The sequence below is a fragment of the Vibrio sp. Isolate30 genome (assembly GCF_022397975.1).
Lineage (GTDB): Bacteria > Pseudomonadota > Gammaproteobacteria > Enterobacterales > Vibrionaceae > Vibrio > Vibrio fortis.
The window spans coordinates 1-169,077 of record NZ_JAKEUS010000010.1 but is presented as its reverse complement, the minus strand read 5'-3'; the positions used below and the strand labels follow the sequence as shown (position 1 = coordinate 169,077).

142 protein-coding genes, 8 tRNA genes, 1 other RNA gene and 4 pseudogenes are annotated in these 169,077 nt (G+C 44.9%); 108 read left to right on the top strand and 47 right to left on the bottom strand.

Annotated features, from left to right (window positions below; translation table 11 throughout):
* The 46 genes and pseudogenes from L1D60_RS19710 to L1D60_RS19485 all read left to right on the top strand — a co-directional run.
* The coding region (locus tag L1D60_RS19710; RefSeq protein ID WP_256859724.1) for a flagellin at positions 1 to 156 on the top strand (156 nt) is incomplete at its 5' end.
* A 689-nt stretch (positions 157 to 845) separates the two neighbouring features.
* Positions 846 to 1,976, top strand: coding sequence for a flagellin (locus L1D60_RS19705; protein ID WP_239842565.1), 1,131 nt, complete (start codon positions 846 to 848; stop codon positions 1,974 to 1,976).
* Between the two features lie 82 nt (positions 1,977 to 2,058).
* Complete coding sequence (flaG, locus tag L1D60_RS19700; RefSeq protein WP_239842564.1) at positions 2,059 to 2,484, top strand: flagellar protein FlaG; 426 nt, start codon at positions 2,059 to 2,061, stop codon at positions 2,482 to 2,484.
* A 22-nt stretch (positions 2,485 to 2,506) separates the two neighbouring features.
* Positions 2,507 to 4,534 carry a flagellar filament capping protein FliD gene (gene fliD, locus L1D60_RS19695; RefSeq protein WP_239842563.1) on the top strand — a complete coding sequence of 676 codons (2,028 nt, stop codon included), beginning with the start codon at positions 2,507 to 2,509 and terminating at the stop codon, positions 4,532 to 4,534.
* Positions 4,535 to 4,537: 3 nt separating this feature from the next.
* Positions 4,538 to 4,843, top strand: a complete 306-nt coding sequence (locus L1D60_RS19690; protein ID WP_239842562.1) for a flagellar protein FliT — start codon at positions 4,538 to 4,540, stop codon at positions 4,841 to 4,843.
* 12 nt (positions 4,844 to 4,855) lie between these two features.
* On the top strand, positions 4,856 to 5,266 hold the full coding sequence (fliS, locus tag L1D60_RS19685; protein ID WP_008218262.1) for a flagellar export chaperone FliS: 411 nt from the start codon (positions 4,856 to 4,858) through the stop codon (positions 5,264 to 5,266).
* A gap of 229 nt (positions 5,267 to 5,495) precedes the next feature.
* The gene (locus L1D60_RS19680) at positions 5,496 to 6,962 is read left to right on the top strand and encodes a sigma-54 dependent transcriptional regulator (protein ID WP_239842561.1); all 1,467 of its coding nucleotides are present in this window, start codon (positions 5,496 to 5,498) and stop codon (positions 6,960 to 6,962) included.
* 157 nt (positions 6,963 to 7,119) lie between these two features.
* Positions 7,120 to 8,163, top strand: a complete 1,044-nt coding sequence (locus L1D60_RS19675) for an ATP-binding protein (protein WP_239842560.1) — start codon at positions 7,120 to 7,122, stop codon at positions 8,161 to 8,163.
* Positions 8,164 to 8,193: 30 nt separating this feature from the next.
* Positions 8,194 to 9,603 carry a sigma-54 dependent transcriptional regulator gene (locus L1D60_RS19670; protein ID WP_239842559.1) on the top strand — a complete coding sequence of 470 codons (1,410 nt, stop codon included), beginning with the start codon at positions 8,194 to 8,196 and terminating at the stop codon, positions 9,601 to 9,603.
* A 146-nt stretch (positions 9,604 to 9,749) separates the two neighbouring features.
* The gene (fliE, locus tag L1D60_RS19665; protein ID WP_032549664.1) at positions 9,750 to 10,061 is read left to right on the top strand and encodes a flagellar hook-basal body complex protein FliE; all 312 of its coding nucleotides are present in this window, start codon (positions 9,750 to 9,752) and stop codon (positions 10,059 to 10,061) included.
* Positions 10,062 to 10,077: 16 nt separating this feature from the next.
* Positions 10,078 to 11,820: a flagellar basal-body MS-ring/collar protein FliF gene (fliF, locus tag L1D60_RS19660; RefSeq protein WP_239842558.1), complete on the top strand. Its 1,743-nt coding sequence runs from the start codon at positions 10,078 to 10,080 to the stop codon at positions 11,818 to 11,820.
* Complete coding sequence (gene fliG, locus L1D60_RS19655) at positions 11,813 to 12,871, top strand: flagellar motor switch protein FliG (protein WP_239842557.1); 1,059 nt, start codon at positions 11,813 to 11,815, stop codon at positions 12,869 to 12,871. The genes fliF and fliG overlap by 8 nt, the downstream gene beginning before the upstream one ends.
* 188 nt (positions 12,872 to 13,059) lie before the next feature.
* Positions 13,060 to 13,860 (top strand): flagellar assembly protein FliH, encoded by an 801-nt coding sequence (gene fliH / locus L1D60_RS19650; protein ID WP_032549660.1) that lies wholly within the window; start codon positions 13,060 to 13,062, stop codon positions 13,858 to 13,860.
* Positions 13,860 to 15,179 (top strand): flagellar protein export ATPase FliI, encoded by a 1,320-nt coding sequence (gene fliI / locus L1D60_RS19645; RefSeq protein WP_239842556.1) that lies wholly within the window; start codon positions 13,860 to 13,862, stop codon positions 15,177 to 15,179. The genes fliH and fliI overlap by 1 nt, the downstream gene beginning before the upstream one ends.
* Positions 15,180 to 15,215: 36 nt before the next feature.
* Positions 15,216 to 15,653: a flagellar export protein FliJ gene (gene fliJ, locus L1D60_RS19640; protein WP_032549657.1), complete on the top strand. Its 438-nt coding sequence runs from the start codon at positions 15,216 to 15,218 to the stop codon at positions 15,651 to 15,653.
* Positions 15,654 to 15,845: 192 nt separating this feature from the next.
* Positions 15,846 to 18,161 (top strand): flagellar hook-length control protein FliK, encoded by a 2,316-nt coding sequence (locus L1D60_RS19635; RefSeq protein ID WP_239842555.1) that lies wholly within the window; start codon positions 15,846 to 15,848, stop codon positions 18,159 to 18,161.
* A 54-nt stretch (positions 18,162 to 18,215) separates the two neighbouring features.
* Positions 18,216 to 18,704, top strand: coding sequence for a flagellar basal body-associated protein FliL (fliL, locus tag L1D60_RS19630; protein WP_239842554.1), 489 nt, complete (start codon positions 18,216 to 18,218; stop codon positions 18,702 to 18,704).
* Between the two features lie 7 nt (positions 18,705 to 18,711).
* A complete protein-coding gene (gene fliM / locus L1D60_RS19625) occupies positions 18,712 to 19,755 on the top strand; it encodes a flagellar motor switch protein FliM (RefSeq protein WP_032549655.1) in 1,044 nt (347 codons plus the stop codon).
* Between the two features lie 24 nt (positions 19,756 to 19,779).
* Positions 19,780 to 20,190 (top strand): flagellar motor switch protein FliN, encoded by a 411-nt coding sequence (gene fliN / locus L1D60_RS19620; protein ID WP_004739851.1) that lies wholly within the window; start codon positions 19,780 to 19,782, stop codon positions 20,188 to 20,190.
* Positions 20,190 to 20,585, top strand: a complete 396-nt coding sequence (gene fliO / locus L1D60_RS19615; protein ID WP_239842553.1) for a flagellar biosynthetic protein FliO — start codon at positions 20,190 to 20,192, stop codon at positions 20,583 to 20,585. The genes fliN and fliO overlap by 1 nt, the downstream gene beginning before the upstream one ends.
* On the top strand, positions 20,572 to 21,489 hold the full coding sequence (fliP, locus tag L1D60_RS19610; protein WP_239842552.1) for a flagellar type III secretion system pore protein FliP: 918 nt from the start codon (positions 20,572 to 20,574) through the stop codon (positions 21,487 to 21,489). The genes fliO and fliP overlap by 14 nt, the downstream gene beginning before the upstream one ends.
* Positions 21,490 to 21,500: 11 nt before the next feature.
* Positions 21,501 to 21,770 carry a flagellar biosynthesis protein FliQ gene (gene fliQ, locus L1D60_RS19605; RefSeq protein ID WP_004739854.1) on the top strand — a complete coding sequence of 90 codons (270 nt, stop codon included), beginning with the start codon at positions 21,501 to 21,503 and terminating at the stop codon, positions 21,768 to 21,770.
* Positions 21,771 to 21,775: 5 nt separating this feature from the next.
* A complete protein-coding gene (fliR, locus tag L1D60_RS19600) occupies positions 21,776 to 22,558 on the top strand; it encodes a flagellar biosynthetic protein FliR (RefSeq protein ID WP_239842551.1) in 783 nt (260 codons plus the stop codon).
* A gap of 34 nt (positions 22,559 to 22,592) precedes the next feature.
* Complete coding sequence (gene flhB, locus L1D60_RS19595) at positions 22,593 to 23,723, top strand: flagellar biosynthesis protein FlhB (protein ID WP_239842550.1); 1,131 nt, start codon at positions 22,593 to 22,595, stop codon at positions 23,721 to 23,723.
* Positions 23,724 to 23,914: 191 nt separating this feature from the next.
* Complete coding sequence (gene flhA / locus L1D60_RS19590; protein ID WP_239842549.1) at positions 23,915 to 26,014, top strand: flagellar biosynthesis protein FlhA; 2,100 nt, start codon at positions 23,915 to 23,917, stop codon at positions 26,012 to 26,014.
* Positions 26,015 to 26,041: 27 nt separating this feature from the next.
* Positions 26,042 to 27,520: a flagellar biosynthesis protein FlhF gene (gene flhF / locus L1D60_RS19585; RefSeq protein WP_239842548.1), complete on the top strand. Its 1,479-nt coding sequence runs from the start codon at positions 26,042 to 26,044 to the stop codon at positions 27,518 to 27,520.
* Between the two features lie 13 nt (positions 27,521 to 27,533).
* Positions 27,534 to 28,421, top strand: a complete 888-nt coding sequence (locus tag L1D60_RS19580) for a MinD/ParA family protein (RefSeq protein WP_032549648.1) — start codon at positions 27,534 to 27,536, stop codon at positions 28,419 to 28,421.
* A complete protein-coding gene (locus L1D60_RS19575) occupies positions 28,414 to 29,148 on the top strand; it encodes an RNA polymerase sigma factor FliA (RefSeq protein WP_239842547.1) in 735 nt (244 codons plus the stop codon). Before L1D60_RS19580 ends, L1D60_RS19575 begins: the two co-directional genes overlap by 8 nt.
* A gap of 43 nt (positions 29,149 to 29,191) precedes the next feature.
* Complete coding sequence (gene cheY / locus L1D60_RS19570) at positions 29,192 to 29,560, top strand: chemotaxis response regulator CheY (protein ID WP_008218307.1); 369 nt, start codon at positions 29,192 to 29,194, stop codon at positions 29,558 to 29,560.
* A gap of 114 nt (positions 29,561 to 29,674) precedes the next feature.
* The gene (locus L1D60_RS19565) at positions 29,675 to 30,406 is read left to right on the top strand and encodes a protein phosphatase CheZ (RefSeq protein WP_239842546.1); all 732 of its coding nucleotides are present in this window, start codon (positions 29,675 to 29,677) and stop codon (positions 30,404 to 30,406) included.
* A 9-nt stretch (positions 30,407 to 30,415) separates the two neighbouring features.
* On the top strand, positions 30,416 to 32,623 hold the full coding sequence (locus L1D60_RS19560; protein ID WP_239842545.1) for a chemotaxis protein CheA: 2,208 nt from the start codon (positions 30,416 to 30,418) through the stop codon (positions 32,621 to 32,623).
* 13 nt (positions 32,624 to 32,636) lie between these two features.
* Positions 32,637 to 33,749 (top strand): chemotaxis response regulator protein-glutamate methylesterase, encoded by a 1,113-nt coding sequence (locus L1D60_RS19555; protein WP_239842544.1) that lies wholly within the window; start codon positions 32,637 to 32,639, stop codon positions 33,747 to 33,749.
* 10 nt (positions 33,750 to 33,759) lie between these two features.
* Positions 33,760 to 34,542 (top strand): ParA family protein, encoded by a 783-nt coding sequence (locus L1D60_RS19550; RefSeq protein ID WP_239842543.1) that lies wholly within the window; start codon positions 33,760 to 33,762, stop codon positions 34,540 to 34,542.
* Positions 34,529 to 35,646: pseudogene (locus L1D60_RS19545) on the top strand (chemotaxis protein CheW). Before L1D60_RS19550 ends, L1D60_RS19545 begins: the two are co-directional and overlap by 14 nt.
* Positions 35,647 to 35,683: 37 nt before the next feature.
* Positions 35,684 to 36,178 (top strand): chemotaxis protein CheW, encoded by a 495-nt coding sequence (locus L1D60_RS19540; RefSeq protein WP_239842542.1) that lies wholly within the window; start codon positions 35,684 to 35,686, stop codon positions 36,176 to 36,178.
* Complete coding sequence (locus tag L1D60_RS19535) at positions 36,178 to 36,684, top strand: DUF2802 domain-containing protein (protein WP_239842541.1); 507 nt, start codon at positions 36,178 to 36,180, stop codon at positions 36,682 to 36,684. The genes L1D60_RS19540 and L1D60_RS19535 overlap by 1 nt, the downstream gene beginning before the upstream one ends.
* A 272-nt stretch (positions 36,685 to 36,956) precedes the next feature.
* On the top strand, positions 36,957 to 37,574 hold the full coding sequence (gene ccmA, locus L1D60_RS19530; protein WP_239842540.1) for a cytochrome c biogenesis heme-transporting ATPase CcmA: 618 nt from the start codon (positions 36,957 to 36,959) through the stop codon (positions 37,572 to 37,574).
* 1 nt (position 37,575) lies between these two features.
* Complete coding sequence (gene ccmB / locus L1D60_RS19525; RefSeq protein WP_239842539.1) at positions 37,576 to 38,244, top strand: heme exporter protein CcmB; 669 nt, start codon at positions 37,576 to 37,578, stop codon at positions 38,242 to 38,244.
* Positions 38,245 to 38,380: 136 nt separating this feature from the next.
* Positions 38,381 to 39,121, top strand: coding sequence for a heme ABC transporter permease (locus L1D60_RS19520; protein WP_150871471.1), 741 nt, complete (start codon positions 38,381 to 38,383; stop codon positions 39,119 to 39,121).
* Positions 39,122 to 39,135: 14 nt separating this feature from the next.
* Positions 39,136 to 39,342, top strand: coding sequence for a heme exporter protein CcmD (gene ccmD, locus L1D60_RS19515; protein ID WP_032549636.1), 207 nt, complete (start codon positions 39,136 to 39,138; stop codon positions 39,340 to 39,342).
* Complete coding sequence (gene ccmE / locus L1D60_RS19510; RefSeq protein WP_239842538.1) at positions 39,339 to 39,821, top strand: cytochrome c maturation protein CcmE; 483 nt, start codon at positions 39,339 to 39,341, stop codon at positions 39,819 to 39,821. The genes ccmD and ccmE overlap by 4 nt, the downstream gene beginning before the upstream one ends.
* A complete protein-coding gene (locus L1D60_RS19505) occupies positions 39,818 to 41,779 on the top strand; it encodes a heme lyase CcmF/NrfE family subunit (protein WP_239842537.1) in 1,962 nt (653 codons plus the stop codon). The genes ccmE and L1D60_RS19505 overlap by 4 nt, the downstream gene beginning before the upstream one ends.
* 8 nt (positions 41,780 to 41,787) lie before the next feature.
* Positions 41,788 to 42,339, top strand: a complete 552-nt coding sequence (locus tag L1D60_RS19500) for a DsbE family thiol:disulfide interchange protein (protein ID WP_239842536.1) — start codon at positions 41,788 to 41,790, stop codon at positions 42,337 to 42,339.
* The gene (locus tag L1D60_RS19495) at positions 42,336 to 42,821 is read left to right on the top strand and encodes a cytochrome c-type biogenesis protein (protein ID WP_239842535.1); all 486 of its coding nucleotides are present in this window, start codon (positions 42,336 to 42,338) and stop codon (positions 42,819 to 42,821) included. Before L1D60_RS19500 ends, L1D60_RS19495 begins: the two co-directional genes overlap by 4 nt.
* Positions 42,821 to 44,041 carry a c-type cytochrome biogenesis protein CcmI gene (gene ccmI, locus L1D60_RS19490; protein ID WP_239842534.1) on the top strand — a complete coding sequence of 407 codons (1,221 nt, stop codon included), beginning with the start codon at positions 42,821 to 42,823 and terminating at the stop codon, positions 44,039 to 44,041. The genes L1D60_RS19495 and ccmI overlap by 1 nt, the downstream gene beginning before the upstream one ends.
* Before the next feature lie 116 nt (positions 44,042 to 44,157).
* The gene (locus L1D60_RS19485) at positions 44,158 to 44,946 is read left to right on the top strand and encodes a VacJ family lipoprotein (RefSeq protein WP_239842533.1); all 789 of its coding nucleotides are present in this window, start codon (positions 44,158 to 44,160) and stop codon (positions 44,944 to 44,946) included.
* A gap of 80 nt (positions 44,947 to 45,026) precedes the next feature.
* Here the strand turns inward: L1D60_RS19485 and L1D60_RS19480 are convergent, their stop codons facing one another.
* From L1D60_RS19480 to L1D60_RS19465, 4 genes are all read right to left on the bottom strand, one after another.
* The gene (locus L1D60_RS19480; RefSeq protein ID WP_239842532.1) at positions 45,027 to 46,316 is read right to left on the bottom strand and encodes an outer membrane protein transport protein; all 1,290 of its coding nucleotides are present in this window, start codon (positions 46,314 to 46,316) and stop codon (positions 45,027 to 45,029) included.
* Positions 46,317 to 46,610: 294 nt separating this feature from the next.
* The gene (locus L1D60_RS19475) at positions 46,611 to 47,858 is read right to left on the bottom strand and encodes an outer membrane protein transport protein (protein ID WP_239842531.1); all 1,248 of its coding nucleotides are present in this window, start codon (positions 47,856 to 47,858) and stop codon (positions 46,611 to 46,613) included.
* Positions 47,859 to 48,157: 299 nt separating this feature from the next.
* Positions 48,158 to 48,886 (bottom strand): DUF3379 domain-containing protein, encoded by a 729-nt coding sequence (locus L1D60_RS19470; RefSeq protein WP_239842530.1) that lies wholly within the window; start codon positions 48,884 to 48,886, stop codon positions 48,158 to 48,160.
* A complete protein-coding gene (locus tag L1D60_RS19465; RefSeq protein ID WP_239842529.1) occupies positions 48,879 to 49,454 on the bottom strand; it encodes a sigma-70 family RNA polymerase sigma factor in 576 nt (191 codons plus the stop codon). Before L1D60_RS19465 ends, L1D60_RS19470 begins: the two co-directional genes overlap by 8 nt.
* Before the next feature lie 526 nt (positions 49,455 to 49,980).
* On the opposite strand from L1D60_RS19465, the gene fadI reads away from it, so the two are divergent.
* Positions 49,981 to 51,288, top strand: a complete 1,308-nt coding sequence (fadI, locus tag L1D60_RS19460) for an acetyl-CoA C-acyltransferase FadI (RefSeq protein WP_032549624.1) — start codon at positions 49,981 to 49,983, stop codon at positions 51,286 to 51,288.
* Positions 51,240 to 53,486 carry a fatty acid oxidation complex subunit alpha FadJ gene (gene fadJ, locus L1D60_RS19455; protein ID WP_239842528.1) on the top strand — a complete coding sequence of 749 codons (2,247 nt, stop codon included), beginning with the start codon at positions 51,240 to 51,242 and terminating at the stop codon, positions 53,484 to 53,486. The genes fadI and fadJ overlap by 49 nt, the downstream gene beginning before the upstream one ends.
* Before the next feature lie 288 nt (positions 53,487 to 53,774).
* Here the strand turns inward: fadJ and L1D60_RS19450 are convergent, their stop codons facing one another.
* Positions 53,775 to 56,552 (bottom strand): insulinase family protein, encoded by a 2,778-nt coding sequence (locus L1D60_RS19450; protein WP_239842527.1) that lies wholly within the window; start codon positions 56,550 to 56,552, stop codon positions 53,775 to 53,777.
* 302 nt (positions 56,553 to 56,854) lie between these two features.
* Here L1D60_RS19450 and sixA point away from each other — a divergent pair, with 302 nt between their 5' ends.
* Positions 56,855 to 57,319 carry a phosphohistidine phosphatase SixA gene (gene sixA, locus L1D60_RS19445; RefSeq protein WP_239842526.1) on the top strand — a complete coding sequence of 155 codons (465 nt, stop codon included), beginning with the start codon at positions 56,855 to 56,857 and terminating at the stop codon, positions 57,317 to 57,319.
* A gap of 141 nt (positions 57,320 to 57,460) precedes the next feature.
* On the opposite strand, the gene smrB is transcribed toward sixA, so the two are convergent.
* On the bottom strand, positions 57,461 to 57,991 hold the full coding sequence (gene smrB, locus L1D60_RS19440) for an endonuclease SmrB (RefSeq protein ID WP_239842525.1): 531 nt from the start codon (positions 57,989 to 57,991) through the stop codon (positions 57,461 to 57,463).
* 62 nt (positions 57,992 to 58,053) lie between these two features.
* On the opposite strand from smrB, the gene prmB reads away from it, so the two are divergent.
* From prmB to L1D60_RS19380, 12 genes are all read left to right on the top strand, one after another.
* Complete coding sequence (gene prmB, locus L1D60_RS19435; protein ID WP_150895473.1) at positions 58,054 to 58,986, top strand: 50S ribosomal protein L3 N(5)-glutamine methyltransferase; 933 nt, start codon at positions 58,054 to 58,056, stop codon at positions 58,984 to 58,986.
* Between the two features lie 530 nt (positions 58,987 to 59,516).
* Positions 59,517 to 60,158 carry a LysE family translocator gene (locus tag L1D60_RS19430; protein ID WP_239842524.1) on the top strand — a complete coding sequence of 214 codons (642 nt, stop codon included), beginning with the start codon at positions 59,517 to 59,519 and terminating at the stop codon, positions 60,156 to 60,158.
* Between the two features lie 434 nt (positions 60,159 to 60,592).
* On the top strand, positions 60,593 to 62,059 hold the full coding sequence (locus L1D60_RS19425) for a YdiU family protein (RefSeq protein ID WP_239842523.1): 1,467 nt from the start codon (positions 60,593 to 60,595) through the stop codon (positions 62,057 to 62,059).
* Positions 62,060 to 62,211: 152 nt separating this feature from the next.
* Positions 62,212 to 62,940 (top strand): response regulator, encoded by a 729-nt coding sequence (locus tag L1D60_RS19420; RefSeq protein WP_239842522.1) that lies wholly within the window; start codon positions 62,212 to 62,214, stop codon positions 62,938 to 62,940.
* A 16-nt stretch (positions 62,941 to 62,956) separates the two neighbouring features.
* Positions 62,957 to 64,402, top strand: coding sequence for an ATP-binding protein (locus L1D60_RS19415; RefSeq protein WP_239842521.1), 1,446 nt, complete (start codon positions 62,957 to 62,959; stop codon positions 64,400 to 64,402).
* 110 nt (positions 64,403 to 64,512) lie between these two features.
* On the top strand, positions 64,513 to 65,760 hold the full coding sequence (locus L1D60_RS19410; RefSeq protein WP_128161594.1) for an ABC transporter substrate-binding protein: 1,248 nt from the start codon (positions 64,513 to 64,515) through the stop codon (positions 65,758 to 65,760).
* 181 nt (positions 65,761 to 65,941) lie between these two features.
* Positions 65,942 to 66,880, top strand: coding sequence for a sugar ABC transporter permease (locus L1D60_RS19405; RefSeq protein ID WP_004739913.1), 939 nt, complete (start codon positions 65,942 to 65,944; stop codon positions 66,878 to 66,880).
* The gene (locus tag L1D60_RS19400; RefSeq protein ID WP_063523580.1) at positions 66,877 to 67,734 is read left to right on the top strand and encodes a carbohydrate ABC transporter permease; all 858 of its coding nucleotides are present in this window, start codon (positions 66,877 to 66,879) and stop codon (positions 67,732 to 67,734) included. The genes L1D60_RS19405 and L1D60_RS19400 overlap by 4 nt, the downstream gene beginning before the upstream one ends.
* Positions 67,735 to 67,740: 6 nt before the next feature.
* The gene (ugpC, locus tag L1D60_RS19395) at positions 67,741 to 68,853 is read left to right on the top strand and encodes a sn-glycerol-3-phosphate ABC transporter ATP-binding protein UgpC (RefSeq protein ID WP_032549615.1); all 1,113 of its coding nucleotides are present in this window, start codon (positions 67,741 to 67,743) and stop codon (positions 68,851 to 68,853) included.
* 302 nt (positions 68,854 to 69,155) lie between these two features.
* Positions 69,156 to 70,151 carry a TRAP transporter substrate-binding protein gene (locus L1D60_RS19390; RefSeq protein WP_150895462.1) on the top strand — a complete coding sequence of 332 codons (996 nt, stop codon included), beginning with the start codon at positions 69,156 to 69,158 and terminating at the stop codon, positions 70,149 to 70,151.
* A gap of 66 nt (positions 70,152 to 70,217) precedes the next feature.
* Entirely contained in the window at positions 70,218 to 70,952 is a 735-nt protein-coding gene (locus L1D60_RS19385; RefSeq protein WP_239842520.1) for a TRAP transporter small permease, read from the top strand.
* Positions 70,953 to 70,954: 2 nt separating this feature from the next.
* Positions 70,955 to 72,316 carry a TRAP transporter large permease gene (locus L1D60_RS19380; protein WP_239842519.1) on the top strand — a complete coding sequence of 454 codons (1,362 nt, stop codon included), beginning with the start codon at positions 70,955 to 70,957 and terminating at the stop codon, positions 72,314 to 72,316.
* A gap of 42 nt (positions 72,317 to 72,358) precedes the next feature.
* Here L1D60_RS19380 and L1D60_RS19375 read toward each other — a convergent pair whose 3' ends face one another.
* The 3 genes from L1D60_RS19375 to L1D60_RS19365 all read right to left on the bottom strand — a co-directional run bounded on the left by L1D60_RS19375 (position 72,359) and on the right by L1D60_RS19365 (position 75,785).
* Positions 72,359 to 72,538: a hypothetical protein gene (locus L1D60_RS19375; protein WP_239842518.1), complete on the bottom strand. Its 180-nt coding sequence runs from the start codon at positions 72,536 to 72,538 to the stop codon at positions 72,359 to 72,361.
* 87 nt (positions 72,539 to 72,625) lie between these two features.
* Positions 72,626 to 73,960 carry a sigma-54 dependent transcriptional regulator gene (locus tag L1D60_RS19370; protein WP_239842517.1) on the bottom strand — a complete coding sequence of 445 codons (1,335 nt, stop codon included), beginning with the start codon at positions 73,958 to 73,960 and terminating at the stop codon, positions 72,626 to 72,628.
* 10 nt (positions 73,961 to 73,970) lie between these two features.
* Complete coding sequence (locus tag L1D60_RS19365) at positions 73,971 to 75,785, bottom strand: ATP-binding protein (protein ID WP_239842516.1); 1,815 nt, start codon at positions 75,783 to 75,785, stop codon at positions 73,971 to 73,973.
* A gap of 628 nt (positions 75,786 to 76,413) precedes the next feature.
* Here L1D60_RS19365 and tig point away from each other — a divergent pair.
* The 7 genes from tig (at position 76,414) to L1D60_RS19330 (ending at position 85,304) form a co-directional block, all read left to right on the top strand.
* Positions 76,414 to 77,712 carry a trigger factor gene (tig, locus tag L1D60_RS19360; protein WP_239842515.1) on the top strand — a complete coding sequence of 433 codons (1,299 nt, stop codon included), beginning with the start codon at positions 76,414 to 76,416 and terminating at the stop codon, positions 77,710 to 77,712.
* A gap of 105 nt (positions 77,713 to 77,817) precedes the next feature.
* Complete coding sequence (gene clpP, locus L1D60_RS19355; RefSeq protein WP_239842514.1) at positions 77,818 to 78,444, top strand: ATP-dependent Clp endopeptidase proteolytic subunit ClpP; 627 nt, start codon at positions 77,818 to 77,820, stop codon at positions 78,442 to 78,444.
* An 82-nt stretch (positions 78,445 to 78,526) separates the two neighbouring features.
* Positions 78,527 to 79,807 carry an ATP-dependent protease ATP-binding subunit ClpX gene (clpX, locus tag L1D60_RS19350; protein ID WP_032549603.1) on the top strand — a complete coding sequence of 427 codons (1,281 nt, stop codon included), beginning with the start codon at positions 78,527 to 78,529 and terminating at the stop codon, positions 79,805 to 79,807.
* Positions 79,808 to 79,939: 132 nt separating this feature from the next.
* Entirely contained in the window at positions 79,940 to 82,291 is a 2,352-nt protein-coding gene (gene lon / locus L1D60_RS19345; protein ID WP_239842513.1) for an endopeptidase La, read from the top strand.
* Positions 82,292 to 82,483: 192 nt separating this feature from the next.
* On the top strand, positions 82,484 to 82,756 hold the full coding sequence (locus L1D60_RS19340) for an HU family DNA-binding protein (RefSeq protein WP_004736083.1): 273 nt from the start codon (positions 82,484 to 82,486) through the stop codon (positions 82,754 to 82,756).
* A gap of 216 nt (positions 82,757 to 82,972) precedes the next feature.
* Entirely contained in the window at positions 82,973 to 84,838 is a 1,866-nt protein-coding gene (gene ppiD, locus L1D60_RS19335) for a peptidylprolyl isomerase (protein ID WP_239842512.1), read from the top strand.
* 169 nt (positions 84,839 to 85,007) lie between these two features.
* Positions 85,008 to 85,304: a helix-hairpin-helix domain-containing protein gene (locus tag L1D60_RS19330; RefSeq protein WP_239842511.1), complete on the top strand. Its 297-nt coding sequence runs from the start codon at positions 85,008 to 85,010 to the stop codon at positions 85,302 to 85,304.
* Between the two features lie 53 nt (positions 85,305 to 85,357).
* On the opposite strand, the gene rrtA is transcribed toward L1D60_RS19330, so the two are convergent.
* On the bottom strand, positions 85,358 to 85,891 hold the full coding sequence (gene rrtA, locus L1D60_RS19325) for a rhombosortase (protein WP_239842510.1): 534 nt from the start codon (positions 85,889 to 85,891) through the stop codon (positions 85,358 to 85,360).
* 42 nt (positions 85,892 to 85,933) lie between these two features.
* Between rrtA and L1D60_RS19320 the strand changes: the two genes are divergently transcribed.
* Positions 85,934 to 86,518: a tRNA-uridine aminocarboxypropyltransferase gene (locus L1D60_RS19320; protein WP_239842509.1), complete on the top strand. Its 585-nt coding sequence runs from the start codon at positions 85,934 to 85,936 to the stop codon at positions 86,516 to 86,518.
* A 25-nt stretch (positions 86,519 to 86,543) separates the two neighbouring features.
* Here L1D60_RS19320 and L1D60_RS19315 read toward each other — a convergent pair whose 3' ends face one another.
* The 3 genes from L1D60_RS19315 to L1D60_RS19305 form a co-directional block, all read right to left on the bottom strand.
* On the bottom strand, positions 86,544 to 87,887 hold the full coding sequence (locus L1D60_RS19315; RefSeq protein ID WP_239842508.1) for an anti-phage deoxyguanosine triphosphatase: 1,344 nt from the start codon (positions 87,885 to 87,887) through the stop codon (positions 86,544 to 86,546).
* Between the two features lie 45 nt (positions 87,888 to 87,932).
* Positions 87,933 to 88,517 (bottom strand): 5'-deoxynucleotidase, encoded by a 585-nt coding sequence (gene yfbR / locus L1D60_RS19310; RefSeq protein ID WP_239842507.1) that lies wholly within the window; start codon positions 88,515 to 88,517, stop codon positions 87,933 to 87,935.
* Between the two features lie 90 nt (positions 88,518 to 88,607).
* The gene (locus tag L1D60_RS19305) at positions 88,608 to 89,825 is read right to left on the bottom strand and encodes a pyridoxal phosphate-dependent aminotransferase (RefSeq protein ID WP_239842506.1); all 1,218 of its coding nucleotides are present in this window, start codon (positions 89,823 to 89,825) and stop codon (positions 88,608 to 88,610) included.
* Between the two features lie 291 nt (positions 89,826 to 90,116).
* Between L1D60_RS19305 and L1D60_RS19300 the strand changes: the two genes are divergently transcribed.
* The 6 genes from L1D60_RS19300 (at position 90,117) to menE (ending at position 97,530) form a co-directional block, all read left to right on the top strand.
* Positions 90,117 to 91,424: an isochorismate synthase MenF gene (locus L1D60_RS19300; RefSeq protein WP_239842505.1), complete on the top strand. Its 1,308-nt coding sequence runs from the start codon at positions 90,117 to 90,119 to the stop codon at positions 91,422 to 91,424.
* Positions 91,421 to 93,160 (top strand): 2-succinyl-5-enolpyruvyl-6-hydroxy-3-cyclohexene-1-carboxylic-acid synthase, encoded by a 1,740-nt coding sequence (gene menD, locus L1D60_RS19295; protein ID WP_239842504.1) that lies wholly within the window; start codon positions 91,421 to 91,423, stop codon positions 93,158 to 93,160. Before L1D60_RS19300 ends, menD begins: the two co-directional genes overlap by 4 nt.
* 9 nt (positions 93,161 to 93,169) lie before the next feature.
* Positions 93,170 to 93,970, top strand: coding sequence for a 2-succinyl-6-hydroxy-2,4-cyclohexadiene-1-carboxylate synthase (gene menH, locus L1D60_RS19290; RefSeq protein WP_239842503.1), 801 nt, complete (start codon positions 93,170 to 93,172; stop codon positions 93,968 to 93,970).
* A 130-nt stretch (positions 93,971 to 94,100) separates the two neighbouring features.
* The gene (gene menB / locus L1D60_RS19285) at positions 94,101 to 94,967 is read left to right on the top strand and encodes a 1,4-dihydroxy-2-naphthoyl-CoA synthase (protein WP_032549592.1); all 867 of its coding nucleotides are present in this window, start codon (positions 94,101 to 94,103) and stop codon (positions 94,965 to 94,967) included.
* A gap of 74 nt (positions 94,968 to 95,041) precedes the next feature.
* On the top strand, positions 95,042 to 96,049 hold the full coding sequence (gene menC, locus L1D60_RS19280) for an o-succinylbenzoate synthase (protein ID WP_239842502.1): 1,008 nt from the start codon (positions 95,042 to 95,044) through the stop codon (positions 96,047 to 96,049).
* 74 nt (positions 96,050 to 96,123) lie between these two features.
* A complete protein-coding gene (gene menE / locus L1D60_RS19275) occupies positions 96,124 to 97,530 on the top strand; it encodes an o-succinylbenzoate--CoA ligase (protein ID WP_239842501.1) in 1,407 nt (468 codons plus the stop codon).
* Positions 97,531 to 97,625: 95 nt separating this feature from the next.
* Here the strand turns inward: menE and nagE are convergent, their stop codons facing one another.
* On the bottom strand, positions 97,626 to 99,071 hold the full coding sequence (gene nagE, locus L1D60_RS19270) for an N-acetylglucosamine-specific PTS transporter subunit IIBC (protein WP_239842569.1): 1,446 nt from the start codon (positions 99,069 to 99,071) through the stop codon (positions 97,626 to 97,628).
* A 191-nt stretch (positions 99,072 to 99,262) separates the two neighbouring features.
* On the opposite strand from nagE, the gene L1D60_RS19265 reads away from it, so the two are divergent.
* Together L1D60_RS19265 and L1D60_RS19260 are read left to right on the top strand one after the other, a co-directional pair.
* The gene (locus L1D60_RS19265; RefSeq protein WP_239842500.1) at positions 99,263 to 100,144 is read left to right on the top strand and encodes a LysR substrate-binding domain-containing protein; all 882 of its coding nucleotides are present in this window, start codon (positions 99,263 to 99,265) and stop codon (positions 100,142 to 100,144) included.
* Between the two features lie 107 nt (positions 100,145 to 100,251).
* Positions 100,252 to 100,419: a hypothetical protein gene (locus L1D60_RS19260; protein WP_239842499.1), complete on the top strand. Its 168-nt coding sequence runs from the start codon at positions 100,252 to 100,254 to the stop codon at positions 100,417 to 100,419.
* 151 nt (positions 100,420 to 100,570) lie between these two features.
* On the opposite strand, the gene L1D60_RS19255 is transcribed toward L1D60_RS19260, so the two are convergent.
* The 3 genes from L1D60_RS19255 to L1D60_RS19245 all read right to left on the bottom strand — a co-directional run bounded on the left by L1D60_RS19255 (position 100,571) and on the right by L1D60_RS19245 (position 104,153).
* Positions 100,571 to 101,491 (bottom strand): putative sulfate exporter family transporter, encoded by a 921-nt coding sequence (locus L1D60_RS19255; protein WP_239842498.1) that lies wholly within the window; start codon positions 101,489 to 101,491, stop codon positions 100,571 to 100,573.
* A 147-nt stretch (positions 101,492 to 101,638) separates the two neighbouring features.
* Complete coding sequence (locus tag L1D60_RS19250; RefSeq protein WP_239842568.1) at positions 101,639 to 103,513, bottom strand: MFS transporter; 1,875 nt, start codon at positions 103,511 to 103,513, stop codon at positions 101,639 to 101,641.
* 49 nt (positions 103,514 to 103,562) lie between these two features.
* Complete coding sequence (locus tag L1D60_RS19245) at positions 103,563 to 104,153, bottom strand: TetR-like C-terminal domain-containing protein (protein ID WP_239842497.1); 591 nt, start codon at positions 104,151 to 104,153, stop codon at positions 103,563 to 103,565.
* Positions 104,154 to 104,350: 197 nt separating this feature from the next.
* On the opposite strand from L1D60_RS19245, the gene L1D60_RS19240 reads away from it, so the two are divergent.
* Positions 104,351 to 105,259 (top strand): TIM44-like domain-containing protein, encoded by a 909-nt coding sequence (locus tag L1D60_RS19240; protein ID WP_239842496.1) that lies wholly within the window; start codon positions 104,351 to 104,353, stop codon positions 105,257 to 105,259.
* 80 nt (positions 105,260 to 105,339) lie between these two features.
* Here L1D60_RS19240 and L1D60_RS19235 read toward each other — a convergent pair whose 3' ends face one another.
* The 9 genes from L1D60_RS19235 to L1D60_RS19195 all read right to left on the bottom strand — a co-directional run bounded on the left by L1D60_RS19235 (position 105,340) and on the right by L1D60_RS19195 (position 108,152).
* Positions 105,340 to 106,587 carry a hypothetical protein gene (locus tag L1D60_RS19235; protein WP_239842495.1) on the bottom strand — a complete coding sequence of 416 codons (1,248 nt, stop codon included), beginning with the start codon at positions 106,585 to 106,587 and terminating at the stop codon, positions 105,340 to 105,342.
* Between the two features lie 277 nt (positions 106,588 to 106,864).
* Positions 106,865 to 106,949 (bottom strand) — tRNA-Tyr (locus L1D60_RS19230).
* Between the two features lie 94 nt (positions 106,950 to 107,043).
* Positions 107,044 to 107,128: transfer RNA gene (locus L1D60_RS19225), tRNA-Tyr, on the bottom strand.
* A 114-nt stretch (positions 107,129 to 107,242) separates the two neighbouring features.
* Positions 107,243 to 107,327 (bottom strand) — tRNA-Tyr (locus tag L1D60_RS19220).
* Positions 107,328 to 107,445: 118 nt separating this feature from the next.
* Positions 107,446 to 107,530: transfer RNA gene (locus L1D60_RS19215), tRNA-Tyr, on the bottom strand.
* Between the two features lie 90 nt (positions 107,531 to 107,620).
* Positions 107,621 to 107,705, bottom strand: a tRNA-Tyr gene (locus tag L1D60_RS19210).
* A gap of 90 nt (positions 107,706 to 107,795) precedes the next feature.
* Positions 107,796 to 107,880: transfer RNA gene (locus tag L1D60_RS19205), tRNA-Tyr, on the bottom strand.
* An 11-nt stretch (positions 107,881 to 107,891) separates the two neighbouring features.
* Positions 107,892 to 107,976, bottom strand: a tRNA-Tyr gene (locus L1D60_RS19200).
* Between the two features lie 91 nt (positions 107,977 to 108,067).
* A tRNA-Tyr gene (locus tag L1D60_RS19195) sits at positions 108,068 to 108,152 on the bottom strand.
* Between the two features lie 422 nt (positions 108,153 to 108,574).
* Here L1D60_RS19195 and L1D60_RS19190 point away from each other — a divergent pair.
* From L1D60_RS19190 to L1D60_RS19180, 3 genes and pseudogenes are all read left to right on the top strand, one after another.
* Positions 108,575 to 109,642 carry an efflux RND transporter periplasmic adaptor subunit gene (locus tag L1D60_RS19190; RefSeq protein WP_239842494.1) on the top strand — a complete coding sequence of 356 codons (1,068 nt, stop codon included), beginning with the start codon at positions 108,575 to 108,577 and terminating at the stop codon, positions 109,640 to 109,642.
* Positions 109,642 to 112,755 carry a vibriobactin export RND transporter permease subunit VexH gene (vexH, locus tag L1D60_RS19185; RefSeq protein WP_239842493.1) on the top strand — a complete coding sequence of 1,038 codons (3,114 nt, stop codon included), beginning with the start codon at positions 109,642 to 109,644 and terminating at the stop codon, positions 112,753 to 112,755. The genes L1D60_RS19190 and vexH overlap by 1 nt, the downstream gene beginning before the upstream one ends.
* A 113-nt stretch (positions 112,756 to 112,868) precedes the next feature.
* Positions 112,869 to 112,982, top strand: a pseudogene (locus tag L1D60_RS19180) (DUF1244 domain-containing protein); the annotation flags it as partial.
* A gap of 1,066 nt (positions 112,983 to 114,048) precedes the next feature.
* Here the strand turns inward: L1D60_RS19180 and avs1c are convergent.
* From avs1c to L1D60_RS19160, 4 genes are all read right to left on the bottom strand, one after another.
* Complete coding sequence (avs1c, locus tag L1D60_RS19175; RefSeq protein ID WP_050922757.1) at positions 114,049 to 114,309, bottom strand: AVAST type 1 anti-phage system protein Avs1c; 261 nt, start codon at positions 114,307 to 114,309, stop codon at positions 114,049 to 114,051.
* Positions 114,310 to 114,322: 13 nt separating this feature from the next.
* Positions 114,323 to 120,070: an AVAST type 1 anti-phage system protease Avs1b gene (gene avs1b / locus L1D60_RS19170; RefSeq protein WP_239842492.1), complete on the bottom strand. Its 5,748-nt coding sequence runs from the start codon at positions 120,068 to 120,070 to the stop codon at positions 114,323 to 114,325.
* A 2-nt stretch (positions 120,071 to 120,072) separates the two neighbouring features.
* Entirely contained in the window at positions 120,073 to 121,251 is a 1,179-nt protein-coding gene (gene avs1a, locus L1D60_RS19165; protein ID WP_239842491.1) for an AVAST type 1 anti-phage system MBL fold metallo-hydrolase Avs1a, read from the bottom strand.
* Between the two features lie 155 nt (positions 121,252 to 121,406).
* Positions 121,407 to 121,544 (bottom strand): hypothetical protein, encoded by a 138-nt coding sequence (locus tag L1D60_RS19160; protein ID WP_239842490.1) that lies wholly within the window; start codon positions 121,542 to 121,544, stop codon positions 121,407 to 121,409.
* A gap of 264 nt (positions 121,545 to 121,808) precedes the next feature.
* Here L1D60_RS19160 and L1D60_RS19155 point away from each other — a divergent pair, with 264 nt between their 5' ends.
* Positions 121,809 to 122,519, top strand: coding sequence for an HAD hydrolase-like protein (locus L1D60_RS19155; RefSeq protein WP_239842489.1), 711 nt, complete (start codon positions 121,809 to 121,811; stop codon positions 122,517 to 122,519).
* A gap of 110 nt (positions 122,520 to 122,629) precedes the next feature.
* Here the strand turns inward: L1D60_RS19155 and L1D60_RS19150 are convergent, their stop codons facing one another.
* Together L1D60_RS19150 and L1D60_RS19145 are read right to left on the bottom strand one after the other, a co-directional pair.
* Positions 122,630 to 124,036, bottom strand: coding sequence for a HipA domain-containing protein (locus L1D60_RS19150; RefSeq protein ID WP_239842488.1), 1,407 nt, complete (start codon positions 124,034 to 124,036; stop codon positions 122,630 to 122,632).
* Positions 124,029 to 124,364 (bottom strand): helix-turn-helix domain-containing protein, encoded by a 336-nt coding sequence (locus tag L1D60_RS19145; RefSeq protein ID WP_045414322.1) that lies wholly within the window; start codon positions 124,362 to 124,364, stop codon positions 124,029 to 124,031. Before L1D60_RS19145 ends, L1D60_RS19150 begins: the two co-directional genes overlap by 8 nt.
* A 232-nt stretch (positions 124,365 to 124,596) precedes the next feature.
* Between L1D60_RS19145 and L1D60_RS19140 the strand changes: the two genes are divergently transcribed.
* Complete coding sequence (locus L1D60_RS19140) at positions 124,597 to 124,971, top strand: MbcA/ParS/Xre antitoxin family protein (RefSeq protein ID WP_239842487.1); 375 nt, start codon at positions 124,597 to 124,599, stop codon at positions 124,969 to 124,971.
* 221 nt (positions 124,972 to 125,192) lie between these two features.
* Here L1D60_RS19140 and L1D60_RS19135 read toward each other — a convergent pair whose 3' ends face one another.
* Entirely contained in the window at positions 125,193 to 125,618 is a 426-nt protein-coding gene (locus L1D60_RS19135; protein ID WP_239842486.1) for an antitoxin Xre/MbcA/ParS toxin-binding domain-containing protein, read from the bottom strand.
* Positions 125,619 to 125,886: 268 nt separating this feature from the next.
* Between L1D60_RS19135 and L1D60_RS19130 the strand changes: the two genes are divergently transcribed.
* Positions 125,887 to 126,057, top strand: a complete 171-nt coding sequence (locus L1D60_RS19130; protein ID WP_165387364.1) for a hypothetical protein — start codon at positions 125,887 to 125,889, stop codon at positions 126,055 to 126,057.
* A 132-nt stretch (positions 126,058 to 126,189) separates the two neighbouring features.
* Here the strand turns inward: L1D60_RS19130 and L1D60_RS19125 are convergent, their stop codons facing one another.
* On the bottom strand, positions 126,190 to 126,456 hold the full coding sequence (locus tag L1D60_RS19125; RefSeq protein ID WP_239842485.1) for a hypothetical protein: 267 nt from the start codon (positions 126,454 to 126,456) through the stop codon (positions 126,190 to 126,192).
* Between the two features lie 475 nt (positions 126,457 to 126,931).
* On the opposite strand from L1D60_RS19125, the gene L1D60_RS19120 reads away from it, so the two are divergent.
* Positions 126,932 to 127,231, top strand: a complete 300-nt coding sequence (locus tag L1D60_RS19120) for a hypothetical protein (protein WP_236112067.1) — start codon at positions 126,932 to 126,934, stop codon at positions 127,229 to 127,231.
* A gap of 352 nt (positions 127,232 to 127,583) precedes the next feature.
* Here the strand turns inward: L1D60_RS19120 and L1D60_RS19115 are convergent, their stop codons facing one another.
* Both L1D60_RS19115 and L1D60_RS19110 read right to left on the bottom strand, forming a co-directional pair.
* Positions 127,584 to 129,137, bottom strand: a complete 1,554-nt coding sequence (locus L1D60_RS19115; protein WP_239842567.1) for a hypothetical protein — start codon at positions 129,135 to 129,137, stop codon at positions 127,584 to 127,586.
* A gap of 417 nt (positions 129,138 to 129,554) precedes the next feature.
* Positions 129,555 to 130,313 carry a hypothetical protein gene (locus L1D60_RS19110; protein WP_239842484.1) on the bottom strand — a complete coding sequence of 253 codons (759 nt, stop codon included), beginning with the start codon at positions 130,311 to 130,313 and terminating at the stop codon, positions 129,555 to 129,557.
* Between the two features lie 325 nt (positions 130,314 to 130,638).
* Here L1D60_RS19110 and L1D60_RS19105 point away from each other — a divergent pair, with 325 nt between their 5' ends.
* Together L1D60_RS19105 and L1D60_RS19100 are read left to right on the top strand one after the other, a co-directional pair.
* A complete protein-coding gene (locus L1D60_RS19105) occupies positions 130,639 to 131,973 on the top strand; it encodes an amidohydrolase family protein (RefSeq protein ID WP_239842483.1) in 1,335 nt (444 codons plus the stop codon).
* Positions 131,974 to 132,134: 161 nt separating this feature from the next.
* Positions 132,135 to 132,794: a DUF3299 domain-containing protein gene (locus L1D60_RS19100; protein ID WP_239842482.1), complete on the top strand. Its 660-nt coding sequence runs from the start codon at positions 132,135 to 132,137 to the stop codon at positions 132,792 to 132,794.
* A gap of 62 nt (positions 132,795 to 132,856) precedes the next feature.
* On the opposite strand, the gene L1D60_RS19095 is transcribed toward L1D60_RS19100, so the two are convergent.
* The 3 genes from L1D60_RS19095 to L1D60_RS19085 are packed head-to-tail and all read right to left on the bottom strand — an operon-like array spanning position 132,857 to position 135,326.
* On the bottom strand, positions 132,857 to 134,227 hold the full coding sequence (locus tag L1D60_RS19095; protein WP_239842481.1) for an FUSC family protein: 1,371 nt from the start codon (positions 134,225 to 134,227) through the stop codon (positions 132,857 to 132,859).
* Between the two features lie 9 nt (positions 134,228 to 134,236).
* Positions 134,237 to 135,100, bottom strand: a complete 864-nt coding sequence (locus tag L1D60_RS19090; RefSeq protein ID WP_239842480.1) for an HlyD family secretion protein — start codon at positions 135,098 to 135,100, stop codon at positions 134,237 to 134,239.
* 13 nt (positions 135,101 to 135,113) lie between these two features.
* On the bottom strand, positions 135,114 to 135,326 hold the full coding sequence (locus L1D60_RS19085) for a DUF1656 domain-containing protein (RefSeq protein ID WP_153446677.1): 213 nt from the start codon (positions 135,324 to 135,326) through the stop codon (positions 135,114 to 135,116).
* Positions 135,327 to 135,654: 328 nt separating this feature from the next.
* Here L1D60_RS19085 and L1D60_RS19080 point away from each other — a divergent pair, with 328 nt between their 5' ends.
* From L1D60_RS19080 to L1D60_RS19040, 9 genes and pseudogenes are all read left to right on the top strand, one after another.
* Positions 135,655 to 136,941 (top strand): serine hydrolase domain-containing protein, encoded by a 1,287-nt coding sequence (locus L1D60_RS19080; protein ID WP_239842479.1) that lies wholly within the window; start codon positions 135,655 to 135,657, stop codon positions 136,939 to 136,941.
* A gap of 160 nt (positions 136,942 to 137,101) precedes the next feature.
* Complete coding sequence (locus L1D60_RS19075) at positions 137,102 to 138,589, top strand: EAL domain-containing protein (RefSeq protein WP_239842478.1); 1,488 nt, start codon at positions 137,102 to 137,104, stop codon at positions 138,587 to 138,589.
* A gap of 252 nt (positions 138,590 to 138,841) precedes the next feature.
* Entirely contained in the window at positions 138,842 to 139,798 is a 957-nt protein-coding gene (locus L1D60_RS19070; RefSeq protein WP_239842477.1) for an IS110 family transposase, read from the top strand.
* Between the two features lie 238 nt (positions 139,799 to 140,036).
* Entirely contained in the window at positions 140,037 to 141,560 is a 1,524-nt protein-coding gene (locus L1D60_RS19065) for a M20 family peptidase (RefSeq protein WP_239842476.1), read from the top strand.
* Positions 141,561 to 141,652: 92 nt separating this feature from the next.
* On the top strand, positions 141,653 to 142,264 hold the full coding sequence (locus tag L1D60_RS19060) for a DUF3299 domain-containing protein (RefSeq protein ID WP_239842475.1): 612 nt from the start codon (positions 141,653 to 141,655) through the stop codon (positions 142,262 to 142,264).
* Positions 142,265 to 142,409: 145 nt separating this feature from the next.
* Positions 142,410 to 143,261, top strand: a complete 852-nt coding sequence (gene pdxY, locus L1D60_RS19055; RefSeq protein WP_239842474.1) for a pyridoxal kinase — start codon at positions 142,410 to 142,412, stop codon at positions 143,259 to 143,261.
* Between the two features lie 106 nt (positions 143,262 to 143,367).
* Positions 143,368 to 144,270, top strand: a complete 903-nt coding sequence (locus tag L1D60_RS19050; RefSeq protein ID WP_239842473.1) for a LysR family transcriptional regulator — start codon at positions 143,368 to 143,370, stop codon at positions 144,268 to 144,270.
* A gap of 131 nt (positions 144,271 to 144,401) precedes the next feature.
* Positions 144,402 to 145,610 carry a BamA/TamA family outer membrane protein gene (locus L1D60_RS19045; protein ID WP_239842566.1) on the top strand — a complete coding sequence of 403 codons (1,209 nt, stop codon included), beginning with the start codon at positions 144,402 to 144,404 and terminating at the stop codon, positions 145,608 to 145,610.
* A 341-nt stretch (positions 145,611 to 145,951) separates the two neighbouring features.
* Positions 145,952 to 147,129, top strand: a pseudogene (locus tag L1D60_RS19040) (IS3 family transposase).
* A gap of 204 nt (positions 147,130 to 147,333) precedes the next feature.
* Here the strand turns inward: L1D60_RS19040 and L1D60_RS19035 are convergent.
* The 4 genes from L1D60_RS19035 to gmtY all read right to left on the bottom strand — a co-directional run bounded on the left by L1D60_RS19035 (position 147,334) and on the right by gmtY (position 154,424).
* The gene (locus tag L1D60_RS19035; protein ID WP_239842472.1) at positions 147,334 to 147,657 is read right to left on the bottom strand and encodes a DUF1244 domain-containing protein; all 324 of its coding nucleotides are present in this window, start codon (positions 147,655 to 147,657) and stop codon (positions 147,334 to 147,336) included.
* A gap of 89 nt (positions 147,658 to 147,746) precedes the next feature.
* Positions 147,747 to 148,421 carry a gamma-mobile-trio protein GmtX gene (gene gmtX / locus L1D60_RS19030; protein WP_101904067.1) on the bottom strand — a complete coding sequence of 225 codons (675 nt, stop codon included), beginning with the start codon at positions 148,419 to 148,421 and terminating at the stop codon, positions 147,747 to 147,749.
* A 2-nt stretch (positions 148,422 to 148,423) separates the two neighbouring features.
* Positions 148,424 to 152,974 (bottom strand): VPA1269 family protein, encoded by a 4,551-nt coding sequence (locus L1D60_RS19025; protein ID WP_239842471.1) that lies wholly within the window; start codon positions 152,972 to 152,974, stop codon positions 148,424 to 148,426.
* Between the two features lie 10 nt (positions 152,975 to 152,984).
* On the bottom strand, positions 152,985 to 154,424 hold the full coding sequence (gene gmtY / locus L1D60_RS19020; protein WP_239842470.1) for a gamma-mobile-trio recombinase GmtY: 1,440 nt from the start codon (positions 154,422 to 154,424) through the stop codon (positions 152,985 to 152,987).
* Positions 154,425 to 154,554: 130 nt separating this feature from the next.
* Between gmtY and L1D60_RS19015 the strand changes: the two are divergent.
* A pseudogene (locus tag L1D60_RS19015) lies at positions 154,555 to 154,770 on the top strand (DUF1244 domain-containing protein); the annotation flags it as partial.
* Between the two features lie 82 nt (positions 154,771 to 154,852).
* Here the strand turns inward: L1D60_RS19015 and L1D60_RS19010 are convergent.
* Positions 154,853 to 155,917 carry a PLP-dependent cysteine synthase family protein gene (locus L1D60_RS19010; RefSeq protein WP_239842469.1) on the bottom strand — a complete coding sequence of 355 codons (1,065 nt, stop codon included), beginning with the start codon at positions 155,915 to 155,917 and terminating at the stop codon, positions 154,853 to 154,855.
* A 148-nt stretch (positions 155,918 to 156,065) separates the two neighbouring features.
* Between L1D60_RS19010 and L1D60_RS19005 the strand changes: the two genes are divergently transcribed.
* Together L1D60_RS19005 and L1D60_RS19000 are read left to right on the top strand one after the other, a co-directional pair.
* Positions 156,066 to 156,521, top strand: coding sequence for an Lrp/AsnC family transcriptional regulator (locus tag L1D60_RS19005; RefSeq protein WP_032549577.1), 456 nt, complete (start codon positions 156,066 to 156,068; stop codon positions 156,519 to 156,521).
* A gap of 88 nt (positions 156,522 to 156,609) precedes the next feature.
* Positions 156,610 to 157,308, top strand: a complete 699-nt coding sequence (locus L1D60_RS19000; protein ID WP_239842468.1) for a hypothetical protein — start codon at positions 156,610 to 156,612, stop codon at positions 157,306 to 157,308.
* Positions 157,309 to 157,409: 101 nt separating this feature from the next.
* On the opposite strand, the gene tesB is transcribed toward L1D60_RS19000, so the two are convergent.
* The gene (gene tesB, locus L1D60_RS18995) at positions 157,410 to 158,270 is read right to left on the bottom strand and encodes an acyl-CoA thioesterase II (protein WP_239842467.1); all 861 of its coding nucleotides are present in this window, start codon (positions 158,268 to 158,270) and stop codon (positions 157,410 to 157,412) included.
* Between the two features lie 167 nt (positions 158,271 to 158,437).
* On the opposite strand from tesB, the gene L1D60_RS18990 reads away from it, so the two are divergent.
* Positions 158,438 to 158,878 carry a YbaY family lipoprotein gene (locus L1D60_RS18990; RefSeq protein WP_239842466.1) on the top strand — a complete coding sequence of 147 codons (441 nt, stop codon included), beginning with the start codon at positions 158,438 to 158,440 and terminating at the stop codon, positions 158,876 to 158,878.
* A gap of 47 nt (positions 158,879 to 158,925) precedes the next feature.
* Here the strand turns inward: L1D60_RS18990 and L1D60_RS18985 are convergent, their stop codons facing one another.
* On the bottom strand, positions 158,926 to 159,228 hold the full coding sequence (locus L1D60_RS18985; RefSeq protein WP_239842465.1) for a DNA base-flipping protein: 303 nt from the start codon (positions 159,226 to 159,228) through the stop codon (positions 158,926 to 158,928).
* Positions 159,229 to 159,279: 51 nt separating this feature from the next.
* On the opposite strand from L1D60_RS18985, the gene L1D60_RS18980 reads away from it, so the two are divergent.
* The 5 genes from L1D60_RS18980 to L1D60_RS18960 all read left to right on the top strand — a co-directional run bounded on the left by L1D60_RS18980 (position 159,280) and on the right by L1D60_RS18960 (position 163,997).
* Positions 159,280 to 160,023 carry a hypothetical protein gene (locus tag L1D60_RS18980; RefSeq protein ID WP_239842464.1) on the top strand — a complete coding sequence of 248 codons (744 nt, stop codon included), beginning with the start codon at positions 159,280 to 159,282 and terminating at the stop codon, positions 160,021 to 160,023.
* A gap of 224 nt (positions 160,024 to 160,247) precedes the next feature.
* An RNA gene (ffs, locus tag L1D60_RS18975) (signal recognition particle sRNA small type) lies at positions 160,248 to 160,344 on the top strand.
* 122 nt (positions 160,345 to 160,466) lie between these two features.
* A complete protein-coding gene (locus L1D60_RS18970; RefSeq protein ID WP_239842463.1) occupies positions 160,467 to 161,093 on the top strand; it encodes a TnsA endonuclease N-terminal domain-containing protein in 627 nt (208 codons plus the stop codon).
* A gap of 1 nt (position 161,094) precedes the next feature.
* Positions 161,095 to 163,011 carry a transposase family protein gene (locus L1D60_RS18965; RefSeq protein ID WP_239842462.1) on the top strand — a complete coding sequence of 639 codons (1,917 nt, stop codon included), beginning with the start codon at positions 161,095 to 161,097 and terminating at the stop codon, positions 163,009 to 163,011.
* Positions 162,981 to 163,997 carry a TniB family NTP-binding protein gene (locus L1D60_RS18960; RefSeq protein ID WP_239842461.1) on the top strand — a complete coding sequence of 339 codons (1,017 nt, stop codon included), beginning with the start codon at positions 162,981 to 162,983 and terminating at the stop codon, positions 163,995 to 163,997. Before L1D60_RS18965 ends, L1D60_RS18960 begins: the two co-directional genes overlap by 31 nt.
* 19 nt (positions 163,998 to 164,016) lie before the next feature.
* Here L1D60_RS18960 and L1D60_RS18955 read toward each other — a convergent pair whose 3' ends face one another.
* Positions 164,017 to 164,325: a helix-turn-helix transcriptional regulator gene (locus L1D60_RS18955; protein ID WP_239842460.1), complete on the bottom strand. Its 309-nt coding sequence runs from the start codon at positions 164,323 to 164,325 to the stop codon at positions 164,017 to 164,019.
* A gap of 100 nt (positions 164,326 to 164,425) precedes the next feature.
* On the opposite strand from L1D60_RS18955, the gene L1D60_RS18950 reads away from it, so the two are divergent.
* The 3 genes from L1D60_RS18950 (at position 164,426) to L1D60_RS18940 (ending at position 168,880) form a co-directional block, all read left to right on the top strand.
* On the top strand, positions 164,426 to 164,971 hold the full coding sequence (locus tag L1D60_RS18950; protein ID WP_239842459.1) for a hypothetical protein: 546 nt from the start codon (positions 164,426 to 164,428) through the stop codon (positions 164,969 to 164,971).
* The gene (locus tag L1D60_RS18945) at positions 164,965 to 166,347 is read left to right on the top strand and encodes a DEAD/DEAH box helicase family protein (protein ID WP_239842458.1); all 1,383 of its coding nucleotides are present in this window, start codon (positions 164,965 to 164,967) and stop codon (positions 166,345 to 166,347) included. Before L1D60_RS18950 ends, L1D60_RS18945 begins: the two co-directional genes overlap by 7 nt.
* 85 nt (positions 166,348 to 166,432) lie before the next feature.
* A complete protein-coding gene (locus L1D60_RS18940) occupies positions 166,433 to 168,880 on the top strand; it encodes a DEAD/DEAH box helicase family protein (RefSeq protein ID WP_239842457.1) in 2,448 nt (815 codons plus the stop codon).
* The last annotated feature ends 197 nt before the right edge of the window (positions 168,881 to 169,077 follow it).

Sequence of the window (169,077 nt, the reverse complement as noted above, 5' to 3'; positions counted from 1 at the left end):
GAAAACGTGAATGCATCTAAGAGCCGTATTAAAGACACAGACTTCGCGAAAGAAACGACGCAAATGACTAAGTCGCAAATTCTTTCTCAAGCGTCTAGCTCGATTCTTGCTCAAGCGAAGCAAGCACCGAACTCAGCACTTAGCCTACTAGGTTAATCAAATAAAAGTGGCATTGCGTTTGTCAGTGCCTCTTCCACAAATTAGCTCGTGGTGAGAGATGAGCGCTAAACAAACCCAGCTTCGGCTGGGTTTTCGCGTTTTTGGTGTTTGGTAAAGCGTATTGGGGGAACTACTAATTGTGATTGTGGGTGGCAAGAGATTCCCTATCACGGTCGTCCCTCCCTGTAGGGAATGACTAAAAATGGGCAATTTGCTACTCACCCTCAATGTCCTAAACAGTCATCCCAGAACCGAGTAGAACGAGGTATCAGGGATCTCGCTCTTAATCACGTAATCACAAAGGATTGAAATTGTTTTTGGTAGAGGGAGGTTTAGTTCAAGGTACTTATTACCGTTCCCGTATCAGTAGTAGCCCAAAGCGATAGTTTCAGGGCAAATTAATAAGTAACCATGTGCTTATAAATTCATCAATAGTTGATTATTTAGCGAATATCGCCCGATTAGTTGAACTGCGATCACACTTTCTCTTGTTATTGAAAATAAAACCAAAAAAATCGATTTTTTTGTTAAAGCTTCTAATCAAAGCGCCGTTAAAGGGATTGAGAGAAATGAGATGTACCAATGTGAGGTGAGAGACGCAGCGGTACATCAGACAATATTGATGTGTGCTTTATGTGAGGTGAGAGTCACTGGCGTGCATCAGAAATGCCTAAAGGAGATCAACTATGGCAATTAATGTAAACACTAACGTGTCTGCAATGACGGCTCAGCGCTACCTAAATGGCGCAGCTGAAGGTACTCAAAAATCAATGGAGCGTTTGTCTTCTGGCTATAAAATCAATAGCGCAAAAGATGATGCTGCAGGCCTACAAATCTCAAACCGCTTAACGTCTCAAAGCCGCGGCCTAGACATGGCTGTGAAGAATGCGAACGACGGTATTTCTATTGCACAAACAGCTGAAGGTGCAATGAATGAGTCTACAAACATTCTGCAACGTATGCGTGACCTTTCTCTACAATCTGCAAACGGCTCAAACAGCAAAGCTGAACGTGTTGCAATTCAAGAAGAAGTAACGGCACTTAACGACGAGCTGAACCGTATCGCTGAAACAACCTCTTTCGGTGGTAATAAGCTTCTAAACGGTACTTACGGTAGCCAATCTTTCCAAATCGGTGCGGACTCTGGTGAAGCTGTAATGCTATCTATGGGTAACATGCGTACTGACACTCAAGACATGGGTGGTAAGAGCTACACAGTTGAAGAAGGCAAAGACTCTTCTTGGACTGTAGCGGCAGGTTCTGACCTAACGATGAAGTACAAAGACAAGTTTGGTGAAGAGCAAGAAGTGAATATCTCTGCGAAAGCAGGTAACGATATTGAAGAACTTGCGACTTACATTAACGGTCAAAGTGAAGACGTTAAAGCTTCTGTTGGTGAAGGCGGCAAACTACAGCTGTTCGCTTCAAGCCAAAAAGTACAAGGTGATGTTGAGTTCGGCGGCAGCCTAGCTGGCGACCTAGGTATTGGTAGCGGCAAAGAAGTAACAGTTAACGATATCGACGTAACTTCTGTAGCTGGCGCTAACGAAGCGGTTTCTATCATTGATGGTGCGCTTAAGTCTGTAGACAGCCAACGTGCTTCTCTGGGTGCTTTCCAAAACCGTTTTGATCACGCAATCAGCAACTTAGATAACATCAACGAAAACGTTAATGCATCTAAGAGCCGTATCAAAGATACTGATTACGCGAAAGAAACGACAGCTATGACTAAGTCTCAAATCCTACAACAGGCGAGTACTTCAATCCTAGCTCAAGCGAAGCAATCGCCATCAGCAGCTCTAAGCTTATTGGGCTAAGCTTACTAAGTAGGCGGCAATAGAGGTCTACCTAGGTAGGGCTCTTATGCCATGGCTCATTTAAGGTCGGAAGGAGAGTGTTATGGAAATATCATCCAGCGCATCGAACGTCCAGCCTTATGGCTCACCTAATGGCATTAAATTTGCATTCGATGAAGGTAGCAGTGCGCCAAGTGTTTCTAAACCATTAGAAGTTGCACCCAAAGAAAAGGTAGAGAAATCGCAAGAGGATGCTACCGAAGCGGCGATTCAATTAGCTCAAGATCGACAGGAGCTAAATAAAGAAGAGCGCGTTAAAATGGTAGAGAAGATGAATGAGTTCATCTCTTCTATCAACAAGGGTGTTGCCTTTAAAGTGGATGAAGAGTCGGGTAGAGATGTGGTGACGATATACGAAGCCACAACAGGCGATATTATTCGTCAAATACCTGATGAAGAGATGCTTGAGATTTTAAGGCGCCTAGCGGCCCAAACCTCAAATAGCGGGCTATTGGAGGCGAAGGTTTAAGTCGTATTATTGAGGTGATTTGATGAGTTTAGGCCCACTTGGGATGTCGTCTGGCATGGATATCAACTCCATGGTCAGCAAAATTGTAGATGCGGAGCGTGTGCCTAAGCAGCAACGTATCGACAATGAAAGAACGCGAATCGATTCCAGCATTAGTGCCTATGGAAGACTCAGAGAATCGCTTGATTCGATGAAAAACTTAATGACGAACTTTCGTCAGGAAAAAGCTTTTGCTGTGAGAACAGTAGAAAGTACCGATGACGGAGTTGTCTCTGCAACCGCTACTACGGATGCAATTGCAGGCAAATATGCCATCGATGTGTTGCAGCTTGCCCAAAGCCATAAAGTGGCTTCTGATGTATTGTCGGAAGACATGAAATTTGGCCCAGGTAAGCTGCAGGTTTCGCTCGGTGAGAAGAGCTTTGATGTACAAGTCGGTGAGCGCTCGAAACTTATCGACGTTGTACGTGGCATCAATGGCGCAAGTAATAACCCAGGTGTACGTGCCTCGGTAATCAATGACGTTGAGGGTCCTCGCCTTATCGTCGCGTCAAACCTATCTGGTGCTGAGCAACAGATCAGTATCAATGTCGATGCGCAATCGGATAACCCCCTTAAAAAACTTGAATACAAAACTCTTGAAGAGCGCGTAAAAGCTTTAGAGTCGGCACGTCTTGCTGCTCAAGAGATCCTTTCAGAGCCTGCTCCAGGGCAAGAAACTGCCCCTATCGAAGCGGCAACCGAGACTCCACAAGAATTAGATGCGGATGGCAACCCTATGCCACAAGAGGCGTCTGATTCGGAAAACCTACCGCTTGATCCAGAAGTAGATCAAGACCCAAGTAGCATGACTTACGGTGAGGCGGCAGCCGCTGCCGGACAAGCAGCGTTAGATGCAGCGAAGGCATCGGCTTCTGTTATGCCGGAAGACAACATCCCAGGCTGGACAGAAACCGCATCTGGAACCTTGTTAGATTCTTACTACACACCTGAATTGGAATTGGACGAGAAAGCGATAGAGAAGGCGCCAGATGTACCGGGCTGGACTAACGCAGCTTCGGGTACACTGACGGATTCTTACGTTACACCTAAAGAAGCTCAGCAAAAGCTTGAGGCTGAACAAGCTCGTATAGAAGAGAAAACCGCGGAAGAAAAAGCGGCATTGGCTGAGCGTGTAGCAAAGGGCGAGATTACTGAACAGCAAGCTAAAGATATTGAACGTTCAAAACTTCCTCAAGAAGAGCGAGAGCACCTAGAGAAAATCGATAAAGCTCAAGCTGATCTAGAGAGAGCGCAGCAGTCGTTTGATACTTACAGCGGTATGACAGAGGTACAAGCAGGTCAAGATTCCATGGTTGTACTTGATGGTGTCGCTCAGCTTTCGAGTAACAACAATGTGATTGAAGATGCCATTGAAGGTATTGATATCACAGTAAAAGGTAAAACACCGAAAGATAAAGCCCCAGCGGAAATTGGTGTTGAGTACGACCGTGGCAGTGTACGTCAAGATATTGAGGCTTTTGTTGCCTCATACAATCAGTTCTACCAAGTTTCTCAGAGTCTGTCTGGTGTCGATCCCACTACTGGTCAAAAAGGACCCTTAGCGGGTGATAGTACCGTGAGAAATGCGGACTCACGCTTGAAGAGTGTATTTTCAACCAGCATTAAAGACGCGCCACCAGACATCAGATCGCTGACTGAATTTGGTATCACTACAACGCGTCAAGGTACACTTGAAATCAATTACGATATGCTGGATCGTCAACTGAACAACAACTTTGATAAGTTGGGTGAATTCTTTGGTGGCAATAATGGTTTTGCTAAAAAAGTAGAAGATGCTATCCAAGGTATTACAGGTGTCACTGGCTCAATTCGAACCCGTGAGCGAAGCTTGGTTGAACAGAACTACCGACTAGTGGATGACCAAGCGGCACTGGATCGCCGCATGGAAGGGTTAGAAAGCCGCACCCATTCTCGCTTTACTGCAATGCAAGAAGCGACCGGTAAAATGCAGTCCCAGTTGGGCAGTATGATGAATGCGTTGGGTTAGTAGATGAAGGACGAACTTCAGAAGCTTTGTGAACTAGATCAACAAATTATGGCTAAGTTCGAAATAAGTGAAATTAATACTGAAGAAATAATGGCGCTTGTCGATAACAGAGAACAGTTGTTGCAAAACGTGCTTCATTTATTGGATTCACACCCCGACGTTAAGCAAAGTTCGGAATGGTATGATGCCATTACGAGAACAAGAAAATTGGTTGAATTGATGCAAGCGGAAACGACACGAGTCGGCAAAGACTTACAGAAGTACCGTCACGGAAACAAATCAGTTCAACAGTATAAAAAGTTTTTATAAAAGAGGTTTACTATGCGCGGTTCTTTACAGGCATATAAAAAGGTATCAGTGGATAGTCAGCTTACTGCTGCCTCACCCCATAAAATTGTTCAAATGTTGATGGCAGGCGCTATCGAGCGTCTTATTCAAGGCAAGGCGGCGATGCAAGCAGGCAACATTCCTGTGAAGGGTGAGCGTCTGGGTAAGGCGTTGGACATTATTATTAGCCTTCGTAGCTGTCTATCAATGGACGATGGCGGTGACATCGCGAAAAACCTAGATCAACTTTATGAATTTATGATCACTCAAATTTCTGCGGCGAATCACAAAAATGATCCTCAACCGATTGATGACGTGATTGATATCATTCGCGAGATTAAGAGCGCTTGGGACCAGATCCCGAATGAATATCACAATTTAACCTCTGCAGAAGTGGGTATTTAGAGCAAATTCAAAGTTCTAACCAACGTCACATGAGTTAATTGGTTGGTTGCCTTATTTTTTTAATCAAATAAAATAGAAGCCATTAGATAGCCTAATGGCTTTTTTTCGTTGCTGATTTTCATAATTTGTCTATCGTTAATCTTATCAATGATACTTTTTTCTGTTTTATAGATTACGTTGCTTAATGTTTTCCGCATCACACCAATAATAAAGGCAATACATCCTACTTATGCAAGGTTTGTCAAAACTGCTTGTCGTAGACGATAATGCTCAAGAGCGTCACAATTTAAGCACAATATTAGAGTTTGTAGGAGAGGGCTGCGAAGTTGTCAGCTCTGAACAAGCACACAAGGTCGACTGGTCTCAACAGTGGGCTGGGTGCATTATTGGCTCTATTAAGGGCAACGGCTTCACTTCTTTACTCAATGAACAGCTGATCAACGCTAACCACATCCCCCTGTTAGTGATGGGCAAGCACAACTATTCTGTGGATGAGTTAACCAACTATGTTGGTGAGCTTGAGCTGCCACTTAATTACCCGCAACTCAGTGATGCATTAAGGCATTGCAAAGACTTCTTAGGCCGTAAGGGCGTTAACGTTGTCTCATCAGCACGTAAAAATACTCTGTTTCGTAGCCTAGTAGGCCAAAGCTCTGGTATTCAGGAGGTACGTCACCTCATCGAGCAGGTCTCTTCAACTGAAGCAAATGTATTGATTTTAGGTGAGTCTGGTACAGGTAAAGAAGTTGTGGCACGTAATATCCACTACCATTCAAAACGTCGCAGTGGGCCTTTCGTTCCTGTGAACTGTGGTGCCATTCCGCCAGACTTGTTAGAGAGTGAGCTCTTTGGTCACGAGAAAGGGGCATTTACTGGGGCAATTACAGCACGTAAAGGCCGTTTCGAACTCGCTGAAGGCGGTACTCTGTTTCTTGATGAAGTTGGCGATATGCCAATGGCGATGCAAGTAAAATTGCTGCGCGTATTGCAAGAGCGTTGTTTTGAACGTGTAGGCGGCAACGCGACACTTCAAGCAAATGTGCGTGTTATTGCGGCGACACACCGTAATCTTGAAAGCATGATCGATGACGAAGCGTTCCGTGAGGATCTCTACTATCGATTGAATGTGTTCCCAATTGAGATGCCAGCACTTCAAGAGCGCAAAGAAGATATCCCACTGCTGCTACAAGAGCTGATGACACGCATGGAAGCGGAAGGCAGCATGCCGATCTGCTTTACTCCACGCGCTGTTAACTCTTTGATGGAGCATGACTGGCCGGGTAACGTTCGCGAGTTGGCAAATCTTGTTGAGCGTATGGTTATTCTGTATCCAAACAGCTTGGTCGATGTTAATCATCTGCCTACTAAGTATCGCTACAGTGACATTCCTGAATTCCAGCCAGAGTTTAATAGCTTTGTATCGGAAGAGGAGCAAGAGCGTGATGCATTAGCGGATCTATTCTCTGAAGATTTCAGTTTTGATCAACAAGATGACCTAAATGACAACGCCAATGCTCCTCAAGAGTTGCCGCCAGAAGGCGTAAACTTGAAAGAGCTGCTTGCTGATTTGGAAGTCAATATGATCAACCAAGCACTAGAAGCACAAGGTGGTGTGGTTGCTCGTGCCGCAGACATGTTGGGTATGCGACGTACAACCCTTGTTGAGAAAATGCGCAAATACAATCTGCAGCGATAAATCTTCCTGATTAAGGCGGAACAGAGTGAACCCTGATCTACCTTTTAATCAGAGATAGCCGAGTTGTTGACGGCTTAACTATGTGATAAATATAGCGAATAGCCTGATGTGTGTGGTGCATGTCAGGCTATTCTAGTATTTGAGGCCAATTTTTTATATGCACGTATCTGACGAACCAGAAAACCAATCACACCTAGACTCTGTTGAGCAGCAAGTTGAGCGATACAAGCAAGTACTCGATGTGATGCCTGCTGGCGTAATCTTGTTGGATACTCATGGTGAGGTAAGAGAGGCGAACCCTGAGGCGCATCGTATCTTAGGTGTTGAGCTGGTGGGGGAGAAGTGGTTCTCTGTTATCCAGAGTGCGTTTGATCCTAAAGATGACGATGGTCATGAAATCTCGCTAAAAAATGGCCGTAAGGTTCGTTTGGCGATCTCAGCATCAGCCACTGGTCAGCTTATTTTAATTACCGATCTGACAGAAACACGACTACTTCAAGCTCGTGTCAGTGACCTTCAAAGACTTTCTTCATTGGGCAGAATGGTGGCCTCTTTGGCACACCAAGTGCGCACGCCATTGTCCAGCGCGATGCTCTATGCTTCTAATTTAGCCGCGCCAAACTTGCCACCTGCCACAAAAACGCGCTTTCAAACTAAGCTTATGGATAGACTGCATGACCTAGAGAAGCAGGTTAATGATATGCTGTTGTTCGCTAAAGGTGGTGATAATAAAGTCGTGAAGCCGTTTACTGTTTCAGAATTGATCGCTGAATATCAGCCGATGGTCGAGACGGCACTCAAGACCAACAACATCGACTATTTCCAAGAAGTTGAAGCTGAAGAGACGCAAATGTTTGGCAATGCCAACGCCATCGCTTCTGCTTTAAGTAATCTGGTTCTCAATGCTGTACAGATTGCGGGTAAAGAGTCACAAATCGATGTGTTTTTCCGACCAGTAAACGGTGAGCTTAAGATCTCGGTTCAAGATAGTGGACCGGGTGTACCGAAAGAGCTACAAGGAAAAATCATGGAGCCGTTTTTCACCACGCGCTCACAAGGCACAGGACTTGGCTTGGCGGTGGTACAGATGGTGTGCCGCGCTCACGAAGGGCGATTAGAATTAATATCAGAAGAGGGCGATGGCGCATGCTTTACGATGTGTTTACCATTAGAACGCGCCTCTACTGCTGAAAGTATTTAAGTTTTAACTGAATTTACACTGGAGAATCACATGGCTCAAAGCAAAGTGTTAATCGTAGAAGACGATGAAGGCCTACGTGAAGCCTTAGTCGATACACTCGCGCTCGCTGGCTACGAATGGCTAGAAGCGGATTGCGCGGAAGATGCTCTGGTCAAGTTAAAGTCTAACTCTGTTGACATCGTGGTATCCGACGTTCAAATGGCGGGAATGGGCGGTTTGGCACTGCTTAGAAACATCAAACAGAACTGGCCAAATCTACCAGTACTACTGATGACTGCTTACGCAAACATTGAAGATGCCGTTGCCGCGATGAAAGAAGGCGCGATTGATTACATGGCTAAGCCATTCGCACCAGAAGTTCTGTTGAACATGGTGAGCCGCTATGCGCCTGTTAAGTCAGATGATAACGGTGATGCAGTTGTTGCTGATGAAAAGAGCCTGAAACTATTGATGCTAGCCGACAAGGTGGCAAAAACCGATGCCAACGTGATGGTTTTAGGACCAAGTGGTTCGGGCAAAGAGGTGATGTCGCGCTACATCCACAATGCGTCAAACCGTAAAGATGGCCCGTTCGTTGCGATTAACTGTGCTGCGATTCCAGATAACATGCTAGAAGCGACACTGTTTGGCTATGAAAAAGGCGCGTTCACTGGCGCGATTCAAGCGTGCCCAGGTAAGTTTGAACAAGCGCAGGGCGGTACGATTTTGCTGGATGAGATCAGTGAGATGGATCTTAACCTTCAGGCGAAGCTGTTACGTGTACTGCAAGAGCGTGAGGTTGAACGCCTTGGTAGCCGCAAGAGCATCAAGCTAGATGTACGAGTGTTGGCGACTAGTAACCGCGATTTAAAACAGTATGTCTCGGAAGGTAACTTCCGTGAAGACTTGTATTACCGACTCAATGTGTTCCCAATTTCTTGGCCACCACTGTGTGAACGAAAGGGTGATATTGAGCCACTGGCTAAGCATCTGATTGAGCGTCACTGCACTAAGTTGGGCATGCCGGTACCGACCATTTCTACTGAAGCTATCAGTAAACTGGTGAGCTACCCGTGGCCAGGAAATGTACGAGAATTAGACAATGTGGTACAGCGTGCGCTAATATTGAGCGAGCAAGCTAACATCTCTGGCGAGCATATTTTGCTTGAAGGCGTAGATTGGCAAGATGCTAGTAGCCTACAACAGATTGTTGAAGGCAACGATGTGGCGACACCAGAAGTAAAACCAATTGCCGAAGCCAACCCAGTGACGAAAGTCTCTTCGGCTGGTGAGGGATTGGGTAATGAGCTGCGTGATCAAGAGTACGCAATTATTCTTGAGACATTGATTGCCTGTAATGGCCGCCGTAAAGATATGGCCGAAAAATTGGGTATTAGTCCACGTACTCTGCGCTACAAACTGGCGAAAATGCGTGATGCTGGGATAGATATCCCAAACTAGGAAGCGATTAATTCTGCATTCAATGCAGACATAGAGTACGATATTTAATCACCCTGCCACTGCCTTTTTATAGACAGTGGCACATTAATTGCTCTATCAATAGTACAGCAACAAAGAAAGTCATAATTTTGACTCTGAGGTAGTAAATGAGAATAGATGGTTTACAAGGCGAGATGCAGGCAATGATGGTGGAAGCTGCAAACACGCGTCCGGCTGCGACTGGACAAACGGTTGGTGCAGATTTCGGCAATATGTTGACGCAAGCCATCAACAACGTGAACTCGTTACAGAAAACCTCAGGGGATCTTCAAACCCGTTTTGATAGCGGTGACGAGAGTGTTTCGCTCTCCGACGTAATGATTGCTCGAAATAAATCTAGTGTGGCTTTTGAAGCGACGATTCAGATCAGAAACAAACTGGTTGAGTCGTATAAAGAGCTTATGAATATGCCGGTATAGTGTTAGGTAGTAGATAGTGGCAGAAAATAGTCAAACAACAGATTTAGCCGTTAGTGATGCGAATGACCATGCACTCGTTGCAGGGGCAGACGTGGACAACGAAGGGCAAAATCCTGATCTAGGCGAGCGCAGCTCATCAAAGTTCGACATGGCGGTGGGGGATCTTGATCTCCTGCGTCAAGTCGTACTAGTTCTCTCGATCTCTATTTGTGTAGCGCTCATTGTGATGCTGTTTTTCTGGGTCAAAGAGCCAGAAATGCGTCCATTAGGTGCTTACGAGACCGAAGAATTGATCCCTGTGCTGGACTATTTAGATCAGCAAAAAATTCAATACTCATTAGAGGGTAACACCATCTCGGTTCCGGCCAGTGAATACAACTCACTGAAGCTGGATATGGTGCGTGCTGGCTTAAACCAAGAGAAGAACGCAGGCGACGATATCCTAATGCAGGATATGGGCTTTGGTGTTTCTCAACGTCTTGAACAAGAGCGCTTAAAGCTAAGTCGTGAGCGTCAGCTGGCGAAAGCGATTGAGCAGATGAAGCAAGTGCGTAAGGCGCAAGTACTGTTAGCGCTACCAAAACAGAGCGTATTTGTTCGTCATAATCAAGAAGCATCGGCGTCGGTATTTTTGACGCTTAAAACGGGCACGAACCTTAAGCAACAAGAAGTCGATTCTGTTGTGGACATGGTAGCGAGCGCCGTACCTGGAATGAAAACGTCACGCATTACTGTGACCGATCAACATGGTCGCTTGCTGAGTTCAGGATCTCAAGACCCAGCCTCAGCAGCTCGCCGTAAAGAGCATGAGTTGGAGCGAAACCAAGAGCAGGCTCTACGTGAAAAGATTGATTCAGTACTGATCCCGATTCTTGGTTTTGGTAACTACACAGCACAAGTAGATATTCAGCTTGATTTCAGCGCTGTGGAGCAGACTCGCAAGCGTTTTGATCCGAATACTCCGGCTACACGCAGTGAGTACACGCTAGAAGATTACAACAACGGTAGTACCGTAGCAGGTGTTCCGGGTGCGTTAAGCAATCAACCGCCAGCGGATGCATCGATTCCACAAGATGTGGCGCAAATGAAAGATGGCTCTTTAATGGGGCAAGGTTCAGTTCATAAAGAGGCAACGCGCAACTTTGAACTGGATACCACCATCAGTCATGAGCGCAAACAGAGCGGCACGGTGAATCGTCAAACAGTGTCGGTTGCGATTAAGAACCGTCAATCTGTGAATCCAGATACTGGCGAAGTGGTTCATACACCACTGAGCGAATCAGAAATTAATGCCATTAGACAAGTGCTCATCGGTACGGTTGGCTTTGACGAAGGTCGTGGTGACTTATTGAATGTATTGAGTGTTCAATTCGCACCGCAAGTTACTGATGTTATGCCAGATGTACCGATTTGGGATCACCCGAACTTCAACGATTGGGTTCGTTGGTTTGCAAGTGCACTCGTGATCATTGTTGTCGTTCTTGTGCTGGTTCGCCCAGCGATGAAGAAACTGCTTAACCCAGCAGAAGACGAAGATGAACAAGCATACGGTCCTGATGGATTACCAATTGGTGCCGATGGCGAAACGAGCCTGATTGGTAGCGATATTGAAGGTGGTGAACTGTTTGAGTTTGGCTCAAGCATTGACCTACCAAACCTTCATAAAGATGAAGATGTATTGAAAGCAGTACGTGCTCTGGTAGCGAATGAACCAGAGCTAGCGGCTCAAGTAGTTAAGAATTGGATGGCAGATGGCTAACGAAATTGTTCCACAAGGTGAAGGTGGAGAAGTAGCAGAAGTTGCGAACATTGATATCGCATCGATTTCTGGTGACGAGCGCGCGGCGATCTTGTTGTTAAGTCTTAACGAAGAAGATGCCGCAGGTATTATTCGCCACCTAGAGCCTAAACAGGTTCAGCGTGTAGGTAGTGCTATGGCGCGTGCCGCAGACCTTTCTCAAGAGAAAGTAGGCGCAGTGCACCGCGCTTTCCTGGATGACATTCAGAAGTACACCAACATTGGTATGGGCAGCGAAGACTTTATGCGTAATGCGCTGGTGGCTGCTCTGGGTGAAGACAAAGCGAATAACCTTGTTGACCAAATCCTTCTGGGTACAGGGTCGAAAGGTCTTGATTCATTGAAGTGGATGGATCCTCGTCAGGTTGCGAGCATCATTATAAATGAGCACCCGCAGATCCAGACGATTGTACTTTCGTACTTAGAAGCGGATCAGTCTGCAGAAATTTTGTCTCAGTTCCCTGAACGTGTTCGCCTAGACTTGATGATGCGTATTGCGAACCTTGAAGAAGTTCAACCTTCAGCACTGGCTGAGTTGAACGAAATCATGGAGAAACAGTTTGCTGGTCAAGCCGGTGCTCAAGCGGCCAAGATTGGCGGCCTGAAGGCAGCGGCAGAGATCATGAACTACATGGACAACAACGTCGAGGGCGTGTTGATGGATCAAATCCGCGACCAAGACGAAGACATGGCAACTCAGATTCAAGACCTTATGTTCGTCTTCGAGAACCTTATCGAAGTCGACGACCAAGGTGTTCAGAAGTTGCTGCGTGATGTACCACAAGACGTTCTACAGAAAGCCCTCAAAGGTGCTGATGAAGGTCTGCGTGAGAAGATCTTCAAGAACATGTCTAAACGTGCTGCCGATATGATGAGAGACGATATCGAGGCGATGCCGCCAGTGAAAGTTTCGGATGTTGAAGCAGCTCAGAAAGAGATCTTGGGCATTGCGAGGAAAATGGCCGACAGTGGCGAGATTATGCTGTCTGGTGGTGCCGACGAGTTCCTATAAGTTAGAAACGACTAAGCCCCACACTGATGGGGCTTTTCTTTATCGATTTCATTGTTATTTTTCGTTTGCATAAACGGTGCGTAAGAACGGTTTCTTCTTGCCGGCTTCTCAATGGCTCATCAAGTTCTAAACTCTATGAGTTGAAGTATGATTATGTGGACTATTGGTCTATTTGATAGGTAATTAATATGTCAGGTGATAGAAAGCGCGGCTTTTTTCGTCCCGATGAGGACAACACGGTAGCGGAACCTCAGAAATGGGGGCTGCCTGATTACACGTCTGATACGCACCAGCAAGCGAAAGAGACGGCTTTCAACTACGATCCAAGTTGGATGCCAACGGTTGAAGAAGCGATTGAAGATGAAGAGCTTGTGTTGACCGAAGAGCAGATCGAGCTGATTAAGCAGGGTGCTTACCAAGAAGGTCTGCATCAAGGTCAGGAAGCGGGCTTCAAGCAGGGTTATGAAAAAGGCAAAGAAGAAGGCTTTGCGGCAGGTCACGCGGAAGGCACCGAAGCGGGTAAGCTTGAGGGTGTGACGGCTGGCCAAGAGTACATCCAACAACAAGTCGCTATTTTCATGGGTCTTGCCAACCAATTTGCTCAACCGCTAGAGCTGATGAATGCTCAAGTCGAAAAGCAGTTAGTCGATATGGTGCTGACTATGGTTAAAGAGGTTGTGCATGTTGAAGTGCAGACCAACCCTCAGATCATTCTTGATACGGTTAAAGAGTCGGTCGAGTCGCTGCCTATCTCAGGTCATGCGATAACGCTGAAGCTGCATCCTGAAGATGTCACCATCATTCGCTCCGCCTATGGTGAAACAGAACTAGACTGCCGTAATTGGACACTAGTCGCCGAGCCGGCACTGAATCGTGGCGATGTACAGATCGAAGCGGGTGAATCGAGCGTGAACTATCGTATGGAAGATCGTGTACGTCAGGTTATCCAAAATTTTTGTGGCGTGAATCGTCATCAAGGTAACGAATAGTGTTAGCGCTTGCAGAACGTCTTGGCCAATACAAGGTAGAAGGCCTGAAATCTCGACCAATCGCGTCGGGTAAACTCGTTCGTGTGGTTGGATTAACCTTGGAAGCTACGGGATGTAAAGCGCCGATTGGTAGTTTATGCCTAGTTGAAACCATGTCTGGTCATATGGAAGCTGAGGTAGTGGGCTTTTCAGGCGATAATCTTTTCTTAATGCCGAGTGAACAGATTACCGGCATCTTACCTGGAGCTCGCGTTACACCAATGACCAGTGAGAGTGGCATTCCTGTCGGGATGGAACTGCTTGGTCGAGTGATTGACGGTGTAGGCAATCCGCTAGATGGACTTGGACCACTTTATACTGAAAACCGCGCTTCATTTAACGCCGAACCTATTAATCCGTTGGCTCGTAAGCCGATTTCAGAACCACTGGATGTTGGCTTAAAAGCAATCAACGGCCTTCTTACCGTGGGTAAAGGTCAACGTATTGGTCTGTTTGCGGGTTCAGGTGTGGGTAAATCGGTGACGCTTGGAATGATGACCCGCGGTACGACTGCTCAAGTTGTTGTTGTGGGTTTGATTGGTGAGCGTGGACGAGAAGTTAAAGAGTTTATTGAAGAGATCCTAGGTGAGGATGGCCGCAAGCGTTCTGTTGTCGTAGCTGCACCTGCCGATGCTTCACCTTTGATGCGTCTTAAAGGCTGTCAAACAGCGCTTACAGTGGCTGAATACTTCCGCGACCAAGGTCTAGATGTCCTGCTATTAATGGATTCACTCACGCGTTTTGCGCAAGCTCAGCGTGAGATTGCCCTGTCTGTAGGTGAACCGCCAGCAACCAAAGGTTATCCGCCATCGGTGTTTGCTAAGCTGCCAGCTTTGGTAGAACGTGCGGGTAATGGCAGTGATGAGCAAGGCTCGATTACCGCTTTCTTTACCGTCTTAACCGAAGGTGATGATCTTCAAGACCCAATTGCCGATGCGTCACGAGCCATTCTTGATGGTCACGTTGTTCTGTCCCGTGAAATGGCTGATGCCGGTCACTATCCTGCGATTGATATAGAGAAGTCAGTGAGTCGTGTTATGCCACAGATCACGTCAGAAGAGCATGTCTTGATGTCGAAAGCGGTAAGACAGGTACTGTCGATTTGTCGTAAGAACCAAGATTTGGTCTCTATTGGTGCTTATAAACCGGGTACCGATCCAGCGATTGATAGTGCCTTTACCCTTAAGCCTAAACTTGATGAATATCTACAGCAGAAAATGAAAGAGACTGTCCCTTACGATATGTGTGTCAACATGTTGAAACACGTGTTGGGAGGCTAAGTGCATGGCTACGTATGATAAACAGGCTGGCTGCTGATGGATAACGCACTTGAGTTCTTGCTAGAGCAAGCAAAAGAGAAAGAGAATCAAGCGGTGTTGGCACTCAACAAAGCCAACGCAGAGCTGCAAGGCTATTACGAACAAGTCGCGCAGATCGAGAAGTACCGCTTGGACTACTGCCAGCAGTTAGTGGATCGTGGCAAAGCGGGGCTAACGGCCAGCCAATACGGCCACTTAAATCGATTCTTGACTCAGCTTGACGATACGTTATCCAAACAGAAAGAGGCAGAAGGGCACTTTAAAAGCCAAGTCGATAACTGCCAAGAGTATTGGATGGAATTGCGTAAACAACGCAAGTCGTACGAATGGTTAATGGAAAAGAAGCAAAAAGAAAAAGCGAAGCTGCAAGACCAACGCGAGCAGAAACAGATGGATGAGTTTTCAACTCTGCTATATAGCCGCCAACGTCGCTAATTTTTCCCTCAATCTCACACTTTATTGACCTTTCTCACAGTATTGTTTTCTCAGGCATGTTTTTTGCTTCATTAGTTCTGTTATTACGCTCTTGAGCCTATAGGGCTCGGAGCTTCACTTTCTTTTTGCCGTCCCATAGCTTTTGCCGGTCATTGCTTTTGGCGTCAAAGCGAGTAGATAGAGCTTGTATATATGAATGTTAGTCCTTCTTCAAATTCAGTCACTAGCAAAGCCACTTCACTGCTGGAGCCAAGCGGATCTTCAGCGCAAGCGAGTGAAGGTGGTGAATCTAAAGGTTTCTTCGCGTCCCTTAAAGATGCGCTCGGTCTTGGCGAAGAAGTAAAAGCTGAGACAGGTAAAGCGAGCAAAAACAGTGACTCTGTTGAGGTGGAAAAAAGCGTTTCAGACTCCGGTGATGCAGCAAAGTCTGATAAATCAGCCGATACAGCGAAGAAGGTAGACGGTGAGGAGCAGTCTTCTGGCTCAAAGCCTTTGTCACAGAGCGAAGATGCGCTTTTAGAAAGCGAGAGCGGAAAAAGCACGACAGCTGATGATAAGCAGGTAAAAGAGAGCCAAACCGCTTCTAACGGTGCTGTAGCCACTGAGCGTGGCGCCCAGAAAGCACCCGTAGATGGTGAGGCTACATCAGCTAAAGCACAAGTGCCTGCTGAGAAGCAATCGGTAGAAGAAGGGGTTAAGCCACAATCAAAAGCTTCAGCGAACACCCCTGACTCACAGCCGTCAGACCCTAAAGCGGCTGATGCTACTAAGGCATCTGCAGCAATGAGTGAAGGCAATAAACTGCTTGGTCAATTGGATGAGGCAAATAAAACCTTACAAGCACCGCCAAACGGCAAAGCTTTGCCTCAAGATGCAGCGACACCTGTGACAGGTTTCAACGCACAGTCTTCACAAGCAATTAAGGCCGACTTGGCATCTAATACGAACCCTTTCAATGGGCAAGTGACTCAATCTGTATCGACTGATGCGTCCATTGACTCCCTGCAACCTCAGGATATGGCAATGATCAATGCGGGTGTCTCGGCCGGTGTAGCTAGCAACGAATTGGCGGTGGCGTCCGATGCTGTGTCCAAAGAGCATTCAACGGAAGTTCAAGCTTCCCAGCAGTTGGCGGCACTAGAACAAAAAGTAGCAATGATGACTCATGGTGTTCCTGTCTCTCAATTAGATCAAGCTCAAGTCCAGCAGTTGATGCAGCAAGGTGTGACGCCACAACAGATTGAACAGTTGGTAATAGCAGAGCAAAACTCTGCAAGCTCTACTCAACCACAAACGCTAACGCGGGCTGAATTAGAACTGGCGGCGGAAGTAGAAATGCATACTCAAGCCATCAATCAATTAAACACTCAAATTGAAGCGACCGAAGTGGTGGTTAGTGAGCTAGAGAGCAAGCAACTGCGTGGCGAAACGCTCTCCGACAGTGAAAAAGAAACGTTAGCCAAAGCATCGTCAGAATTAGTTGTGCTGCAACAACAGCGTACACAATTGACCGAGCAGGCGACTCAGCTTTATAGCCAAGCACCAGCAACGATTAATTGGGATGCGCCATTGGAGTCGTCAGAAATGACGTCTGATGGAGTTGAGAAGTGGGCAGCTACGGCCGCGGTGGCAGCAGGAGCGACTCAACATGCGATGCAACAGAATGTGGCAGCAGATAAAGCTCAAGCAGCACTCGCTCAGTCAAACCAAGCTCAATCGGTTCAGATGCAACAGGCTCAACAAGCTGCAGCCCAACAAGCGTCCAATGCGTCAACGGTGCAGGCTTCAGCTCAAGCATCATCTTCAGATATTAACCTTGCAGCTGCACAAAATGTCGCTGCTAATCCAATGGGTACGGAGATGCTTGCTGCGAAGGCTGTTTCTAAGGACGCGATTCTAAAAGCTGGCGCGGGAGCAGCTGCACTGGCTGGTTTAGGGCGAACAACGGGTAAAGACGAGAGCAAAGAGAGCAGTTTTGCACAGCAGATAGCTTCTGCAGCAGGCACGCAAGGTACCACACCAGTAGGTTCGGCTCCGACGCGAGCAGAAATTCAAGCTGCGCAGCAAGCGCCGCTTCAGTTGACGAAAGAGCTTGCCAATGAGCAAGTGGCCGAAAAAGTTCAAATGATGATGTCCAAGAACTTGAAGAATTTGGATATCCGATTGGATCCACCAGAGCTTGGGCAGCTAAAAATCCGCATGACAATGAATAATGACATCGCGAATGTTCACTTTACCGTGACCAACCAGCAAGCGCGAGACGTGATTGAACAGACGTTGCCAAGATTGCGTGAGATGCTCGCTCAGCAAGGAATGCAGCTGGCGGATTCATCTGTACAACAACAAAGTACAGGGCAGGGACAAGATCGCTACAACAGTGGTGAAGGTGGTGGACAATCAGGCTCAGGAAGTGCAAATGATGGGCAAGGTGACGAAAACCTTGATAACAGCAGCAATCTTGAATTGAATGTCGCGTCAAAGCGTGATGGAATTAGTTATTACGCCTAATATTAGGTGCACATCAGACAGTTAGATGTTTTTAACGAAGAATTAGAGATAAGCATGGCAGAAGAACAAGAAGCACCCAAAGGCAAAAGTAAATTACTGATCATTATTATTGCAGTTGTCGTGTTGCTACTGGGTGGTGGTGGCGCAGCATTTTTCTTAATGGGCTCGGATGACAGCGCCGCTGAATCTGAAGCTCAAGCGCAGGCACCAGTGACTGCTGCCGAGCCAGTTGCTTATGTCAATATTCCCCAGCCGTTCCTATTTAATGTCTCAGGAGACAAAAAGGATCGCCTGGTACAGATCAAAGCACAACTGATGGTTCGTGGTACTAAGAATGAAGAGTTGGCACGTTACCACTCTCCGTTAGTGGAAAGCACCCTGTTGGCAACGTTTGCTTCAGCCACGGTAGACCAACTGCGCTCTCCAACAGGACGCATTGAGCTACGAGATAAAGCGACAGAAGACATCAAGGCGAGCCTAACTCAGGCCGTTGGGCAACCTGTTATTGAAAAAGTGTTATTCACTGACTTTGTGATTCAGTAGGTAATCTGTGACCGATTTATTAAGCCAAGACGAAATTGATGCGCTGTTACACGGCGTAGATGATGTTGAAGAGGTAGAAGAAGTCTTAGAGACGGAGTCGGACAATGCCGTCAACTTCGACTTCTCCTCTCAAGATCGAATCGTCCGTGGTCGAATGCCGACCCTTGAACTTATTAACGAGCGTTTTGCGCGCCACATGCGTATCAGCTTGTTTAATATGTTGAGGAAAACGGCAGAAGTCTCGATTAACGGCGTACAAATGATGAAGTTTGGTGAATACCAAAATACGTTGTACGTACCAACCAGTCTTAACATGGTGCGCTTCAGACCGTTAAAAGGTACAGCGCTTATCACCATGGAAGCACGTTTAGTGTTTATTCTGGTAGAGAACTTCTTTGGTGGTGATGGTCGATTCCACGCCAAGATTGAAGGTCGTGAATTTACCCCGACTGAGCGTCGAATTATCCAGCTTCTTCTCAAAATCGTGTTTGAGGACTACAAAGAAGCTTGGTCGCCAGTGATGGGTGTTGAGTTTGAATATCTAGACTCAGAAGTAAACCCAAGCATGGCAAACATCGTGAGCCCAACAGAGGTGATCGTAGTAAGCTCATTCCATATTGAAGTGGACGGCGGTGGCGGTGACTTCCACGTTGTGATGCCGTACTCCATGGTAGAGCCGATCCGTGAATTGCTCGATGCCGGTGTTCAATCCGATAAGATGGAAACCGACGTTCGTTGGAGCACGGCTCTGCGTGATGAAATCATGGATGTACCAGTGAACTTCCGCGTAAACCTTCTAGAGCAAGATATCTCTTTACGCGACCTAATGGAGCTACGTCCAGGTGATGTTATCCCAATGGACATGCCAGAGCATGCGACCATGTTTGTTGAAGAACTCCCAACATATCGCGTGAAAATGGGGCGCTCTGGAGAGAAGCTAGCGGTTCAAATCTCTGAGAAAATTGAACGACCACACGTGGTTAAAACAGACCTTGCATTCTTAGGTAAAGACTTGATGTCTGAGCTTGAGAATGATGAAGACAACGAATAATAAGTACGAAAATAGGATTTGGTAATGGAACCTAGTGAAGATCAAAAGTTGGCAGACGAATGGGCTGCCGCACTTGGTGAAGATCCGTCGGCACCTTCGATTGATGTGGATGACGTGTTAGCGGCGCCATTGGATGAGCTGACAGATTCATCCTCTCCAATCTCAGAAGATGAGCGTCGTAAGCTCGACACCATCATGGACATTCCGGTCACTATTTCTATGGAAGTAGGCCGTTCGCAGATCAGTATCCGTAACCTGCTGCAATTAAACCAAGGTTCAGTTGTAGAGCTAGACCGCATCGCAGGTGAGTCTTTAGACGTGATGGTTAACGGGACTTTAATTGCTCACGGCGAGGTGGTTGTGGTCAATGATAAGTTTGGTATTCGTTTAACCGACGTTATCAGCCAGACAGAACGCATTAAGAAGCTGCGTTAATGGCAGGGCGGACTCAAGCGCTGGTTGTGATGGGGTTAATGATGACCCCTTCTTATGCATTCGCTGCCGCGCCAGACCTCGATTTAGCGACCACATTTGGGTCGCTAATTTTGGTTATAGGCTTCATTTTATTTCTTGCTTGGTTGCTAAAGCGAATGCAAGTTCCTGCAATGACGAATCAGCAAGGGTTGTCGATCATTCGTCAAATTCCAGTAGGGACGAAAGAGCGTATCGCAATTGTTCAAGCGGGAGAAGAGCAGTTCTTAGTCGGTATTACCAGTCAATCGATTCAGCTAATTTCAAAGCTGGAAGAGCCTTTATCCAAAGAGATGTTGGAAAAAAATACTTTTTCAAATCAACTCTCTCAGTTAATGAAGAAAGATGCCAATAAGTAACGGATTTACTCACTCGACGAGTCAAAATTTCATCTCAGTTCTCACATCGGCATGTGCCACGCTCATGCTGGTGATGTCGCTATTTTTGAGCCAGTCTGTTATGGCGCAAGCTGAAGATGGGACGATTCCTGCCAACATCGCGGGGTCGGAGTCTGTTACGGTCAGCACGATGCAACAAGACCAAGCATCAGCACAAACCATTACCACAGGCAGCCTAACGGGTAACGGTGGAGGGATTCCAGCCTTTACCATGACCACCAATGCTGAAGGTGGCGAAGACTACTCGATAAACCTACAGATTTTGGCCTTGATGACCATGCTTGGCTTCTTGCCAGCTATGGTTATCTTGATGACGTCGTTTACCCGTATTGTGGTGGTGATGTCGATCTTGCGTCAGGCGATGGGTCTACAGCAGACGCCGTCTAACCAAGTAATCATTGGTATCGCAATCTTTTTGACCTTCTTTATCATGTCGCCCGTGATCAATCAGGTGAATGAGCAAGCCGTTCAACCCTACTTGAATGAACAGATCAGTGCTCGACAGGCGTTTGATGTGGCTCAGGAGCCGATCAAAGCTTTCATGCTGAAACAGACTCGAATTAAAGACTTAGAAACTTTTGTGCAGATCTCAGGCGCGGAAGTACAAAACCCAGAAGACGTATCGATGGCGATCTTGATTCCTGCGTTCATTACTTCAGAACTCAAAACCGCCTTCCAGATTGGCTTTATGCTGTTCTTGCCATTTTTGATCATCGACCTTGTCGTTGCTTCGGTGTTGATGGCAATGGGTATGATGATGCTTTCGCCAATGATCGTATCGCTACCATTCAAACTGATGTTGTTTGTATTGGTTGATGGCTGGAACTTAATACTCTCCACCCTCGCCGGCAGTTTTGCCTTGTAGCTGGGGGAAGCATGAATCCAGAGATATTTGTCGAGTTATTTAGGGATGCACTTTGGATGGTACTCATCATGGTGTGTGCCATTATTATCCCAAGTTTGTTGATTGGTCTGGTGGTGGCAATCTTCCAAGCCGCAACCTCGATTAACGAACAAACCCTAAGTTTCTTGCCCCGCTTGATCGTGACGCTTTTAGCCTTGATGCTATTTGCACACTGGATGACGCAGATGATGATGGAGTTCTTTTTCGAACTCATTGAGCGTCTGCCACAAGTCTTGTACTAACGCCTATGGAATACCCGGCGTCCGTTGTTCTCGATTGGTTAGCAAACTATTTTTGGCCTTATACTCGTATCTCATCAATGCTGATGGTGATGACGGTAACCGGGGCACGCTTTGTTTCGCCTCGAATTCGCCTCTATCTCGGCCTTGCGATCACTTTTGCGGTGATGCCAGCCATTCCTGCGGTACCGCAAGACATTGAACTGCTCTCTTTTAAAGGCTTTTTGACCTTGTTTGAGCAAGTTTTAATTGGTATTGCGATGGGCATTGTGACCCAATTTATGATTCAGACGTTCGTAATGTTGGGTCAGATTCTCGGTATGCAGTCGAGCTTAGGTTTTGCTTCAATGGTTGACCCTGCCAACGGGCAAAATACTCCGGTTCTTGGTCAGCTGTTCATGTTCCTAGCGACGATGTTCTTCTTGGTGACTGATGGTCATTTGAAGATGTTGCAGTTGGTCGTGTTTAGCTTTAAAACGTTGCCAATTGGCAGTGGCTCACTGACTACGGTCGATTTTAGAGAGTTAGCTCTGTGGCTCGGGATTATGTTCAAAACGGCGCTCGCGATGTCATTATCTGGCATTATTGCACTACTCACGATTAACCTGTCGTTTGGTGTAATGACGCGTGCTGCACCACAACTTAATATCTTCTCTCTCGGTTTCGCGTTTGCGTTGTTGGTCGGTTTATTATTATGTTGGTATATCTTGGGCGGCCTATACGGTCACTATGAACTATTCTGGATGCAAGGCGAACAGCAAATATGTCGCTTGATCCGGTTGGATTGTTAGGTCGATAGACCCTAGTTAATAGTAGGAGGCTGAATTGGCAGAGTCAGACGGTCAAGAACGCACAGAAGAAGCCACGCCCAGACGCTTGCAACAGGCCAAAGAGAAAGGGCAGGTTGCAAGGTCAAAAGAGCTCGCGTCAGCGTCAGTATTAATTATCGGAGCCGTTGCTTTGATGTGGTTTGGTGAATCTATGGCCAAAGCACTTTTTGAAGCGATGCAGCGTCTGTTTACTCTTAGCCGTGAAGAGATTTTTGACACCACTAAACTGTTAGAAATAGCGGGTGGTGCAGTCGTGAATCTGCTGTTTCCGTTACTCCTAATCTTGGTCACTCTGTTCGTTGCCGCGGTGATTGGTGCTGCAGGGGTTGGCGGTATCAACTTCTCAATGCAGGCCGCGATGCCGAAGGCGTCTAAGCTCAACCCGCTTAGTGGTATTAAACGGATGTTTGGTATGCAGAGTTGGGTAGAGTTGATTAAGTCGATCCTCAAAGTCGCTCTGGTATCGGGTATGGCTATCTATCTGATTCAGGCCTCTCAAGGCGACTTGATGCAGCTCAGCATGGATGTCTATCCACAAAACATCTTTCATGCTCTTGATATTCTGCTCAATTTCATTTTGTTGATCAGCTGTTCGCTGTTGATCGTTGTGGCTATTGATATTCCATTTCAGATTTGGCAACACGCTGACCAATTGAAGATGACCAAGCAAGAAGTGAAAGATGAGTACAAGGATACGGAAGGTAAGCCGGAAGTGAAAGGGCGTATTCGTATGCTTCAGCGCGAAGCGGCTCAGCGCCGTATGATGGCGGACGTCCCACAGGCCGATGTTATTGTTACCAACCCAGAGCATTTCTCGGTAGCCCTTCGTTATAAACAAGACCAAGATAAAGCGCCGGTTGTTGTTGCGAAGGGTGTTGATCATATGGCGATGAAGATTCGTGAAGTCGCGCGTGAGCATGATATCTACATCGTGCCAGCACCACCTCTTGCACGTGCCCTGTATCATACAACTGAGCTTGAACAACAAATTCCTGACGGCCTGTTTACGGCAGTAGCGCAAGTGCTTGCGTATGTTTTCCAGCTCAAGCAGTATCGTAAACGTGGCGGAGAGCGCCCGAAACTACAGCAATCTAATATGCCGATCCCACCTGAGTTACGTCATTAGATCAAATACTTGAGCTAAGTCGAGTGAATGCGGATAATGAGGGTTTACGAAATCAATGTCGTCATGATGCAGTGTCGATAAATTGACGACTCGACACTGGTATGGTGTTTGCTATACCAATGCTGATTTGATAACCCTGATGTCGCCGTAAATATGCAGCGGCATCAAAGATAGCGATGCAGTCCTGATTTATGAAATTCTCCCTACCTTTCTCGGATAAGCTACCCAAGCTACCAAACCGCGCGATGCCAGCTGTAGGTGCGCCAATCATGGTCTTGGCGACGCTCGCTATGGTGATCTTACCGATCCCGGCTTTTCTACTGGATATGTTTTTCACCTTTAACATTGCGTTGGCCATGGTGGTGTTACTGGTAACGGTTTATACCCGTCGCCCGCTCGACTTCGCTGCTTTCCCAACTGTGCTTCTTATCGCAACGTTGTTAAGACTTGCGTTGAACGTGGCGTCTACGCGTGTGGTTCTTCTATATGGTCATGAAGGTGGCGACGCGGCCGGTAACGTTATCGAGGCATTTGGTAACGTAGTAATTGGTGGTAACTACGCCGTCGGTCTAGTGGTCTTCCTAATCTTGATGATCATTAACTTCATGGTTGTAACCAAAGGTGCGGGTCGTATCTCAGAAGTAAGCGCCCGTTTTACCTTGGATGCATTACCGGGTAAGCAGATGGCGATTGATGCGGACTTGAATGCGGGTTTGATTGACCAAGAGCAAGCGCGCACGCGTCGTTTTGAAGTGACCAAAGAAGCGGACTTCTATGGTTCGATGGATGGTGCGTCGAAATTCGTTAAAGGTGATGCCATTGCCGGTATCTTGATTCTGTTCATCAACATCATCGGTGGTTTAAGCATCGGTATGGCGCAATTCGGCTTGGGCTTTGGTGAAGCGATCGAGATCTACACTTTGCTGACCATTGGTGATGGTTTGGTAGCTCAAATTCCGTCGCTATTGCTTTCGATTGCTGCTGCAATGATGGTGACTCGCCAGAACACCGATGAAGACATGGGTCAGCAACTGGTCTTCCAGATGTTCGACAACCCAAAGGCTCTGATGATCACAGCTGCAATTCTTGGTGTGATGGGTATTGTGCCGGGCATGCCTCATTTTGCGTTTTTGACTCTAGCGATTGCAGCAGGGGCAGGCGCGTACCTTATTGATAAAAAGCAGAAGCAAAAGGCCAAAGAACCAAAATTGCCAGCAGCGATGGAGCCAGGTGGCGAAGCGCCAGCCCAAAAAGAGCTGTCATGGGATGATGTTCAGCCTGTAGATACGATTGGGCTAGAAGTGGGTTATCGCTTGATTCCTTTGGTGGACAAAGATCAAGGTGGCGAGTTACTTGAGCGTGTTAAAGGGGTGCGCAAAAAGCTATCTCAAGACTTTGGTTTCCTAATTCCTGCGGTTCATATTCGCGACAACCTTGAGTTAACGCCAAATAGCTACCGAATCACATTAATGGGTGTGGCGGTGGGTGAAGCCGAGATTAAACCGGACATGGAGCTGGCGATTAACCCAGGACAAGTCTACGGCATGATTGATGGTGAGCCCACTATTGACCCAGCCTTTGGCCTAGAAGCAGTTTGGATCCGTGAAGAGCAGCGTGAACACGCACAAGCCCTTGGTTACACCGTAGTCGATTCCTCTACGGTATTGGCGACGCACTTGAGTCAGTTGTTAACTAACAATGCATCGCAGCTGCTTGGTCACGAAGAAGTACAAAACCTATTGGAGATGCTTAGCCGTTCTGCACCTAAGCTAGTGGAAGGCTTTGTACCTGACCAACTGCAATTGGGTGTGGTGGTTAAAGTGCTTCAGAACCTGCTTAATGAGGCGATCCCTATTCGAGACGTTCGAACGATTGTACAAACATTGGCGGAGTATTCTGGAAAGAGTCAAGAACCCGACATTCTTACCGCTGCAGTTCGTATCTCTCTGAAACGACTAATTGTTCAGGAAATCAATGGTATAGAGCCAGAATTGCCTGTAATAACGCTCATTCCTGAACTGGAACAAATCTTGCATCAAACCATGCAGGCATCCGGTGGTGAATCTGCAGGAATTGAACCTGGTTTGGCCGAGCGTCTTCAGACCTCGCTAAGTCAGGCAACCCAAGAGCAAGAGCTTAAAGGAGAACCAGCGGTACTGCTTACTTCTGGTGTATTGCGATCAACATTAGCCAAGTTTGTTAAGAACACGATCCCGAGCTTACGAGTCCTCTCTTATCAAGAGATTCCAGACGAAAAGCAGATCCGAATTGTACAAGCTGTTGGAAACTAATCCGCGTAATTAGAACGGACTATTGAATTGAAAATTAAACGATTTTTTGCAAAAGATATGCGAACAGCGTTGCTCCAAGTTAAAGAAGAACTTGGTTCCGATGCTGTGATCATGTCTAACAAAAAGGTCGCAGGTGGCGTTGAGATCGTTGCAGCTATTGATGGTGAGTCCAATCAACCAGCAGCGGCGCCACGACTTAACAAGCCTCAGCCTACGCAGAGTCAGTATACGCAAATGGCCGCACCGAAATCGGGTCAGCGTCAGCTTGATGACGACCGAGTGAGCATTGGTGGTTCTGGCTCAGAGAGCGGCCGTTCAATGACCAAGCGCTTTGCGAACATGCTTAAGCAATACAGTCACGGTGCAGAGGAAGAGCCTCAACATCGTGCTGAAAATGAAGATTCGTTATCTGCATTGCTGAACCGACAAGCGGGCAGCAAACACAATGTTGATTCAGCGTTCTCTTCTCATGAGTCTGGTCTTGCTAAGTTAATTGCAGAAGATCGCCGTGTTGAGCGTCCACCACATCGTTTGGATCCAACTCGATACGATCGCGGGCGAGAGCCAGAATCTTCACGTAATTCTGATTCCGAAATGGAAACGATGCGTGAAGAGATGACCTCGATTCGTCGTCTGCTTGAGCATCAAGTCTCTGGGCTTATGTGGCAAGAGGTAGAGCGCCGTGAGCCGCTGCGTGCGATGTTGATCAAGCGTCTTGAGCGTATGGGCGTTTCTCCTGAGCTTGCTGACCAAATGGCTTGTTACATCCCAGAAGACACTAAACCAGCGCGCGCGTGGAAAGCTCTGTTAGCGCTGGTGGCTGATCAGATCTCAGTCACCCAGAAAGATATTCTTAAGCGTGGTGGTGTTGTCGCTCTGTTAGGGCCAACGGGTGTCGGAAAAACCACAACCGTTGCGAAGCTCGCTGCTCGAGCGGCAATGGAATACGGTGCAGACAATGTCGCACTGGTTACAACCGACACTTATCGAATTGGTGCACATGAGCAACTCTCCATATATGGAAGAATTATGGGTTGTCCTGTAAGAGTTGCTAAAGATTCTAAAGAATTGGCCGATGTTATATATCAACTGCGTAACCGTCGCCTAATTCTGGTTGATACTGCAGGCATGGGGCAACGAGATGTTCGCCTGTCTGAGCAGTTAGACACACTGATGCAAGAGAGTGGTTCCGTGATTCACAGTTACTTGGTGTTGCCAGCAACAGCGCAGCGCAAAGTTCTGCAAGAGACGATTGAACACTTTAGGAGAATCCCGCTGTCGGGATGCATCCTGACTAAGCTCGATGAGTCGCTAAGTTTGGGTGAATTCATCAGTGTAGTAATACAAAATGCATTGCCAGTTGCGTACATCGCAAATGGTCAACGAGTTCCTGAAGATATCGTTATCGCTCAACCGAAGTACATGATTGCTAAGGCGAACGAGCTACTCGAGAAATCGACAGAGAATGAACCTCATTACTGGAATAGCGATTCTGAAGGACTCTAGGCGGCGGATAAATATGACTGAAAATATGATACATGACCAAGCTAGCGGCCTCCGTCGCTTAACAAAGCCTTCTTTGACCAAAGTTATTGCGGTAACCGGTGGTAAAGGTGGTGTGGGTAAATCTAACGTCACTCTTGGACTGGCAATCTGTATGGCTCGCCAGGGCAAGAAGGTAATGGTACTGGATGCCGATTTAGGTCTGGCGAACGTGGATATCATGCTGGGTATTCGTTCAAAACGAAACCTAGGCCACGTATTGGCGGGTGAGTGCGAACTTAAAGACGCGATTGTGGAAGGTCCACACGGCATTAAGATTATCCCTGCGACATCGGGTACTCAAAGTATGACCGAGCTGTCGCACGCACAACACGCTGGTCTGATTCGAGCGTTTGGTACGCTTGAAGACGAAATGGATGTCTTGCTAATCGATACGGCAGCTGGTATATCTGACATGGTTGTGAGCTTCTCAAGAGCAGCACAAGACGTCGTTGTCGTCGTTTGTGATGAACCAACGTCGATCACTGATGCATATGCCTTGATTAAGCTTTTGAGTCGTGAACATCAGGTGCAACGATTCAAAGTTGTCGCAAATATGGTCAGAAGTTACCGTGAAGGCCGAGAATTATTTGCAAAATTGACGCTTGTCACAGAGCGTTTCTTGAATGTGAGCCTCGAACTCGTAGCATGTATACCTCTAGATGATAAAGTACGTCAATCAGTCAAGAGACAGAAAATCGTAGTGGATGCGTTCCCACGCTCTCCAGCTGCGTTAGCAATTAGCTCATTGGCGAATAAAGCGTTAACTTGGCCGATTCCGAAAACACCAAGTGGTCACTTGGAGTTTTTCGTGGAGCGTCTGTTAAATCGCAGTACATATGCAGAGGAACCATTTGGTGAATAAAGCGCTTACCTACAACCAACGCGGAAACCTCGATGGGCAGCAAGCCTTTTTCGAGAAGTATTCTGTGCTGGTTAAACGTATCGCTCATCACTTGTTGGGGCGATTGCCGCCTAATGTATTGGTGGATGACTTGATTCAAGCTGGTATGATCGGCTTGATTGAAGCACAGCAGAACTACGATGGTTCAAAAGGCGCGAGTTTTGAAACTTACGCTGGTATTCGAATTCGTGGTGCAATGCTGGATGATATCCGACGAGGCGACTGGGTGCCGAGATCGGTTCATAAGAATAACCGCGAAATTAGTAATGCGATTGCTGAACTTGAAGCGACTTTGAACCGAGATCCAAGCGATTCTGAAGTCGCGAAGCACATGGGACTGACTTTAGAGCAGTATCACAGCGCTTTAACGGATATAAATTGTTCAAAGTTGGTTGGAATCGAAGATTTAGGCGTCTCAGATGATGTAATATCTCCGAATGAAGACTCTCAAGATAACTTACCTTTTCAGGGAGTTGCTGATGAGTCGTTTCGACAAGCTTTGATCGATTCAATAAAACAACTTCCAGAAAGAGAAGGGTTAGTCCTATCTCTTTACTATGACGAAGAACTCAATTTAAAAGAGATTGGGGAAGTATTAGGTGTCAGCGAATCTCGTGTCAGCCAGATATTGAGCCAATCTATGCAGCGTCTGCGCACTAAATTAAGTGCATGGACACAGAACGACTAACAACACTGATTTTTATTCAGTGGAGGCTAATTTGAACAAAAACATGAAAATTCTCATTGTTGATGATTTTTCAACGATGCGCCGTATTGTTAAAAACCTACTTCGTGACTTAGGTTTCAACAACACTCAAGAAGCAGATGACGGTCTAACCGCACTTCCTATGCTGAAAAAAGGCGAATTTGATTTCGTGGTAACTGACTGGAACATGCCTGGAATGCAAGGTATCGACTTGCTGAAACACATCCGTGCTGATGCTGAGCTGAAGCACTTGCCTGTACTTATGATCACAGCAGAAGCGAAACGCGAGCAGATCATTGAAGCAGCGCAAGCGGGTGTAAATGGTTACATTGTTAAGCCTTTCACTGCTGCAACGCTAAAAGAAAAACTAGATAAGATTTTTGAGCGTTTATAAGCCTCAAGAAGAAAGATTTAGGCGCTTCTAGGGAAGCAATAACTTTTTGGTTTCTCGTTTTTCCCATAGATGATTGAAGCGTCGTAGTATATGCGGAGTAAGGCCGAACTCAGGATGATTTCATTAGAACAAGCAAAAAAATTAGTAGAGCTGCTTGAAAACGATGAGCAGCAACAAGCTGATTCTCTTGTTAGAAGCATGTATGAAGAGAATGTTAGTCTTCAAGACAACCCAATGCTTCAAGAAATAGGTTCTCTGACCCGCGATCTCCATGACTCTTTGACACAATTCAATTTCGATGAGCGCATTAGCGTTATCGCAAATGATGAAATCCCAGATGCTCGGGATCGCCTTCAATATGTCATTGATAAAACGGAAGTCGCTGCAAATAAAACGATGGACGCAGTCGATCGTTGTATGCCAATCGCAGACAACCTACACGAGTGTTTACTTCAAGTAAGGCCTCAATGGAATGAACTGATGCATGGCCGCATTGAGCTGGCACAATTTAAAGCTTTATGTCACCGCATTGATGGATTACTTGTTCAGGTAGAAGGTGATAGCACCGAACTGCGCGGACAACTGACTGAAATCTTGATGGCTCAAGACTTCCAAGATCTAACTGGCCAAATCATTGGTAAAGTTATCACTCTTGTAAATGAAGTCGAAGGCCGTTTAGTAGAGATCCTAACCGCATTTGGAGCGGATCAAACTAGCCAAAATAAAGAGACCGATAAGAAAGCGGCAACCGCACCTGAAGGGCCAATCATGAACCCTGAAGAGCGAGAAGACGCAGTGGCATCTCAAGATGAAGTCGATGACTTGTTATCCAGTCTTGGATTTTAAAGGTAACGTATGAGCTACGAATTAGACGAAGACATTCTTCAGGACTTTTTAGTCGAAGCGGGTGAGATTCTTGAACTACTTTCTGAACAGTTAGTAGAGCTTGAGAATAACCCTGATGATAAAGATCTACTAAATGCTATTTTCCGAGGTTTCCATACCGTGAAGGGTGGTGCAGGCTTCCTTGCACTTACTGAACTGGTAGACACCTGTCATGGCGCCGAGAATGTGTTCGACATTCTAAGAAATGGCCAACGTAGCGTAACGGCAGGCTTGATGGATACTATGCTTCAAGCTCTGGACACCGTTAACGTGCAGTTCCAAGCTGTTCAAGATCGAGAGCCTCTAGAGCCTGCAGATCAATCTCTGCTGGATGAGTTGCATCGTCTATGTAAGCCAGAATCAGAGGACGAGGTGGCTGCTGCTCCTGCACCTGCAGTTGAAGCGCCAGCACCCGTTGTTGAGCCTGTTGTGACTCCTGAACCGGCTGCGCCAGTTGAAACTAACATCAATGCATCATCAGTAGATGAAATCTCTCAAGATGAATTCGAAAGATTATTGGATGAACTGCATGGTAAAGGTGGTTCACCAACAGCGGCAACAGTAGAGGCGACACCGCCTCCAGTTCCTGCTGCTCCAACACCAGTAGCGGATAGCGGCGATATCACTGACGATGAGTTTGAAAAGCTGCTCGACGAGCTGCACGGTGCAGGCAAAAGCCCATCTAATGCGAGCGCGCCACCACCACCTCCGCCAGCCGCGCCGGTTGCCCCTGTTTCTGCAAGTGCAGATGGTGACGATCTGATGACGGACGAAGAGTTTGAAAAGCTGCTCGATCAACTGCACGGCTCTGGTAATGGACCATCAGCAGAAGAGTTAGATGCCGCGACCAAACCAGCGGAAGTTAAACCAGCTCCGGCCCCAGTAGCGACAGCGCCTCAGCCTGTTGCAGCACCGGCAGCGGTACAAACGCCTGAACCAGTTAAAGCGCCAGCGCCTGTTAAATCAGAAGCAAAAGCGCCAGCAGCTAAGAAACAACAAGCTGAAGCGACTGTGCGTGTTGATACCTCAACACTTGATACCATCATGAACATGGTTGGTGAGCTAGTGTTGGTACGTAACCGCCTAGTGAGCTTAGGTTTAAACAGTAATGACGAAGAAATGTCGAAGGCTGTTTCAAACCTAGACGTTGTTACTGCAGACCTACAAGGTGCAGTAATGAAAACGCGCATGCAGCCAATCAAGAAAGTGTTTGGCCGTTTCCCGCGCGTTGTACGTGACTTGGCTCGTAGCCTTAAGAAAGACATTGTACTTGAGATGCGTGGTGAAGAGACCGATCTCGATAAGAACCTTGTAGAGGCTCTTGCGGATCCATTGATTCACTTGGTTCGTAACTCAGTTGACCATGGTATTGAGATGCCAGAAGCACGTGTTGCTGCTGGAAAGTCTCGTACTGGTAAAGTGATTCTATCTGCTTCTCAAGAGGGTGATCATATCGAACTGGCTATCGTTGATGATGGCGGCGGTATGGACCCAGATAAGCTTCGTGCAATTGCGGTGAAACGTGGTTTGATGGATGAAGATGCAGCATCTCGTCTAACAGACAAAGAGTGTTTCAACCTGATCTTTGCACCGGGCTTCTCAAGTAAAGAACAAATTTCAGATATCTCTGGCCGTGGTGTAGGTATGGACGTAGTAAAAACTGCGATCAACACGCTGAATGGTTCAATCGATATCGACTCAGAAATGGGTAAGGGAACGAAGATCACCATCAAGGTTCCACTGACACTAGCGATCCTACCGACACTAATGGTTGGTGTTGCTGGTCACCCATTCGCACTGCCATTGGCATCAGTAAACGAGATCTTCCACTTAGATCTAAGCCGTACCAACGTGGTTGATGGTCAGTTGACTATCATCGTTCGTGAAAAATCGATCCCGCTGTTCTATCTACAGAACTGGTTAGCGCCAAAAGCCGGTATCGTCGAGCTACGTAAAGGTCATGGTCATGTCGTTATTGTACAGCTAGGAAGCCAACGAGTTGGTTTTGTGGTTGATACTTTGATCGGTCAAGAAGAAGTGGTTATTAAGCCTCTAGATAATTTGCTACAAGGCACGCCAGGTATGGCGGGAGCGACGATCACGAGTGATGGTCATATCGCTCTTATCTTAGATGTACCAGATCTACTGAAGCAGTACGCAGCAGCGTCTAGAATTTAATTTAAGGATAAATATGGCGATTAAAGTATTAGTCGTTGATGATTCGAGCTTTTTCCGTCGTAGAGTAAGCGAGATCATCAATTCAGAGGCGCGCCTAGAAGTCATTGATGTTGCCGTAAACGGCAAGGAAGCGGTCGAAAAAGCCAAAAGGCTAAGACCAGATGTCATCACAATGGATATTGAGATGCCAGTTATGGACGGTATTACAGCCGTCCGTGAAATCATGGCGGCAACACCGACGCCTATCCTAATGTTCTCTTCGCTGACCCATGATGGCGCGAAGGCAACATTGGATGCGTTGGATGCTGGTGCATTAGATTTCTTACCGAAAAAGTTCGAAGATATTGCTCGTAACCGTGACGATGCAGTTTCACTGCTACAGCAGCGTGTGATTGAGATTGCATCAAAGCGTGCATTACTAAGACGCACAGCTTCGATCTCACGCCCAGTGACTCCAGCTGCGTCAACAGTGACACCAGCGACTTCGTCATTGCGTCAACCGGCTGCTCCAGCTAAACCTGCCGCAGCTAAGTTCCGCGCATCGGGTAAAAAGTATCAATTGACTGCAATTGGTACGTCGACGGGCGGTCCAGTAGCACTACAGAAAATTTTGACGCGCATCCCTGCGAATTACCCACATCCTATTGTGTTAATTCAACATATGCCGGCGACATTTACGGCAGCGTTTGCAAGCCGTCTGAACACCTTGTGTAAGATTGAAGTACGCGAAGCCCAAGATGGCGACATCTTGAAGCCAGGCGTTGCTTACCTAGCACCAGGTGGCAAACAAATGATGATTGATGGTCGCCCAGGTTCTGCTCGACTGCGTATCATTGATGGCGGCGACCGCATGAACTACAAACCTTGTGTGGATGTGACTTTCGGTTCTGCAGCTAAGATCTACGCTGACAAAGTGCTGTCTATGGTACTGACTGGCATGGGAGCTGATGGCCGTGAAGGTGCGCGCATGCTCAAATCTGCGGGCTCAACTATCTGGGCTCAAGATGAAGACAGCTGTGTAGTGTATGGCATGCCTCAAGCGGTTGCTAAAGCGGGCATTTCAACTGAAGACCTTCCTCTTGAGCGTATTGCTGAGAGAATGTTGGTCGAAGTTGGTTTAGCTTAGGTAGCACATCATGATTGTTTGGAGTGTTGCAAACCAAAAAGGTGGTGTTGGTAAAACCACAACAACCGTAACCTTAGCTGGGCTTTTGAGTCAAAAAGGTCATCGTGTTTTGTTGGTTGATACAGACCCACATGCATCACTGACAACGTATCTGGGTTACGACTCAGATACGGTTGAATCCAGTTTGTTCGATCTGTTTCAGTTACGTGATTTTACGCCTGAGACAGTCACCCCTTTGACTTTGCAAACCGAAGTTGAGGGTATTGATATCATTCCTGCTCATATGTCTTTGGCTACCTTAGACAGAGTGATGGGAAACCGCAGTGGTATGGGCTTAATTTTGAAGCGCGCACTGGCGGCGGTAAAAGATGAATATGATTACGTGTTGATTGACTGTCCACCGATCCTTGGTGTGATGATGGTGAACGCGTTGGCGGCAAGCGATCGCATCTTGATCCCGGTACAGACAGAGTTCTTGGCAATGAAAGGTCTAGAACGAATGATTCGTACCCTGACAATCATGCAGAAGTCACGCAAAGCGCCATTTAAGGTGACGATTGTTCCTACTATGTACGACAAGCGCACCAAGGCGTCGCTGCAAACATTGACGCAATTGAAGCATGACTACCCGAATCAAGTGTGGACATCAGCCGTACCGATTGACACTAAGTTTAGAGATGCGAGTTTGAAGCGTTTACCTGCCTCTCACTTTGCATCCGGTAGCCGTGGCGTATTTGCATATAAGCAGTTGCTTATTTATCTCGAGAGGCTGGGTATTAATGAGCTCCAGTAAAGATTCAGTCATCGAGCAAGCCAGCTTATCGAGTGAACAAGCACTCGATGATTATTTTACGCAGAGCCAGAGCCAGAGCCAGAGCCAGAGCCAGAGCCAGAGCCAGAGCCAGAGCCAGAGCCAGAGCCAGAGCCAGAGCGAAAATTGGCTGAATATTCGAGTTACTCTGAGATTCACTCAGCTGAGTTTGAAGTCCCAAATTTGGAGGACGTTCAAAAGCTACTGAGCCAACTAGAGTCAACAAATATCGTTGAAGAGTTAAATCTCGACGATTTGATGGATCAGAACACACAACAAATTGCGCTCCATTCGACGACCACTGTCGATGTGGCGACTGAAACGGAATTGGCACCAAAGATGGAAATGGCTTCGCCATCTCTTGAAGTTGAAACGCCAGAGCCGCCTGTTGCCGAGCTGCAAGTTGAAGAAGAGATTCAAAGCTGGGACATCGAAGAGCCCGTTTTTGAAAATGTAGCTGAAACAGTTGCTGAACCAGAGCCTCAAGTGTTCACTGAACCGGTATATCAGCCAAGTGTTGAAGCCGTTGAAGAGACGGTGACTGTTCAGGAAGATTTGGAAACTGTTGAGCAAGAAACTGAGCTAGAAACTCAAGCGGGTGGAGCCAGTAGCTTCACGTCGTGGGAGAGCACGGTTCGTAGCGAAGATTTCCAAGTACTCTACTTTGATGTGAATGGTGTGACTTTTGCTGTTCCATTGGATGAACTTGGTGGCATACACCGTTTAGAAGAGCTGAGCCATCTAATTGGTCGCCCAGCTTGGTATTTAGGCCTTCAATCTAATAGAGATAGTCAATTAGATGTGGTCGATACCGCAAAATGGGTGATGTCTGAGAAGTTAACCAGTGACGAATACAAAGAAAACTATCAATATATAGTGATGCTTGGTGAGAGCATGTGGGGACTGGCGAGCACAGAGCTCAAAGGTACCGAGCTCTTAAATACAGATAAAGTACGCTGGCGAGAAATGGCGGGTAAACGTCCATGGCTCGCGGGTATGGTTAAAGAAAAAATGTGTGCTTTGATTCATGTTGAAGCATTGATCGCCATGCTAAATGCAGGGTTAGATGTAAAAGCATTAGATTAATAATAGTGAGCCGGTAACGGCGGCAAGAGGATTGAATATGTCTCAATTGAGTGAAGTTGAAGTAAGAAAAGATCAAATCAATGATGAAGTACTTCAATGGGTGACATTCCAACTTGAAGAAGAAACTTACGGCATCAACGTAATGCAGGTGCGTGAAGTTCTTCGTTATAGTGAGATTGCTCCAGTACCAGGTGCTCCGGACTACGTGCTAGGTATTATTAACCTACGTGGTAACGTTGTAACAGTTATCGATACGCGTTCACGTTTTGGCCTAATGCAAGGCGAGATCACTGACAACACTCGTATCATCGTTATCGAATCTGAGCGCCAAGTAATTGGTATCCTAGTTGATAGCGTGGCAGAGGTTGTTTACCTTCGTTCTTCTGAAATCGATACCACGCCAAGCGTTGGTACTGATGAAAGTGCTAAGTTCATCCAAGGTGTAAGCAACCGTGACGGTAAGCTTCTGATCCTTGTTGATTTGAACAAGCTACTAAGCGAAGACGAATGGGATGAGATGGCTCACCTGTAATGTTTGAAGCGCTGCCTTTAAGCCCAGCCGCACTGATTATTGGGGGTGGGTGTTTTACGCTATTTATTGTTGTGCTGCTGGGCAAAGTGAAAAGTGTCCTACAAAAGCAGCTCGACCACTCTCGCGCGCAAGTTCGTAGCTTGGAAAAAGAACTCCAAAAATCGAGTAAGCAGTTGCTAGAGGTGCGCTCTGTTGTGGTTGGCCTTGGCCAAAAAGTGACAGAGCAAGAAGATGTGATCAAACATCTAAATGAGCGTATTGTTGAGTTGGAACATGCCGACACTGATGGCAGACTCTATACTCGAGCGACTAAAATGGTTCAGCTTGGTGCAGGAATTAACGAGCTGATCGAAGAGTGTGAACTGCCAAAAGCGGAAGCTGAGCTAATGATGTCTCTACAGAACAAATTAGCGGGCAAAGAAAAAATCCCGTCTCTTCGTAGTAATCCATCATCTTATGATGAGCAGCCTAAGTCTTACGACCGCCGCAAGCCGCCACGTCGCTAAAATAAGTTAAGCGCGAAATCGCGAATCTAAAAAAGAAGCTCAGGCTTCTTTTTTTGTATTTGATGTTTATGCATTGTGAAATCTTACTTATAGAACGCTATGTCTAAGTGTTTGTATCTTTGAGATATTATGCTTTAAACATAAAATGTGTAAATTTTGACACAGCGTTAACAGTTTCTTACTGAGTTTGTTCTTTCGCAAAGACCTATTCCTGTTTTGTCACCATAATGGTGTGCTACTATACCCCTCTTATTATTGGACCTATATTTCCTATGTTAGAAGTCTCAAATTTAACCGCTATTCGTGACGAAAGAGTTCTCTTTGAATCTTTGTCTTTTCAACTCAAAGCTGGCGAACTCGTTCAGGTTGAGGGAAGAAATGGTACCGGCAAGACGACACTACTTAGGATCATCACCGGATTAGGCGATCGAGACGAAGGCACTATTTCATGGGATGGCCAGTCAATTGAGTCCAATCGCGATGCTTATCATCAAAATCTTCTGTTTCTTGGACACCAAACCGGTGTTAAACGTGAGCTAAGTGCCTACGAGAACTTGAGCTTTTACCAATCCATTCATAGTGGTAAGGCGAGTAAAGAAGAACTTTACAGTGCATTGGCGCAAGTGGGTTTAGCTGGTCGAGAAGATGTACCCGCGGGGCAATTGTCTGCTGGTCAGCAACGACGTGTAGCGTTAGCTCGCCTGTGGTTAAGTAAGCAGATGCTGTGGATTTTAGATGAGCCGTTAACGGCAATCGATAAGCAAGGTGTGAAAGTTCTCGAGAATTTATTTTCACAGCATGCAGATAACGGCGGAATTGTGCTACTAACAACGCACCAAGATATGTTCGCTGATAGCCCGAAACTAAGAAAAATAAAGCTGGGTGAATAATATGATCGCTTCAATGACAATGATTATCCGACGTGAACTACTTATAGCGTTTCGTCGCCAGGCCGATATTTTTAACCCTTTGTGGTTCTTTATTATCGTTATCACCTTGTTTCCATTGAGTATTGGTCCAGAGCCAAATCTTCTAGCTCGCATCTCTGCGGGTATTGTTTGGGTCGCAGCTCTGCTATCGGCACTGCTCTCATTAGAGCGACTATTTCGAGACGATTTTCAGGATGGAGCACTAGAACAGATGATGCTCATTCCCATCCCGTTGCAGTTGGTAGTATTGTCCAAGGTCATAGCACACTGGTTATTGACTGGTTTACCATTAATTTTAATTAGTCCGCTTTTGGCCGTTCTGCTATCGCTGGATTTCGATACATGGCTCTCGGTTGTGTTGACCTTAATGATAGGGACGCCCGCGTTGAGTTTTATTGGTGCTATCGGTGTTGCACTGACGGTTGGGTTGCAAAAAGGGGGCGTGTTACTGAGCTTGCTTATCCTGCCGCTTTACATCCCAATTTTGATCTTTGCGACCTCTGCGATTGATGCCGCAGCACTGGGTGTTGCGTATAACGGTCAATTGGCTGTGTTAGGCGCGATGCTGATGGGTGCGATGACGTTAACACCATTTGCTATCAGTGCCGCCTTACGTGTGAGCGTGAACTAACTAAATAGATTTTGGTGTGAACTAATTGACACCATTGGACTCCTAGAGTCGCCACACGGAAAGCAACCGTAGATAAATTATAATAACTATAGCTTTAACAGCTGTAAGTAATATGAAGTAAGAGTGAGATTACAACATGTGGAAATGGCTCCATCCCTACGCCAAAGCGGAAACCTCTTATCAGCTCGCTGGTAAGCTTCTGCCATGGTTCTCAGTTCTAGCACTAGTGTGTCTATCCGTTGGTACCGTTTGGGGGCTTGCATTTGCGCCTTCTGATTACCAGCAAGGCGATAGCTTTAGAATTATCTACATTCACGTTCCATCAGCAATTTGGTCGATGGGTGTGTACATGTCTATGGCGATTGCTGCGTTTATTGGCCTAGTGTGGCAAGTGAGATTGTCTGACATGGCTTCACTGGCAATGGCTCCGATTGGTGCCGTGTTTACCTTTATTGCGCTATTGACTGGTGCAGTTTGGGGTAAGCCAATGTGGGGTGCTTGGTGGGTTTGGGACGCACGTTTAACTTCAGAACTGATCTTACTATTTTTGTACTTGGGCGTTATCGCTCTGCACCACGCTTTTGATGATCAGAAAACAGCGGCAAAGGCAGCAGGTATCCTTGCTATTGTCGGTGTGATTAACCTACCTATTATTCACTTCTCAGTAGAGTGGTGGAATACACTGCACCAAGGTGCAACGATCACTAAGTTCGATAAGCCATCGATCTCAAGCGATATGTTGTGGCCACTGCTTCTTAATATTTTCGGTTTTGCATTCTTCTTCGGCGCCGTCACTATGGTTCGTTTCCGTAACGAAATCATCAGCAAAGAAGGTCATCGTCCGTGGGTCCGCAAACTAGCGGCAGAAAAAGCGTAATCGGGTAGGTAACTATGTATTTTGAATCTCTAAGTGATTTCTTTGCGATGGGCGGTTACGCCTCTTACGTTTGGAGTGCATTCGGAATCACTTTTCTTGCGATGATCATCTTGCTGGTAGTCAGCGTTCGTCGTGGTAAGCAATTGCTCAATGAAGTACAAGCTAAAGTTGATCGCCAAGCGCGAATCGACGCAGCGAAAAAAATGGAGAACACTCTATGAACCCAAGGCGTAAAAAGAGACTGGGTATTGTCCTAGCTATTTTTATTGGTATTAGTGCAACTGTCGGCCTGATGGTTTATGCATTGAATCAAAACATGGATCTGTTCTACACACCAACGGAATTGGTAAACGGTAAAGACGGCCACAAGCCAGAAGTAGGTCAACGCCTACGTATTGGTGGCATGGTTGTTGTTGGCTCTGTGAAGCGTGATAACGAATCTTTGCGCGTGAGCTTCGATTTAGCGGATGTTGGCCCTAAGGTGACCATTCTTTACGATGGTATTCTTCCTGATCTTTTCCGTGAGGGGCAAGGTATTGTCGCTCAAGGCGTATTAAAAGATGCAACGACCATCGAAGCGTTTGAAGTTCTAGCTAAGCACGATGAAGAGTACATGCCTTCTGAAGTGGCTGAAGCGATGAAAAAGACACACGAGCCTTTGCAATACTCGACTGAACAAAAAGAAGGAAGTGCTCAATGATAGCCGAGATCGGCCACTTTGCCATGATCCTATCGCTAGGATTGGCATTGTTGCTGAGTGTGCTCCCACTTTACGGAGCTGCTCGCAATAACACTTTGCTGATGAACAGTGCTCGCCCACTTTCTTGGGGTATGTTCATCTTCCTAGCGATTTCGTTTTTTATTCTATGTTACGCGTTTTATACCAACGACTTTACGTTGCAGTATGTTGCAAGTAACTCTAACAGCCAGCTTCCTTGGTACTACCGTATAACGGCTGTATGGGGTGCGCACGAAGGCTCACTACTACTTTGGGTACTTATCCAAGCAGGTTGGACTGTTGCGGTTGCGGTGTTTAGCCGTGGTATGCCACAAGAGTCGGTAGCACGTGTTCTGGCGATCATGGGTCTTATCACTGTCGGCTTCTTGCTGTTCATCATTGTGACCTCAAACCCGTTCCTACGTACCTTGCCGTTCTTCCCTGTTGACGGTCGTGACCTCAACCCGCTTCTTCAAGATCCAGGTTTGATCATTCACCCGCCAATGCTTTACATGGGTTATGTAGGCTTCTCGGTTGCGTTCTCGTTTGCTATCGCATCACTCATGAGTGGTCGTTTAGATACAGCATGGGCACGTTGGTCACGTCCTTGGACTATCGCTGCTTGGTTATTCCTAACTCTAGGTATCGCACTAGGTTCATGGTGGGCTTACTACGAACTAGGCTGGGGCGGCTGGTGGTTCTGGGATCCAGTAGAGAACGCGTCATTCATGCCTTGGTTAGCAGGTACTGCACTCATGCACTCTCTAGCAGTGACAGAGAAGCGCGGTACATTTAAAGCATGGACAGTACTATTGGCAATCTCAGCATTCTCGTTGAGCTTACTGGGTACCTTCTTAGTTCGTTCAGGTATCTTGGTATCGGTTCACGCCTTTGCTTCGGACCCTGCTCGCGGTATGTTCATCTTAGGCTTCTTAGTCTTCGTAATTGGTGGTTCATTACTTCTGTTTGCTGTGAAAGGTGCAGCAGTACGAGTTCGTGGTAACTTCGATCTTGTATCTCGTGAGAACTCACTGCTTGCTAACAACGTACTACTTATCGCAGCACTAGTGGTTGTGCTTGTTGGTACACTACTGCCACTTGTACATAAACAGATTGGTCTTGGTTCAGTATCTATCGGTGCACCGTTCTTCGATATGCTGTTCTTCTGGTTGATGATTCCATTCTCGTTCCTACTTGGTATCGGTCCACTGATCCGTTGGAAGCGTGACAACCTGTCTAAGCTTGTTAAGCCAATGGTTGTATCTGGTGTGCTATCAATCGGTCTAAGTTGGCTGATGGTAAGCGTACTCGCTGAGTACTTCAGCGGAACAGCGTTTGCTGGTTGGGTAATGGCATTCTGGATCATCTTCATGCACGGCTTTGAACTGCATGAACGTGCTACACACCGTCATAGCTTCTGGACTGGTGTGACTAAGATTCAACGTAGCCACTGGGCGATGATGCTGGGTCACCTTGGTCTTGCAGTTACTGTTATCGGTATTGCAATGGTTCAAAACTACAGCATTGAACGCGATGTACGTTTGGCTCCAGGTGAGTACTACCAACTTGAAGAGTACGATTTCTACTTCGCAGGTGTTCGTGACAAAGATGGTCCGAACTACGATGGCTACATCGCTGATTTTGAGATCACTAAAGATGGTAAGTACATCAATACGCTGCATGCAGAGAAACGTTTCTACACCACAGCTAAGTCTATGATGACAGAAGCTGCGATTGATCGTGGCATCACTCGTGACCTATACATCGCAATGGGTGAGCGTCTTGATGACAACAAATCGTGGGCTGTACGTGTTTATTACAAACCGTTTGTTCGTTGGATCTGGGCTGGTTCTTTGATCATGTCACTGGGTGGTGCTATTGCGATCAGTGACCGTCGTTACCGTTTCCGCAAGCCAGCGAAAAAGACAGCCGAGAAGTAGGAGGCTTAATGAATAAGAAGATACTTTTCATTCCATTGATTGCTTTTATGGCATTGGCTGTCATTTTTGCAACTCAGCTTGTACGCAATCAGTCGGGCGATGACCCGACTAAGCTAGAGTCAGTATTGATCGGTAAAGAAGTTCCTGAGTTCCGTCTAGAAGATCTAGCGGAGCCGGGCAAGCTTTACGACCAAGCTGTATTCAAAGGCGAGCCTCTGCTTCTAAACGTTTGGGCAACTTGGTGCCCAACGTGTTACGCAGAGCACTCATACTTGAATAAGCTGGCGGCGCAGGGCGTTAAGATCATCGGTTTGAACTACAAAGATGATCGTAACAAAGCAGTTGGTTGGTTGAATGAGCTTGGTAACCCTTACCTAATTAGCTTATTTGATGGCAACGGTATGCTGGGCTTAGACCTAGGCGTATACGGTGCTCCAGAAACGTTTCTGATTGATGCAAACGGCATTGTTCGTTACCGCCATGTGGGTGATGTAAATCCAACAAACTGGGCATCAACGCTTGAGCCTATGTATCAAGAGCTATTGGAGGAAGCAAAATGATGAAACACGCACTGATTGCGCTGTTAGCAACGTTTGCTATTTCACTGACAGCAACAGCAGCGATTGAAATTCATGAGTTTGATAACTTGCAGCAAGAGCAGCAATTCAAAAACTTGAGTAACACCCTGCGTTGTCCAAAATGTCAAAATAACACCATTGGTGATTCGAATGCAGAACTGGCGGTCGACCTTCGCCAAAAAGTGTATGAGATGACGAAAGAGGGCAAGTCTGAGCAGGAGATCATTGACTACATGATCGCTCGCTATGGCAACTTTGTAACCTACAATCCGCCGCTTACGTTAGCAACATCAATCCTATGGGTTGGTCCGTTTGCCGTTGTGGTATTTGGTTTCGCGCTTATCGTACTGCGAAGCAGAAAATCAAAAGCGAAAGTCGTAGAGTCAAACGACGACTGGGATGCAGATAAAGAAGCACGTTTAAAAGCGTTACTCGATGAAGAGAACGACGGAGACAAGAAGTAATGACTCTATTTTGGATTTCTACAATTATCCTTTCATTAGCTGCTGTCGTGTTGATTGTTTTGCCATTTGTGAACAAGAAAGCCAACAACGATGAAGCACTTCGTGATGAATTGAATAAGGCTTTCTATAAAGATCGTCTAGATGAGTTAGAAGTTGAAGCGGAAGAAGGGTTAGTTGATAACCAACAAGAGCTGATCGCTGACCTTAAGCAGTCTCTTCTTGATGATATTCCAGCAGAAAAGGCGACTAAGACGACTCAGATTTCAACGGCTGTTGTCGTTGTACCATCCGTAATCATGGTGCTAGCAATTAGCTACGGCATGTACTTCCAGTTTGGTGCAATGGACAAGGTTCAGCACTGGCAGCAAGTAAGTGCAAATCTACCGGCTCTATCTAAGAAGCTGATGTCTGCAGAAGGCAGTGCACTGACTGATGATGAGTTGGAAGATCTGACACTGGCACTTCGCACACGTCTGCATTACCAGCCTCAAGATTCGACAGGTTGGTTATTGCTAGGTCGTATTGCTCTAGCAAACCGTGATGCGCAAACCGCTATTGATGCAATGGAGCGCGCTTACAAGTTAGAGCCGAACAACGAAGATGTTCAACTTGGTTTTGCACAAGCACTGATGCTGTCTCCTGATGAAGCGGAACAGAATCAAGCTCGTCTGCTTTTGAGCCGTCTTGTTCAGAAAGACTATGTTGACTTGCGTGTGTTCTCACTGTTGGCGTTTGATGCATTTGAGCGTCAAGATTACCCATCAGCAGTGAAGTACTGGAGCATCATGCAACAGATGATCGGTCCACAAGACAGCCGTTACGAAATGCTATCACGTAGTATCGAAAGTGCTCAGAAGAAAATGGGTAATCTAATGGGTGTAGCGGAAGGCAAGAGTGTGGCTGTAACGCTAAACCTAGGTGAGCAAGTGAATGCCGACCCTGATTCTGTACTTATCGTATCGGTACACAGAGCAGACGGTTCTCCTATGCCAGTTGCTGCAGCTCGCTACCCATTGGGCTCTTTCCCTCGTACGGTTGTACTGGATGATGGCAATAGCATGATGGAAGGCATCAAACTGTCTAGCCTTGAATCTCTGATGGTTCGCGCTAGGCTTGATACAGATGGCAACGTTGCAACTCGCGAAGGCGATTGGTACGGTGAAAGTGAAGTGGTAGAGCTAGGTTCTCCAGTAACACTGAGTATTGACCAGCAGTATTAATCAGCGAATTGCACAAGCGTGGCTATTCCGATTTCTATAGAAACGTTATAGACTTACGCAAACAATTGAGGCCAGCGATTGCTGGCCTTTTTATTATTCCTTATGGAAAAGGTGTTATGTCTATAAGTACGTTAAGGCTTTCAGGTTTACTCCTTGCTGCAAGCATGACGGTCGGGTGTTCAAGTGTGCCCGATGAAGAGGTCGCACACTCAGATAGCCAAGTGACGACGGAATATGAAGCTGAACCGCATCCTAATGACCCTTTTGAAGGCTTCAACCGTGCTATGTGGGATATCAACTACGAGTATCTCGATCCTTATTTAGTACGCCCTGTGTCTCTGGCTTACGTGAATTACACGCCCGTTCCTGTACGTACTGGTATCTCTAACTTTCTAGCGAACTTGGATGAACCTGCCAGCATGGTCAATAACCTGATCATGGGTAATGGTGAAAAGGCGTTGGATCACTTTAACCGTTTTTGGATTAACACCACCTTTGGTCTAGTGGGCTTGATTGATATTGCGAGTGAAGCAGGTATCACTAAGTATGACGATAAGTCTTTCTCAGATGCTATCGGTCACTATGGAGTAGGCAATGGTCCGTACTTCATGGTTCCGGGTTATGGCCCTGTGACCACACGTGAAGTGACTGAGCAGGTTGATGGTCTTTACTTGCCACTCTCGCTACTGAACTTTTGGGCAGGTCTAGGTAAGTGGGCGTTAGAAGGTATGGAATCTCGTGCTCAACTCGTATCTCAAGAAGCACTGCTTGAAGATTCTCCAGACCCATATGCATTGACACGTGATATCTATATTCAGCGTCGTGATTTTAAGGCAGAAATCGAGCCTGAAGAAGTCGACTTAGAAGAAGAAGATTTGATTGATGGCTATTTGGAAGATTTCTAACTAGGCCTTAAGTTTAAATCAGACATAAAAAAGCTCGGTACGTACCGAGCTTTTTTGATCTTGCTTTGTATTTGAAAAGCTTAGAAGCGGTAGTTCGCTTGAACACCCACTAGCCAGATACTGCCAGATACTTCGCCTTCAAATGAGCCGCCGAATAAGTCTGCACCCGCTGGATCACTTTCATGCATTTTTGCATCTTTCGCTAGGATGTAAGTGAAGCCAGCATCTAGAGAAAGTTGTTCAGACCATTGGTAGCCAGCACCAATACTTAACCAAGTACGATCTGTCTCTGGGATTGTCGCAGTACGGTGCTCTTCGCTAACAGCTGACGTGTCGTAAGCGATACCTGAACGTAGAGCCAATTTTGGTGTCATCTGGTAAGTGGTACCAATTGCGAAGCGGTAGTTGTCTTCCCAGTTTTCTTCTTTGATCAGTTCCGGATTGCTTCGATCTGACAGGTTTGCTTCGAGCTTTTCAAAACTACTCCAATCCGTCCAGTTAATGCTTGCGTGAACTGCAACTTTGTCCGTTAGTTGATGAAAAGATGCAATTTCAGCGGTCGCTGGCAGAGTTAAGTCCATTGAACCGCTAGTTTTAATATCATGCTTAGCAGGGTTGAATAGATTGAATCCTGCACCAGTTGCATAACCTTCGAGCGTCAGGTTTACTTCTGATTTATACGCAAAACCAAGACGATGATTTTCGTTTATCTGCCATGCAGTACCAACTTGCCAGCCCCATGCAGTGTCGTCACCTTCCATATATTTTAGTGTGTCGCCAGCGTCTACAATACCAAATGCAGGAGACGTTGCTGTTGCGCCAATGCTACCTTCAGCCATCACGTAGCGAACACCACCACCAACAGAAACGTTGTCTAGTACTTGATAAGCAGCATTTAGGTTCAACTCCATGCTGATCACGCTTGCTTCGTTGCCGTGGTTAGCGCCAGCAAAATCTTTACCTAGGTCCGTTTCCATACCGTAGTTGGTGCCTGCAGCAAAGCCGATTGCTAACTTTTCTGAATACTTGTGAGATACGTAAAAGTTAGGAATCACAGCGCTGTGAGCGAAATCTTTTGAGTTTGCCGGTGTAGATGTATTACCCGAAGTCGATGTACCTTCGATATCGATATTAGGGTCAACATAGATTGCACCTACAGACACTTGTGTGCCTTCTAGGTATGTCAGCATTGCAGGGTTGCGCCATTGTGCGCCTGCATTGTCTGCCATTGCTGCTTCACCTGCATATGCACGACCAAGGCCAGTTGCAGAGTACTCTGCTAACTGGAAGCCTGCAGCATGAGTAACGCTTGATGTAGAAAGTAAACCAACTGCCACTGCAGCAGATAGGAGAGTCTTATTCATTTTCATTATTATGTTCGCTGAATCATAAGTATTAAGGTCAGTGATTTTACTTTTAGAGCTATTACTTTAAAAACGAAATTCGAATAAAACACTGTTTTAGGTATTAAATTATTAAAAATGACCCGATCTCAGCTAAAAAAACTGAATGTTTCGAGGGTGTTACGAATTTTGAGCGTACACTTGTAGTGATATAAAGGCGTTAGAGAATACAGGTGTAAGCTTAATTGGGAGATGAATGAGTTGTTTGAACAACAAAAAAGGGTCGCATATAGCGACCCTTTGGGATGTTATTGAGCTTTATTAGAAGCTGCGGCTGTATTGTAGACCCATTAGGATCGCATCAGCGTGAGTTGTACCTGTCACAGAAGCTGCTGGTACACTTGTTTCATTTACAGAAACGTCTTCACCCAATAGGTATGTGAAACCAAAGTCTACATTAGAAGCAGTGTCGATGTGGTAAGTGAAACCTGCTGAGAACCATTGACGATCAGAATCTGGTACAGAAATTGATGTTAGCTCATCTTGTGCGCTAGTGTCATACATGTAACCTGCACGTAGAGTCCAAGTGCTGTTTAGGTAGTAAGTACCACCAATTGCGTAGTGCCAACCATCTTGCCATTCGTATGCTTTTTCAGTGTACGGAAGGTTAGGGTTGCCAACTAAGTTAACATTATCAAACTCGATTTTGTCAAATGCACTCCAACCAATCCATTGCACAGAGTAGTGTACTGCAAACTTAGTATCTTCGATTTTGTGGTAACCTGAGAATTCAGCCATATCTGGTAAAGGTAGTGTAATCTCTTGGCCTTTATCATCTTCAGCTGTCATCTCTGGGCTGTAACGGTATGACAGACCAAAACGGTTATTTTCATCAAGTTCGTAAACAGTACCTAGGTTGAAACCAACAGCCCAACCATCTGCTTTGTCGATATCAATCAGGTTAGTCGTACCACCAAGAGCAGGCGTTCCACCACGCTTCATAGTACCTTGACCGTAGATTAGGTCTAAGCCAGCACCTAAGCTCCACTGATTATTTAGACGATACGAACCTGATAGACCAAAGTTAATACTCATGATGTCTGTCAGACCACCATACTCTTTTGCTACGTAGTCATCTGAAAACTCAGTTTTTGTACCGAAGTTTGAGTACGCGTTCACACCCCAAGCAAACTTGTCATTTACAGGCACGATTAAATGAATATTTGGTGCAATTGACGTATCACCTACATCATCGTAATCAGCACTTACACCACCAGGAGAAGTCGGTGAAGTATATGTCGCATCTTTTACTTCAATCATTGAAGTGATGCTCTCAAAACCAAGAGAAAGCTCAGTTTTGTCAAATAGCGCCATTGCTGCTGGGTTACGAGCCATTACAGAAGCGTTATCTGCGATTACTGCGTCACCAGCGAATGCACGGCCGATACCTGTCGCAGATTGTGCGTTAAGTTGGAAACCTGCTGCCATTGCTTGTGAAGAGGCGAGTGTAATTGTCGTAATTGTCACTGCTAAAAGAGACTTTTTAAACAGACGCGTGTTGTTTGTCATTTATCAATTCCTTTATTGTATCCGCCTCTACAGGGCGATTTATTTGAGCTTTTGCTCAATGGGGGCTGATCCTAAGCGTTAGTATAGAGTATACAAATCCGACCATTGGAAAATTTGAGCATAAAATTACGGAAATGACGCCTATCTGACACGAAAATGGCAGGAAACGCTGTTTTTTAGAGTTTTAACTCTAGCGTTATATTTTTTGTGAATGGTTTGGGTGTTTTCTATAAAACAAAGCCCGGCAATATCAGTGATATAGTGCTGGGCCTAGTATTTGCGGGCGTTGAGTGAGCAGATTAACTCATCGGTTTGATCATTTTAGACAGTTTTTCTGCAATTTTGTCGACATCTTCACCTTCCATGCCAACCAGTATCAAACTGCTGTTATCGATAGGTGTAATCGAACCTGACATGCCATCTTCTTCGAAGTTTTGGCTCTTGTCTGACGGTATGCTGGTTAAAAACAGCGTAACCTTGCCTTTTTCACCCTGAAACACCATATGCATTGCATTGGATTTACCAAAACCACAGTGATTCAAGTAATAAACATGATATGGAAAGTTATCGTCAAATTGAAAAGCAAACGGGTTCATTTTTGTATTGATCTGATCGGACGATACATTCTCATCCAAGACCTCTACAAACGGCTTTTCAGTCACAACGTGTTTCATTGCTGTGTCAGCTAAACTCGCATGGGCAGGAGAAACAAATGCGTTACCCCAATTAACTTGCCCAACAAGTAGGCCGGCAACAAAAGCCACTGATGCAGCCATCGCCATGGCACGACGAGCAAACGTTGGTTTAACCACTTTACTCTCTTCATAAGATGTTTGATTGAACAAGATGCGATCGGCAAGATCGTCGGGCACATCCACATTCATGGCTGAATGAATTTGCTTATCAAGAGCAAGAACATCATCCAAGAATTTGCTATTTGCCTCGCTATTCGCTGTGGCATCAATGATGTCTTGATTTCTCTGTTTCGGTTCCGACAATATACGACGACGGAATTCTAAATCATCCATTATGTTGCCCCCTTTCTGCCTCTTCTGAATCCAGCATCTCTTTCAGCTGGTTTCGCGCCCTAAATAATCGTGTCATTACCGTATTTTTATTAAGCTCTAAGACCTCTGCGATCTCTTCACCACTAAACCCTCCAATCACTTGAAGAAAGAGTGGTTCACGGTAATCGACGTCTAATTTCATGATCTGGGCTTGTAACCATTCGTGTTGGTGATGCGGGTCGTCGCTGACTTTAGCATCATTACCGTGGTCATCAATATCAACCAGATCAAATTGTTTGCGTTCAAAACGTCTAGCATTCTCGCGGCGTAAAATCGTGATTAACCAAGATTTTGCTGCTTTCTCATCTTGCAAACTATCAAGTGACTTCCATGCTCTTAAGCATGTCTCTTGCACTAAATCCTCAGCAATGCTTTTGTCTTTGCATAACCAGTAGGCATAGCGGAATAGGTCGCGATGATAAGCACGCACGAGCGCTTCGTATTTTCTTTGTTTGTCCATATCAGAGTTGACCGGACGCTTGGCAGTTTTCTTTCCAAACATTTTTATTATCGACACATGAGCCTCCATATTTGCTCTGTGGATAGAGTGTCTTTGTTCGTTGTGCTTTGTTTTCTATGTTGTAATCGATTGGAAATCGTAAAATCACATTAAAATTGATCTACTTCAAAATCTGAGACTTCGAACAGGCTATAGTACATCTTGTCGTCTAGTTAGTCATTGTGACTGACATGTTGAGCAAGACGACACTTCCTTTTGAAGGCTGACTTTACTTTCTCCTAATCAGGAAACTGATTATTTCAATTGGCGTAACGTTAATTGCTTTAAAACATTCCAACCACACAGTTCTGTGTGGTTTTTTTTTGCCCTAAGAATCCAATAAGCAACTTGGCTCTTATGTTTTGCAAATGATTGTTCTTGCTTTTAGTTTAGCGTTTATTTGAACCTTAATAATCCGAAAGGTTCGATTCAATATCACACTTCTTATCAATGTGCGCTTTCTACCCGTGTCACGTTTATTTAAACGGCTGTTTGATTAAATTAACAACTTCTTTACAATGCATCAGGTCAGACCTCTTAAACTTAAGGAGAAACCATGGGCAAACAGGAAGTCAAAACTCGTTCGGGAGAGCGTGTTGCCGTTGTCGCTGGATTACGAACCCCATTCGCTCGCCAAAGTACAGAATTTAGTCAAGTGCCTGCGGTGGATCTAGGAAAAATGGTCGTGAGCGAAATGCTTGCGAGAACCGATATTGACCCTGCGTTAATCGAGCAAGTGGTATTCGGGCAAGTTGTTCAAATGCCTGAAGCGCCAAACATTGCGCGTGAAATCGTACTGGGAACAGGCATGAACATTCACACCGATGCTTACAGTGTGACTCGTGCTTGTGCGACGAGTTTTCAGGCCGCTGCAAACGTAGCAGAAAGCATTATGGCAGGGACCATTGATGTGGGTATTGCGGGTGGTGCAGACTCTTCATCGGTTCTTCCGATTGGTGTATCGAAGAAGCTGGCGGCTAACCTTCTTGCTTTGAGTAAAACCAAAACACTAGGCCAAAAACTAAAGATTCTAAAGAGCCTATCAGTGAAAGATCTTATGCCTGTGCCACCGGCAGTAGCGGAATACTCTACTGGCTTGTCGATGGGACAAACCGCAGAGCAAATGGCTAAAACACACGGTATTACACGTGAAGAACAAGACGCGCTTGCTCATCGTTCGCACTCTCTTGCTTCTCAAGCGTGGAAAGATGGCAAGATTCAAGACGAAGTCATGACGGCTTTCCCTGCGCCTTACAAGAAGTACATCTCTGAAGATAACAACATTCGCCATGAATCGACCCTAGAGGGCTACGCTAAATTGCGTCCAGCTTTCGATCGCAAATATGGCAGCGTGACAGCGGCTAACGCGACACCTCTAACGGATGGCGCTGCAGCAGTAATGTTGATGCGCGAGGGCAAAGCGAAAGAGCTCGGTTTAGAAGTGATGGGCTATATTCGCGGTTTTGCTTTCTCAGCTATTGGTGTTGAAACCGACATGCTCATGGGTCCAACTTACGCGACTTCAAAAGTGTTGGAAAATACCGGACTAGAGTTATCAGATCTTACCCTGATCGACATGCACGAAGCATTTGCCGCACAAGCTTTAGCGAACGTGAAAATGTTTGCAAGTGACGAGTTTGCTCAGCAGAACCTCGGTCGTGGTAAAGCGATTGGTGAAATCGATATGGATAAGTTTAATGTTCTTGGTGGTTCTATTGCTTACGGTCACCCATTTGCCGCAACCGGTGCTCGTATGATGACGCAGACATTGCGTGAACTGAAACGTCGTGGTGGTGGTTTAGCGTTGAACACAGCGTGTGCCGCTGGTGGTCTAGGTGCAGCAATGATCTTGGAGGTGGAGTAATGTCTAATAATGCTGAAGTGAACACAGAAAACGAAGTCGCTATCAATAACGATTCGGCTCCAGCAGCAGAGAAAGCATTCTCTCTGAATATCGATGACCAAAACATTGCTTGGTTGGCGATTGACGTTCCAAACGAAAAAATGAACACGCTCCAAGCGGCCTTTGCTGAAGAGATGAAAAGCATCTTTGAACAGCTAAAAGAGAAGCAGAGCAGTGTTAAGGGTTTGATTGTTCACTCATTAAAGCCTGATAACTTCATTGCGGGTGCGGATGTTCGAATGCTCGATGCATGTACCAGTGCTAGCGAAGCTGAATCTCTGGCAAGACAAGGGCAGGAGATGTTCCAAGCGCTGTCTGACCTACCTTATCCGGTTGTTGCAGCGATTCATGGCCCGTGTTTAGGCGGTGGCTTAGAGCTGGCTCTTGCATGTGATTACCGTGTATGTACAGATTCGGATAAAACACGTTTAGGTCTACCAGAAGTACAGCTTGGTCTATTGCCAGGTTCTGGTGGTACTCAGCGTTTGCCTCGCCTTATCGGTTTGCTTCCGTCGCTCGATCTTATCCTAACGGGTAAGCAGTTGCGTGCGAAAAAAGCGAAGAAGTTGGGCGTTGTTGATGCATGTGTGCCTGAAACCATTCTTCTAAAAGTCGCGAAAGATCTTGTTGAGAAAAACTCGGGCAGCAAGAAAGGTAAACGACTCGCTTCTAATAGCCAAGCTTCAACTAAAGAGAAGCTTATTTCGCGCAATGGCTTGGGTCGTAAGGTTATCTTTGAGCAAGCCGCTAAAAAAACGAATCAGAAAACACGCGGCAACTATCCAGCAGCGGATGCGATTCTCGACGTGATTCGTCACGGCCTCGAAAACGGCTTTGACAAAGGACTGAAGTACGAGGCGCAACGTTTCTCTGAGCTCGTTATGAGCGACGAATCGAAAGCGCTGCGCTCTATTTTCTTCGCAACGACTGAGATGAAGAAAGAGCATGGTGCGGATGCTGAACCGAATCGCGTTAACCGTGTTGGCGTACTAGGCGGTGGCCTTATGGGCGCTGGTATTAGCCATGTGAGTGTTGCAAAAGCTAAAGTCCCTGTTCGTATTAAAGATGTCTCGAACGATGGTGTTCTGAACGCGTTGAATTACAACTACAAGCTGTTCAACAAGCAGAAGAAGCGCCGTATTTTGAGCCGTGCAGGTTTAGAAAGCAAAATGCTACAGTTATCGGGTGGTATCGATTTTACTAGCTTCAACCATATTGATGTAGTCATCGAAGCCGTGTTTGAAGATCTGGATCTTAAGCAGAAGATGGTCGCGGATATCGAAGAAAATGCGAAGCCAGAAACGATCTTTGCAACTAATACTTCGTCTCTGCCAATCCATAAGATTGCTGAGAAAGCAGAGCGCCCAGAGAATGTTGTCGGTCTTCACTACTTCAGCCCAGCAGAAAAAATGCCACTGGTTGAGGTAATTCCTCATGAAGGGACATCAGATCAAACTATCTCAACGGTTGTTGCTCTGGCGAAGAAGCAAGGCAAAACGCCTATCGTTGTAAAAGACAAAGCGGGCTTCTATGTAAACCGTATTCTTGCTCCATACATGAACGAAGCAGCTCACCTTCTGCTGGCGAATGAGCCTATCGAAAAGCTCGACAGTGCTCTGCTTGATTTCGGCTTCCCTGTTGGGCCAATCACGCTGCTAGACGAAGTGGGTGTGGATATTGGCGCGAAGATCATGCCGATCCTAGTTAATGAACTGGGTGACCGCTTCCAAGGTCCTGATGTGTTCGATGTGCTATTGAACGACAATCGTAAAGGGCGTAAGAGTGGTAAAGGTTTCTATACCTACAAAGGTAAGAAGAAAGAAGTTGATAAGTCAGTCTACAAACTTCTGAAACTTCAGCCAGATCCTAAGTTGAGCGATAACGACATAGCGATGCGTTGTGTGCTACCAATGCTCAACGAGGCGGTACGTTGTTTAGATGAGGGTATTATTCGCAGTCCACGTGACGGTGATATCGGCGCAATCTTCGGTATCGGTTTCCCTCCATTCCTCGGTGGTCCGTTCCGTTACATGGATCAAATTGGCGTGAAGTCGCTGGTTGAGATGATGAATGACTTTGCAGTGAAGTACGGCGACCGTTTCGCACCGTGTGATGGTCTACTGACTCGTGCAGGCCTGGATGAGCCGTTCTATAAGTAGAGTGAAATAATTCTATGACAAAGCCCGCATTTCGTTGAGATGCGGGCTTTTTTGTAGGAATGAAAAAGTAAGAGATTCCCGACTCAGTCGTTCCTCCTTCTCGGGAGTGACAGGAACAGTAGTCGCTGGTGGGAATACACAAGCTCAAAGGGAGAATAACGACATAACCTTGCCGTCATCTCCTAGAGCGACGAAGGAGCGTAATAGGAGATCTGCTTTTAGCGCGAGCCAGATAAAACAGAGGTTGATGCGCTAACATCAACCTCATGACTTTCGGACTAAGAATTATCAACCCAGCTCAGTATCTTTCGGCCGCAGTTGAAACTCTTCAATAGAACCAATCTCAACGCCCATAGAGAGCGATGGTTCGTCTTGGTGAGCATTACCCTGCGCGTGCATAACCAAGCGGTTAGCAGTGCGTGGCTTGAGTTGATTGACCACGAAGCGAATCATGTCGCTGCGTGATAACTCTTTAAGCTCTTCCAACACGCGTTCACGTTGGTTAAATTCAGTATCCTTGTTGCCAATCGCGACCCACAAGCGCTGCGCGCGACCACGTAGTGTTGTGTCCGGCGTAGAAATCTGGTTCAAAAGTCCACGCTTACTGCTGTGCCACTGATAGTCGTTGAGCTCTAGTAGCACCATGTAGAAGGCGTTAAGGAATTCATCAATCGATGCAATCAAATCGACAGGTGCAGCATTTGGAGATTGTACATAGAGCACAATACCTGGGTGACGATTGAGTGGCATATTGCCAGTGCCGACCATATATCCTAGCTGCTGTTTGGTGCGGATTTCATGGAAGAAGGTTGCCGACATTAAGTGATTAGCCAGAGAGTAAAGTGCGATACTCTGAGGTGAGATATCTGGACATTGATAGTAAACCACAATCGCAGAATCATCTTGATTACACACTACTTCACGTTGGAAGCTACCATTCTCGCCGAGCATAACCAGTGGTCGTAATGACTCTTCATACGCTTGATCTTGGACGCGTAATGCATCTTTGAGCGACTCAGCCATTTGTAGCGCATCGTCTTGACGCCAATCACCGTAGACGAACATCTCTACGTGTAGCTCCGCTAAGATAGCTTGAACAAATGATGAAAGCTCATCCACTTCAATGGTTTCTAGGGCTTCGATTAACACCGAGTAGGGTGGGTTGTTCGGTTGCAATAGCCCCGTCATCGCGTTGAATAACTGGGAAATAGGGCGGTCTTGTGAGGCGTTGCTCCAACTTCTTAGCAGTTGGCTCTTTATCGTATCAAAACGAGCTGGGCTGAATTGTCTTGAAGCAAAACGCTCTAAGATCATATTCAAGAGTTGTGGTTGTTTACGGCTAAAGCCTGAGATCGTCAGTGTTACGCCACCTTGATGGGTATACATGTTGTATCCCATTCCAGCAATTTCAGCTTGATATGTCTCTTTTTCGAGTGAATCTAAGAACATTTCGACACACAAACGTGTCTTGACGATGTTTCTTGGGCTGGCGACGGAGTGAGGGCTATCGATTGCCACGTACACCACACCTTTGGGAACACGAAACTCAGTGTCTTGTAGGTGCCATAATTTGAAGCCATCCAGCTCTTGCAAAAGCGTCGGGTGAGTTTTTGGTTCTTCAAGCTCTGCAGGATCTAGGTCATAGCAGATGAACGGGTTTTTCCCTGGTAATTCAAATTCCCACCCAGGATTGATGCATTGGAAAGACTGTTTCTGCTCCTTGGTAAAAGGGGCAATCGAATAAGGCGTGAAATACCATTGCGCTTTGCGGTCATACTCTAACCCATGAGCAATAAGGGTTGAGCGCATGTTGTCCACGGTGAAATAGTCGAGCAGAGAACGTTGCAGTTCTTCATCGTAGCGTTCCATTTTGTAGTCGCCATAAATCACATCATGCTCTGGGTAGTTCTGCATATTCATGACGAGATGACTGACCACATCCATTGGGCGTGCGGGCTCTTGGAAACGGAACGCAGATTCAAGTACAGCGCGTTTTTCAAGGTAGCGCCACTCTTGCATGCCTTCTTTTTCAATTAACTTGATGTATTGAAATACCGCTTGTGTGATTTCATCAACTTTAGTCAGGCCCTCTACAGAGAGTGAACAGCTCACCGTGAAATCACGATAGTTACTGCCACTTGCACCACCACCAGCAGAGAGTGAGGTTATCCAACCCTTCTCTTTCAATTGCATCATTAGACTGCCTTCGCCTTCATAACCTAGCAAATGAGCAAAGAAGGAGAGGGGTTTGATGCTGTAGTGCTCGTCCATACTCGGCATAGGAAAAGTCAGTATGAGCTTGCGAATCTCTTTTATCGGTTCAACAAACACCTGAACGCCAGTGCTTTCTGGACCGACTATTGAAACGTCGACTCTCTTCCCTTGTCGCTGGTGATTGACGATGCTGCTGAACTTCTGTTCAACCCACGTTTGCATTTGGTCGAGTGCTTGATTGCCTGACAAGGTCAGCGTCATTAAATCGGCTGAATATTGTTGCTGGTGGAAGTCGAGAATCTCTTGGCGAATGGTTTGGCCATTTCTATCACCGAGAGTCTCAATGTTTCCAACGGAAAATTTGGCGAAAGGGTGCTCTGGATTGACCAACTCTTTTGTTACTTGGTAGAGGCGTCGCGAGTCATCGTTGAGCTTCATTTTATATTCAGAATCAACCGCTTGACGCTCTTTGTCTAGAGCTTCTTCATTGAACAGTGGAGCGGTAAAAAACTGGCTGAAGCGGTCGAGTGCATTTTCAAACGCATCTAGCTCGACGTCAAAAAAGAAACAGGTGTGCTCTGTCCCTGTCCACGCATTGTTACTGCCACCATGCTGACTGATAAAACTTTGGAACTCTCCGACCTTTGGATACTTTTCAGTTCCCAAAAAAAGCATATGCTCTAGGTAATGAGCCAAACCTTCTCGATCACTTGGATCATCAAAGTGCCCAACATTGACCGCTAATGCTGCGGCGGCTTTCTGAGCGTGCTGGTCATGAACGAGCAACACTCTCAAGCCATTATCAAGCGTTAAGTAGCGGTATTGGTGTTCGTCGTTTGGGCTTAGATGCACACGCGTGTCTCCAGAGAAGGTAGTGTTTAAATTATGTACCCGATGTAAATCGGTGCAAACCTTGTAATCCTATTTTGGGATATGAAGAGCTTTTTGCTGGTTCTGGAATCGATTTTATCGATTTTTATCAGTGATTTATTTTCTTTTAATAAGATTGTTAAGAAAGTCGAACTCTTTGGCAAGTGACTTGGTATAATTATTTATAACGAACAAAGTTTCTATAACTTTAGAGTCACCCCTAAGTAGCGTTCAGGCAACCAATGGGTTGCTTAGCTTTAACGTCTACATAGACAGGATAGAACATGAAAATATTCATAATGCGTCACGGTGAAGCAGAGCATTTTGCAAACTCAGATGCAGAACGCGCGCTCACTAAGCGTGGTAAGAAGTTATCGCTTGCAGTGGCTCAAGCTGCCGCTGAGCAAGGCGTAAACCGTTTTGATAAGGTTTTGGTCAGCCCCTATTTAAGAGCGCAAGAAACTTGGTTAGAAATCTCGGAAGTGTTTTCTGGTAACAAAGTAGAAACTAGTGAAGACATCACGCCTTACGGTGTGTCTGATCAAGTCTTTGATTACACAATTGCCATGGCTGAGGTTGAAAATCTAGAGAGCGTACTGTTTGTGTCGCACTTGCCACTAGTGGGTTACTTGACGGCAGAGTTTGCCACTGGCATGACACCGCCAATGTTCCCGACCTCGGGTTTGGTGTGCATCGATTTCGATTTAGAGACCAAAAAAGGTGAGCTAGCTTGGAATATTAACCCTTAAGCGGATTCCACCAAACTGAGTTATTCGCCAAAAGTCGAATAGCGAAAAGGCACATCTTCGTGATGTGCCTTTTGTGTATTTTAGGACGAGACATTAAGCGTTTGGCAGGGTTTCTGTAGTACACAAACGCTGTTATAGGCATTACTTCTCTGGGATAGAAAGTAGAACCAATAATGCACCGTTGCCGCCGAACTCCAAAGGCGCTTGGTGAAAGGCAAGAACATCCGGGTGCTGAGCAAGCCACAGTGGCACTTTCTCTTTTAGAATGTGCTTACCAATACCGTGCTGTACCGAGGCACACGAGACACCTTCTTTTACACAGTGAGCAATCATCGCGCCGAGTTCACGTTTAGCTTCTTGCTGACTCATACCGTGCATATCGAGATAGACATCAGGCACGTAGACGCCGCGACGTAATCTTTTGACTTCGTATTTAGACACATCATCACGTGCGTAGCGAGTTGGGCCATCTTCACTTAGGTGTGGGATAAACTCGTCCGAAAAGTAAAACTCGCTGTCACTGGCTTGTCTGGCTGTGCGCGTAATTTCTTTTTGTTTGGTATTTCTTTTTGGCTGCTGGATTATGGTATCCTGTTGCAACTTTTTAACGCCCTTTACTGCTTCACTGAACAGGGCGAAATCGTCATCGAGATCGGTGTCTTTTTTGCTCATCAGGTTATAAGTTCTAAATTGAAACGTAATTAGCAGTATTGTAGCGCTTTTCGGAGATGATTTTGGATAAGATTTTTGTAGAAGAAGCGGTATCAGAACTACACACGCTTCAAGATGTGATTCGTTGGACTGTTAGCCGCTTTAATGCAGCGGGCCTATTTTATGGTCACGGCACAGATAATGCGTGGGATGAGGCGGTACAACTTATTTTACCAACCCTTTATCTGCCGATTGACGTTCCTTCACACGTACTGAACTCTCGCCTAACCAGCAGTGAGCGTTTACGTATTGTTGAGCGCGTTATTAAACGAATCAATGAGCGCACACCAACTGCGTACCTAACCAACAAAGCATGGTTCTGTGGCCTTGAGTTCTTCGTTGATGAGCGCGTGCTAGTGCCTCGTTCTCCAATCGGTGAGCTTATCGAAGCGCAATTCCAACCTTGGTTGACTGAAGAGCCGACTCGCATCATGGATCTATGTACGGGTAGCGGCTGTATTGCTATCGCTTGTGCACATGCTTTCCCTGAAGCTGAGGTAGACGCGATTGATATCTCAACTGACGCGCTACAAGTTGCTGAACAGAACGTTCAGGACCACGGTATGGAGCAGCAAGTGTTCCCAATCCGTTCGGATCTTTTCCGCGACCTGCCAAAAGAGAAGTACAACCTGATCGTATCTAACCCACCATATGTGGATGAAGAAGATATGAACAGCCTACCAGACGAGTTCACTCATGAGCCTGAACTGGGCTTAGCTGCGGGTACTGATGGTCTGAAATTGGTTCGTCGTATTCTTGCGAATGCACCAGATTACCTAACAGATGAAGGTATCCTTATCTGTGAAGTGGGCAACTCTATGGTTCACATGATGGAGCAATACCCGCATATTCCATTTACTTGGATTGAATTCGAAAATGGTGGCCATGGCGTATTCATGATCACACGCGCTCAGATGCTTGAGCACGCTGATGAGTTCTCTATTTACAAAGATTAATTTGTAGAACCATTTAATCGAAAGCCGCGCTGAACAGTGCGGCTTTTTTGTTTTTGGCGAGTCATGCTTGGTTTGGCTCTATCTTTGAACAAAGACTTTACAGTTTGTTTTGGCGTTAGAAGATTTGCCTATTTGAGTATTGCTTTCACAAAGTGAAGTCCCGTTCCGCCACGTACAAAGCAATGTGATGAAGTTGATCAAGTTGCACATCTGATTCATATTGGAGCCTAAATTTATATTTAAGGGCGTGTTGACCTTTCGAGCTGGTTTTTGCAGCGAGTTGCTGGGTATTTATACAAGGCAGAGGCTTTGATGTGTAGCTAGCCTACATGAGAAGCCGATAACGTGGTAGAAATGACCAGCAAACGCCGCCCGAAGGGTTCGGCTAAAAGCGTTTTACTCTTTGTTGAGGGAGATTTGCTTAGAATGACTAGGCTACTTCTCCCTCGCCGCGATTAAAACGCTTTTATCTCGAACAAAATTCAACCACGAAAGGTCAACACGCCCTAGTGAGTTATGGAGGATTCACGATGAGTTTCGATATTTGGGTTTACTACTTTCTCGCCGTATTGGTGTTAACGGCATCACCTGGACCAAGCTCTTTGCTATGTATGACCAAGGCTGTGCAGTCGGGTTTTAGGCTGTCTGTTTTTACCGCTCTTGGCAGCTTAACGGCGATCACCTCAATTTTGACACTGTCCTTTACTGGCCTTGGTGTGATTATCGCTTCATCAGAAGTTGTGTTTAACATCATCAAATGGACAGGTGCTGCTTACCTAATTTACTTGGGTTGGAAATCTCTACGTTCTAACCAACAGAGTTACCAGCTTGATGAGCAGGAGCAAAAAGGGAGTAAACAAAACAGAGGCACTTATCTACAGCATTACCTAAGCGGGTTTATTGTAGGAGCGAGTAACCCTAAAGCGATCTTGTTCTTTACGGCTCTTTTCCCACAGTTTATTGACCCAACAGCCGCACTCTTTCCGCAGTTTGTCGTATTTGCGACGACCTTCGCAGTGATGGAGCTATCTTGGCTACTTATGTACGCCTACCTTGGGGCTAAGTCTTCTAACTGGTTGTTCGCAAAAGGGAGAGCCAAGATGTTTAACCGAGTGACGGGTGGTGTATTTATCGGTGCGGGTGCACTTTTATCGACGACGACTCGTGCGTAAAAGCGTAAAAATTTCAATTGTTACGTAAATTTCTTAATGCTGTAATAAAAAGTTAATATTAATGTGCTTGCCGGTTTTGGCTGCTTGTCGATATATTGTATATACACGGTATATATAGTTAAGGAGCGCATTTATGCAGCATCAAGAAATGATTCAACACTCTCATTTTGGCGTTATCGGTCGTACTTGGCTTTTCGCATCGGTTTCTCTAGTCGCTATTCTAGCTCTAATCTAATTAGGTTTACGCAACTCGAAAATTGTTATGAATAACTATTTTTCACGATCTTATCGCTCAATCATGTCTCAACATTGATCGTGGCTTCCTACCTTAGCAACCAAACCGCCAAGACCCAGTAGTTAGCCACTCAACCTTTCCAGAAGTTGTTACTAAACTGTGATAATCTGACACTATTATTTGATTAAAGTGTGTCGCTATGTCTATCTGGGACCATCTCTCTTTTAACAATCGATTCGTCGAACTGCCGCAAACCTTTTACTCTCGCGTTGCCCCAACACCGCTATTGAATCCGCGTTGGCTCGCGTGGAATAACAGCCTGGCTGCGGAACTTGGCTTTCCTGCTGTGGACGGAACTCAGAGCCTCGATGATGATCTGTTGAACTCTCTGTCTGGCTTAGTTGATAACGAGCACTTCGATCCCATTGCAATGAAGTATGCGGGACACCAATTTGGTGCCTATAACCCTGATCTTGGTGATGGGCGAGGGTTATTATTATCTCAAGTTGTCGCGAAAAGTGGCGAAACGTTCGACTTACACCTAAAAGGTGCAGGTAAAACACCGTATTCACGTATGGGCGATGGGCGCGCGGTGATTCGTTCCACAGTCCGAGAGTATCTGTGCAGTGAAGCGATGGCTGGGCTGAATATTCCAACCACTCGTGCGCTAGCCATGATGATAAGTGATACGCCGGTATATCGAGAAAAGCAGGAGAAGGGGGCGCTGCTACTGCGTGCCTCTGAATCGCATATTCGTTTTGGCCATTTTGAATATCTGTTTTACACCAATCAACTTGCAGAACAAAAATTGCTGGCTGATAAAGTGATTGAGTGGCATTTTCCTGAATGTCTGAGTGAAGAGAACCCTTACGCTGCGATGTTCAACCAAATCGTCGACCGTACTGCAGAGATGATAGCTCTATGGCAGGCGAATGGCTTTGCCCACGGTGTGATGAATACCGATAATATGTCGATCATTGGACAGACTTTTGATTATGGTCCGTTTGCGTTTATGGATGAGTATAACTCTCGTCTTATTTGTAATCATTCGGACTACCAAGGACGCTATGCCTTTAATCAACAGCCCCGTATTGGCATGTGGAATTTATCGGCATTGGCGCACGCATTATCTCCTCTGATTGAGCGAGCTGATTTAGAAGCGGCACTTGAGATGTACGAGCCTCAGATGAATGGCTACTTTAGTCAGCTTATGCGCAGAAAACTTGGGCTGCTGTCGAAGCAAGAGGGTGATAGCCGATTGTTTGAATCTATGTTCGAATTGATGTCGCAAAACCGAGTCGACTATCCTCGCTTCTTTAGAGCTCTTTCAGATCTCGATACTCAATCGGAGCAAGAGGTGATTGATCTGGTCATTGACCGCCAAGCCGCCAAGCTTTGGGTTGATAATTACCTTAAACGCTGTGAATTGGAACAGGAAAGCACCGAAGAGCGCTGCCAAAAGATGCGTGCAATCAATCCCAAATATGTATTGCGTAACTATCTGGCGCAGTTGGCGATAGATAAGGCTGAAGAGGGCGATGGCAGCGTGGTAGATGCCTTGATGGTGGTACTTGCTGACCCGTATGCAGAACACCCTGATTACGAATATTTGGCGGCTCTGCCTCCAGAATGGGGTAAAGAGATGGAGATCAGCTGCTCGTCATAAATCGGCTTCTCATTTCAATATCTTCAGTTAGAGGTCGCTTAGTTGTGATCTCTATCTGCTTGTTCTTCTAATTTTATCAACATATCAATAATCAAATACTCAACCTGCCTATACACTATGTGAATAAGTTGTAAATTCTATAGGTTTGGGCGATGCCAACAAATACTCGAATTCTCGTGGTGGATGATGATCAAGAAATCCGTGAGCTGCTGGAAGAGTACCTCACAAAGTCGGGCTTCGATGTCTCCTCAGTTGGAGATGGCGTCGAACTAGACGTTCACCTTCAAAATCAAGGATACCCAGATCTGATCCTGCTTGATGTGATGCTTCCCGGTGACGATGGATTTACCTTGTGTCAGCGCGTCCGTAAAAACTCCAATGTGCCTATCATTATGCTGACCGCAGTATCGGATGAAACCGATCAGATTATTGGCTTAGAAATTGGTGCAGATGACTATATCGCCAAACCGTTTAGTCCTCGTCAATTAATGGCGCGCATCAAAGCTCTGTTGCGCCGAGTTCAAGTGGTGGAGGATAAGCCGAGTGATGCACTGCCGAAACAGATCATCTTTGGTGATTGGACGCTTGATACACTCGCTCATAGAATTTCAAATAATGAGAGTGCCGAAGAGATGGATTTATCGGGCAGTGATTTCTCACTGTTAATGCTGTTTCTAACTCGTCCTAATGAAGTGCTAGACCGAGATACTATCTCTTTTGCGACTAGAGGACGTGAAGCATTGCCTTTTGAGCGTGGCATTGATGTTCAGCTCAGTCGTTTAAGAAGCCGGCTGGGCGATAGCGCCAAATACCCACACTACATCAAAACCATGCGTGGCAACGGCTATATCTTGGCTGTACCTGTGCATTATGAGCACTGAGTAAGAAGTATCTCGCATGAAGTGGTTGAGAAGTTTAAAGCCCAATTCCTTGGTTGCTCGAACCTTGCTGTTGACCTTGCTAGCCGTCGTCATCGCGCAAGGCATCGCAACGTCGATTTGGTATAGCGAATCCAAACAAAAAGAGTTAGAGGGTATTCGTTCCGCCTCGTCGAGCATGGCTAACATGTTTGCTTCAACAGTGACCTTCTTTCAGTCTTTGCCCGTCAAATATCGCCATATCGTGTTAGACCAAATCCGTAATATGGGTGGGACGCGCTTTTTTGTTTCTTTCAATAAAGAGGCACTCATTGTCGAGCCTATTCCCGATACTCGCTTAAAAACTGCATCGATAGAAGCGATAGAAAGCGTCTTGAGTAGCAAGCTCAATAAGGTGGAATCGGTGCGTGTCGACTTCTCTCGTCCAGAACATCTTCGCTTACTTAAAAATGACATCTACTTGAGCGATCTCCCGCGATCGTGGGCGCACCATACCTTAACCTTAGAGCCTCTCAATCCGCCGATTCTGGTTGTTCAGATTGAGCTAGCCAGCCATGAATGGGTATACATTGCGGCACTGTTGCCTGCACCCTATGTAAAACTGGATGACACTATTCTCGGTCGCGAGCAGGTGATCTTCTTACTCTCTTCAACGTTGATTTTGCTGGTGTTGACCTACTTAATGATTCGCCGCCAAGTGCGCCCGCTTAAAAAGCTCGCAAGGGCCGCTAACGAGATGAGTATGGATATTCAGCAGCCGCCACTTAACGAAGAGGGGGCAACTGAACTGGTTACCGCAACTCGGGCGTTTAATCGTATGCAGCAGCGCATTCGTCGCTATGTGGCCGATCGAGAACACCTTTTCTCTGCTATCTCTCATGATTTAAAAACACCGATAACTCGACTGAGACTGAGAGCTGAGCTGTTGGAGAGTGAAGTCAAGAAAGACAAATTCAACAAGGATTTAGATGAACTGGAGATGATGGTGAAGGGCGCACTGCAAGCGGTAAGAGATACAGACCTTCATGAAAATAACGCCATTATAGACCTTAATGACATGGTTGCTTCGGTTATAGAATCGCATAACCAGCATCAAACTTTAGTGGAGTTTGAACCCATCGTGGTTGAGCCTTTAGTCGCGAAACCATTAGCAATTAAGCGTGTGTTGACCAACCTTATCGACAATGCGGTGAAATACGGAACATCCGCTAAGGTCGATATCAGTAGCGATTCTGTGTGGGTTATTGTGACGATTCAGGACCACGGTAAAGGCATCCCAGAAGACAAACTTGAGTTGGTGTTTGAGCCCTACTTTAGGCTCGCCAACGATGACCAAGGACACGGTTTAGGGCTTGGGATCTGTCGAAATATCCTGCACGGACACGGCGGAGATCTCATTATTCGCAACTCTCCTCAAGGCGGCTTAGAGGCCAAAGTCTATATCCCACGTGGTCTAGAAGTGTAATGTAACAATTGTGTTACATTGGGCTTACCTTTTGTTTCAATCTTATAAATCAGAATAAGTAGACTCTTTATTGAACCGGGCGTCGAGTCCGCTAAACATGGAAGATTATAATGAAAATCAATAAAACCCTACTTACTCTATCTCTTCTTGCTGCCTCAACATTTTCTCAAGCTGGTGAAGTGGAAGTGCTTCACTGGTGGACTGCTGGTGGTGAAGCTAAATCCGCTGCAGTACTTAAAGAGATGATTGAAGAACAAGGTCATACTTGGAAAGATTTCGCTGTTGCTGGTGGCGGCGGTGAAAGTGCGATGACTGTTTTAAAAACTCGAGCAGTATCTGGTAATCCGCCATCTGCCGCGCAGATCAAAGGTCATGACATTCAGGAGTGGGGGGGGTTAGGTTTTCTAACGTCTCTCGATGCAACCGCGAAACAAGAAAAGTGGGATGATTTACTACCCGCTGTTGTTACCAAAGTGATGAAGTGGGACGGCGAATACGTAGCGGTTCCTGTGAACGTTCACCGCGTTAACTGGCTTTGGGCAAACCCAGAAGTACTCGAAAAATCGGGTGTGACGGTTCCAACCACATTAGATGAGTTCTTTGTCGCTGCAGACAAGATCAAAGCAGCAGGCTTCATCCCTCTGGCGCATGGTGGTCAACCATGGCAAGACGCAACAGTTTTCGAGGCAGTGGCACTGGATGTACTTGGCAGTGAAGATTACAACAAGGCATTCGTTGATTTGGATATGGACGTGCTTTCTGGCGACAAAATGGTTGAAGTGTTCACCAAGTTCAAAAAGATGCGTGACTACATCGACAGCAACTCTCCGGGCCGAGATTGGAACGTAGCAACCTCAATGGTTATCAATGGTGAAGCGGCAATGCAAATCATGGGTGACTGGGCGAAGGGTGAGTTTACCGCAGCGGGCAAAGTGCCGGGTAAAGATTACATCTGTGCACCAGCACCGGGTACTGACGGCCAATTTACTTTCAATATCGATAGCTTTGCTTTCTTTGAGCTGGGCGATAAAGAGAATCAAAAAGCGCAACAAGATCTTGCGAAAACTATTCTTACTAAAGACTTCCAAGAGGTCTTCAACCTAAACAAAGGCTCGATTCCAGTTCGTCTAGATATGGATATGTCTAAGTTCGACCAATGTGCGTTGGACTCAATGGCAACCTTCAAAGCGAGTGCGGAATCTGGTGACCTTGTACCGAGTATGGCTCACGGCCTATCTACAACAAGCTACGCTCAAGGCGCTATCTATGACGTTGTGACTAACTTCTTCAACGAAAAAGATGCTGATCCTAAAGAGGCAGCAGCTAAGTTAGCGAAAGCGGTAAAAGCGGCTATCTAACCTAGTTTGATAAGCAACACGAACAGAACACGAGTTACTGAGTATGTTGCTTATCCCTAACCCCCAGGGTGGGTAGGTTCGTAGGGAGCCTATCCGCTCTTCACCTCAATTCTGATATGCGTGATGCTGATGTGGTGCCGAGAGGTAAGCCATTGGCTCAATTGTGCAACAAGGAAAAGTTATGGAGCATGTTTTGACTGAGTCGACTCCAAAACCGACAAGGAGCCAGCCTGCACCAAAGCCCAGTTTTGCTGACAGGTTACAACATTGGTTACCTAAGATTGTGCTGGCACCGACCGCGTTGGTGACCGTGGTATGTATCTACGGCTATATATTCTGGACGGCAGCGCTGTCGTTTACTAATTCTCGATTTCTACCGAGCTTCAATTTTGTTGGCTTTGCTCAATATGAAAAGCTGATGGAGAACGATCGCTGGATAACCTCAATCACCAACCTCGGTGTGTTTGGGATCCTATTCATGGTGATTGCCATCGTATTGGGTGTCGGCTTGGCGATTTTGCTTGACCAGAACATCCGACAAGAAGGCGCGATTCGTACCATCTATCTCTATCCAATGGCGCTGTCATTCATCGTGACGGGTACCGCTTGGAAGTGGATTCTGAATCCAGGTCTAGGTATTGAAAAGCTGATGCAAGATTGGGGTTTTACCGATTTTAAATTTGACTGGTTGGTCGACTCTGAAATGGCGGTTTATACCTTAGTGATTGCCGCGCTTTGGCAGTCGTCAGGCTTTGTGATGGCGATGTTCTTAGCTGGCCTGCGTGGTATCGACTCTTCCATTATTAAAGCGGCGCAAATTGACGGTGCAAGCTTACCCACTATCTACCTCAAAATCATTTTACCTTGCTTGAGACCTGTAGTTTTCAGTGCGGTAATCATTACGTCACACATTGCGATTAAGAGCTTCGATCTTGTGACAGCGATGACGGCAGGTGGCCCAGGTTATTCATCGGATCTTCCGGCGCTATTCATGTATGCACACTCATTTACACGCGGACAAATCGGACTAGGCGCTGCCAGTGCGATGATGATGCTAGCGGGTATTCTGGCGATTCTCGTGCCTTATCTTTACTCAGAGCTTAGGGAGAAAAAGTCATGATGAACAACATCAACTTTGCTCGAATGTTTATCTATTCGGCGCTGCTTTTCTTCTGTTTGGTTTACCTAATGCCGCTGTTCGTAATGGTACTAACCTCATTTAAAACCTTGCCAGACATCAAGGCAGGTAACTTGATGAGTTTACCCAAAGAGTGGGTGTTCGATGCTTGGTATAAAGCGTGGGATAGCGCTTGTACTGGTGTGAAGTGTGAAGGGGTTAAAGGCTATTTCTGGAATTCGTTCCAAATGGTGATTCCTGCAGTGGCTATCTCAACACTACTAGGCGCATTCAATGGCTATGTGGTCACTAAATGGCAGTTCCGTGGCTCAAACTTGTTCTTTAGCTTGCTGCTATTCGGTTGCTTCATTCCATTCCAAGTGGTGCTGTTACCTATGGCGACCGTGCTGGGCAAGATGGGGTTAGCAAATACCACCATTGGCTTGGTACTTGTGCACGTTATCTACGGCATGGCGTTTACAACGCTGTTTTTCCGTAACTTCTACATCTCGATTCCTGATGAATTGATCAAAGCGGCAAAACTGGATGGTGCGGGATTCTTTACCATTTTCTTCAAGATCTTATTACCAATATCCACACCCATCATCATGGTGACGGTGATCTGGCAGTTTACCGCTATCTGGAACGATTTCTTGTTCGGGGTGGTGTATTCAGGTTCAGAGACTCAGCCAATCACCGTAGCATTAAACAACTTAGTCAACACCAGCACGGGCGTTAAAGAGTACAACGTCGATATGGCTGCTGCGATCATCGCCGCACTGCCAACGCTGTTGGTGTATGTCTTCGCAGGAAAATATTTTGTTCGTGGCCTAACGGCAGGATCAGTAAAAGGATAATTACCCATGGCAACATTAGATTTAAAACAGATCCGTAAAACCTATCGCAACGCGGACAACGAAACGTTAAAGGGCATAGATATTAGTATCGATTCGGGGGAGTTCTTGATACTTGTCGGCCCTTCGGGGTGTGGAAAATCCACCCTAATGAACACCATCGCTGGGCTAGAAAACATTAGTTCAGGTGAGATTGTGATTGATGGTGTTGATGTCGCTCAGGTTGAACCCAAAGATCGCGACATAGCGATGGTGTTTCAGTCTTACGCGCTGTACCCAAATATGACAGTACGCGGTAACATTGCCTTCGGCCTTAAGATTCGTAAGATGCCGCAGGACGAGATCGATGCTGAAGTGAATCGCGTCGCTGAAATGCTGCAAATTGAACAACTGCTGGATCGTAAACCATCACAGCTATCTGGTGGTCAGCGTCAACGTGTGGCAATGGGGCGTGCACTGGCGCGTCGCCCTAAGTTGTATCTGTTTGATGAGCCACTTTCTAACTTGGATGCCAAGCTGCGTGTGGAAATGCGCCATCAGATTAAGCGCTTACATCAAAAGCTCAACACCACCATTGTCTATGTAACCCATGACCAAATTGAGGCAATGACGCTGGCTGACCGTATTGCAGTAATGAAAGATGGCGAATTGCAGCAGTTGGGCACACCGCAAGAGATCTACACTAAGCCAAGCAACATGTTTGTGGCAGGCTTTATGGGTTCACCATCAATGAACTTCATCAAGACTATGGTGGATCTCGACGAAGAGCAGAACCCGATCATCAAGGTTATTGGTACGGCTGATCAGGAGCACCATATTCGTCTGCCGCAAAGCATGCGCGAACAAGATGGCAAAGAAGTGGTGATTGGCCTGCGTCCAGAGCACATTACTGAGCAACAAGGCGATGACTTGTCGGCAACCACAAAACTGGATTTGCAATTGGAAGTGCTAGAACCGACAGGGCCAGATACGATTGCGATGGTGAAGGTGAACGACCAAGAAGTGGCGTGTCGATTATCACCGGAATTTGAAGTCTCGGTAGGGCAGATGGCACCGCTGCATTTCGACCTGTCGAAAGCGGTATTCTTTGATGCACAGACTGAAAGAAGAATCGATTTCTAAGTGCATTAGCTTGGAAGCGAGAATTCTATTAGAAGCAGTCCTCGAATGGGCTGCTTTTTGCTTTCTAATCCTAAAACAAGCGAGAGATGTCTCGGTGATATTCCACCCATTTACAAATATTCCATGTGTCATTTTCCACCCATTACTTATACGCCTGGTTTACCTCGGGTTTGTCCAATTATCCGCCAAGCCTTGCGGTTAAAGGGTTGTTAAATAATTGTAGCTAGTTGGCGCGCTAATTGCCTTAGTGATGACATGCAGTTCCCATTGATGGGCTGCTTTGTTTACTAAGGAGAATAATAATGTTTAAGCCTCTTACCCTGCTATCTGTATCTGCGCTTGCGCTCACAAGTTTTAATGCTGCTGCGAACTGTGATCCAGGTGAAATTGTTATCAAGTTCAGCCACGTAACAAATACCGATAAGCACCCGAAAGGCATTGCTGCTTCTTTACTGGAAGAGCGAGTAAACACGGAAATGAATGGTAAAGCTTGTATGCAAGTTTTCCCTAACTCAACGCTATACGATGACAACAAGGTACTGGAAGCCCTGTTAAACGGTGATGTTCAAATGGCGGCACCTTCGCTGTCTAAATTTGAAAAGTTCACTAAGAAATACCGCATTTTTGACCTTCCGTTCCTATTTGAAGATGTTGACGCTGTTGACCGTTTCCAAAACTCAGAATCTGGTGAAAAGCTGAAGAATGCAATGAAGCGTCGTGGCCTACAAGGTCTAGCGTTCTGGCATAACGGTATGAAGCAGATGTCGGCCAACAAACCGCTTATTAGCCCTGCTGATGCTGAAGGTTTGAAGTTCCGTGTACAAGCGTCTGATGTATTGGTTGCACAGTTTGAGCAGTTAGGTGCTAACCCACAGAAAATGTCATTCAAAGAAGTGTACGGCGGTCTACAAACTAAGGTTATCGACGGTCAAGAGAACACTTGGTCTAACATCTACGGTAAGAAATTCTTCGAAGTACAAGACGGCGTAACAGAAACTAACCACGGTATTCTTGATTACCTAGTTGTAACGTCAAACGACTTCTGGAAAGGCCTACCTAAAGACGTACGTGAACAGCTAAACACGATTGTTAAAGAAGTTTCTGAGACACGTAACGCTGAGTCTTCGAAAGTTAACCTAGCAAACAAAAACAACATCATCGAAGCGGGTGGTGAAGTTCGTACGCTGACACCTGAACAGCGTCAAGCTTGGGTAACTGCACTTCAACCAGTATGGAAGAAGTTTGAGAAAGACATCGGTTCTGATCTAATCGAAGCTGCACTGGCTTCTAACCAGTAATACCGCTATTGGGTGGCGGCTCCCTACCGCCGCCCTTTATTAAAACAATTATAAGCGGAGCATTTTATGGAACAGTCTCAAATGGAACAGTCTTTATTTTCCAAAGTCGGAAGAGTCACCGATTTAATTGAAGAGTCTTTAATAGCCTTCTTCCTGGGTGCAATGACCCTACTAACTTTTGCGAACGTGGTATTTCGATACGCGTTCAACGACAACATTTTATGGGCATTAGAACTCACCGTATTCATGTTTGCATGGATGGTGCTAGTAGGCGCTTCTTACGGCGTTAAAAAGCACTTTCATATTGGGGTTGATGTGGTTATCAACCTTGCACCAGAGAAGCTGAGAAAAGTGTATGCCTTGATTGCTGTCACTTGTTGTCTTGCATTCTCTATCCTTCTTTTGATTGGTTCTTGGAACTATTGGTACCCGTTCGCGACTGATCGCGCATGGTACGAAACAGACGATATTCCAATGCCAGAGATGCTGCAATTTTTAGCAGATTGGCTCAATGAGGGCGAGCGCTACGAAAAGCTGCCTCGATTCATCCCTTACATGGCACTACCGATTGGTATGGCACTGCTTACCTTCCGATTTGCGCAGGTCGCATATCAAGTCGCAACAGGCAAGATTGACCGCATGATTGCAGGCCATGAAGCCGAAGAAGATCTTGATGCACTGAAAGCTCAAGTTGAAGCGGGAAGTGATGAAGACGCCACTGCGATTTTGGATTCGCAAAACTCCGTGAAAGCGGAAGATTCAAAGCCATCTAATCAACAATCGAAAAGCAAGGACGACTAATCATGGCGATGTTATTTCTATTCTTGATGGTAATCGCTTTCATGCTGGTGGGCGTGCCGATTGCTATCTCGCTGGGTTTATCCAGTATTCTATTTTTGTTGATGCACTCAGATGCGTCACTCGCTTCAGTCGCACAAACTCTATTTAACGCGTTCGCAGGGCACTATACTCTACTCGCTATTCCTTTCTTCATTCTAGCGTCTAGCTTTATGTCTACTGGCGGTGTGGCAAAGCGTATTATCCGTTTTGCAATCGCGATGGTCGGCTGGTTCCGAGGCGGCTTAGCAATGGCGTCGGTTGTGGCGTGTATGATGTTTGCGGCTCTTTCTGGTTCGTCGCCTGCGACGGTAGTTGCTATCGGTAGTATCGTTATTGCGGGTATGATCAAAAACGGTTACTCGAAAGAGTTTGCGGCTGGTGTTATCTGTAACGCAGGTACCTTGGGTATCCTTATTCCGCCATCGATTGTAATGGTAGTTTACGCTGCAGCAACCGACGTATCTGTAGGTCGTATGTTCCTGGGTGGTGTTATTCCAGGGCTACTGGCGGGTGTGATGCTGATGATTGCTATCTACATTGCAGCACGTATCAAAAAAATCCCAGCACAGCCGTTTGTTGGTTGGGGTGAGATGTTTGATGCTGCGAAAGACGCGAGCTGGGGCTTACTACTTATCGTCATCATCCTTGGTGGTATCTACGGCGGTATCTTTACACCAACAGAAGCGGCGGCGGTTGCGGCAGTATACGCCTTCTTTATCGCGAACTTTGTTTATAAGGACATGGGACCATTCGCAGACAAAGAGAACAAAAAACCGATGCTAGTGAAAGCGCTGCAAACCTTCGTCCACAAAGATACTAAAGACACTCTGTACGATGCCGGTAAGCTGACCATTATGTTGCTGTTCATCATTGCGAACGCATTGATTCTTAAGCACGTACTGACAGAAGAGCGCATTCCACAAATGATCACGGAGTCGATGCTATCGGCCGGTCTTGGTCCTATTACCTTCTTGATTGTAGTGAACTTGCTGCTATTGATTGGTGGTCAATTCATGGAGCCATCTGGTCTTCTGATTATCGTTGCGCCGCTGGTTTTCCCAATCGCGATTGCTTTGGGTATTGACCCAATTCACTTGGGCATCATGATGGTGGTGAACATGGAGATAGGGATGATAACGCCGCCGGTGGGGCTCAACCTCTTTGTGACCGCCGGGGTAGCGAAGATGTCGATGATGAACGTGGTGAAAGCAGCGTTGCCTTGGGTTGGGGTAATGTTCTTGTTCTTGATAATCGTTACATACGTGCCTTGGGTATCAACTTGGCTACCAACGACCCTGATGGGGCCGGAAATCATCACTAAGTAATACGATTAATTGTAATTTTATCCTTAACGAATAGATGAAGAGTTAAACCTCTTCATCTATTTTTTTGCTTGGGACTCGACGGGAGGCCGTGTTTCTTCTGTCATAGCCTTTCCAACGAGTATGGCTTTTACGTCGTTCTCGGCCTGAACGCTTCTCTTCTTCGTAATGCCCGTCTATCAAAACGGTATCGGATATGGCGGGTACGGTTGTTTTCTCGTTCATGATTTTATTGTTTTAAACTCTGGTGCTCAAAGTATGGATGAGCACGTGGATCTCTGCCAATTTAAAGCCTAAATTGGCAGAGGTATTTTACTTAAAATCGTCTTTATCGATTTGGTAACGCTGCATTTTGTCGTAGAGCGTCTTCCTTGGCACGTTAAGCAGTTCCATGGTTAGCTTTATACTGCCTTCGTTATCGATCAAAGCTTGTTCGATCACTGATTTCTCAAAGCTGGCAACTTGGTCGGCCAAACTCGAACATGCCTCTTGTTCAACCACATCTCCCAGCTGTGCTAGCTTTCCAAGTAAGATAAAACGTTCAGCCGTGTTTCTTAGCTCACGTACATTACCGGGCCAGTCATGCGCCATTAATTTATGTAAGTCACTGCTTGGCAGCGCTTGCGCAGTTTTACCGTAGCGTGCGGCAGCCACTAACAAGAAGTGGTGAAAGAGGGCGGCGATGTCCTCTTTTCGACTGCGTAGCGGTGGTAAGTCGAGTGTGACGACATTAAGTCGGTAATAGAGGTCTTGTCTAAATGTGCCTTCTGCAGCCGCTTTTTTGAGATCGACCTTGGTGGCGGCGATGACGCGAATATCAAGAGGTTGAAGCTGGTTAGAGCCAATGCGCTCAATAACACGCTCTTGTAGTACTCGCAGTAGACGAATTTGCGCCTGCATTGGCATAGATTCGATCTCATCTAGGAACAGGGTTCCGCCTTGGGCATGCTCAAATTTACCGATCCTCTTGGTCTCTGCTCCGGTAAAGGCGCCTTTTTCGTGGCCGTAGAGTTCGCTCTCAATCAAGTTCTCAGGTACAGCACCACAGTTAACCGCAACGAAATTCTGCTCTCTTCGGCTGCTTTGTTCATGGAGTGAGCGAGCGACCAGTTCTTTGCCTGTACCCGTTTCGCCAAACAGCAAGATGTCGGCACTGGTGTCAGCGACATGAGTGATGGTTGAGCGTAATTCTTGGATAACGGGTGTCTCGCCAATGATACGAGGCCCTAAGGTTTGGCTGGCTTTTAATGACTGTTTCAGTTCACGGTTTTCAAGGATCAGTTGACGCTTTTCTATGGCACGTTTCGTTGTCTCAATTAGCCTCTCGTTGGCAAAGGGCTTCTCAATGAAATCGTAAGCGCCATCGTGAATAGATTTCACCGCCATTGAGATGTCGCCATGTCCGGTAATCATAATCACCGGTAGCTCTTTGTCTTTATGGATGACGGTATTTAATAGGTCATGGCCAGACAATCCTGGAAGGCAGATATCAGTAATGATGACATGTGGTAGCCCGTGCTCTTGGATTGCAATCAGCGCTGATTCTGCATCGGGGAAAAATTGAGCATCAATATCGGCCAATTCAAAACTTTGTTCACTGGCTAGCCGAAGATCTGGCTCATCATCAATGAAATAGACATGGCACATAATGGTTCCTTTATTCGTTATTGTTATTTTGTTGTTCTGTAATTAACGGCAGGCAGATAGTAAATCTCGCTCCACCTAGTGGGCTTTTGGCGTGGGTGAGTTCGCCGTTAATGCCTCGAATAATTTGTTGTGAGATCGATAAGCCAAGGCCTAAACCATTCTTCTTAGTGGTATGGAATGGTTCAAAGAACTGCTGTGGCGTGTCATGGGCAAAGCCTGGGCCGTTATCATCAATGTGTAGCTGAATAAAACGCTCTGAGTTGGTATTTATGTGATGCTCGAACTCTAGGTTCAACTGTTTACTCTCTTGTCCTTCCATGGCCTGTATACCATTAGTAATCAGATTAATGATCACCTGTTCAAGCTGGATCGCATTGGCTTGAACGAGAGCATCCAATTTGTCTGGAAGGGGGGACATCGCTACTCTTTCTGCTTTCAATTGAGGTTTCATGAGCTCTATCGACGAGTGCAGTAGAGGAAGCAATTGCAGTTGCGATAGGTCTTCGGCGTTAGACTTTTTGGCAAATGATCGAAGTTGATGGCTGATCTTGGCCATGCGATCAGTGAGCGATGAGATGCGTGAAAGATTGTCGTCCACACGTTCAAATTTTTCTTTTGCCAAAAACAGACGACCGTTATCGGCATAGCTTCGAATTGCGGCAAGTGGGTTATTTAACTCGTGGCTGATACTCGCAGACATCTGCCCCAAAACAGCCAGCTTTGCCGCTTGGATCAACTCATCTTGAGTCTGCCTTAACGCCTTCTCTGTTTCGGTGCGTTGCAACACTTCTGCGTGCAACTCAGATGTTCGTTCTAACACCAAAAATTCGAGCTTTTGTTTCGCCTCAGACTGTAGCCTGTCTATCTGTACTCGACGATGGATGCGGTTTAGATTGAGCTGTAAAGCGAGGTAAATGATCGCAAAAACCAAGCTCAGTACCACCAAATAAGAGATTAAATCCCACCAAACTAAATGAGTAGGAGACAGTACTCGAACCGTTAATTTGGGTTGCTCGATAAAGCGTGATGAAGCAAAAAACTGTTCATGAACCAAAGGGTGCAAAGACTGAATCGTGCTGGTGGAAGAACCAAGATCACCGTTGAAGTTTAAGCTCTCTATCGCGGTATCAAGAAACTGTCTTCCTTCCTGGATTTGGCGTTTACGTTCATCGTCCAAGGGCTGTAAGCTTTTAAAAAGCCAGTCAGGGTTACTCGACATAAACACCACGTTGTCTTTGTCGTCGGCAACAAAGTAACTCTGTTTTCCCTTCCAGCTTGCCTCAATCAATGACAGATCCATTTTAACGACAATGACGCCGATGATTTCAGCAGCGTAAGAGACGGGGTAAGAGTAGTAATAGCCACGTTTTCCTGAAGTAGAACCAAGCGCGAAATACTGATTCTCTTTTCCGCTAAAGGCGTGCTGAAAATAGGGGCGAAAAGCGAAATTCCGACCGACAAATGAGTGTGCTTGATTCCAGTTACTCGCAGCGATGGTGGTACCAATATGGTCGAGTAAGTAGGTGTCTGAGGCCTGTATTACTTGATTAACGTGCGCTAGATAGCGATTGGTTAGCTCGACTTGCGCAGAGTTATCTGGCGCATGGAGCGCATCAATCAACTCTTTGTCCTTCGAGAGTAGCTCGGGGATGTGTGCGAACTTATCCAGTTGACTGGCGATATGTACCGAGAAGCGGTCGAGTTTTGATTGATGATCTTCAAGCAAGCTTTGATGACTGATATTCCATACCCAGTGACCGCCGAGAATCATCAGCAACCCATAAGTGATGAGTAGCAAAATAGGCAGGCGGGAAGGTTGAAACATAGGAGTTCTCGCTGTGAATTACGGTCTAGAAAAGCGTGTCAGGTGTCTGTAACACTCAAAGTGCCATAAATTGTTCAAAAAATGAGAGTCGACAGACAGTTATAGGTTAAGGCTTTGTAACGGAGATTGTTGAAAAAGTTATCGACTCTGAGGGGTAAAACAAGAGCAAGATCTCTTTTTAAGCTTTTTCGGAAAAAAAGCCCTCGATTCCCTTGAAAAAGCCGCTATTGTCCCCATTTCCGATGTGTCGAGTGGTGTTTTGATTGAATATGACCCTCTCAGGCGGACGAATTTAGAGCATTCATCATCAAGCTGAGGTGATTGGCTCGACAGAGATTAAACAGATCGCTAGAATGTCGCGTCTAAAATTTCTGTCCTGAGGCTAATCGGAGATACCTTTCCTTGTTGTAAAACAGGCTATGAGCTTCACTGAAGTACATAGAAAAAAGATATCGCTGATTAGTCTGGTGTTTGAATGAATGATCACTCAGGCATCAATGCTCAATTTTAAATTAGGTGTTCGGATAGAGCACTACACAAGGATGCAGCCAACAACACGCGTTCCTAAGGAATGCACGTTACGGCTCATATGCTCAGATTATCTGAGCCAGTTTTGAGGTTTTATATAATGCAAGTTACTGTTGAAACGCTAGAAGGCCTAGAGCGCCGTCTTAATATTACTGTTCCTGCTGCTAACATCGAAGATGCAGTTACAGCTGAACTACGCAACATCGCGAAAAACCGTCGTTTCGATGGTTTCCGTAAAGGCAAAGTGCCAATGAAGATGGTTGCTAAAATGTACGGCAAAGCAGTACGTCAAGACGTGATGGGCGAAGTAATGCAACGCCACTTCATCGAAGCGATCGTTAAAGAGAAGATCAACCCAGCTGGCGCACCAACTTTCGCACCAGTAGAAAACAAAGAAGGCGAAGACCTAGTATTCAACGCAACTTTTGAAGTTTACCCAGAAGTTGAGCTGAAAGGTCTAGAAAACATCACTGTTGAGAAGCCAGCAGTAGAAGTTAAAGAAGCTGACGTTGAAGAGATGATCGAAACTCTACGTAAGCAACAAGCAACTTGGACTGAAGTTGATGCAGCTGCTGAAGAAGGTTCTCGCGCAACTATCGATTTCGTTGGTTCTATCGACGGTGAAGAGTTCGAAGGCGGTAAAGCTGAGAACTTCCCACTAGAGATGGGTGCTGGTCGCATGATCCCTGGTTTTGAAGACGGTATCGTTGGCAAAACTAAAGGCATGGAATTCGAAATTGACGTAAACTTCCCAGAAGATTACCACGCTGAAAACCTAAAAGGTAAAGCAGCTAAGTTTGCAATCAAAGTAAACAAAGTTGAAGCTCGTGAACTTCCAGAACTAAACGAAGAATTCGTTGCTAAGTTCGGCGCTACTGACGGTGTTGAAGGTCTTAAAGCTGAAGTTCGTAAGAACATGGAGCGTGAGCTTAAGCAAGCTGTTAAGAACCGCATCAAAGAGCAAGCTATCGACGGTCTAGTTAAAGAAAACGACATCGACGTTCCAGCTGCACTTATCGACCAAGAGATCGGTACTCTACGTCAACAAGCTGCTCAACGTTTCGGTGGCAACACTGAAGCTGCTGACCAACTTCCACGTGAGCTGTTCGAAGAGCAAGCTAAACGTCGCGTAGTTGTTGGCCTTCTACTTGGTGAAGTAATCAAGTCTGAAGAGCTAAAAGCTGACGATGAGAAAGTAAAAGCAATCATCGAAGAGATGGCTACTGCATACGAAGATCCATCTGAAGTTATTGCTTACTACGAGCAAAACGAGCAAATGATGAACAACATGCGCAACGTTGCTCTAGAAGAGCAAGCTATTGATGCAATCATCGCTAAAGCTCAAGTTTCTGAGAAAGAAGTTAGCTTCAACGAGCTAATGAATCAGCAACCTGCTTAATATAGTAATATCTGACGTAGAAGGTTGACGTACGGTCGACAATTCTGCTAACAATGGTCCGTATGATTTAATCATTCGGGCCATTTATTTTAGGGACATAAGAATATGAGCTACCAAGAAAAAAATACAATGCCATCGATTATGGACGCACTAGTTCCAATGGTGGTTGAACAAACTTCCCGTGGTGAACGTTCTTACGATATCTATTCTCGTCTGTTAAAAGAACGAATCATTTTCTTAACCGGTCAAGTGGAAGACCACATGGCAAACCTTGTCGTGGCTCAACTGCTTTTCTTGGAATCAGAAAACCCAGACAAAGATATCTATCTTTACATCAACTCACCTGGTGGCAGCGTAACTGCAGGTATGTCTATCTACGACACAATGCAGTTCATTAAGCCAAACGTGAGCACTGTATGTATGGGTCAAGCTTGCTCGATGGGTGCATTCTTACTTGCTGGTGGTGAGCCAGGTAAGCGTCACGTACTTCCAAATTCTCGTGTAATGATTCACCAGCCACTTGGCGGTTTCCAAGGCCAAGCGTCTGATATTCAAATCCACGCGCAAGAGATCCTAACGATCAAACAGAAGCTAAACAAACTATTGGCAGAGCACACAGGTCAGCCTCTAGAAGTTGTTGAGCGTGACACTGATCGTGACAACTTCATGTCTGCAGAACAAGCTGTAGAGTACGGTTTGGTGGATTCAGTTCTGAATCATCGCGGTCAATAATTGCTCAGCAATTGTTTAACGCAAATTGATGCAAATTGATATACACTCAAATCATAGAGAGTAAAGGCTAAGAGGTTAGCGAATGACAGATAAAAGCAAAGAGGGTGGTAGCGGTAAACTGCTTTACTGCTCTTTCTGTGGCAAAAGCCAGCACGAAGTTCGCAAGTTAATCGCAGGCCCTTCTGTTTACATTTGTGACGAATGTGTCGACCTTTGTAACGACATTATTCGTGAAGAAATCAAAGATGTTCTTCCAAAGAAAGAATCTGAAGCGTTACCAACGCCTCGTGAGATTCGAGAGCACCTTGATGACTATGTAATCGGTCAAGAGTACGCGAAGAAAGTGCTAGCAGTTGCAGTATATAACCACTACAAGCGTTTACGTAATGGTGATACAACAGCTGAAGGCGTAGAGCTAGGTAAGAGTAACATTTTGCTTATCGGCCCTACTGGTAGTGGTAAAACACTACTCGCTGAAACATTGGCTCGTTTCCTAGACGTTCCATTTACTATGGCAGATGCAACCACACTAACCGAAGCGGGTTATGTTGGTGAAGATGTAGAAAACATCATTCAGAAACTGCTTCAGAAATGTGATTACGACGTAGCGAAAGCGGAACGCGGCATTGTTTACATTGATGAAATCGATAAGATTTCTCGTAAAGCTGAAAACCCATCTATCACTCGTGATGTATCGGGTGAAGGTGTTCAGCAAGCACTTCTAAAACTTGTAGAAGGCACAGTAGCTTCAGTACCGCCTCAAGGTGGTCGTAAGCATCCACAGCAAGAGTTCTTGCAAGTGGATACATCTAAGATCTTGTTTATCTGTGGCGGTGCATTTGCCGGCCTAGATAAAGTGATTGAACAACGTGTAGAAACAGGTTCTGGTATCGGCTTTGGCGCAGAAGTGCGTTCAAAAGATGAAACCAAAACAATCGGTGAGCTATTCACTCAAGTTGAACCTGAAGATCTAGTGAAGTACGGTCTGATTCCTGAATTCATTGGTCGTCTACCGGTAACAACCACACTGACAGAACTAGACGAAGAAGCGCTAATTCAAATTCTATGTGAGCCGAAGAACGCACTAACAAAACAGTACGCTGCGCTATTCGAGCTTGAAGATACAGAACTTGAATTCCGTGAAGATGCACTACGTGCCATTGCTAAGAAAGCAATGAGCCGTAAAACAGGTGCTCGTGGTCTACGTTCAATCTTAGAAGGTGTGCTGCTAGAAACAATGTACGAACTGCCATCATCAACTGATGTGAGCAAGGTTGTTATTGATGAGTCTGTGATTAACGGAGAGTCAGAACCTCTTCTGATTTACAGCAATTCAGAGAACCAAGCAGCAGTAGCAGAGTAGGTCTTTTTTAGACTAGTGACTCAAATTCCAAAAGGAGGTAAGCAATTACCTCCTTTTTTTTATTCTTCCATTGAATCCAGTCGTTTAAGCCCCATATACTGCTTTATAAGTTAAAGCGGAAGAGAGAAATATATGAACTTGGAACGTTCCGAGCGTATCGAGATCCCCGTACTGCCTCTACGTGATGTAGTGGTTTACCCACACATGGTTATCCCACTGTTTGTTGGTCGTGAAAAATCGATCACTTGCCTTGAATCGGCAATGGAAGCTAACAAACAAGTGCTACTAGTGGCGCAAAAAGAAGCGGATACCGATGAGCCTTCAATCGACGACCTATTCGAAGTAGGTACCGTTGCTACGATTCTTCAGCTTTTAAAGCTACCTGACGGCACAGTGAAAGTGCTTGTTGAAGGTCAGCAGCGTGCGAAAATTCACCAATTCAAAGAAAGTGAATTCTTCCTTGCAGATGCAGAATACGTTGTCACCTCAGAACTTGACGAAAAAGAACAAGAAGTGGTTGTTCGCAGCGCGATCAATCAATTCGAAGGCTTTATTAAGCTAAACAAAAAGATTCCACCAGAGGTATTAACCTCTCTGAGTGGGATTGATGAAGCCGCTCGTCTAGCGGATACCATCGCAGCACACATGCCACTTAAACTGGTAGACAAACAGCACGTACTAGAGATTCTAGATGTGACTGAGCGTCTAGAGTTCCTGATGGGCCAAATGGAATCAGAGATTGATATCCTGCAGGTAGAAAAACGCATCCGTGGTCGTGTTAAGAAGCAGATGGAAAAATCTCAGCGTGAGTACTACCTGAATGAGCAGATGAAAGCGATTCAGAAAGAACTTGGCGAGATGGACGATGCTCCTGACGAATTCGAGACTCTTAAGAAGAAGATCGAAGAGTCAAAAATGCCGCAAGAAGCGCGTGAAAAAACCGAGCAAGAGCTACAAAAGCTGAAGATGATGTCGCCAATGTCGGCAGAAGCAACGGTGGTTCGTAGCTACATTGATTGGATGGTTGGCGTACCTTGGGCGAAGCGTTCGAAAGTTAAGAAGAACCTAGCGAAAGCAGAAGAGATCTTAAACGAAGACCACTACGGTCTTGAGCGTGTTAAAGAACGTATTCTTGAGTACTTGGCGGTGCAAAACCGTATCAACAAGCTGAAAGGTCCAATCCTTTGTCTTGTTGGTCCTCCTGGTGTGGGTAAAACCTCTCTAGGTCGCTCTATCGCAGCTGCTACCGGTCGTAAGTACACTCGTATGGCGCTAGGCGGCGTACGTGATGAAGCAGAGATTCGTGGTCACCGTCGAACTTACATTGGCTCTCTTCCGGGTAAGCTAATCCAGAAGATGTCTAAAGTTGGCGTTAAGAATCCGCTGTTCCTATTAGATGAGATCGATAAGATGTCTTCTGATATGCGTGGCGACCCGTCTTCAGCACTGCTTGAAGTTCTAGACCCAGAACAGAACAACGCGTTTAACGATCACTACCTAGAAGTTGATTACGATCTGTCTGATGTAATGTTCGTTGCAACGTCTAACTCGATGGATATTCCTGGCCCTCTACTGGACCGTATGGAAGTGATTCGTCTATCGGGCTACACAGAAGACGAGAAGCTGAACATTGCTAAGCGTCACCTTGTTGATAAGCAAGTAAAACGCAACGGTCTTAAGGCGAACGAAATCACTATCGAAGATTCTGCAATCATCGGCATTATCCGTTACTACACGCGTGAAGCGGGTGTACGTAGCCTAGAGCGTGAGATTTCGAAGATCTGTCGTAAAGCGGTTAAGAATATCTTGCTAGACAGCGATCTTAAGTCAGTGACAGTGACAATGGACAACCTAAAAGAGTACCTAGGTGTTCAGCGTCATGATTTCGGTAAAGCAGACGAGAGTAACCGTATTGGCCAAGTAACTGGCCTAGCGTGGACTCAAGTTGGCGGCGATCTGTTAACGATTGAAACTGAAGCAATGCCAGGTAAAGGTAAGCTAACGCAAACCGGTTCTCTTGGTGATGTGATGAAAGAGTCGATTCAAGCGGCGATGACAGTGGTTCGCTCTCGTGCTGAGAAGCTGGGTATCAACTCAGATTTCTACGAGAAGCGTGATATCCATGTTCACGTACCTGAAGGTGCAACACCAAAAGATGGCCCAAGTGCGGGTATCGCAATGTGTACTGCGCTTGTTTCTAGCCTAACAGGTAACCCTGTGAAAGCGGAAGTGGGTATGACGGGTGAAATCACTCTTCGTGGTGAAGTTCTACCTATCGGTGGCTTGAAAGAAAAACTGCTTGCTGCACACCGTGGTGGCATCAAAACAGTACTGATTCCAAAAGATAATGAGCGCGATTTGGAAGAGATTCCAGACAATGTAATCGCTGATTTGGAAGTCATTCCTGTTCAATGGATCGATGAAGTATTGAAAGTTGCACTAGAACGAGATCCGTCAGGGGTCGAGTTTGTCGCTAAAAAATAGTGATGCGCAGCAAAAATAAGTAAAGAATTACGCTGATGAGTCTAAAAAGGCTTGTCAGCGTTTTTTTTGGGCGCTAAGTTAATTGACTAAAGCCGCAAGCCCTTTTGCAATAAGGCTTTTGGCTAAATTAAAACCAAAATGGAACGTACCGTCATCCTAAATTAGTCGCAGATGACAAAGAGGGGAAACACAGTGAATAAAACACAACTAGTAGAATCAATCGCAGAAAACGCAGATATCTCTAAAGCTTCAGCTGGCCGCGCTCTAGACGCATTCATCGAAGCAGTTGGCACAACACTTCAATCAGGTGACCAAGTAGCACTTGTTGGTTTTGGTACATTCAGTGTTCGTACTCGTGCTGCACGCACAGGTCGTAACCCTAAGACTGGTGAAGAAATCCAAATTGCAGAAGCAAAAGTACCAGGCTTTAAAGCGGGTAAAGCACTAAAAGACGCATGTAACTAATATTGCATTACCTAGGCTTTTGTTAAGCCAAGGTCGCAAGATGCGTTAGCTGTTTGAAAAATGATGTTTCATTCTTAAACAGTTATTGTGCAAAGCACATTGAACTAATTTAAATTATGCGCATCCTACTGATGCGCATTTCTTTTTCTGATAATATCGCGTGAATAAGATTTTTATATTGAAGCCCATGCTTCATATCCGGAGAGCACTTAAATTATGATGGATCGATTACGCGAAGGCGTGAATAGCATCGCGGTAAAAATTATCCTTGGGTTGATTATCCTGTCATTCGTATTCGCAGGTGTAGGCAGCTACATCACAGGTGGTGGTAACAACGCTGCAGCGAAAGTTGGCAATACAGAAATCGGTCGTGGTGAGTTTGAACAGGCTTACCAAAACGAACGTAACCGTATGCAATCACAACTTGGCGACTACTTTTCTCAAATGCTTGCAGACCCTGCTTACGTAGAGTCTTTCCGTAAATCAGTACTTGATCGCATGATTAATGATGTACTGCTTGAGCAGCAAGCTGAGTCTCTAGGCCTACGTATTAGCGATTCACAAATCCGCACTATGATTCTAGAGATGCCTCAGTTCCAAACTGCGGGTCAATTTGATCAAGAGGTTTATCAAGCGGCACTTCGTCGTGCAGGCTTTAGCCCAGAGAGCTTCGCTGAATACATGCGTCGCGACCTAATGCGCAACCAGTTGGTAACGGCATTACAGGGTAGTGAGTTTGTTCTTCAAGGTGAGATCGATACTCAAAGCAAACTGATTGCTCAAACTCGTGATATTCGCACGGTAACACTTTCTGTTGCTGAGCTAGCGAAAAGCGTTGAGCTAACAGAAGAAGAGATTGCAGAGTACTACCAGCAAAACCCTCTAGCTTACACTCGTCCAGAGCAAGCAAAAGTATCTTACATTGAGCTTTCTGCAGAAGCGCTGAAAGGTCAGATTGAAGTGTCTGATGAGCAAGCTGAGCAGTACTACCAAGAGCACCTAGATAAGTACTCGACAGAAGAGCAACGCAAAGTAAGCCATATCCTTGTTCAAGGCGATGACGAAGCGAAAGCACAAGCGATTCTTGATGAGCTAAATGCAGGTGCTGATTTTGCTGCGCTAGCAGAAGAAAAATCTGATGACTTCGGCAGTGCTGATCTTGGCGGTGACCTAGGTTGGATTGAGCGTGACGTGATGGACCCAGCATTCGAAGATGCGGCTTTCGCTCTTGAGAATGTAGGCGACACAACAGGTCTGGTTAAATCTGAATTCGGCTACCACATCATCAAGCTAGATGAACTGCAAGCTTCTAAAGCTCAACCATTCTCTGAAGTAGCGGCGGAAATCAAGCAAGAGCTACTGGATCAAGAAGCAGTAGACCAGTTCTACGAGCTACAAACTGAGCTAGAGAAGGTTGCGTTTGAGTACCCAGATTCACTGGACGACTCAGCAGAGACGATCAACGCTAAGATTCAGACAACTGACTTCGTTTCTCAAATCGACGCTCCTGAGCTACTGAAGACGCCTGCTGTTATGCAAGCGATTCTAAGCCCAGAAGTGAAAGAAGACGGCCTAAACTCAGAAGTTATCGAAGTGGCGCCTGAGCACGTTATCGTAGTTCGCGTTGAAGAGACTCGTGACGAAACTGTACTTCCGCTAGAAGAAGTGCAAGACCAAGTTGTTGCTGCGCTGTCTGCTGTGAAAGCGGAACAACAAGCAATTGAGCTAGGTGTATCTCTTGTAAACGGACTGAAAGCAGGTAACGAAGCGGTATTGGCTGAGAACAACCTGACGTTCAGCGAACTGGAAACGATTGATCGTAGCTCTCCACTAGCAAGCTCTGTGTTTGCTTTTGCGAAGCCTGAAGCAGAGCAACCAGTATTTGGTCAAGCAAAAGACCAAAACGGTAACATCGTTGTTGTAGAGCTTTCTAAAGTAACTGCAGACATCAACCCAGCTTACAGCACTCAAATCGGTGCGCAATTAGAGCGAGTTGGTAACCAGCAAGACCTGACTAATGTTCTAAATGTACTTCGTAAGAATGCAGATGTTGAATACTACATTGTAGGTCAAGGTCAGTAACAGATTGCTTGAAGAGTAGGTTTGCGAGTCAGCCTACACGACAATGAAAATCAGTTGTAACTCAAAGCGGGTCACTTAGGTGACCCGCTTTATTTTTGCCTTAATAAACTACAGCAGGTGCATTTCAAAGCGTAACGTTCAGTTTTCTCATCATGGAACGGAGCGAAAAATGAAACCCCTATACACTCTTTTAATGTCACTTATGATCGTCTTTAGTTGTTCGGTTTGGGCAGATAGTCCGTCGAAAGCCGAGCTCTATGAGGGAATTGAAGTGACGGTAAATATAAATACAGCAACAGCAGAAGAGCTATCTGCCTTGTTGGTAGGAATCGGTAATAAGAAAGCGCAAGAAATCGTGCAATATCGTGACCAACACGGCGCGTTTGAAAAGCCAGAAGACCTCGCCAATGTAAAGGGCATCGGTTCGGCCACGGTCGAGAAGAATCGAAAAAGAATCGAGCTTTAATACTAGTTAGATATGACGGAGAATAAGCTGGATATGAAGGGCGAACTTACCCTTCATATTCTTCGTTTTACTTTAACCCATGCCAGTAAGAGCCCACCGATTGCGCCGATAAGGTGAGCCTCGATTGCAACACGTGCGTTAATTAACGCTCCTGTTGTAGCAGAAGGCCCCATAAGCTGCTCCCAAGCGATTTTCGCGACGAGTCCACCAACCAACAACCAACTTGAACGTCGACCTGTCAGAGCTTCTGTCAGCGCGAATGCGCCAAACAATCCGTGTAGTGTCCCAGATAAGCCGACATAACTTTGCATGTCGGTCAGCAAGAGTCCCGCTCCGGTAAACACACTGATTAAAAGTAGATAGGCAAGGATTCGAATTCGGCTTGGTTGAAACACAAAGCAGATCACCCACAACCCAGCGAGGTTCATCGCTAAGTGCGAAAGGTTGGTATGGGAAAAGTTTCCTGTTACGATTCGCCACCATTGTCCATTGGCGATCGCAGTTTGATCCCAAACGACCCAAGTTTGAATCGGGTCGAATTGGAACAGTACACATATCAGTGAAATAAAAACTAAAGCAGGGTACACCGTAAGTCCATGTCTCGTTATTGCCCACAATGCCGAAAGGCTATGAAAGCGTGTATTTGTCAGTGGATCACTCCACTAGAATCTGACGTTGAGCTTATCATTCTTCAACATCCATCAGAAGAGCATAGGCCAATGGGTACTGCACGCATTTTGTCTTTGTCGTTGTCAAATAGCGTGACTTTCATCGGTGAAGATTTTTCTGAACATGAGGAGCTGAATCGCTTGTTAGGCGACAGTGAGTATCGGCATGCGATTTTATACCCGGGTGAGACTTCGGTATCGGTTGAACAGTTATCGACTTCTGGCTTAGGCAACTCTGCCGAGAACAAGCTAAGGGTCATCTTACTGGATGGAACCTGGAAGAAAGCTTTCAAGATGTGGCAAGTTTCGAGTAATTTACAGCAGCTAGATACCGTTCATTTACCAAAAGATCTGAAAGGGAACTATCGGATTCGCAAAGCGCCGAGTGAAAATAGCCTTTCTACCGTGGAAGCGGGCTACCATTTGCTGGCTCTATTGCAACCTCATCGAGAGTTTGAACCTCTACTTGCAGCATTTGACCGAATGATTCAGTTTCAAATCGACCAAATGCCGCCGGGTGTGTTTGAGAAAAACTACTTGAGTTAAGAGTTCCTCTGCGAAGCTCTACCTGTTAGAACTCAGTATGTGCCGAAAATAGTTGTTGATGCATTTTCTGAGCGAGGTCATCGGTCATCGATGAGATGTAATCGGCAATAACCCTCATCTTACAGCACTCTTGAGTGTGGCTTTGCCATTGCTTTTTAACCGCCAGTGGTAACAAGCGTTCTGGGTCGGCACTGAAGGCTTCAAACATATCCATGATGATCTGCTGTCCTTTATATTCAATCACTTGGACTTCCGGCACCTGAATAACAAACTCGCTTACAAAGTGCTTAAGCTTATCTAGGGTTAAATCCATACTCTGTTCGAGATAGGCATTGTGTGAGAGTAGAGGGTTTTCAAAACTCGCCTCCACAGGCTTGATTGATATGCTTGTGAGCAACGCGTTAACAATGCCGCCAATCGCATCTTTACGACGGTACTGCTCCCCAGAGAACAGCATTTCAGTAATCGAGTCGAGGTGGCGTGTAATCCAAGGATCGTCAGCTTCTAATAGCTGCGGGTAGGCAGATTCCATCCACTGTGCTTTGGTTACCGAGCCCAACACAATCGCGTCTTCCAAGTCATGCACACCGTAGGCGATATCGTCTGCCAGTTCCATGATCGAGCAGTCCAAGGATTTGAATTTGGTTTTGTTGTGTTCAAATGGCTCAACGCTCGATTTTCTTGGTTGTTGAATAAGAGCTTGGTCACTTTCAGATAAGGGAGCAAGCACCCAATCAAACAACGCTTTATCGTGGTCGTAAATGCCTTTGGCTGGCATCCAGTCTTTAGCTCGTAGCTGTCTTTGGTGTTTAACAGGCTCTGGCATCGAGGCGGCTTTCACTTTGCTAATCAGCGACGGGTATTTGATTAAACCAAGAAGGGTACGCCTTGATAGGTTCATGCCGTGGTGTTCAGTATATGGCTCCAACTGAGTCACAATACGGAAAGTTTGAGCATTACCTTCAAAGCCACCGTGATCGCGCATCATGTAGTTGAGTGCAACTTCACCTCCGTGCCCATAAGGTGGGTGACCGATATCGTGCGCCAAACACAAGGAATCAATCAGGCTGTCTGAAGGGAGCAATTCACGAAACTCGGGCTGCTTCTTCTTAAGTTGAGCGACGATTCCAGTCCCTAACTGTGCTGCCTCTAGAGAGTGGGTGAGGCGGGTGCGGTGAAAGTCATTGACTGCAGTACCATGAACTTGAGTTTTCGCTTGGAGTCGGCGAAACGCCGCTGAATGAAGGACTCGAGCTCGGTCTCGTTGGTATGGGCTTCTGTGGTCATCTCTACGGATTTTGTGTTCGTCGTCATTACGTGCTTGCCATTGCTCGGCAAGCGTTAGAGTCGTTGAGTTTGAAACCGTCAAGTGGGCACCTATGAGTTAAGGTTGATAGTCACAACTTAACCCTAGCTAACTTATCTCGTCTAGTGATAATTCAAAGCTGGGCGCGAAAGTCGTTAAAAAGTAATCCATTTCTGGGCTGGCTCGCTGTGAAAGCGTCTCTTCTAAGCGTCGTTTGGCTTGTTCAAACTCATGATTGCCTGCGCTGAGCTCCTCCAAACATTTGAGATAAGCACAGATGGTATCTGCTTGTTTGACGATGGTTTGCTCATCTTTGTTTGCGCTTCCGGAAATCAAAAATGGCGCAAAGTCTTCTCGAAACTCTTCAGGGAGCATCGACAACAAACGTTGCTCGGCAGCCGCTTCAATCTTTTTGTATTCGCTGGCGATGTCTGGGTTGTAGTATTTCACTGGGGTTGGAAGATCCCCCGTCAATACTTCACTGGTGTCGTGGTACATCCCAAGTAGAGCGATGTGTTCAGGGTTTAGGTTACCCCCAAATTTTTTGTTTTTTATCACTGCCAATGCGTGGGCGACAAACGCCACCTGCAATGAGTGCTCAGAGATGTTTTCGGTTGAAACTGAGCGCATCAGAGGCCAACGTTGAATCAGCTTCATGCGAGCAAGGTGTGCAAAGAAATGGCTTTGAATCATACGCTTCCTTCCTTAATGACAAAAGGCTCCAACAGGAGCCTTTTAAGAATAGAAGTGATTCAAGCGAATTTAAAGCCTTGTAATCTAAGATTATTCTTGGCTATAGGTCGATAAGAAGCGCTCAAGGCGACCGATAGCAGTTTCCAAGTCTTCAATGTGTGGCAGGGTCACGATTCGGAAGTGATCCGGTTTTGGCCAGTTAAAGCCCGTGCCTTGTACTAGCAGAACTTTCTCTTGCTTAAGAAAATCGAGCACAAACTTTTGGTCGTCTTTGATGTTGTACATCTCAGTGTCGATTTTCGGGAACAGGTACATTGCCCCTTTTGGTTTCACACAAGAGACACCCGGAATCTTGTTGATCAGTTCCCAAGCTCGGTCACGCTGCTCCAGTAAGCGGCCGCCCGGCAAGATAAGCTCGTTGATACTCTGATAGCCGCCTAGTGCAGTTTGGATAGCGTGCTGCATTGGTACGTTGGCACACAAACGCATTGAAGCCAGCATTTCGAGACCTTCAACATAGCCCTTGGCTAAATGTTTAGGGCCCGTTAGGAACATCCAACCACCGCGGAAACCACATACACGGTACGCTTTTGATAGGCCGTTAAAGGTCACCATCAGTACATCTTCCGCAAGCGTTGCGATTGAAGTGTGTACGGCACCGTCGTAAAGCACCTTGTCGTAGATCTCATCGGCGAAGATCATCAATTTGTGCTCACGGGCAATCTCGACCACTTTCAACAAAAAGTCGCGACTATAAACCGCACCTGTTGGGTTGTTCGGGTTGATAAGAACAAGACCGCGAGTTTTCGGTGTGATCTTAGAGACCATATCATCAAGGTTTGGGTACCAGTCGTTCTCTTCATCACACATGTAGTGAACGGCTTTACCACCTGACAGCGCCACAGACGCTGTCCACAGTGGGTAGTCAGGAGCGGGAACTAAGATTTCATCGCCATTATTTAGCAGAGCTTGCATCGACATTACGATAAGCTCAGAAGCGCCGTTACCGATGTAGACATCTTCTACATCAAGATTGCGTAGCCCTTTCTTTTGGTAGTGCTGTACAACGGCTTTACGGGCAGAGTAGATCCCTTTTGAATCGCAGTAACCTTGAGATGTCGGAAGGTTACGAATTACGTCAACAAGGATTTCGTCTGGGGCGTCAAAACCAAATGGGGCGGGATTACCAATATTTAGCTTTAGGATTTTATGTCCTTCTTCTTCCATGCGTTTAGCATGTTTTAGTACTGGTCCCCTGATCTCATAGCATACACTGTTGAGTTTTGACGACATCCCGATATTTTGCATTGCCGATTTCCTAAAAATTATTTAAATACTTTATTAAAGTACCTTAAATTGGCGTTTGATAGAATAAAAATCTGAACAATCGGTTAATTCCGAATAACCTTTAGCCAGTGCGTGTTCAGGAGGGATGGCGAGGGATTTCGTAAACTCGGCCTGAGTAGGGATAAGCTGAGGGGCGAAACGCTTAAAATCACAGGAATACCGAAAAGATTTTATACATTCTTGATCTAAGTAGGTGCTACCCATAAAGTATCAAACTAATATAATAATAAATTAGATGTGAACGAGGTCGATTTGTCACATTTCCAACAAACCATCTCCGCTTTGATTGAGCGAGTTCAAAATGCCCAAGCTGGCGAAGTTCGTTGTGTTGAAGTTCTAAAGCAAAAACCACCGTTTGCATTTATTGATTGGCTTCATGCTCAACCGCTGTTCCCAAAATTCTACTGGCAGTCTCGCGACACTCGAGAAGAGGTGGTTGCGCTGGGACAACTTCATACTTTTTCCGATCCTGCTCCTGCTTACGCCATTCTTGGGGAAGATCAACGCATCTGGGGTGGTCGCTCCTTTGACGGGCACACTGAAAAGAATCGACGCTGTATGGAGTCGTTTTTCTTTTTGCCACAAATTGAATTGATTCGCTTTGATGAGCAATGGTCTTTGGCGGTTAACTTAACCCCTGATCGCGTTGCCTCCGTCAGTGCGCTTAAAAAGTTGTCGGTTGATGCTGCGATACTGGCCCCGTTAACTGCTCATATAGAACACATTAGTCATATTCCAGAGCAACCGGAGTGGAGCAGCTTAGTCGAGAAGGTGCTCACTGGCATCAAAAATGACGATTTCAAAAAAGTGGTACTGGCTCGTAAAACCACAGTACAGCTTGATGAGCCAATTTGTGCCGCTCAGCTATTGAAAGCCAGCTATCAAAAAAATCACAATAGCTTTCACTTCATGTTGGTGTTGGACTCCAAACACAGCTTCATTGGCTCAACACCAGAAAGGCTTTATAGCCGCCACGGTACCGAGCTTGATACTGAAGCGTTAGCTGGCACCATAGGTCGGGGCAAGAATGCGTCGTCGGACATGGAACTCGCTAACTGGCTGACGCAGGATAAGAAAAACCTCAATGAAAACCAATATGTTGTAGACGACATTGTTGATCGCTTAACGCCGCATTCTCACTCTGTGAGTGTTGAAAAAGAGGCGCGTTTAGTGCGTTTACGTAAGGTTCAACATCTTAAGCGCCATATTCATGCTCAGTTGCACAATGGTGTGAATGGGGTTCAGTTATTGGGCACGCTACAACCTACGGCTGCAGTGGCGGGTTTGCCACGCAAAGAGTCCATGGACTTTATTGCGAAACACGAACCTTTTGCTCGAGGCTGGTATGCAGGCTCAGTCGGCTACATTAGCCACCAACGTGCAGAGTTTTGTGTCGCGATTCGCAGTGCCTTGATCGTCAATGATCAAGTGCAGCTCTTTGCTGGCGCTGGGATCGTGCCTGGATCCGTGGCCGAACATGAGTGGCAAGAGCTGAATAAGAAAATGTCGACTCTGTTAAGTCTTATCTCTGAACACCCACCACTGGGTGTGGCGTCATGAGTTCATCATCATTTAAGCATGACCAAGCAGTATTAAATCGAGTCTGGTCATCGACGCTGCTTGAAGAGTTAGCGCGCAGTGGTGTTAAGCATATCTGTATTGCTCCAGGCTCGCGTTCAACGCCTTTGACTCTTGAGGCACAAGCCAATAAAAAACTCACCATCCATACTCACTTTGATGAGCGTGGCTTAGGCTTTTTCGCATTAGGCTTAGCGAAAGCGACGAAAAGCAAAGTGGCGGTTATCGTGACTTCCGGCACAGCGGTTGCCAACCTATTGCCTGCTGTAGCTGAGGCTGGTCTAACTCGCGAGTCTCTGATTCTTTTGACCTCAGATCGTCCTATCGAGTTGGTTAATTGTGGTGCAAACCAAGCCATACAACAATTGGGTATTTTTTCTCAGCATGTTGAAGGGACACTGAATCTTCCAAGTCCAAGTACTCAGGTGTCTTTGAACTGGTTGTTATGTTCATTGGATGATTTGTTGGCGCAGCAAAGTGCCAAGGGTGGACCTATCCATATTAACTGCCCTTATCCAGAACCACTTTACTCCAATGAGAGTTCAGATATTTATTACGACTATCTGTCTTCAGTTTCTGCATGGAAAATGAGTGACAAGCCATACACCTCCAAGTCATATCGCTTATGCGAGACTAGCCCAAATATCTCATCGAGTGATTATAATCAGCGCCGTGGGGTGGTTGTGATTGGTTCTGTGGCGTTGGAACAAGCTCAGGCAGCAATGCAGTTTGCGCAGTCATTATGTTGGCCTGTGTTTTGTGACGCCCAATCTGGCGTGGCTAGTGATTGGCAACACTACGATCTTTGGCTTCAAATCCCAGAGCTTGCTCAGCAATTAAGTGATTGTGACTGTATCGTACAATTTGGTGAGCGGATTGTGTCTAAGCGTTTGAATCATTGGATCAAACAACAAGCTAAAGACTTCTCGCTAGAGCAGTATCTTGTGATATCACCAGACAGTCACTGTATCAACCAAGATCATTTACCTCAAACTCATATCATTGCTCAGCCAAGTATATGGCTAAATAGTCAGTCGCTGCCAAGTTTGCATGCTCATCATGCCGGTTGGGCTGATGGCCTTAAGTTTGTTTCACAAAGCGTCTCTCAATTGTCTCGCGCTCAGTTAATGAATGATGATCAGCTCACCGAGCTCAGTGTTGCCGTTGATTTGTCAGCTAGACTTAAAGAACGAGAGTTGTTTGTTGGAAACAGTCTAATGGTGAGACTAGTCGATATGTTGTCTGCCGTGCCAAGCCGCTCTGTTTACAGTAACCGAGGCGCGTCAGGTATTGATGGGTTGATCGCGACAGCTGCGGGAGTACTCAAGGCCAATCAACAGCCGATGATGATGCTGATTGGTGATACCTCTCTGCTTTACGATTTGAACTCGTTGGCTCTGCTGAGTGAGTCGCAGACGCCTATGGTGATCGTGGTGACGAATAACGATGGCGGTGCGATTTTCGATTTGCTGCCGGTTCCTCAACAACAGAAACAATCTCTTTATCAGATGCCTCATGGCTATGATTTTGAACACGCTGCGGCACAGTTTCGATTGCAATATGCAGCCCCTGCAACTCTGACTCAGTATCAGAATGTGATTGAGTCACACTTTGAGCAGGGCGAGGGCGTAATACTGGTTGAAGTAAAAACACCTCCAGAACAAGTCTCTCACTTGTTGAAGCAGTTCAATTCAATGTTAAAAGAGGCGTTAGCCTAAGGAGTCGACATGCTTTTCTCCACTTACTATCCCGCTGAGCAAACCTCATCAGAGAAACCTTTGCTTGTGTTCCTGCATGGTCTACTTGGAAGCGGTGAGGATTGGAGTGCATGTCACTCATACCTGTCTGAATATCCGCGACTGTGTATCGATCTCCCGGGACACGGCAAAAGTTGTTTTGTCGACCCGATAGGTTTTGACCACTGCTGTGAGAAAATTGTCCAAAATGTCCAATTTCAGCTTCAGCAATATCAGCGCCCTGATGATTATCCTACTGTTTTGATTGGTTACTCTCTTGGTGGCCGCTTGGCGATGTATGGTGTGACCAACGGTAAATTTGACGAGCTGAACTTGGTGAAAGTTGTCGTAGAAGGAGGCAACTTCGGGCTCGACTGTGACGACGCAAGAGCACAGCGTCTGGTGCACGATACCCAGTGGGCAGTACGCTTTGCACAGCAATCAATTGAAGATGTTTTAGACGATTGGTATCAACAAAGCGTCTTTTCTTCACTAAATCATGAGCAAAGACAAACTTTGGTCATAAAGCGTAGTGGTAACCTTGGAGTATCCGTAGCAAATATGTTGTTATCTACATCACTGGCTAAGCAACCGGATTTACGTGCCACATTGAAATCTTGTGAGCATCAACTGCATTATATTTGTGGTAAAAAAGATCGTAAATTCATTGAATTGGCTGAGAGTAGCGGCTTCGAATGCAGCCAGGTTGATCATGCTGGGCACAATGTCCATTTTGAACAGCCTGAACTATTTTCGAATTTGATCATCCAATGCATTAACAAGCATGATTGAACCAGTCGCAAACGCATTACGTAAAAACGCTTGATGTAGATAGCACTCAGTATAAATAACACTTTACATAAGTAGAGCGTGACACCACCCGATAAAGGTTGTGCTCACGAATATAACAATGGGAACCACCATGGCGAAAACAGTAGGCATCACCGAAGAAGAACTATACGCAGCAGTAAACTGGAGCGATGTAGGCAGTCAATATGAAGACATTCAGTACCATAAGTCAGACGACGGTATTGCGAAGATCACGATTGCTCGTCCTCAAGTTCACAACGCGTTTCGTCCACAAACCGTAAAAGAGATGATCAACGCACTGGCTGACGCTCGCTATGACGAGAAAGTAGGCGTAATCATTCTGACTGGCTTAGGTGAGAAAGCATTCTGTTCTGGTGGTGACCAGAGTATCCGTGGTGACTACGGCGGTTACCAAGATGATTCAGGTACGCACCACCTAAACGTTCTCGATTTCCAACGCCAAATTCGTACTTGTCCTAAGCCTGTGATTGCAGCCGTGTCTGGTTGGGCTGTTGGTGGCGGTCACGTACTGCACATGATGTGTGACTTAACGATTGCTGCTGAAAATGCACAGTTTGGTCAAACGGGTCCGAAAGTAGGTTCATTTGATGGTGGCTGGGGCGCATCTTACATGGCTCGTATCGTGGGTCAGAAGAAAGCGCGTGAGATCTGGTTCCTATGTCGTTTCTACGATGCACAAGAAGCCGTTGATATGGGCTTAGTGAACACAGTTGTGCCTGTAGAAGATTTAGAAAAAGAGACCGTACGTTGGTGTCGTGAGGTACTACAACATAGCCCGATGGCACTACGATGCCTAAAAGCAGCGCTGAACGCCGATTGTGATGGTCAGGCTGGTCTGCAAGAACTAGCGGGTAATGCGACCATGATGTTCTACATGACAGAAGAAGGCCAAGAAGGTCGTAACGCATTTAACGAGAAACGTCGCCCCGATTTCGACAAGTTCCCGCGTAACCCATAATCGAATCTACTACCACACTGAGTCGCACAATGCGGCTCTTTGTGTTTTTGATGCTTTGTTCACTAGGAAGACTTATGAACACAATGAATTCAACACGTACAGCTAAACTCTATCGTTATCAATTACCTATGGATAGCGGTGTGGTTCTACGTGACAACAAGCTAATTCAACGTACTGGCTACGTTATTGAGCTTGAGCATGATGGTAAGCGAGCGCTGGGTGAGGTTTCTCCTCTGCCTGGGTTCAGCTTAGAAGACACAGATCAAGCGGGTATTCAACTTCAAGAACAGTTGGAGTTATGGAGCCACAACAAACCTCTGACTCCTTATGAGGATCTTTACCCTTCGGTTGCGTTTGGCTTATCGATGGCAATGATGGAACTTGAAGGTAAGCTAGGATCTGAAGGGAATTACCGTGCTGCACCACTGTGCACAGGCGATCCAGACGAACTGATTCCAATACTTAACGAAATGGAAGGTGAGAAAGTCGCGAAAGTGAAGGTTGGCCTCTATGAGGCGATTCGCGATGGCATGTTGGTTAGCCTTTTCCTTGAGTCGATACCAGACTTGAGTTTACGACTCGATGCTAACCGAGCTTGGAAACCAGAGAAAGCGAAGCAATTCATTAAGTACATTTCTCCGTCTTTGCGTCAGCGTATCAGCTTTATTGAAGAGCCGTGTCAGCAGCCAGAAGACAGCTTAGCGTTTGCGATTGATAATGGTGTCGCGATTGCATGGGATGAAACCCTGCAAGACGCAGTTAAGCGACCAGACTTTAATCTCAGTGACCTGACAGGCGCTAAAGCGGTGGTGATCAAGCCGACGTTGATTGGCTCAGTTGAACGCTGTATCGCGATTATTGAGCGTGCAAAACAACTTGGCATTAAGCCGGTGCTCAGTTCAAGCATTGAGACCAGCCTTGGGCTTACTCAAATTGCCCGTTTGGCCCACCAGTACTTGCCTGATGAAGTTCCGGGTTTAGATACTATTGGCCTGTTTCAGTCTCAACTCGAAGTGGCATGGCCAAACAGTGACTTGCCATTAGCGACGTTAGAAAGTCAGCAGTTGATCTGGCAGTCGTAATCGATTTGAATCATCCACACACATACAGCTCATCACACCTTGATGAGCTGAACTCTTTTTTATCAAGTACGCCCGTGAATTCTAATCACTCCTTATGGCAACGCTGGGTAGACTCAACGCCAGACAGTTGCGCATTAATCACGCCTTCACAAACCTTGAATTGGCGCCAGCTTAATTCGTTGGTAGAAGCTTATAGTAGTTACTTACATGCTCAAGGTCTCTCTAAAGGTGACGTCTTAACCGTCGTTGGCAAGAACAGAAGTGAGTTAGTGGTCGCTTATCTTGCCTCCCTTAATCTTGGTGTTTTGGTTGCTATGACCATGCCTCAGCCAATAAACAAGCTCAATCAAAAGCTGACAACTCTTTATGCTGATGACCAGCGCCGTTTTGTGGCTTTTACTGATACTGATATAAACGAAAGTGTTCAGGAGATTGATGCAGAGCTGATAGCGTTACCCAGCCTAGATGATGTCGTGGGCTTTACATCACCTGATACTGTTGAAGAACAGGGGGTTCAAACTGAACTCGCCTCGATAGTGTTCACTTCGGGCTCAACAGGTAACCCGAAAGCGGTCGCTCACACTACAGAGCAGCATATTGCATCGGCCTCTGGTTTGTTGGAGCAGTTCAAATTTAGTATTGGCGATACCTGGTTATTAAGCCTGCCAATGTACCATGTGTCTGGGCTAGCGATTGTGTACCGTTGGCTGGTGGCTGGTGCAACATTGAAAATCGGTGATCAAGGCTTAGACAAAGACATAGAGCATTGTACACACGCCTCTTTGGTGGCGACTCAGCTGCGTCGGTTACTAGAAAGTAAGTGCCCACTTGCTTTGAGCCATGTCTTGTTGGGAGGAAGCCATATTCCCAATTCACTTGCACTTGAAGCGAACCGACGTGGGATCACCACATGGCTTGGATATGGGATGACGGAAGCGGCATCAACGGTGACCGCTAAGCCCATCGATGAGCATGACACTGCTGGAGCTGTATTGGCACATCGAACGTTGAAGGTTGTTAAGCAGCGCATCTATATTGGCGGTAAAACTTTGGCTTCAGGCTATTACTATCAAAGGAACCTGACGCCTCTTGTTGATGTCGATGGCTGGTTTGATAGCAAAGATCTGGGTGAATGGGTAGGCGACCAAATTTCAATTATCGGCAGGGCTGATAACCAGTTTATTTCGGGTGGTGAAAACATTCATTGCGAAGAGATTGAACAAGCGTTGAATCAGTTGTCGGCGGTTAGAATGGCGATGATTATCCCAGTTGAAGATAACGAATTTGGTTTTCGTCCCGTTGCGATTATTGATTGTGATGAACTGCCATCTAAAGATGAATTTGAACGTCAATTGCAAGGTAAACTAGAACGCTTCAAATTTCCTGTTGCTTACTATCGTATGCCGTCAATTGAGCAGTCAGGGATTAAGATTTCTCGTGCGCAGCTGGCAGCATGGCTTAACACTGAACTCACCAAATAAAACGAAGCGCAATATACGGTGACTAGTCGTAATTGCGCTTCAGGGGGTTGTGATGGCGGTGAGACCATCACAAATTCTTTATTTGAAGGTTGTGATTACGCGAGTGCCTTCTTCATTTGATCTGCGACTTTATCGACTTTACCTAGACCGATGATAACCTGCAGTCCTCCTTTACCTACCGGAACCACACCTGCAGCACCAAGCTTCTTCAAGGCTTCGCTATCAGCTACTGACGAATCTTTCACAGTCAGACGTAGGCGAGTGATACAGTTGTCGACTTCAAGAATATTATCTGCGCCGCCAATTGCTTCAATGTAGTTGTGGGTTAGGTTAACTAAGGCTTCTGGAGATTCATTTTCACCCTCGGTTTCCATCTCTTCACCGCGACCCGGTGTACGTAGGTTGAACTTGATGATGGCGAAGCGGAAGATGCCGTAGTACAGCGCGAAGAACACGACACCTTGAACCAGTAACATGTACCATTTCACCGCAAGTGGGTTTTGGCTTGATAATACAAGGTCAACGAAACCGGCAGAGAATCCAAATCCAGCGATCCACTCCATGCTCGCCGCAATATAGAGCGACAACCCCGTCAGTACTGCGTGGATTAAGAAGAGTACTGGCGCTAGGAACATAAAGCTAAATTCTAAAGGTTCTGTAATACCCGTGAAGAATGACGCCATACCGGCAGCTAGCATAATGGCAAAGACTTGGTTCTTATTTTTAGCATCAGCGCAGTGGTACATCGCTAATGCTGCCGCAGGTAAACCAAACATCATGATTGGGAAGAATCCAGCTTGATACATCCCCGTTTTACCAGGAATGCCCGTACCGTTTGCGATAGATTGTGCGCCACCTAGGAAATTCGGGATATCATTGATTCCCACAACGTCAAACCAGAACACGGGATAAAGAGCGTGGTGCATGCCTACAGACAGGAACAAGCGATTGAAGAAGCCGAATAGACCGGCGCCAATTGCTCCCATGCTTTCAAGTTTTATACCTAGAATGATCAGTGCGTCATACACAGCAGGCCAGATATAAAGCAGAGCGAACGAGAGCACCATACCAGCCAGTGAGGTTAGGATTGGTACAAGACGTTTACCACTAAAGAAAGCGAGCGCTTGTGGTAGCTCAACGGTTGAGAAGCGATTGTAGATTTCGGCAGAAATAATCCCGATGACGATGCCGACGAATTGGTTACTGATCTTGTTAAATGCGGCTGGGACGTCACTCATTTCAACGTTAAGCAGTTGGGCAATTGAGCCCGGTGCGAGTAAGGTTGTCACGACAAGGAACATAACGAAGCCAGAGAGCGCTGCTGCACCGCTTTTGTCACGACTCAATCCAAATGCTACACCCACCGCGAACAGTACTGCCATGTTATCGATGATGGCACCGCCAGATTTGATCAAGAATGCCGCTAAGATGTTTTCGGAACCCCAGCCAACAGGGTCGAGCCAATAGCCAATCCCCATAAGAATGGCAGCGGCAGGCAGTGTCGCAACGGGAACCATTAGCGCCTTACCAACTTTTTGCATGTATCCGAGTATATTCATATAAACCCCTAATAGGTATTAATCATTTTAATGCACTAGTGATTGGGTACTTTTTGAAGAAAGGTTGATATCACTAGCAATTTAAGAATCTTTGAATATTAGAAACTTATTTAGCGATGCAAACAAACGAAACGAGTAGTACCATGGATTAAATTTTTTAATGAGTGATGACGATGGCAAACCAACAGTTACTGCTTAGAAACCTGCACACATTTAACCTTGTTGCTAAGACAATGAGCTTTACGTTGGCAGCACAAGAGTTGCACCTTACCCAAGGGGCGGTAAGCCATCGAATTAAGGTGTTGGAACAGGAGCTTGGTTTTAGTTTGTTTGTAAGGGGAACGCGAAAGCTCGAGTTGACCAGCGAAGGCTATCGCTTTCAGTCCACGCTTTCTAAATCTCTTCGCAATATCTTCTCTGAGATTGATGAGATCAATGCCACTGAAATGGAGGGGGAACTCAACATTGCCACGTCGAGTGGCTTTGCCAGCGGTTGGTTAGTTCCTCGATTAGCTGATTTCAAAGCCAAATATCCCAAGTTCAATGTCAACTTGTTTGCCCATGAAGAGCAGCAGGATTTTGAGCATAATGACGTTGAAGTCGCAATCTATTTTGATTCAAAAGAGCGAACCAATGTATATCGCAAACGTCTTTTGGGTGAGAAATATATCCCGATATGCTCACCGAAATACGCCAAGCAACACAACCTCTACCAAGGTGGTTTAGAGTCACTCAAGCACATTAATTTCATTCACGCCAAAGGGTCAAACTCATGGCAACGTTGGATGGACTATATGAACTTAGATATTGATATCTATAAGCAGTACTACGGTGTTAGCCACCGAGAGATGGGATTTCTTGCGGCCGAGAACCATTTAGGAGTCGCGATGGGACGCTATCACTTTGTGAAAGATGCGATTGAATCTGGCGTTTTGGTTACACCATACCCGAGTTTGGAAACTTCCTCTGGCTATGATCTTTTATGTCCAATCGGCACCGAGAATCGACCTAAAATTCGAACCTTCATTAATTGGGTAGAGGGAGAGTTGAGCTAGGTTAGTTGATTTAGAGATAAAATAGTTCAAAACAGAATTTATTATCTTTATAACTATCTATCATAATGAAGCCTAATTCTAAGGGACTATTGAATAAGGCTTCAGACATGAAAATTGCGCTTATCTTTGCGGTACTGCTGCAAATAGGACAGGCACTTATTTCTCACGGGCTGACTCGCTCTCTTGCTGAGCTGACAGCGTTTGTGTTGGTAGTGGTGTTAGTGATGATGCAGAGAAAGGAAAAACAGCCTAAAGCGACACTCACGCAGCAATAGCCAAGATACTATTTATACGGAAAGCTACACGGCAAGCACCCTGAAAATCCCTACAGCAAGAGCCCTGAAAAGAGAACCCTCACCATTGTGGTAATAATGGTGAGGGTTTTTCGTTCTTGGGCCACATGTCTTTGAGCTAGGCGTTTTTAGGTTAAGCGAACAGTAACCAACTTAACGATCCAACAGAGATTAACACCCACATAGTGATGCCAAACATAAGTGGTTTAGGCCCTGCCGCCTTAAGCTTTTCAACCGAGATGCCACAGCCAATCAAGAATAGGCAGACAACCAATGCGCGCTTCGAAATATCAAAGATTCCCTGATATACGACCTCGAATTGAGGCAATAGATCGCTTATCGCAATCGCGGCACAGTAAAAGAAAATGAAGTAGGGAATGGTGATCTTCTTTTGATCGCTCTTAAAGATCATGGCACTCACTAAAGCAATTGGAATGATCCACAGTGCACGAGCCAGCTTCAATGTCGTTGCTGTTGTTAGCGCTTCTTCACCATAAGCGGATGCTGCGCCCACCACAGAAGAGGTGTCGTGAATGGCGATTGCTGCCCATGTGCCGAAGGTGTGTTGGCTCAGCTCTAGGGCGTGACCAATCATCGGGAATAGGAATAGGGCAATAGAGTTGAGTACAAATACTGTTGCTAGGGCCAAGCCAATTTGCTCGTCATCCGCTTTGATCGCGGGAGCAACGGCGGCAATGGCACTGCCACCACAGATAGCGGTACCGGAAGAGATAAGATAACCGGTTGTGCGATCAAGCCCCATGCGCTTTGCTAAGAACCAACCGATGACGAGAGTGCCAATAATGGTTGTGACAATAAGGCCAATACCGTCACCGGTCACGGCTAGCGCTTTCTCGAATTGAATCCCAAATCCCAATCCGACAATGGAATAAGCAAGTAACTTCTTAGTAATCTTGCCCACTTCAAGATTGCTAGGAACGAAGCCCAAACTCGCCAATAGAAAGCCGATAACAAGCGCGGTAGGAGAACTCACCCAAGGTGTGAGGCAGAAAAGGGCTGCAAGATAAAAAGGAATGCTTTTGTTGAAGCTCATAGTGGTGTCAGTATTTATTATTAGATTAAGTTAGAGAGCACTATACGTTTAAATTTTCGATAAGTAAGTCTAAATGAACTGAACAAACGTTTAGAAAAACTGAACGTTTGTTTTTGGCTCTACTATGACGGCTATATTGTGTCTGTGTTAGCGAAAATCGCCGCGAATCTCGATAACTTTTTGGCGTAACACTTCACAAGAGGCTTGCTTGGGATCGATAGCATCACCTGCTTCAATCTCCAATTTAGTCCAAAATCGAGTTGGCAGTCCTTTGCAAGCTCGGCCTTTGAATCGGCTGAAGTAACTGCCCCACAAGCCTTTTAATGCCATAGGAATTACCGGAACGGGTGAGCGCTTTATAATAAGCTCCATGCCTCGCATAAACTCACCAACCTCGCCATCAGATGTCAGACGCCCCTCAGGGAAAATACAGACGATGTGGCCATCATGTAGAGCTTGTTCGACTTCATTAAATGCGTTGCGAATAGAGCGGCGATTTGTTGCTGAAATCGGAATTACTCCAGCACGTTTCAAGAATCGACGGATAGGTGGAAGCTTGGCGTAATCCTCTTCCATCACAAATCGAATCAAACGCGGACAAACGGCGCTCAGTAATAGCGCGTCCATGTAGCTTACGTGGTTACAAATAATCAACGCACCGCCTTTTTCTGGCAAGTGATGTAGATTTTTATGTTTCACGCGATACATAGTATGAGTAACAACCCAAGTGAAAAACCTGAATGCGTAGATAGGCACTTGATAGACGAGGTACAGCACCACTAACGTGTTCATTGCGGCTAGTAGGATGAATAGCTCAACAATGTTCAGTTCCAATAAGCTTAAGCAGACAATGCCAAGAACCGCACTACCCACCATAAATAGCGAGTTGTAGATATTTAGCCCTGCGATAACCTGAGCTCGTTCGTTCGGTTCTGCTCTAAACTGCATCAGGGCATAGAGAGGTACAATGAAAATACCGCCGGATATACCAAGAAGTAGCAAATACGCGAATAATGGCCATAACTCTGAATGACCAACAAATTGATTGAACGACTCGAACTGAGGCAGGTTTTCAGGAACGGCTAGTGCCATTAGAAGGCCAAACAACGAAATACCGAAGCTCCCCATTGGTACGATGCCAATCTCGATACGGTGATTCGAAAGTTTGTCACACGCTAATGAACCGATGGCAATGCCCACTGAGAACAGCGCCAGTAAGAAAGCAACGGCACTCTCAGTCCCATTTAGGTGAATCTTCGTAAAATTTGGGAACTGGGTGAGGTAAGCCGCACCCAAAAACCAAAACCAACTGATCGCCATTAACGCTTGGAAGGTTGGTCGATCTTTTTTCGCGATCTTTAAGGTTTGGCGAGTAAGTGCAATTGGTCGCCATTTAATATTCATGTCTGGAGCATTACTTGGTGCATTAGGGATAAAACAGCTCGCGCCGTATCCCATCACAGCAAACAGTACAATACAGACAGCGGCAACAATCTTTGCGCTCTCATGTGAGGCGATAATCCCCGCGCCTAATGTTCCGATTAGAATGGCTAGGAAGGTTCCGGTTTCAACTAGGGCGTTGCCAGACACTAATTCTTTGGGTTCGAGTTGCTGGGGAAGCAGCGCGTATTTTACTGGGCCAAAGAAGGCACTTTGCGTCCCCATAAGAAACAGAAGAAGCAGTAAGATACCGTAGCTTTCGTAAATAAAGCCAATCGCACCCAGGGACATGATGAGAATTTCGAGCAGCTTTACCTTACGAATAAACCATGACTTTTCGTATTTATCTGCGAGCACCCCCGCGAGGGCGGAAAATAGGAAAAATGGCAGTATAAACAGACCAGCGGCAAGGTTTATGAAGAGGTTACTTGAAATCGGCAATGTGTCGACGCTTGCGAATGCAACAAAGAGTAGCAACACATTTTTGAAGATATTGTCGTTAAAGGCCCCTAAAAACTGGGTAATAAAATAGGGTAGGAACCTTTGTTGTGTTAACAGCGAAGACTGGCTGCTGCTCTTCATGTGCGAACCTTGTTCATGTGCGACCTTATTCATTTGCCACTTTAATGGCTTACCAATTGGTTAAGTAATTTGATAATAAGTTATTAATCAGGTCTTTACCATCAATTGGCTCGGAAGCGAAGAACTTGTCATCGACGCTAAGCAGTGTAATGCCATGTACGCCAGACCATAGCACTCGGCTCGCTTTTAATACTTCGTTTTCGGTGTGATGAGGTGCAATAGCCAGCAATAATTGCTCTAGCATGCCTGTCATCTTATCGATGCGGCTTGATTGCCATTGAGGTAGGTTTTCACCATTCATGTTGTGCTCGAACACAAGCTGCCAACGATTTGGATGCTTAAGAGCAAAGTCGTGATAGCAGTAAGCCAGATTAAATAGCGCGTCTTGAGGGTTGCTTGATTGCTCAACGGCAACACCAGCTTCAGCTGAAAGTTCATCTAGTGTTTTCGCAACCACATGCAAAAGCAGCAGATTATAGTTACCAAATACATTCACAAGAGTGCTCGGCACGTATCCGATCATGTTTGCGATTTTGCGTAGGCTTAACTCATGATATGAGTGTTCCTCTAAAAATTGAGTCACAGTGTCTAATGTGAGTTGAACTAACTGTTCGCGAGTATGATCGTTTCTTCTGGCCATGATGTATTTCTATTAATGAACAACGTTCAATATTTTAGTCTCCGCCTCTGGTAGGCGTCAATGCTATTGCTCAATAGTGGCTAAATTAATCTCAGCAATATTATGATACATGTGTAGCGGCTGTGAATATTTCATTGTTCATTGTTAACGAGTATGATTAAAGAGTCGAAAGATAAAGAAACCTATAAAGGATAACAATGAAACGATTTTTCTCACTAATCGCGATAATGATGGTATCAGTCGCGGTGACACCAATCGCAGAAGCGAAAAAGTTTGGTGGTGGTAAGTCATTTGGTAAGAGTTTCAAAACGGCTCCCGCTCCTAAACAACAACAGCAAAACACAAATTCGATTAAGCAAGACCAAGCTGGCAAGACAAATACAGCCGGCTCAAGCAAGAAAGGCTTGATGGGTGGTATCCTAGGCGGGCTACTGGCTGGTGGTCTGTTAGCAGCGTTCTTCGGTGGCGCTTTTGAAGGTATCCAATTTATGGATATCTTGATCATGGGCTTGATTGCGTTCCTAGCATTCAAATTCCTACGTGGCATGTTGGGCGCAAAACAGGGCTCAATGAACCAGCAACGCGGCCAACAGCCAGCGTTTGGTGGTATGGGTCAAAACAAATTTGAGCAACCACAACAGCAACCAAACGTTCATAACTTTGAACAAGCACAACCTCAATCTCAAGGTACAGCAGGTGGCTTTGGTTTTGGTGCACAAAGCGATGTTCCTCATAACTACCCACCGGGCTTTGACCAAGCGGCATTCATTAATGGTTCTCGTGAGCACTACCGTACCCTACAAGGTGCTTGGAACCACAATGAACTGAATACGATTGAAGAGTACGTATCGCCAAGCCTGTTTGAAGATCTAAAAGCAGAGCGTAGCAAGCTTGAAGGCGAGCAACACACAGACGTGATGTATGTAGACGCAGAAATCGTTCGCGCTGACCATGATGGCAGCAAAGCGCAATTGAGCCTTCAATTTAGCGGTCGCTACCGTGATTCAGTTGAAGGTATCGAAGAAGATATTACTGATATCTGGCACTTAGAGCGTGACCTTACTGCTCCAAATGCACCTTGGCTGATCGTTGGTATCCAAGGTTAATTAATCCAATTTTGTGATTATATTGAGAGCCCTTGCTGTTATGGCAAGGGCTCTTTTTTGGTAGGAAATCATCTTTGAAGCTAGGGAATATAGTTCAGAGTATGGTTGTGCAGACTTCCCCAATCATAGATCTCAAATTGCAGCTGATTGTCGGTACTTTTCTTGAGAGTAATGATCTCTTCAACGCCACTGGTACCATCGTAGTAACTACCCCAAGGGCCATCAGAAAATTGGTCGCGCAGCGTTTCGGATTGAACACTGAGCTTAAGCGATATTGAATCTGAGGGTTCTCCATCACTAATGAACTTATAACCACCCGTCTTGACGGATTCGGTCTTAAACACGTTCTTCCCATTAACACCACAATCGCCATTCTGGTAGGTTATTTTGGTTAAGGTGTAGCTTTGTTTTGATAAAGTAAGTTGATAACGAGCGTCATCTGTTGGAGCTGGTGAACAGGTGTTGGCGGTTTCTTTCCAAGTACCGTAAAAGGCATCAATACCAAAAGCACTGTGTAAGTCTTTCCAAGGACTTTGTTCGTCAATCTCAATGGTCGCGGGAAGTGTTGCTGTGACCTCACCATCTTCATCTCTAAATCGGTTGAAGCCATCGAGTGAGAGCTCTGTTGGGTTGGTGACAGACGCGCTGGTATCTTTGATCTTGATGATACCAATGCTCGGTGTAAACCAAAGTTCTTGCCTTAATGGAATTTGGTTCAGATCAATCGCTCCGTATGTTGGCGAGTAAACCGTCACATCAAACCCTAAGGTATACTCAATGTGTATTGCTTCATAAGAGCCATGCTGAGTAACAAGAGTCTCAATACCGTGGTTTTTCCAACTTGATAACACGGTGGCATATGCTGGACCTGGGTTCGGTGTAATTGTTGTGGTGACGTCGCTGTAGCCTGCATCTGTTCTTTCTCCCAATTCGGCATAAGGTGGGAGTAAAAGAAAGGGAGCAGTAGAGAGATCAAATTGAGCACTATAACGGGTGCCATTAACCATAACTTGATTGAAGGTTAACCCATCGAGGTACAGCCTTTGATCTTTATATTCAAAGAATTGCTTGAATCCGCTATGTGGCCAGTTCAGTGAAAATGTTTCACTGCCATCTGTATGAACCGCGACTGGAGAGCTTGTAACTTGATAGCTTTGTCCGGTGCTATCGTCGCTGTATGTCCAAGTCGCTCCATTTTGTGCCGGTAGGTATTCATTGGTAGAAATAGCAGACGATACCGGGGTAGAGGGAGAACTGGATCCTCCGCCACCGCATGCTGTTAATCCAATAAGATATAGACTCATCATTATCCAATGGTGATTACTCATGGTTTCTTTCCTTGCTTAGCCTAAATGACATTGTTCGTTTAATTAGTATTTGCAAGGAAACTCTATGCTCATTGTTTTATAAAATATTGATATGTATCAATGGATTAATAAGGTATTTGCACGCTATGGGATGTGTGATGAGAAGTCTTAAATGCGTCAAATTTTGTAGGTCTACAAAATTTGAACCAAATCTATGTTTAAATTGAGATAGATAGAGCGGATGTAGATACAAAAAAGCCAACTCAATGAGTTGGCTTTTCGATCTCTTAAGAGAATATGGTGGAGGGGGACGGATTCGAACCATCGAAGGCGGAGCCGGCAGATTTACAGTCTGCTCCCTTTGGCCACTCGGGAACCCCTCCAGGGTGTTTTCCCCAGTCTTTAAAAGCTAAAAGCAATTAAAACATAGGCTCAATTGAANGAGGTTTTCTTATCTCTAAAGAGTTAAGAAGAATATGGTGGAGGGGGACGGATTCGAACCATCGAAGGCGGAGCCGGCAGATTTACAGTCTGCTCCCTTTGGCCACTCGGGAACCCCTCCAGGGTGTTTTCCCCAGTYTTTAAAAGCTAAAAGCAATTAAAACATAGGCTCAATTGAAGTTTTCCCAACGRTTCAATCGAGGTTTTCTTATCTCTTAAAGAGTTAAGAAGAATATGGTGGAGGGGGACGGATTCGAACCATCGAAGGCGGAGCCGGCAGATTTACAGTCTGCTCCCTTTGGCCACTCGGGAACCCCTCCAGGGTGTTTTCCCCAGTCTTTAAAAGCTAAAAGCAATTAAAACATAGGCTCAATTGAANTGAAGTTTTCCCAACGATTCAAYYGAGGTTTTCTTATCTCTAAAGAGTTAAGAAGAATATGGTGGAGGGGGACGGATTCGAACCATCGAAGGCGGAGCCGGCAGATTTACAGTCTGCTCCCTTTGGCCACTCGGGAACCCCTCCAGGGTATTATCCTATCTAAAATAGGCTCAATTGAAGTTTTCCCAACGATTCAATCGAGGTTTTCTTATCTCTAAAGAGCTAAGAAGAATATGGTGGAGGGGGACGGATTCGAACCATCGAAGGCGGAGCCGGCAGATTTACAGTCTGCTCCCTTTGGCCACTCGGGAACCCCTCCAGGGTGTTTTCCTATCTAAAATAGGCTCAATTGAAGTTTTCCCAACGATTCAACTGAGGTTTTCTTATCTCTAAAGAGTTAAGAAGAATATGGTGGAGGGGGACGGATTCGAACCATCGAAGGCGGAGCCGGCAGATTTACAGTCTGCTCCCTTTGGCCACTCGGGAACCCCTCCAGGGTNGAATATGGTGGAGGGGGACGGATTCGAACCATCGAAGGCGGAGCCGGCAGATTTACAGTCTGCTCCCTTTGGCCACTCGGGAACCCCTCCAGGGTGTTTCCTATCTAAAATAGGCTCAATTGAAGTTTTCCCAACGATTCAATTGAGGTTTTCTTATCTCTTAAAGAGCTAAGAAGAAATATGGTGGAGGGGGACGGATTCGAACCATCGAAGGCGGAGCCGGCAGATTTACAGTCTGCTCCCTTTGGCCACTCGGGAACCCCTCCAGGGGTGTTTTCCTATCTCTCAATGGATAGGCTTAAGAAATGTTTTTCCCAACGCATCTCTCAAGTGCGGAGCGCATCATAGCAAACACGTTTAACCTGTAAAGAGTTTTTCTTATGGTTTTGTGTTGAATGCTGCCTTTTTGGGCAAAGATAGCGAAAAGTGCGCGTTTTGCTCGGTAAGTGAACATATGTTCTGGCTGTACCGTATTGCTATCCTAAATTATCAAGCCCGTAATCGACGTTACAAGAAAAGATAATTGAGGCTTCCTGACATTTAATCAGGGAACTCACTAAGAGAAAACCGTGAATGTCAGCGCAATTTAGCGACATTTACACTTCTTGACGTTACTCGTTGCAATCAGTTGATAGAATACGGTTAATTACTTTATAGAGATCTTGAATCTAACTTACAGACTATCGTTATGAAACATAAATCCATTTTATCTCTACTTAGCTTATCTATCATTTTGGCGTCTCCAGCCGTAGTGGCTAAGCGCATGGGACCGAGCGCGGTTACGGTTGTAACGGAGCAGGTCGATATTCATCAAGTCAATCAATCACTTTCACTCGTCGGTAAGCTAGAAGCGGAACAGTCGGTGATCATCTCTTCAGAGATTTCAGGCAAAGTGGACTCTATTCACGTTAAAGCTAACCAAGACGTTAAAAAAGACCAGCTGTTAGTTCAATTAGACGACGACAAGGCGAAAGCGGCGGTTGCAGAAGCAAAAGCATATCTAAAAGATGAGCGTCGTAAATTGGCGGAATTTGAACGCTTAGTAAAAAGAAACGCGATTACACAAACCGAAATTGATGCGCAGAAAACCAGTGTAGAGATTGCACTAGCAAGACTGGCAGCAGCAAACGCTAATCTAAAAGACCTTCATATCTCTGCACCTTTTTCTGGCACCGTTGGTTTTATCGACTTTAGCCGAGGAAAACTCGTCAGTTCAGGTACTGAATTGGTGACTTTGGATGACTTATCTGTGATGCAGTTAGATCTTCAGGTGCCAGAGCGTTACCTAGCAATGCTGTCTAAAGGCATGACAGTCACAGCACGTACCAGTGCGTGGGGCGATACTGAATTCTCAGGTACAGTCGTGGGTATTGACTCTCGCATCAATACTGAAACGCTGAACTTGCGTGTGCGTATTCACTTCGATAACCCGAATGACTACTTAAAGCCGGGTATGCTCGTTTCTGCTGAGATGGACTTCCCAGCGGTTGAAGCCCCAATTATCCCTGTACAAGCTCTGCAATATTCAGGGACCAAGCGTTACGTTTATGTTGTGGGCGAAGACAACAAAGCGACGCGTACTGAGGTCTTCCTAGGCGCTCGTATCGATAATGAAGTGGTGATCGAGAAAGGCATCAATATTGGTGACAAGATCGTTGTTCAAGGCATTGTGAATATGCGCGACGGTGTTCAAGTACAAGAACTTGGTGTGACAACGTCGGCAAAGCGTGAGCCTCAGAAAGAGGAAAGCAACTAATGCTGTTATCTGATGTATCAGTAAAAAGACCGGTAGCGGCACTGGTTCTCAGTTTGCTGCTAGTGGTGTTTGGTATCGTTTCGTTCAGTAAGCTTGCCGTACGAGAAATGCCAGATATTGAGAGCCCAGTAGTCTCGATCAGTACCCGTTACGAAGGCGCGTCTGCGACGATTATTGAAAGCCAGATAACTTCTAATCTAGAGGACCAGCTCTCGGGTATCAGCGGGATTGATGAAATTGAGTCGACCACTCGTAATGGCTCATCACGTATCACCATTACCTTTGAATTAGGCTACGACCTAAATACGGGTGTGAGTGATGTTCGTGATGCGGTCGCCCGTGCCCAGCGCTCGCTTCCTGATGAAGCCGATGATCCGATCGTTTATAAGAACAACGGCAGTGGTGAGGCATCTCTATATATCAACCTCAGTTCAACTGAAATGGATCGAACTCAGCTGACGGATTACACCGAACGTGTGCTTATCGACCGGTTCAGTCTGATCTCGGGCGTTAGCTCGGTGGATATTTCAGGTGGTCTCTACAAGGTTATGTACGTCAAGCTCAAACCTGAGCTGATGGCAGGTCGAGGTGTGACCGCAACAGACATTACCACAGCGCTTCGTAATGAGAATATTGAGAGCCCAGGTGGTGAGGTTCGAAACGATGCGATCGTGATGTCTGTTCGTACTGCACGTTCATATACTCAAGCTGAAGACTTTGAATACTTAGTTGTTAAACGTGCATCGGATAATTCCCCGATCTACTTAAAAGATGTTGCGGACGTTTATATTGGCGCTGAGAACGAAAACTCGACCTTTAAGAGTGACGGCATTGTAAACGTGAGCATGGGTATCGTTCCGCAATCGGACGCGAACCCGCTAGAAGTTGCTGATTTGGTTCATAAAGAAGTTGAGAACATTCAAAAGTTTCTACCGGATGGCACGCGATTAGCGATTGATTACGATTCAACTGTCTTTATCGACCGTTCAATCTCTGAGGTTTATAGCACCCTGTTTATCACCGGTGGCTTAGTTATCTTGGTGCTGTATGTGTTCATCGGACAAGCGCGCGCAACCTTGATTCCTGCGGTTACTGTACCTGTATCGTTGATTTCATCTTTCATTGCTGCTTACTACTTTGGTTTCTCTATCAACCTAATCACGCTTATGGCACTGATTCTGTCGATTGGTCTGGTTGTGGACGATGCGATCGTAGTGGTTGAAAACATTTTCCATCACATTGAGCGCGGTGAATCACCACTTTTAGCCGCTTATAAAGGGACACGTGAAGTAGGTTTCGCGGTTATCGCAACCACGTTGGTTCTGGTGATGGTATTTCTACCAATCTCGTTTATGGACGGCATGGTTGGTTTGTTGTTTACCGAGTTCTCGGTATTACTGGCGATGTCGGTGATCTTCTCGTCATTGGTGGCATTGACGTTGACCCCAGTTCTGGGCAGTAAGATCTTAAAAGCGAACGTAAAGCCAAACCGCTTTAATCACTTTGTAGAGCGTGTATTCGGTAAGCTAGAGAAGGGTTACCGCAGTGTATTGCGTCGTGCTCTGGCATGGCGATGGGCGGCACCGATCATTATTTTGTCGTGTCTCGGTGGTAGCTACGGCTTAATGCAGCAAGTGCCTGCTCAACTGACACCTCAAGAAGACCGTGGTGTGATCTTTGCGTTTGTTCGTGGCGCGGATGCGACCAGTTATAACCGTATGTCGGCTAACATGGATCTGGTTGAAGAACGATTGATGCCGTTGCTTGGCCAAGGATTTTTGAAGTCATTCAGCTTGCAGTCACCAGCGTTTGGCGGTAACGCAGGTGACCAAACCGGCTTCGTAATCATGATTCTCGAAGACTGGAATGAGCGTGAAGCGACGGCTCAAGAAGCGCTCGGTCAAGTAAGAAAAGCGCTAACGGGGATTCCAGACGTACGTATCTTCCCATTTATGCCAGGCTTCCGTGGCGGTTCGAGTGAACCTGTTCAGTTTGTTCTTGGTGGCTCTGATTATCCTGAACTGCAAAAATGGGCAGAGATCCTCAAGCAAGCTGCTGAAGATTCGCCAATGATGGAAGGCGCAGACATCGATTACTCAGAGAAAACCCCTGAGCTATTGGTGACGGTTGATAAACAGCGTGCCGCAGAGCTTGGTGTGAGTGTTTCAGATATCTCAGACACACTAGAAATCATGCTCGGTGGTAAAAGTGAAACGACTTTCGTTGAGCGCGGTGAAGAGTACGACGTTTACCTGCGTGGCGATGAGAACAGCTTTAATAACGCCAATGATCTCAGCCAGATTTACATGAGAACCCAATCAGGTGAACTGGTCACGCTTGATACGTTAACTAAGATAGAAGAGGTGGCATCATCCATTCGTCTGTCTCACTACAACAAGCAGAAATCGATCACCATCAAAGCCAACTTAATGGATGGCTACACATTGGGTGAGGCGCTTGATTTCCTTGATGAGCAGGCCATTGAGATGCTACCAGGTGATATCTCGGTGAGCTACTCAGGTGAGTCTAAAGACTTTAAAGAGAACCAATCGAGCATCCTTGTGGTGTTTGCTCTGGCAATGCTGGTCGCTTACCTAGTATTAGCGGCGCAGTTTGAAAGCTTCATCAACCCACTAGTGGTGATGTTTACTGTTCCTATGGGGATCTTTGGTGGTTTCTTAGGTTTGGTGCTGATGAGTCAAGGGCTGAACGTATATAGTCAGATCGGTATGATCATGCTGATTGGTATGGTGACTAAGAATGGTATCTTGATTGTTGAATTTGCAAACCAACTGCGTGACCGTGGTATTGAGTTTGAAAAAGCGATTGTTGATGCATCTGCTCGTCGCTTACGACCAATCATGATGACGGCCTTTACTACGTTAGCGGGTGCGATTCCATTGATCACCTCTACAGGCGCAGGCTACGAAAGCCGAGTGGCCGTGGGTACGGTTATCTTCTTTGGTATGGGCTTTGCGACCTTGGTGACGCTGTTTGTTATCCCGGCTATGTACCGCTTGATCTCTGGCGCAACACGATCGCCAGGTCATGTGGAAGCTGAACTTAATAAAGCGCTGAGTCACGACACTGTAGGTCGAACTTCCCACGGCTAATCAAAGATTAGAGTGCTTATCTGATAAAAGCCTGCTTTTGCTCCTAGCGAACAGCAGGCTTTTTTTGTATAACAACAAGGCTCAATAAAATAGAACAGAATAAGGAACTCAAAGTGGCTGAATTCAAATACAAAAATTTGTCCCAAGAAGAACAAGATAAGCTGGATGCGGCGACTTTTCGTCGTTTGCTTGCACACCTAGATGACAATAAAGATGTGCAAGATCTAAGTAGTTAAGAACTAATTAAACTATCAAATTGAATTTTAAGTTATTGAATTTTAGTTTGTTAAGTATTGTTTTTTTTGATTGAGTTTGATTGTTCATAATCAAAATACTCTGAGTATGTGTTTGAAAATGAACACTCGATACTTTCGCTTCTATGTTAGTACTAATAGTCAGATCTACAAGCCATATAACGATACACTAACCTTTCCGCTACCTAAGTGCTTCTAAAGCTACCGATGTATGACCTAACTAAAATTATACACCTCTCGACATCTGTTCTTTGTCTTGATCTGAATCGCCACTACTTCAGTAGGGTCTGATCTGATAGTTAGATCAATCTCTTTCTCAATCGAGGCTATTTCTTCGTCGATTAAGCTAATGACGCGTTTTATCGAGTATATCACTCGCTCATGAGTATTAGCGATTTCACTAGCTTCCAAACGGTTTGATTCTCTCAGTCTATCCTTTTTTAAGCACTCAGACGACGAGATAATGATTTGATATTCCTTACATTTAGACTATCTGGTGTCCACAGATGAGCGCGGCTCGCCATACAAAGCCAGCATATGTTAATCCGATTTATCGGTCTTATGTACAAGCCCCAATGATTGAGAGAACTTTTTTGCTTTGCCGGGGTTAGATATAAACACCAAAAAAAAACAGCCATATGTAGGTAAAAAGCTATTGACTCATGATAGATACCAGTCGACTCCATAGTGATTAAGATATCTTCTGCTTTACACTTGGCTGTTTTTAGCAACCAAGAGCTTAAGTCAGAATGAGCCCCTTTGTCGTTCTTAAACTTACGATAGCGTTGTCCGCTCTTGGTTTGATCGCTAAGTAAACAAACATCTAGACTTTCCTTACTTACATCAATGCCAACATTTATACTCACACAACGACTCCACTTGTACATTCAGCATCATTAGCTGTCGAGCTATGCGCTTGGATACCATCCAGTATTTGAGTAAGTAAAATCAGGGGATAATCTACAGAGCAATGTCTAGAATTATGTGGTGGTCCGTTATAACTGACCACCACAATTTATCGATGATATTCAGTGCTAACCTATTGTTCATCAGAATCAATATTATCGGGTAGCTTGAAATTTCGCATATGATACATCATGTTTGCGTTAAGGCGAGCTTGTTCATTAACACTTAGAAAATCAATCCGTCCATTCGGGAGCTTTCTTACTTTGAGTATTCCTTCCATAGATATATCAGCATTCACATGAAACTTGCCTTGTTTAATAATATTATGCAGATAGTGAAATCGTAGTTCGAATTCCGACCTAGTATCTGGTGTATCATATGCTTCAAAATTCATGAATCCTCCAATATTATCCGAAAGAAATTAGCCCAACAGGTTCTAGATCTAACTCAAATACCCAAATCAAACTTAATCCATGTGGTAGTCTGAGAGCGTTAGAATCAATCGATAAGAAGCACCCCTCATTGGTCGGAGCTCCTTCATATGTTTCTTTGAGTCGCCCTGACTTCCACCAACCTCGCTTCAAATTGGAACTGCTTGCCTCAGTCGCCTTCATGAAGTGTGTGGTAGGTATTGCTGGAGTAAAACTACCAAAATAAGCAGGAAAAGCTTCAACATTAGCACAAGTGTCAATCAAGCAAGTTTTATCTAGTGAAGGCTTATCTGTTGATGAGAACCGCCCAGAAGGCAGAGGAAGATTTTCTGGACTGTCAGTAAGATACGCCGTCAGTCTAACTAGTCTCAGTTTGTCTTTGTGCCAAACTTTTTCACAGTAGTCTAAGTAAATACGATCCCCGTGTAGCGGTGTTGGTTGTTTAGAGCGTATCCAATTTATAGCTTGGGATTCAAAATTTGTGATTCTTAAGTTATCTAAGCGAGTTGGATTGTACTTTCTGAAAATGGCTTCGATATGTTTGTACTCCGGTTCCTTTGCAACATTATGCAAGGCTACATTAAACGCGTAGCGAACTTTATCGGACCAGCGGTTAGGGCGCTCTGTGTTTCCATAATACCCTTCAGCCAACAACTGCTCTAATTCTAAGCTAGCCTCTAAAGATAGTGGTGAGCATGTTTCTTGCAGTATTGATTCTGCTTGAGCCAGTACAGAAGAACTCACCACGCCTAGCTTCATTAATCTGGGCCAGTTGGATCGAATACATTCCGCCCATGTAGGTAACTCAACATCATCGGATATGCTTTTATTAGTTGCACCATTGAAGCGAGCCGCCAACGTATCCAAAGCCTCGTCAGCAGACTTTGATCCTTGCACTGTAGCTCGTCTAGTAATGCGCACTAAAACTGAATATCTACCGACATGTTTGCAGTTTTGTTGTATCGAATTAAAGTCAAGCTCTTTAGCTAAAGCTTCCCAGGCTTGTTGTGATGTAGATGTTTGCTCAAGAGCACCACAAATTAAGTCGGGATGAGAGCCACTGTTCATGGAAAAAGCTTTAGCTCCAAATAATTGGACGAAATCTGGGTAGCTCTTTGATAACCAAATCAGCATCTCTGATGCTTTTTCGCGCCTTAGCCATGTAGGGTGATCGATAACATGAAGAATTAGTTTGGCTAAGCAATCAGATAAACTGTCGTCATTCTCTAGAAACGTATATCTATCAGCCTCTTCTAGGCTTCCAACCATTAAGCTAGTATGTTCATTTGTTAGTTTTAGGACCTGGGCTTGTTCGTCATAAGGGCAATGACTCGCTAACCATGTAATTAAACTTTCTGCTATTCGCCAGCTCTCAGCATAACGCTTATCCACAATTAAAGGCGAAAGTAGGTTAACTAAATCAGAAACAGAACTATCAGTTTGCAGAAGTAGTGATTTTCCTTGTTCAACAACCGATGTAGTTCCATTCCATAATGACCACCCACCACTCTCCATAGCACTCATTGCTGAGATGACTTCGTTTTTTGCTTCTGAATTATTCCTACGGCGTAGGTGTCTAGACGCATTAGATAAGGCTACGTTAGCCTCTTCAATAGAGTTAGAGCTGCCAAAAGTCCCTGGAAAGTGAATTGTATCGGAATCTTTTGTTTCTGCTTCTCTATTATCAGATTTTGAGCCTTCTCTTGATGGAATTTTAGTCAAGTCTGGGCCTGACTGGGCGATGCTCTCCGGAAATCTTGTTGCGAAAATTCTTTTGACATGCTCATTTAGATTGGAGGCTAGCGATGAAATGAACTCTAAACGGTCATTTAAACTATCAAATTCAGACTCGCAAATAATCTCCACCCTATCAAGAGCTAGGTCTAGCAAAGCATTGTCATTTGCTAACTTGTTGATTAAAAGGCTATAGGCATGCGCAAACTTGTCTCTGTGGCGTGAATCGCCAAATTGGAAGCACTCCAACAGAACCCAACATAGCTGCCAATCTGCCCTAGGAATCAGAGGGGTAATGAGAGATAAAATTGAGTCTTGTTCATCCAGAGCAGCTCCAGGGAAACGAGTGCCTTTTAGCGTTGAAACTCTGTCTATATCTCCACGAGTAACTTCTTGATACATTTGTTCAAGTGTTCCGTAGGTTTGGCGAATAAAGTAATTTACAGCGCTTTGAACGGAGCCTCTTTGACACAAAGCTCCAATGAAGTCTCGTTTAGCGTATCTAACAAAGCGCTGGAAAGTCATCTCACCATCCGCGGCATCTAGTAGTCCTGCTATTTGACATATGACTTCTGGTTCAACGATGTATTCTTGATCAACAGATTCTAGTGCAGTAATACTTAAACCTAGTTGATCTTCCTTGTACCAACTAGGTCCCATGGAGAATGATAAGACAAGTTGATAAGTTTTTTTCGCTTGGTCCGAAGCATCTAACCTTGTGTAAAGTGGAATTATACTTAACAGCTCCGGAATGAGCTCATATCTGTTCTCTAGGTTAGATGTTACGTATTCTTTCCAACGATCCAGCAATAGAAATGCTTGATCCTCTACTTCTACGTCTAATGGCTTACTAACAACAGTTGTTAGAACTTGGTTTAGAATACTTCTAAAGCCTTCTGAGTAGATACCACATTGGCAGTCAAATTGCTCCTCGATAAAATTGAGTAAGTCACAAATTCCACTAGGATATATGTCAGTAATTAACTCTGTAATTGATTGATATATATTAGGAAGAATGCCCTCTGGCAAGCCATAGGCGTCTTCCCACTGAACACGCTGCGCGAGACTGAACCTTAAGTGGTTTAAAATATCTTGATTTAGAGTTTTCCAGACAACTTCTAACCCTATTGTGTCCTCATTTTCTTTGAACCGCCTTGCGGTACCATCACACCAAGCAATGGCACTACATATTGAACTAAGTCCATTTAACCATGAACTTGAAGATAGGGGGATTAACTTGGGGCAGGTGAATTCAGGCTCAATAAACGCTTTATGCTTCCATACTGCCATACCATTTTCTAATTCAGAATAATCAATAGTAACATTGTCATCAGCAACAAATGATATAGGTAAAGGTACGTCATCCGCAGGCTCTCCTAGCGCCAAAACAATGCTTTTCGGCGCACCCAAGGATAGATAGCAATCAATGATGCTCGGATGTACTTTATTCTGCTCATTCCAAGCATCTGAAACTAAAGTTTCTACATCAGAAAAAACTTGGTCAAGCAACTCCTGGTCATAATTTACTTCGTATCTTTCGCATAGACCCTTATATAACGGAACTGCAAATACGATTGGTTCTGCTATCTCGCTTAACGGTCCGGAGTAATACTTTCGCAATTGAGAAATGGACATATAACTGCTAGTAAAACACATCGATGTAGCTTGCGTGTAAGTTAGCATTTCATTTAGAACAAGGTTGCGTGCATCCTTATCTCTTACAGTTTCGTCTATAGCTTTCATCCAATAATACTGGAAATTAGAAAGTAATAACCGCGAGCTATCATCCCCTGCACGAATTTTTAGAAGGAACAGCTGTATTTGAAGGTCATAGATATTTAGGAACTCTTTATAAGAAAGTCCATTTTCGTTAGATACTTGTTCAAGAGCTTCTGTTAAGTACTTCTCTACGATGCCTAACAACTCTAAAGCTGTCTCATGGCTGTTTGAATCTACAAGCTTCAATGCAACGACAAGCGCCTCTTCTAACGGTATAATTAACTGTCCATACCGACTTGCATGCTGCAAAGCTTCTTGTTCTTTTCCAATACAGATTAAAGCACTTGCCATTAAATCAGCAGATTGAGCAAACAATGTGTTATACCGGAACTGAATTCTTTGGCAAAGCAAAAGGATACGAACCGTTTCAACCAGGCTACCAAGCTCTGTTGCCGCTTTCAAAACACCTTTAAGATCTTCTAGGAGAGTATCAGGCTCGATGCCTTGATACACACAATCGTCAATCCATTTTTGAGTACATAGAGCAACCACTTGTGCTTTGTCAGTACCTTCAGCTTTAAGACCATGGTAGATCAAATTGAGTAAGCAGTATTTTTTTTGTATTTGCTTCTCACAGTGTTCAGCTAACCGTAACTGGACATCCTGTTCTCGTAATGCTGTCTTCTCAAGAAGAAAATCAGAAAAAGAAGAGTGATATATCGTCGTTTCAGTTGGGCTCAATAACAAGTGTTGTATTCTTCCAAGAGTGCCTAAAAGTATGGCTTGTTCATTTGAGTTCAAAATCTCTGTAAAGTGACTGATAGAGATCCCCCAACGCAAACGAACCGCTATTGCTAGCAAGTTTACGGCGTCGTTATCCTCTTTCAGTTTTAGCCACAACAAGTCGTAATACTTTCGAATGCTGCCGTCTATTAATGGCAAACTTTTTAGTTCGTCATTACTTGTACCTGAATTCACGAGATCAATTAAGTAACGAAGATATAGTGGATGCCCTTGCACTCGTTCGCAAATCAGACTTACAGTTTTTGAGTTAGCGTGCTCTGCAGTAAGAGCACCATAACAAAAATTTTGAACTGCACTATCACTGAGAGAAGGCATAGAAATGCATGATTCGCGATTTAGCCTATTACCTAATCGAGTCGCAAACTGTTCATAGTTTGGTGCAGAAAGAACAATTACCACTCCTGATGGCAGTGTCATAGGTAATAGACCAATGAACTTAGTCAAGGTGTCAGTATCTTGTCGTTCAACTTCATCCAGTCCATCAATAAATAGTATCCCGGTTTTCCCATTAGAAGAGTATGTTTCACTTAACCGTAACAATAGCTGCTCTGTTTTATTTATGAGCTCTGGGTAATCGAGCGTTTCTATGCGTCCAGGAGTGCCTGTAATGAACATCGAAACTTGCATGTTAAGCCAGTTGAAGAACTCTTGAGGTTGAGCTAATCGAGTTGCATTTTTGGTGCTTACTCTTGGAGTAAAGCTGTATGTCCCGAAGTGTTCTAAAGAAGAGGTTTCTGGTGAATATGTCTCACAAAATGTTGATTTACCAATACCATGGGCCCCGTTAATGAAAATATAGCTACCGGTTTGTGCAGAGATAAAGTCATCGAATTGTTCAGTGAATGCTTTCCTAGAGGCTAAGCGTTGACTGGTTGAATGTTTTTTATTCGTTTCAATAGCAATGCCAAAGCTGTTCAAAAAGTCATATAGCTTAGATATAGATATAACACCGATGGTTTTTTCTATGGAAACCCGAATAACACCAACGCAAACATCATTGCAAACTAGTGCCGCTCCAGAAAAGCCCTGATAGTCGCTTAAAGATATCGGTTCATCTATACTTATTTCTATATCTGAGCCTAACTTAAGGCTTTCGAAAGTTTGAACAATCGATCCTTCTAACCGATGTCCCATAGTTAGCTTGCTAGCAGGCCATCCATAGGAATAGAAGCGGTTTCCACCTAAAGGTAATAAGTCACTAAGCTTGATTGGAGAGATGTCACACACAGCTTCTAACTCTACTAAAGCGATGTCTAACTTTGCGTCATGTCCAAGAACACGAGCTTTCAGTACTGAAGGGGGGGAACTAAAATTAAAAGTGACACTTACTTCTGAATCACTTTCAATTGCTTCGGCTACGCAATGGTAGGCAGTTAATACGATTTTCGATGTAATTAGTGAGCCTGTACCTGATTCTTCACCACATTCAATCTTACAAATTGCCACTTTCATTTCAGTATCTAACATGATTATTCCTTGGTGATTTCTATCCAGTTAGTAGCTTCTTCTTCAACAATGAAAGTAGCGCCTGTAGTTGTTTGGAAATTTTTAATCTCTCTCGATTCTGGAGTCGAGTAGTTAAAATAGAGAGTCCTCGTAAAACTCGCATCTCTATCGACTATTGCTCGAAGAAGCTCAATATCAGGGTGATTATGTTTGCTTCCATTCGAGGAAATGAAATACATTGGAGCATCTATAGTGTAAAGTAGTTCTGGGCTAGTATTATAGTTGCTTCCATGGTGAGATATTTTAATTGCATCAAACATCATGGACTCACCTTGTGACTTCATTTTAAGAAGTTCTTTCAAAACCTCCTCAGCCCACGCGTCCGCAAGCATTAATACTCGAAGACCATCGAGTTCGATAACAGTAGCAATAGAGCTTCCGTTAGTCGGTGAGTTGTCTGGTTTGTATACGTCTTCAAGATTTTTCCTACGTCCTGCAGATATGAGTTTATTGCCTCTAGCTTGCCCTTCACTGCTGTGCTCAAAATTAAGCTCGAAAGCATCGTCAATAGCAAGGTCCGAACCTATAGAACCAACGAAGCCATAGCGTCTTAAATCTCGCTTCCATGACTTAACTAGACCATCTAATCGTTCTTTTGATGGTGTTAGCACCTTTACAAAACCATCCTGAAATCGCTTGTGTTGCACATTATTAATACAAACGCTTTCGCTTCCATCGCCGTCATTCCAAACATACCCTCCAGCATGAATCAAAGATGCTAATGTTGAGCCTTGACGTGCGCTGATTTCGTCGTAAGTTGAGGTTGCATTAAGCTCTTTGGGGTGACCTCGTCTATTAATTGCATTTATGACCTCACAATCTTGAGGTGATAATTCAGTTTCATTCAATGAAGTCAGACTTCGTAGGCTGTTGTGCCAGATACCTTCAACAGAAACAATATTGTTTGTTTCTGAATGGCTGTTTAATAGAAGAAAGCGAATGATGCCTCCAATATGATCTGCATCAATGTGGGTAACGATAGCTAAATTTAAACATGCACCGCTACTTGCGATTTCTTCTAGGTCTTGTCGTATGTATGAGTTGAAAGTTCTGGCATATCCAGCATCTATAAGGATGTTTGTCTTGTCTGAACTTATTAGAAAAGCATCCCCGTTCTCTGCGGGGTACATCTTGATTCTCATGGAACATCCTTCTTATCACAACTGCATATAGAGAACTAACAAATAGCTAAGCAAATAGTTTTATATTTTCCATTTTACTTAACTTAAAGGTTTTCTTCTAACTATTTGTTAGGGCGATAAAAAAGCTTTTTAGCTGAGTGAAGTTGGCTGCTCAATTAGAAGTTTGCAATACCTGAAGTAATCCATGGATTGCTACTTAGCAAAATCACTGGCACGTTTCTGTCCATACGTGTGCCAGCGTCGATCACGGCAAACACACCTTTGCCCCTTTTCTTGTTAGCCCTTCTACTCATTTACATCTCATAGACTTGAATTATCCCTAGTCAAATCTATCCGATTGAATTGAAAGTTTAGCTTTCCTGTTGTTCGCTGACATTTTGCGGTATAGCAATACTTAATGTGCTCTAACTTATTGATTGCTAATTGAACCAATACGATTAAAAATCCATTATGTAAAAGAAAAAGACGACGATTTGTCGACTAATAAGCGTTAGGCATATTCGCCAAATTGGAGTAAATTGCACGTTCAGACTTGGTGTATCGGTGTAGAGGTAAAAATGAAGTTAGATGCTGTGTTGTGGGACTATGATGGAACTCTTGTAAACTCAGTCCCTAAGAATATTGATATAACAAAAGCTATCTTAGCCGTTGTTGCACCACATTTAACTGGCGAGTTTTTACCTAAGTATTTACGCGACGAAGAGTCGTATCATGAAGCCAACCATAGTGCTAAAAACTGGCAAGAACTTTACGTTGACTATTATGGGTTAACACATGAGGAAATGTTGATTGCTGGAGGTATGTGGGCGGAACATCAAGAAAAGAATACAACGGAAGTAATGTTGTTTGATGGCATCAAAGATGTAGTCACTAAGTTTTCTTATCTTCCTCACGGTATTTGCTCGCAGAACTCGCAAAACAATATTCGCCGCTTACTAGAGAACAATTCGATATCTGCACCTTTCAAGTCAATAGTAGGGTACAACGATGTTTCCAATAGAAATCAAAAGCCTGACGCACTTGGCGGTCTCAAGTGTATTGAATCGATTTTTGGTCATACCAACAGTCAGCGTTTAATGTATATCGGGGACCATGAAGCAGACGTAAAGTTTGCGCGTAACCTACAAACGGCAATTGGCGGAGAATCACGTGTAATTGCAGTGGCTGCAGCGTACAGCCGCTCAGTACCAGAGTCTTGGGGATGTAAACCTGATTACACGGCACGTACAGTCGATGAACTTTTTGAGATCATCGGAAAATACGCATAACAAACGACTAAAATTCCAAGATACTTATTCTGCGCGTTATAACTTAAACTCTAACGCTCTTCTGTCCAAAAATGGTTTATAAATGCTAACGATCGCTCCTGCATTTGCTATTAAAGAAGCTCACTCATTTCTGGCACGCTGTCGGCTTGCGCTAACAAGTATTCACACTCTGTTTGGATTAGTGAAACACATAGTTCTATATGTTCACGCTCACCGTCATCGATTCCTTGAGCTTCGGTAAGTCCAACCGTTTCCTTCAGGGCATTCTTTATGGCACCAACGGTTTCTACCATTATGGAAGCCATTTTGGTGCCTGAATAGCCTAGCAGAGCACCGAATTCAGCTAAATCATAGCTGGTAATAGGGTGTTTGAAGTTACCTTTCGGCGGATTTTGAAAGTCTTCGCTTTCCCAATCTCCAATCGACATTGCAAAATATTGAGGGATACTGGCGGCACGCCCCTCATCAGCAGATAATTTACCGCATTGTGAGTTGCGTTTTGCTCCCTCTTGAGCGATAGCTTCTATGTTGACTAAATCATAAAAAGGGGTCAGTTCAAGGCCTTTAGGGGTGACGAAGAAGCTAATATTTTTACCATGAGCATCGTAGTTTAGTGTTGCTAAATTAAAGAGCATCCATCGGATAAGCTTTAGGTTGGTGATTACCGTGTCTATGGTTTTGACGCTCAGTAGGCGTGGGAAAGAAACGCCATCACGCATATATACACCATCGCCTTCATCCCCATTCTGACGCTCGTATTTGTAACCTGGAGGTAAGTCAGTCGCCTGACAGCCATCAATCACATGTTTTCGTTGAACGACATCACGAGCCTCGATATAGGCACGATCGAACCGCTCTATGATCAGTGTCCTAGTCTTCCCAATACGGGTTAACTCAACATTAGCGACGTCCAAACCTGCTAGCTTAGCTAATGTCATGCAAAAGAACTCATTCACAGCAATACACGGTGCTTTACCGCTTTCAAACTTCAGAATGTAGTTCGAACTTAATTTTCCTTCACCAAATCCCCATTCATCACCGCGCTTAAGTAAGTTTAACTTGTTTTGCACACCGGCAACCGAAAGGCGAACCTTACCGTCCCAATACACTAATGGCGCTAGATTTCGCTCTAGTCGCTCTATGAGCTCATCATCAGGTACAAGTCTAAAACTAGTTTCTTGAGGTTCTGATTCTGGAACTCGAAAAGATAATGCGCCAGATGTTTCCGCACCAAGCTTACGAATCAGCCCGAATGTGTTGCTTTTGGAGATAGTGGTGTTTTGTATCATCTCCTCAAAGGCTTCTCCTTCAGGAAGGAGATTTCTGAGATAGTTCTCGATACTACGTGGCGAAGCCTGATCATCGAAAAGGATGTGGGGCGAAATCGGGAAACCAGAGTGTTTCCATTCTTCTTCATAGATGAATGAGAACTCTGTTTCTGTTCCGACGGGGAGAGTCAAACGACCAATTTTGGTATTCGTACCGATAAACACGTCTAACTGTTGTAACTTACTCATACCAACCGTCCTCATTGCCTCTCACGCTGTTTTCAGCTTGGGAGGTTATTTGGCTATGTGGACGAACAAATAGGTTTAAATCGATAAGGCGTAACGATAGCCCTAAGATGTCCATGAGGACGAGTACATTGGCAAAGGTGACACTGGTATCGCCTTTTTCTACTTTCATGACTGTCCTACGAGATAAGTTGGCTTTTGAAGCGAGATCATCAATACGCCAGCCTCTATCGGTGCGTTTTGAGCGAATGGCGCTCCCCAGTGTTTCCATACTGAACTCGGTATTCAAATCAGGCATAGGTTGTGCCTTTACCATCTTACCTTTTTTCATAAGTGCCTTTTAATGTACTTTTGTCACTATTGGGTTCGTCTTTCTATATAAGTTCACTATAACTCACTTTTGTAGTGGTTGTATAAGAAATAATCTATAAGTGCAATTTAAGTTACTTATGGTTGATTTACTAGTTGCATGTTAATTCCAATTAGTGGCAATCTGTTTTTGCTAAACTAGAGTAAGCGTGTCATAAAATCACCATGTGAATAGAATAAGGTTCTAAGCAGCAATGAAAGTTAAAATTGAGAAGACCTGTGATGGTGAAGCTTTCTTCAACATTCCAGAAATACTGCAAGAAGAATTGCAATGGGAAGAAGGCGATCAAATCGAATGGCTCGACAATAACGATGGCTCATGGACTTTACGCAAAGTTGAACTTGAGGATGATACCCAGTCGAAGTCTATAGAGTACATTCTTTCACAACACCCTACTTTAAAAGAGCAAATGGAGGATGTGTTTGAGGACTCTGGTTTGAGAGCAGAATGGTTAACTTCCGCAGTTCCAGCGCTATCTGGTCTAACTCCGCTAGAAGTTGTGCTTAAAGGCGATTTAAAACGCGTTTTAGATGCATTAAATCGTATCAAGTATGGTGATTTTTCTTGAGATGTTTTTCTCTCAAAAGATCAGGTTGATATGTTGATCCATTGGCCATCTCTTTCCGGATGAAGCCTACTTTGTAAGGCAGAGATACGCTATATGGGCTGGAACTAACACGCTTGTACACAATCATAGTGTGTCTAAGAACCTATGTCGCAGAACCAAACAGACTGACTTTCCCTGCTATGTCAGGAAAAGTTGCTTTGTGACAATCGGTAAGTTTCCATTTAAGCCGTATATCCGTACTTCAACTTATTGATCTCTTCTGTCACCAAAATGATACCGGTTATTGTGTCACAGAATGAAAGTGGTGTTTCGTTTTCAAACACCAAACTGGGTTTATTTAACCAGCGTAATGTCGCATAACGATCACCAAAATACTCATCTGCTTCTTTGACCATATCTGCAAGCATAAGAGCATGTTCACTGGCAGTTGGGCTTAGCGTTGCGTTCGGCTTTTTCATTTTTTGCTGGAGAGTACGTAGATTAACGCCAATAATTTTCGCGTAATCTGTCTTAGTCAGACCAAGAGTTAACATTCCTCTATCCAGCATTTCAACAGGAAGCCCTTGACGAATAATTTTTAGGCTATCGATTACGCTATGAGCTTTGCGTTTTTCACCTCCAAGCATTTCATAAGCATCACTGAACATTAAAGTACCTCCGAATCTAACTACACTTACACAATAGGCGTAATTAGATTATTTTAACACGGAAATGTGTCGAGACTTGCTAGTTGCCTACATACTCTTTCCAATTAGTGGCAAGCTGGTTTTGCTACAATAGAACTAATCCAAGTATCGTATTGCTGTATATGTTATAAACGAAAATGGTTCATGAAAAACAGTTACAACTGATGAATTGATAGGGTTGTTAGCTAGTACGAACTAGCGCGTCGGCACAACACATGAGAGGACTAGGATGTTGTTTCTAAGTATAATATTCGCATTGAGTTTAGCTATTGGTGCTTTTACTCTCTATTCGGAAAATGTTCACGTTTGGCTCTCAAAACATATGGATGAATATGAAAAAGAGCTAGAGAAAAACAATCCAGAAGAGCTAAAAAAGCTGAAGAAAAAATACCAGCGTTAACAACCAATCACCTGATTCAACCGTAAATTTTATTAAATTTTCGGTTAATCTTACCGTCATTCATACCAGTTTTCTGGGAAATTCAGATTCAACCGTAAATGAGGTTAAATTTATGGTTATTACTCCTACCTACTAACTCAAGCTTTTGGGAAATACAAAGACAGGCAACACTAGTGGTTGGATATCACTTTTTACCATATGTGGACGCCCCGTTTGTTTCGATTGCAGATAGTGTCCAGCAAATTCACCTTCGCCCCAAAACGTTTTCAGAGCATAAGAAACTATCAATAGATTAATTTGTGTGTAAGCCTGTTGAACCAGTTTTTTAGTTCCAGATACGACAAAGCCACAGGCAATGCCTATGGCTTTGTAAACAGCTACAGAAGGTTTGTCATTCAATACATTCTGTGTGCAGCGTCGGGTGTTTAATCACCAATGCATATGGGAGGGCAAACACCTAGACTTATCGTATGTCCTCGGTGGTCTGCTTTGCAATTAAGCCAAGTTCAATTCGATACAATTACTTCTGGCCAGACAGTAAATCGTAACTCCAAGAAAAAGCAGGGATACCCGAGGCTCTCAAAGTTAGTTTAAAGCTAAGAACCGTATGTGGCAAGCTTGCTTCTGCCCCATTCTGCACCAGCGTCAATTGAGCCAGTTCCCTTTTGCTCTGCCTCATGACTTAGTTTTTACTAATATGTTTAACGTGTCTACATAAGAAGGATACTTCGCTGAGTAACTATGAAAATTCAGCGACTTTGTTAATTGCTCAGTTGCCTATAGGACAGCTATAATTTCAGCTACTACTTAGTTGTTATTTGGTACTGGCTAATATCCAAGTATTGATTAGTCTTATCAGCGACAGGAGTTCACAATGAAAGTTTATGGACAAAAAACGATAGAGGTCGTTGTTGATCGATGTTGTGATATCTGTGGTACTAGCGTGATGGTCGTCGATTCAAATGGCGTAAAGTTAGAAGAGGTTGGTGAACTGACTGCTAACTGGGGATTTGGGTCAAAAATGGACGGTATTACCCACCACCTTGATATGTGTGAAAGTTGTTTTCAAGTTGCATTATCTGCTCTAAAGGGGCATCGTAGAAGCATTGTGATGTTCGATGATGAGCAAGACCTTCCCGATGAAAAATTTGGTCAACAACCTGTTGGTGGCTAAAATCAGACTCGCTTGTTAGTGAAAAAAGCCGTTTCCCAATTGTGCAACAGCCTGTTGCACAAATCAGTCAAAATCAAAAATGCCCCATTTAGCGTTACAAATCCATCACGCAGGCTGGGTCACGCAACTTGCGTGATAACTTACCTTTGCCCCATTATGCGTTTGCAAACTGGTTTCTTCCTGCCACCCAATAATTGAGCAGCAATAAATTTTCTCATGGCTCTATGCAATGTTGTAACTCATTGTAGATTAAAACTCCAATTTCTAGCTTAAGTTGACAGAGTATACTTCTTACTTGAAAGAGAATGCGCCCAGCTCAGTAGGGGCTAAGCCAGGCGCACAAAGCGTGAGGTTAGAAGCGATAGCCAAAATTTAATGTCATCGCGTCTCGTGTTTCGCCTTTGTTGTACATAAAGGTCAGGTTGTAGTTTCGACCAAATTGCTTGTTAAACCCGACCACATACGCCCATTTGTTTAAATCCACTCCGATGTCGTAGTCAAACTCGATATCGCCAGTTTTAACGTGTCCGTCCATTCGTGGTTCAAGACCTTGGTATTCCGCCCCAACAAAGAGTTGTGCTCGATAATCCACCAGCTGATAGCCAACCATAGGTTGTATGGTCGCAATAGGGTCGCCCCACTCAGTGGTCCCCTTAAGGCGTGTTTGTGAAACAGTACCGGTGACCGAGGCAAAAAACTCGCGATACCCTACCGACAGTGTGGTACCGACACCTCGCAAGTCGTATTCAAGGTGCAGAGGAATCCCAACCCTTCCGGTGTCACATAACAGACCGTAGCTTTCACTATCACAAAATTTATCCCCTAGTCCTGGTCGTCCGGGTAGCGTTGGTAGTTGGTTGAGCTTATCTCGGATGAACTCTCCCGCCGCGCCAGTGTATTCGGCATCGACTTTTGCATCGACGTTGATTTTGCCGATGTAGCCAAACACATTCCAAAAAGGAAGAATGTTGATATCACCACGAATGTTTAGGCTCTCGGCTTTGACCGTACCAATTGAGTCTTCAGGATCAAACAGCTCGTTAAGCCTGACACCATCGAGGACAAAGTCGTTAAAGGGGATGTTCATGTTTTGGTTTCGATAGGCGACCGACACCCCATACGGCAGTGGTAAATCGATGCCTTTTCTTCGGACTATGTCGCCCATTAATGGAAAGATGCGATCCAGTTTAACACTCACTTCACGAATGCGAGGGTCGGATACTTCGCTAAGCAGTGTCTGGTGAATAATATCCACGCCGTGCTCTTCACTGTAGAGTGCGACAGGCTCTGCAATCGAAGTAACATGAACCGGTTTATTTTTCTGAGTCCCGGTGATGTCGATCGCTTTCTTGCTTAGGATCAGCTTACCGCTTTCGAGTGTTGAAAAAGTGATGCCTTGACGATAACTCTCCACACGGACACCCTCATATTCGAATGGCTTTGCGTTGGTAATGGTCATCTGTTGAGGTACGCCGTTCTTCACTAAGATCTCAACACGCATAAAGCGAAAGTATGCGATGTCTTGCGGCAAACCATATTTCGAGTAATTGAAGCTGACAATACTGGTGCCATCAGCCAGATCTTTCGCAGTGACGCTATTTGGGTCATAGCTTTGGGCGTAATCACGCAAACGGTATTCTGTGCGAGTGTTACGTTCAATTTCACTGATGGCATCATCTTGCTCATCCAGTTCACTAGGGTTGTATTTAATGCGCAGATCAATGTTGCCCTTTTCGTCGGTATCTTTGACTAGGAAAACTCGAGATGTACGCACTTGGTCGCCGATAGTGATGGTGCGCTCCACATGTTCAACTAAGTGTTCTCCGGCAGTGAGCGAGCTTAAACCCAAGCGAGGTAGATCGTCGCTGATGCCATAGCGTTCAAATACCTCTTGACCATGAGCCATAATTTCTGAGTAGGTTTGTATGCCAGCCGATTGTGGCGCTTGTTCTGCGCTAAGGCCGCCAAAGCTGACAACGGAGCTGATAAGTGCAGTAAGTAGAATTGGTGTGTGTGCTAGTTTACGCATAGTGGTTTAGTTCCAAATCCATCGATTTTCACCCCTATGAAAATTCGATGGTTTGCTATTCACAGAACGGCCATGTTCTGTGTTTGTGTTCATGGGCCATGCTTTATTAAGTGGGCTTGGCAATAATTTTATCGTCGAACACTGCGCGCTAATAATCGGGTTTAGAGGACCCGATCCTACCGAAATAACGTCGGAGCCTTGAACATTGCTGATAGGGCGAAAAACGAAAAAAGCCTGCGTTTTCACGCAGGCCTTGGTGGACAGTAGAACAGTAGGACAGGTTAGATGAGAGTGTTATAGGTACACTTTGTAGTTAAACCAGACGCGGTTTTCATTGATGTCGACGTGCTTGCTACTCGACTCCATGCTGCCCGAGGTGTTTTCGAACTTAACTTGGCCCCAACGGGTTTTATCTGCGCTCAGTGGTGTAGCCGCCATTAAGGTGGTTTTCACTGTGGTTGAGTCAATGTCACCGCTCAAGTAAGTCACTTCTGGGTATAACGCTAAGAACGTGCCATCTTGGCCAGTTTTCCATACCGCGTATGCCGCGCCCATTCCGCCAACTAGGCTATCGTCAGTGACGTTAAACGCACTCATTGACTGGTCAGAGTAAGTCCCGGTTAGAGCGCCAACACGGGCAAAAAACGTTAGTGAGTCAATTGGGGTGCGGAAAATTGAAATGGCACCGAGTGCGGCCGTGGTTGCCGTGTCATTATCGACAACATCAAGCGACACAGCGACACGTGGCGAGACCGAGTTACCAGTATTGAATACATGGAAGTACTGGAAGCGACTATCACTGTACTCGCCTTCTTTGTTCATTGTTCCTTCTAGCGAGAACATCGACTCCATACCATTTTCGTATTGGTAAGAGATAGACCCAGAGGCTTTAACGTCGCCATTATTGCTTGCACCGACATAAAAAGTTGAGTAGGCGCGAGTCATATCTGATGCGTCAAGTGCTTCGCTGTTTGCATTGTCTGCAGCGTGAGCGCCTGAAACTAGCGTAGTGCCGATAAGAGTGGTTAAGAGTGCTTTTTTAAAATGGTTCATAGTGTAGATTCCACAAGTTGTTTTGATTGGGTATGTGGATATTTTATGAGGGAATTTAAAAGCGAGTTAATCGCATATGATGGATTGAACCCATCAAACTTAGCGAAGTGATCGCAAAAGTGCGAGTCAGGTGGACATAAATAGGTGTGGGGTTGAGTATGTGAGCTAGGTAGCCTTTCTTGACACATGCTTGTGCTAGATTGATGCGGTGAATGCATCAAAATATGTGTTATTGGCTGAGTTGTTGTGATGAAGTTTCAGTTTAAATTTCTCTTAATTCAATGCCTTATAACATAAGTATGGGATATTGTTCAGGAGAAATGGAATGAAGAAAATATTGGGATGTTTAACTGCATTAGCTCTAGCCGTTGGTAGCCCAGCACTGTTAGCACAAGACGAAGCCGAAGTAACACTGTTCACTAATGTCAATGTATTTGACGGTAAGAGTAAAAAACTCATCGAAAACGCGAATGTCGTCGTGACAGGTAAGCTCATTAGCCAAGTTTCAAAAGAGCCTCTCGCGGTTGCGGGAGGAAAAGTTATCGATGGTAAAGGGCGTACAATGATCCCGGGCATGATCGATGCGCATTGGCATACATCTTACTGCTGTGCATCGCAATCTACTGTTATCACAGGGGATATCCTAGAAATCGCTATTCGTGGTGCAATAGGCGCTGAAGCGACATTGCTGCGAGGATTTACCACGGTTCGTGATGTTGGTGGTAATCCATTTTCTACCAAGAAAATGATTGATGCTGGTGAGATAATCGGTCCACGAATCTTTCCTTCAGGTCCACCAATGAGTCAAACATCGGGCCATTTTGATTATCGTTCCAAACAATCTGTACCAACAAACCCAGGTGATTCACTGGAGTACTGGAATCGAAACGCACTGTTGTTAGTGGCTGACGGAGTGCCTGAAGTGACTAAGCGTGCTCGAGAAGTTCTACGAATGGGCGCGACACAGATAAAAATCGCTGGAGGAGGCGGTGTTTCATCTGTTTTTGACCCGCTTGACGTGCAAGAGTACACCTACGATGAAATGCGAGCGATAGTTGAAGTTGCTGATACTTGGAATACGTACGTAGCTGCACACATCTTTACTGACAAAGCCACACAAACTGCGCTCAAAGCAGGGGTTAAATCTATCGAGCATGGCAATCTGCTTAGTGAAGAAACCCTCAAATTAATGAAGAAGAAAGGTGCTTGGCTGTCTGTTCAACCACTGATTAATGACGAAGACGCATTTACTTTCAACGACCCGTTTAGTACGCAAAAGTGGATCGAAGTAACAGATGGCACTGATAAAGTGATTGGAATGGCGAAAAAACTTGGCGTGAATATGGCCTGGGGAACGGACATGTTATTCGATCCTGTGACCGCGGGTAAGCAAGGTAAGTTTGTAGCGAAAATGCAGCGTTGGTTTACACCCTATGAAATCATGAAAATGGTAACGTATGACAATGCACAATTGCTTGCACTATCAGGGCCAAGAGTACCTTATAAAGAAGGTAAGTTGGGTGTGATAGAAGAAGGAGCCTATGCTGATCTTATTCTGGTTAACGGTAACCCTCTCGAAAACATCGATTTAGTCGCCGATGCCAGCCAGAATTTTGATCTTATAATGAAAGATGGACGTGTTTTTAAGAACCAGCTTTGACATGCTAAAACCAAACAAGCTCAGCCAATGACTGAGCTTGTTTGGTTTACATTGAAGTAATAGTAGGCGTTAGAACGAAGTACCTTGATAAACTCTTACATCAGGTGAGTTGATAACAAAGGCAGGTTTACTTGAGGTGTCAACGGAGGGAAGGAAGAAAGGTGAAAGCATGGATGAGTAGCTTGGTGGGATTCGCTTTGCTAGTGAGTAATATAGCAAACGGGTCTTCGCAGACGACCGAACTTTCATGGGAGCAGCTTATTCCGATGAAAGCGGAGTTTGACGATCCTTATGCCACGCTAACCGCAGACCAATTGTATGATCTCTCAGTTGTCGCAGCGTTTCGTAAGCAGCAAACATCTGAAACTCCGCCGTCTCCACAAGCAACAAAACAATATCAAGAAACAATGGATGCGTTGCAGCAGCAGGGAGTACCTGTTGATGAACTGTTGTCAAAGCGAGCAGAAATATCGGCCAAGCGAAAACAAATAGCCAGCATGCTGGATTATTCTCTGGATCAAAAGCAGGTGAAGATACCGGGCTATTTATTGCCTCTAGACTTCAAAGGAGAGTTAACCACGGAGTTTTTCCTCGTTCCTACGGTTGGCGCCTGTATTCATGTCCCACCTCCACCACCAAATCAAATGGTACTGGTCAAATTTCCGCAAGGCTTCGACTCGAGTGGGCTGTATCCTCCCGTTTGGGTTGAAGGCCATATAGAAGTGGGAAAAGGCCAGTCTCAACTGTATCTGACTGACGGTCAGGATGATATTACCTTCGGTTACAGCATTGATGCGAGCAGTGTTAAACACTATCAGTAAAGCGATGCCTTCTTAATAATGAAGCATTTCGTTGCGTGGCTTTAAATTTAGGAAAGGCCAACTTATAAGTTCCTTTCTTGTCTGCGATAAAGCAAATCAGAAAACAACTTGGCGATACTTAGTATGATCAGCACGTAGACCAGCATCATTAATGGTATTTCGATACTATAGTAAGGTGTGAGGTTTAACGCGCTCGAAGAAAGCACCAATAGTAAGTTAACCCCAAGCACGCGAAAGATTCCCAACCGCACCGTATCGAACACTTTCCAAATAGCAATAATATTCATGAAGTAAAAAGCGAGTAACTGCCACAACTCGGAGAAGGCTGGCATGATCAGCGAATACTGTAACAAGTAGAATCCACCCAAACCAATGGCGCCCAAAAACGCATCTCTGATTGCACTGCGAGGTAAGGGAGGGAGATTGGTGGCAAAGATGCCAGCAATCATAGGGAACACGAAGCCTCCGGGCACGGGCAAGTGGACCCATGCCAGTATACAGGCAAGGAACGTACTGGTACCTTGCAGCACTTTTTTCCAATCATCACTAATATGTTGCCTCAGACTCCGTTTCCTTAACGAAGGCTTGTGGCTTGAATAACGCTGAGCTATTTCAAGCAAGCCTGCAGGTAGCAGGGACTCAGTCGGCGGTCTTTTCCACGTCGATTCAAGGTTGTGTTCAATGCCTGCGAGGTAATTGGCCAAGTCACTGGGCTTATGGCTGAGGCTGTCAAGAAGATGCACAATCACATCGACTTCTCTCACTCTTTCTAGCCACTGGTGCTGATAATACTTCAAGTCGTAGCTGCCATGATTCGGCAGCTCAAGCAAGTGATGAAGCTGACTGACATTGCGCTGAATATGCTCAATGTTCTCGCTAGTTAGCCTGCCATTGTGATAGTGATTGAGCGCTCGCTGTAACTCGGCATGTAGCTGCCAATAGCGATGTGCAAATACCGTCTCAGTACTCACTGGCCAAATTAGGCGATATATGAAGGTAAATACACCAATTCCCAGTAAGGTTTCTTGTAACCTTAGGATGATGTAGTCAAAGGTATTTAAGCTGTCAAAACCTCCCATACAACAGATGATGGTACATACGGTATAACCTTGCACAAAAATATATCCGCTCCTTTCATCGCTCGCCATAAATAAACTCGCGGCCAGTAGCAAGGTATAGAACACGATAAACAGAAAATAGTCTTGAGAGAAACAGATAATCAAAAACAGTGCGTAACCGGTACCCAACAGAGCGCCAAGCAAACGGTTCTGACCTTTTTGCAAGGAGTGGGCGAACGTTTCGTTTAACGCGAGCACTGCCGCGGTAATGCCTGCCCAGTAAGGCTTATCCCATTCAAACCAAATCGCAAGGCAGAGAGCACTGACGATCGCCAATGCTGCTTTGATCGCTTCTTTTGTCGTGTGATTGAGCATCTTGACGCCTTATTGTTTGATTATTTTAATCGATGCCGTCATTCCGACGCGCAATTGCACATTGTTCGGCATCTGCTTTAACGTCACTTTGACAGGAATACGTTGAGCAAGTCGAATCCACTGAAAATTGGGGTTCACGTTTGGCAGTAGTTCATTGCCTGTTATACCGTCTTGCTTGGCAATGCCGTAGCCAATGCTAGTCACTTCAGCTTCTAAAGGCTGGTCTGGGTCGATGAGTAAGGTCACGAACGCTTTATCATTGGGATCGACACCTTCTAGATCGGTTTCTTTGAAATAGCCCTCTACCCAGAAACTATTGGCATCAATCAGCGCAACAACCGGACTGTTGGCGACAACCTGAGAGCCGACCCGCAAATGAAAATTACTAATGAAACCATCGGTTGATGCGTAGACTTTGGTGTAGTCAAGGTTGAATTTGGCCTCTTCAACCATGGCTTTGGTTAGGTTTAAGTTAGCCTTAGCTGAGTCGACCGCGTTGTTCAAGTTATTGAGCGTGAGCGTCGCAACAGAGCCCGGTGTCCGGCTTTGTAGCGCGAGCGCACGCTTTTCTTCATTGAGCGCTTTATCGAGGGCGGCTTGGGCTTGTTCTTGAGATGCAATGGCTTTGTGATATGCCGCTTGATACATGCTGTCATCGATTTCAAACAGCAGATCGCCTTTCGTGACCCGGCTGTTGTCTGAGATATGAATGGCGGTCACTTGGCCAGTGACGCGAGGTGTAATCGAGACGATATAGGCACTGACGCGACCATCGCGTGTCCACGGATTTTGCGTGAATATCGAATAAAAGTTGGCGATCACGGCTCCAGCCCCCAGTACTAGGAGCAGAGTCACCAAATAGCGCTTAACCATTTCCTTCCCCTTATTAAACAATCGAAATAACTTGGCTGAACGCGCCAGTAAAAATCACAAACAGACATATCTCTGCCAGAGTTGGGTGAGAAATGTATCGATAGAGCCCAGTTTTGACGGACATTTTGGTGGTTAGCAGGGTAAGCCCATACGCAAGGGCAGCAACTAATAGCAGTGGCGTGAAATAGACTTCACCCCAAGCGATCTCATGAGGGATAGCGTGCATAAATGATCTCTGTATAGCGTCTTTGCCGAGAGAGTAACTGCGCTTGGTGTAATTCAACACTCGCATATGTAGGGTCGTATCCATCAACCTATAAGAGATTGGTGACTTCGGTGTAATCAATAAATAGAGAGATGATTAGAGCGGCCCAATAAGCATTAATGTCCAATTAATTGATGATTCGAATATGTAGGATTTGGTCCTTCATATGCGATTGGTTTGCGTTGAAAAAAGCGTCAATACTGAGCTCATCAACACCAAAAAGACGAACTCATCTTTAAGGTTCACTTTAGGTAACCCTTATTAGACTTAATCATAGAGAGAGACCAAAATGAAAAAACTAGTCGCTTTATCAATTGCAGCCGCTATCACTTCGGGCGCAGCTATGGCCAATGTGATAGTTAATGAGACAACTACCAACAAAGCCGTTGCTGAGACACACGACTTTTTCCTTGAAAAAGGAAATCGCGTTAAGCTTCAATTCCCTATTGTAGAGTCGCATTTTGCTTGGCAAAACATTAGCCGCTTCTATAACACGGCTCAGATTGAACGTGATGGCGCAGTTTATCAATTTTCTTACTCTATCGATGACAATATTGGCAATATCAAAGCCACCGTTCAAGGCAAAGAACTTACCCTTAACCAACATTTAGATAATTATCCAGTTGATGCTTTCCTAGTGGTTAAAAATGGTGAGATTGTTTTCGAGCGCTATAACACCATGCGCAAAACAGATAAACACAACTGGTTTTCAAACTCGAAAATAACCACTGGTATCGAACTCGCGAAACTAGTCGAAGAAGGTAAAGTTAACGAACAAGATCCAGTGTCAAAATACATACCGGAGCTTAAAGGTTCAGCTTGGGATACGGTGAAGGTTATCGACGTAGCAAACATGGCGACAGGTTTGAATGCAACAGAACACGACGAACCCAATCCAGATTCACGTACCAATCCAGAGCAGCCATTTTTTAAATGGTTAGTTTCTATCGGGGTATTTGACGGCGATTCAACACAAAAGCCGCTTGATGTATTGAGTGAAATGACGCGCCGCCAAGAAGCGGGTAAAACATTCGAATACAACTCGATCAATACGTTTGTTCTCGCTCGAATCATTGAGAATGTTCGCGGTCTGCCAATGAACGAAATTATCAGCCGCGACTTATGGCAGAAAATGGGTGCAAACAATGATGCATACACGGTTGTTTCACCGATCGGCGGTTACCCACTCATGTTTTTCTCAATGAACTCAACCATCGAAGATATGGCTAAGTTTGGTATGCTATTGACGCCATCAGGGTCGAAACTGGGTCAGGGTGCGGTTTCTGACAAAGTCGTTCAACGAATCCAAGCTTCTGGCAAACAAGAAGCATTCGAAGGTGGTTATGTTGGTAAAGTGATGGCCAATTCATTCTATAACGATAGCGGCCTTAAAAACGGCTACATGTTTGACACTATCTTTGAAGATGGCGATTTATACAAAGGCGGCGTTGGCGGTCAGGGTATTTACATTTCACCGGACAAAGATCTCGTTGTTGCGTTTTTCTCCACAAGCACAGGTAAGAACCAAGAAGAAACCTATGCCCGAGAAATCGCAAAATACTTCGCAGACAAGTAATATAACTGTAACGAGTTATTTTAAAGAAATTGCACTAGCCCCGACTCAAGTCGGGGCTTTTATCGAGGAGAGTATGTTCTAGAAAGTGAGCGCAAGTGGTGGCACTCCCTAGAAGATAGTCATTCTATTTTTGAACACTTCAACAATGATTGGACCTAAAATGGCACTGAATATCAGACAGTCTAAGCGCTCTCTTTGGTTGGTTTACTTTGCCCCAATTGTGCTGGTTGTGTGTACTGTCGCGATACTCACATCATTAAGCGTTAGAGATACGTTACGCGCTTTGGGCGATAGTTATGCAGAAAGTTATAGCCGGGTCGTGTTGAATGTCTCCATGGAGAACAAATCGGCTTTAGTTGCGCCGCAAAAGTGCGGCTTTTTACAACAAGTGCTTCGTTATGAGAGAGAAATATTAGAGATGCAAATAGTCTCTAATAACCAAATTGTTTGCTCGTCATTGGGAGAGGTAGGAACCCGAGATATTGTTAATATAGAAACACTTAGCCATACCTCTCAGATGATTCAGCTAGCATCAATGCCCATGTCTAAAAAGGACATATCAGTTGCGGTAATTAATAGGAAAGTTATTCACGGGCAAGAATACTACGCCGTATCCCTCATCGATTTAGATTACTTGCGTGCGAGTTTAGGTTATCGAACTGACTACAGAACCAGTTCAACGGCGCTTTTTATTGGTGAAGATTCAGCCCCTCACAATACGCCACGTGCCTCTGGTTGGTTTGCTTATGTCGCGGAAACGGACATTCCTCAGCATCAAATCCAAGTTATCGCGAGCAACGAATTTATCATAGAGAAAACCTGGTTTTACTTTTTGGTCGCGATCCCGGGGACTTTGACCGTGTACATTGGTTTTTTCTTTATTCGTCGACACTTTATTCGCAATCAGGGCTTTCATAATGAAGTGAAACAAGCCATTCGTCGCAAAGAGTTTATCTTGCATTACCAGCCGCAAATGGATTGCAATACGAGAGAACTATCAGGTGTTGAAGCATTAGTGCGTTGGATGCACCCTGAGCGCGGTTTGATCTACCCAGATGTGTTTATTCCCGTTCTAGAAGAGTTTGATCTCATTGACCAACTGACGGATATTGTGGTCGAGAGGGCCATCAGCGATTTCTCCTCTTATTCTTTTTCTCAAGCTTTTCATTTAGGGATTAACTTTCCTCCTGGTTATTTTGTCTCTTTTGACAAGCAGAGGTTACTGATTGAACAAGCCGCGCTACTGAGAGAGCGAGGTATTCACTTGGGGTTAGAGATCACCGAACGCCAATTACTGGATAGCAGTGCTAAATCCGCCATTGCGTCTTTGCGTCAGTCTGGTTTAGAGGTGCTGATTGACGATTTCGGAACAGGGCAAACATCTCTCGCCATGCTGGAAACTACGCCAATTGATTACCTCAAAATAGATAAGTGTTTTGTCGATAGCATCGGGTCGCAAAGCGTAACAGCACCAGTGCTGGATGCAATTATCTCTATGGCAAAAGGTCTTGATTTAAACATAATCGCTGAGGGGGTCGAAGAGCAAAATCAGGCGGATTATCTTGTCTCTCGAGGGGTACATATCCACCAAGGCTACTTGTACAGTAAACCCGTTCCGTTTGAATCCCTCTCACTACCAGTTGAATGATGATCTCTCGGCACGACAACCCGTCAGTACCGTCTTGAACCGCTTGTATGGATAATAAGCACTCCAATCGGGTAAGGTGAGACCCAGACTTTAGCTGCAACTAAAGTTCTTCTATCTGGTAGTTCGATTGAACAGTGGCTCCTCTATTGAGAGACCGATAACAAGTACGAACGCCTGATAGAACTCCAAGCACCACACTCGAATAGTCKWCTGGGTCTCGARCCCGCATTTGCAAGCAWGAGTTAGCTTATTATGAATACAAACACACTTCAAAACATTAATGTTGGCGTTGATACTGGTAAGTCTCAATTAGACATCTATATCCGTCCACTCGACATTTACTTCACCGTATCAAACACCGATAAAGGCATCAGCGATGCCATTAAAATCATTAAGAAACACAAACCTCAACGCGTCGTCATCGAGGCTACAGGTCGATTAGAAATGCCCTTCATACTCGCTTGTGATAAAGCCAAATTGCCTTATGTTGTTGCCAATCCACTACGCATTAAAAGGTTTGCTGAAGCCATTGGCCAACGGGCTAAGAACGACCGTTTAGATGCCGAACTCATCGCACATTATGCCGAACGAGTTCAGCCCGAACTGACCAAGCTAAAAAGCGAAAATATACGTCTTATGAGTGACTTAGTTACGAGGCGGAACCAACTACTCACCATGCAAACCATGGAAAGAAACCGACTACAAATATTACCTAAGAACATCTCATCGACTATTACTCCGATTCTAACCGCTCTAAAAAATCAGCTTGAAAAAGTAGAGACAAAGATAGCAAACCTGATTGAGAGCTGTCCTGAGTATCAAGCTAAGAGCACCATCCTTCAAAGCATGCCTGGCGTTGGAAAAATCCTAGCCGCCTCCCTAATTAGCAATGTACCCGAACTCGGTTTTATCACGAACAAGCAAGCCTCTTCTCTCATTGGCGTCGCACCTATAACAAGAGAGAGCGGACGCTTCAAAGGCAAACGGATGATAAAAGGAGGTCGACCTCAAGTTAGAACCGTCATGTATATGGCAATGATGTCGGCTATCCAATGCAACCCTATATTTAAGGCTACTTATGAACGATTACTTGCGGCAGGAAAACCTAAAAAAGTTGCGATAGTTGCCTGCATGAGAAAGATGGTTGTGACACTCAATTCAATGCTAAGAGACGGCGCAATGTGGGATAAAGATAGCGTCAAAAATTAACTATTGACGCCATAGTCTCTTGTTATAACGCAAACTCCACGCCCATTCTTCCCACTAGGTTGTCGACATTCGCATCAGGCGAATGTCGTTTCGCTTTTATCTTCAACTACAGCGAAGAATTAATATGTAGGGTTTGGTCCATCATATGAGATTGGTTCGCGGCAAAAAAAACGTCAATACTAAGCCCATCAACACGACACAGATTTAAATGATTTCTCGCGAATAAAGGAAATTAGTAATGACTAAGCAAACCAAACTTTTTAAAGGTATCGCCTCTGCGCTTGCGCTTACAGCAAGTGTGTCTGCTTGGGCGGTGGAAGACCAAGACTTTAGCTCAATGCAAATGCAAGGCGTTGAGCAAGTTGAAGTGAAAGTGGATCTAGAAGGTGCGGCACAACGACTATCTCAAGCGGTTCAGTTTCCAACCATTTCAAATCAAGACCGCAGTGATTTTGATGAAGAGGCGTTTAACAATTACCACGACTTCTTAGTTCAATCTTACCCTCTAGTGCATAAAACGCTTAAGCGTGAGTTAGTTGGCGACCCGCGCCCATTTAGCTTGATTTACACCTGGGAAGGCAAAGATCCATCACTGCCACCTGCGGTATTTATGGCTCACCAAGATGTGGTGCCAATTGCAGAGGAATCTCGCGATCAATGGGAAGTCGAGCCGTTTTCTGGTGAGATAAAAGATGGCTACATTTGGGGACGTGGTTCTCTGGATGACAAAAACCAAATTCACGCCATCTTAGAAGCCACTGAAATGAAGATTAAAGAAGGCTTCCAACCAGAGCGCACCATTTTGTTTGTGTTTGGTCATGATGAAGAAGTTGGCGGACCGGAAGGGGCAAAACACGCAGCGGATATTATTGAGCAGCGTTATGACAAAATTGCCTTTGTGATTGATGAATCAGCGCCACTAATCCCAGGCGTGTTCCCGGGCATTCGTGACAATACGGCCCTAATTGGTATTGCTCAGAAAGGCTACGTGAGCTTGGAGATCGCAATCAATGGTATTGGCGGCCACTCTTCGCAGCCTGCTGGTGAGTCGAATATTGTTGCGCTAGCCAAAGCGGTAGAAAAAGTGGAAGCGGCGCAGTTCCCATACAAGATTCATGATGCGGTTCGCTACCAGTACCGCTTTATGGGGCCAGAGTTACCTGAAGACCAGCAACCAATGTACAAAGCCGTCGCTTATGGTGAGAACGATTCGATCAGCGATCTAGAGCAGAAATTCATTGATGTAATGTCGCAAAACCAAGTAACGCGCGCCATGTTGCACACCACAACCGCAGTGACCATGTTTAACGCCGGTATCAAAGATAATGTATTGCCACCAGCGGCGACAGCGGTAGTGAACTTCCGTCCTATGCCTGGTGATACACCTGAAGTGATTATTGAACACGTGAAAAAAGCTATTGGCGATGAGCGCATCACAGTACGAGATATCTCAGCATCAACGCCAGCAACCAATGTGGCCGATCCAAACGGTGAAGGATACAAAATGCTAGAGAAAACCATTCGCCAAACCTGGGGTAATGATCTGATTGTATCGCCATTCTTTGTAATCGGTGGCTCAGACTCTAAGCACTTCCAAGCGCGTGACTTTGCACCGGATGTGTACACCATTACCGCTTTGCAACTAGAAAATGTCAAAGAGTTTGAAGGTTTCCATGGTGTGAACGAACGTATTCTTGTTGATGAATATGGTCGCTCAATCGGATTCTTCTACAAACTGATGGATAACCTAGAAAACCTTTAATCAAAGCCGTACGGACCGTGGCGCAACGCGCTGCGGTCATCGCTTCCATCTGGCATGACCAACATGCTCTATCTACTTTGGGGAACAAACGAATGAAAAACATACTGCTAATGTTCGCATTGATCGCGCCTTTGGCTAATGCAGCAGACACTTTGTCATGGGACTCTCTTCGCCCGCAAAACACACAGCAGCAGAGTTTATCTCCGAGTGACAAAGCATTGGTTACAGAGATTTATGTCTATGAAGTGGCTCAACAAAGCCGCAAACTTAGCTCAATGGAACACGATGGCTACATCAAGCGTATTGAACTCGCAGAGAAACGCGGGTTGAACGTGAGAGAGGCACTTGATGAAATGGTGAGTGGTAAGCGTTATGCCAATGCCATTATTCCTGACTTGCAAGTGAATGACATGAAATTAGGTGGCTTTTTGGTACCACTAGAGATGGAAGGCTTAGTCGGGACGCAATTTATTTTGGTGCCAACGGCGGGCGCTTGTGTTCATACACCACCGCCACCGGCGAATCAAACTATCTTGATTGACTTCCCTGAAGGCTATCAGATGCAAAGCCTTTACACGCCTGTTTGGGTCGAAGGGGATATCAAGGCAGGAGGGGTGTCTGCATCCGTTGCACTATCGGACGGTAATCAGGATATCGAAATTGGTTATGTTATCGATGCCTCTGACATCGTGGCCTATCAATAGCGCTTAGCATCGCCGTAACGGGAGCGTCGCTCCCTTGTTACGGTTCTAAGCCATCAACAGTATTAATTTTCGCCCTTAGCCGCATACTCGCACAAGCTCACCATTGTCTCTGACGACAATGAAACTTAATTAGGTGACTCACATTATGAAAAGCGTTATTTCCATCCAGCCCCATTTGGTTTGTGGTCACGCAGGCAATAGCTCTACGATTTTCCCGGTTCAGCGTATGGGGGTTGAAACATGGGCAATTAACAGCTTGCAGTGTTCAGATGTCTCCGAGCACCCGGTGAGCTTCAGTTGTCCAGCGGAAATCGTTTCTGAACTAGTGCAAGCTTTAGATCGAAATGAGCGACTTAACCACTGCAATGCGATTATTTCTGGGTATCAAAGTTCATTGGCGCACAATCAAGCGGTTTATCAAGCGGTTCAGTTGGTGAAGTCTCACAGTGTTGGCGCCTTGTATGTTTGTCATCCGTCGCTTAATGGTGAAAGTGAGGCGCATCCTACCGAACCAGAGGCACATCGCTATATTGTGGAGCAACTGATGCCACTAGCGGATGTGTTGATCTGTCAACCAGAAACACTGCAACAATTTACTGACACAGTCATTAAAGATGAACAAGATGCTGCTCATGCTTGTCAGCAGGCATTGGCAAAGGGGCCCAAAATCGTGCTCGTGAGCAAGGTGCCGTGTGTGGCGGATGGAAGTATTTCGATGATGTTAGCCACGCCGAAAAACCTCTACTCAGTACAAAGGCCTTGGCTTGAATTCGCTAAGGAGCCGGTTGGAGTGGACGATTTGCTCACCGCGGTTTATTCGGCTTGTTTAGTCAATCGTATGTCACCGGTTGCGGCGCTGCGTCATACCAATAACGCCTTGTATGGTGTACTAGAGACAACACTCGATAGTGGCAGTGATGTGCTACAAACCATTAGCGCACAATATGAGTTTGTTGAACCGACCCATGACTTCGCGGTGCTGAAACACGTTTTCTGATAGGCGAGTCAAATAATAGTGTTGATAGGTGATTGATTGCGCTGGTTATCATCATAATAAAAGTGCTATCTTGAGGATATTCATCCCCAACCAGCCAGCCATTACTATGAACTTTAGTCTTGAACAGCTATTGGCATTTGTCACCGTTTATGAACACCTTTCTTTTAGCAAGGCCGCGGTAAAACTCAATAAGCATCGTACGACCATAGGTCAGGTTATCACTAACCTTGAAGACCAGCTTGCCGTTACTTTGTTTGAACGTATTGGCCGCTCTGTCGAACCTACCGAAGATGGTCATCTTCTTTATCATTATGCCAAGCAAGCGATCGAGCAAGCGCGCGTGTTTGATAAAATCGCTCTCAGTCTTTCCTACGGCGAGTTGGAACGGGTGGTGATTGCCTATCCAAGCTTTGTACCACATCAAGCTCTGTTTTTGATCCGCCAACAATTAGCCCAAGATTTCCCGACCATGCGTGTAGAATTTTTGGTGCGCGGCCGCGATGAAATTAAGCAAGGCATCGTTGATGGCAGCATTCACTTTGGTTTGGCGAATATTCACGAAAGTACCGCAATCCATAGTTTTGATTCGACCTTTTTAGGCCATGTTGAGTTCTTGCCTTACGTGCAAGCTGGCGGCCGATTGGCGCAAATGGACAAAGCCGCAGTCGTGGGTGAACTGCAAACAGAAAGACAGTTCATGCTCAAATCACTGGTGGATGAGGGCTTGGCCGAAAAGTTTGTCTATTCAGCCAACAACGAGCAAGTCGATCAGCTGGCTTTGGTGATTAAAATGATCAAAGAAGGGCTGGGCTGGGCCTGGTTGCCGAAAGCCTTGTCTGAGTCTCAATTTGCGCTAGAGGGGGTATCACCACTCAAGCTTGATATGATGTTAGAAGGCATGAAACTCCCCATCTCCCTGTGGTGCCCACACGCCAAAAATATCAAAGCGGTGAGAGGGTCAATCATTAAAGCGATTAGCGAACATGTGCAGACATACAAATCTCGTTAGCCTTAGAGAGCTTACGTAGGATCAGATCCTACGTAAGCGATTCAGAACCTTTCATTCGTTTAGTTATAGTCAACTCATTCAAGGCCTAGCGCCACCGCCACTGAGCCTCTGCTCATTTTGAGAAGACTATGATGAACAAAATACACCCGCTGATCTTGGCTTGTGCCACTACCTTATTCGCTTCATATAGCAGTGCCTCGTTTTTTGACAGCCATGATGGGCAGTTTGATCTTGGGCATCATATTGCTGAGAACGCTTACGGCTTCTTGCCAGTACCCATCTTAATCACTGAGCCGGCGGTTGGAGTTGGTGGAGGTGTCGCTGGGCTATTTTTACACGAAGATGAGCAGGCTAAGGAGAAGCGCAAACAGGCAGCGCTAGCAGCGGTGGATGGGGGCGCTCAGTTAGTGCCCGCTGCCATGACTCTGGTCGGGGCGGCGGGCACGGAGAATGGCTCTTGGTTTGCGTTTGCCGGGCATCGACATTCTTGGTTAAAAGATTCGATCCGATACACAGGTGGACTGGGCGTTGGCGAAGCTAAACTCGATATTTATCAACCAATTCAGTTTGATGGCGTCGGCCCATTGCCTGCAATCGATACCCTTAGGTTTGGTACTACGACCCAAGTGGCAGGCTTGATGCAAAAACTTCAGTTTCGAGTGAAAGACACGCCACTGATGTTAGGCGCCAAACAAGTGCTCGCAGTTTCTAGTGTTGATCTAAATTTTTACGGAAAACTGGGCCAAGCCATTGATAAGCTAAGCCAGCATTTTGACCTTGAACAGTTAGGCAACGCGTCGGTGACATCGGGGCTGGGGCTGGTGGTTGATTACGATACGCGTGACAACTTGTTCTACCCGACTCAAGGGTATCAGCTCAGTGCTGAGTATATGACTTATGATGAGGCGATTGGTAGCGATTACAACTATCAAAATCTTTCGCTTAACGGACAGGTCTATTTTCCGCTGGGTGATGCTTGGAATCTGGCGTTTGCTGGGAACTATCAACATTTCTCTAGTGATGATCGGTTGATAACGCCAACTGCAAAACCTTACGTAGCGCTGCGAGGTGTTTCGTCGTATCGCTACCAAGGTGATGAGATACTCACCGTACAGACTCAGCTTAGTTATGATATTGATAATCGCTGGAAAGTCTCTGCATTTTACGGACATGGTGTCGCGCAGCAGCGCAATTCCGAAGATGCCCTGAACCAAGTAGACGCTTATGGGGTCGGATTTCGCTACCATATTGCTCGGCGTTATGGCCTTCGTTTAGGTGTCGATATTGCGTTCAGCGATCAAGAAAGTGCACTGTACTTTAATATTGGTAGCGGGCTCTAACTGTTTTTAAGTTCAGAGAGATTAGCTAAGCAGTCAGAGGAAAGGCTGTAGTGAACTTGAGTTTACCCAAACTTAACTTATCTGAACTTTGTAGCATGGAGCATAAACTCCAAGTCATTTTTGTCCATAACCTTCACAGTTGGCACTTCATAACTCTGGCACTTCATAACTCAGAATTGCCCCAAAGAGTGCAAGCTCAAGACAATTTAAAATATCGGGACAGAGTTGACGTTCATTTTAAATTTTAAGGGGCGCTAAAGGTGTTCTACTGTAGTGGCATAGTGAATTTGGCCACCTGATTAGAGGTGTTAAGATGCACCTCGTACACAACAGGTGGAACTATGACAAAGCGTACGAGAAGAACTTTTAGTCCAGAATTCAAACTTGAAGCTGCCCAGCTAGTTGTTGACCAAGGTTACTCCGTGGTCGAAGCAGCTAAAGCTATGAATGTGAGCAAATCTGCTATGGACAAGTGGGTAAGGCAGCTTAAACAAGAGAGACAGGGTATTGCCCCAAAAGCAGCACCGCTGACGCCAGAACAAATAGAGATCCGAGAGCTTAAAAAGCGGATTGCCGAGCTGGAAGAGCACAACGAAATCATAAAAAAGACTACAGCTCTGTTGATGTCAGACTCACTGAAAAATTCTCGATAATCGAAAGACTCAAACAGAGCTACAGCATTCTCAAACTGTGTAGCATATTCGGTGTTCATCGCAGTAGTTACAAATATTGGAAAACGCGGCCAAAAGCTATTCCTGCGCATGACATTCGAATAAGAGCGCTTGTCCAAGAGGCTTACAACGCGAGCAATGGTTCAGCAGGCGCTCGAACTATTGCAGGCATCGTTACGAATTCTGGCATGAATCTGAGTTGATATCGCGCTAGTAAAATAATGAAAATGCTCGGCCTGGTAAGCAGGCAACTACCAAAGCATAAGTACAGGAAGCAGCCCCTAGAGCATGTAGAGATCCCTAATTACTTGGAGAGGCAGTTCGCTGTTACTGCTCCAAATCAAGTATGGGTAGGAGACGTCACTTATGTTTGGGCTGGGAGTCGTTGGGCTTATTTAGCGATTGTCATCGACTTATTTGCTCGAAAACCTGTTGGCTGGGCTATGTCCTTTTCGCCCGATAGTCAGTTGACCGTCAAAGCGTTAAAGATGGCTTATGAGTCACGAGGAATGCCTACAGGAGTTATGTTCCATAGCGATCAAGGAACGCATTACACGAGTCGAAAATACCGTCAGATCCTATGGCGATACCAAATTAAACAGAGTTTATCTCGGAGAGGTAACTGTTGGGATAATAGTCCAATGGAGCGCTTCTTTAGAAGCTTGAAAACAGAATGGGTGCCAGCCAGTGGTTATCGCAGTTTAGATGAAGCTTGGCAGAGCATCGTTGGCTATATCACTAGATACTACAGCCAAATCAGGCCGCACCAGTACAACGGTGGTCTGACTCCGAATGAGTCGGAAAGACTTTACTGGGAAACTTACAAAACTGTGGCCAATTTTAGTTGACCACTACAATTGCTCTGCACTACAAAGACTGGACACAAAGCTAAGCGACTTTCTATACTTGTAGTTATCCATAATTTACTAATTTAGCAAAGTCACTGACAAAGTTATGTCCAAAAGTTACTTACGAATGTGATCACCAGTGTGCTGCATGCTTATTATAGGCACCACCTAAGCTGTCAGATTATGCTTGAATCATTACACTTGTTAATTTTTTTTTGCTTGGCGAGCTTCGTAAGCTGCTAATTGTTCCGGGGTAGCTTTCTGTTGATGGTTAGTCTTCCATTCATCGTAAGTCATCCCATAAACGCGTTCTCGCGCATCATCTAAGTCCAGGTTAATACCTAACTGTTCTGCTTCCGAGGCATACCATTTACTGAAACAGTTTCGGCAGAAGCCGGCCAAGATCATTAGGTCGATATTGGCAACTTCCTTGTGATCATTTAAATGTGCTAATAAGCGACGAAATGCTGCAGCGTCGAGCTTGTCTTGTTGATCTTGAGTCAATTGCTTGTATTTAAATTGAGCCACAATCTTTTCCTTTTTCAAACTACATATTGTTAATGTTATAGTCTACAGGGAGATATTGTGTAATCAAGTACTCAATGAATAGGCCTGTTTTATTCATTCGTTGGTCTATCTATAGTAATTATTTTGAGGATTGCATCCGCGAATCCTATTTCAAATACCTCATCACCATTTACATTCTCAATGCTACCACCTTCACCTAACCTTAGACCAAACGTCTGTAGTCTTTTGGGGTCGATAGCAGACTTCAACGATTCATAGTCAGTTTCGGTCAAGTGAGAATACGAATTATCAGATTGAGGTGATGATTGGGTGAGGGTAACCACTAGGTCATTTTTGTTAGTAAGAAGGTTACGCAGTACTTTGTTCTCATCTCTTAACTTTCTTAATTCGGACTGCATGATTAGAACGTTGCCTTTGACACCTGGTTGCTGTATTTGGTCAATCCAATATTTAGTGTTGGGTGTTGTCAACTTGGTGGGTAGTGGGTAAGCTCTTTGGTACGCATTGATTAAATCTCGATATCGTTTACCGTTTTTGTTGCTGATCGATTGAGCGCTAGGTCCTCCCTTGGCGTTTGCCAAGTTACCTACAATAGAAGTGCTGAAATCTCTTGAACCTTGAGCTATCTCTGCACAGGTTTTGTTTACTATATCGATGCTGTTTTTAGACCGTGCAGTTTTGCATTCAGTTCGCAAGGCTTGGTATATTGCTTCTATCTCTTTACGTAGCTTATCATCTTTAATTTCTAACAGTTCACTACTCATTTTTAACTCTCGACTTGTTGTATGTAGGGATAACTGACTTCGTTGCTAGCAGCATTAATAATCAGTGACAACTCATCTTTGATGGTTTGCAAACTACCATTGTTGTCAATTGTTAAATCTGACAAACGCATGTCGCCATAAATCAAGTTATCAACACTTCTCCAGCTTTTAAGTCGATTGAGTAAAAGTTTTTGCATCTGATTTCCGATAAATCTTGATTGATCTTCATCGAGCTGGAAAAAAATGGCATCAAACCCATTTTCTTTAAGCATTGTATCAAGAAATTTCTCGCGTTGGATTACCGCTTCGCTATCATCAATACTGTCGTAAATTTGTGCATCTTCGCACACCTCTGCCAGCATCCTAAAATCGCTTGTTTCATCTAAGGAGACGCCAACTTCAGCCTCATCTCTGTTTAGAATGAGAGTTACACCTTTTGTTTCGTTTTCATCTTTGGTAGCGTCATTCATCTTGTGGATACAGCTCAGCACTTTTCTGAATATCGCCCCTTGATCTGCTGAAATTGAATAGAATTTTACCTGCTCAGCGTCTATCGCTGTATTAATTTGTTCCAATTCAAGTTTTAGACTATCCGTAGGTTGTTGCTGATCTTCGGCTTGTTTCTTTTTTAATCGAGTGCGTTTTTTCTTATTTTCCAATGACTCAATACGATTACTTGCTCGCTTTTTAGCAACATTTATTTCGTTAAATTTAGCAAGCAGTCCTCCCATGAAAGCTGGGCCTGTTACAAAAAAACGGCATTGGTAGCAGGATTTTGCTCTGCTATAGATCAATGTTTTTGCTCCGGGGTTGATTGGTGGGCCTCCTTCATCGCAACGACCATTGGCAACAGGGCACATCCCGCAGTCTTTAAAGCGTATTGCTGAGTTTTCCCATGCAACCTGACCAGCTCCATTACTGAGAAAAATAAGCTCCCCTTTGGCCTCATCAATGTTTCGTGACAATAGAGATGCTTGATATTGCTTTTGTTTGTTAGCTGCTATTTCTTTGTATTGACCTGCTAACTTGTCTCGCATTTGTTCGCTATTTATGACTCCGTAATATATGGTCATAACCAAGTTTGCGTGGCCAACGAGCTTCTGAACAATTGCAGGGTCTAAGCCATCGCCTTCAAATAAAAGAGCTGAAATATGGCTCACGCGCAAGGTATGTGGCGAGTATATGGATTGGTAGTCGCTATCAGCGCCTCCACTCTTGCCTTTTTTTATCTGTGCTAGAGGCATGTCATCGTTTTGAATTAAATATAGTAACTTCTCAAATGCGCTGAATGCAGAGTTTGGAAGAAATGGTTGACTACCAGGCGGATTTGTATTCCTTTTTATAGAATCGCGTGGATCTCTAAATAAAAAGCATTGGCTGCCACGTTTTTTCAATATTTTCTGATGTATTTCTGCAGGAGTAGTGATGTCTCTCCAAGGAGTAGGAGTTCTCAGAGGATTATATTTTGTTTGCCAATCCCGAAGACGAATTACCCACTTAGCAACATCAAGTGGCATCCATGGAACCGTATAACCGCCTTCATGCTTGCTGGTTTTGTTCGTAGAGATGTTCATTCCAATTGCATCGCCAATTTCTCGATGTAAGAAACCTTTATTTCCAAGGTGGCTAGCTAGAGGGTTATCATTAATTACCCATATGAGGTTTCCATCATCTTGTTCAATCAGTTTGTAATCATCAGCCTCACCACTGTCAAGATAACAGATTTGAATCCCTCGGAGTGGCAATGAAAACAAAACGTACATTTCAATAGCTCTAACAGGTGACCAAATTTTGTATATTTTATGTTTTACATTTTTAGCATTTATCTTCTTAGTAACTATTTCCGTTTTAGTGACGCAGTTTGGGTCATCTATTGCAAGCTGATAGGTATCTTCATCTACCTCAAACCAGTCTGAATCGAATAATAAATGAGCATCGGTGAGGTCAGAAAAAGTACGACAAGGTCGTCTATTACCATTAACATCATGAACAAAGTCAGGAATTAGGTATTGTTTAGCTGCTTCAATATATACAAAGTCAAGAGGTGGTTTAACCGTCTGAATCGGTCTACTTTTGGATTCAAACTCTACATTTAAATACTGGTAGGGATGGCGGAAGTGAATTTCAGGGTTGATTGAAATTAATTCACCTGTATCTTCATCGCGGTCATAACAACAATCGTTCATAACGAATTTTACAAAATCAATAACGGTTGATTCCAGGTATTTCCCATCACTTACTTGTTCTAGTAGCGGCTCCAGCGGTTCAATGTGATTGCCGGCAATAAATAATTCGAACGGATTATAGGGTAATGCATTTTTAGATATTAGATGCCTTAGAAAATGATTTATGTGAGATATTTTGGTGGAAAACCCTCTCTTAGCGTGTCCGTTTAGATATTGTCGAGAGAGTTCTGCCCATTGTTCAAACCCTAAGTCTTCAATTTGTTCAAAGGGGCGTGGTTTATATAAAAAATCGTTTGCCTTTGTGAAGCCTTCAATTTCGTGATATCTCACCCTTAAATGGACAATTCTATGAGCGTGTTTCACGTAGTCCTTAGCCGTCGATATTTTGTTTTCAGTACAATAGTTTTTTACCTGTTTGATATCCCAATATCTAAACTCAATGAATTCGGCGTAACTGCCTAGACCGTAGTATCTAACTGGCTCTGCGGGCAGTTTGATATCGGAACTATGGGCTTTTTCGTATTCTTTTGATGTGAGCCATCCATTCTGTACGGCAATCTCCCGAGCTTTGATAAGATCGTATTTCATCGTTCCAGCAAACTCTTTCCATCCGTGCCACTGGCCTTGATATGGTTTATATCGTTCAATTGAAGGAGGTAACCGTGGGTCATGTTTGGCAATTTCAGGATAAGTCCTAGACGTAATTTTTATTCTTAATTTTTTTGCAATTTCTATTGCTGCTCTTTGCGCATCAATTAATTGTTCGTAACGCCCATCACTGGCACCAAAGAAATGCTGCACAGTTCGCCACGTACCAAAGTATGCTCTTTCAGGGGATGGAGGGAACATTTTGTCTTCGAGTCGCAGGCGCTCATAATCCAAGACGGCAATTTTGCTCTTAGTCTTCTTAGCTTTTGCTATCTGATGAGCCTTTTCGAAGGAATAGAAGGTGTTGCGTTGGAAAAAATATTCAAGTCCCAACCAATGATCTGCATATGTTTTATCAGGGGAACTTGGCATTTTAGGATCATCTCGGGCTATCAGGCTAAAGAGGTCACTAAGGCTATAGTTATAAAGGCTAATGTTATTCTTCTTTAAATAGACCTGAATTGTGTTTTGTGCTTCGTGGTAGCTGTACCATGCCGACTCACTCAATCCAAACAGGTCTCGCATCCCCTTCCAACCCGCTTGAGCGTAAAATATATTTGGAGCTGAAGGCATACGGTCGTCCTTTACTCGAAGAGATTGATACTTCTCTATCAGTTTATCAACCGACTCGGGCTTTGTGTCTTCTTGTTCTAACACATTTTTAATTGTATGTTTCAGCTCTTTTAATGTGTAAAGCTCCATGTCGGGCAAGCCAAATAGATCTTTTATTCCTTTCCAACCTACGTTAGCGTAATACCGCTCTGGACTTGAAGGTATCCGAGGGTCTTTTGCTCGAAGTAATCGATACTTTCTATATAAGTTGTCAATTGATTCCGGCACTATGCCTTCTTGTTTCAGCGAGCTTTTAATTGTTGATTTAATCTCTTCGTATGTGTAAAGCGCTACTTCCGGCAGGCCAAACAGGTCTCGCATACCTTTCCCACCCATTGTAGCGTAATATGTTGTCGGATCCGCAGGCATTCGAGGATCTTTATTACATAAGAACCGATATTTCTTAACTAAATTACCAATAGATTTCGGATCTGTGTCTTCTTGTTCTAGTATTTTTATAATTGTCTGTTTCAGATCTTTGAGTGTATAGAACTCGATGTCCGATAGACCAAACAGGTCGCGCATACCTTTCCAACCCACTTTAGCGTAAAACTTACTTGGCCCTGAAGGCATACGACTATCTTTTTCACGAAGGGATTGATATTTTTCAATTAGTCTGGAAACCGATTCCGGGTCTGTGCCTTCTTGCTTTAATGCTTTTTTTATTGCAGTTTTCAACTCTTCCAGTGTATAGAACTCTATGTCAGGCAAGCCAAACAGATTTCGTATACTTTTACCGTAAGCTTCATTTGGATGCGAAGGCATGCGACTATCTTTTTTACGCAGAGATTGATATTTTTTATATAGTTTTTCAATTGAATCTGGTTCTGTCCCTTCTTTTTTCAACGCTCTTTTAATCGTTAGTTTTATTTCTTCGTGTGTATAGAACACTATTTCCTGAAGATCAAACAAGTCTCTCATACTTTTCCATCCCGCTTTAGCGTAAGCCTCCTTTGGATGTGAAGGCATACAAGCGTCGTTTTCTCGCAGAGATTTGTATTTTTTATCTAAATTACGGATTGATTCCGGTAGGGTATCTTCTTGCTTTAGAGCTTTTCTAATGGCAGTTTTAAGTTCTTCCAGTGTATATGGGTTTTTATTGTTCATGATGACTAACTCAGTATTCACGCAATCTAGAGAGCGTTTCAGTGCTTATATCTTTCATTGAATCGGACAGCAGGTTGAGTGCATTACGCTCGTTTACCATCTCTTTTAACGCTATAAAACCATTATGTAACTCTGACCTGATTGTTTCATCGGATGGGTGTATATAAACGTATTGTGATAATGGGCTCGAATGTCGCAGTACCTTTTGTAATATGATTGGATCTTTCGTTGTTTCCCAAACGTCTGAACCGTATCTATGACGGTGTGAGTGGGGTGAGGTACCTCTCTCTTTGGCAACAATAAGTCCTATGCGCTCAACTGCGCGTTTGTGTGCTTGTTGAAAATTTCCGTAAGAGGCGGGAGCACCATTTCTACTTGTAAATGCAAAAGGATGAATTCTGTCTTGAGGTGCTTCGACTCGTTGCTGGGTCATATAAAGTACCCATAGATCCCAAAACCATTGCCCAGCCTCAATAGGAAACCATTTCACACTTGTTACTTCATTTATGTCTTGGTTTTTCCAGCCTGAATAATATGAATGTGGATTACGTTTGTCAGTCCTAGTTCTTAATCCCATTTTTGCCAGTTGCTCCCTACGGCTATCTGGGTGGTATAGCTTAACAAGCGCTTCACCAGGATGGTTTGGGTTTTCCATAATGTCTTCAACGAAAAGGTGAAATGGTTCAGATACGCGTAATCCGCCAAACTGCATTAATATGGTGATTAGCATATCTCGGAGGTTGTACCGCTGTGTAAAACTTCCAACTTTGATTCGTGTGTTGAATGCATCTAAAAGATCAAAGATCCGTTCTCTAGGAAAGGTATAAAGCTTTGTTTTAGTTTGAGTACGATGTTCAGACTTAACGCTATGCACAGTATTGATTTGAACTTTATCTATTGTCCTTGTATAGGATAGAAATGAGTTTGAATACTTATGATGCCAGGCTGCGAGGTTGATGTGCTGTTCAGCAAAGTCGGCTAGCCTTTTTTTGTTTAGTAGGATCGCGTTAAGTGGTGTGTTCGTTTCAGTAGCGAGCTGCTCAGCCTTGCGATAGTTGTATTCGTTAAAAAGGGTTATGTAACCGATGATTTTATTGGTGTTTTGAATTGACTTGGGTAACCAATATAGACCACTTGGATCGTCTTCGGTTGTTGGGTCAATGGTACCGAACTCTAGATCGTCAACGAACGCTCTGAAACATGAAACCGGGTCTGGAAAATCTTTTCGACGTTTTGCCAGATAATTCATGAACAACGCTACCGCACTGGCACTCTTTTGATGCCAAGAGGACGATTTTTTTCTTTTTTCGTATGCATACTTTGCATAGGAGATGAGTAGGCTCTGATTTACGAAGATCAAAGGGAGGACAAAGACATTTGCATCTCGTACAGTCATTCGTATCGCAATCTTGGCAACTAAAACGGTGTGATCATGATTGTTAATCTGCATGAGTTTCTATTAGTTTGATTGTTTTTAATACGTTAAACACTAGGAGGTAAGATGAGGCTTTACAACTTTAAACAGTGATAATTTTATTTCTTTTGATGGTTTGATTAGTTAATTATAACTATTAAGACTACAGAACATCGACCTTATGATCTTGGCGGGTTTCTGCCGTAACTGTTTCAGCAAGTGGTACAAAGCAGAAGCTGAACAGCAAGGTCTAGATATCGACATCGATGATGCTCGTGAGCGTGTTTACGGCATGACTTACGATGAGTGGAAACAGAACCACCAACCAAAAGCAACGCCAGAGCAGCTAGCGGCTTTCGAAGCGAAGCAGAAGCCAGAGTAAGTATTCTCGTTGAATGAAAAAAAGCGGCATGAAGAGATTCATGCCGCTTTTTAGTTTCAAGCTTTTTGTACAAGCGATAGTTTTATAGCTCGCCAGTTTGGTTAAACACTTTTAGTCTTTCTGTGCACGGCTGAATATCGCCGATGTTTTCACGCACCCATTCGTCATCAAAGTAGGTGTCTAGGTAGCGTTCACCGCTATCACACAACAGAGTCACGATAGAGCCTTTCTCGCCACGCGCTTTCATCTCGCTTGCCAATTGTAATACACCATACATATTGGTACCTGTGGAAGCGCCGACTTTACGACCAAGTAACTCTGATAACCAGTGCGTTGTCGCAATACTTGCCGCATCTGGAATCGTGCGCATCTCATCAATCACGCCTGTGATAAAGCTAGGTTCCACGCGTGGACGACCAATTCCTTCAATCTTACTGCCCTTGTCACCAGTTAGGTCGACATTGCCTGTTTTAAAGAAATCGTGGAATACCGAGTTCTCAGGATCAACCACACAAAGTTGAGTTTCATGTTGTTGGTAACGAATGAAACGACCAATCGTTGCAGATGTACCACCCGTACCCGGACTCATCACCACCCACGCAGGAATTGGGTGATCTTCCATTTGCATCTGGTTGAAAATAGAGTTGGCGATGTTGTTGTTACCGCGCCAGTCTGTAGCACGCTCTGCATAGGTGAATTGATCCATGTAGTGGCCATTCAGCTCTTCAGCAAGGCGACGAGACTCAGCGTAGATTTGATCAGAGCGATCCACTAAGTGAGCTTGGCCACCGTAGAATTCAATCTGCTCAATCTTTTTCTTCGCTGTGCATTTTGGCATTACTGCGATGAAAGGTAGACCAAGCAAGCGTGCAAAGTAAGCTTCAGATACCGCAGTGCTACCAGATGACGATTCAATGATAGTGGTCTCTGGTCCTACCCAACCATTACAAATCGCGTATAGGAAAAGCGAACGCGCCAAGCGGTGCTTAAGAGATCCCGTTGGGTGTGTACTTTCATCTTTTAGGTAAATATCAATGCCTTCAACGCTCGGTAGATCGAGTTTGATAAGGTGAGTATCTGCAGAACGTTGATAGTCTGCTTCGATTTTACGGATGGCATTGTTGATCCATTTATGGTCAGTACACATAGGGCATCTCCAGATATTTGACGTTGTTATTTTTATGTTTGCTATGTCATTAAATTAGCGAGATCTGCAGAGAAAAACTTTGCTATATTTACTGCATATTGACGACTAAGTAGAAAAAAATTCTCTTTTATAGGCTTTTATTGAAAATATGATCGATGCCACGGACAAAAAAATACTGCGTCTGCTACAGCAAGACAGCACACTGTCACTCAACGATATCGCTGAAGCGGTCAACCTAACCACCACCCCTTGTTGGAAGCGTCTGAAGCGCCTAGAAGAAGAGGGCGTAATCGAAAAACGTGTTGCACTACTAAACCCCGAAAAGCTCGATCTTTCGTTTACCGCTTTTGTTTTGGTGAAGACCAGCGATCACTCGCATGAGTGGTATGGGCGTTTTGTTGGTACAGTCTCTGAGTTTCCGGAAGTGATGGAGTTCTACCGAATGGCCGGTGAATATGACTATATGCTCAAAGTACAAGTCAGAGATATGAAGTGTTTTGATGAGTTTTATAAGCGCCTAGTGAACAGTGTTGATGGCTTGTCGAATGTCACCTCAACATTTGCGATGGAGCCTTTAAAATACACCACGGCACTGCCACTATAATTACTGTCACTATAATGAATAGAGAGCGCACTGTTTAGTTGCAGTTATGGCTAACTTACGGAACAAGCAAGGGAAAATAAGGACGTTTATGCAAGCAAAAATCTCAATGGCCATTCAGTTGATATTGGCGACGGCGATTTTTTATTTGGGATACAGCATCTTCGCTTTTACCAATAAGGTGGGGGAGGTGGTGGACACTTACCCGCAGGTGATCGATGATCTTTCTGTCGTCACTGAAGATTTGAAAGTGGATGAATGGTTGGCATTCGCTGAGCACATTGATGAGCTCGCTCCGGAGGTGTTGACCACCGTTGAGGCGGTACGACAAACCGTTGAACAAGTAAATCAAACAGTCGCTTCGGTTGATAGTAAGATTCCGTCTATCTTGTCAGAAGTGAAAAACGTTCGCACAGACACCGTGCCGACTGTGCTACAAGAAATAAAGGTACTGCGAACAGATGTGATACCTCCGACTCTGAACGAAGTGATGCGTTACCGTGTGGAAGTGGTGCCTCCTGTACTGGCAGAAAGCCAAGCCTACCGTGAACAGGTTATTCCTGTAGTCGTTCAAGAGTCAGCCCAGCTAAGAGCGGATGTTCCAGGTATTTTAGATCAAGCAACTGAACTGGTTGATAAGAGTAAAGTGTTGGCACAAACCGCAACACAAGGTGCAGTAGAAGGCACAGTGAAAGGCGTTGTACTGTCACCGATTAACCTGATTCGCGATGCAGGTAATGGGATTAAGACTCGTGTTCAAGGTGAAGAGGAAGTGCCCGTAGCAGAATAGGTAGTCGAATAATTAAGAACATGAAAAAGGGCTTGAGTAGTACTCAAGCCCTTTGTATTTGTGTTTACGAATGCTCGCTAAGAATCAACGAACATTGAACATTACTTAGTAAAACGCATTACACCTTCTTGAACCGCTGTTGCGACCAATTGACCTTGCTGGTTGTAGATCTCGCCTCGAACCAGACCACGAGTATTACTCGCCGTAGGGCTCTCAATGGCGTACAGCAACCACTCATCCATCTTGAATGGACGATGGAACCAGATTGAATGGTCAATGGTGGCGACTTGGAAGTTAGGTGTCATCAATGAAACTTCATGTGGATGAAGCGCCGTTACTAAGAAACCCCAGTCAGAAGCGTAAGCCAGCAGGTATTGGTGGATAAGGTGATTGTCTGGCATTTCGCCATTAGCTCGCACCCACAAGTATTGCTTAGGTTCCGCTTTCTTAGGTTTGAGTGGATTTACTACCGTGACTGGACGCATCTCGATAGGCTTCTCGCCACAGAATGTCTTTCGAAGTTTCTCCGGTAGGAATTCGGCGATATGGCTAGCCAGTTCAGTCTCTGATGCAAAGTTCTCAGGCCCCGGAATATCAGGCATGGTATTTTGGTGTTCAAAGCCTGGGGCATCGCCATGATAAGAAGCGGTCAGATAGAAAATTGGGCGACCATTTTGAATCGCCTTAACGCGGCGAGTACTAAAGCTACGCCCGTCTCTTAAATTCTCTACGTCATAAATAATCGGTTTCTCTGGATCGCCCGGATATAGGAAGTAGCTGTGAAAAGAGTGAACACTGCGATTCTCTTCTACCGTGTAGCGAGCTGCAGACAACGCTTGTCCAAGCACTTGCCCACCGTAAACCTGCGGTAAGCCAAGATTTTCACTCTGTCCTCGAAACAGACCCTCTTCCAATTTTTCTAGCTGAAGTAAACTTAGTAGTTCTTTTAGTGGTTGACTCATTGCCAGAGTACCTCTTAATAAAATGAGAGCAGGTTAAAGGGTTAACCAAATCGCTCAGTCAAATATCTGTCAATAAATCATAGGGTTTCAAGACAGATTATGAAAGCTCTCTTATAATTACGATTCAGTTTTGCTATATCCAGCAAACACATTGAGAGAAAAATCGTATGAAAAAGGCTTTATTAATCGCAACGTCTTTAATTTCATTTGGCTTCCTTGCTGGCTGCCAATCTACGGAGCAAAGCGAAGCTCCACAACAAGTTGTCGCGGAGAACATGAAAATGGTGACGGGTACAGTGAGCTACCGAGAGCGTATTGCTCTGCCTGAGAATGCTCTTGTTACAGTGACACTTGAAGATATCTCACTGGCTGATGCACCATCTAAAGTGCTAGCGACTCAAGAGTTCACAACGGATGGTAAGCAAGTACCGTTTGCTTTTGAATTGAAATATGATGCCAGCCAGGTCAAGGACAATCACCGATACAACGTGCGTGCGACCATTCATGTCGATAGCAAGCTACGTTTCACGACGGATACGATTGCACCTGTGATCACGGATTTAGCTAACACTGAGTCACTGGATTTACGCTTGGTTGGTGTACGTTAATTCCTTGTTCTTAAAAAGAATAAACGGAATGAAAAGCAATGGCAGCATTATGGTTGCCATTTGTATTTTCTGAGTTTGATTTTTCCTGTCTCACTCACTTCAATACCTTCTGCTTCCAAATGACGTTTTTGTCGTTCGAAGTCCTCGCCTTTTAGCGAAATCTCTCCTTTACTATTAATGACCCTAAACCAAGGAAGCTGACTTCCCTCTGGTAAATTACCCAAAGCTTTGCCTACGTGACGCGCATAGCCTGGAAAGCCTGAAAAACGTGCTATATCTCCATAAGTTGTTACTTTCCCATAGGGAATTTGGTGAATTACTGCAAAGATTTGGGGTAAAAATTGGTCCATACTAAGTGTTCCTAGTTCATTAATACCACGGATCGGTAGAAGGAGAGAGCTATGGTATTTTCAACGTTTCAATTCTTAGTGACAACTCTGTTAGCGGTTGTCTGTGCCCGAGCTATCAGTTTAAGCGATGGTGACATTCCTGTTTTGGCTATGGTTATCCCTGCGCTATGGATTTTGCCGCAAGGGGGAGTAGCAGGCTTGGCACTGCTTGCATCAATGACCATTTACGGCTTAACCCTACCAATGCAGCCAATCACTTTGTCTGTGAGTGCTTGGGTACTGTTTCCTCTACTTATGGTCGTTTTCTCGCGCCGAAGTAGCTTATCGGTAGTTGTAGTTTCTGGGCTTATCGTTACGACGCTACAAGTCGGCATTATGGTTACCCAATCTGCGGGCAAGCTTGATGGTACGCCTTGGGTAACGGTTCTTCAAACGCTATCTATTATGGTTATCTGGTGGGCGGCGAATCATCTCAAGCCTGCTAGCCGACACAGCTGGTGGTCATTGTTTTTAATATTGCCACTCTGGATAGCAGACCTACCTTATGCAGCATTAGTCGCGTTGTGCGTAACGGGCATCATGGCGTCAATGGAGGCGATGACTAAGCTCAAAACCTTCCGTTGGAATAAACTGTTGTGTTGGACATTGCCGACGGCTGGCTTTGCAGCTCTGGTTATCACTCCAAGTATCGAGGTACCAAGCCCAGTATTTGTGGTTTGGCTGTGCTTGTTGGGCACAGCATGGATGACCGATTACATTATTCGAACGGAAGATAACGAAGATATCGATATCTAAGCCAGTGAATAGCGCATACGCTACGATCTTCTATCTAATTCGCTTCGCTTTAATCGCAGGTAAATGACCAATTTCCCTGCGATTTACTCATGGTTTGAATAAAGGATAAGCACTTAGACCACAATTGCTTAAAAAGAAAGGTCAAGGGCTTGCAATGGATGCCGGGATGCTTAATAATCCAATCACTCTTTGAGGCAAGCCTCTTAGAAAACGAATCTATGGGGGCCTGGTCCTCCCGCAACAATAGCTCGTGAACTCGGTCAGGTCCGGAAGGAAGCAGCCGCAGCGAGTGACTTGTGTGCCGGGATGTGGCTGGGTTCCCACCCTTTAAAAATGTTGTTAAAAGCATAACCTGTCCCAATAAAACCATAACTTGTCCTTTTAAAACCCTTAAAGTGTCCTAAGCTTATTTTGGTTGTTTTGTTACAACAAATGGGACGCATATGTATATTCGTAATCTTCGGAAGCCATCGCCTAATAAGAACATCTACAAATTCTCGAGTCTCAAAAACCGAGATGCTGTCATGTGTGAGGGTAGTCTGGAGAGAGACTGCTGCTATCATTTCGAATATGATCCAGATGTAGTTCACTACGAATCTCAGCCAGAGGGTTTCTACTATGACTTCCATGGGAAAAAGCGCCCTTACACTCCTGATTTCCTAGCTACCTATGTTGACGGTACATTCAAGTATGTGGAAGTCAAACCACACTCGAAAACGTTATCTAAGACGTTTAAACAAGAATTTGCTGCTCGTAAAGAGGCTGCCAATCGAAGAGGATTTGGTCTTGTTTTGGTGACTGATAAGCAAATTAGAGATGGGTACTTTCTCAAAAACTCAGAGTTGGTACATCGGTATAGTGGATGTATCGAAGGCGATGAGCTTGCATTCAAAGTGCATTCGTATCTGATTTCACAGGAAACAATGAAAATCAGTGATCTAGCCGTCTCAATTGGAGAGTCCGTCGGTCGGGTGTTCGCTTCTGTTTTAAAACTGATTGCAGTAGGAAAAGCCGGTGTTGATTTAGATATCGCTATGTTGAGTGGAAGTACAACTGTTTCGGTGAGATGAAATGGTTGGTCGATTCCATGACGAGTTCGAGCCCGAGTACAACGAAGATTCTGAAATAGAACATGAGCTTTTGCCTGAAACTCAGACCGAACGTCTTAAATACTCGAGATTACAGTCGACACAGATTATTGAGCGAGACCTCTCTTCATATCCTGAGGAGCAGAAGAGCAAAGCGCTCGAAAGGTATAAATTGCTATCCTTAGTTGCGAATGAACTGAGCGGAGGTTGGACTCCTAAAAACCTCAACCCCCTAATTGAAAAACACTTCACCAAAACACGTCTTACCAAGAAACCTAGCTATAAATCACTGCAACGTTGGCACAATTCATTTGTTGACTCGAATGGAAGTTTTACTAGCTTGGTCGATAAAAACCACCTTAAAGGTAATCGAGAAGCCAGAGTTATTGGTGATGAAAAATATTATGATGAAGCTCTGAAGATGTTCTTAGACGCAAGGCGACAGTCGATTAGAGCGGCATTCATCTTTTACAGCGACAGGATAACAGTAGCTAACGATAAGATAGTCGCCGGAAAAATACCCAAAGTCTCATATGAAGCGTTTAAGAATCTTATTCGCAAAGAGGAGCCATACAGCGTCGCGCTCGCTCGGCATGGGAAATACTACGCAGATAAGCTCTATAACTATTATCAATCTGTGGATATGCCGACTCGAATTTTGGAACGAGTCGAGATGGATCATACCCCCTTGGATTTGATTCTATTGCATGATGACCTCATGGTGCCGTTGGGTAGAGCACATTTGACACTGCTCGTAGATGTTTTTAGTGGGTGCATAATTGGCTTTCATCTAGGCTTTAAAGCTCCTAGTTATGTGTCGGCATCTAGAGCCGTTATTCATGCGACAAAAAGTAAGAGCTACATTTCTGAAATGCCTATTTCATTCAACAATGAATGGCTTTGCGAGGGGAAAATAGAGAACTTGGTGGTCGACAACGGTGCGGAGTTTTGGTCAAAAAGCTGGGAGGATGCATGCTTGGAGGTTGGGATAAATGTCGTTTATAACAAGGTTCGCAAACCATGGTTAAAGCCATTTGTTGAACGTAAATTTGGTGAAATTGTTCAAGGGATTGTTGGCTGGGTGCCGGGTAAAACATTCTCTAACGTGCTGGAAAAAGAAGACTACAAACCAGAAAAAGATGCAGTCATGCGTTTTAGTACCTTCGTAGAAGAGTTCCACCGTTGGATAGTAGACGTGCACAATGTTAATGCTGATAGTCGTCATAAAAGAATACCAAACCTTTACTGGAAGCAAAGCTATGACGTTTTACCACCATTAAAACTCTTACCCGAACAGGAGCAAGCATTTAGCGTAGTTATGGGAATTCTTCAGCATCGAAAGCTGACTGACAAAGGCATTAAGTTCATGCATATAGACTATGACTGTGTAGCGTTGTCTGATTATAGGAAGACGTACCCCCAAACAAAAGAGTCGTTGAAAAAGAAAATAAAAGTAGACCCAGATGATTTATCCGCTATCTATGTGTACCTCGAGGAGCTTAAAGGATATGTGAAGGTTCCAAGTAAGGATCCAATTGGTTACACCGTTAGATTGAGCGTTTGCGAGCATGAAAAGATTTTGGCGGCTCATAGAACCTATATAAAAGGCGAAATGGATGTACTGTCATTAGCAAAAGCTCGACTAGCTCTGCATGACCGAATTGAGTCAGAACAAGCAGAATTAATGCAGTTAACGCATTCTGAACGCAAACGAAAAGCGAAATCGACTAAGAAAGTTGCAGAGATATCCAGTGTTAACAGCGATACCCCTCACTCCAAGCTGAGTGATAGAGCGTCAAAATCAAGCTTTGGTATCTCAGAGCAGGAAACCAATTCTCAAACAACTCCGCTAGAGAACTTTAGGTCTAAATGGAACGAGCGCAAAAACCGGAGGGAATAGTTGTGACCACAGTGAGAAGGAATTTGGAGCGGGATGAAGTTTTAGCAAACTATCATGACTCTTTTTCAATTTACCCAGAGGTTGAAAAAGTCCTCTCTGGACTTGAGTGGATAATGAGACGCAGGAAGTTTGGCACTTTTGCGCCATCAATGCTTCTGACAGCTGGCACCGGTGCAGGAAAGACAGCCACAATTAATCATTTTATCGAGAAAAACTTATCAAGGAATGAAGTTCTTATTACTCGTGTAAGACCCACGTTACTTGAGACTTTACTATGGATGGCCAAAGAACTTGGAGCTTATAGAAATAGCAGAGCTAAGCCTTCAGAGATCGGGTTAACGGATTGTGTGATTGAAACATCGAAAAGAGTTGGGCTTAAATTATTAGTGATTGAGGAGTGCCAAGAGTTGTTTGAACGAACCAGTCATAACCAGAGGCAGGATATTAGAGACCGTCTCAAAATGATTAGTGATGAGTGTCATTTGCCGATTGTGTTTGTAGGACTTCATAGTGCTGGACTAATTTTAGAAGACTCTCAGTGGAATAGGCGAATTATGGTTCGACGCACACTCCCTTACATTAAGATCACAGATGAGCCTGCAATTGACAATTATTTAGATGTTTTAGATGCTCTCGAAAAGGCAGTGCCTTTAAGATTCAAGGTGCCGTTGACAGACGTTGATTTCGCAATGAGATTGTTATCGGCAAGCAAAGGTGTACTTGGTGAGATTAAAGAGTTAATTGCAGCCGCACTAGAGGTCGCTTTGGAGAAAAAGAAAGATTGTATTGACGAGGAGGACTTTGCTGCTGTTTACGAGAAAATTAATGCTCCCAATGATACAAATCCTTTCACTGTGCAGATAGATGCTCTAACTATAGAGCAAATAGCTTCTTATGAAAATTATGTCGCCGATGCCGAGACTGGTGAACTTTGTTTTGTAAAGCAGGTGTTTAGCAAATTATCGATACAGCAACTTGTTGGTTAGTGAGCCATCTTGCTTAGAGTTAACTAGGTTGTGTCAGTTTTTCTAATAGGGTCGCCTTCTCTTCATCACTCAGCTTATCAATCGCACACGCCAACTCAGCACTCAACTCATTCCTACAGAAAAAGTAATTCAGCGGCACATCTAACTCTTCAGCCATACGTTTGAGTGTACCAATATCTGGTACGTGTCTACCTTTCTCATAATGGTTCATTCGCCCACTAGCAGAACTTGGTTCCATGCCGATTTTCACCCCTAAATCTTTTTGGGTGATCTTGGCTTTTTTACGCGCAGCTTTGAGCCTCGCTGGGATTGGGTTGTCTTTCTGCACTTACACATTTCTTTTCAACCTTTAGATAACTTAGATTGTCTAAGTTTTACTGATTTTTGTATACTTAGCAATCCTAAGTTTTATTGCCTGTAAGAGTCACATGAAGAAAGTAACCAGAATTAACCCTCACATGTTTAACCTATTGATTGAAAAAGGTATGGACAATTTCTCCGTCACAGAAGCTAGGGATGCTTTGCTAAACAGTACTTCAGCCTTCCCGAGTAAGGACGACGCTCGGAAGTATGTTTATAAGCAACTTCTATCATTTGAGGAGAAAGGCTGGCTTTCTGTCATTGGGGCTCGCAGAGACAAACGTTACCATCAAACTAACGAATTCAAAGCGCTCACAATTGAGCCTAGAGTAGCTAGAAACAGGCAAGCTAAAGTCGACTCAATGGGTGATCAAACTCCAGAGTGCTCTCTAAATGCATTAGAGCAAGAGAGGAAACAGCATGAAGGTGAGTTGGCGATTACTCTAGGCGAGATTGAGGAATACCAATCGTTGTTAACGCGTTTCCCAAACAACAAGCAAGATATGCAGCCGCTATTTAATGCAGCAAGAGAACGCTCAGCCAAGCTATTAGGCAGAATTAATGCACTAACCAACTGGATGCAAGTCGCACAAAGCAAGGCCCCTCAATGTTAAGAGCATGGCAAGCCGAGTGTGCAGCTCAAGCTATCGAGAAATTCACGTTAAACAAGCATTCACATTTCTTCTGCCAAGCGACCCCTGGAGCGGGTAAAACCGTTATGGCCGCCGAGGTCGCGAGTCGGTTATTTGAACAAGGCATGATTGACTTAGTGCTGTGTTTCTCTCCTTCACTGACTGTTGCAGAAGGGATGCAAAAGACCTTTTCATGGAAACTGGAATGTCCCTTTAATGGAGGTTTGGGTTCTATTGGGGGCTCTTACACCTACCAATCCATCCGTTTTTTGGATGAAAACTTTTGGAGCACCGTCAGCAAATATCGAGTTTTAGTGGTATTTGATGAGATCCACCATTGTTCGTTTGATGATGAGGGGCGGTCAAACTCATGGGGGCTAGAAATTGTCTCGAAGATCCAAGGCTTTGCTCGTTATACTCTGGCGCTATCGGGTACTCCTTGGCGTTCTGATCGACTACCGATTGTCATGGCCGAGTATTCTGATCCTGATGGTAAGGTTGTTTGCGATTACCAATACGGATTGCAACAGGCCGTCGAAAATAAGGTATGCCGCCGCCCTAAAATCGTTTTAATCGATAATGAGCACCTGAGTGTTAAGGCTGGCAGTGACAATCAACACTTCGCCTCTATTCTTGACTGTCTTAAACAATCTGATGTGTCTTACCAAAGTGTCATTCACAATGAAGACGCTATGAATTACATATTAAATAGTGGTTGCCAAAAGCTAGCGCAGATAAGGCAAGAGTCCCCAAATGCTGGAGGCTTAGTGGTTGCATCTTCTATTAAGCACGCTAAAGACATTCAAAAGCGACTGATTGAGCACTTTAATCAATCAGCATGCATAGTGACTTATCATCATGATAATCCGTTACACGAAATTGAGTCGTTCCGTCACTCAAAGGTTCAGTGGATAGTTAGTGTTGGGATGATAAGTGAAGGAACGGATATTCCAAGGCTTCAAGTATGCTGCCATATGAGTTCGGTAAAAACAGAACTTTACTTTAGGCAAGTCCTTGGAAGGATATTGAGAGTTAATGATTCACCCAACCAAGAAGCATGGTTGTATACTTTTGCTGAAGAAAGTTTGATTGGGTTTGCTGAACGAATTGAGCAGGATATTCCAGAGTCGTGTTTATGTATTAAAGCGAATGAACAGACTGATGAGCCAGAAAAGGTGCAGAGTTTTACTCCTACAGATTTGTCTAACGATAAGGTTATGGTATCAGAGGAACCCTCAACTCAACTAAATTGGTCAAAAATCGATGGGTTTCAAAACGCTTTTCACTCTGATTTCGAAAGTTATGATGAGTTACGTTTAGGTGATTTTAAACAAAGAGTTATCGCAACATTCACTTAATCACACCGTGAATGATGCGCACTCGGATTTATATTGGTTTTACGATATACTGATAAGCTATTGAGTCTCTCTACGAGTAATCCAAATGGTCAGCAGCATTAATAAAGCTAAGTTATCTGAAACCGACATCATTACCAAATTCATACTTCCTGCCATCAAAGACTCTGGTTGGGATGATATGACCCAAATTCGCCAAGAAGTGAAATTGAGAGACGGTAAGGTGATTGTTCGTGGCCAAGCGGCTGCTCGTCAGAAAGTAAAATCAGCCGATATTGTTCTTTATCATAAACCTAGTATGCCGCTTGCTGTGATTGAGGCAAAAGCCAATAAGCACGAAGTTGGTAAAGGCATGCAACAAGGTATGGTCTACGCAGGGTTGTTAGAGGTGCCATTCGTTTTTGCTTCGAATGGTGATGGCTTCATCTTCAGAGATTTAACTAATCCCGCTCAACTAGAATCTGAAATTCGTCTAGAGGATTTCCCGTCTCCTGAAGAACTTTGGCATAAATACTGTGTTTGGAAAGGTTATAAAGAAGAGCACTTACCAATTATTACACAAGACTATTACGATGATGGTAGTGGAAAGTCACCTCGTTATTACCAACTTCAAGCGATTAACAAAACGGTTGAAGCGGTAGCATCAGGTCAAGACCGGATCTTGTTGGTTATGGCGACAGGTACGGGTAAAACCTACACGGCATTCCAGATCATTTGGCGTCTCTGGAAAGCTAAGGCTAAGAAACGAATTCTGTTCTTGGCTGACCGAAATATTCTTGTCGATCAAACCAAAACGAATGACTTTCAGCCTTTTGGTACTGCAATGACTAAGATTACAGGCCGCAAAGTCGATCCTGCTTTTGAAGTTCATCTAGCCCTTTATCAAGCGCTTACTGGGCCAGAAGAAGAACAAAAAGCCTACAAGCAAGTAGACCCTAACTTCTTTGACTTAATCATCATTGACGAGTGCCACCGTGGTAGTGCTTCAGAAGACAGCGCTTGGCGTGAAATTCTTGAATACTTTAGCAGTGCGACTCAAGTCGGTTTAACGGCAACACCAAAAGAAACCGATGAAGTATCTAATATCGAGTACTTTGGCGACCCAATTTATACCTACTCTCTTAAAGAAGGTATTGAGGATGGCTTCTTAGCCCCTTATAAGGTCGTTCGTGTCGATATTGATGTGGATGTTCAAGGTTGGCGACCAACCAAAGGGCAAACTGACAAAAATGGCGAAGTGATTGAAGATCGAATCTACAACCAAAAAGATTTTGATCGCACAATGGTTATTGATGAGCGTACCGAGCTTGTCGCACAAACCATCACCAACTATCTGAAACGTACCGACCCAATGGCCAAAACCATCGTGTTCTGTAACGACATCGATCATGCTGATCGCATGCGCCGTGCGTTAGTAAACCTGAATCCAGAACAGGTTAAGAAGAACGATAAATACGTCATGAAGATTACGGGTGATGATGACATTGGCAAAGATCAGCTAGACAATTTCATCAATCCTAAGAAAAAGTACCCTGTTATTGCCACGACTTCAGAGCTAATGACAACGGGAGTTGATGCAAAAACCTGCAAGCTAGTGGTGCTTGATCAAGGCATTCAATCGATGACCAAGTTTAAGCAAATCATTGGTCGTGGTACTCGTATTGATGATCGCTATGGCAAACTTTGGTTCACTATCTTGGATTTCAAAAAAGCGACAGAACTGTTTGCGGATGAACGCTTTGACGGATCACCAGAACGCGTGAAGGTCACGACTCTAGAGCAGTTCGAAGATGAAGAAGATTTAGATGACATCATCGACGGCGTTGATGATGTCGATGCTGATAACCCATTCGGTGACGAAGACATTGATCCTGATTCAATTCAAGAACCAGAGGCAGCCTATGGTGAAGATTTTGGAAACTCCCCTGAAAGTACAGGTGGTGCAGACGATTGGGATGATGAGAATCGAGTTCGCAAATTCCATGTGAATGGAGTTCCAGTAAAAGCACTCGCTGAACGTGTTCAATATTATGATTCAGACGGTAAGCTTGTGACCGAGTCATTTAAAGACTACACCCGTAAAACCATGGTGAAGCAGTTCTCTTCTTTAGATGAGTTCACCAAGCGTTGGAACGAATCTGACCGTAAGCAAGCCATTATCGATGAGTTAGCCGAAGCCGGCATTCTATGGGAAGCGCTAGAAGACGAAGTGGGTAAAGACATGGACCCATTCGATATGATTTGCCATGTCGTTTACGACCAACCCGCTTTAACTCGTAAAGAACGTGCTGATAATGTGAAGAAGCGTAACTACTTCACTAAATATGGCGATACCGCGCAGCAGGTGCTGAACAACCTTCTCGATAAGTATGCTGATGAGGGCGTGCAAGAAATCGAAAACATCCACGTTCTTAAAGTGAAACCTTTCGATGAAATGGGCAGACCGTTAGAAATCATTAAGAAAGGCTTTGGTGGCAAACCGCAATATTTAGAAGCGGTTAATGAACTGGAAGCTGCTATCTACCAATCTGCTTAACAAGATTTTCACCGCGTAGATACGATAATTTATAAGGCCGCTAAGTTAGCGCAACGTAGTTCACTTAAGCGGAGCTGCTTTGCGATTAACCGGATAGCGAGTCTTTGATATTTTTACCGCCCTAGGCCGATTAGGCTTAGGGCGTTTGTCTATAAAAAGGACTGATAAGTCTCCCCTGAGACTTTTTAAACGTTTAG

Coding starts and splice junctions, on each gene's coding strand:
- L1D60_RS19505 (WP_239842537.1), top strand. CDS start 39,818: ATGATAGCCGAGATCGGCCACTTTGCCATGATCCTATCGCTAGGATTG.
- L1D60_RS19405 (WP_004739913.1), top strand. CDS start 65,942: ATGGAGCATGTTTTGACTGAGTCGACTCCAAAACCGACAAGGAGCCAG.
- L1D60_RS19565 (WP_239842546.1), top strand. CDS start 29,675: ATGATTTCATTAGAACAAGCAAAAAAATTAGTAGAGCTGCTTGAAAAC.
- L1D60_RS19190 (WP_239842494.1), top strand. CDS start 108,575: ATGAAACATAAATCCATTTTATCTCTACTTAGCTTATCTATCATTTTG.
- pdxY (WP_239842474.1), top strand. CDS start 142,410: ATGAAAAGCGTTATTTCCATCCAGCCCCATTTGGTTTGTGGTCACGCA.
- fadI (WP_032549624.1), top strand. CDS start 49,981: ATGGGCAAACAGGAAGTCAAAACTCGTTCGGGAGAGCGTGTTGCCGTT.
- sixA (WP_239842526.1), top strand. CDS start 56,855: ATGAAAATATTCATAATGCGTCACGGTGAAGCAGAGCATTTTGCAAAC.
- L1D60_RS19680 (WP_239842561.1), top strand. CDS start 5,496: ATGCAAGGTTTGTCAAAACTGCTTGTCGTAGACGATAATGCTCAAGAG.
- L1D60_RS19085 (WP_153446677.1), bottom strand. CDS start 135,326: ATGCACGCTATCCCTCATGAGATCGCTTGGGGTGAAGTCTATTTCACG.
- L1D60_RS19465 (WP_239842529.1), bottom strand. CDS start 49,454: ATGGAGGCTCATGTGTCGATAATAAAAATGTTTGGAAAGAAAACTGCC.
- L1D60_RS19390 (WP_150895462.1), top strand. CDS start 69,156: ATGTTTAAGCCTCTTACCCTGCTATCTGTATCTGCGCTTGCGCTCACA.
- L1D60_RS19095 (WP_239842481.1), bottom strand. CDS start 134,227: ATGCTCAATCACACGACAAAAGAAGCGATCAAAGCAGCATTGGCGATC.
- L1D60_RS18950 (WP_239842459.1), top strand. CDS start 164,426: ATGAAGAAAGTAACCAGAATTAACCCTCACATGTTTAACCTATTGATT.
- ccmD (WP_032549636.1), top strand. CDS start 39,136: ATGTATTTTGAATCTCTAAGTGATTTCTTTGCGATGGGCGGTTACGCC.
- L1D60_RS19580 (WP_032549648.1), top strand. CDS start 27,534: ATGACTGAAAATATGATACATGACCAAGCTAGCGGCCTCCGTCGCTTA.
- L1D60_RS19010 (WP_239842469.1), bottom strand. CDS start 155,917: ATGTGTACTGACCATAAATGGATCAACAATGCCATCCGTAAAATCGAA.
- L1D60_RS19155 (WP_239842489.1), top strand. CDS start 121,809: ATGAAGTTAGATGCTGTGTTGTGGGACTATGATGGAACTCTTGTAAAC.
- L1D60_RS19635 (WP_239842555.1), top strand. CDS start 15,846: ATGAATGTTAGTCCTTCTTCAAATTCAGTCACTAGCAAAGCCACTTCA.
- lon (WP_239842513.1), top strand. CDS start 79,940: ATGAACTTGGAACGTTCCGAGCGTATCGAGATCCCCGTACTGCCTCTA.
- L1D60_RS19140 (WP_239842487.1), top strand. CDS start 124,597: ATGAAAGTTAAAATTGAGAAGACCTGTGATGGTGAAGCTTTCTTCAAC.
- L1D60_RS19320 (WP_239842509.1), top strand. CDS start 85,934: ATGAAAGCGTGTATTTGTCAGTGGATCACTCCACTAGAATCTGACGTT.
- ccmE (WP_239842538.1), top strand. CDS start 39,339: ATGAACCCAAGGCGTAAAAAGAGACTGGGTATTGTCCTAGCTATTTTT.
- fliJ (WP_032549657.1), top strand. CDS start 15,216: ATGGATAACGCACTTGAGTTCTTGCTAGAGCAAGCAAAAGAGAAAGAG.
- L1D60_RS19425 (WP_239842523.1), top strand. CDS start 60,593: ATGTCTATCTGGGACCATCTCTCTTTTAACAATCGATTCGTCGAACTG.
- L1D60_RS19260 (WP_239842499.1), top strand. CDS start 100,252: ATGAAAATTGCGCTTATCTTTGCGGTACTGCTGCAAATAGGACAGGCA.
- L1D60_RS19005 (WP_032549577.1), top strand. CDS start 156,066: ATGATCGATGCCACGGACAAAAAAATACTGCGTCTGCTACAGCAAGAC.
- L1D60_RS19375 (WP_239842518.1), bottom strand. CDS start 72,538: ATGAACGAGAAAACAACCGTACCCGCCATATCCGATACCGTTTTGATA.
- L1D60_RS18980 (WP_239842464.1), top strand. CDS start 159,280: ATGGTATTTTCAACGTTTCAATTCTTAGTGACAACTCTGTTAGCGGTT.
- gmtY (WP_239842470.1), bottom strand. CDS start 154,424: ATGCAGATTAACAATCATGATCACACCGTTTTAGTTGCCAAGATTGCG.
- ppiD (WP_239842512.1), top strand. CDS start 82,973: ATGATGGATCGATTACGCGAAGGCGTGAATAGCATCGCGGTAAAAATT.
- fliD (WP_239842563.1), top strand. CDS start 2,507: ATGAGTTTAGGCCCACTTGGGATGTCGTCTGGCATGGATATCAACTCC.
- L1D60_RS19090 (WP_239842480.1), bottom strand. CDS start 135,100: ATGGTTAAGCGCTATTTGGTGACTCTGCTCCTAGTACTGGGGGCTGGA.
- fliN (WP_004739851.1), top strand. CDS start 19,780: ATGGAACCTAGTGAAGATCAAAAGTTGGCAGACGAATGGGCTGCCGCA.
- L1D60_RS19150 (WP_239842488.1), bottom strand. CDS start 124,036: ATGAGTAAGTTACAACAGTTAGACGTGTTTATCGGTACGAATACCAAA.
- L1D60_RS19380 (WP_239842519.1), top strand. CDS start 70,955: ATGGCGATGTTATTTCTATTCTTGATGGTAATCGCTTTCATGCTGGTG.
- fliO (WP_239842553.1), top strand. CDS start 20,190: ATGGCAGGGCGGACTCAAGCGCTGGTTGTGATGGGGTTAATGATGACC.
- L1D60_RS19235 (WP_239842495.1), bottom strand. CDS start 106,587: ATGAGTAATCACCATTGGATAATGATGAGTCTATATCTTATTGGATTA.
- L1D60_RS19240 (WP_239842496.1), top strand. CDS start 104,351: ATGAAACGATTTTTCTCACTAATCGCGATAATGATGGTATCAGTCGCG.
- L1D60_RS19470 (WP_239842530.1), bottom strand. CDS start 48,886: ATGGATGATTTAGAATTCCGTCGTCGTATATTGTCGGAACCGAAACAG.
- L1D60_RS19675 (WP_239842560.1), top strand. CDS start 7,120: ATGCACGTATCTGACGAACCAGAAAACCAATCACACCTAGACTCTGTT.
- L1D60_RS19160 (WP_239842490.1), bottom strand. CDS start 121,544: ATGAGTAGAAGGGCTAACAAGAAAAGGGGCAAAGGTGTGTTTGCCGTG.
- L1D60_RS19000 (WP_239842468.1), top strand. CDS start 156,610: ATGCAAGCAAAAATCTCAATGGCCATTCAGTTGATATTGGCGACGGCG.
- L1D60_RS19500 (WP_239842536.1), top strand. CDS start 41,788: ATGAATAAGAAGATACTTTTCATTCCATTGATTGCTTTTATGGCATTG.
- L1D60_RS19080 (WP_239842479.1), top strand. CDS start 135,655: ATGAAAAAACTAGTCGCTTTATCAATTGCAGCCGCTATCACTTCGGGC.
- avs1b (WP_239842492.1), bottom strand. CDS start 120,070: ATGTTAGATACTGAAATGAAAGTGGCAATTTGTAAGATTGAATGTGGT.
- avs1c (WP_050922757.1), bottom strand. CDS start 114,309: ATGAATTTTGAAGCATATGATACACCAGATACTAGGTCGGAATTCGAA.
- menC (WP_239842502.1), top strand. CDS start 95,042: ATGAACACAATGAATTCAACACGTACAGCTAAACTCTATCGTTATCAA.
- fliH (WP_032549660.1), top strand. CDS start 13,060: ATGTCAGGTGATAGAAAGCGCGGCTTTTTTCGTCCCGATGAGGACAAC.
- L1D60_RS18970 (WP_239842463.1), top strand. CDS start 160,467: ATGTATATTCGTAATCTTCGGAAGCCATCGCCTAATAAGAACATCTAC.
- ccmA (WP_239842540.1), top strand. CDS start 36,957: ATGTTAGAAGTCTCAAATTTAACCGCTATTCGTGACGAAAGAGTTCTC.
- L1D60_RS18960 (WP_239842461.1), top strand. CDS start 162,981: ATGGAACGAGCGCAAAAACCGGAGGGAATAGTTGTGACCACAGTGAGA.
- L1D60_RS19410 (WP_128161594.1), top strand. CDS start 64,513: ATGAAAATCAATAAAACCCTACTTACTCTATCTCTTCTTGCTGCCTCA.
- L1D60_RS19305 (WP_239842506.1), bottom strand. CDS start 89,825: ATGCAAAATATCGGGATGTCGTCAAAACTCAACAGTGTATGCTATGAG.
- L1D60_RS19365 (WP_239842516.1), bottom strand. CDS start 75,785: ATGTTTCAACCTTCCCGCCTGCCTATTTTGCTACTCATCACTTATGGG.
- clpP (WP_239842514.1), top strand. CDS start 77,818: ATGAGCTACCAAGAAAAAAATACAATGCCATCGATTATGGACGCACTA.
- L1D60_RS19400 (WP_063523580.1), top strand. CDS start 66,877: ATGATGAACAACATCAACTTTGCTCGAATGTTTATCTATTCGGCGCTG.
- gmtX (WP_101904067.1), bottom strand. CDS start 148,421: ATGAGTAGTGAACTGTTAGAAATTAAAGATGATAAGCTACGTAAAGAG.
- L1D60_RS19535 (WP_239842541.1), top strand. CDS start 36,178: ATGTTTGAAGCGCTGCCTTTAAGCCCAGCCGCACTGATTATTGGGGGT.
- yfbR (WP_239842507.1), bottom strand. CDS start 88,517: ATGATTCAAAGCCATTTCTTTGCACACCTTGCTCGCATGAAGCTGATT.
- L1D60_RS19480 (WP_239842532.1), bottom strand. CDS start 46,316: ATGAAAATGAATAAGACTCTCCTATCTGCTGCAGTGGCAGTTGGTTTA.
- fliS (WP_008218262.1), top strand. CDS start 4,856: ATGCGCGGTTCTTTACAGGCATATAAAAAGGTATCAGTGGATAGTCAG.
- L1D60_RS19560 (WP_239842545.1), top strand. CDS start 30,416: ATGAGCTACGAATTAGACGAAGACATTCTTCAGGACTTTTTAGTCGAA.
- L1D60_RS19075 (WP_239842478.1), top strand. CDS start 137,102: ATGGCACTGAATATCAGACAGTCTAAGCGCTCTCTTTGGTTGGTTTAC.
- L1D60_RS19250 (WP_239842568.1), bottom strand. CDS start 103,513: ATGAAGAGCAGCAGCCAGTCTTCGCTGTTAACACAACAAAGGTTCCTA.
- L1D60_RS18965 (WP_239842462.1), top strand. CDS start 161,095: ATGGTTGGTCGATTCCATGACGAGTTCGAGCCCGAGTACAACGAAGAT.
- L1D60_RS19485 (WP_239842533.1), top strand. CDS start 44,158: ATGTCTATAAGTACGTTAAGGCTTTCAGGTTTACTCCTTGCTGCAAGC.
- L1D60_RS19540 (WP_239842542.1), top strand. CDS start 35,684: ATGTCTCAATTGAGTGAAGTTGAAGTAAGAAAAGATCAAATCAATGAT.
- L1D60_RS19370 (WP_239842517.1), bottom strand. CDS start 73,960: ATGTGCCATGTCTATTTCATTGATGATGAGCCAGATCTTCGGCTAGCC.
- ccmB (WP_239842539.1), top strand. CDS start 37,576: ATGATCGCTTCAATGACAATGATTATCCGACGTGAACTACTTATAGCG.
- L1D60_RS19050 (WP_239842473.1), top strand. CDS start 143,368: ATGAACTTTAGTCTTGAACAGCTATTGGCATTTGTCACCGTTTATGAA.
- L1D60_RS19115 (WP_239842567.1), bottom strand. CDS start 129,137: ATGGCTCATGGTCAAGAGGTATTTGAACGCTATGGCATCAGCGACGAT.
- L1D60_RS19550 (WP_239842543.1), top strand. CDS start 33,760: ATGATTGTTTGGAGTGTTGCAAACCAAAAAGGTGGTGTTGGTAAAACC.
- L1D60_RS19045 (WP_239842566.1), top strand. CDS start 144,402: ATGAACAAAATACACCCGCTGATCTTGGCTTGTGCCACTACCTTATTC.
- tesB (WP_239842467.1), bottom strand. CDS start 158,270: ATGAGTCAACCACTAAAAGAACTACTAAGTTTACTTCAGCTAGAAAAA.
- L1D60_RS19145 (WP_045414322.1), bottom strand. CDS start 124,364: ATGAAAAAAGGTAAGATGGTAAAGGCACAACCTATGCCTGATTTGAAT.
- fliE (WP_032549664.1), top strand. CDS start 9,750: ATGAGAATAGATGGTTTACAAGGCGAGATGCAGGCAATGATGGTGGAA.
- ccmI (WP_239842534.1), top strand. CDS start 42,821: ATGACTCTATTTTGGATTTCTACAATTATCCTTTCATTAGCTGCTGTC.
- L1D60_RS19070 (WP_239842477.1), top strand. CDS start 138,842: ATGAATACAAACACACTTCAAAACATTAATGTTGGCGTTGATACTGGT.
- L1D60_RS19105 (WP_239842483.1), top strand. CDS start 130,639: ATGAAGAAAATATTGGGATGTTTAACTGCATTAGCTCTAGCCGTTGGT.
- fliG (WP_239842557.1), top strand. CDS start 11,813: ATGGCTAACGAAATTGTTCCACAAGGTGAAGGTGGAGAAGTAGCAGAA.
- L1D60_RS19495 (WP_239842535.1), top strand. CDS start 42,336: ATGATGAAACACGCACTGATTGCGCTGTTAGCAACGTTTGCTATTTCA.
- L1D60_RS19385 (WP_239842520.1), top strand. CDS start 70,218: ATGGAACAGTCTCAAATGGAACAGTCTTTATTTTCCAAAGTCGGAAGA.
- avs1a (WP_239842491.1), bottom strand. CDS start 121,251: ATGAGAATCAAGATGTACCCCGCAGAGAACGGGGATGCTTTTCTAATA.
- L1D60_RS18985 (WP_239842465.1), bottom strand. CDS start 159,228: ATGGACCAATTTTTACCCCAAATCTTTGCAGTAATTCACCAAATTCCC.
- fliR (WP_239842551.1), top strand. CDS start 21,776: ATGGAATACCCGGCGTCCGTTGTTCTCGATTGGTTAGCAAACTATTTT.
- clpX (WP_032549603.1), top strand. CDS start 78,527: ATGACAGATAAAAGCAAAGAGGGTGGTAGCGGTAAACTGCTTTACTGC.
- nagE (WP_239842569.1), bottom strand. CDS start 99,071: ATGCAAAAAGTTGGTAAGGCGCTAATGGTTCCCGTTGCGACACTGCCT.
- smrB (WP_239842525.1), bottom strand. CDS start 57,991: ATGAGCAAAAAAGACACCGATCTCGATGACGATTTCGCCCTGTTCAGT.
- fliL (WP_239842554.1), top strand. CDS start 18,216: ATGGCAGAAGAACAAGAAGCACCCAAAGGCAAAAGTAAATTACTGATC.
- L1D60_RS19430 (WP_239842524.1), top strand. CDS start 59,517: ATGAGTTTCGATATTTGGGTTTACTACTTTCTCGCCGTATTGGTGTTA.
- fliQ (WP_004739854.1), top strand. CDS start 21,501: ATGAATCCAGAGATATTTGTCGAGTTATTTAGGGATGCACTTTGGATG.
- fliP (WP_239842552.1), top strand. CDS start 20,572: ATGCCAATAAGTAACGGATTTACTCACTCGACGAGTCAAAATTTCATC.
- L1D60_RS19255 (WP_239842498.1), bottom strand. CDS start 101,491: ATGAGCTTCAACAAAAGCATTCCTTTTTATCTTGCAGCCCTTTTCTGC.
- L1D60_RS19690 (WP_239842562.1), top strand. CDS start 4,538: ATGAAGGACGAACTTCAGAAGCTTTGTGAACTAGATCAACAAATTATG.
- menB (WP_032549592.1), top strand. CDS start 94,101: ATGGCGAAAACAGTAGGCATCACCGAAGAAGAACTATACGCAGCAGTA.
- L1D60_RS18990 (WP_239842466.1), top strand. CDS start 158,438: ATGAAAAAGGCTTTATTAATCGCAACGTCTTTAATTTCATTTGGCTTC.
- L1D60_RS19060 (WP_239842475.1), top strand. CDS start 141,653: ATGAAAAACATACTGCTAATGTTCGCATTGATCGCGCCTTTGGCTAAT.
- flaG (WP_239842564.1), top strand. CDS start 2,059: ATGGAAATATCATCCAGCGCATCGAACGTCCAGCCTTATGGCTCACCT.
- L1D60_RS19475 (WP_239842531.1), bottom strand. CDS start 47,858: ATGACAAACAACACGCGTCTGTTTAAAAAGTCTCTTTTAGCAGTGACA.
- L1D60_RS19670 (WP_239842559.1), top strand. CDS start 8,194: ATGGCTCAAAGCAAAGTGTTAATCGTAGAAGACGATGAAGGCCTACGT.
- L1D60_RS19415 (WP_239842521.1), top strand. CDS start 62,957: ATGAAGTGGTTGAGAAGTTTAAAGCCCAATTCCTTGGTTGCTCGAACC.
- L1D60_RS19135 (WP_239842486.1), bottom strand. CDS start 125,618: ATGTTCAGTGATGCTTATGAAATGCTTGGAGGTGAAAAACGCAAAGCT.
- vexH (WP_239842493.1), top strand. CDS start 109,642: ATGCTGTTATCTGATGTATCAGTAAAAAGACCGGTAGCGGCACTGGTT.
- L1D60_RS19420 (WP_239842522.1), top strand. CDS start 62,212: ATGCCAACAAATACTCGAATTCTCGTGGTGGATGATGATCAAGAAATC.
- L1D60_RS19705 (WP_239842565.1), top strand. CDS start 846: ATGGCAATTAATGTAAACACTAACGTGTCTGCAATGACGGCTCAGCGC.
- L1D60_RS19330 (WP_239842511.1), top strand. CDS start 85,008: ATGAAACCCCTATACACTCTTTTAATGTCACTTATGATCGTCTTTAGT.
- L1D60_RS19065 (WP_239842476.1), top strand. CDS start 140,037: ATGACTAAGCAAACCAAACTTTTTAAAGGTATCGCCTCTGCGCTTGCG.
- menH (WP_239842503.1), top strand. CDS start 93,170: ATGCTTTTCTCCACTTACTATCCCGCTGAGCAAACCTCATCAGAGAAA.
- L1D60_RS18945 (WP_239842458.1), top strand. CDS start 164,965: ATGTTAAGAGCATGGCAAGCCGAGTGTGCAGCTCAAGCTATCGAGAAA.
- L1D60_RS19130 (WP_165387364.1), top strand. CDS start 125,887: ATGTTGTTTCTAAGTATAATATTCGCATTGAGTTTAGCTATTGGTGCT.
- L1D60_RS19265 (WP_239842500.1), top strand. CDS start 99,263: ATGGCAAACCAACAGTTACTGCTTAGAAACCTGCACACATTTAACCTT.
- L1D60_RS19110 (WP_239842484.1), bottom strand. CDS start 130,313: ATGAACCATTTTAAAAAAGCACTCTTAACCACTCTTATCGGCACTACG.
- ugpC (WP_032549615.1), top strand. CDS start 67,741: ATGGCAACATTAGATTTAAAACAGATCCGTAAAACCTATCGCAACGCG.
- tig (WP_239842515.1), top strand. CDS start 76,414: ATGCAAGTTACTGTTGAAACGCTAGAAGGCCTAGAGCGCCGTCTTAAT.
- menD (WP_239842504.1), top strand. CDS start 91,421: ATGAGTTCATCATCATTTAAGCATGACCAAGCAGTATTAAATCGAGTC.
- L1D60_RS19120 (WP_236112067.1), top strand. CDS start 126,932: ATGAAAGTTTATGGACAAAAAACGATAGAGGTCGTTGTTGATCGATGT.
- flhA (WP_239842549.1), top strand. CDS start 23,915: ATGAAATTCTCCCTACCTTTCTCGGATAAGCTACCCAAGCTACCAAAC.
- cheY (WP_008218307.1), top strand. CDS start 29,192: ATGAAAATTCTCATTGTTGATGATTTTTCAACGATGCGCCGTATTGTT.
- L1D60_RS19025 (WP_239842471.1), bottom strand. CDS start 152,974: ATGAACAATAAAAACCCATATACACTGGAAGAACTTAAAACTGCCATT.
- L1D60_RS19520 (WP_150871471.1), top strand. CDS start 38,381: ATGTGGAAATGGCTCCATCCCTACGCCAAAGCGGAAACCTCTTATCAG.
- L1D60_RS19555 (WP_239842544.1), top strand. CDS start 32,637: ATGGCGATTAAAGTATTAGTCGTTGATGATTCGAGCTTTTTCCGTCGT.
- L1D60_RS18940 (WP_239842457.1), top strand. CDS start 166,433: ATGGTCAGCAGCATTAATAAAGCTAAGTTATCTGAAACCGACATCATT.
- L1D60_RS19245 (WP_239842497.1), bottom strand. CDS start 104,153: ATGGCCAGAAGAAACGATCATACTCGCGAACAGTTAGTTCAACTCACA.